Here is a 230,686-nt window from a genome sequence, read left to right as displayed (position 1 = left end):
TTCATTACCAAGTTGTGTTCCTTTTTTTATAAGGTTTTTAGGGGAACTTAAAGTAAGGCTCTTGAAAAGTTTAGTAAGGTGTGATTGATCAAAATAATTGAACTCATGTGCCAAAGAAGTAAAACTTTGTTCCGAATCGATTAAGAGTTTTTTTTCTAAAGTTTTTCTAAAAAGTACAATTTTGTTGAACTTTTTGACTGAAACACCAAAATGAGAATTAAAAAGTCTATTTAAGTGCCTTCTACTCACGTTTAATTTAGAAGCTAAACATTCAATAGTTATAGTATCAAAATTGTTAAAAATTACCTCGATAGCATTATTTAAAATAGTATTGTTATAGGCTACATATCTACGAAATAAAAATTGGTCTAATAATCCTGCAATAGTGTTAATATTTTGTGAGCTAAACAGAGCGTTAAGTTCAAGTTCAGAAAAGAAATTGAATTTTGTTATAAAATATGTAAAAGATAACCCCCTATAAAATTGATGAATACCCAAAGGGTTGAAAATTATTACAATTCTATGTACTTTACCAATTTGTGTGACATTAAAAATATTTTCTCTTAAAGGAGTGAAAATTTGAAGAGGATTAGTATCATTTTTAAAAACTATTTTTCCAATTTCAGGACTAAAATGTGAGTTGTAAAGAGAGATGGAATTATTGAAATGTGGATAGCAATCAAACTCTATTTTTTTATTTTGTGGTTTTACATCCAAATAATAATAATGGACATGTTGTGCTATTATAGGGTTTTTTGGTCTAAAAGTTTCAAAGACATTATTCATTAATTATAAGTTAGGTGTTTTCTGTCTATATTTTTATAAAAAAGACGAATTTAGTAAAACTTAGAAAAGTTAGCCAATTGAAGTAAAGTAAAAAAGCAACCTCATACGAGATTGCTTTTTAAAGTATGTTTAAAGTTTTTTTATTAAGCGTTTAGTGGTTTACCATCCCAAGCTTCTTTCGCTGCTTCTTTTACAGCTTCAGAGTAGGTTGGATGTCCATGACAAATACGAGCTAAATCTTCCGCAGAAGCTCTGTATTCCATTGCTACAGCTGCTTCCATAATCAAGTCAGCAACACGAGCACCTACCATGTGAACTCCTAATACTTCATCAGTGTTTTTATCAGCCAATACTTTTACAAATCCGTCTAAATCTCCACTTGCACGAGAACGTCCTAATGCACGCATTGAGAATTTTCCAGACTTATAATCAACACCAGCATCTTTTAATTCTTGTTCAGTTTTACCAACAGCCGCTACTTCTGGCCATGTGTAAACAATACCAGGAATTAAGTTATAGTCAATATGAGGTTTTTGTCCAGCTAAATATTCAGCAACCACAACACCTTCTTCTTCTGCTTTATGCGCTAACATAGCTCCACGAACTACATCACCAATTGCATAAATGTTAGAAACATTAGTTTGTAAATGATCATTTACTTCAACCATTCCTCTTTCAGTAACTTTTACACCCGCTTTTTCTAAAGCTAATCCTTCAGTATACGGACGACGACCTACAGAAACTAAACAGTAATCTCCGGTGAAAGTAACCTCTTCACCTTTTTTATTAGTAGCTTTTACTACAACCTCGTCACCATTTCTTTCAACAGAAGTAACTCCGTGGCTAGCATTAATTTTCATTCCTTGTTTCTTTAAAACTTTAGTCAGTTCTTTAGAAACATCTTTATCCATGGTTGGAGTAATTGTTGGAGCGTACTCGATAACAGTTACCTCAGCACCTAAACGCTTGTAAACAGAACCTAACTCTAAACCAATAACACCACCACCAATAACTAATAAGTGCTTAGGAACTTCAGGAAGTTTTAAAGCTTCTGTAGAAGTAATTACACGCTCTTTATCAATAGTAATAAATGGTAAAGAAGATGGTTTAGAACCAGTAGCTATAATAATGTTAGTACCTTCAATTACTTCTTCAGTACCATCATTTTTAGTGATTTTTACGTGCGTAGCATCTTCAAAAGATCCTAAACCTTCGTAAACTTCAATATTATTTTTGTCCATTAAATATTTGATACCTCCTGTAGTAGTTTCTACTACATTTGCTTTACGAGCTACCATTTTTCCGAAGTCAAAAGAAGGTTTCTCTACAGAGATACCGTGCTCTTCGAAATGATTTACTGCATCATAGTAATGGTGCGAAGAATCTAATAAAGCTTTTGAAGGAATACATCCAACATTTAAACAAGTTCCACCTAAAGTTGAGTATTTTTCAATGATAGCAACTTTAGAACCTAATTGAGCGGCTCTGATAGCAGCGATATATCCTCCTGGACCAGAACCAATAACGATTAAATCGTATTTCATGAGTTGTGTTTTATAATTTCATCTATTTATATTGCACAATGTCCATTACTAATAGTTCAACTATTTGTGTTTATGTTAACCATTGTTTGCAATTGCCCATTTTGGGCTTTCGTAAAAATGAAGTACAAAAGTACAATTATTTGTCGATAAAATTAGTTTTCATATCTTTAAAACTTAAACGCATTGTATGAAAATTTTTAAAAAAATAATCATAGTTTTATTACTATTGTTAGTAATAGTACAATTTTTTCAACCAGAAAAAAATGAAGGAGAAATTACTTCTGTTCAGTATTTTATAGAAGAAACCAAGCCAAATGATGTAGTGCATAAAATTTTAAAAACGGCTTGCTTTGATTGTCATAGTAACTTAACACGTTATCCTTGGTATAGCAGTATTACGCCTGTGAATTATTGGTTGGCAGATCATGTAAATCACGGAAAAGAAGAATTGAATTTTTCTGAATGGGCTACCTATTCTTTAAAAAGAAAGGAACACAAAATGAAAGAGGTTTGGGAAGAAGTTGAAAAAGGAAAAATGCCATTAGATTCATATACTTGGATGCATGCCGATGCTCGTTTGTCTAAAGAAGAAGTACAACAAATCACTGAGTGGGCAAAAAGCGTTCAAAATAACTACCAAACGCAATTAGCGAACTAAATTAATGCAACAACTTTTAATTATTGGGTATGTTTGGGTAGAAAAAACAACAGGAGCTGGTAACCGAATGCTACAGCTAATCAATGTTTTTAAAAACCATAATTATACCATTACTTTTGCCACACCAGCTCAAAAAACTGAAAACTCTTTAAACTTAGCTGAATTAGGAATTGAAGAAAAATCTATCGAATTGAATTCAAGTTCTTTTGATAATTTTATTACGGAACTTCAACCTGATGTTGTGTTGTTCGATCGTTTTATGATGGAAGAACAATTTGGTTGGCGTGTAGCAGAATATTGCCCGAAAGCTTTACGAGTTTTAGATACAGAAGATTTACATTTTTTACGTAAAACACGTCATCAACAATTAAAAAAAGGAAAACAATTTTCTACAGAAGCATTATTGAAGTCGGATGAAGCAAAACGAGAAATCGCTGCTATTTTACGTTGTGATATGAGTTTGATTATTTCAACCTACGAAATGCAGTTATTGAAAGACGTTTTTAAAGTTGATGAATCTTTACTATATCATTTACCTTTTTTATTGAATTCAATTGACGAAAAAGTAGTAAAAAGATGGAAGTCATTTGAAGAACGACAACATTTTGTGTTTATAGGTAACTTTTTTCATGCTCCAAATGTAGATGCTGTTTTACAATTAAAAACATTTTGGAAAACGATAAGAAAGCAATTACCAGAGGCAGAATTACATATTTACGGAGCCTATGCTACGCAGCAAATTCAGCAATTGCATAAACCAAAAGAAGGATTTATTATAAAAGGTTTTGCAGAAGATGCGCTCGAAGTAGTTAAAAATGCTAGAGTCGTGTTAGCTCCCATTCGTTTTGGTGCGGGAATTAAAGGAAAGTTAACCGAAGCAATGGAATGTGGAACTCCAAGTGTTACTACTTCGATAGGAGCAGAAGGAATGTATGACAACTTACCTTGGAACGGATTTATAGAAGATAATTTTGAGAAGTTTGCTAATAAAGCTATAGAGCTATATACTTATGATATTCTTTGGAAAAAGTCTCAACAAAAAGGTATAGAAATAATTAATTCACTATATGATAAAGACAAGTTAGGTGTTTCTTTTATTAGGGGGATTAAAAAAATCCAAGAAAATTTTGAAATACATCGTACACAAAATTTTCTTGGAAGTTTGTTGCAACATCAAACCTTACAGACTACTAAGTTTATGAGCAAGTGGATTGAAGAGAAGAATAAAAAATAGAACTTATTTAATTTTAATATCTACAGAGGTTCTACTTTGCCATCCAGTAACATCAATTACAGAAATTTGACAATGGTAATCACCAGAATCAATATCAGTAGGAATTGTAATGTTTTGTGCTATTTCATATTCTTTAAGATTATTATCAATTGTGTAATTTTCCATAAAAATTAAAGGAGAAACAGGATCTTTTATAGGAGATAATTCACAATTAGAACCTTGGTCATCGTGCGTGTGATGATCAAAATTATGGTGGATATCAATAGCATAAGTGGCCAAAGCTATGTTGTCAGACACTTTTACACGTATTGTGTACTCTTTTCCTTTTTCTAATACAGCACACGATTTAGGAAACCCTTCGTTGTAATTTATGGTAATAGTTGGTTTTTCAGTATCTGGTTCTTCAGAATCACTACTACAACCAAAGTTTACCAAAGTTAAGAAGAGTAAAGCGCTTGTTATTTTTAATAATTTCATGGTAGTTTATTATTTATAAAAGACTACTTGAGAAAATCAAGTAGTCTTTAATTAGTTATAATTATTTTATTTCAAGAGGAATAGACAGCTTTACTGTTTCACTTTCACCACTTTCTTTAGCGTAAATGTTTAACCAGTAGTTTCCTACAGGAGCTCCAGGAATTAAATCGTAGTGATAATGTATGTGTGGGTTTTTAACTCCTTCATATAAATTTTTAGGTAAAACAGTAATTACTTTGTCCCACTTTCCAACTTCAACATTCTGTCCTTCTCTCCATTCTTCGAACCAAAACTCATATTTAATTTCAGTAACAGTATTATTACCAGAAACATATTCAAATTCTGTGTGTAACTCATCTTTTCCAAAAGCGATTGAGTTGTTCTCCCCAATTTCTAAGTCTTTAAATTTTTGAATGATATGTAACTTTTTAGTAATAGCACTTTTAGTTCCGTCTTCATGTTCAACAGTAATTTTGAATTTATAAATCCCTTCAGCAGGTGTAAAAGAAGGAGTGTACTTGTTCTCTTCATCAAAATATACATGGTAATGTATATGAGGGTTTAATTGGCCTTCATATCGGTCAACAGGTACTAAATGGTTTTTTAACTCCCAAATTAGTTCACCGTTTTTAACTTTTGGAACATCGTAAGCTTCTACGTCAAAATAAATTTTAGAAACTTTGCTAGTACCCTCATAGCCAAATTCAATATGAACATCTATGTTCGATTGTGGTAAAACAAAATCAGAATTACCTAACTCCAAGCCTTTGAAATTTTCTGTATTAATATTTTCATCAAAAGTATCTGGGATGTTATCTTCATCACTACAAGAAATGATTAAAAGACTTACGAAAAATAAGATTGCTGATTTAAATGTGTTTTTCATGATTAAAAAAATTAAATAATTAAAATGTTTGTATAATTGTTATTGAAAAGTTTCTTCCAGGTTCAGGAACCTCTATCAGTCTGTAGAAGCTTGTATGGTCGAATACTTTGTTGTTTAAAATATTATTTAGCCTACCTTGAATTTTAAGAGGCTGCTTTTTTGAGAAAAGATCTACACTAGTATGTAAACCGATGTTAAATAAAGAATACCCTCCTGTAGTTTTTTCAGGAGGAACAATATTGTTTTGATCCGAAACTAATCGTACACTATAGAATATTTTAGTTTCTCCAAAAGTAGACCAAGGATTCAATGTGTATTCAAGCGAAACAACTCCTGTTAATGGAGGAGAAAAAGGAAGTGTGAAGTTTTTCTTTTTTCCACTTAACTGTCTTGCTTTTACATATTCTAAAGAACCTGTAATAGATAATTTATCAATAGGTTCATATTGCGCCATAATTTCGCCACCATATCTAAAAACACGACTTTGATTGTATTGATATTTCTGAAGTGTTTCGTAATACTCTGACGTTGGACTTAAATAAATATAATTATCAAAATAATTGACAAATGGCGTGATTTGAATAGATCCTCTACTAAAGTTAGTTTTAAACTCTCCATCTATTTGATAAGAACTTTCAGGTTCTAAGTCAAGACTTCCTTCTTCGTATCGATACATGTGATAGTTTACTCCGTCTGAAGCCAATTCGTTTGCCAGTGGAATTCTAAAACTCTTACCTATATTTATTTTATACGATGTATTTTTAAGTCCATAACTTAATCCAGCTGAAGCACTAAAACTTCCAAAAGTTAAGCTCTTTCTTTTTGAACGCTGTAGTTGTTGCTGAGTAGTGTTTCCGTTTTCGTCAGTAACAGGAGATAAAAACCACTCGTAATATGGCTGTGTTTTTATTATACCATAATCGTAACGTACACCACCATCTAAATATAATTTGTCGTTGAGTTTTATTTGATCGTACACAAAAGCCCCAGCTGTAAAACGAGTATATTCAGGAATAAGAAACCCCCAACCATCAATAGTATTATCTTGATACTCTAAATTAACACCTGTAGTAACTTTATGTTTATTAAAGTTATGTAATTGACTTTTTACATTAAGACTATAGGTATTCTTTTTAAATAAGCGTTCCATTGTAGATGACGGCTTGGGCATATAACCATGTGGAACAGGTTCTGAGTGTTCTTCGCGATGATTATTTTGAAACCCAAGCTCAACATCTAACGTATAATTGGGGAATAGAAAACTGGTATTATTTGTTATTTTAAAATGATTGACCTTATGATATGGTAAATCAATATCTCTATTGTCAACATCGTAGTCTATTTTAGAAGTTCTCACTTCCAGACCATGAGCATTAGCAAAAAAACCGTTTTTAGAATTAACATTACTAAAAGAAGTTATAGAGCTTATATTATCAGATACATAACCTATAGAAACTCCAACATTATGATTAAATCCTGCTGTATTACGTAAGTAATTTTTATGCAAATCAAAAATGTAATTATCGTACGTTATTTTTTTGGTAGGAACTTTATAATCGCCATAATCTTCATGAGTTATTCTAGCTTTGTAATACCAATGATTATAACGTTGTTTAACACCTAAAGAAACTCCATAAAAATCGTTGTTACTTCTATTGGTAAGGTTTAGTTCACCAGCAAAGGAATTAACATCAGGTAGTAAATTGTTTTTCAGGCTAATTACACCCGATATTGCATCTGAACCATAGAGTAGAGAAGCGGCTCCTTTAGTAACTTCTATATTGTCAATATTATATTGGTCTATTTCCAAACCATGATCGGCTCCCCATTGTTGTGCTTCGTGTTTTATACCGTTTTCAACAACAACAACTCTATTAAAACCTAAACCTCTAATGGTAGGTTTGGATTGACCAGAACCTATAGTTATTGTACTAACTCCTGGTATGTCTTTAAGAGTTTGCATTAAACTATTATCCCTGTTTTTCTCTAAAAAATCAACATCAATCCTTTGTGTGTTGCTAGAGAACTTTGTTAGTGTTTTTTTAGGGTTTTGTGCAATAACCACCTCATTTAATACTGAATTGTCTTGTATTAGAGGAATAACTATTACTGAATTAGTAGGAGAAATACTTTCTTTATAAGTAACATACCCAACATGAGTAACAGTTAAGAGGTATTCTTTGTTTAAAAGTTTAAAAAAAGTACTACTTCCTCTAGTGTTTGTGTATGCGTGCTTTGAACCGATACTCACGTGAGCATTGGGTAACTCACTTTGTGTTGTTGCATCAATAACCTTAATAGTAACAGAATTAGTGTTCTGACCAAAAAGAATAGTATGAAACAATACACAAAATAAAGCACCTAAGCTTTGTTTTGTCATTGTAAATAGAATTAAACGAATTGTAGTAGTTGAACTGTAAGCGCTCAACTATTGATTAAATAATATAGAACAGATAGTTAACTAATAGAAAAAGTAAATGGTAAATACACTACAGACTTAGTAGGTTTATATGCATATATATTTACAACAATTCTTAATACAAGAAAGTTAAGTATGTTCTAAATTTAGTATGTTATGAGTAAGTTGGAGGTCCTCTAAGCTTTCTATTCAGACATTGGTAAGAAGGTAAGATAATTGACTTGTAATTATCTACTATCGTCTTGCTAGGAAGAATAGCTAAAGCTGGTGAGAAATTTTGTGTAGGTACATCAAAAGAAGCAAAAGAAAAATAACAAATATCACAATGGTCGTTTACCGATTCGTGTAAGTGAGTAGATTTTTCTTTACAGTTATGGTGGTGTGCTTCATTATCATGATGATGAGTAGCTTTTATAAGAATAGGAAGCATAAGAAGAACCACCAATGATAAAGAGGTGATTTTACGAAATATGCTATTTTTATATAAGCTCATTTTTTATAACTGATAAATGGCAAAAATAAATGCTTGTTGTATTTTTTTATATTAAATTATGTTAATTTTTATTAAAAAAACAGCTTCTTCTTCCTAATAAGAGGAAGCTGTTTTTGTTAGATAAAGTAATAAAGAGATTTAGCTCATTAATCCAGCACGCCTTAATAAAGCATCAGGTTTTGGTTCTCTACCTCTAAAACGTTTGTATAACTCCATAGGTTCTTCTGTTCCTCCTTTAGATAATACATTATTCTTGAATTTATCGGCAATTTCTTTATTAAAAATACCTTCTTCTTTAAAATATTCAAAAGCATCGGCATCTAAAACCTCTGCCCATTTATATGAATAATATCCAGCTGAGTACCCTCCTTGAAAAATATGAGAAAAGGAAGTACTCATACAATTTTCTGCTACATCAGGGTATAATTTAGTCTCAGCAAAAGCATTCGTTTCAAACTCTTTTACATCAGCAATAGTTTCAGGAGAATTCCCAGAGTGCCAAGACATATCTAATAATCCGAAGCTTAATTGACGTAAGGTTTGCATTCCTTCGTGGAAACTTGCAGATTCTTTAATTTTCTCAACATATTCCATAGGAATAATTGCTCCAGTTTCGTAATGTTTCGCAAACAATTCCAACGCTTCTTTTTCGTAACACCAGTTTTCTAAAACCTGACTAGGTAATTCCACGAAATCCCAAGAAACAGAAGTTCCTGATAAGCTTTTATAAGTAGTGTTAGCCAACATTCCGTGTAAAGCATGACCAAATTCGTGGAAAAGGGTAGTAACCTCGTTAAAAGTTAATAAAGAAGGTTTGGTTTGTGTTGGTTTGGTAAAGTTACAAACGATAGAGACTTGAGGTCTTTCATTTGTACTATTACTTCTATATTGTGATTTGTAAGAAGTCATCCACGCACCGTTACGTTTTCCTGGTCTTGGATGAAAATCAGCATAAAAATACGAAACAAAATTACCATCAGTATCAGTTACAGCATATGTCTTAACATCTTCATGATACTTATCAATAGTGTCAATTTCTTCAAACTGTAAGTTGTACAATTTGTTAGCTACAGTAAACACACCGTCAATTACATTTTCTAACTTAAAGTAAGGCTTTAATAACTCTTGATCTAAGTTAAATAACTCTTTTTTTAACTTTTCAGAATAGTAAGCACCATCCCATTTTTGTAACTGGTCTATTCCGTCTAGTTTTTTAGCATAGGCCTCTAAATTATCAAATTCACGTTGTGCGGCAGGTTTCGCTTTTTCTAACAATTCATTTAAAAACTCCATAACCTTTTCAGGAGTTTCAGCCATACGCTCTTCTAATACAAAATGAGCGTGGGTTTTATAACCTAATAGGTTGGCACGTTTGTGGCGTAAGGTTACAATATCTTTTACAATTTGCTCATTGTTGTATTCATTTTGTTGGAAACCTTTTTTACCAAAAGCTATTGCTAACTTTTTTCTCAATTCTCTATTATCAGCATAGGTCATAAAAGGAATATAGCTTGGATAATCTAAGGTAATCATCCAACCCTCTTTACCTTTTGAGTTCGCAAGTTCTTTAGCAGCTTCTTTAGCGCTTTCAGGTAAGCCTGCTAAATCATCTTCATTGGTAATTAATAATTCAAAAGCATTGGTTTCAGCCAATACATGCTCACCAAACTGTAACGATAATTTTGCTAACTCAGCATCAATTTTGCGAAGCTCAGCTTTGTCAGTTTCATTTAAATTTGCTCCGTTACGTGCAAAACTTTTGTATTGTTTATCTAACAACATTTCTTGTTCAGGAGTCAAGTTTAAATCAGACAATTGATCGTATACAGTTTTTACACGTTTAAATAACCCCTCATTTAAAATCATGTCGTTTCTAAACTCACTTAACCAAGGAGAAATATCTTTCGCTATTTTTTGAATTTCTTCATTTGTTTCAGCAGAGTTTAAGTTGAAAAAGATAGAAGTAGCTCTATCTAATTTATTACCTGTGTTGTCCAAAGCAACTGTAGTATTTTCAAAAGTTGGAGCTTCAGAATTTTCTACAATAGCATCAATTTCGTCTTTAGCTATTTGTATAGCTTCTTTTATAGCGGGTTTATAATCTTCTTCTTTAATTTGAGAAAAAGGGGGCGTATTAAAATCTTGTAAAAGTGGATTTTTAGTCATGAAAATTTAGTTTAAAAAATTGAAGAAACCTCACAAATAAAAAAATCTGTGAGGCCTTCAAGTTAATATTGTACTAAGGTACTTATTTTTTTACGCTTTCAGAAGCTTTTTCAACTTTCAGTTTTAAGCCTTCTTTATAAGCGATAATTTTGTCTAACACACATTTGTCTGAAGCTCCAATAATTTGTGCAGCTAAGATTCCTGCATTTTTTGCTCCGTCTAAAGCAACTGTAGCTACAGGAACACCCCCTGGCATTTGAAGAATAGATAAAACAGAATCCCAACCATCAATAGAGTTTCTACTTTTTACAGGAACTCCAATTACTGGTAACGGACTCATACTTGCTACCATTCCAGGTAAATGAGCAGCACCACCAGCACCAGCAACAATAACTTGTACACCACGCTTGTGTGCATTGTTAGCATAATCGAATAATTTTTCAGGAGTTCTATGTGCAGATACGATATCTACTTCAACTTGAATATCAAAACTCTCTAAAATATCAATTGCTTCTTGCATAATTGGAAGATCTGAATCGCTTCCCATGATAATTCCTACCATAAATTTATGTTTTTGTCATCTCGAGTGTAGTCGAGAGGTTATTTTGCTATTACCTTAATGGTTTCTTTTACTTGTTGAGCGACTTTTCTCGCTTCATTTATATCTTCATTCACAATAGTTACATGTCCCATTTTACGGAAAGGTTTGGTTGTCTTTTTTCCGTAGATGTGAGGAGTAACGCCGTCAATCTTTAAAATCTCTTCAATATTTTCGTATACGACATCTCCAGTATAGCCTTCTGCACCAACTAAGTTCACCATGATTCCGGCTACTTTACTTTCGGTATTTCCTAATGGAAGGTTTAAAATACTTCGTAAATGTTGTTCAAATTGATTAGTATAACTTGCTTCAATAGAATAATGCCCTGAATTGTGAGTTCTTGGAGCAGCTTCATTAACTAAAATTTCGTCATTTTCAGTTTGAAACATTTCCACAGCTAACAGTCCAACGAAATCAAATGCATCCGCAACTTTTAAAGCAACCTCGCGCGCTTTTTCAGCAACTGCATCGTCAATTCTTGCAGGACAAATTACATATTCTACCTGATTTGCTTCTGGGTGAAATTCCATTTCAACTACTGGGTAAGTTTTAGTTTCTCCGCTTGCATTTCTAGCAACAATAACAGCTAATTCATTTTTAAAAGGAATTAACTTTTCAGCAATACACTCACCTGTAGGAAGGTTTTCTAAATCACTGATAGCACGAACTATTTTTACTCCATTACCATCATATCCAAATCGAGCAGATTTCCATACAAAAGGATACGTAACCGCTTCATTACTTATGGCATGTTTTAATTCTTCTAAAGAAGTAAATCTAGAAAAATCAGCAGTAGGAATGTTATTATCGTGATAAAACACCTTTTGATGTGCTTTATTTTGAATAGTTCTTAAGTTTTTAGGCTTCGGAAAAATAGTTAATCCCTCAGCTTCTAAAGCATCTAAAGCATCAATATTTACGTTTTCAATTTCTATGGTTAACAAATCTACTTGTTTTCCAAAATTGTAAACAGTATCATAATCTAATAAATCTCCTTGATGGAATTCGTTACATATCTGAGCGCAAGGAGCGTCAGCATTTCCGTCTAAAATAACAGTGTAAATGTCGAATTTTTGCGTTTCGGTAAGCAACATTCTTCCTAATTGGCCGCCCCCTAGAACACCCAATTTAAAGTTTGAAGAAAAGTAGTTTTTCACGATAAATGTGTTAATTGTGTTGTTGTTGCTGCAAAAATAAGAATCTAATTGTTAGTACAAATAGTATTAACGAGATATTCTTAACTGATTGTTACTAATAGAAGTCACAAAATACATTAAAGCATTGCAACCTTCACCATCTAGTGGGGCACCACCTGAAAGGTAGTTATACTTTTTATTGTCGCAAGGACAGCTTATTTCCACTCCGTTGAAAGTCATTAAAGAGTTACAGTTTTGTTCAGGACATTGTTGGTCAAAAGCTCTGTAACCAGAAGTTCCTGTTCTAAAAATAAAAACATTTCGCCCTTGTATCACGTTTTGTGATTCTCCTCCAGGAACTAACAAACCACTAAACTCTGGAAGTGATAAATCAATAATAGCGTTCATTTTTATTCCAGAAAAACAGTTGTTAATAGGAGTGTTATCACTACAGCTAAAACAAATTATAACAAGAAATAAATAAAATATTTTTTTCATTTTTTAGTATAGAAGTTGTTATTGTAACGCAACGAAGTTACAAATATTTTGTACATTTGTAAGACAATCTCATTCCTAACGGCGTGAGATTTTTAAATTTAACCCACAGGGTTATAGGAAGAAAAGTTATATGCTTCTTACAAAACGTTAAAGAAAGTGTATAAAAGTTTGTTGATTTTAAAAAGAGAGAAGAGATGAGTAATGTATCATATTATACGGAAGAAGGATTAAAGAAACTTAAAGAAGAATTAGCGCATTTAGAGCAAGTAGAAAGACCACGTGTTTCTCAAGAGATTGCAGATGCTCGTGATAAAGGAGACTTGAGTGAGAATGCAGAATACCACGCTGCAAAAGAAGAGCAATCGTTGCTAGAAACAAAAATAGCAAAGCTTAAAAATGTAGTGGCTAATGCCCGTGTTATTGATGAAAGTCAGTTAGACACCTCTAAAATTTTAATCCACTCGATAGTGAAGATTAAAAATACGGTAAACGGAATGGAGTTTACGTATACGCTAGTAGCAGATAGCGAAAGTGATGTAAGAAACGGAAAGTTATCTGTAAACTCACCAATAGGTAAAGGATTGTTAGGTAAAAAAGTAGGTGATGTCGCCGAAATACAAGTGCCTAACGGAATTATGAAGTTTGAAGTAATGGAGATTTCTCGATAAGAGAAAAAAACAAATACAAAAGAGTAAAGATTTATTCGGGTTTTAGCTTCGCTAGAACCCGATTTCTTTTTTACTTTTACTGTAAAATTAAATTAAAAAAACATGGCAAGTATTTTTACAAAGATTATAAACGGAGAAATTCCATCGTATAAAATAGCTGAAGATGACAACTATTTTGCTTTTTTAGATATCAATCCAAATGCAAAAGGACATACATTAGTAATTCCTAAACGAGAGGAAAATAAATTATTTGACTTATCGAAAGAAGAGTATGACGGATTAATGTCTTTTTCTTACAGAGTAGCCAAAGCGATTGAGAAAACAATTCCGTGTGAACGTGTGGGAATGAGTGTAATTGGCTTAGAAGTACCTCATGTACATGTACACTTAATTCCGTTGCAAACCATGGAGGACATTCGATTTGTAAAGAAAGAAAAATTGACAAACGAAGAGTTTGTAGCAGTAGCAGAAGAGATTGCTAAGAATTTTGAATAAATAAAAAAGAGCTATGAAAAAGTGGATAAAAGAAGGGATAGCCTGGGGAGTAATTATGTTTATAATGATGATGATTATTTTTCCATGGATTGAAGGAGAAGAAATAACTTTAAAAAGAATGCTTGTAGGGGCACTTATATGGGGAGCAGGAGGCTTCTTTTACGGTTTTTTAATGAACAAACTAAAGAGAGACAGTTAAACCTTATTCAATAAGATTTCAAAAGTAGTTCCTTTTCCTAGTTCAGATTTTAACACATGCATTCTTCCGTTATGGTAATCTTCAATAATACGTTTAGAGAGCGATAAACCCAGACCCCAGCCACGTTTTTTTGTGGTAAATCCTGGGTTGAATATTTGTGAAAATTGTGTTTTAGGAATCCCTTTACCAGTATCTGAAATTAAGATTTTTACATTTTTAGAACTTTCACTAATGCTAACAGATAGACTTCCTTTGCCTTGCATAGCATCAATAGCGTTTTTAATTAAGTTCTCTATTACCCAACCATATAATTCGGTATTTATATTGATTCGGATTTCTTCAGTTTCGGTAGTAAAAGAAAAAGAAATTTGTTTAGAACTTCTATTTTCTAAGTAGTCATAAGCAGTTTTAGTAATCGATACAACGTTATTGGGTTTTAACTCAGGAAGAGATCCTATTTTAGAAAAACGATTTGCGATGGTATTTAAGCGTCGCACATCTTTTTCAATTTCATCAACATAATCGTTACTTACATTTTCAGCACGTAAAATAGCTATCCAGCCTAATAATGAAGAAAGTGGCGTTCCTATTTGGTGTGCCGTTTCTTTAGCCATTCCTGTCCACAACTTATTTTGTTCAGCTACTTTGTTAGACTTGTACACCATGTAAATGATGGTAAGAAACAACCCTAAAATTAGTACTAAGGCAAGTGGATAGTATTTGAGCTTGTATAAAAGGTCAGAATTTCTATAGTAGATATGTTCTTTAATTCCTAAGTATTCTATCGCAATTGGCTCATTTTGATTTTTCATGATGCTCAATTGCTTTTGAAGGTATTTAGGATCCGTAGACTTTATAGAGTCTAAGTTATGAAACTGTTTTATTTCGCCATCTTTACCAACCAAAATAGAAGGAATGTTCTCTATGGTTTCGTAAACTTTGTTTACTAAATTAAAGCTACCATTAGAGTCAGGGTTTGAAGCTACCTCCTTAATTGCAGTAGCATAAATCTCCATTTTAGCGCGTTCATCTTTTTTAAATTTTTGAAAAAACACATAGGTATTCCATAAAATAAATAAAACGATAAGTAAGGAAATACTAATCGCTATTCGCTTAATCCAATAAGTGTTTGTAAAAAAAGCCATCAATCAAATATAAACTATTCTCTAGAATAACTAAATTTATAAATAGGTAGTATATTTACACTAAAATTATATAGAATGTTATCAATAAATCCTAAAGATATACCAACTTCTAAACTGCATGGATATTTATTAGGAGCTGTAGCTCCAAGACCTATTGCTTTTGCAAGTACTGTAGATGCAGATGGAAATCCAAATTTATCACCATTTAGTTTTTTTAATGTATTTGGGGCAAACCCACCAATTATGATTTTTTCTCCAGCACGTAGTGTAAGAGGAAATAAAACCAAACATACGTTAGACAATGCTGAAGCAACCAGAGAAGTGGTTATTAATATTGTAAATTACGATATTGTTCAGCAAATGTCGTTGAGTAGTACGATGTATCCTAAAGGAGTTAATGAATTTATAAAAGCTGGTTTTACAATGTTACCTTCAGATGAGGTAAAGCCGTTTAGAGTAGCAGAGTCTCCTGTACAATTTGAGTGTAAAGTAAAAGACATTATTTATACAGGTGAAGAAGGCGGAGCAGGAAACTTAATTGTGTGTGAAGTAGTAAAACTACACGTAAACGAAAATGTGTTAGCAGAAGATGGTAGTATAGATCAACATAAAATAGATTTAGTAGCCAGAGCAGGAGGGAGTTATTACAGTAGAGCCAGAGATGGCTTTTTTGAAATACCAAAACCACTAACTACCTTAGGAGTTGGAGTAGACCAAATACCTGCTGAAATAAGAAATAGTAGTGTGTTAACAGGAAATAATTTAGGTATGTTAGGTAATGTAGAACAGCTACCTACAGAAGAAGCTGTTAATAACTTTGCAAAAGAACATTCACAATTTGTGGGTATTTCAACTGAAAAAAAACATACTTTTGCACAAGAGTATTTACAAAACAATGATGTAGAAAGTGCTTGGAAGGTACTTTTAATTAAATAGATAAGAAATGGAAGTAATAGGGAAAATCAAATTAATTAACGAAACGCAAACATTTGGATCTAACGGATTTAGAAAGCGTGAAATGGTTGTAACTACTGATGAGCAGTACCCACAAATGATAATGATTGAGTTTATTCAAGATAAATGTGATTTATTAAATAATTATCAAGTAGGGCAAGATGTAAAGGTTTCTATTAATTTAAGAGGAAGAGAATGGATTAACCCACAAGGAGAAGCAAAATACTTTAATTCTGTTCAAGGATGGAGAATTGAAAACTTAGCACAAGCAGCTCCTCAAAACATTCCACCTGCTGATCAATTTGAACCAGCTCCAGATTTATCTGCAAACGAACCAGATGACCTACCTTTCTAAGAATACTTAGAAAAAATATGAATACAACAAAAAAGAGCGCAAATTTTGCGCTCTTTTTATGTTTTGCGGAAAACTACATATTTACTTACGGTTATCCCTTTTAATAAGTTAAAAATCAGTCATATATTTGTAGTATAATCATTCAATAAATAATTATTGATTGAAAAATTTAAGGGGAAAATAAAAACCTTCTGATATTAAATCAGAAGGTTTTTTAATTATAAGTGTTAGTGGTGTGGTTACTTTTTTGTTGGCTTTTTTTCAGGCATCGGACCTCTTAAATGAATGATTAATCCGTTTAAAAAGTTACGTAAAAACTGATCGCCACATTCCATATACTTAGGGTGATCTTCTTTTCTAAAAATAGCGTTGATTTCCGATTTAGAAACTTTAAAATCTACCAAAGCGCAGATGTCAATAATATCAGTATCTCTTAATTTATGTGCTACTCGTAGCTTTTTAAAAATATCGTTGTTAGTTAGTCCCATAATTATTTTAAGTTAATTTACTACTGAAAAAATAGCCCATGCATAAATAGCAAAACGAGCAAAACGAAATAAGCCTACAAAAACTACATTTTTAAAAGGATATTTAATCATACCAGCAGTTAAACAGCTAATGGCAAAGGGTAGTGGTAATAGTGCACCTACCAAAATTAAAAAACCTCCCCATTTACTTGTGTTTTTAAGGTTTTTAGCCATTTTAACCTCTAAATAATTTCTTACAGAGTCAATCTTTAAAGAAGCTCTTCCTATAAAATAAGCACACAAACCTCCTAAATAAGATAGTGTCGCTAACAAAGAAATATTTACAATAGGATCTTCAGTTTTCTTAGACCAAGCGATGAAAATCTCTGGCGGAATTAAACCTAAAATTGTTTCAGAGATAAAAAAAGTAATTAAAACTCCTGTTCTAGAAAAGGTTTCGGTCATGGTTTGTAAACCATCGTTAATATTATAAACATACTTGTTAAATAATAATAACCCTACAATAACGCCTACAATTGGCCAGAAAGCTTTTTTTAAGCTTACCCATATAAACATATAAAAACCAGTGCGATTATAATAGTTGTGTAAACGTTTATAATGCGGTTTATCTATTTTCTTTTTGTTATTTTTTTTATTCTTTTTACTCATCGCTAAAAAAAGCATCTAATTTTTAGGAATAGCAAAAGTACGAGGTAATTAGAAATTACACTAACAAATAGTTGTTAATTATTACAGGTTTGTAATAGCAGCCTCAGCACAACGTTCACCGTCCATAGCAGCTGAAATAATACCACCGGCATAACCACCACCTTCACCACAAGGAAAAAGCCCTTCAATTTGTGGGTGCTCAAGGTTTTCTTTTCTAGGAATATTTACAGGCGATGAGGTTCTAGATTCCACCCCAACAATGTTTGCTTCCGCAGTATAATACCCGTGCATCTTTTGTCCGAAAGCCGCAAAACCTTTACGCAATCTGCTTCCAATTAATTTAGGAAGTAACGAATGTAGCGGAGAAGAATTTAATCCGGGTTGATACGAACAGTCATTTAAAGAAGAAGACAATCTACCTTCCACAAAATCGGTTAAACGTTGCGCTGGAGCAACCTGACTTTTCCCTCCTGCATTAAAGGCTAACTTTTCTAAATCTTTTTGATATTGTAAGCCTTTTAAAACTCCGTATTTTTCATACTTAGGTAAATCTTTATCAACATTAATTTCAACGACAATACCCGAGTTGGCAAACTTGTTATTACGACGCGATGGTGACATTCCGTTTACCACCACTTCACCATTAGCAGTTGCCGCAGGAACAATGAATCCACCAGGACACATACAGAATGAATACACTCCACGGTTTCCTACTTGGTGTACTAAACTATACGCAGCAGCAGGCAATAACTCATCACGTTTACCTGAACAACTATATTGAATTTGATCGATAATTTCTTGCGGATGTTCTACACGAACTCCCATAGCAAACGATTTCGCTTTTAGCAAAATGTCTTTTTTATGCAATAGTTCGTATATATCTCTTGCAGAATGCCCAGTAGCCAAAACAACAGCATTTACAGACATTTCAGTCCCGTTTTGTAACTGTATAGCTTGTAGTTTATTGTTTTTAACGATAAAATCGGTCACACGGGTTTCAAAATGAACTTCACCCCCATGTTTTAAAATCGTTTCGCGAATATTTTGAATAATCTTCGGAAGTTTGTTCGTTCCTATGTGCGGATGTGCATCTACTAAAATTTGATCGGTAGCACCGTGATATACTAAATTTTCAAATATTTTACGAACATCACCACGCTTTAAACTACGGGTGTATAACTTTCCGTCCGAATACGTTCCTGCACCACCTTCACCAAAACAATAGTTAGAGTCTGGGTTTACTTCATGAAATTGATTAATAGCACGTAAATCTCTACGACGATCTTGTACATTTTTACCACGTTCAAGTACAATAGGTTTATAGCCTAACTCAATACAGCGAAGTGCTGCATACATTCCCGCAGGACCAAAACCTACAATATGAATTTCTTTCGCATTTGATACGTCTTGATATTCAAAAATATAATCAGGAGTATCAGGTTGCGGTTCGTTAATGTACACCGCTACTTTATAATTAAAGATAACTTCCTTTTTACGTGCATCAATCGATTTACGTAACACCTTTACGCTAGTAATATCAGCAATGCTAATACCTAGCTTTTTAGCAGCTTTTAGCTGTAAAATATTGTCTTTGCGTTCTTCTACTAAATTAACACGTAATTGAAGTTCTTTTACCATATTGCAAAACTAGGTAAAAAACTATTTATTCTATTTGATTATTTTTAGCAAATCAAACTTTAAACAATGAAGATTACGCAGGTTATAGAAAATGTTTTTAAAAAATATTTACCCTCACCTTTTACCATCGCTATATTATTAACACTGTTAACTCTTTTATTAGCACTGTTTTTTACAAAACCAGAAGAAAGTTCTGTGGTTAATTATTCTTTAGAGGTGTTACAATTTTGGGAAAACGGAATTTGGTCTAACGGATTACTTGTTTTTGCCTATCAAATGATGTTGATTTTGGTATTAGGGCATGTGTTGGTGTTGAGTAAGCCTGTGAGTAATTTAATTTTAAAAGTAACAAAATTCTGTACCAACACAGCAAACAGCGCAGCTATTGTAAGTTGTACTACCATGTTGGTAGCTTTTTTTAATTGGGGGCTAGGACTCATTTTTGGTGCTTTGTTGGCGCGTAAAGTAGCAGAACATGCGCAACAACACAATATCAAACTAAATTATCCAATTATTGGAGCGGCGGGTTATATGGGATTGATGGTTTGGCATGGTGGAATTTCAGGTTCTGCACCCATAAAAATTAACGAAAGCGGACATATTAAAAGTATTATGCAATCGGTTTCTTCGGATGAGGTTTTAGCTCAAATACCTGATGTGATTGATTATTCTCAAACGATTTTTAGTTGGTGGAATTTGCTAATTTTTTTCGTGGTAGTAGCGGCGGTATCGGCAACCTTTTATTTTTTAGGAAAGAAAGCAGCTCCTACAGCGATTAATTTACCAGAATATCAGATGCATACCGATGAAAAGGTTAGTACACAAGCAGAAAGATTGGATAGTTCTCAATGGTTAGCCATTGCTTTTGGTGTGTTGATTTTAGTGGCGTTTGGTTATCGTTATTGGGCAGACATTCAGCAGTTAAAAATTACGCCTAACCTAATTAACTTTTTTATGTTAGGATTAGGAATTATACTACACGGAAGTTTTAAAAAGTTTACCAATGCTGTGGGAGAATCGATTAGTGATGTATCTGGAATTTTAATTCAGTTTCCGTTGTATTTTGGTATTATGGGCGTGATGAAAAGTACGGGAATGGTTACTTTAATTTCTGACTTTTTCGTGTCGATAGCAACTGCAACGACCTTACCCATATTTACGTTTTTTAGTGCAGGTTTGGTTAATGTTTTTGTGCCGAGTGGGGGAGGACAGTGGATTGTACAAGGACCTATTGTGGTAGAAAGTGCATTAAAATTAGGGGTTCCGTTGCCTAAAGCAATTATGGCACTAGCATACGGAGACCAAATAACTAACATGTTACAGCCTTTTTGGGCATTACCTTTATTAGGAATTACGAAACTAAAAGCAAAAGAAATTTTACCCTACACGTTAATTGCAATGGTGGTAGGTAGCGTAATTTATTTATTAGGACTTACCTTGTTTTAAGAGTTTATTGAGGAAACGTCAACGCGTCACGCTGATGGTTTTGTTGTGTTGAGGAAACGTCAGCGCGTCACGCTGATGGTTTCGTTGTGTTGAGGAAACGCCAGCGCGTCACGCTGATGATTCCGTTGTGTTGAGGAAACGCCAGCACGTCACGCTGATGGCTCCGTTATGTTGAGGAAACGTCAGCGATCTTCGCTGATGGTGACTATACTTTGTTTTATTAATAAAACGTTGATGTTGAATTCACGGATATAGTATTTTTGTAAAAAAGAATATAACGAATGATTTGGCTTTCTGAAAAAATAGAGTTTCCTCCGTATGAGTTGGCTACTGATGATGGTTTACTAGCTTTGGGCGGTGATTTATCGGCTGAACGATTGGTGTATGCCTACCAACATGGAATTTTTCCGTGGTTTAATGAAGGGGAGCCGATTGTTTGGTATTCTCCATGGGAGCGTATGGTGTTGTTTCCTGAGGAAGTGAAGATTTCCAAATCAATGAAACAGGTATTACGAAAAGGTGGTTTTACGATAACGGAAAACAAGGCTTTTGACGAGGTGATTTTTAATTGCCGACACATCAATCGTTTTGATCAATTAGGTACTTGGATTACCGATGAAATGGAAGATGCTTATATTAATTTACACGATAAAGGCTATGCAAAATCTATTGAAGTATGGATAGATGACAAACTAGTTGCAGGTTTGTACGGAGTAGATTTAGGAAATGGGGTGTTTTGTGGCGAAAGTATGTTTAGCAAAGTAAGTAATATGAGTAAAGTAGCTTTTATCCATTTAGCACAAAAGGGAGGTTACAAACTCATCGATTGTCAAGTATATAATGACCATTTAGCAAGTTTAGGCGCGAGAGAAATTTCCAGAGAGGAGTTTTTGAGGTGGTTGTGAACGGTTTTGTGTATGAGTAGTAGCGGGTTTTACGCAACTACTTTTCGGAATGTAATATATCTTTTTAAAATGAAATAGCGATTCGAGTTGTCACCCGAACCGCTATTGCTTATACGTTTTGTTGGCGGTAGTTTTTTTCGCCTATTAATTTAGTTCATATACTTATCCAAGAACGAAAGAACTTTTTCGGGATTTCTACCAAAGTAATTGTAACCATCTTTAAATCTAAAAGGCGTATTTTCAATCCAATGGATTTCCTTTTCTTTACTACCAAGAAGGTCAAAAGTTTTTTGTCCATCTTCAGGATTTTTAGTCCAAGCATCGTCTTTTACTTGTATCATAAATACTGGCATTTTTACATTTGGTGCTGCTGTATGTGGTGTCATTTCGTCCATTAACCATCCTCCCATTTTTAATAGTTCGAAGTCAACCAAATCTAAATATTGACTTACACCTTGTAGTCCAGAAAAAGCTTCGTAGATAGCTCTCATAGATACCACCATTGGGCTTACCATACATTTTACATTTTCAAATAATTCAGGGTAGCGACTAATTGCCTCGTACTGTGAATTTCCTCCCATACATTGGCTATAAAGAGCAACTTTCATTTTGCTTAATCTTGGATGATTGTCTACATATTGTTTTACACCAACGCAATCTCTCCATTCTAATTGACCTATTCCACTTATTCCATTGTTAGATGAGCCACTCCTTCCGTGATTTCTTATGTCATAAGCCAATACGTTATAACCAGCATCTGTTAAATGTTTCATTTGTACTACAAAGTCAATCTCAACATTATCGTATCCACTAAAAGGTAAACCAAAATGCCCTTGAAATCCTGAACGACACATAGGTAATGCGTGGTTGAAGATTACTAATTTGTTACTTTCTCCGCCTTTTGCAGGAATGTACCAACCATCTAAAGGCACACCATCAACACCTTTAAGGAAAACATCTTCCCAATCTGTCATTCCATAGTCGTCTGGTGTTTTATGAATTACACTTCTAAAGGGTTTACAAACATTAGCCAATCCTATTACTTTCTCATAATCTGCTTCTGAAATTTCATTTAACTGTTTAATAGCATTTTCTATTCTTTCTTTAGACATTCTTGATTTATGAGTTGAAGCTCTTTCGCTTCCTGCAAAATTTACTTGATTTTCCATTGTATTTTAATTTTAAATTAATAATACAACAAAATTACAGTGAGATATCTGTTTAGTACTAAAACAGATTACTTGAAGACTGAAACAAATTACTGATTGCGAAAAATAGTAGGTGTTACACCGACTTCTTTTTTAAAAAATCGAGTGAAATAAGTTGGATAACCGAAACCTAAACTGTAAGCAATTTCACTTATTGAAAGTGTTGTTTGTTTTAATTTTGATTTGGCAATCTGTAAAATGTATTGCTGAATATAGTTTTGAGCTGATTTTCCTGTGAAATGTTTAATTAAATCCCCAAAATAATTTGAAGAGAGATTAGATTTGTTTGCAAAATAACTTACAGTTGGTAGTTTTTTGATTTCTGTAGCATCATTAAAATACGCATCTAAATTTTTGTGAAAATCGGCTACTACTTTGTTGTATAATGAACTTCTTGTATCAAACTGTCGTTTATAATACTTTTCAATATACGTTAAAATTAAATTAGCATACGATGTTATAATCTCTTTTGAAAACTGTGTTTTATTGTATTCAGAGTATGCTTTTTCAAATAAATCTAATAAAATTTTTTTCTCTTCATCTCTTACAAACAAAGCTTCGTGATTATTGTAGTGCATAAAACTATATCGCTTTGCATATTTGTCGAAAAAATTAGAGCTGATTAAGATGTTATAACCAGTCATAGGTTTTTCCAAATCCCATTCTATATTATTATTTGGTGCATCAAAATAAAGAAGTGAGTCTGTTTTGTCAAAGTTTGTTTGTCCGTAATTAATACTTTCGTCAAAATCCAATTTTATAGCCAAAAGGTAAAAGTCTATTTTTATTGGTTCAGACTTAAGAGGAACTTTACTTTTATCATCATAGAGAACCATTAAAATATCTTCGTCTTTTGGGCTATCTATATTTAGATATTTAGCAAAATCTGGTATGTTATATTTTTGGTTCAATAGTTTTTTGTTAATAAGGATTTGTCTTTTTTTGAAGAAAAATACTAAATTTTAGATGTTTTCCGAAATTACCGCAAGCTTGTTTATATATATACGTGCTATTTTATCCAAATATAAAGATAAAAGAGAAGAAGAATCTAAAAAAGTGTTGAAGAAATAAGCGTCTGTTTTAAAGACGCTTATTTAGTATTATAAATTTTATACTGCACTCACAGGACCAGCAAGCGGAGTTTGAGCAGGTTTGGCTATTCCGTAAACTACTACGACACCAGAGCCACCACCCCAAGTAGAATAAGCAGGGTCAGGTTTTGCTTCCATCACCGTTTGAGGTAGGTTCCAGTTATACATCGGTCAGCATTTGTATACTGCCCGAATGAATGGTGTGAATCACCTCTCCTGTAGTAGCGTTAAAAAGTTCTAACAGGAGGGATTATCACCTAGTATTTTAAATTAAACTCAAAGATCAATTTTTGTGTCTAGATTTATATAAGATTGTTTTATCGTTTAAAAGTCTTCAACTTTAATTTCAATTTTTTTATTGGTATTGTAGTCTTTTCCGTAAAGAATAACCGATTTTATTTCAGTACTTAAACCAGTTCCATTAATATTTAAGAACATTCTGTCTAGGTATATTTTTGTTGTATTATGGTTTACAAAAATTTTGTAATGATTGTTTTTTTTCTCTAAATTAAAAACAAGTTTTGAAGAAGCAGCTAGCCTAAATTTAAAAGAATTATCATCTGCATTAAGCAATACCATACCATAAGCAAGCCTTTTTTGTGTTGGAGTTAGAGGCTTAACTTCAGCATTTTTGGTATATAGTATTCTGTATTCTTTGATAGGCTTTTTGGTGTTTAACTTAGAGTTTTTAAGATTAACATCGTATACATATGTGTTAAAATTATTGCTGTGTTGTATGTAAAAAAGGCTATTAGAGTTTTTAGGAGGAAAAGGGTAATTCTCTTGTCCGTATGTTATAAAATGAATGTTTAAAAAAAGAAGGAAAAAATATTTTTTAGGCACAGTTAGTTTTTTTTGAGAATAAAATAATAATTTAATTGGCTAGTTTTAGTCCTACTATTCCAAATACAATTAATGATGCAGAAATAAGACGCCAAATGTTGGCTGAGTCTCCTAAAAATATAATACCAACAAGTAAAGTGCCTACAGCGCCTATACCTGTCCAAACAGCATAAGCTGTTCCCATAGGAATTGTTTTTTGAGCTAACCATAAAAAATATCCACTGGTAGCCATACAAATAATAGCCATACAAATGCCTAAGAATTTATATTGAACGTTTTGAGAAAGCTTTAAGCCTAAAGGCCATCCTATTTCAAAAATACCAGCTATAATTAAATAAATCCAGTTCATAAAATACATTATTATTTAAAGATAAAGGTACGTATTGTTATTTAGAGTTATAAATTCTAAAATAAAAAAAACTCACAATACTTAAGTGTTGTGAGTTTTTAAATAGAAAAAAGTTTGTTGTTATTTTAACACTGTAAATTCTATACTAGAATCGGTAAATACTGAGTGTGTTTGTGTTTTAAAATCTTTTTCGTCTGCTTTGTAAATATTATCTACATAGGTTTGCGGATTCAAATCAATTAAAGGAAACCAAGAACTTTGTACTTGTATTTGCACTTTATGTCCTTTTTTAAACGTATGGAAAACATCTTGTAGTTTAATATTTACGGCTGTTTTCTTATTTGGTGTAAAAGGTTCTGGATTTGAAAAACTATTTCTAAAACGTCCACGCATTACTTCGCTACGTACCATTAAGTGGTAGTTGCTTAGTTTTAAATGTGATTGCATTTCTTTGTTGTCGTTTTTTAAATCAGCAGGATGTACATCAACAATCTTCACAATCCAATCGGCTGCTGAACCTGTAGTAGCTACTTGTAGCTTTGCTAAAATATCACCAGCAAGGGTAAAATCTTCTGTTAATACCTCTGTTTCAAATACCAATACATCAGGTCTTCGAGCAGCAAAACGCTGATCATCTGTCATATATTTACGCGGAGTAAATACCGTTTTGATATCTTCTGAATAAGGCACAGGACGTTTAATATCACTGATAAAACTAATTTTATTGTTTCCTTTTTGCTCTGCTGTTAATTCTTGATCATCAGATAAGAAAAAAGTTTGTTTTTGAGCATTTTTTGGTGGCCATACATCGTATGATTTCCACGTTTTTTTACCTGTATCAAAAACATAGGCTTCTGGTAATCCTGAGTTTTTAGAACCATCACCTTTTAAGAAGTGGTTAAAGAATTTTGTTTCTACTTCTTTTTGGAATTTTAAAGAGATGGAATCTCCAAAGTAGTAGTTACCAACTTTGTTAGCTACTTTATTTCTAGACCATCCGCCATGATCCCAAGGTCCAAAAACAATTGTATTATAGTTGTTTGGTTGATTTTTTTCAATGTTTTTATAAGTTTCTAAAGGCCCGTACAAATCTTCTGCATCAAATTCACCTCCAACAATCATTGTTGCTACTGTAGAAGGAACTTTATCTAAATGTTGAATGATTCCTTTGCTTTGCCATACCGAGTCGTAATTAGGGTGTTCTACAATTTCCTTCCAAAAGAAATCATCAATACGCTCTTTGTTATCGGCAACTTTGGTATCTAATTTATCGTATTGAAAATATTCGTTTAAGTTTTTAAGAGGTCCTTTATCTAAGAAAAACTGATATTGGTCTTGAGTTTTCATATCAGGGAATGAGTACCAAGCAGAATCAGTTGGTTGATCTTTGTAAGTTCCGAATAAAGAAATAGCTTTGAAATAGCTTAATAAAAAAGCTCCGTTATGATGAAAATCGTCAAAAAAGAAATCTCCAATACACGCTTGTGGTGAAGCAGCTTTTAAAGCAGGATGTGCATCAATGGTTGAAACTGTAGCATAATGACCTGGATATGAAATTCCCCATGTACCAACTTTACCGTTATTGTTTGCTACATTGTTAACTAACCAATCAATAGTATCATAGGTATCGGTAGTTTCATCGGTTTGTTTTTCTGTTTTATTCGGAATATAAGCACGCATATTGTCATACACTCCTTCACTCATCCAACGTCCGCGAACATCTTGATATACTATGATGTTTCCTTCTTTCATTAAAACTGGGTTTGGACCAATTTTTTTTCTGAATTTATCTTCTCCATAAGGTTGGCAACTATACGGAGTACGTTGTAGTAAAATAGGATAGGTTTTACTAGTGTCTTTTGGTGAATAAATAGTGGCGTGTAGTTTTACACCATCTCTCATTGTAATTTTCACCTCTTTTTTAGTGTAATGGTCTTTAACGTAAGTGTTTTCTTTCTTTTCAGTTTTCTTTACTGTTGTTTTTTTAGTACAACTAGCAAATGAAATTGCAACTATAAAGAATAGAATTAAGTTTTTTTTCATTTGGTTTTGTTGATGTATAATAAAAGTATAAAAATAACAGCAATCTACTAGATTGCTGTTATGTAAGAAAAATTAGTTGTTTGGGTTTAGAATAGTGTCTATTCTATCTGCTGCATCTTGTAAGTGGTAACGGGTTATTGTGTTACGAACTGAAGGAATACTACGTTTAATATCTTTTTGTAAACGTTTTAGCTCTCCTCTTACCACAGGTTTAATATCTGATTGATTGATAGTAACCGCTGTTTGTTTAAAATAGCCTCTATCACTTCTTGGTGCTTTTTGGTCTTTTGCTTTGTTTAGTAAAAAGTCCAATCTGTCTAAATGTGCACGTTGTAAGTTTCTACGATACGGATCTATAGTTTTGTTAGCATATACTTCACTCCAAATACCTTTGCGTAAATCTCCCATCATTTCAATAAGAGAATATGCTTTAGTTCCGTTTAAAGTTTCATTCTCAATCATACGTGTTAATCTTCCAGTTTTTAAAACTCTGTTTAACGTTCGTACTTGTAAACTTCTTATGCGCTCAATAATTCCGGAGTGTTGTGTTTTACTGATGATGTTTTCATCAATTAACCAAGTAGGAGTTTTAAACAATTCGTTATTTACAAATTGTAAAGCTCTTTTTTGATGCTCTTTAGGTACGTGTACATAAACAGCCCCATCTTGATCGGCAGTTTTAAAATACTCATATACACCACCAATATTAGAACTTACGTGCCCCATATATCTGTTAAACTGTCCAACTACTTGTCCGTACATAGTTTTTAACTCTTCGTAAGTTTCACCATCTTCAGTAGTCCACTCTTCTAAACGAGGTAAAATACGTTGTAAGTTTTTAATACCATAAGCACTTGCTTTCATGGCATCGTCACCTAAATCTTCTGTTTGTGAGCTAGGGTCAATAATATTACGAACTTGTTGGTGTCCGAATCTATACACAGGGTTTCCTGCTTTTTCTTTAATCCACTGATTTAAGGTAGGTTTTTCTTCCTTTGCAGATTTATCTAAGATTGGTCTGTATCCCCAGTTGATAGCATATTTATCGTAAGGTCCAATATTAGGCATTAAAGCAACTCCTTTGTCTTCTGGTTGTGCTACATAGTTAAAACGAGCATAATCCATGATTGAAGGAGCTGTTCCGTTCTTTTTAGTAAATTCAGCAGAACGTAAAGAATCTACAGGATATGCAACAGAACTTCCCATGTTGTGAGGCAATCCTAAAGTGTGTCCAACTTCATGAGAAGAAACAAAACGGATTAAGCGTCCCATAACTTCATCTTTAAATTGATTTCCTCTTGCATCTGGATTGATTGCAGCTGTTTGTACAAAAAACCAGTTGTGTAATAAAGTCATTACATTATGATACCAGTTAATGTCAGATTCTAAAATTTCTCCTGAACGAGGGTCACTAACGTGAGGACCATTTGCATTTGGGATTGGAGATGCTAAATAACGAACTACAGAGTAACGTACATCTTCGGGGCTCCAATCAGGATCTTCTTCTTTAGTAGGAGCATCTTTAGCGATGATAGCATTTTTAAATCCAGCTGCTTCAAAAGCAATTTGCCAATCTTCAATACCTTGTTTGATGTACTTACGCCATTTTTTTGGTGTAGCCCTGTCAATGTAGTATACGATTTGTTTCTTAGGCTCTACTAATTCACCTCTTTTAAACTTTTCTAAATCTTCGTCTTTTACTTCTAAACGCCATCTGTCTAAATAGGTAACCGATTTACTTTTTTGAACATCTAAACCGTAATCTGTTTGAGAACTCGTAAACCATCCTACACGTTCGTCAAAATAACGTCTTTTCATAGGTGTTTTAGGAAGTAAAATCATAGAGTTACTCAATTCCATAGTTACAGAACCTACACTTGAGTTTGATGGAGGATTCCCAGCAATGTAAGTTTTTACATTTCTAACTTCTATGTTTTGAGGATAACTACTAATTCTGTCAATATAAGATCTTGTTTTATCCATTTTAGAAATCTTATAACGTTTTCTGCTTCTTTGTGGAAAAGTAATTGCTTTTACATCACCTTCAAAAAGAGGGCTAGCATCAATTACAGTAGCTGTAGAGTCTTTGCTAAATGCTTTGATTGGAAAAGCAAATAGGATAGGCTCAAAATTAGAGTTTACAACGGCTTCGTGTACCGGTAAAATGGTGTCTGCTACAACATTGTGAGAAACTACTTTTAGTAAAATTTGTTTCTTGTTTTTTACCCAACGCAACACTTGTGTATTTTGTTTTCCACCACCAAAACCAATACCGCTAGCTGTTTTGGCAATTCTAGTCACCATAAGCATTTCACGATTAAGAAGAGAATCTGGAATTTCAAATAAATAGTTAGCGTCTTTTGAGTGCACCTTAAACAAACCTTCGTCTGTTTTGTGTTTTTTGGTAACTACCTTTTCATAAGGTTGTATACCGCCTTTTTTAGGTTTGTCTTTTTTAGCGGGAGTCTCTTTTTTTGTGTTTTTTTTCTTCTTTCGTTGTGCTTCTGCATTCAAAGAAACTCCTAAAGCAAGAAATACCACTAAAATAGTTGAAAGTATTTTTTTAGTCATTGTAAAAATTAATTGAATAAATAAGTGCGGAATTTAGCAAAACTACTACCAGAATTATCTTAATTAATTGTTAAAGAGATGTTTTAATGTATAGTTTTTTCTTTATTTATGGCTAGTTTTCAGTTTTTTACTGTATTGTAGTGTAAATAAAACCCCGTACCTTTGCAGCGGCATGAGAATTAGACGACTTTCAGATTGGTTACCGACTACGAAAAAGGAGGTGAAGTTAAGAGGATGGGATGAATTAGACGTAATCCTATTCAGTGGAGATGCATATGTAGATCATCCATCATTTGGTCCTGCAGTAATTGGACGTATTTTAGAGAGTTACGGTTTGCGTGTGGCAATTGTTCCGCAACCAAGTGTACACGATAATTTACAAGATTTTGAAAAGCTAGGAACTCCAAGGTTATTTTTTGCAGTTACCGGTGGTTGTATGGATCCCATGGTTAGTAATTACACGGCTAGTAAACGTCGCCGTGATAAAGATGCTTACACTCCTAATGGAGATAAAGGGTTCAGACCTGATTATGCGACTTCAGTATATTCTAAAATTTTAAAGGAAAAGTTTCCAGATGTTCCTGTATTAATTGGAGGAATTGAGGCTTCGTTACGTCGTGTTACGCATTACGATTATTGGTCTGATAAATTATTACCAACGATTTTAGAAACTTCTAAAGCAGATATGTTGGTATACGGAATGGGAGAGCAGCCACTAAGAGAAATTGTTGAGTTGTTGCAAAAAGGTGTACCATTTTCGAGCTTAAAAACGATTAAGCAGACAGCTGTTTTATTAGAAGAAGGTGAGAAAACTCCGAAAAATAAGAACTGGGACGATGTAGAAATTAGTTCGCATGAAACTTGTTTGAAGGATAAGAAAGCCTATGCTTCTAATTTTAAAGTGATAGAGCAGGAGTCAAACAAACTATATGCACGTCGTATTTTTCAAAAGGTTGGGAATAAAAAGCTAATGATTAATCCACCGTTTCCAACAATGACGGAGGAAGAAATTGATGCTTCATTCGATTTACCTTTTACACGTTTACCGCATCCAAAGTATAACAAACGTGGGCCAATACCTGCGTTTGAAATGATTAAGTTTTCTATTAATATTCACCGTGGATGTTTTGGAGGATGTAGTTTTTGTACTATTTCTGCACATCAAGGAAAATTTATTGCGAGTAGAAGTCAAGAATCTGTTTTAAAGGAAGTAGATCAAGTTGCCCAAATGGATGATTTTAAAGGCTACTTATCTGATATTGGAGGACCTTCTGCGAATATGTATAAAATGAAAGGTAAAGTACAGTCGATTTGTGACAAATGTGTTGCTCCGTCGTGTATTTCACCCGTAATTTGTAGTAATTTAGATACTTCGCATAAACCGTTAACAAAATTGTACCAAGCTGTTGATGCACATCCGAAGGTGAAAAAATCATTTATTGGTAGTGGTATTCGACATGATATGTTAGTGCCTGAATTCAATAAAAATGCAGATCCTAAAGAGTTAGATGCATATACAGAAGAGGTGATGACAAAACACGTTTCTGGGCGATTAAAAGTTGCACCGGAACACACTTCTGATCCTGTACTAAAGTTAATGCGTAAACCGTCGTTTAAATACTTCCATTTATTTAAAGAACGTTTTGATCGTATTAACATCAAAAAGAAATTAAAACTTCAATTAATACCATATTTTATTTCGAGTCACCCAGCTTGTGAGGCAGAAGATATGGCAAACTTAGCTGCGGAGACTAAAGATATGGGGTTTCAGCTAGAACAGGTACAAGGCTTTACGCCAACACCTATGACGGTGGCTACGGTAATTTATTACAGTGGATATCATCCGTATACTTTAAAAGAGGTAAAAACTCCGAAAACAAAAAAGGAGAAAGAAGATCAGCACAAGTTTTTCTTTTGGTATAAAAAGGAAAATAAGCAATGGATTAAAGATACGTTAAACAAAGTTGGACGTACAGATTTGCTTAAAAAACTACTTCCAGAAGATACTTCGTGGCGTAAAAATAAAGCAGGAAAAGCTAAAAATACCTTTGATGATACCGTAACGTATAAACCATCAAAACCTTCTAGGAGAAAGAATAAAGGTTTTAAAAAGAAGAGACGATAAAGTAAAAATCCGCTGTTAGGCGGATTTTTTATTTATGCTTCGTTTTCTAAACGGTTTCGTTTCATTTCAAAAGCTTCGGTAGCTTGTTTTATAATGTTTAAGGTATCAGAAGCTCTTACCATTACTTTTTCGAGTTCTTTGTCTAAGTCTTTTGACTGGATATCGAATAGTTGAACTTCAACCACACCAATTTTTTCAATTAAACTTTTTTGCGTGTTTTTAATGTCTTCCATTTTAACTAAAACAGAGTTCATTGTATCGAGTCTTTTCTGTTCTTGATCTGTCATAAGTTTCTTTTTTAGTTGCAATTAAGATATGAAAAAATCAAGAATTAAGCAAATTAAGTAGTTTGTAAGGTGTTGGTATTTAGTGTTTTTAGTAGGTTTTTAAATAGCAAAAAAGCAGGAGTAAAATTCCTGCTTTTTGTTATTCTGAAAATTCTAATACGCTGTTTTTAGTACGGAGTCTTATTTCACTTAGTTTTTCATCAACTAACAATTTTCCGTCTTTAAAAACTTCTCGTAATTCGCCTTTTTGTTCTTCTTCCCAACTTATTTGATCGTGTAATTTATATTTTCCATCTTCTAGCGTTATTTTTAATAATCCTTTAGCAGATTTTTTAGTTCCGTCATCGGTAATTGGGTCTTTAAAAATTTCTCTTCCTTCTCCATCTACTTCTCCGTAAGTAGCTTTCATGGCAAATCCAAAGGTATCTCTGGTGTTGTATTGATAGGTAAAAGAACCAATTCCTAAGACTACGTTGGTAGAGGCAAACCCTTTTTGTTTTAAACGTTCACAAATTTGTGTGGCTCTTTCAAGGGTAATGCTATCGCCATAGATAGCTCCAATATGACTATCTAGTTCTTTATATCCTTTTGTGTTGGTTGTTCCTCCAAAAACTTCCCAAAGCAGTTGTATGACTCCTTTTTGTTCTTCTACTGTTTTACCGTTTTGATTTCCGCAAATAATATCTACTGGATCCCCGCTGTCTGGTCTTATGACTACTTTTCCATCTCTGGCTAAGACTTCTTCTTTTAGATTAGGTAAGTATTCGGTAAGAACTTTCCATAAATCCCACGTATCAGAAACAATAGAAACGATACCGTTTGGATATACCTCAGTAATTAATCTCTTAAAAGTATCTTCTTCACCACTATTGGTTCCCATACACATTACAGAGTGTTCAGTTGCTGCAACAGAACCACCAATCAATTCATTATCAGAATCAGCATTGTAATACTTTTCTAAAAAATCTACAGCAGGAATTGTATCTGTACCAGTAAAACTTAATAAGTGACCAGCAGCACTCATTTCAGCAGCTTCTAAACCAGCCATTCCTCTCATAGAAAAGTCGTGTCCTTGCCAATCTACCATTTCAGGAACAGATGAGGTTTCTTGTGCGTATTTGTCTAATATTTTTCTGTACTGTTTTGCAATGGTTGCAGAATTACATGGTAACCAAACAGTGGTAGATAATAAAGTTTCAAAGTAATTGGTTAACCAAAAGAATTCTGGCAATGTATTATACATGGTAAACATTGGTACTCTGATTGGAACCTCAACACCCTCTGGTAATGCTTTAAAAACCATAGGAATGTATCCTAAATCGTGTAATGCAGCAATATGTTCTATACCTACAGAGTTTTCACCTAAATAATTATTGATTCTTCTACTGTATTGTTTGCAAATTTCTTCTTTTGGTTTGTTAAAGAAGTTGGTTTGAAATTCTTCAATAATATATTTTTTAATGAAGTATTGTAGTCCGAAAAAGACTACCTTTTCAACTCCTTGAATCCTACTTTTTCTTGGTGTCCAGTTTGAATATACTAAGGTAGTATTGTTAGGGTATTGTCTTCTGTGGTCTACTTTGTAACCGTCTGTATATAATAATGGATTCATAGTATGTTATTTTGTTTGTGTCAAAATTACGCAAATTAAAATTAACTGACAATTAAATCTTTTGAAATTTTAGTTTATTTCCTCTAAATATTGATTAAAACGAGAAGATATTTCTTTTATATATTGTTTCCCTTCAACATTCTCAATCATAAAGTCAGGAAGGCTTCCAATTCCATACAATCCTGAGTTAATTCCTGTTGTTATAGATGCTACAGAGTCAACATCACCTCCAAGAAAAATAGATTTCTTAAGAGCATCAAAAGCACTTGTACTATTTTTTAAGATATATAGAACACTGCCTGTGGTATATTTTGAATCTGATGGCATACCGTTAATCCCATTTAAAAAATATGGTTTTCTTATCGGTTGATGTCCGCACAATGTTTCGTAATTACCCTTAGTTAATATCTCATTTGATTTTATCTTATTAACGGAGGTAAGGTAATTTTTATATTCATCATTTAGATTTACTTTTTCTATACAGTATTTTATGAGGTTTTCTTTATTTCCTTTTTTTACAAGTAAGTACTCAGTAGCTCTTGCAATGCATTGACTACTAAGTATGGCATTTATATTAGGATGTGTTGCGTTAGCATTAATCTTTGCATATTTATTAATGAGATTCGAAGGAATGAAACCTAATGGGACTGATCTCATGGCTGGAGCATTTCCTGGAGTTGACCTATTTCTTTGAAAGTTTTTAATTTCTTCAATTGTCATTTCTCCAGAGAAAAACCATCTCATTGACCCATGGCCATTTCTGCCGTGGCCTTTTTCATGTTTCCCTTTGTTGTATTCATCTTTCCATTTTTCTACTAATAAACTCTCATTAAACTCTTCTTTTGAATAGAGAGCTTTTATAAGTCCAATAGTCATTTCTGTATCATCTGTGTATTGCCAATCGTAATAATTTTCTGTAAAAGCACTTAACTTATCAGTTGAGATCTTAATTAAGTGGCGTACGTTGATGAACTTGGTAAAGTCTACATTTTTTTGAATCCAATTTCTATCTTGAAATTCTAAACCGGCACCAAAAGCGTCTCCTATAGCTATACCCAGTAAAACATTGTATAAATTCACAATTTTATGTTTAATTATATCCAAAATTTTGTAATCAAATGCTTATGAATTTTTGTTTAATAAATCTCTAACTTCCATTAAGGCATACCCTAATAAATTGTGCCCTTTCCATAACTCTGGATTAGTAACATTAGGGTTATCAGCAGCCATTCCAATTCCCCATATAGAATCAACAGGGCTTGCTTCTACTATAATTCTATCTTTTGTATTTAATAAAAATTCTTTTAAGTCTTTATTTTGAGAAAATTTAGCATGATTGGCTTTTACGACGATTTCGAATTTGTGTTGATCCCATGCTTCTGGAGAAAAGTTCTTAACCTTCCTCCCTAGTTTTTTTACTTGATGAGGTGTACTAACAGAAAGGATTTCTTGTAAAGTTTCTTCATCATTAAACACTTTCGCTTTACTAGCCATCATATAATGCTCAGCAGTAGGGTAGGTAATACCATCGATTTCAAAAGAAGCTTTCCACCACTGGCTGAAACAGCTTTTACCGACGCTTCCATCCTTGTTGGGTTGATGCCCCCAAAAAAATAAGAAACTTAAGTTTTCATTATTGTTGTAACGTGCTATTATTGTTTTATTATTATATTTCAAAGTATTATTATTTAGATGAGTTTATAGAGAATTTTAATTTCTCCCTTTTTCATTTGGATACAAATTTTTTACTTGGTCACTTTGCCAAAACTCTTTGTTGTTGATATCCATAATTGTTAAACATCCTGTAAATGCAGCTCCTGTATCAATATTCCATAAGTTTAAAGCGTTTATAGGATTTGATGAGTTATAGCGTATAGTTGGGGTGTGACCAATGTATATTTCTGAGTAGTGTGTAAACCTCTCAGGATATAGTTCAGATTTTTCAGATAAGTTTTTATCAGTAGCTAAAGCAGTTTCCCATAAGGTTCTATCAAAATGATAATTTAATTTGAAAGTCTCTTTTTCTACTCCGTGCATAGAGGTAAATCCAGCATGGATAAACAAACGATTTTTACTATCGATATAATAAGGTTTCATTTCTTGAAAAAATGCCAGATGTTCATGTTTCTGTTCTTCTGAATAAGATTCGTAGCTTTTTTTGGTTTCTTCGCCACCATGTGCTAACCAAATAGCTTCACCTTGACCAGTTCTCAGCCAATCTTCACACCACAAATCATGATTTCCTTTAATGAAAATACATTCATGCTTTTTGTTTAACTCTATTAAAAAATCAATGACTTGTGCAGATTCACTCCAACCGTCCACATAATCACCAAGAAAAATTAAGGTATCTTCTATAGTGATTTTGGCTTTTTTAAAAACTTGGGGTAAGGCTTTTAAGCCTCCATGAATATCACCAATGACAAATGTTTTCATACTATTATAAATCTTCAAAATTAATGAACTCAGTAGGAACAAGATTAGTTAGCCAAACTCCATTTTCAGATAAAAAGAACTCATAATTTTTTTTATGCATAACACCTGATTGAACAGTCAAAATTATAGGTTTACCTCTTCTACTGCCTACTTTTTTAGCAGTTTCTACATCGGAACTCAAATGAACATGTTGTCTACTCATTTTTTGTAATCCGTTTTCTTTTATTGAAGGAATAAATTTAGCTACTGTTCCGTGATATAAAAATGGAGGGGGAGTTTTTGTTTCAGTTACTATGGTTACATTTTTTAAAGAGTGTCCTTGATTGGCTCTTATTTTTGTTTTGTCTTCGTTAAATGAAAATCGTTGTTTATCGTTTGTTTTTACAACTAAATCCAATTCTTCTTTAGTAAATGAAACTCCGTTGTTACTTGATTTGTTCAAAAGTTCTTCTACTGAAGTCCATCCGTTGATGTCTAATTTTAGCCCAATTTTTTCAGGCTGATGCCTTAATATCAGGCTTAAAAACTTACTTATTCTTTTTGTGTTCTTCTCATTCATTTTTTTCAATTTTATTCAAAAACGTAAGCAATGTTTGTTACGTTTTTATTGGTTAATTTTCATAACGATATTTTTTTGCGAATTGTTGACTTAAGAGAATAATATCATCTTTTCTTACTAATGAATCTATCCATTTTTGAGGTATATTATCAATTCCATAATACATACCAGCAATAGCTCCAACTACAGTAGCTGTGGTATCAGTATCATCCCCTAAATTTACAGCTTTTAAAACTGCCTCACTATAATTAGTAGTGTTGAGCAAACACCAAAGTGAAGCTTCTAATGTATCTATAACATAGCCACTGGAATTGATATCTTTTTCTTTTAAGTTAGATATATCTTGCTTTAAAATTCTAGAGAAATGATTTTGCTCGTAAGAAGAAATACTTCTTTCTGAAAAATAGACAGTAATTTCCTTTTGCATCTTTTTATATGAATCTACAATTGAAAATCCATTTAAAATATGTTCAGCTAATTTTAAATATATTAAACAAGAAATTGCCGACCTTATGTGTGGATGTGTTAGTGATGAAACATGCCAAATAATATTAAATTGGTCATTTATTCTCTTACCCTTTATGTAAAAGAGTAAAGGAATAATTCTCATTAATGAACCGTTACCATTGGTATATTCATCATCAGAATATTTTAAAATTTCTAGTTCTTTATAGTCTTCTTTATTTATGATTTTTGAAAGTTGTTCAATCGCTTTTCTTGTTTGGATTCCAATATCAAAAACATTACCGTGTGGAGTCCATATCTCAGCATTCATCCATTGGATAAATTTATATGAAATATCCACTAAATCGTACCCTTGACATAAACTTTCAGCTAAACAAAATGTAAGAGAACTGTCATCAGACCAAGTTCCTTTTGGCTGGTGATGTGTTCCAAACTCTCTCATGTCTATTACAGGATTTTGTTTTAACTCTTGCCTGTTTTTAAACTCCACAGGTACCCCTAGAGCATCAGCTACAGCTAATCCAATAAATGTTGACTTTATAATGTTATTTTTCATAGTAGTTTTTTATGATTTTTATAGCAATTTTCCCAATTCAATCTGTATGCAATTATCGTTTTCTATAGTTTTAAAACTATCTGTTGTGAAAATTTTGGTGAAGTGCTTTTCAAGTTCATCAAAACCTTTACTAAATATTCCATGACTTACAGCTAAATATAAATTCCCCGCATTTTTAGCTTTTAGTTCTTTAGCTAGTCCTAGAAAAGTACCTCCACCATCACAAATATCATCTACTATCAAGCAATCTTTTCCTTGTAAGTCATCAGTATATACTTTAAAACCTGTCAACTGACCTGTTTTTACGTTTCGGCTTTTAGAGCATTCAATAACTTCATAGTTTTGAAGGTAAGCAGCAACCTTGTATATCTTTTTTAACGCACCACCATCAGGAGAAATTAGTAGTAAATCGTCTGATAATTGTTGAGTAACGCGTTCTATGAATGTGTGGTTATCTATAACTCTACAGTTATTTAATAGGGCAGGAGTTACTTCTGAGTGTGGATCGAAAACAGTTACTGACTCAAAGTTTTGTGCATTTATAATATCTGCATATACTTTTACCGATAAAGGTTCACCTGATACCATCAATCTGTCTTGACGAGCTGCTGGAAAATAAGGAAGAACAACATGTAACTTTGCAATTCCCATGTTTTTGAGCGCATTGGTAGCTAATAATAGTGTGCCCATATCATTAAAAGACTGAATACGATGTGTAATGGTAACTTCTGACACATTTTCAAGTTCAGAAATGATTTTAATATGTGGTTCCCCTCCTGAAAAAGTAAAGAAATTATAGTCTACATTGTTTTCTGTTCCGTAAGGAGTAAAGCTTTTATCTAAGTTTAAAATCATATTGCGTAATTTTTACACAAATATAATGCGGTTTTTTAAAATAAAAAATGTTTTAGTGTTTTTTTTACGCAAACTTAATTTCGAAGTGGAATCCTTTCTTTTCTAGTTCTTTATACTTCTTAGCATTAAACTTAAAAAGTTTTGCAGGTCTACCACTAGAAGGCTGGTGTATTTTATCGGTTTCGGTAAGTATTCCAAAGCTCATAATTTTTTTTCTGAAATTACGTCTATCAATTTTTTGATTAAGGATTGTTTGATATAAATTTTCTAAATCAGAAAAAGGAAATTCTTTTTTTAATAATTCAAAACCAATAGGTTGGTAGTTTATTTTGTTTTGAAGTCTTTGTAAAGCTGTGGTTAAAATACGATTGTGATCAAATGCTAGTTTGGGGAGCTCATGAATAGGAAACCATTGTACTTCAGCGGCATCAGTATCAGCACTAATTTTAAAATGATTGGGACTTACCAAACCAAAATAGGTAACAGAAATAACTCTGTTTCTTGGGTCTCTTTTGGGAGTTCCGAATGTATATAGTTGTTCAAGATAATCGATAGTAACTCCTGTTTCTTCTAATAATTCTCTTTCAACTGCATGTTCTAGTGATTCGTTTTCTAAAACCAATCCACCAGGCAATGCCCAAGCTCCTTTAAAAGGTTCGATGCCTCTTTTTATTAATAAGACAGAAAGTTCTTTTTGTTGGTAGCCAAAAACAACAGCATCTACAGCAACTTTTATATTTTGTGATATCTTCATTTAGTGTTGAATTTACACAAAGTTACGAAAGTTTTAAAAATTATAGATTCATATTTTAAACAAGGTACTTTTTAATTGTTTTTTTAATGTAGCTTGTGCAATTTGAATAATAAAATCTACTTACAAACTTTACAATCTTCTTTGTCTTGAATTTCACCTACTAATTTTCCTTCTTCGTTAAGTGAAAATCCACAGCAATCCATAAAACCTTGTGCAATTAGTTTACGAGCGCGTTGAATTTGAGATTTAGTGGTTGGTAAATTTTGTTTTAAAATGTCTGCAACTTCTTGCTGTTTTAAGCCTTTTATATCTGATAAAAATAGTGGATCTCTATACTTTTTAGGCAAGCTTTGTAAGATTCCACGTAAGCAATCTTTCTCAGTATGTTCGTGTTCTTTTATATCTGTTTGGGCTTCAAAACTTTTAAATTCAACTGTTTGATTAGTGTTCTTGAAGTAATCCATCATCGTATTCCGAGCAATCGTAAAAATCCAAGGTTTTAGTTTGGTAATATCGTTTAATGTATGAAGTTTAGTGTGAACTTTTATAAATGTTTCTTGTACGATATCATCAGTCACAGAAGAGTCTTTCACTTTACTTAAAATAAAGTGTTTTACATCGTCTGCGTATTTTTTCCAAACTTGTTGCGTTGTCATAGTATAAATTTACGAAAAATGCCACGTTGAATAAAAAAACATTTGTTTTCATTTTATTCAGCGTGACAAAATATTAAAAAGTTGATTTAATTAACAGTTACAGTTATTACATGTGCAGTTTTCACATGTACAATTTGAGCAGTCACTTGTTTTACATCCTTCGCAAGTGCAAGTGCATTGATTGCTATTTTTCATGATATTATATGTTTTGTGTTTGTATAGTAGACTGGAAAAAGCGTAAAAAGATGCATTTATTGTTAAAAATATTTTTGAAGTTCTTTTCTAACAGGAATAGGTTTAACTGCTGAAATATTTGTACCTCCTGTATTTCCCGTAGGAACCCAAATTAAAGTAAATAAAATTGAAGCTATAATTCTAAAAAGTTGCCCAATAATTTCTTTACTGCTGTTTGTTTTTATTCCGTAAACTAGCATGTAATAATGAGATATAGAGTGTCTATAAACATGTTTTTGTCCTAATACATGAGCGTTTTCTAAATGATAAAAAGACACCTGAAAGCTTTTGCTTTTAAGTGCCTTTTTAGCTAAAGTTAACTGCTTGTAAAACTCCTGTTTTCGTTGTAGTTGTGTCATGATTTGCTGATTTTGTAAATCAGACTATAACGAATAGAAAAAGATGCATTTTTAATTTACTTTTTCACCATTAATATAGGTTGCTAAAACTTTTGTATTCGGAATTTCTTTTCCGTCGATTTTCACGATGTCTTTGTCTAAAATGATAAAATCAGCTACTTTACCAACTTCTATACTTCCTTTTTCTTTTTCTTCAAAGTTTGCATAAGCATTCCAAATGGTCATTCCTTTTAAAGTGTTTTCTCTAGATAAAGAGTTTTCCATTTGATAACCTTTTTCGGGATATCCTTTTAAATCTTTTCTGATGGTTGCTGCGTAAAATGTATATAATGGACTAACATGCTCAATAGGGAAATCGGTTCCTAAAGCAACTTTTCCGTATTCTTTTAATAAGTCATTATAAGCATAAGCACCTTTAACTCTATCTGATCCTATACGGTCTTCTGCCCAATACATATCAGAAGTGGCATGGGTAGGTTGTATAGATGGAAGTACATTTTTGAATAGATTAAAATCTTTCACATCTACAATTTGAGCGTGTTCAATACGCCAACGTCTGTCAGTTTTATTTTTTAATACTTCGTTGTATGTTTTTAACATCACATAATTGGCAGAGTCACCAATTGCATGTGTGTTCATTTGATAGTCGGAAGCAGCGATTTTCTTAGCTACTTTTTGTAAGTTCTCATACGAGTTAACCAAAGCTCCAAAATGCCCTTTTTTGTCAGAATATTCATCTTTAAGAGCAGCTCCTCGTGATCCTAAAGCACCATCGGCATAGACTTTTACAGAACGAACATTTAGTCTGTCAGTTTTTATAACTCCTTTGTTGAGAAAGTAATTAAGGTTTTTTTGATTGTTAGAAATCATTGCATATACACGCATCTTTAAATCACCCGATTGTTGTAAGCTGTCAATTAATTCAATAACTTCTTTATCTAAACCAGCATCGTCAACGGTAGTTAATCCTAAATCAAAACAGATTTTTTCAGCATCTTTTAAAGCTTGAATTTGCTCGTTTTTTGATGGTTTTGGATTATTGATAAAATTCATTGCATTGTCAATCAGTACTCCTGTTAGCTTACCATCTTTTTTTATGAATTCTCCTCCGTCAACTTTTGAGTCAAGAGTTATTCCAGCTAAATCAATAGCAGCTTGATTTACTAACATTGCATGACCATCAATCCTGCGAATAGCAACTGGAGTATTAGGGAAAATACTGTCTAATTTTTCTTTGGTAGGAAATTCTTTTACTTCCCAATCATTTTGATCCCAACCACGGCCTGTGATGTAGGTTGTATTCTTTTCTTTTTGAAAATCAATTAATCGTTGTAATACTTCATCATAACTCTCAGTTCCAACTAAGTCTACTTTCTGTTGTTGTAAACCTAATCCGTAAAAATGACAATGTGCATCGATAAACCCGGGGTAAACAGGTTTGTTTTTAGCATCGATAAGATTAGTTGCTGTGTATTTTTTTTGTATTTCTTTATTGTTTCCTATGGCTATAAATTTTCCATCTTTAATAGCGAAACTTTCAGCGGTGTCAAAGTTAGAGTTTACCGTGTATGTATAGGAATTAATAACAATAGTATCTACTTTTTCTTTTTGTTTACAAGAAAGTAGGAAACTAAAAAAGAGCAGAGGGAGTAGTGTTTTTTTCATAATTGCTGTTATGTTAAAAGTATAGATATTCAAATGTATTTAAACTTAAACAAAAAAGGAAAACTAAAACTAGTTTTCCTTTTATAAAAAATACATAATAGAAAAAGGTTCTATTTACTAACGGCTTTTAAAGCAGCGTCAAAAGCAGGGTCAATATTCGTGGTTGTTAATTCATCAACTTGCTCTTGTGTAGGAATAGTTTTCATATCTGGTGTAACACCAATAGCTTCAATAACTTTCCCTTCATTGTTTTTAAAAGCCATTAAAGGCATGTAAAATTCTAAAAATCCGTTACTTAGTCTATTACCACCATTAAATGAATCTTGACCTCCTAAACCTGCAGTGCCACCACCACTATTGTCTCCAACGATAGTTACATGATCTCCTTGAGATTTAATCATCATAGTACTAATTTCGGCCATACTAAAAGAGTTTTCATCAATTAAGACTGCGATAGGGGTATTTTGTTGAAGGGCGAATTTGTGAGGCTTTGTTTCTACTGGTGTCCATGGACTATAGTTGAAACGACCATTTCCTTCTTTGGTTCTTTGGTACCCCCAAACTTTTTGCTCTGTTATAAATCTTTCGGTAAAAATTCGGGCGTCAATTACATAACCACCACCATTACCGCGTAAATCTAAAATTATTTTTTTTGCTTTACCATTGGTTATAGGGTTGTATAGTTTTCGGTAAAGATCAAAGTTATAATTAGAGGTAATAGAGTTTAATAACGCGTCAAATTCATCGGTAAAAGTAAAACCGAAAAAAGAAACAGTAGTAGCAAAACTAGAAACTTTTTGATATGTTTCTATTCGTTTGTTATAAATTCCGTATAGTATGTTAACGGCTTCTTTTTGTGCTTCAGTTGTACTAGAAGCATTATAATAGGCGCCTAATGTAGGTAGTACAGTTTCATGTTTAGTTTTAAAGTCATTTTTAGCGATTTGTGTGAAATTAGCTAGAGGAGTTAAACTATTTTCAAAGCTTTCAATTAATTCTGTGTTTTTAAAATTATCAAGAGCTGTTATATAAGTCTTATATTCGTTGGAATTAATAACTGTGCTTACTAATGTTTTAAAAGAATTTAAATTTTCTTTCATTAAGGTTTCAAAAAGAGTACCTGCATCGTTATCTAATTTCTTCAAGTCATCAAAATATGATTGATTGATTCCTTCAATATTACTGATATCTTCTAACAAAGGGAATGCTCCATCTATTATTGCATTTGGATAAACTTCAAATCCAGTTAACTGGATATACATCGTTTCTGGATCACTTTTTAAGAAACCTGCTAAAATAGGTCCATCTTGAACAATTGTAGTAGGGTCTAGTTTATCATTAACCATTACGGAACCTACATCTTCATTGTCAATTTTTGGGTTTCTTTGATTTCTTCCAAAATTAACAAAACCATCTTCTTCAGTGTACTTATATCTCATGTTGCTAGAGAAACTAGCTGATACAGAAGCGCTTCTTCCTGGTAGCTTAACACTAGGTAAAGGAATAGTTACACTTAAGCCGAAATGTTGGTCTAAAGTTTTTCCTGTAATAATTTCAGCAAAATATTTAAAAGCTAAATTAGCTTCTTTTTCAGCTTCAATAGGATTTGTATCCGCCTTATTAAAAGTTGTTAGTTTTTTAAATTTTGGATTGTATTTTTTGTATACGTTGTCCCAACTTTCTTCTTGTTCATTAAAGTAGTTATAATCGTTATTCATTGTATCCCAAAAAGCATTGAAAAGATCAGAATAACTAGCTACATCAGTTCTGTTTAACTCAGCTACCTCTAAAGCATCTTCTCTACAAGATTGAAGAGTTTGTAATGATAGAACTACTATAAATATTTGTAATATGTATTTAAGTTTTTTCATAATAATTTAGTTTTTAAAAGTTGTAAGATATTCCTATACCATAATTAGAGGTGGTATAATAATAGTTAGAAGTTTTTCTTAATTGTTCTTTTTGGTTGTCAGACAAACCATACATAAAAGAATACTCAACAAATAGGCTGAAGTTTTTGTAAAAGTTATAGCCTAATCTGGTTTCAGCTTGTAAGCCATAATCAACCCTGTTAAAATGATTTTCATTTTTGTCAAAGTCATAAGTCTCAGTTACTGTTTTCTTAGGGAAACCATCAAGATCAAGTTCTCCAAAAACTTCAACTGTACTTTCTCTTTTAAGTGAATTCCACCAACCTACGTAAGTTCCTGCAAAAACTTCAAAATTAAACTTGGTGTCTTTTAAGGCTTGATGTAGTGGTTGTATCCCTACCATTACTGGAATGTTGAAATACCTTGATTTATGAAGGGTAGAAACACCTTCACGTGTTCCTGTTCTTTGAAATCTATAGTTTTTATTAAGATATGTTAACCCTGTTTGTATACTAATGTGTTTATAAACTTTAAAGTTGAATCCAGCTTTAAAGTAGTTTCCATCCTCATCTACATACTCAGTATCTACTCTATTACTTGCGCTATAAGTAATATCATTATTGTTTAATCCCCCTGAAAAGCTTACTCTAAATTTATTTTGGGCTGATAGAGAAGAGTTGATTAATAAGGCAACAAAAAGAAGTAAGACTACTTTAGGGGTAAAAGAAGACTTTCTCCCATGAGTTTTTTTATTTTTCATGCGTGTTATGTTAAAATTAATAAATAATAAAAGGTATCCTAATATGGATATAGCGTAATTTTTTCTAGAATAAAATTGCGGTACTAAAACAAGTGAATCGCTAAAAACCCTAATATTTTATTTTAATTAATGTTAAAAAGAGGTGAATTTTATGTTTTTTTTTATGTGAAAAATAAGAAAGTAATATTTGTTAGTGGTTTGGTTTGTAGTATTGTAGGTTGTTGTGTTTTTTGATGAGAGTTTTTTAAAATATTTTTATTTTTTTTAAGAGTATTGAGGTTGTGTTATGAATGAAATGAAAAGCTACATTTAAAACTAAGTTTTAAATGTAGCTTTAAACAAATAATTTATCTCAAAGAAATATGTTCTCTGTTTCTTAATTAAGAAAAGATTTTCATTAGTGTGTATAAATTAAATAGGCGATATATAATAGTAAAAACTGAAGAGGCACTCTTATGATGGCTATTTTCCTAGATCCAATTGCAGGTTTTTCTCTAAAAACATCCCAAATGTGAATAGGTAAGAAAATTAACATTAATAAAAACATTGTTAAGGCTGCTTGTTTGGTAGTTTGATTAATTAGTAATCCAATGCCAATAAGCAGTTCTAATAAACCAGCTATGTAGTTTACAACTAATTTGGGAAGGAAATTAGGAATAAAGCGATTGAAAATCTTAGGTTTCACAATGTGCATAATACCTGCAAAGGCGAAAAATATTCCGAAAATAATTCTTAATGCTAATATTAATATATTCATTAACTGAGTTTATTACTGGATTAATATATAAGATGAAGAGTTTTCTTTTTTATTCTGTTCAGCCTTCTTAGATAAATAGTTGTTAAAAATATTATATAAGGTAATTATAATAAAGGTGATAATTAAATTAAAAATGACTTTTTTTAAAGTAAATTTCTTTTTTCCATAACCTTCTTTGTGTTTTCTTTTAGTTTCAAAGTATTCTTTATTTAATCTAGTGCTCATCTTATACTTTTTAAGGTTTTAAAGCTTCTTCGTTATATAAATATTTATCCATTAAATATACAATACTAGCCATAGAAGCACTTCCTAACTCAAGTTCACGTTTATTTACTTTATCAAATGTATCAGTAGCTGCATGATGATAATCAAAATAGCGTTGTGAATCTGGTCGGTAGCCTACTAAGGTAACATGGTCGTCTTTTAAAGGTCCGATGTCAGCACCGCCACCTCCAGCAGTAATATCATGTAATCCGTAAGGTGCTAAAAGCTTTTTCCAGCTTTGAACTAGTTGCAAGTTTCTTTCATTAGCATCGATAGAGAAACCTCTTGGAGTATGCCCACCGGCATCAGATTCTAAAGCTCCAATATGTAGTTCATTATTTTCCTTAGCTAAACGAGCATATTCCGTTGCACCACGTAAGCCATTTTCCTCATTCATAAAAAATACAATACGGATTGTGTTTTTAGGTTTAATATTGTTCTTTTTAAACAAATAAGCAACTTCTAACGATTGTACAATTCCGGTTCCGTCATCGTGCGCGCCTTCCCCTAAATCCCAAGAATCTAAATGTCCTCCAACAACCATAATTTTATTAGGGTATTCACTTCCTTTAATTTCTCCTACGACATTGTGTGAAGGGGCATCAGGTAAGTTCTCGCAACTTTGTTTAAAATAAAACTGTAAGCTAGGGTTTTCTTTTAAATGCTTGCTTAAGTTTTCAGCAGCACGAGAACTAATAGCAGCTGCAGGAATGTATTCTTCTTTTGGAATATCACCGTACCCCATAGAACCTGTGTGTGGATAATCATCAATTCCATTAGTCATAGAACGAACAATGACTGCTTTTGCTCCAAATTTTCCAACTATGGCAGCTCCTCCATAGCGTTGTCCTACACAACCTCCATAAGCTTGAAAGGTATTAATAAGAGTGTTGTCAAAAGCACCATTGAAAAATACAATTTTACCATTGGCTTTATCACCTAAGTTTTTAGCTTCTTCAATATTTTTTACTTCGATAACTTCTGCTGTAATTCCGTTAGAAGGTGTTGCAATTGAGCCTCCTAAAGCACAAATAGGGACATTTATTTTTTCTCCGTTAAATTCATAATTAGCAACTTCTTTTTCTCCACGAACCCAATGAGGCACCATAATGGGTTGTAGCCAAACAGAATCTAAACCAACTCCTTTCATGAGTTTTTCTCCCCAAATAACTGATTTAGCTGCCCCTTCTGAACCAGATAAACGGCTTCCAATATTTTGTGTTAAATCACGTAGCCATTCATATGATTTACCTTGGGTAAGCGCGGTGCTGAACAGTTTTTTTATTTGTGTTGAGTCTTGTTTGTAGTTTGCTTCAGTATAAGTGTTTGAAGCAGTAGTAGGTTGTTTTTGCTCTGTTTTACAAGCAAAGAAAACCATGTTTGTAAGAAGTAAAAAGGTTAGTTTTTTCATTTAGGGTATTAGTTTTAACACCCTAAATGTAAGTTTTATATTTTAAATGCTAGAACAGTGTATCAAACTTCCAGGTTAAGCCGCCCATTGCTTGAAATCCTTGTACATTAAAGTTGTTGAATCGCTGATAGCTGTTATTTAAAACATTGTTTAAGTTTAAGAAAACAGAGAACGAATCATCAAAATGATACCCCCCATTAAAGTTTACATCAAAATAACTTTTTAAGTCTATTGGAGTATAGGTCTCAGCAGGTAAAGTATCATAAATTCTTCCTTTACGATTTCCTACGAAGTATAAGTTAGCACCAGCAAACCATTTATTGGTTTTGTAGGTTCCAAAAACTTCTCCTTTTATTTTAGGCGTGTTCCAAGCTTCTTCTTCATTGGTTAAGGTAAATTTATTAAACTGAGCATTCGCTCCAATAGTAAGATTTTTAATGCCATCAAAGGCAACTTCACCAAAGAAGGTCATTAACTTAATATCATCATAAATTACTTTAAAAGAGTTCCCATATTCATATCCATAGAATGTAAATCCATTAGTTCCAGCAATGTTATCACCCTCCGATTTTGATTGATTCAGTACAAAAAATGGATTATTTTCTATGTCAGCATAACTTACTTTTGCATTATAACTGAATTGATGATTTAGTTTACCTCTAATTCCTCCGAAAGCATCAAACTTTTTATTAGTTTGTCTCATGTCAAGAGTAGGAGACAAATATGGGTTATCATCTGTAAAAGATTGATACATATTTGTGGTTAAATCACCGGAAGCACCAAGAAATACATTTGCTAGTTCTTTAACTATAGGATAAGAAATCTCCACATCAGGGTAGATAAAAAAGTTATTTTCGCTATTCTCTGTATCCATTGAAAAGTAACTTTTTGCTCCTAATTGAATTGCTAAATCTTGTACATTGAATTTGTAAGTAGGATGTACTCCAAGTGTAATGAAGTTATAATCTATCGGAGTAATTGCATCGTATGCGTAAGCATAAGAACCTCCTAAGTAATTAATAGTGGTATTTATATACAAATCGTTTAATTGGCGATGAAAATTATCTAAAGGAAAACGAAATTGTGCATTACCATCAACTAAAAATTCAGCACTTTCAAACGAGTCAGAGAAAAAAGCGATTGACCCATTAGCTTCATCTAAAAAAGAGTCATCTGGTTTTATTTGACCAAATATTTTTATGTGATTGTAACTTTGTGCTTCTTCAATAGCACTTAAAGTAGTTTCTGTAAACGTAATATTTGTAGGTAAACCGTACCAGTTGTATTTGTCTTTTTCAGCACTGATACCTGCTGACCATTGAAAATAACGTTCTTGTTGGGTGTAGTTTATGTTTAGGTCAATATTATAAAAAGTACTGCTTAATTCTGTGTTAGCTACAGGGTCAGATGATAATAGGAACTTTAGATGTGCTGTTAATTCACTATTATAACTTTCATTTCGTCTTACATATGCTTCTAAAAAAGGTGAAAGGACGTTTCCAAATCCAACCGATACATAGTTAGGATATAACTTTTCTCTTTTACCCAAGTCAACTTTTTTCATTGTTCCGCTTTTGGGGATAAAGGTAGAGGCAACAGGGACTGAAAATATTTGATATTCTAAAGCTTTTTTCTGAGTTTCTTTTGTGTGTTTAATTACAGGTTTTTGCTTTATTTTAAAAGCATCAGTAATTTTAGGAACATATGAAGTTACTACATTTACAACTTCGGTTTTTATAATAGTGTCTTTAGCTTTATTAGTGGTGTTTTTTTCTTGTGCATTTGTGTATGCTACTACAAATAAAACAAGTAAACTTAAGTGCTTTTTCATCGATCTAGTCATTTAACTTTCGTTTGTTATTAACAAATTTTAGTTTTGGGTAGTTACTGATTCGTTTGTTTTTGCTTCTTTATTCTTAATGGTACGAAGCTCATTTTTTGCTTCTTCAATTACATCTTTATACTGTGTGAAGTTTTTGATGATGTTCTCCAAGATATATGTTGCCTGATAAGCATCTTTTAAAGCATAATAGTTTTTAGCCATAATTATATAACTTTTAACTCCCCAGTACTTATATGATGAGTAGTTAGCAATTAAATCTTGTACAGCTTTGGTAGAGGCTTCATATTCTTTGTTTTCATGTAAAAAGAAAGCATTGTAATATAAACACTCTGCTTTTAACTCTCCAGTAGCTTTTTTACTAGCTTCGTTAAAATATTCTTCAGCAGTTAAAAAGTCATTGTTTTTGAAAGAAGAGCGGGCTAAAATGATTTTAGCATCCTCAGCAATATTAGTATCTACCTTTCCTTTGAGTAACACTTTTTCAGCATAAGTAATAGCATTGGTGTAATCACCTTTCTTATAGTATCCTTTCATTAAATTACTTTGAGCAAAAATGATGTTTTGCGGATAGTTAGCTTCTTTTTCTAGTTGTTGGAGCACTACAATACCGTTGCTCCAATCTTCTTTTTGTAAATAAATATTAGCTAACTTGGTTAAAGATTCTTCTGTAAACTCGCTTTTTGTTTGTTTGTTTACATAGGTGTAGTGAGGGATAGCTTTATCAAATAACTTTGTGTTGTTATACGCTTGAGCTAAGTAAAAATGAGCTTTTAAGACATTAATCCCGTTAGGAAATTGTTGTAAGTATTTATTGAATCCTTCAATAGCCTTAGTGTTGTCGTTCTCTAGGAATTTATTTTCAGCAGATTGATAGGTTGCGTTATCTAATTCTGCATTGCTAACATTAGCAAAAGGTATGTTTTTAACCCAAGTAGCATATTCATCTACTTTACCTATATCGATATATACATTTTTAACGTTGGTTACTGCTTGTTTTGCTTCGTTTGAATTAGGATGCTTCGCAACAACTTCTTTATATTTTTCGATAGCTTTTCTGTTGTTGTTGTTGCTATAATATAATAATCCTTGGCGTAATAATACATTTGGAACGTAGTTGCTTTTTGGATGATTCTTTAATAAACGTTCGTAAGTTTTTTGCGCTTTTGAAACGTTATTCATGGTTGTGTAAGTGGTTGCTAATTGAAATAAAGCATCATCTTTTAATTGAGAACCATCGTAATCACTAATTAAAGTTTCTAGATCTTGGACTTTAGCATCATTTTTTCCCAAAAAGCCATTACTCATAGCGGTTTGATATTGTGCATAATCAGATCCTACACCGCCTTCTTGAATTACCTTATTATATGCCTTAATAGCATTTGTGTAGCTTTTTGAAGCATAAAAAGAATCTCCTAGGCGATTGGAAGCATCATCGTTTAAATCGTTATCATCAAGATTCTGTTCTAAAAATTGCTGAAAGTATTTTGCAGCATTTGGATAACTTTTTAATTTGAAGTTTGTGTACCCAATTTGGTAATTAAGCATCTTAGCCTCGTTAATATCCTTATCAGTAACAGATAAGAAGTGTTTAAGGGCACTTTGATAATTTCCTAAAGAATATTCGGTTTCAGCCAACCAGTAAGCTGCTTTGTTACTCACAGTAGCGTTCTCTGACTGAGTTGCATTTACAAAGTATGGTTTGGCTTCTGTTATTTTAGTTTCGTTATATAATTGAATTCCCCTGTATAAAGAAACTTCATTAATAATACTTTTACTTTCTGGAGTCTCTGAAGTATTTAAAAAGTCCAAAGCACCTTGATAATCTTGTTGATGCAAGTATGAAGTCACTAACAAATTGCTAATTTCAGCAGCGTATGGAGATGTTGGGTATTTAGCTAAAAAGCCTTTTAAAACATCAGGAACACTTTCATACGGATTTCCTTCTTCGTAACTTAACTTCGCATAATTTAAAGAAGAACTTTGAGTAATTTGAGCATCAAAATCCATTTCACTTGCATTTTTAAATGCGTTTAAAGCTTCCGTTTTTTTATCTAATTCTAAATAACACTCTCCTAAATGATAGTAAGCATTTTGCGCTACTTTGTTATTTCCACCAATAATTTTATTAAAATTACTAACAGCAGTTTCATAATCTTTTTGTTGATAATAAGCATAGCCTAAATAATAGTAATCGGTATTTGTCCAACGACCATTTTTTCCTTTGTAGGCTTTTAAAAACGGAATAGCTTTTTCGTATTTTTTAAGGTTGAAATAACTTTCACCAACAATTTTAGAAATTTCAGAAATCTCTTTTTGATCTTTCGTAGTTTCTAGTAATTGTTCTCCAATTTGAATTGATTTATCGAACCTTCCAGCTTTAAAACTGATGTCTAATATATAGTAATTTGCTTTTGCTTGGTAAGTAGCATCGTTTGCTAATTGACTTAAATTGTCTTCAGCTTCTCCGAAATTTTCTTGCTTATAGGCAATGTATCCGTAATAGTAACGAGCGTCGTTACCATAAATAGGGTTTCCTAACAAGGTTTGAAAACGAGATTTAGCATCTTTTAAGTAATTAGAAACTAATAGCGCATAGCCCATTTTATAATTGAGTTCATTTTTTTCTTTTGGACTCAATAGTTTTTCATTTACTTTTTGATACCATTTTAGGGCATGAGCAGCTTTTCTGTTGGCGAAATAATAATTACCAACATTTAAAAATGCCTTTTCTTTTTTATTGTTGTAAGGGTAGTTTTCAACAAACTGATTAACTCTATAATCAGCATCATCTTGTTGTAATTTTATTGCACACATAGCATCATAATAGTCAGCATCAGCTTTTAAGTTATGATGTTTTTCAGAGTTTATAGAAACTTCGCGAAAAACTTCTTGAGAAGCAGAGTAAGCTTTATTATTATACAGGCGCATTGCTTTATGAAAATTGGCATTTACATCAGTATTTATAGCTGATTCTTGCGCTATTACCGCTGTTGTAATGGTTAAAAAAAGAAATAAGTAGCAGCTTTTTTTGAAACAGTTAAATCTCATATTTTTTAGTTATCTAGAAACTATAACGTTAGTTTTTTATTTTTGTTGGGAGACTTTTTATCAAAAGTAAGAAATGTTAGAGAATTACGTTATAAAATTTTAGATTTGTAAAAAACTACACTCCATGGAAAATCCTGTTTTACACCTAGAAAACGCAGATATTTATCAACAAGACAATTTAGTGTTATCAAAAGTAAACTTTACCTTAAATAAAGGTGATTTTTATTATTTAATTGGTAAAACTGGAAGTGGGAAAAGTAGCTTGTTAAAAACCTTGTATGGTGATTTACGTTTGCAACGTGGTTTAGGAAGCATCGTTGATTTTGATTTAAAGAAAATGAAAGAAAAAGATATTCCTTTTTTAAGAAGAAAATTAGGTATCGTTTTTCAGGATTTTAAACTATTAAACGATAGAAACGTATTTGAAAATTTAGAGTTTGTATTAAAGGCAACTGGGTGGAAAGATAAAACTGAAATGAAAGATAAAATTCATGAAGTTTTAGATAAGGTAGGAATGAAGGAAAAGTACTATAAAAAAACTTTTGAATTGTCTGGAGGAGAGCAACAACGCGTAGCAATTGCAAGAGCATTATTAAATAATCCTGAATTAATTTTAGCAGATGAGCCTACGGGAAACTTAGACCCAAAAACTTCACTAGAGGTGATGGAGTTATTGAATGAAATTCACCAAAGCGGAAAGACAATTTTAATGGCTACGCACGATTATCAATTGATTGTAAAGTTTAAACAAAAAGTGATTAAATGTGAGGGTGGTGAATTGTTTGAAGTAGTACAACAAGCAGTTTAATATTGTAAAAAATAAACCCACTTCAAGGATGAAGTGGGAAAATTGCTATGAAAAACTATGAAAAGAAACACTACTAATGCTTCTCTACTATAAAGACGTTTAGATTAGCAAAATCTTACACAGTAATTGGAATTTTAACAAAAGTTTATAAAAAAAACCTGAGTAATAAAATTACTCAGGTTTTTAAATATTTCAGACTGTTAACCTCTTAGAAAGTTAATGCAGTGTTGTTATTTTTAACAGCTTCAGCTGAAGAAGTTAAAGCAGCTTTTTCTTCCTCGCTTAAGTTAATTTCAACGATTTTTTCAATTCCGTTTTTACCTAATACTACTGGTACACCAATACATAAATCAGATAAACCATATTCTCCCTCTAATAAAGCAGAACAAGGGAATATTTTCTTTTGGTCACAAGCAATTGCTTGTACTAAACCAGATACAGCAGCACCTGGAGCATACCAAGCAGAAGTACCTAATAATCCTGTTAAGGTAGCACCACCAACTTTAGTATCTTGTTTTACTTGCTCTAATCTTTCTTCTGATAAGAACTCAGATACAGGAACAGAGTTACGAGTAGCTAAACGAGTTAACGGTACCATTCCTTTGTCAGAGTGACCTCCGATAACCATTCCGTCAACATCAGAAATAGGAGCTTCTAAAGCTTCAGCTAAACGATACTTGAAACGAGCAGAGTCTAATGCTCCACCCATACCAATAATTCTATTTTTAGGTAATCCAGTCGCTTTGTGTACTAAATATGTCATAGTATCCATTGGGTTAGATACTACAATGATAATTGTGTTAGGAGATTGCTCAACTAAGCTAGCAGCTACTGATTTTACGATACCAGCATTAATTCCTAATAACTCATCACGAGACATTCCTGGTTTACGAGCAATACCTGAAGTAATTACACAGATGTCTGATCCTGCAGTTTTGCTATAATCTCCTGTTGTTCCAGTAATTTTTGTGTCAAAACCATTTAAAGAAGCAGTTTGCATTAAGTCCATTGCTTTACCTTCAGCAAAACCTTCTTTAATATCAACTAAAACAACTTCAGAAGCGAAATTTTTAATAGCAATGTACTCAGCACAACTAGCACCTACAGCACCTGCTCCTACAACCGTTACTTTCATTTTATATATGTTTTTTGTAATTAATTATGTTTATAAGTGCGGAATCCGCACAAGATGCACAAAAATAGCGATTTGGCTATGGATATAAAAGAAAAACCCGTTGATATTTCAACGGGTTTGTTCTAGAGTTTATTTTTGGTAAAAATTATCTAAAACTAAAAGCAATACCTGCATTAACAGAGTTATACTCTTGTAAGGTATAACTTCCGAAGATTTTAAAGAAACCTAAACTTAAACGAGCACCTAATGTGGTGTTAAAGCTACCCGTATTAGTCTTTAAAGATAAAGGGTCAGTAACTCTTTCTTCATCTACTGGAATATTATTGAATTCGTATCTAAGAATGTAGGTTCCAAGCATATTTAGTCTGGTATTACCTCCATTATACCCTACACCTCCGTAAATATTAATAACAGGAAAGTTTAAAGATGCGATTGCTTGTACAGTATATGAATTTAGTTTAAATTCTGCAGAAGCATTTTCGGTTGATACATCACCAGAAACATCACCTATTGTATAATCAACATTCATATTGGTGTAGGCAGCTAGTAAAGAAACATGCAATGGTGTTTTATCCATAGGACCAAACCAATTGGTAATTTCTTTTTTTACTCCTATTCCAAACAATCCTCCTTTTACATCATCAGAGCCTACTTTTGGTACATATCTAACCATTGCTTCAAATTTATAAGGAAGTCCTAATCCAATTTGAACAGAAGGAGCTGGTACGGCATTAGCAGGTAGATCATCTTTAACGCCTTCAGGCATTGTAAAGTTAGCTTCAACTTCTTGTCCATTAACGGTTGTTCTATATGTTAATTCTGCAGGAGTTAGGGAATTGCTTCCAGTAACTGTTGGTGTAGTATTTTGGTTATAGGTAGTATTACTAGATAATCCTATTTTTGTTAGATTAAATATTTCATCTTCAGAAGGTACAAAAGAAGCATTAGCACCAATAGTGATATCAAAGCCAAATTTTTTGTGAACTTTAGCAGTATGATACCAGCCATTGTTCATACTATAAATAAAACCTTTCATAGCAGGATCTAAATAAGCATTTGTTAGTTTGCTAGCGTCTTCTTTTGCTAATAAAATAGTTTCTAATTCCTGAGCTTTAACACTAAAGCTTACCATTAGAGTTAAAAGTGGTAAAAGAATTTTTTTCATAATTATGAGGATGTTGTTTTAAGCGGTAAAAATATAAAATAAAAAAAAGCTCAATAATTTTATTGAGCTTTTTTGTCGTTAAGAAATTGTTTTATGCATCAATATTCGCATATTTTGCATTCTTTTCTATGAAATCTCTACGTGGAGGAACTTCATCACCCATTAGCATAGAGAATATTCTATCAGCTTCAGTTAAGTTGTCAATAGTAACTTGTCGTAATGTTCTAAACTCAGGATTCATGGTAGTGTCCCATAATTGTTCTGCATTCATCTCTCCAAGACCCTTATAACGCTGAATAGTTACTGAACCACCCATTTTTTGAGCAATTAAATCACGTTGATTGTCATCCCATGCATACTCGCGTTTTTGCCCTTTTTTAACTAAATATAAAGGAGGAGTAGCAATGTAAATATATCCTTGTTCAACCATTTCACGCATGTAACGGAAGAAGAATGTTAAAATTAAAGTAGCAATGTGGGAACCATCCACATCGGCATCACACATAATAACTACTTTATGGTAACGTAATTTGGTTAAGTTTAATTCACGAGGGTCGTCTTCTGTTCCAATAGTAACTCCTAATGCAGTAAACATGTTTTTGATTTCTTCATTTTCAAAAACTTTATGTTGCATAGCTTTTTCTACATTTAAGATTTTACCTCTTAAAGGAAGAATAGCTTGGAAGTTACGGTCACGACCTTGTTTTGCAGTACCACCTGCCGAGTCTCCCTCAACAAGAAATATTTCACATTGAGCAGGGTCAGTTTCAGAACAGTCTGATAATTTACCAGGTAAACCACCAATACTCATTACTGTTTTACGCTGTACCATTTCACGAGCTTTGCGTGCTGCGTGACGTGCTTGTGCAGCTAAAATAACCTTTTGAACAATGGTTTTAGCGTCATTTGGATTTTCCTCTAGGTAATCCGTTAACATTTCAGATACCGCTTGTGATACAGCAGCGCTTACTTCACGGTTACCTAATTTTGTTTTTGTTTGACCCTCAAATTGAGGTTCTGCTACTTTTACAGATACAATTGCTGTCAATCCTTCACGGAAGTCATCACCAGCAATTTCGAATTTTACATTTTTAAGTAAACCAGACTCATCAGCATACTTTTTTAATGTGTGCGTTAAACCACGACGGAAACCTGATAGGTGTGTACCACCTTCGTGTGTATTAATGTTATTTACGTATGAGTGTAAATTCTCAGCATACGAATCATTGTACACCATAGCAACTTCTACAGGAATTCCATTCTTTTCACCTTCCATAGAAATTACATCTTGAATAATCTGTGTTCTTGTCCCGTCTAAGAATTTCACAAATTCAGATAAACCTTCCTCAGAATGAAATGTTTCAGAAATATTATTCCCTTCATCATCCTGATTACGTTTGTCAGTTAACGTAATGGTGATACCTTTATTTAAGTATGCCAATTCGCGCATACGTGTAGCTAAGGTATCGTAGTTGTATTCTGTTGTTTGTTGAAAGATTGATTTATCTGGCAAGAAGCTAACAATAGTTCCAGTAAAATCTGTATCTCCAATAGTTTTTACAGGGTATAAAGTTTTACCTCTTTCATATTCTTGTTGCCAAATTTTACCTTCTTTATGTACAGTTGCAGTTAAATGATCAGAAAGTGCATTCACACACGAGACCCCAACACCATGTAGTCCACCAGATACCTTGTATGAATCTTTATCAAATTTACCACCAGCACCAATCTTGGTCATCACAACCTGTAGGGCAGAAACTCCTTCTTTTTTATGAATTCCAACAGGAATACCACGACCATTATCTTTTACTGTAATAGAGTTATCTTCATTAATATCTACTGATATTTCATCACAGTGACCAGCTAAGGCTTCGTCAATAGAGTTATCTACAACCTCATATACTAAATGGTGTAATCCTCGTACTCCAACATCTCCAATATACATGGAAGGACGCATGCGTACATGCTCCATTCCTTCTAGCGCCTGGATACTATCGGCAGAATAATTATGTTTTTTTTCTTCGCTCATTATAAAGAGAATTAAATTAAAGTCTTTATCATAAAAAAATCGCTCGGGAGCGATTATTGTTACATTACAAATTTACGATTTTATAAACTTTAAATAAAGTTTTTAAGAGGTTTTTGTGATGTTTTATCAACAATTGCTTAAGAAATAAAAAAACCCTTAAAACGGCTAAAAACACTTTTAAATTAGAATTTGAAGATAAATGGATAGTTTGGTTTAATCTTTTTTTATAAAAATAGCTTATTTGGCTTTAAAAATGTTTTATAAAAGTAAAGTTATAAAATTGTTTGTTTGGTGTTAAATAAATGAATTTAAATTAGTGTTTAGTATTATTTTTTTTATGTTTTTGTAAAAAATTAACATTTTTTAAGGTTTTTATTGTGTTTTTTGTTAATATTGAAGCTAGTATTAATAAATTAAATTTTTTTAAAATGAAAACCCCCCGAATTTTATTAGGAGCTTTATTGGCTTCGATGTTGTTTATTGGCTGTAACAATTCTGAAGAATTAGTTACTGGTTCAGAAAGTTTGACAGAAGAGCAAATTTCTAGTTTAACAAATAAGAAAGAAGCTACTTTTCAATTTATTGATTTGATGAAGAATCAAAGCTTTAAAGAAAAGACTCTTGAGTTGTTGAATAATCAGCAACCAAGTGTAGCGATGTCTAAAATTTTAAACCAAACTTCTGAGTTTGTAAGTGATGAAGAGTCATATAAAATGTTAATGTCTAAAACCACTATGTTAGAAGGTAAGGCGTCTAAAGAAGCCGCTCCTGAAAAGATAGAGATTTTGGAAGTTTGGATGCACAATGGAGAGAGAATAGAAGATTTTTCTAATGTATTATTTTCTTTTGCTCCTGAAGGAGATGAGAAAACTTGGGAGAGAGTTGAAGCGTATACAATAGATAAAGAAGTTGTTTATCTTGATCCTAAAGAAGCACCAAGTCAAACAGTTATTGTTATTGAAACTGATGGTTTTGAAGCCTTGAAGAGAGAGGTAATTTATATGAATGAGTATCTTCAAGAAAATGGAGTTCAAAACAACAGGTTTTTAAAGTCTTCATTAGATTTAAGTACTAAATCTGCAAGAAACACTGGATTAGAAACTACGAAGTTAGATAAAATAAGATTAAATGACGATGAAGAGCCTTGGATAAGTGGTGCTGCTGAGGTATATGCAATAACATCTGGTATTAAAGATGATAAAAATAACCCTGAAATTAAGATAATACCTATGTATTATTTAGATCATGACGATACTGATTATTACCCGAATCAAATATTATTGTTTTGGGATGATTATCAATATCAAGCAGCAAATATTCAGTTATTTGAAAAAGATGACAATACAAATTATAAAGACTTAGTTTCTGCTATTGTAAATGGAGTTTTTCAAATTATAGGAACAGTTTCAACACAACCTTGGGTTAATGTTTTGGGTCAGGTTGCTGGAGCAATAATTCAAGCGATGCCTGATAGCTGGTATGCCAATAATGATGATTATGTAGATTCGTTTTATACAATTGAAAAAAATAAGAGTTACTATAATTATTATGGAGCTAGAAGAAATGCAAAGGTGAACTTATCTCCTTTTTATGTAGCTCCAAATTAAAAAATAAATTTAAAGGAATAACAAAAACCTCGCCAATAAGCGAGGTTTTCTTTACAACTAAAATTTGAAAAAAAACTAAGAATTTTTCTTAGTAAGCGTCTTCATGTACAGCTTTGATAGCTCTACCAGAAGGTTCGTTTTGGTTTTGAAAACTTTTATCCCAAGCCAGTGCAGTAGGAGTGCTACAAGCAATTGAAGGCACAGACGGAACTGTTAAAGCAGCAGTTTCACTTGGAAAATGCTCTTCAAATATTGAACGATAATAGTATTCTTCTTTAGCTCTTGGTGTTTGTGTAGGAAAGCGATGTGGAGCATTTGCCATCATTTCGTCAGTAATAGCAGCTTCTACAACTTCCTTTAAGGTGTCAATCCAGTTGTAGCCAACTCCGTCAGAAAATTGTTCTTTTTGTCTCCAAGCTACTTCTTTTGGTAAACAGCTCTCAAAAGCTTTACGTAACACCCATTTTTCCATACGTTCACCATTAATCATTTTGTCTTCTGGGTTAATACGCATTGCTACATCCATAAATTCTTTATCTAAAAATGGTACACGACCTTCAATTCCCCAAGCCATTAAGCTTTTATTGGCGCGTAAACAATCGTATTGATACAATTTATCTAATTTTCGTACAGTTTCTTTATGGAATTCTTCTGCATTAGGCGCTTTATGGAAGTATAAATATCCTCCAAAAAGTTCATCAGCACCTTCGCCAGATAAGACCATTTTTATTCCCATAGATTTAATAACACGTGCCATTAAATACATTGGAGTAGAGGCACGAACTGTTGTAATATCGTAAGTTTCCAGGTTGTAAATAACATCTTTTATTGCGTCTAAGCCTTCTTGAATAGTAAAGGTTATTTCATGATGAATAGTATCAATATATTCCGATACTTTTTTAGCTGCAACTAAATCAGGTGAACCTTCTAAACCAATAGAAAATGAATGTAATTGAGGATACCAAGCAGCATCTTTATCACCAGATTCTACGCGTTTAGCAGCATATTTTTTTGCAATAGCAGAGGTGATGGAAGAATCCAATCCACCTGAAAGTAATACTCCATAAGGTACATCACTCATTAGTTGCCTATGAACAGCGGCTTCTAAAGCATCGCGAACTTCATCTATGGAGGTCTTATTGTCTTTCACAGCTTCGTATTCCATCCAATCACGAGAATACCATTTTTGTAATCCGTCTTCACGCGTATAATAGTGTCCTGGAGGAAAAATTTCGATTTTGTTACAAACTCCTTCTAGCGCTTTTAACTCAGAGGCCACATAAAAAGTTCCGTGTTTATCCCATCCCATGTATAAAGGAATAATTCCCATATGGTCACGAGCTACTAAATATTCATCTGTAATTGAATCGTACACAGCAAAACCAAAAATCCCGTTTAAATCATCTAAAAACTCAACTCCCTTTTCTTTGTATAAAGCTAAGATAACCTCACAATCAGATTTAGTTAAAAACTCATGTTGTTCCTTAAGTTGTTTTCTTATTTCTTTATGATTATATATTTCTCCATTAGCAGCTAAGACAAATCTACGGTCATGGCTAAATAGAGGTTGTTGTCCAGAGGCAGGATCAACAATTGCTAGTCGCTCATGTGCCATAATTGTTTTTTCATCGCTATAAATTCCACTCCAGTCTGGACCTCTATGGCGAACTTTCTTAGCCATTTCTAATAATTGAGGTCTTAATTTATCTGAAGGTTGTTTTAAATCAAACGCACATACAATTCCACACATAATTTTAATTTTATTGTTTATTATAATGCAAATAACTGAATGATGTTTTTATTTTTAAACAATTATGCTTTTTTTGGTTATATATTGTAACTTTAAAAGTTGAAAAACATATTTTAATTAACTTTAATTTGCGTTTTAAGCTATTATTATTCTACTTTTTAATTATTCCTATAACAATTATGAGAGTTTACTTTTATCGAAAAAGAAGGAAGTGTAATTTTAACAGTAAAATTAGTGTTTCTTTCCTACGACTAAAATATATTTGCCGCGGTTTTTCTTTATTGTAAAGAAAATTAAAAGGGAATTAGGTGAGAATCCTAAACTGTACCCGCAACTGTAAACTTAGTCTATTAAAACTATAGATACTTGTTATTTCTTACGCCACTGTTTTTACGGGAAGGTAGTAGCAAGATGTTAGTCAGGAGACCTGCCAAAATTTAATTCATTGCTTTTCTTTCGGGTTAAAAGAAGAAGCAGTAAAGAACATTTGAAATATAATGTTTGTATTTTTTTGTTTTCAGAAACTTTAAATTTAATTATAATAATGATACGTAATTATAGTATTGTATTGGTATGTTTAATATCAGTTTTTTTTTCATGTTCAAGTGATTCAACGAAACAAGAACCAACTCCAATTTATGATAATTCTTTTATACTAAGTTATGAGGGGGACAAAACAGTGGTAGGGCATTTAGATGAAAGTCAAGTTTTTACCCCAAATGTATATGAGTCTCTAAATAAAAATTCAATATCTTTTACAAACTTTGAAAATAGTTTATTCATAGTGTCTCAAGACGGACCTAATTTTGTTACAAAATTAAACTTAAAAGATCTTGCAGAAGAAGTAACAGTGACTACATCTAAGGTAAGTAGCCCTTCGTACTTGGCCATGTACTCAGAAACTGATGGAGTAATCATTTCTACTGGTGGAAGAGGAAGACGAAGAACATATGATTTATCGTTTTTTAATGTAAGTGAAGGAGTTAAAGATAAAATTGATGGAGTTTCTTCAAAAGTATTGTTTTCAAAATCAGGAGTATTGGTAGATGGAGAAAACATATTGATTGCTGACGATAAAGAGTTGAAAGTATTAAATATCAAAGATAAGTCAATAAAAACCACAGTAATATTTGATGATGTAATTTCAGGAATCTTAAAAGATAAAAACAATAAAATTTGGATAGGAACTGAGAAAAGAATTGGAGATGCTAAGTTTGTAAGTTTGACAACTGATTATGGTATTGATGAAATGGTTACATTAACAGGAGTGAATTTATATAAGAATAGTATGCTTTCTGTAAGTGAGTCAGGTAGTTATGTTTATTGGTCAGAAGTGTCAACAGGAGTGATTCACCGTTTTAACACAGAAACAAAAAAAGCAGAAGAATTTATTAATCCAACTACAGAAGGAATAATGCTTACAACTGTTATAAGAGAGCATCCTATTACAGAAAAAGTATATGTTTTAGGCGCAGAAGATTTTTTTGATACGGAAAAAAGTATACTTACTATATATAATGAAGATAAATCTGTTTTTAAAACTGTAAAAGGAATAGGTAACTCGCCAATAGATATTTTCTTCTCTAAAGAAGATTTTTCTGTAAATTAAGTATTGTTTATTTATTTTTAATACAAAAAAGTTTGTAAAATCAAAATCACTTTATACATTTGTAGCATAATGATAAAACAACAATTAAATAACTGGTGGTGGAAAACTCATAACTTACGTTAGTGAGACCATCTTGTTATATCTATAATACAACGAAAAGGCTTATCTCATGATAAGCCTTTTTTGTTTTTTACATATTAAATAAAATGAAAAAAATTACCTTTAAAACAATAGCAAAAAAACAATTGGCAGATATGATAACGCCAGTTAGCTTGTATTTAAGAACAAGAGACAAGTATGCGAATAGTTTGCTGTTAGAAAGTTCAGATTATCATAGTAAAGAAAATAGTTATTCGTTTTTGTGTATAGAACCTTTGATAACCATCAAGGCAGAAAATGATGAATTGTTATTGTCGTATCGAAAAGAAGAATTAGAAAGAGAGCCTATTCAAAGAAATTTTTATAAGAAGTTTGATGCGTATAGCAATGTTATTTCGATAAATTGTTCAGAGGAAATAAAATCATTTAATGGATTGTATGGTTATACAACTTTTGATGCGGTTCAATACTTTGAAACAATTCAGTTAAAATCAGATAAAGCACCTTCTGAAATTCCAGTATTACAGTATAGCTTTTTCCGATTTATTGTAGCAATCAATCATTTTAAAAATGAAATGATTTTGATAGAAAATATACCAGAAGGAGAAGAATCTCGATTATCAGAAATAGAAAACTTAGTAAACTCTCAATCTTTTGCTAAATATGACTTCGTTTTTGAAGGAGAAGAAACTTCGAATATCACGGATGAGGAATTTAAGCAAAGTGTAACAAAAGCAAAAGAACACTGTAAAAGAGGAGATGTTTTTCAGTTGGTTTTATCACGTCAATTTCAACAAAAATTTAAAGGAGATGAATTTAATGTGTACAGAGCATTACGCTCTATAAACCCTTCTCCATATTTATTCTATTTTGATTATGGAAGTTTTAAGTTAATGGGATCTTCGCCAGAAGCACAAATTAAGATAAATGAAGGTCAGGCTATTATTAATCCAATTGCAGGAACCTTTAGAAGAACAGGTGATGATGAAAAAGATAGGGAGTTGGCGAAAGAGTTAGCAAATGACCCGAAAGAAAATGCAGAACATGTAATGTTGGTTGATTTAGCGAGAAATGATTTAAGTAAACATGCAACCAATGTAACAGTTGAAACCTACAAAGAGGTTCAATATTTTAGTCATGTAATTCACTTGGTATCAACAGTAACAGGTAAAATTACAGGAAACCCAATAGAAATTGTTGGAGATACATTTCCAGCAGGAACATTAAGTGGAGCACCAAAATACAAAGCCATGGAATTGATAGATACATACGAAAATCAAACTCGTGGATTTTATGGAGGATGTGTTGGTTTTATTGGACTGAACGGAAATGTAAATCAAGCCATAGCAATTCGTTCTTTTGTAAGTAAAAATAATACTTTGTTTTACCAAGCAGGTGCAGGAATTGTAATTAATTCTAAAGAAGAAAACGAACTACAAGAAGTAAATAATAAGTTAGCAGCACTTAAAAAAGCATTGGTGTTAGCAGAAGAAATATAAAATTAGAATTGAGATGTTTGTATTTACATGTAGGATATACATGTTTTATTATTACTCAAACCTCAATACTCAATACTATAAATATGAAGATATTAATATTAGATAATTACGACTCATTTACCTATAATTTGGTACATTATGTGGAGGATATAACAGGAAAGTTGCCAGATGTGTATCGTAACGATGAAATTTCAGTAGATGAAATTAAAAAATACGATGCTATTATTCTGTCACCAGGACCAGGTATTCCTGATGAAGCAGGTATTTTAAAGGAAACTATAAAAACCTATGCAGGTAAAATTCCAATTTTTGGAGTGTGTTTGGGTTTGCAAGCAATAACGGAAGTTTTTGGAGGTAAGTTAGAAAACTTGAACGATGTATTTCATGGAGTAGCTACTGAAATGAAAGTGACTAAAAATAATGCAATTACCTTTAAAGATATTTCAGAAACTTTTGAAGCTGCACGTTATCACTCTTGGATTGCTTCACACAACAACTTTCCTGAGGAACTAGAAATAACAGCAGTTGATGAAGAAGGAAGCATTATGGCATTACGCCATAAAGAATTTGCTATTGAAGCAGTACAGTTTCACCCAGAAAGTATTTTAACTCCAGACGGAAAAAAAATGATTCAGAATTTTATTGCTTTTGCCGAAAGCCAAAAGCCAAAAGCTTAAAGCTATTGATATGAAAAAAATACTAAACACCCTATTTGAACAAAAACGATTGACCAAGGAACAATCGAAAGAAGTTTTGATAAATATTGCACAAGAAAAATACAATGCTTCACAAATAGCTGCATTCATTACCGTGTTTTTAATGCGACCAGTTTCGGTTGATGAATTATCAGGGTTTAGAGAAGCTTTATTAGAATTAGCGATAAAGGTAGATTTATCAGACTTTAATACGATTGATTTATGCGGAACAGGGGGAGATGGGAAAAATACGTTCAACATTTCAACATTAACCTCATTTATTGTGGCGGGAACAGGACATAAAGTTGCAAAACATGGAAATTATGGTGTGTCTTCTGCATCAGGTTCTTCTAATATGTTAGAGTTTTTAGGATACAATTTCACAAATGATGAGACTACGTTAAAGCGTCAGTTAGAAGAAGCAAATATTTGTTTTTTACACGCACCACTATTTCATCCGGCGATGAAAGTTGTAGCACCTATTCGAAGAGAATTAGGAGTAAAAACATTTTTTAACATGTTGGGGCCATTGGTAAATCCAAGTCGTCCACAAAACCAATTAGTGGGCGTATTTAATCTAGAAGTAGCTAGAGTGTACAATTATATGTTGCAACAATCTAATGTAAATTATGGCGTGGTACATGCATTAGATGGGTACGACGAAATATCGTTAACAGGAGATTTTAAGTTATTCACAAAAGAGGCCGAGAAACAAGTCTCTCCATCTGACTTAGGACAAAAACAAATTTCTCCATCAGCTATTTTTGGAGGGAATACCGTTAAAGAAGCTGCTGAAATATTCGTAAATATTATTAATGGAAAAGGAACAGAAGAGCAAAATAATGTGGTATTAACTAACGCAGCATTTGCCTTAAAAACGTTTAATAAAAATAAGAGTTTTGAAATCGCATTTGAAGAAGCTAAAGATTCGTTATTAGGGTTAAGAGCGAAAGAATGTTTAAATAAATTAATTACGAATTAGTAATTACGAATTATAAGTTGTTAATTATGAAGAAGGGTAATATTATTCAGGAAAAGAGCTATGATTTTGCTGTGAGAATTGTGAACTTGTACAAACATTTATCACAAGAGAAAAAGGAGTTTGTTTTAAGTAAACAATTATTACGTTCAGGTACATCAATTGGAGCGAATATAGAAGAAGCAATTGGTGGTCAGAGCAGAAAAGATTTTTATGCTAAACTAACCATAGCATATAAAGAAGCAAGAGAAACACATTATTGGATTCGTTTGTTAAAAGACACTAGTTTTCTTTCAAAAGATACAACACAATCATTTTTAAATGATACAGAGGAAATACTTAGAATCATAGGAAGTATCCAAAAGACAATTCGTAATTCATAATTAAAAAATCATAATTTATAATTGAAATGACTATACTAGATAAAATAATAGCCTTTAAAAAACAGGAAGTAGCAAAAATAAAAGCTGAAGTTGCTGTTAAAAAGCTGGTTGAAAGTCCGAATTTTAAAAGACAACCAATTTCTTTGAAAAAATCATTGTTGGAGCCTTATTCAACAGGAATTATAGCAGAGTTTAAACGTCAATCGCCTTCTAAAGGAATTATCAATGACAAAGCAACGATTACTGAAGTAACGAATGGATATTTAGATGCTAATGTAGCAGCACAATCAATCTTAACCGATACTTCTTTTTTTGGAGGTACCATGGCAGATTTGATGGAAGCACGAGTAATTAATCAACAAAAACCCATTTTAAGAAAAGATTTTATTGTTGATGGGTTTCAAATAGTAGAAGCTAAAGCAATTGGTGCTGATGTGGTGTTGTTAATAGCTACTTGTTTGACAGCTGAACAATTGAAGAATTACGGTCAGTTAGCAACAGATTTAGGATTAGAAGTCTTATATGAAATCCATACCCAAGAAGATTTAGATAAAATTGGAGATCTGGATAATAAAATTATAGGAATTAACAACAGAAACTTAAAGACGTTTGAAGTTGATTTAGAACATTCAATAAATTTAGCAAGTCAAATTCCAGATACAGTTGTAAAAGTTTCAGAAAGTGGAATTTCAGATCCAAGGATTATAACAGGATTAAAAGAACATGGTTTTCATGGTTTTTTAATAGGGGAAAACTTTATGAAAACAGAAAATCCAGGTCAAGCATGTCAAGAGTTTATCGATCAAATTAGATAATGTCAGTTCGAGTGAATTTATGAGGAACGAATAAATTAGTATCGAGAACAAGTACTTCTCGATACAATTTTCTCACAAAGTCGAAAATTACTCGAAGTGACGAAATATAAATAATATGAAACTAAAAGTTTGTGGAATGAAGTTTATAGAAAATATTCAGCAAGTAGCTGAATTACAACCTGATTATTTAGGGTTTATTTTCTATGAAAAATCATCAAGAAATTTTGAAGGCATCATTCCGAAACTACCTAAAGGAATCAAAAAAGTAGGTGTTTTTGTAAATGAGTATTTGGAGATTGTAGTTTCTTTAGTTGAAGAATATCAGCTGGATTCGGTTCAGTTGCATGGAGATGAACCTGTTGAATATATTCAAAAATTAAAGGAACATTTACCAAAACTAGAAATTATTAAGGTGTTTGGAATCAAAGACAAATTTAATTTTGAGATATTAAAACCTTATGAAGAGGTAATAGATTATTTTTTGTTTGATACCAAAGGTAAAGAGCGCGGAGGAAACGGAGTAACATTTAATTGGCAAATTTTACAAAACTATAACTCAACCAAACCTTACTTTTTAAGCGGAGGAATAGGCTTAGAAGAAGTAGGAGAATTACAATCCTTTCTTAAAAGAAAAGAATCACAATACTGCTTTGCCATTGATGTGAATAGCAAGTTTGAAATCAAGCCAGGAATAAAATCAGTAGAAAAAATAAAAAAGTTTAAAAAGCTAACGGCTAACAGCTAAAACAAATTATATGAAATTTCAACCAGACAATAACGGATATTACGGACAATTTGGAGGAGCATTTATACCAGAATTGTTATACCCAAACGTAAAAGAATTAGAAGATAATTATATAAAAATTATAGAATCTGAAGAATTTCAAGAGGAATATAAAGATTTATTAAAACACTATGTTGGTCGTCCAAGTCCTCTGTATTTAGCAAAAAGGTTATCAGAAAAGTATGGAGCAACTATTTATTTAAAAAGAGAAGATTTAAATCATACAGGGGCGCATAAAGTAAACAATACCATTGGTCAAATTCTAATCGCAAAACATTTAGGAAAAACTAAAATTTTAGCAGAAACAGGTGCAGGGCAACATGGAGTGGCTACAGCTACAGTATGTGCCTTAATGGGATTAGAATGCGTTGTTTTCATGGGAGAAACTGATATTCAACGTCAAGCGCCGAATGTAGCCCGTATGAAAATGTTGGGGGCTAAAGTAATACCAGCAACTAGTGGAAGCAAAACCTTGAAAGATGCTACGAATGAAGCCATCCGTTATTGGATTCAACACCCAGATACCTATTATTTAATAGGCTCTGTGGTAGGTCCGCATCCGTATCCAGATATGGTAGCGCGATTGCAAGCAGTGATTTCAGAAGAAATGAAAGTGCAATTGAAAGAACAAACAGGGAAAGAAAATCCTGATATTATTATAGCTTGTGTAGGTGGAGGAAGTAATGCAGCAGGTGCTTTTTATCATTATTTAGAAGATAAAGAAGTAGAACTAATCGCAGTTGAAGCGGCAGGATTAGGAGTGAGTTCTGGAGAAAGTGCAGCAACGTCACAATTAGGAGAAGTAGGAGTTATTCATGGGAGTAAAACCATTTTAATGCAAGATGAATACGGACAAATTGTAGAACCATATTCTATTTCTGCAGGATTAGATTATCCAGGAGTGGGACCGTTACATGCTTATTTACATGAAACAAAACGAGCAACATTTATGAATGCTACGGATAAAGAAGCACTAGATGCTGCTTACGAACTAACAAAAATAGAAGGAATTATTCCGGCATTAGAAAGTGCACACGCATTAGCAGTATTACCAAAAATGTATTTACAAAAAGATCAGGTGATTGTGGTGAATTTATCAGGTAGAGGTGATAAAGATTTAGAAACGTATATAAAACATTTAAGCTAATAGTTAAAAAGAATGTCACATCGAGTGAATTTGAGAGGAACGAATAAATTTGTATCGAGATGTAATAAGTTCTCGATACGATTTTCTCCTAAAGTCGAAAATCACTCGAACTGACAAAACCATAGAAAATGAACTCAATTCAACATATATTCAATAAAAAGGAAAACAATTTATTATCAATTTTTTTTACCGCAGGTTTTCCAAAACTAGAAGATACTACAAAAGTTATTGCTAAGTTAAGTAATAGTGGAGTAGATTTTATAGAAGTAGGTTTACCATATTCTGACCCACTTGCAGATGGACCAACTATTCAGCATAGTAGTGATGTAGCGTTGAGAAACGGTATGAATCTCGACGTGGTTTTTGAACAGTTGTCTTCTATAAAAGAAACGAATAAAACGCCATTAGTAGTGATGGGATACTTGAATCAGATTATTAAATACGGGGAAGATAGGTTCTGTAAAGAAGTAAGAGATTGCGGAATAGATACTGTAATTATTCCCGACTTACCTATGGTTGAATACGAGAACCATTATCAACAGTTGTTTGAAAAATACGGAATTACAAATGTATTTTTAATTACACCACATACGTCTGAAGAACGCATTCGTAAGATAGACTCTTTAACAAATGCTTTTATTTATGTAGTTGCTTCGGCATCTATTACGGGAGCCAAAGGTGAAGTTTCATCAGCACAAATAAATTACTTTAAAAGAATTCAAGCGATGAATTTGCAAAGTAAGTTAATTGTTGGTTTTGGTATTTCAGATAACAAAACTTTTACTACAGCTTGCGAGTACATGAATGGAGCTATTATAGGTTCAGCTTTTATTAAAGAATTAGAAAAAAATGGGATTGAAGAGATAAGTAATTTTGTGAGAACTGTTAAGAACTGTTAATATATTCCTAATTTTAAGAGAATTTTAGTCATAATAAAGTAATTTGGTGATTTAAAATCAAATAACATGACTAAAAAGATATTCTTAGGGGTGGCCTTATTAGCAAGTAATCTTTTATTTGCACAGCATACGTTAATTCGTAAGCCTATGATAAGCCCTGATGCTTCTCAAATGGCATTTAGTTATTATGGCGATATTTGGCTATATAACTTTAACAATCAGCAAACAAAAAGATTGACCATTCATAAAGGTTACGAAAGTAACCCTGTTTGGAGCACAGATGGAACTGAAATTGCATTTTCATCCAATAGAAAAGGAAATGATAATGTATTTGTAACTTCTATAAAAGGAGGAGTTCCTAAACAGTTAACATACTACCCTACAGCCAATATTCCTACAGATTGGACAAAAGAAGGAGATATTGTTTTTACGACTGGTCGTGTGTTAAGAGGTCCAGAGTGGGATAAACAAATGTATGTAGTTAATGAAAAGGGAGAAACACCTCGTCGATTATTAACTGCTTATGGTGAAATGGCCTCGGTATCTCCTAACGGAAAATTAATCGCTTTTACCAAAGGGGCATGTCGTATTGCACGTGAAGATTATTCAGGTTCTGCGCAGCGTGATATTTGGGTTTATAATACTGGAACAAGTGAGTATCATCAAATAACGACGAGCAACAAGAATGATCACTCTCCTGTTTGGGATGCAGCGGGGAATTTATATTATATCGGAGCAAAAAGTGGACGTTATAATATTTATAAACAAGCAATTTCTGCAAATGGAACCGCCAATGGTACAGCTACTCAATTAACAAATCAAACAAAAGACGGTGTACAAACGTTTTCAGTAAGTAATAATGGAACGATTGTATATACTAGTGGAGCAGATACTTTCAAGTTAGAAAATGGAAAAACTCAAAAAATTAACTTAGATATTGTTTCAGATAATCGTTTTGAAGAAGAAGAAACTAAAACAGTTTCAGGAGACATTGGTAATTATGCAGTTTCACCTAACGGAAAAAACGTAGCACTAGAAATTAATGGAGAAATCTTTGTAAAGGAGAATAATAAAGAAAAGAAGCGCTCAAACAATGTGAGTAAGCATCCGTATAGAGATATTAATCCACAGTGGTTAGACGATAAAACAGTTGTTTTTTCTTCAGATAGAGACGGAGTTTATCAATTGTACAGTGCAGTTTCTACAGATACTTTGGTGGGGTTGCACCGTAGTTTAAAAACAAAAGTTTCTAAACTAACAAATAGCAAAGAAGATATTGAATATTCCTTAGTTTCTCCTGATGGAAAGAAGATAGCTTATCAGGTAGGAAGAGGAATTTTAATGATTGCTGATATTAAAAAAGGAAAAATAACAAATGCTAAAGAATACTCTAATTCTTGGGCAGCTGCTGAAGGAGTTTCATGGAGTCCAGATAGTAAATACATAGCCTATTCTCAAGAAGACTTAAATTTTGATAGCGAAATTTTTATTCAATCTGTAGAGAATCCTTCTACTAAAATGAATGTGTCTATGCATCCTAGAAGTGACCGTAATCCAGTTTGGAGTGCTGACGGAAAAAAGTTAGCATTTTTATCAAACAGAAGCGGAATCAATTACGATGTTTGGATGGTTTGGTTGGAAAAATCAGATTGGGAAAAGTCAAAACTAGATCACGAAGAAGGAGCTTATTATCCTGAGAAGAAAGAAGAGCCTTCTAAAGATAAAGACGCAAAAAAAGGCAAAAAAAAGAAGAAAAAGGTAGTTGTAAAAATAGATGAAGATAAAATTTACGACCGTTTAGTACAGGTTACTTCTTTACAAGATGATGAGTATAGTCCTGTGTTTAGTGCAGATAGTGATTTCATTTATTTTTCAGCAACCAACCCTGCTACAGAAAAAAGAAGTACATATAAAGTTAAATGGGACGGTAGCAAACCAAAATTAGTAAAAGGAGTTACTAACGCACGAAACTTCACTGAAAACAAAGGGAAAATTTATTTTACTTCAAGAGGAAAATTAGCTGAATTAAATACAAAATCAGATAAAGTAACGAAGTTACCACACAGTGCAACTTATACTACCAATAGAGAGAAAGTATATCAACAAGTTTTTGAAGAAGGAATTCGTGCATTAACAGCTGGTTTTTACGATCCAGAATTTCACGGGTACAATTGGAATGCTTTAGTAAAGAAGTACAAGCCTTGGGTATTGTCAGCAACCACACACGAAGATTATACCTATATGTTTAATTTGTTGTTAGGACAGTTGAATGCTAGTCATATGGGATACCGTGGAAGTGCGCCAAGAAGTACAAGTGATAAAGTTGGAGTATTAGGTTTAGAAGTAGAGAACACTAAAAAAGGTGTAAAGGTTTCTTATGTGTTACCAAATTCAGTAGCAGATAAATCAACGAGTAAGTTAAAAGTGGGGGATATTATTACTGCTGTTAACGGACAAGAAATTAAAAAGAATACGAATTTTTATAGTTTACTAAAGAATACTCAAACTAAGGAGATTTTGTTGAGTTTAGGTAACGGTAAAGAGGTAGTATTACGCCCAGAAAGGTCGTTAAGAAGTTTACAATATGAGGAATGGGTAAACTCTAGAAAGAAATTGGTAGATGAATATTCTAACGGTCAGTTAGGGTATATTCATATTCAAGGAATGAACATGCCAAGTTTCGAGCGTTTTGAACGTGAACTAAAAGCAAGTGGTTATGGTAAAAAAGGAATCGTAATTGATGTTCGTTACAATGGTGGTGGATGGACTACTGATAGATTAATGGCAGTGTTAAATGTAGATCAACATGCATATACAATTCCAAGAGGAGCAGCAAAGAGTTTAAAAAATCATCAAAAATTTGCAGATAACTATCCGTTTAATGAGCGTGCTATTTTATCGGTAAACACAAAACCAGTGGTAGCATTATGTAATGAAAATAGTTATTCAAATGCTGAAATTTTCTCACATGCCTTCAAGAGCTTAGGGTTAGGGAAGTTAGTTGGTCAGCCAACTTTTGGAGCTGTTGTATCTACAGGAGGTAAACGATTAGCTAACGGAATGATTCGTATGCCTTTTAGAGCATGGTTTGTAAAGAAAACAGGAGAGAACATGGAGAACGAAGCACCGGCAGTACCAGATTACTTAGTGAAAAATGCACCAGGATGGAAGGATAGAGGAGAAGATGCTCAGTTAAAAAAAGCAGTGGAGGTGCTGTTACAAGATATTAAGTAGTAAGAACTAAAAATAAGATCAAGCGTAGAGTTTAAACTCTGCGCTTTTTTTATTCCTATTTTTGCCAAATGATGCAGATTACAGAACAAGAATTGTTAGAAAAATTAAAGGTAAATTTTGGATACGATAGTTTTCGTTTAGAGCAACAAGCTATTATTGAAAATATAGTAGCAAAAAAAGATACCTTGGTTATTATGCCAACAGGTGGAGGAAAATCTATTTGTTATCAATTACCAGCCTTGTTTTTTGAAGGCGTTACGTTGGTGATTTCTCCATTAATTGCTTTGATGAAAGATCAAGTAGATAGCTTAAAAGCAAACGGAATTTCTGCAACTTTTTTTAACAGTAGTCAATCAACTGAAGAGCAGCAACAAGTATTTGATGCGATAGCTTCAAAAAGTATAAAACTATTATATGTTGCTCCTGAAAGTTTATCATTGCTTCAAAATGTATTGAACCAATCTTATATAAGTTGCATAGCGGTTGATGAGGCGCACTGTATTTCTGCATGGGGGCACGATTTTCGTCCTTCTTATAAACAACTAGCATTTTTGAAAAAATCGTTACCAGATGTTCCTATTGTAGCGTTAACGGCTACGGCTGACAAAGCAACGCAACAAGATATTTTAGAACAACTAACAATACCTAATGCTACACAATTTATAAGTTCTTTTAACAGAGAAAATATTGCTTTAGAAGTGCGTCCTGCAAATGATAGAGTACAACAAATTATTAAGTTTATTCAAAGAAGGCCTAATGAAGCGGGAATTATTTATTGTTTAAGTAGAAAGGCTACAGAACAATTAGCTAGTAAACTGCAACAAAACAATATTGATGCAAAGGCATATCACGCAGGATTATCTTTTGAAGAAAGAGCTAAAACTCAAGAGGCTTTTATTAAAGATGATTGTGAAGTAATTTGCGCGACTATTGCATTTGGAATGGGAATTGACAAATCGAACGTTCGTTGGGTAATACACTATAACATGCCTAAAAACATTGAAGGCTATTATCAAGAAATTGGACGTTCTGGTCGTGATGGATTACCTGCAAAGGCTTTATTATTTCATAGTTATGCAGATGTTATTCAACTACGTCAGTTTATAGAGAATACCGGAAATAAGGAAGTTCAAGAGGCAAAATTAGAACGTATGAAGCAATTTGCTGAAGCCACCGTTTGCCGAAGAAAAATATTACTCAGTTATTTTGGAGAACTGATTGAAGAAAACTGTGGAAATTGCGATGTGTGTAAGAATCCACCCCAATTTTTTGATGGAACTGTTATTGCGCAAAAAGGACTCTCAGCTATTTATCGATTGCAAGGAAAAGAAGCTATGGGAACGGTGATTGATGTGTTAAGAGGAGCAAAAAATGCCACGGTTTTAGATAGAAACTATGATAAGCTAAAAACTTATGGTGTTGGTAACGATATTTCTTGGAGAGATTGGCAACATTATTTAATTCAGTTAACTAATCAAGGATATTGTCAAATAGCTTTTCATTTAAACAACAGTTTACAGCTTACCGAGTTTTCGAATAAAGTGCTTTTTGAAGGAGAAAAAGTACAATTAACAACTCCAGTAGCGTTTACAAAGGAAGTAAAAACGGTAACAAAAGAGAAAAAGAAAAAAGCAGTTAAAGACACGTTATTTGAGCGTTTGAGAAAACTGCGTTATCGTATTGCCCAAGAAGAAGATATTGCAGCATATTTAGTTTTTAATGATGCTACACTTAAAGAAATAGAGAATGAAAGACCACAATCTGACGAAGAATTTCTAGCAATAAGTGGAGTGGGACAGCGAAAATTAGAAGTGTATGGAGCTGAGTTTATGGAAGAAATCAAAACTTTTTTAAACGAAAAGAAGAAAACTTAAAAAGATACCACTTTAGAAACGTTTAAGTTATATAAAGAAGGATTTACGGTTGAAGAAATAGCAGAGAGCCGAGGGTTAAAACCTACCACTATTTTTTCTCATTTATCTAAGTTATACCTAGAAGGAAAAGATGTGAGTTTGGATGAGTTTATAGAGGCAGATACTTTAGCTTTGGTAGCTAATGCAAAAAAAGTATTGAAAAATGAGACAGCTTTAAAACCTTATTTTGAGTTTTTAGGAGAGAAAGTTCCGTATGAAAAAATACGAGTAGGATTGACCATTTTACAAAGGAAAGGATAGTGTATTATGAACGAGAACCATTTTCCTATTGATGCTAATTCAGACGCTATTTTAAACTTAGAAGAGAAAATCAAAGCGTTAAAAGGTAAGATTGAAGCAATTAAAACCAAGCTGCTTCCTTTTGAACAATCGTTACGAAATTCAATTGCTGATTTGTTAATAGAAGAACGAGAGCTAACCATCTTATATAAAGCACAAAAGAAAGCTAAAAAGGAAAAAAGGTTAGCACAAAAGCGAAAAGGTAAAAATTACAAAGAACCTACAGGTATTGTATCTGTTTCGAAAAAAGAAGAAGTAGAGAAAGTCAATCAAAAAGAGAAGAAGAGGTTGTATAAAGAAGCAATGTTGTATGTGCATCCTGATAAATTTTCGATGCAAGAAAATGAGCAACAAAAAGCATTAGAAACAACAACAAAGCTGATTGAAATATATCAAAACGGAAGCTTGGAAGAGTTAGAGGCTTTTCATGCACATATTTTTGGAGGTAATACAGCGTTGAATTTTAATAAAGATATAACAATAGTTAAGAAAGTAACTAGCAATACTACGTATTTAATAAATCAGGTAGAACGTTTAGAAAAACAATTAACGGATTTGTTAGATAGTTATACTTACAAAGTTTTAACAACTTATAAAAATCCGATGTCATTTGTTGACGAACTAAAAGCCTATTACGATGATCGGATTTTTAAACTTCGTAAACGAACCAGAACAAAAAAATAAACCAGAATTATAAAAGAACAATTCTGGTTTATGATTAATTAAGAAGTTTTTAATTCTTCCATTTCTTTAATAATATCGTCTAGTTTTGATATAAGACTATGATATAAAATTCTAGTTGAGATATTATACACTACGAAACCAATAACTCCAGTCACAATTGCTACGATGAGTCCAACTCCTATAATATGTAAGAATGAAGAGTCGCTGGAAATATAGTTAGATAAAAAACTTTTCTCTTTCACACCGTAAGCCAGAGCAAAAATTGATACAATAGCTAGTGGAATTGCAAAAACAAATAACTTTTTTGTGGCTTTAGATACCGAGTTAATTACACTTCTATAATTTTTTAAATATGTTAAGTTGTCAGATTTAACATCAATCGTCTTAAATCTTTTTAATAACCTCGTATTAAAAAAGTATAAACTTAAGATTAAAAAAGCACCGTATGCCCCAATAATAGTTTCAGATAAAAGAATCCCACCAATAACTACAATTCCTGCCATAGGAAGTAATCCTTTATTGTCAAATTCATAGGTTCTTTGGATTTTATTAATGACCGATTTAGATTTCTGGTTGTATATATCGTTGATTTTTGGAGCTATTAATGATTGTTCATTTATAAAAGCTTCATTCCATCTTTTTTCAATTGATTTTTCCATCTAATACTATTTTTAATTGTTTTTTAATTCTGTTAATACGTACTGCAATATTGTTAGCGCTAGTTCCAATAATCGCAGCAATTTCTTTGTAAGGATTTTCTTCTAAATGCAGTAAAATTATCGCTCTGTCGACTTCAGATAATTTTTTAATGGCATCGTATAACAAGTTTAAATCTTCGTTTTGAAAAGCTTTATTATCCTCAGATAAATTGGGAGTTTTCTCTAAAGAATATTCTTTTTTAGCATTTCTCTTCGCTAAGGTTAAACAAACATTTAGCGTAATTCTGTAAATCCAAGTAGACCATTTTGACTTATTCTGAAAAGCATCTCTACTTTTCCATATTTGTAAACAAGCCTCTTGATAAAAGTCTTCAAAATCTTCTTGAGAGTCCGTATAAGCTCTACATATTTTAATAATAATACCAGCATGTGGTAAAATGGATGTTATATAAAAATCGTTACTCAAAATTTGGTTTTCTTGATAGGTATTCTGAAAAGTAAAATTATTACAAGAAAGTTTCATTTTTTTTGAAAATAAAAAACCTTACAAAATTAATTGTAAGGATGGATTTTGACAATGAGGTAATAGAAAATACTATTTTTATGGGTTATCTGCTAATCACATCAGAAGTAATTAGTGTTTTTCTTCTTTCTGCATGTTCAAGTACATATCTCATTCGTTTAATTTGTCCTTTGGTAAATACATTCATACATCTATCATCAGTAAGATTCATATAGTTGTTTACAGGAGCAGGTTGTCCGTCACAGGCTTTAGGAATTGTCCCATCACAACCATCAATAGAACTACTTACAGGTGGTGTGTCTTCAATAAAATCGTCATGGTCAGAACAAGGTTTTCCTTCAAGAGCAGCTCCCCAAATATGTAATAAACCTAAGAAATGTCCCATTTCGTGGGTTAATGTTTTACCAAGATTGAGACCTCCAGAAACATCGGATTTTCCAAAGTGATGAACGTTAATTAGAATACCATCACCTATGGTTTTTAACTCATCTTCTATTCCAGGTAAGTTAGTGGTAGGAAAAGAAGCTGCGCCAGCAAATGTATTAGGGGCATACCCGCCATATACCCAAATGTTGATATATTTATTAGGGTTCCAATATTCAAACTCAGGAAGCCAATCAAATCTGTCTTTATCACCTCTTACAGGAGTGTTGTCGTAATAATTAATATGGTTAATTCCGTTAGTTGGGTTTCCGTTAGGGTCTATTTCTGCAAGTTTAAATTGAATAAAAGAGTCACTACTAAGCGGGGAATTGTTTTCTCCTAAAGTGCCTGCTACTCTTCTAAAGTCGTGATTTAAAGATTGAATTTGTTCTTTAATACGTTCGGTAGCTAGGTTAAAGCCTTCGCCTATACTTTCTCCGCCATGTATTATGTGTACGACTACGGGTAAGGTGTAGACTTCTAAGTTATCTAAAGGAGGTTCTGGATTTTCTGGTAAATCAATTTTAGTTTCGTTACTGCAAGCAAATAGTAAAGAGAAAAGAGTAGTTATTAAAAAGGTTTTTTTCATAGAATTAATGGAGTTGTATCAAATTATTATTGACTAGACGCTATAGAAAGTGAAAGGTTGCGTGTAATTTTTTTATTTAACATTTTATTATTTTAAAACAAAAGTTTAAGGAATAGAAACTCTTTAATAAAGAAGGTATTTAAAAGTATAAAAAGCCTCACTTAAATTTAAGTGAGGCTTTAAATATTTATTTAAAGGCATTGCCTTTTACATGTTTCGTCTGTATTGACCACCAACTTCAAATAAAGCAGAAGTAATCTGACCTAACGAACAAACTTTAGTAGCATCCATTAATTTTTCAAAAATATTCTCATTTTGAATGGCTGCTTCTTGAATGATAGCTAATTCTTGAGCTACTTTTTCTTTGTTAGCCTCATTAAGACTCTCTTTGGTTTTGATTTGGAATTGTTTTTCCTCTTCGGTAGCACGAATCACCTCTTGTGGAGTAACCGTTGGAGAACCTTTAGAACTTAAGAAGGTGTTTACCCCAATAATTGGGAACTCACCTGTGTGTTTTAAGGTTTCGTAGTATAAGCTCTCTTCTTGAATTTTAGAACGTTGGTACATTGTTTCCATAGCACCTAATACACCACCACGTTCCGTAATTCTGTCAAACTCAGTTAACACAGCTTCCTCTACTAAATCGGTCAATTCTTCAATAATAAATGAACCTTGAATTGGATTTTCGTTTTTAGCCAATCCTAATTCTTTATTGATGATTAACTGAATTGCCATCGCACGACGTACAGATTCTTCTGTAGGCGTTGTAATTGCCTCATCATAAGCATTTGTATGTAACGAGTTACAGTTGTCGTAAATCGCATATAACGCTTGTAGTGTTGTACGAATATCATTAAAATCAATTTCTTGAGCGTGTAATGAACGTCCAGAAGTTTGAATATGATATTTTAGCATTTGAGCTCTAGGGTTCGCTCCGTATTTATGTTTTAAAGCTTTTGCCCATATTTTACGTGCCACACGACCAATCACGGCATATTCAGGATCAATACCATTAGAGAAGAAGAATGATAAGTTTGGTCCAAACTTATTGATATCCATTCCTCTTGATAAGTAGTATTCTACGTAAGTGAATCCATTCGCTAAGGTTAAGGCTAACTGTGTAATTGGATTCGCACCAGCTTCTGCAATATGATACCCTGAGATAGATACTGAGTAGAAATTACGAACATTTTTCTCAATAAAATATTCTTGTACATCACCCATTAAACGTAATGCAAATTCCGTAGAGAAAATACAAGTATTCTGTGCTTGGTCTTCTTTTAAAATATCTGCTTGAACCGTACCACGTACTTGTGCTAAAGTGTTTGCTTTAATTTCAGCGTATACATCCGCAGGTAAAATTTGATCACCTGTAACGCCTAAAAGTAGTAATCCTAATCCGTTATTACCTTCAGGAAGTTCTCCATTATATTTAGGACGTTCTATACCTTTATCGTCATATAATTCTTTAAGTTTTGTTTCAACCTTTTTCTCTAGTTTATGCTCTTTGATGTATTTCTCACAGTTCTGATCAATAGCTGCATTCATAAAGAATCCTAATAACATAGGAGCAGGACCATTAATGGTCATAGAAACCGAAGTCATAGCATGACTTAAATCGAAACCAGAGTATAATTTTTTAGCATCGTCTAAACAACAAATAGATACTCCTGCATTTCCAATTTTACCGTAAATATCAGGTCTGTGTCCTGGATCGTTTCCATATAACGTAACTGAGTCAAATGCTGTAGATAAACGCTTTGCAGGCATACCTAAACTTACATAATGGAAACGACGGTTGGTACGTTCAGGTCCACCTTCACCAGCAAACATACGTGTTGGATCTTCCCCAGTACGTTTAAATGGATATAATCCTGATGCATATGGGAATTCTCCTGGAACATTTTCTTGTAAATTCCAACGTAATAAATCTCCCCAAGCTTGGTATTTTGGTAACGCTACTTTCGGAATTTGTGTGTGCGAAAGTGACTCTGTATGCGTTTCTATTTTAATTTCCTTATCACGTACTTTAAACGAGTAAATAGGATCTTTGTATTTTTTTACTTTTTCTTGCCAGTTTAAAATGATCTCCCAGTTATGTGGGTCAAGATTTAGTTTTACTTTATCGAATTGAGCAAATAATAATTTTATAAATGGTTGCTCTTCCTCCTGAACTTGTTTCTGAATTTCATCTTGGTCAATTCCGTTTTTGGTAAGGAAAGATTCCATTACTTCGTTCGGAATGACAGATAAGATGGTTTGATAGATTCCATATAATTTCTGAGCTACTTTTTCTTGCTCATCAACTTTTTTGTCGTAAGCGCGGTTGTTTTCTGAAATTTCAGATAAATAACGTGTTCTACTAGGTGGAATTACAAATATCTTTTCTGACATTTCTTTCGTAATTTCAAAAGTAGACTGTAAATCAGCTCCCGCCTTTTCAACCAATTTATCCATAATCGCTTTGTACAACGAATTCATTCCCGGATCATTGAATTGAGATGCAATTGTTCCAAATACAGGCATATCATCCATGTGAACATCCCATAAATTGTTGTTACGCATGTATTGTTTTTTTACATCTCGTAAAGCATCTAAAGCTCCTCTTTTATCAAATTTATTGATGGCTACTAAATCAGCAAAATCAAGCATGTCGATTTTTTCTAACTGTGTTGCAGCACCAAATTCAGGAGTCATTACATACAAAGAAGTATCAGAATGTTCGATAATCTCTGTATCTGATTGTCCAATACCAGAAGTCTCTAAAATGATTAAGTCAAATTCGGCAGCTTTTAAAACTTCTACCGCTTCGTTTACGTATTTAGATAAGGCTAAGTTAGATTGACGTGTAGCTAATGAACGCATATATACACGTTCATTGTTGATAGCATTCATACGAATACGGTCTCCTAGCAAAGCTCCACCTGTTTTTCTTTTTGATGGATCAACAGAAATTAATCCGATAGTTTTGTTTGGAAAATCAATTAAGAAACGACGAACTAATTCGTCAACTAAACTCGATTTACCAGCACCACCCGTACCCGTGATACCTAATACTGGAGTTTTGGAGTTTTTATTTTTTTTATGAATGGTTTCTAAAGCTTCTTTAGCAACTTCGGGGAAGTTCTCCGCAGCAGAAATTACACGAGCAATACTGCCAACTTCTTTATCGGCTAATTTATCTACTTCTCCATTTAATGCATCTCCAATGGCAAAGTCTGATTGTTGAACTAAATCATTAATCATTCCTTGTAATCCCAATTCACGACCATCATCAGGAGAGTAAATACGAGTAATTCCATAGTCCATCAATTCTTTGATTTCCTCTGGTAGAATTACTCCGCCACCACCTCCGAATATTTTAATATGTCCAGCTCCTTTTTCTTGCAATAAATCGTACATGTACTTAAAGTACTCGTTGTGTCCACCTTGGTACGAAGTCATAGCAATTGCATTTGCGTCTTCTTGAATAGCACAGTTTACTACTTCTTCAACGCTTCTATCATGTCCTAAGTGAATTACTTCAACCCCAGTAGATTGAATAATTCGGCGCATAATATTAATGGCAGCGTCGTGTCCATCAAATAAAGAAGCCGCAGTTACAATTCGTACTTTGTGTTTAGGTTTATAGGGAGTTATTTGTTCCATTCGTAAATTGTCTTAATTTTCGGGTACGCAATTTACGGAAATCTTAAAAAATAGACGGATGTTTTAACAATTATAAATAAGAAAGGAATGCCCATCTCTTTCGAGTAGAGATATATTCTAAATTATGTTCATTTTGATAGGCCTCTCGTTCAAAACTTAGGTTTTTATAAGCTAATGATGTTTTTCGATAAATTAATAGCTTAATAAGCCATTCTAAAAAATAGAAAAGATAAAAGAAGACAATTAGTAACTCTAATTGCTGTTTTAAGTGTATTTTTTCATGATTTATTAAAACAGGATCACCTTTTAAATCTTCTCTTTTTAAGAATATAAAAGGGTATAATGTCATTCCAGAAAATCCTTTTGGTATTATATGTTTTGAAATAAATATCATAAACTTGTTCATGCAATAAACTTACCAAAGGTACAATTTATTGTTAGGACAAGAGTAAAAATACAAGAAGAAGAAAAATTTATACTTTTTAAAGATGCTGTTTTTAACTGTATAGACTTATATTTGTGCAAACTTCAAAGAAATGGATTTTTTAACTCTAAAATATAAAAAGAGGATTGAAGCTCAGTATCACAGAGCAGATATCCGTTATCCATAGTTTCTTCATTTTTACGATTATAAACAGATTTAAAATTAATAAGTTTTCATTTTTTAATTGGAAACTATAAACCGTATAAAATGACTTTTAAAGAACAAATAAAACAAGGAATACCTACTACATTACCTCCAAAAAAGGAGTATGACACCACCATAAATCATGCACCAAAACGTAAAGAAATTTTAACTGATGAAGAGAAGAAGTTGGCTTTACGTAATGCATTGCGTTATTTTGATAAAAAACATCATTCAGCTTTATTACCAGAATTTGCTGAAGAATTAGAGAGGTACGGACGAATTTATATGTATCGTTTCCGTCCTGATTATAAGATGTACGCGCGTCCTATTGAAGAGTATCCAGGGAAATCAGAGCAAGCAAAAGCGATTATGGTAATGATTCAAAATAATTTGGATTATGCAGTAGCACAGCATCCTCACGAATTAATTACTTATGGTGGTAATGGAGCAGTATTTTCTAATTGGGCACAGTATTTATTAACCATGAAGTACTTATCTGAAATGACCAATAAACAAACTTTGGTAATGTATTCAGGACACCCAATGGGATTATTCCCATCACATAAAGATGCGCCAAGGGTAGTGGTGACGAACGGAATGATGATTCCTAATTATTCTAAACCAGATGATTGGGAAAAGTTTAATGCTTTAGGTGTAACTCAATATGGGCAAATGACTGCAGGAAGTTACATGTATATTGGTCCGCAAGGAATTGTGCATGGAACAACAATTACTGTGTTAAACGGATTTAGAAAGATAGGAAAATCACCAAAAGGTAATTTATTTGTTACTGCTGGTTTAGGAGGAATGAGTGGTGCGCAACCAAAAGCTGGAAACATTGCAGGTTGTATTACAGTTTGTGCTGAGGTAAATCCAAAAATAACTCAGGTTCGTTTAGATCAAGGTTGGATTGATGAAAAAATCACCGATTTAGATGAATTAGTAGCACGTGTTCGTAAAGCAAAAGAAAATAAAGAAGTTGTTTCGTTGGCTTACTTAGGAAATGTGGTTGATGTTTGGGAGAAGTTTGCTGAAGAAGATGTGTATATCGATTTAGGTTCAGATCAAACATCGTTGCACAATCCATGGGCAGGAGGATATTATCCTGTAGATATGTCGTTTGAAGAATCAAATGAGATGATGGCGAATAATCCTGAGTTGTTTAAAGAAAAGGTGCAAGAAACGTTACGTCGTCACGCAAAAGCGATTAATAAGCATACAGAAAAAGGAACTTATTTCTTTGATTACGGGAATGCCTTTTTATTAGAAGCAAGTAGAGCAGGTGCGGATGTAATGAATCCAAATCCGACGTTGGGAAGAGAGTTCAAGTACCCTAGTTATGTACAAGATATTATGGGGCCTATGTGTTTTGATTATGGTTTTGGTCCTTTCCGTTGGGTATGTACTTCAGGAAAACCAGAAGATTTAGCCAAAACGGATGCGATTGCTTGTAAGGTATTGGAGAAAATTATGAAAAAATCTCCAGAAGAAATCCAACAACAAATGGCAGATAACATTCAGTGGATAAAAGGAGCACAAGAAAATAAATTAGTAGTAGGTTCGCAAGCACGTATTTTATACGCAGATGCTGAAGGACGTATGAAAATAGCAGAAGCGTTTAACAAAGCAATTAAGAAAGGAAAAATTGGTCCAGTAGTTTTAGGTCGTGATCACCACGATGTTTCAGGAACCGATTCACCTTACCGTGAAACTTCTAATATTTATGATGGTTCACGCTTTACAGCAGATATGGCAATTCATAATGTAATTGGAGATAGTTTTAGAGGAGCTACTTGGGTTTCTATCCACAATGGAGGTGGAGTAGGCTGGGGAGAAGTGATTAATGGAGGATTTGGCATGCTTCTTGATGGTTCTAAAGATGCATCAAGGCGCTTAAAATCAATGCTTTTCTGGGATGTGAATAACGGAATTGCAAGACGTAGTTGGGCACGAAATGACGAAGCTGTTTTTGCTATTAAACGTGCAATGGAAGTTGAAAAGAAGCTGAAAGTTACACTTCCAAACTTAGTGGACGATGCGTTATTAGAAAACATGTAAACCCTAAGAAAATGAAAAATTTGAAATTACTTTTTTTACCAATTGTAGCCTTACTAATTACTTCATGTAGTTCAGTAAGAGTAGTAACGGATTATGATACTCAAACTGATTTTAATCAGTATAAAACATTTGCATTTTATAAAACAGGAATAGACAAAGCTCCGATCTCTGATTTAGATAAAAAACGTATTATGCGTGCTATTGAAGCAGAGTTGACGGCGAAAGGGATGACAAAGTCAGCTACACCAGATGTTTTAGTGAGTTTGTTTACTAAGTCTCGTGAACGTATTAATGTGAATGATAATTTCTATGGAGGATTTTACTATCCATGGTATTATGGACCAAGTCCAGTAACTGTTTCTCAATATACCGAAGGTACGTTGTTTATTGATTTGTTAGATGCTGACAAAAAAGAGTTAGTATGGCAAGGGATAGGAACGGGAGCTTTGAGTACAAGTAGTGTAGAAAGAAAGGAAGCTCGTATTAAAGAATTTGTGGCTGAGATTATGGCGGAGTATCCACCTAACGCTAAAAAGTAAGATTTAAATTTTTTAAGATATACAAATACGTTAAGCAGAGCTATAAAGTCTGTTTAACGTATTTTTTTATGATATTTGTAGTATGAGAAATAAGATATTAAAACCCACTCCTGATGAGTATTATACTAATGAGCAAGGGTATAGGGTTTTTAAAGAAGCGTATCATTTACGACGAGGATATTGTTGTAAAAGTGGTTGTAAACACTGTCCGTATGGATATGATAAAAATACCGATAGTTTCAAATAAATGTGACAATAATTAGTTTATTGTTTCTAATAGATAAAATCAAACAAGTAGACATGAAAAAAATTACAGTATTCTTTATTGCACTTACTTTTATGGGATGTGCAGAATTACAAAAAGTAGTAAATCAATTACCACAAGGAGGGGTGTTAACACAAGAACAGATTGGTAATGGTTTGCGTCAAGCTTTAGATAACGGAATTCAGCATCAAGTAACTAAATTAACTTCAAAAGATGGTTTTTATAAAAATGACTTGGTAAAAATTTTATTACCAGAGGAATTACAAGCAGTAGACAAGGGTTTGAGAAAGATAGGTTTAGGTAATTTAGCTGATGAAGGATTAAAAGCAATTAATAGAACTGCTGAGGATGCTGTAAAAACAGCAACTCCAATTTTTGTAAATGCTGTTAAAGAAATTACATTTAATGATGCAAAGAATATATTATTAGGAGCAGATAATGCTGCAACTTCTTATTTAGAAGGAAAAACAACTTCTGCGTTATATGCTGAGTTTAATCCAGTTATTAAAAACTCATTTTCGAAAGTAGGAGCTGATAAAATTTGGTCAAACTTAATCACGAAATACAATAGTATTCCGTTTGTTAAAAAAGTGAATCCAGACTTAACAGACTATGTAACAACTGAAGCGTTAGATGGTGTGTTTACTATGATTGCGGTTGAAGAAAAAGGTATACGTAATAAAGTAGGATTACGTAATACAGCATTATTACGTCAGGTATTTGCGTTACAGGATAATAGATAAATTATAACTGCTTACTAGCAATTTTTTCAAAAAAGGACTTTCTGTAGGTGTTACCAATAGGAAGTTCTTTTTTTTGTATCCATAATGAATCGTTTTCAATTTTATCAATAGCCTTAATTGAAATAATGTATGACCTGTGTGTTTGGATAAAATTATCTTCAGGTAAACTGCTTACTAGGCTTTTTAAGGTGCTGTAAGTAATAATTCGCTCATTTTTTAAGTAAACTGAAACGTAGTTTTTTAAGCCTTCAATAAATAGAATATCATCTAAAAAAACTTTTGAAAACTTGTTTTTTCCATCTGTTTTTAGAAAGAAATAATCATTTTCAGTATTCTGGTTTATTTTTTGGTTTGACTTGGTAATTTTTTTATGAACTTTTAAAACAGCTTTGTAGAAGCGATCAAAATCAAAAGGCTTTAGTAAATAATCAATAGCAGCAATATCGTAGCTTTCTAGGGCAAATTGAGGATAAGCGGTCGTAAAAATAATATTAGTTTTACGGCTAATAATTTTAGATAATTGTATGCCCGTAATTTCAGGCATTTGTATGTCTAAAAAAACTAGATCAATAGTCCCTTTTTCTATTTCTATTAAGGCTTCTAACGGATTTGTGTAAGTACTGTTTACTGAAAGAAAAGGAACTTTATCTACATACTTTTCTAACAAGCGAATAGCTGGCGGTTCATCATCAATGATAATACAAATTAGTTGTTTGCTCATAATGGAAATTGTAGGTATGCGTTAAAAATATTATTACTTTGCTGAAAAGTTAGTAAAAAATTGTCATTATATAGAACTTCTAATCTTTTTCGAATGTTTTCGGTTCCAATACCAGTTTCCATATATTTTTCAGAAGTGTTTGTGTGGTTTTCAGTGGTAACTACCAAGCTAATATCATCAATAGTTATGTTTATATTGGCAGGTTTATTCGGGTTGTTTATAACTCCATGCTTACAAACATTTTCAATAAAATTGATTAAAATTAACGATGGTATTTTATGGCTTTTAGGATTTCCGTGAATAGTTAAACTAACATAAAGATTACTTTCATATCTACGTTTAAAGAAGTGTAGATAGTCATTAAGAAACTGTATTTCATTTTCTAACAAAACAAAATTTTCAGATGTTTCATAAGTAACATAACGTAGTAGATGTGAGAGTTTTAAAATGTCGTTAGCAGTTTCTGGTTGTTCATCATATAATTCTATGTAAAAACCATTAAGTACATTAAATAAAAAATGTGGGCTTATTTGAGATTTTAAAGTGGTTAATTGTGCTTGTTGATGTTTTATTTCTAATAAATGAAGTTTGTTTTTGTTTTCTCTATATCTAAAAAATAAATATACCAGAGTACTATATAAAGAAGCTTTAAAGCTGAAAATGAAGCTATCGAAAAAATAAGTAAAAACTATACTTTGATTGTTAATGTTGTAATTATTAATATTGAATAATATGGGAGATAGAATTTCTTCTAGTAAAAAACGAATTCCTGCAAAAACAAAAACCATAAAAATAACCGAAGCTCCAAATAGTATATACTTTTTCGTATTAAAAAGTCTAGGGAGTAAATAGTAGTAGTTAAGAAAATATACCGTAAAAAAACTAATACTAAATGTTAGTGTAAAAAGGAGGGAGTAATTTATAGGTAACCTGTTAGATGAGGTAAAAAAATTCCAACCAAAATCTAATAAAATTAGTAGGGCTATAATGAGTAAGTTGTATTTTAATTCTTTTGAAAACTTCATTATTCAAAAATAAGTGGAATATTCTTTAAGAGATTAAAAATAGGACAAATCAATGTTTTGTTATTACAAAAGCATGTTTTTGTAAAACTAACATGAGTTTTTTGTTAAAAGAAACTACTTGTGTAAAAGAAATCGGAGTTGGTGTAATAAAAACTAATAGGCTGAATTAACGATGTATTCTTGTGTAGAATTTTAAAAACAAAAGAATGAAAAAATATTTAGTATTGTTATTTGGGGTATTGTTACAATTTTCTTGTCAAAATAAAGAAAAAAAACTATTAGATAAAGACCAGACAATTTTGAAGCCTTATGCATCTTATTATCCAAGTAGTAAAACCAAAGTGTTGGTGGTTGGAACCTTTCATTTTTCTTATCCAGGGTTAGATTATACTAAAACAAAAGAAAATGATAAGATAGATGTGCTAAGGGAACCAAAAAAATCAGAAGTAACAGAATTAGTAGAATATATCAAAAAGTTTAAACCAACTAAAGTAGCTATTGAAGCAAAACCAAGTTGGAATATGAATAAAAGATATAAAGAATATAAAAAAGGGGAGCACAGAAACGAAAGAGGTGAAGATTATCAGTTAGGGATGCGTATAGCAAATGATTTTAATTTAGATACTATTTACTCTATAGATGCAAATACATTAAGTAATGATTTGTCTAAATTAAACCCTGAGTTCATGAAAGAGTTATCGAAAGATTATGACTTTAAATCAGATGATCCTTATAGTAAAATGGTTCAAAAATCATTTGATGAGGACGCTAAAATTCCTTCTAAAGTGAATTTACTAGAATATTTTAAACACATGAATTCTATTGAGGGGCACAAAAATAACTACGGTGCTTATTTGGTTGGAGATTTTAAATTGGATAATAATAGAGGTGCAGATTTTTTATCTATTTGGTGGTATAACCGTAATCTTCGAATTTTTAGAAATATTCAGAAGATAGACCATACAAAAGAAGATAGGATTTTAGTAGTTATAGGTAATGGACATGCGTCTGTATTAAGGCATGTGATAGAATATTCCCCAGAATATGACTTTGTAGAATTCAGTAGTTTACTATAAAATAGAAGAAGTTTTATAGAGATAGTTTAGATAAAAAATAATTTTTGGAAGGTATATGATATTTTTTGAAGATTTTAAGAGTAGAAATATGATTTATAAATTACAGAATAAGGATTGTTAATTATAATAAAAGAGGGTTTTCCCCTTTTTTATTATTTGTGGGTTTTTATGTTTTTGTAAATCAAATAATTATGTATATTTATAATCCGTGTTAACCCAATTATAAATGTCAAGAATTAATCAATTACGTAGATACAGAAAACATCTTGAAGAGAGATATCTAAGGTTGGTTGAGACAGCTAATGATTATAAATATGAAGATGAGTGCAAAAGTGATCGCTCAGCATTCAAAGCGATGAAGATATTGGAAAAACTAAATAGAATAAAATATTTAGATGAAGATATGTCAAGCCCTGTTGTGTAACTCCTTAAAGTAATCAAAAGCTTTTAACAGTCTACTACCGTACCAAGAAAAGTATTCTCCGTCAACCAATATAGGAGTCAGGTTGTTAGTGTGTTCTATAATCTCAAGAATGTGTTTTTCTTTGAAAGGAAAAGGTTCAGAAGAAAGTAAAATTAATTCTGGTTTTTTCTTATTGATATTTTTTATGTCAACTTCTGGATACCTTTTTTTGTTAGCATAAACATTTTCAAATTTATTTAATTCTAGCAGGTGATTTATAAACGTATTACTTGCTGCAACCATCCAAGGATTTCTCCAAATAAAATAAGCAACTTTTCTACTTTTTTTATTTTCAATAAACTTTTTAAAATCAATTATTTTTGACTCTAATTTATTAGTTATTTTTTTAGCTTCAATTTGCTTCTCAAAAAAACTTCCGTACAAAGAAATTAACTCTATGGAGTCTGTAAGTGTAAAAATATCAGAAACATGGGTAAATGCTACTTGCTGGCAGGCTTCTACTATTTCTTTGGTGTTTTCTTCTCTGTTACAAAGAATAATGTCTGGTTGAAGCTCTTTAATTTTATCTATTTTTATGTTTTTGGTGCCACCAACAATAGTTTTTGTTTTAGTTAAGTGTGTTGGGTGAACGCAAAATTTTGTTATTCCTAATATATTGTCTTCGAGACCTAAATCAACTAAAAGTTCTGTTTGACTAGGAACTAAAGAAATAATTCTTTTATATTTTTTGTTAGTGTTCATTAAACAAAATTAATGATTCAAAAGAAAGGATTGTTATTTAACTCCCATAAGTTCTTGAAAATCTTTTTTATAGCTTTTACTTACTCTAAAGGTTTTGTTATCGTTAATTTTTACATCTGTCTCACCATAATTGGAAGTGATGATCTCATCAATAAAATTAGAGTTGATTATAGTAGATCTGTGAATTCTAACAAAAAAATTAGAGTTTAACCTTTTAATTATGCTTGATAAAGATTCACGTAGTAGATACTTTTTATTATCAGTAGTGAAAATTTCTACATAATAACCTGAAGCGGATATATACTTAATAGCGTTTCGTTCTAAGAAAATTATTTTGTTTCCTGATTTAATATTAATCTTGGTTCCTTTTACAGGCATTTCAATAGGAGTCTTCTCTTTTACTAGATCTATGATGTTATCTAAATCTGAAAGTTTTTCTATTTTCTTATAATCAATAACCTTTTTAATAGAAGCATAAAAACGATCTTCTTTTAATGGTTTTAAAAGATAATCAAAAGCAAAGTAGTCAAAAGCTTTCACAGCATGTTCGTTAGAAGAAGCTGTGAAAATAAAAATAGGCTTTTTAGGTAGAGTTATTTTTTCGATAATATCAAACCCAGTCATATCGTTTATTTTGGTGTCAAGATATACAACATCTGGGTTTAAAGTGTTGATTTTCTTTATAGCGTCTAAGCCATTAGAACATTCATCAATAATTTCTATAAAATTATAATTACTTAGTAATTTTTTAAACCTTAATCTAGCAGCTTTTTCGTTATCAACGATTAGAATAGATAATTTCATTTACATTTTGTTTTCTTAACAGATATAACATTCGAACCTAATGAGAGCCTTAAATTTAAGCTAGTTAAAAATTAGTTAAAATAAAAGTCAAAATTTAAGAATGTCAAATTAGCTCTATAGACATTGAAGGGGACCAATATTTAATTATAATATTAAGACGCTGCAAAAATAAAGAAGAATCTTTTTCTAATTGAACTAAAATAAGTTTTTTTAAAAAAATTAACATTATTTAGTATTTGGTTGTTTTATTCTTTTTAAGTCTCACTTCTTAAAATTGTTTTTTCGCATCAAAATAAAAGGTGTTAACTTCAAATAGCTGTTAACAAAAACTTATAGCCTTTAGATTTACAACTGTTAATTAATAAAAATTTAATAATTTATGAATCTACATTTAAAAAATGTGATCTGTGTTTTATTCTTTTTCAGCTTTATGCTGAATGTGAATGCACAGGAGAAAAAAATCACAGGAGTTGTATCCGATAGTGCTGGGCCTTTACCGGGCGTTAGCATTGTGATTAAAGGTACGATAAAAGGTGCTGAAACAGATTTTGATGGAAATTATACCATCAGTGCTAAAACAGGAGATACCCTTGTTTACATGTTTTTAGGTTATGCTAAGGTAGAAAAAATTGTAGGGGAGTCATCTACAATTGACATAACTATGCAAGAAGATGCTAACATCTTAGATGAAGTAGTTGTGTCTGTAGCTTATGCGGCTAAAAAGAAGAAGGATATTATTGGAGCGGTGAGCGTTGTTTCTGCTAAAGACTTAGGGGATTTAAAAGTAACAACAGTAACTGAAGCTTTACAAGGGACTTCAGGTTTGTCTTTGGTTAATACTTCAGGACAACCAGGATCTAGTCCAACAATCAGGATTAGAGGTGTTGGGTCGTTACAAGGTAACATTGACCCTCTTATTATTGTTGATGGAGCTCAGTTCGCTGGTAACTTAAATTCTATTAATTTTAATGATGTTGAATCTTATTCCGTTTTAAAGGATGCAGATGCTGTGTCTCTTTATGGTAACAGAGGAGCTAATGGTGTTATAATCATTAAAACGAAATCAGGTGTTAACACAGATGGTGAAGGAATAATAGAGATTAATACAAGTTATGGGTTTTCAGATAAGGCTACAGATGACTACTCTTATTTAAATTCAGAACAAATTCTTGCTACATCTTGGCAAGCTATTAGGAATGAAAGGTTAGATCAAGGAGATACTGCAGAACAAGCAGCTGCTTTTGCTACATCTAATTTAATAGGTGATCTTAAAGCTAACCCATACAACATTGCAGAGCCTATAGGTGTTGATGGAAAACTTAAGTCTAATGCAAGATTATTATATAACACTAACTACTATGATATTTTAACTCAAAATGCTACTAGAAGAGATGTGTCTTTAGTCTTAAGAGGAGGAAATGATAAAACTAAATACTTTGTATCTGGTGCTTTTTTAGATAGCGATGGGTTTAGTTTGAATTCAAAATTTAGGAGATATACAGGAAGGGTAAATGTATCATCAGAAGTTAAACCTTGGTTAACTGTAGGTGCTAATTCTTTTGTAACTATAAGTGAATCAAACTCACCGACACAAGATGGTAGTACTTTCGCAAATAATATTCAATATGCTAGATCAGTTTCCTCTATCTATCCATTGTATCAGAGAAATCCAGATGGAAGTTTTATTTTAGATCCATTAGGAAATAAACAATATGATTTTGCAGAATCAAGAGGTTTCTTTGGAGCATATAACCCTGTAGCAGAAACTTATGGAAGCCCAAACTTATTTGAAAGAAATACGTTCAATTTTTCTCCATATATTACAGTGAAGTTTAACGATAAGCTAAACTTTAAGTCTCAATTCAATTATACAAATTATTTATATGAGACTAATTCGTTTAATAATCATTTTACAGATGGTGAGGATGCCATAGTAAATAACCGTTCTAGTAGTAAAGAACGAAATACTACAAAAACATGGAATGTTATTAACACATTATCTTATAAAAATACTTTTAACGATAAGCACACATTAACTGCTTTATTAGGTCAAGAAATGTATGATAGAACCTATAATCGTGTTAATGCTACTTCTACAGGTTTTATTTTTGAAGACTTACCAGAATTAGATAACGGTGCTACACCGACTACTGTAGGTTCTATTATAGAAAAAAATAGGTTATATAGTTTCTTTGGAAGATTAGATTATAACTTTGATGAAAAGTATTATTTCGGTACAGGTGTTCGTAGAGATGCGTCATCAATTTTTGCACCAGATAACAGATGGGGTACTTTCTGGTCTATTGCTGCAGGATGGAGTATTTATGATGAATTTTTAAAAGGAAGCGAAACTGTAAATTCGTTAAAATTAAGAGCTAGTTATGGTACAGTTGGTAACCAAAATATTAATCAACAGTTTACTTATATTAACGAATATGGTTTAGGGTTTAACTTATTAACTAACCCAGGTTTTACACCTATTTCTTTAGGTAATCCAGATTTAAAGTGGGAAACTCATAACAAATTAAACGTTGGTTTAGATTTTGGTTTCTTTAATAATAGACTTTATGGTAGTGTAGAATATTACGATAACCGTGTATCAGATTTATTATACTTACAAGTACTTGCTCCATCATTAGGTTCAGAAGGTGCTGGTATAGATGGAAATGGTGATCCAAGACAATTAGCTGAATGGAAGAACTTTGGAGAGTTAAGTAACAAAGGTTTTGAATTAAGCTTAAATTCTGTAAATATTAGTAATGATAAATTTAGATGGACAAGTTCATTCTCTATATCAACTAATAAAAATAAAATTGAAGATATAGCACAAACAGAACCAAGAGGATCTTTCCGTTGGGAAAAAGGGAGAGATCGTTATGAGTTCTTTATGAGAGAATGGGCTGGAGTAGACCCAGCAACAGGTAATCCACAATGGTATAAAGATGTTACCGCTAATGATGGTACCGTAACAAGAGAGAAAACGTCTACTTATGCAGATGCTACCAGATACTACACAGGTAAATCAGCTTTACCAGATTTTGAAGGAGCATTAGGAACTAAATTTGAATACAACGGTATTGATTTAGCTTTAAACTTCACTTATAAGTTTGGAAACTATGTTTACAATACAGACTATGCTTCTTTAATGAAGGCTAGAAATATAGGAGAACAATTAAGCTCAAGTGTTTTAGACGCATGGCAAGAGCCAGGGGATGTAACAGATGTTCCTAGGTTAACTACAGAAAATGATAATTTTGGTTCAAGATCTACCAGATGGTTACAGAAAGGTGATTTTATCAGATTAAGAAACATTTCATTAGGTTATAACTTAGATCAAGAAATGTTAGATAAATTAAACATCAGAAGATTAAGAATCTATTTATCTGCAGACAATTATTGGACATGGACCAAAGAAGATAATATAGATGATCCTGAACAAGCATTTAACGGTATTACAGATAATAGATCGACCGTTTTAAAAACAATTAGTTTAGGAGTTAATATTTCATTATAAAAAAGTAAAGAAATGAATAAAATACTTAAATACACACTTATATGCTCTCTTTTTATAGGACTTTCGTCTTGTAGTGATGAGTTTTTAGAGGAGCCAGTACCAACAGGTTCGGTGACTGGTGATGTAGCGTATACTACAGAGGCTGGTGTAAATGCTGCAATGACAGGGATGTTTAACGTCTTAAGAGATTACAGGGCAAGTCATGATACTTGGGGATCTAAAGCATACTACTTAGGAGCAGATGTAATGGGGACTGATCTTACTGTGCCTGATTTTAACTGGTATATTTTCGAACACAGATGGAATGTAACAGAAAATGCTAATGGAAGAAGAAACAATTGGGCATGGGAATTATACTATTCTGTAGCTAATATCGCACGTACTCATATTCAAGGAATATCTAAATCTTCATTAGCAGATGATTTTAAAAAGAGTACTATTGCTGAGTTACAGGCAGTTGAAGCTTATTGTTATTTTAACTTAGTGAGATATTATTCAGGATCATATCTTTTAGGAGCCGATAAACCAGGTATTCCTTTATATGATGCGCCTATAGTAGATGGAATTACACCGGCTGCTAGAGGAACTATTCAAGATGTTTATGATAGAATTATATCTCAATTAGAAGCAGCAATTCCTAGTATTAATGAAGGGAAATTGAAGTACCGTTTTAATAAACCTGTTGCAGAAGGAGTATTAGCTAGAGTATATCTTGAAGTAGGTAATTGGGCAAAAGCAGCAGAATATGCAGCAAAGGCTAAAACGGCTTACCCGTTGATGGATGCAGAAGATTATAAAGCAGGATTTAATTCTTATGATAATGGAGAATGGATGTGGGGATTACCATTTAACGCAGATCAACAACAAGGTTTTGCTAGGTATTATTCTTTTATAGATCATTCTAGTCCAGGATATAACGTAATATACGTGAGTAAAGACTTTGAAGCTTTGTTTACTAGTGATACAGATGTAAGAAAAGAATTAATAGTTTCTACAGGTCGTACTGAAGATACACATTTATTTAGAACTTCAAAATTTAGAGATTTAACAGATAGATCTGGAGACTTAGTGTTTATGAGAGCGTCTGAAATGTATTTAATAGAGGCAGAGGCTAGAGCTGAAATGAATGATTTACCTGGAGCAAAAAATGTTCTATTACAATTATTAAAAGTTAGAGATCCTAATGCAACTTTATCTACAGCAGCAACAAAAGAAGACTTAGTAGAAGAAATCCTTATAGAAAGAAGAAAGGAGCTTTACGGAGAATTAGGTGTTTCTTGGTTCGATCTTAAGAGAAGAAATAAAGGAATTTCTAGAAAAGGAAGTGCTTATAGGTTTGAAGTTGAATTCCCTGCTGGTAGTCCAAGATGGACATTTAAAATTCCTCAAGCTGAAATAGATAAGAATCCAAATATTTCAGAAGCAGATCAAAATTAAAAAATAAGTGCTAAAGAAATTATGATTTGACTTATTAAAGTTAAATATTCATTCCCCTAAAAAGAAAGGGCTGAGTTTAAACTCAGCCCTTTTCATATTAAAGTAGTAGTTTTTCAGTTCAAAAAAGGGGTGATTCAAATCAAAATAATAACAATAAAGAGTTAAGCTTAATACATTTGTGCTAACTTATACCAACTTTGTTTTCATTGGTGTAATTATTTGAATTAATTATATAAGTCAAGGAGTCATTAACCTTGGCTTTTTTTATTTTAAAATATTTTCCATTTGTTGTTGTAACTCTTTAGCTTTAGCAGCAGCAGCCTCAGCAAAATCACTCTCGTTAGAAGCATAAATAACTCCACGAGAAGAATTAATTAATAAGCCTATAGTATCCTTAGTCATCCCGTATTTACAAACTTCTTCTAAACTACCTCCTTGGGCACCAACCCCAGGAACTAATAAAAAGCTTTCAGGAATAATTTTTCTGATATCAGCTAAATATTCAGCCTTCGTAGCGCCAACTACGTACATTAAATTCTGTGAGTTTTTCCAAGATTTAGAAGTTTCAATTACTTGTTTGTATAACTCTTTACCATCAACAGTTTTTGTTTGGAAGTCAAAAGCGCCTTGGTTAGAAGTCAAAGCCAACATAATGGTATGTTTATCTTCAAAAGCTAAAAAAGGTTCAACAGAATCTTTTCCCATGTATGGAGCAACCGTTACCGAGTCAAAAGCTAAGTCTTCAAAAAAAGCTTTTGCATACATGGTACTAGTATTACCAATATCACCACGCTTAGCATCAGCAATGGTAAAAATTTCAGGGTGTTTTTCGTTTAAGTAATTAATCGTTCTTTCAAGAGATTTCCAGCCTTTAATTCCATAAGCTTCATAAAAAGCAGTATTAGGTTTGTAAGCTACACAAAGATGGTGAGTAGCATCAATAATAGCTTTATTAAAGGCAAAAATAGGATCTTCCTCTTGAAGTAAATGTGCTGGAATTTTGTTTAAATCAACATCTAATCCAATACATAAAAATGATTTCTTTTTTTGAATTTCAGATACAAGTTGTTGTGTTGTCATGTGTTGTTGTAAAAGTTAGGCAAAAGTACATAAATTTAGCAGTTTCTGTTATCTTTGTTATATATGTTTCAATATATCGTTAACAAAATTTTTTACGGATTCTTAACACTGTTTGGGGTAGTTACTGTAATATTCTTACTGTTTAATATCTTACCCGGTGATCCAGCTCGTATGATGTTAGATCAGAGAGAAGACACCGAACAACTACAAAATATTCGAAAAAAATACGGATTTGATAAACCTGTATTCACACAATATTTGTATTATTTGAATGATGTTTCTCCGTTGTCGTTTCATAGTAAAAACACAGATGATTATACCTTTTTATTAGAAGAAAAATACAATGCGCAACACTTATTTTCTATAGGAAATACAGAGGTGGTTGTAAAAACGCCGTATTTACGTCAATCATTTCAAAAAAACGGAAAAAATGTTTCCGAAGTAATTAAAGAAACGTTACCCAATACAGCAATTCTAGCGGTGGTAGCCATAACCATTGCTTTAATTTTAGGAATTATTTTAGGAGTCTTTTCGGCCTTATTTAAAGATACATTTTTTGATAGAATCATAGCAGTCATTAGTACTTTAGGAATGAGTGTTCCTTCTTTCTTTTCGGCAATTTTATTTGCTTGGTTATTCGGTTTTGTATTACACAAGTACACAAGTTTAGAAATGACTGGAAGTTTGTACGAAGTAGATGATTTTGGAGAAGGAATGCATATTCAATGGAAAAATTTAATGCTACCAGCAATAGTGTTAGGTATTCGCCCGTTAGCAGTAGTAATTCAGTTAATGCGAAACTCGTTGTTAGAAACGCTGAGTCAAGATTACATACGAACTGCAAAATCAAAAGGGTTAACGATGTATCAAGTAATAAAAAAGCACGCCTTAAAAAACTCATTAAACCCAGTAATAACAGCAATTTCTGGATGGTTTTCATCTATGTTAGCAGGCGCGGTTTTTGTAGAGTATATTTTTAACTGGAACGGATTAGGAAAAGAAATAGTAAACTCGCTAAATACTCTTGATTTACCCGTAATTATGGGAGCTGTTTTAGTAGTGGCTACGTTATTTATAATCATAAATATTATAGTAGATATTTTATATAGCTGGTTAGACCCTCGAATAAGATTACAATAAATGAGAACATTTTTTTTATTAACAATCATAGTTTTTTTATCAAGTTGCGCTGTTTTTCAGCCAAAACATTTTACTGAAACATCTTTGAATGAAGAATTACTAACTTTAGAAAGAGAGTCAATTTCATTTAAGGAAGTCTTAAAGCGAAATAAAGGCAAAAAGATATTTGTACAAATATTTGCAACCTATTGTCCCTATAGTCAAAAGAGCTTTAAAGATGTGCTTTCATTTCAAAAGAAAAACTCACAATTTGAATATGTGTTTTTATCGGTAGACCATTCGTACCATGATTGGAAAAGAGGTTTAGAAAGTATTCCTGTTAAAGGACAGCACTATTACATTCAGAAGAAAGGTAAAGGTGAACTTGGAAAGTTTTTAAAACTAAAAACAATTCCACGATTTTTAATTGTTGATGAAGAAGGAAGTATTGAGATATTTAAATCGTCAAAGGTGTCGGATAAATTAATTCGTTAAAGCCTAGAAAAAATGTAATTTTGCAAACATAAAATCAATAACCAGAAAAAATAACACACGTGAGACAAAAAATAGTTGCAGGTAACTGGAAGATGAATAAAAACCTTGATGAAGCAAAAGAATTAATTGAGGGAATAAAGGAAGAAGTAAAAACTGGTTTAGAAGAAGGTACTAGAGTGATAGTTGCTCCTAGTTTTGTAAACCTAGAGTCAGCGGTAAAAAACACTGAAGAATCACTTGTAGAAGTTGCCGCACAAAACATGCATCAATCTAAAAGTGGAGCGTTCACAGGAGAGGTTTCAGCAGATATGCTAACAAATTTAGGTGTTAGCATAGTAATTTTGGGGCATTCTGAACGTAGAGAATACTTTGGTGAAACGGATGAGTTATTAGCTCAAAAGGTAGATGCTGCTTTGGTGAACGGATTAGAAGTAATTTTTTGTTTTGGAGAATTATTAGAAGATAGAAAGTCAGGAAATCATTTTGGGGTGGTTGAAAGTCAGGTTAAAAAAGCATTGTTCCACTTAAAAGAAGAAGCTTTTAAGAATATTATTTTAGCCTATGAGCCAGTTTGGGCTATTGGAACAGGAGAAACAGCTTCACCAGAGCAAGCACAAGAAATGCACGCTTTTGTAAGAGAAATTTTTGCTAAAGAGTATGGAAAAGAAATAGCAGATACCATTTCAATTTTGTATGGAGGAAGTGTAAAACCAGCCAATGCTAAAGAAATTTTTTCTAAGCCAGATGTTGATGGAGGTTTAATAGGTGGAGCGGCATTAAAAGTTGAAGATTTTGCAGCAATAATTAAATCAATTTAATGGACAATATTTATATAGAATATACTTTTGAAGTAACACCAAAAGAACCAACTACAGAAATTCTAATCGCTGAGTTAGGTGCCTTAGGGTTTGAAAGTTTTGTTGAAAATGAAAATGGAGTTATAGCATATATCCAAAAAGAAGATTGGAATAAAGATATTTTAAATGATGTTTTTGTTTTAAACTCAGAAGAGTTTTCAATTGACTATAAACACAAAGAGATAGAACAAACGAATTGGAATGAAGAATGGGAAAAGAATTTTAATCCTATTCAAGTAGACGATTTGGTTAGTATCCGAGCTCCATTTCATGAAAACCCTAACTTGAAGTACGATATCGTTATTGAGCCAAAAATGAGTTTTGGTACGGGACATCATGAAACTACACACATGATGGTACAACATTTGATTAATTTAGATGTAGCGAGTAAAAAAGTACTAGATATGGGGTGTGGTACAGGGATTTTAGCAATTTTTGCAGAAATGAAAGGAGCACAACCTATTGATGCTATAGATATTGATGCTTGGTGTTATGAGAATTCATTAGAGAATGTAGAAAGAAATAACTGTAAACATATTTCGGTTTATGAAGGAGATGCATCTTTATTAAAAGGGAAAAAATATGATGTTATTATAGCGAATATCAACCGAAATATTTTGTTAAATGATATGGAAACCTACACGAGTTGCTTAACTGAAAAAGGAGTTTTATTATTAAGTGGATTTTATAGTGAAGATATTCCAGTGATTGATAATGAGGTTTCTAAGTACAGTTTAACATTAAAAGATACCATAAAAAGAAATAATTGGGTAGCTTTGCAGTATCAAAAATAAAACAAATGAGTACGATAGAAAAAATTCAAGAAGAGCTTGATGTTTTATTAAATGAAACAAGAAAGCATGAAATTGTTTTGCATAACGATGATGTAAATACTTTTGATTTTGTAATTGATAGCCTTGTAACTGTATGTGATCATACATTAGAGCAGGCAGAACAATGTACTATCTTAGTACATTATAAAGGTAAGTGTTCGGTTAAAACAGGAGAGTATAAAGATTTAGAACCAAGATGCTCTAAATTATTAGAATTAGGTTTATCAGCAGAGATAATATAAGAATGGAGAACATTTTTAGGTATTACGAATTTTCAGGTTTTTTAAAAGATAACTCAGGAACGTTTCAAGAAAACGAAATAAGTTTTTCGGAACTGAACAAAGAACATTTTTTAATTTTTGAAAAAAAAGATTCACAATATAACTTGTACGTATCAAAATACAGCTCAAAAAAGAGTATAGGGAAGGAGCCACCAGAAATACTGGAGCTATTGATAGAAAATTACGATAAGTCTATACCAGAGCACAGAATAGTACTTAGAAAATATTTATATTAAAAACTCAAAATTTATTTTGAGTTTTTTTATGTTTTTAGGTGACCAAATTAAAAATATAGTGTCATAATAATGTAAGCAAAATAAAAGAATATAATTTTTTAAAAGATATTACCTCTTAAATGCATAACTTCTCTTTTTTGCCTAAAGCTTGTAAAGGGAAGTTATTTAATTTTTAAAAATAGTAGTAGTTAGTTTTTATACTAAGTTTGGTTAGACGAAGAGGCCTTAAACTATAAGTTTAAGGTCTTTTTATTATTGTTTTTTTAACTAAAAAAAAATAAAGATAAAGTAAAAAAGAATGAAAAATAATGTATCTTTATATAGATAAATAAACGCTTATGTAATATCATTTTCTTTAACACCACGAGCAAAGCTAAAGAGTAGCTTTTGCTAAAAGAAGCTTGGACTTGTTGTGGTTAATATCCAAGGAAAAAGTTTAATAACTATAATTTTAAAGAAAATGAGAAACATTATAATAAAAACAGTTTTTATTTTATTTGTGGGAGCAAGTTTATCTTTTACTACAAAACAATATAAATTTACAAACCCTATTAAAACTTTAGCAACTTTTCAAGGCTATGATGAATATGGTTTTACTTTTTCGTTTATAAACGAAGAAGGAGATGAAGATGTAGTAACTTTTGAAACTATATCAGATAAAATATTAAAAATGTATAATTTAAAAGATAATAAGTTTTTAGAGGAAGAATTTGAAATCATATATGAGTATAAAAAATCAGATGATGATATTGAAGAACCTATATTACAATCAATAAAAAAAGTAAAATAATTATGAGTATTGTAGATTTATATGAATCAAGCAAACATAGAAATAATGTAGCGCATTTTAATGCTATTTTTAATTTAGCCATTGTTGATGGAGATTTAAATGAAGATGAAGAAAAATTAATAAATCGTTTTGCTAGGAAACTAGATATAACAGAAGATGAGTATAATGAAATAATAAAAAACTCACAAAAACACCCTGTAATGCCCCAAGCAAAAACTGATGATAGGTTAGAACGTTTGTTAGATTTATTTAAAATAATTTACTCAGACCATCAAATTGATGAAGCAGAATTAAAATTAATTTTACGATATGCTATTCAACTCGGTTTTTCACAAGAAAAAGCAGAAGAAATTATTTCTAAAACTATAAAAATTTTTAGTGGTAAAATTGATTTAGATCAGTATAAATTGATATTAAACATTCTATAAAAAGTAAAATCCCATTCTAAACAGAATGGGATTTGTTTTTTAAAGTAACTGTAATTTTTCTAACTTAAAAATTACAAGATCTTCATCGTCTACATCATCAAAAATTTCTTTGTACGTAATTTCAAAACTTTTGTTTTTATAATTAGATGATTTCAAGTCTAAATGTTCAAGATTCTTTTTGTTGATTTGTTCAAAATCAATAATATCTCCATTTTCTAATTCAAAAACATAATAGCCGTTTGTATATCCTTGATAAACGCCGACTAATGTAACTGTTTGTTGTGAGTTATAATAAGCCATGGTTTAAATACAGTTTACTATTTATTCATTATCAAAGTCATCAGCTATTTCAATTTCATCAAAGGTATCGTCATTTTCTTCATCGTCGGTTTCATGGTCCTCCATTGACTGTTGTAACTGAGAACTTATTTTTACTAAAAAAAGAGTATCTTCGGTATTTACTTCTACCGCTTTTATTGTTTCTCCTTTACTATTTTTAAAGGAAATAATATCTGAATGATCATATCCATCAGGATATCTTTCTACCAATAAATCTAGAATATCAGTAGTTAACTTGGCATAGTCTACAATAACTCTCTTCATAAGGTTACATTTTTAATAAATAGGCAAATATTAATGGAGCAACAATAGTTGCATCACTTTCTATAATAAACTTAGGTGTATCGATGTCTAATTTCCCCCAAGTAATCTTTTCGTTAGGAACAGCTCCTGAGTAAGAACCATAGCTAGTCGTTGAATCTGAAATTTGACAGAAATAACTCCAGAAAGGAGTGTCTTCTCTTTCTAAATCTTGATATAGCATTGGTACTACACAAATAGGGAAATCTCCAGCGATTCCACCACCAATTTGGAAAAACCCGATACCGTTTTCTGAGTTTTCAGTATACCAATCAGCTAAGAAGGTCATATATTCAATACCAGACTTCATAGTTGATGCTTTTAGCTCTCCTTTTACTACATAAGAGGCAAAAATATTTCCCATAGTACTGTCTTCCCATCCAGGAACAACAATTGGTAAGTTCTTTTCTGCTGCTGCATACATCCACGAATCTTTTAAATCGATTTCATAATATTCCTCTAAAACTCCAGATAATAATAGTTTATACATATATTCATGAGGAAGATAACGTTCGCCAGCTTCTTCTGCATCTTTCCAGATTTTAAAAATATGTTTTTGTAGGCGTCTAAAAGCTTCTTCTTCAGGAATACAAGTGTCTGTAACACGATTTAATCCTTTTAATAATAAATCCCACTCATCTTGTGGAGTTAAATCACGGTAGTTAGGAACTCTTTTATAATGAGAGTGCGCTACTAAATTCATGATGTCTTCTTCAAGGTTGGCTCCTGTACAAGAAATGATGTGTACTTTGTCTTGACGAATCATTTCTGCAAAAATTTTTCCTAATTCTGCAGTACTCATGGCTCCTGCTAGAGATACTAACATTTTAGAGCCTTGTTCTAATTGTGCTTCGTACCCTTTGGCAGCATCTACTAGTGCAGCTGCATTAAAGTGTAAAAAGTATTTTTCTATAAAATTTGTTATAGGTTTGTTCATTTTATTATTTTTTTAAGCTTATAAAATTGCTTCTTTAATGCTAGAAGTGATAACTTTATAAGCCCTTGTGTTTTTTAAATTAGCTTTTCAATAATTACCTGTACTACTTCAAAAAGAATTAGAAGAATGATGATCCATTCTAGCATGCTACTGTACTTATGTTGTAGTATATCGTTAAATAAATCTAAATTTTCTTTAATTACGTTTAAACTATTTTCTATTCCTTGATGACGTTTTAAAATATCTAATTCATCTTTTAGTTTATAATCTAAATCAGACAAGTCTTTGTTATTCCAAGCAACATCTGGTGAGTCAAAAACAAATAAATTTTCAGCAATATTATTTTTTAAATTTAAGGTTTTACCAATAAATTTTCGCATTTGAATTTTAGAAAGTTTAAAACTTCCTGTCTTTTCTAATTGCTTTGAATACACTAATGTTTTATCGTGCAAATCAGATGTTTTGTTTACATAGTTCATCAATGCTACCGATTGTGCTAGGTTAAGCATAATGATATGTGCTACATCATCATTTAATTCTTTAATTTGAATAGTTCCGAAATCAACTTCTATAGTATCAGAAAAAGTGATGTTGTATTTTTCTGAGGGCAAGTTGTTGATATTTGAATTTTCTTTATTAATTAAAAAACTAACAATTTGATTAATTAAATCATTTGTACAGTTCATAAAAACAACACTTCCATAATCTTTTATATAGATGTATGAATTGTTTGTGATTTTATATAGTAAAAAAGAATGTTCTCTTTTTACTAACTCATACGATTCAAACTGAGAGCGAATAGCACTAAGTGCTATTCGTCTTTCAAGGTGATATGCAATTGTTTGTAAGTGCATTTTAGTAATCGTCGTCGTCGTTTTTAAACTTCGCTAATTTGTTAAATGGAGAGCTTTCGTCATCATCGTAATCTTCTTCATCTTCCATAGTAGAAGAAAACTTATAGCTCAACATTTTATAATATAACTTAGCCGCTAAAAAGTCTGATGATTTTTCATTTTCGTTAGGGCATAACTCCACAATATCAAAGCCAACAACGTTTCTTTCAGTAAACACTCTTTTTAAAAACTCTAAGGTTTCATAGTAAAATAACCCTCCTGGTTCTGGTGTTCCTGTACTTGGTAATAGCGACGGATCAATAGCATCTAAATCAAAAGTGATAAAAACATTACCTGTTAATTGATCAATAACTTCATCCATCCAGTATTCATTTACAGCCATATCGTGTGCAAAAAAGACTTTATCCATATTCATAGATGACTTTTCTGATATGTCCATACTGCGAATACCTACTTGTACTAAGTTAGTTGTTTGACTCGCTTCGTATACAGCGCAAGCGTGATTACAAGAACTACCTTCATATTCCTTACGTAAATCGGCATGTGCATCAATATGTAAAACGGTAAGATTGTTAAAACATTCGTTAAAAGCACGGATTGTTCCTATAGAAATTGAATGTTCTCCACCAAAAAGTGTTACAAACTTATTTTTATTAATAAATTTTTTAGTCGTTGCATGCACAGCTTCCACCATAGCTTCTGGAGAAGAATTTTCTGTAACAGCATCCGCTAAATAAACACCTTCTTTATATACTTCACTATCAGTTTCTATATCGTATAATTCCATGTTTTCTGAAGCATCTAAAAAAGCTTCAGGACCTTTGTCAGCTCCTTTTTGCCAAGTACTAGTTCCGTCATAAGGAACAGGGATAAGTACAATCTTAGCGTTCTCTAATTTTGCGTATTGATCAGGTATTCCTGCGTAATTTCTTTTTTTCATCTTAATATTTTTACTAGTATCCTAAAATTGATAATAGTTCTTCACTCTTTTGTTGTTCTTTAAATAGTTTGGTGGTTAAATCACCGTTTTCGTTTCTATTAATTAATATATGTTTTGGAGTTGGGATTAAACAGTGTTGTAATCCTCCAAAACCACCAATAGTTTCTTGGTATGCTCCCGTATTGAAAAAGCCTACGTACAGAGGACTTTCTTTTTCATATACAGGTAGGTATATTCCGTTTACGTGTTGTTCAGAGTTGTAATAATCATCGCTGTCACAAGTTAAACCACCTAATAAAACACGTTCGTATCTATGATTCCATTTATTTAAGGGAAGCATGATAAAACGTTTATTAATGGCCCAAGAATCTGGTAAAGTAGTAATGAAAGATGAGTTAATCATATTCCATTTTTCACGATCGTTTTGTTTCTTTTGGTATAATACTTCGTAAATAGCACCTCCAGCTTCTCCAACAGTAAAACTTCCAAATTCTGTAAAAATATTAGGAACATTTACACCTGCCTCTATACAAGCGACATTAATTTGGTTTATAATTTCGTCTACCATATACTCATAGTCGTAATCAAAAGCCAATGAGTTTTTTATAGGGAAACCTCCACCTATATTTAAACTGTCTAAGGTTGGGCAAACTTTTTTAAGCTTGATGTACACATTTAAACATTTCATTAATTCGTTCCAATAGTATGCGTTGTCTCTAATACCTGTGTTGATAAAGAAGTGTAACATCTTTAATTCAACTTGAGGGTTATTAGCGATTTCACGCTCGTAAAAAGATACGATATTTTTGTATCCAATACCTAAACGGCTAGTATAAAATTCAAACTTGGGTTCTTCTTCAGAAGCTATACGAATTCCTACTTTAAATTTACTTTTAGTTTCTTCTAAAAGTAAATTTAGCTCTTCATAGTTATCTATGATTGGAATACAGTTTGTATGCCCTCCATCAATTAGACTAACAATATTAGCGATGTATTGATCGCGTTTAAAACCATTACACAACACAAAAGCATCATCACTTAGCTTTCCTTCTTTTTTTAATGACTTTACAATGTCAATATCAAAAGCAGATGATGTTTCGATGTGAATATTATTTTTTAAAGCTTCATCTAATACGTATTTAAAGTGAGAACTCTTAGTACAGTAGCTGTAATTGTAGTTTCCTTTGTAATTGTGTTTTTCAATAGCATTATGAAACCAAGCTTTAGCTTTATTTATATTTTCTGATATTTTTGGTAAATAAGTGAACTTTAAGGGCGCACCATATTGCTTGACTAATTGCATTAAGTCAATACCATGAAAAAATAAGTTGTTGTTTTCTGTGTGAAACTCCTCTTGAGGAAAATCAAACGTTTGTTCTATTAAGTCTTTATATTTAGTATTCATTATTATTTTTAGTTGTATCTGTTTTTTGAGTACAGATAGATAATTCAAAAAGCAGTTAAGGCATGCGCCAAAACTTTTTTAAATAAATTGTATAACAAGTATCATTGTTGTTGTTATAACAAACAAGATTGTTAAACTAAAATAATATGAATAGTTAGACTCTTAAAGCTAAGCAATCACCGCACTGTTTATAAAAATTCAGTGGTAGAGAGTATTCAGGAATGGAAGAATCCTTAATTTTTTCGTTGTGTTTCCAAAACACTAAATAACCCTTAATCTTCCCGTAAAAGTTATTACCGAAATAAGTAAAACGTAACATTCGACTTATATAATAAGATGCCGTAAATGTAAACTATTTTTTAATACAACAAACTTTTTTTTATTTTTTTTAAATATATGTTGTGTAGTGTGTTAAGTGTTGTTTTGCCTTTTTATTAACTCAATTCCTTTGTAAAGAATAATAGTATTAGGGATAGTTATTTCTCTCTTTTCTTCTGGCATGTATAAAAGAACGTAAAAACCTGTAATGTTTTTTACCACACCTTGTAAATCGAAGTCTTTATCAATAATTTTTATAGTATCACCTATACGCATTGGATGATAAAAAAATAAGATGATACTAGCTGTTAGGTTTGATAAGATAGACCATTGGGCAAAGAAACCAACCCCAAGTACAGCAAGTATTGAAGATGCAAAAACAATTACTTCTTTAAAATTAATGCCAAAAATAATTAAAGAAATAAAGAGAGCTAATGTGTAATATAAAAAGTAACTTAGGTTTAGTATCAGTTTTCTCCTATGAGGTTCAATAGCATTTTTTACAATGTAAGATCTAGTTAACTTTTTTGTTACATGAATTAAAAAAAATAATGAAGCTGTCAAAAGCAAGAATTGTAAAAAAGGATTGTATATAGATAACTCTAGAAAGCGATTTTTCATTATTATATTTTTATACAAATATACTTCTGGTTTTTTAAATATAATCTCAAAATAAAAAATTATATTTGATTGAAAACCATAATTATATATCGTTATGAAGAATGTTTTAATACCCTATAATTTTTCAGAAGCAGCTATTAATGCTTTAAATTACACAAAACAACTGTTTAAAGGTGTTGAGGTAACTATTTATTTATTAGATGTGTATGTAAGTCAACCATCAGAATTATTGAGCGACGAAGAAAATGAAAAATGGTTTAATGAAATGGATAATGAAATTGAAGATGAATTAAAATACCTAATTGAAGTCTTAAGAAGAGAGAATACCAGTTTTAATTATGAGTATGTTGTAGCATCAAACTCATTAACAAAAGCGGTTACTAAAACAATTGAAGAGAGGAATATTGATGTAGTAATTACTGGTACAAAAGGAGCAAAAAGTTTAGCAGAAACATTTATTGGTACAAATACCATGAAAATGATTAATGTAGTTAACAAATGTCCAATACTTGTGGTTCCTATGAATTATAAGTATAAACCATTACATCAAATTGTATTTTCAACAAACTACAAAAGGTTGTTTACAGTGAAAGAATTACAATTTTTAATTAATTTAATCACAATTAAAAAATGTATGTTAGAAGTTGTGAATCTTTCAGAGGAAAGTTTTTTATCAGAAAATCAGCAAAGGAATAAAGTGAAATTGAGAGAATTATTCCATGAATTAAATGTTGAATATAAAAAAATAGATTGGAAAGACTCTGAGACATTAACTTTAGAAAATCATATAGAAGAAACAGAAAGCGAGTTATTGGTTTTAATAAACCATAAGTATAATTTTTTTAACCGATTGTTAGAAGAAAATGTAATAAAAAAATCAGCATTCAATAGTAAAATTCCTATATTAATACTACCAGAAATAACTTAATTATGAAATTTACGGAAGAGTTTTATAAATGTATAGCTAACCTGTTCTATGCAGTTTCTATGGCCGATAAGAATATGACTGTAGAAGAAAAAAGAAGCATTGTTAAAAGAGTAGAAATAAATTGGTCTACTTCAGAAAATAAATCCGATAGCGAACTAATTTATGAGACTATAAGAGGATTAATTAAAGAAAAAATAACTTCTGAAGAAGCCTATGAAAACTTTAAGGCTTACTATTTGGCACATAAAAAAGAATTTTCAAAAAAAGTAATTCATGATCTTTTAGCGGCGTCACACGAAATTTCTGATGCCTATGCTGGAAAAAATAAGTCAGAACTCATAATTTTGGCAAAGTTGCATAAACTATTAAAACTTGCTTAAAAATAAATTATGACTCGATTTATAATAAAACAAAAAAACACAAAACATGTAATTCCTGGAAGTCCAGTTTTTGTAGGCAGTCAAAAAGAAGAAAATACAAGAATACGATTAATAGGGTATGATGAAACTGAGTTTATAGAAGTTGAGTTAAAAACAATAAATGAATTAGAAAATTATATAAATAAATACAAGAGACTTTGGATTAATATAGATGGCTTACATGACGTGGATTTAATAGGAGAGGTTGGGGAGTTGTTTGACATCCATACACTTGTTTTGGAAGATGTAGTAAATACCGATCAAAGACCAAGAGTAGATATAGAGGATTATTATATTTTTACGAGCATCAAAATGATGTTTTTGAATAAAGAGAAGCATCAGTTAGAGGCAGAACAGGTTTCTATGTATTTATTGAAAAATATACTTATTACTTTTCAAGAGCGAAAGGGAGATGTTTTTGAGCCGGTAAGAGAAAGGTTGCGTAATAAAAAAGGAAGAGTTAGAAGTTATAACGTAACATATTTAAAGTATTGTTTATTAGATGTAATTGTAGATAATTATAATTTCTTAATGGAAACCTTTGGAGAAAAAGTAGAAGATTTAGAAGATAAAATCTTACTTCAACCTAATAAAAATATATTACAAGAAATTAATAAATATAAAATAGAACTTAATTACTTTAGAAAAGCAATAAGACCAGCCCGAGAAGCAATAAATAACTTTAAAGCTTTAAAAACAGAATTAATTACTAAAAAGGAACAACCTTTTTTTAATGACTTACATGATTTAGTACAACGAAGTTATGACTCAGTTGAAAATTATAAAAACATGTTAAGTGAGCAATTAACGGTATATTCAACGAATGTAAATAATCGTTTGAATGATATTATGAAAATACTAACCATATTTTCAGTAATATTTATTCCTATTACTTTTATAGCGGGTATATATGGGACAAACTTTGAGTATATACCAGAACTTAGTTACCGTAGTGGGTATTTTGTAATGTGGGGAGTTATCTTGCTTACAGTGTTGATTATGTTAGGGTATTTTAAATACAAAAAGTGGTTTTAAGGATTGTTTAAGTTTTTGAAATTTAATTTTTTGTACTTTTGTGTTGTAAAATGAAAAAAGTATTTCATAAAATAGCATCTATTGTAATAGCTTTTGTAGTGTTGTTATCTACAATGTCATTTACCGTTAATAGTCACTTTTGTGGAGACATGTTAGTGGGTACAAGCTATTTTGTAAAGGCTGAATCTTGTGGAATGGATATGAAGCAAGAAACAAGATCTGAAGACTGTTCAGTGATGAAAAAGAACTGTTGTCAAGATGTGGCTTCAGTAGTTGAAGGTCAAGATACTTTAAAGATTACATCTTTTGATCAACTATCTTTTGATCAACAAGTCTTTATAGCTTCATTTTACTATAGCTATATTAATTTATTTGAAGGAATTCACAATAAAGTAATTCCTTTTAAAGATTATACACCTCCACTGGTCATCAAGGACATTCATGTACTTGATGAAGTATATTTAATATGATTTTTAAACAATAACTAGTTATCCTTTAGAGAAACTCATTAGGATGATTTTGTCGTATTCGATGTTTTTTTAACATCAATGTTTAATTGTTTAAAATCATTTTTTATGCTAAATAAAAGCATTAAATTTTTAATAGAAAATAAACTGGTAGCAGTTATATTACTCGTTTTATTTGTAGGATGGGGAACTGTAAATGCACCATTTAATTTAGATACAGACTTTTTACCAAGTAATCCTGTAGCGGTTGATGCCATACCAGATATTGGGGAAAATCAACAAATTGTTTTCACAAAGTGGGATGGACAATCACCACAAGATATAGAAGACCAAATAACCTATCCATTAACAACATCTTTGTTAGGGATTTCAGGAGTAAAAACCATTCGAAGTTCTTCTATGTTTGGATTATCTAGTATTTATGTCATTTTCGACGAAGATGTTGATTTTTACTGGAGTCGCTCAAGAATTCTAGAAAAACTAAATTCATTACCAAGTAATTTATTGCCAGAAGGAGTAAGTCCGTCTTTAGGACCAGATGCAACAGGATTAGGTCAAATTTTTTGGTATACATTAGAAGGACGAGATGAAAAGGGAAATGTAACTGGAGGTTGGGATTTGCATGAATTACGTAGTGTACAAGATTACTATGTGAAATATGCGCTTTCATCGGCTAATGGAGTTTCTGAGGTAGCTTCAATAGGAGGTTATGTGCAAGAATATCAAATTGATGTAAAACCAGAGTTGATGCGTCAATACAACATTAGTTTACAGCAAATTGTAGCGGCAGTAAAACAAAGTAACCAAGATATTGGAGCGCAAACGATAGAAATAAATCAAGCAGAATATTTAGTTCGTGGTTTAGGATACGTAAAGTCTATAGCAGATATTGAAAATGCTGTAGTAACTGCTAAAGATTATACTTCAATAAGAATAAAAGACATCGCAAAAGTATCGTTAGGAGCTGAACCCCGTAGAGGGATTTTAGATAAAGAAGGTGCTGAAGTAGTAGGGGGTGTAGTGGTAGCTCGTTACGGAGCAAATCCTTTAGAAGTAATTACCAATGTAAAGGCAAAGATTAAAGAGTTAAGTGCAGGTTTACCAAGTAAAGAGTTAAAAGATGGTAAAACTTCTCAATTAACCATTGTTCCGTTTTATGACCGTACGGAGTTGATTCATGAAACGTTAGATACGTTGAATGAAGCATTAACATTGGAAATACTAATTACCATTTTGGTAATTGTTGTAATGGTCTTCAATTTAAGAGCCTCTGTATTAATATCAGGATTATTACCTGTGGCGGTATTGATGGTTTTTATTGCAATGAAAGCCTTTGGAGTAGATGCAAACATTGTAGCCTTATCAGGTATTGCTATTGCTATTGGAACCATGGTTGATGTTGGAGTCATACTCTCCGAAAACATCATAAGTCATTTAGAGAGAAAAGAAAAGAGAGAAGAGAATAGTGTCATTCCAACAGAACGAGGTATGAGTGACGAGGAATCTCTATCCATTAACCAAATTGTTTACAATGCAACAGCAGAAGTTTCAGGAGCAATTGTAACTGCAGTAATGACAACTATTATTAGTTTTATTCCAGTATTTACCATGATTGGTGCTGAGGGAAAACTATTCCGTCCACTAGCATTTACCAAAACTTTCGCTTTAATAGCAGCTATTATAGTGGCATTGTTTTTAATACCACCATTTGCAGCTATTTTATTTAAGAAAAAAGAGTTGACAAAAAACTTTAAGTATTTTATAAATGGAGTTTTAATAGCATTAGGTATTACAGCTGTTTTTTATGGAAGTTGGCTAGGAATTGTATTAGTAGCTTTTGGAGCTGTACAATTTTGGAGTAACTATTTAGGAAAAACAAAGGTTAGTTTTTCACTTTTCATTTTTCATTTTTCATTTTCAGTGAATACCATCAATATCGTTATATCTGCATTAGCAATTGTAGGTTTGTTAGCAGAATATTGGAGACCTTTAGGGGTTGATAAAAGTATTGTAACCAACCTTTTATTTGTAGCTCTGATTTGTTTCGGGTTGTTAGGTTTTTTCAGTCTACTTCAAAAATATTACAACCAGATATTACGATGGGCATTGAATAATAAATTACTGTTTTTAACCATTCCGCTAACAGTATTAACTTGTGGGTTCTTTATTTTTAAAAATACAGGAAAAGAATTTATGCCTTCATTAAATGAAGGATCATTTTTATTGATGCCAACTTCAATGCCGCATTCGGGGACAGAAGAAAATAAGCGAGTATTACAGCAATTAGATATGGCGGTTGCCAATATTCCAGAAATAGCAACGGTAGTTGGTAAGGCAGGAAGAACAGATTCAGCGTTAGACCCCGCGCCTTTATCAATGTATGAAAATGTGATTAACTATAAGCCTGAGTATGCATTAAATTCTGATGGAGAACGCCAGCGATTTAAGGTTGATGAAAATGGTGATTTTATACTGAAAGAAGGAATGTCATTACGAGCGAAATATGGTGAAGCGTGGCAATCTATTGATGCAAATAAGGAACTTATTCCCGATGAAGATGGAGAGTTTTATCGTAACTGGCGTCCGCACATCAAATCACCTAATGATATTTGGAACGAGATCGTAAAAGTAACCAAGTTGCCAGGAGTAACATCGGCACCTAAATTACAACCTATTGAAACTCGATTGGTAATGTTACAAACAGGAATGCGAGCTCCAATGGGGATCAAAGTAAAAGGACAAGATTTAAAACAAATTGAAGCTTTTGGAGTAGAACTTGAAGGAGTTTTAAAAGAGGTTGAAGGTGTTAAAAAAGAAGCTGTTTTTGCTGATAGAATTGTAGGAAAACCTTATTTGTTAATTGATATTGATAGAGAAAAATTAGCTCGCTACGGAGTTGCTATTCAAACGGTACAAGATGTGTTGAAAGTAGCGGTAGGAGGTATGCAATTATCACAAACGGTAGAAGGAAGAGAGCGTTACGGAATTCGAGTTCGTTATCCAAGAGAATTACGTTCCGATCCAACGGATTTAGAAAATATTTATGTGCCAGTAGCCAAAGGAGCTCCAATTCCGTTAAGTGAATTAGCAACGATTCGTTATGAGCAAGGACCGCAGATGATTAAGAGCGAAGATACTTTCTTAATCGGGTATGTGTTGTTTGATAAGTTAGATGGTTTTGCTGAGGTAAATGTTGTAGAAACTGCTCAAAATGTAATTCAACAAAAAATAGATTCAGGAGAATTAGTTGTTCCGAAAGGAATATCCTATCAATTTACAGGAACTTATGAAAATCAGTTAAGAGCAGAAAAAACACTGTCGATTGTGGTGCCATTAGCATTGATGATTATCTTTTTAATACTGTATTTTCAATTTCGTTCATTAGCTACTTCGTTAATGGTATTTACTGCAATTACTATTGCTTTTGCAGGAGGATTTATCATGATGTGGTTATACGGACAAGACTGGTTCTTGAATTTTAGTGTATTTGGAGAAAACCTACGAGAACTATTTCAAATGCATCCAATAAACTTAAGTGTTGCTGTATGGGTAGGGTTTATTGCATTGTTCGGAATTGCAACCGATGACGGAGTAGTAATGGCAACCTACTTAAAACAAACATTTACTATAGACAAGCCCCAAACTATTGAAGCTATACGAGCATCTGCTTTGCATGGTGGTAGTAAGCGTATTAGAGCTTGTTTAATGACAACAGCAACGACCATTTTAGCATTATTACCTGTATTAACTTCAACAGGAAGAGGTAGTGATATTATGATTCCGATGGCTATTCCAGCTTTTGGAGGAATGATTATAGATGTAACGTCATACTTTATAGTACCAGTACTGTACAGTTGGAGAGAAGAATTTTTATTAAAACGAAAAACGAAAAGAGATGAGTTTTAAAATGAAAAATAAAAAAGTAGTCTTGTTTCTTGTTTCGATAATCTTTGCATTTAAAATGCAAGGACAAGATCTACAGGAATATATAAACATTGCCTTAGAAAATAATCCAGAAGTACAGCAGTTCGATACAAAGTACAAGCGTATTTCAGAAAAGAAGGAGGAGGTAAATACACTACCCAATACTGAATTTGGAGCGGGTTATTTCGTAAGTACACCAGAAACACGTACAGGTCCGCAGCAATTTAAACTTTCTGTAAAGCAAATGATTCCTTTTTTCGGAACCATAACAGCACGAGAAAACTATGTGTCTTCATTGGCTGAAGCAGCTTATCAGGATATCGTAGTTGTAAAACGTAAACTAGCAACATCAGTAGCACAGTCGTATTACAGGCTTTATGAGGTTAAAGCAAAACAAAAAGTATTAGACGAAAATATTGCGTTACTTGAAACGTATGAAAAGTTAGCGTTAACTTCTGTTGAAGTGGGAAAAGCTTCCGCAGTAGATGTGTTAAGGTTACAAATAAGACAAAACGAGTTAGCACAACAAAAAGAAGTGTTACAAGAAACTTTTTTAGGAATGCAAAAAGCATTTAATAAACTACTGAATCAAGATGTTAATACATCAATTTCAGTGGTTGATAGTTTGCATATTTCTAAAGAAACGGATAAAATACAACCAAGTACTTTAAAGTTGCATCCAGAGTTGGTGAAGTTTGACAAGTTGTATACTTCTGTAGAAAAGTCTGAATTCTTAAACCAAAAAGATAAACAACCAATGATTGGTTTTGGACTTGATTATGTGAATGTTGGTAAGCGTACCGATATGAATGTGATAGATAATGGAAAAGATATTGTAATGCCAATGGTATCGTTGTCAATTCCTATTTTTAATAAGAAAAATAAATCTATCAGTAAGCAAAATAAGTTACAACAAGAGGAAATTTTATCGCAAAAGGAACAGCGATATAATATGCTAGAGTCTGTATTATACAGAGCAGTTTCAGATAGAAAAGCATCTGTAATAAGTTATCAAACACAACTTAAAAATTTAGAGCAAGCTAAAAATGCAGAGCAAATTTTGATAAAAAGTTACGAGACAGGAACCATAGATTTTAACGATGTGTTAGATATTCAAGAATTACAATTGAAGTTTCAAACGAATATGATAACATCAGAAGTAGCTTATTATACGCAAAGTGCCACTATTAATTATTTAATAAAGTAAACAGATGAAAAAATATATAATATATATAGTAATTTTAATTGCTGGGGTATTCTTAGGATGGCTACTTTTTGGTGGAGGTTCTTCAAAAAGTGAGGCACCTCATGACCATACTGCAGCAGAAAAAGGTAAAATGTGGACATGCTCTATGCACCCACAAATTATGCAACCAGAACCAGGAGACTGTCCTATTTGTGGAATGGATTTAATCCCTGCGGAAGCAGGAGCTGAAGGACTAGCTGCAAATCAGTTTAAATTGACTAAAAATGCATTGGCATTAGCAAATGTACAGACAACTATAATTGGTAATGCTATGAGTGCTGATAATACAATTACATTATCCGGAAAAATAGCAGAAAACGAAAAGTCAAATGCAGTACAAGTAAGTTATTTTGCAGGAAGAATAGAACGTTTAAATGTGAACTTTACAGGAGAAGAAATAAGAAAAGGCCAGTTGTTGGCAACAGTATACTCTCCTGAATTGGTAAAAGCACAGCAAGAATTATTAACAGCAGCGTCAGTAAAAGAAAATCAGCCAGCATTGTATAAAGCAGTTAGAAATAAGCTAAAATTGTGGAAGCTGTCTGAAAACCAAATTAATCAAATTGAAAAAACAGGGGAAGTCAAAGAAAACTTTCCTGTGTATGCTACAGTTTCTGGTACAGTATCAGAAAAACTAGTAGAACAAGGAGATTATGTAAGTCAAGGACAGGTCTTATTGAAAATAGCTAATTTGAATTCAGTATGGGCAAACTTTGATGTATATGAGAATCAAATCAGTAATTTTAAAGTAGGTCAAAATATATCAATAACTACAAATGCATATCCTAACGAAACTTTTAAAGCAAAAGTTTCGTTTATTGACCCTGTGTTAAATCAAGAAACTCGTACGGTAACTATGCGTACTGTTCTTAATAATAGTAAAGGAAGGTTTAAGCCAGCTATGTTTGTTACAGGAAAGGTGGAAGCTACAGGAAAGCAAACAGAACAACAATTAAGTATTCCGGTTACAGCAGTTTTATGGACAGGAAAACGTTCAGTTGTATACATAAAGCCTGACGCAAGTAAACCAGTTTTTGAAATGCGAGAAGTGGTATTAGGAAGAAGAGCAGGAGAGAGCTATTTAGTAGAGAAAGGGTTGAAGTCAGGAGAAGAGATTGTTACGAATGGTGTGTTCACAATTGATGCATCAGCGCAGTTACAAGGGAAGAAGTCAATGATGAATCATACAAAAGAGATTATGGAATCTTTTAGTACATCAAAAAAGTTTAAAGAGCAATTGCAAAAAGCTTATGAAGCCTACATTGTCTTAAAAGATGCTTTGGTAAAAACTGATGCAAATGCAGCAAAAATAAGTGCAGGCAACCTACAAAAAGCCTTAACATCGGTTGATATGAAGTTGTTAACGAATGAAGAAGCTCATAAACAGTGGATGCAATTAGTTCCTGCGCTAAAGTCAAGCAATGCAGAAATTGGAAAAACTACTGATGTAAGTGCTCAGCGAAAGTATTTTAAAGTATTATCAGAGCATTTTATTATAGCAGTTCAATCTTTTGGAATAAATGAGGTTACCTATAAACAATACTGTCCTATGGCAGATAGTGATAAAGGAGCTTATTGGTTAAGTAAAGAAAAACAAGTGTTAAATCCGTATTTTGGTGAGGGTATGCTAAAATGTGGTGAAGTAAAAGAAATAATTAATAATTAAATATCAAATCAAAATGAAAAAAGTAATCTTAGGAGTAGCTATGTTGGCTACAATTGGTTTAGTAAGTTGTAAAAATGAAGCTAAAAACGAAGCCGAAACAAAAAAAGTGCAAACAGAGCAAACAACTACTCAGGAAGTAGCAATGACTACTACAACTTTTGGAGTAAGAGGTAACTGCGGAATGTGTAAAAGTACTATCGAAAGAGCTGTAAATGGTATAGATGGAGTAGCGTCAGCAGATTGGGATAAAGTAAGAAAGCAAATCAACGTATCGTTTGATGACTCTAAAACAAATGTAGATGCTATTCATAACGCAATTGCAGGGTCTGGTTACGATACTGATAAAGTAGCAAGTAATGAAGATGCTTATGGTAACTTACCAGGTTGTTGTCAATACGATCACAATATGGAAATGAGTTTAAAAGGTGATGTAAAAGCAGACGAAACGTCTAATCACTAATTATAAAAAAGTGTAACGAAGTTTATATCGTTACACTTTTTTAAGTTATACTTAAAAAATCAATAACTTTAAGCAAAGTTTTTGTTGAAGCTGCATATTAAAAAAGAACACAAAAAGTTGTAATGGAGAAAGTAGATAAATACATAGAAAAAATAAAAAACTGGAAAGAAGAAACAAAGCTGTTACGACAAATTTGCTTGGACTGTGGTCTTGAAGAAGATTTTAAATGGATGCATCCTTGTTACACCTTTCAAGGAAAAAATATTGTATTGATTCATGGTTTTAAAGATTATTGTGCACTACTTTTTCATAAAGGCGCATTGTTAAAAGATACAAACGAGGTTTTAATTCAACAAACAGAAAATGTACAATCTGCTCGTCAAATTAGGTTTACAAAGCCAGAAGAAATAGTTGTTATAGCAAAAACGATTAAAGAATATATTTTTGAAGCGATAGCAGTTGAAAAAGCAGGTTTAAAGGTGGGAACTAAGAAAACTTCAGAATTTGAAATGGTAAGTGAGTTTAAAGAAACCCTAAAAGAAAACTCAGATTTACAAAAAGCTTTCGAAGGCTTAACACCAGGAAGACAAAGAAGTTATTTACTGTATTTCTCTAAAGCTAAACAATCAAAAACACGTTTGTCAAGAATAGAAAAGTCCATACCTAAAATGTTTCAAGGTAAAGGATATAATGAAAGGTAATAAAGCTACTCAAAAAGAATAGCTTTATTGAAAATTTAGATAAGACTTTATTTATTAATCTTATAACAAACCATTATGATGATTGATGAAACATTAGTGTAGATACTGCAATACGATTCCAAATATTAATTTCTCCTATTTGTATAATAATTTGTGCTATTTCATTATCGGTAAAGTGTTCCTTAAGTTCCTGAAAGGTGTTTTCTGATAATCCATTATTACTTACTTGTGTTATTTCATCAGTAGCAGCTAACAAGGCTTTTTCTTTTTTAGAAAATAAAGGAGATTCTTTCCAAGCGCTTAAAGCAAAAATTCTGTTTTGTTTTTCTCCATTTTTTAGAGCCTCCGAAGTATGCATTTCTATACAATAAGCACAAGAATTAATTTGAGAACTTCTTATTTTTATAAGATTTTTAATGTCTTTTGAGAGGGATGTTGTTTCAAGATATTTAAAAATTTCTAAAATAGCTTTGTAAGAATTTGGTTCTAATTCTTGAATGTTTAGTCTTTGTTTCATGATTTTTATTTTATAAAATCAAAGGTATTATTATGACTATTGTTACAACTTAAGCTGGTTTAAGAAAGAATAATACTTTTCTATTAGAAGTAATTTAAAAAAATCAATTTGATTTTTATGTAGTATGTTTTGAGTAGGAAATATTATAAAAAATAAAACCCTGTTAGAAATCTAACAGGGTTTTTGTGACCTCGGCAGGATCACAAAATAGTTTTTATAATAATTTTTTAAGATTTGATGAATAAAGCTTAAAACTCATATGGTTGTTGGTTTTTTAATGATTACGTCGATTTTTTAAATAACTTTAAGCAAACTTATATAAAAATAAGTAAACTTTAAAGTGACACAAAAAATGACAATTTTTGAAAATTGTGTCATTTTTTAAGTTATATTTGTTAAAAGCAATTAACTCTATGGCAAAAGTCACATTTGTAGCTAGGAAAGGAAGTAAAAAACAAGCATCTATTCAATTATATTTCAATTATGGGGCTAATAAAAGATTAAGATATTCAACAGGGCTTAAAGTATCTGATGTGAAAAATTGGGATACAAAAAAAATGAGAATAAAGAATGTTGTTGCTGAGATTCATAAAAATGCTATTAATAACAAGTTAACAGATATACAACGTTTTGTTGAGGAGGTTTATACTGATTTTTCTGTAAGACAAAATATTGTTGTTACTAATGATGTTTTAAAGAATGAGTTGGATGTTTATTTCAATAAAGTAAAATTCAAGAACAATGAATCTCAGCATTTAGAGTTGTTGCCATTTTACAAATGGTACATAGAGTATTATCAAAAAAATCCGCTGATAAAAACAGGGAAACCGATGGGGAAAGGGACTGCTAAGACTTACAAAAACGCCTTTAATATTTTGCAGAAATTTAATGATACTGTTTATGAACTTAATTATGAAAAAGTGAATGTTGAATTTTATGATAGCTTTTTGAACTTTATGTATGAGTTTGACTATTCTTTAAATTATATAGGGACTCAGATAAAGATTCTAAAAACAATTATGAATGCTAGTTTTGAAAAAGATTACCATAATAATTTGAATTTTAAAAAAAGTTATTTTAAGAAACCAAATGAAGAAGCTTATAATATTTATTTGACAGAAAATGAATTGATTAAGATGTTCAATTTAGATTTAGCACATCAATCACCTATTTATACTAATAGTGGGTTAAAGTTAACAAATAAAATGTTAGATCAAGCAAGAGATTTGTTTTTGATCTCTGCGAATTCTGGGCTTAGGGTTTCAGATTTCAATTCTCTTTCCACAAAGAATATTATTTCAATAAATGGGTTTAATTATATCTCTCTTGTAACTAAGAAAAATGGGAAGCGATTAACTATTCCTATTAATAGTATGGTTAAATCTATTCTAGATAAAAGAAATGGTAACCCACCAGAAAGAATGGCGGAACAGCATATCAATTATTGCTTAAAAGAACTAGGTAAGTTAGCAGAGATTGATGAGGTAATTGAGAAAAATATAACTAAAGGAGGAGTTAAGGTAAGTAAAGAGTTTAAAAAGTTTGAATTGATTAGCAATCATACTGGACGTAGAAGCTTTTGTACAAATGCTTATAAAAGCGGAATGCCGACAGTAGATATTATGGCTATTTCTGGACATAGTACAGAAAAGGTTTTTTATAACTATATTAAGGTTGATGATATAGAGCGTGCTGAAAAAATTTCAAGGCATAAGTTTTTTGGATAGATAAAAAGCATTTTTTATCTAAACTTCTATATTTAGACAAAGTTTAATTTTAAGTAGTTATGAGCGATAATGAAGTATCTCTAAATGGTTTCTCGCCAGATGAATTGAAGTTTTTAGGTCAATCCAATGAACTTATTAGATTAAATGATACTCAAAAGAAAGATTTTTTTAGCATTTCTTTCGCAATAAGAGTAGGTGTTATTTTAAATTTAAAGCTTCTAAAAAAGTTTAATAATTTAGAGTTTGATTCTCTTACAAGAAATGAGGTAATAAATTTATTAGAAAAGTGTAATGAGTCTTCAGATCAAGTAAATGAACTTATTATGGATGCTTATCGTCTCTCTAATGAGAAAAATTTATTTTGGACTCATTGCTCATTATCTACTTATCAACATTATTTTGAAGAATTAAAATCTAGATATTTAAGTAAGTATGATGAAGCTAATGTTTTAGATTTTTTAAAACATGAATATACCTATTTTATTAAAAATACTAGGAAAGAGAAGTATAGAAAGGTTAACCGCATTCATAGTTCAATTGAGAAGTCTGACCTTTTTATTATGACAGACTATTATAGGGTGATTAATTATGAGACAGAAGAATTTTTAAGAATAAATAATCAAAAGAAATTAGACTTCATTTCAAATGAAATATATAGACATGGATATATCATTCAGCTAGCTAAATCAAAAAAAGAAGTTTTTATTAATTTAATACCTGTGTCGGAAACAAATGACTTTGATGCGTTAGATGAAATAGTATTGAGTAAATCTCAATTACCAAATTTTAGCTTATTTGAGAGGTATATTATGTTGGAGCAATTAGGTTATGTCAAAAAAATAAATGATGTAACTGGATTGAAAAAATCGAAAAATAAGTTGCTTGCAATAATTATGAACTGTAGTGTAGATAATGCAAGAAAACTATTGGACGGTACTTATAAAGTTAAAAACAAAGAATTAAATAAAGAAAGAAAGCTTAGTGCAGAAAAAGAGATTCAAGAATTTTTTAAAAGAAATGAGATAATTATTTAGGAGTGTAATTATTTCATTTTCAAGATTTTGTCTTTTTTGGCAGAACAAAGGGGTCTACAACTTGTAGACCCTTTTTTAGACCCGCCTCAAAATTGCATCATAATTAAATAATAATAGATTATGATACAATTGATAAATATTACAGAAGAAAAGCTAACGACTAATATCTTATTGGCATTAAAGAAAGAGTTAGCTCAGCTAAAAAAAGACTTTCAACCACAGGAGTCTACCAAATGGATTTCAAGAAAAGATACCGCTAAAATGCTCGGTGTCAGTTTTACTACGCTTGCTAATTGGAATAAAAAAGGTGTACTCACTGCTTACTCAATAGGAACTCGAGTTTATTACAAACTTGATGAGGTTAATAACGCTTTAACTCCTATAGCTTGTTAACTAAATTGTAAGACTAAGAGGGGCAAAGTATTTACCAAATACTTTAAGGAATTTCAAATTACTTTTAAAATTTTATTACCTGAAAAACAGTTGTTTAGGTGTTTTTTTAAAAGAAAGATGGGTATAACTATTCACTTTACCCTAAGCGTGTAGTATTTATTAATACCAAGTCCGAGTTGTGTCTTGTTGAAACGAATATTAATTATGGAAAACAAAAAAGAAATTAAAAGAAAGTATGACGATTTGATAAAAAGAATAAATCAAAATAAGTATAACAAATGGTATTGTTTGAAAGATTTAGTTACTATTAAAAATATTAGTTATAAATCATTGAAAAACATGGTTGGAAGAGTCTATGAAATGTATGAATCGCAGGGGATGATTAAAAAAGAAAAAGGAAGATATCAGATTCATTATTCAATTTTAGATGCTTTTAAGTTAAAACAACCAAGAAAGAATAAGTTACCAACGATTTATAGTCATAATTGGAAGTCTAATATAGTGTGGACTACTAAAGATTATTATGATCGTGATTATCATCAGTTTTTAATCAATCATTTTAAGGTTTTAACACCAGATGTAAACTATCTAGAAGCAATTGAATATGATGACAATAATAGGTTGCACGTCCATTTGTTAGCAGATGTTGAACCAGAAATTCTAAAGCCAGTTGTGGTGAGTTTATTACAAACTTTTTTAGATGATGACAGGAATTATAGGGTGTACTGCGAAAGTGTCGCAAATGTTGGGTGTAGTGTTGATTACCTATTGAAAAATCAACAATAATTTAAAAAAAATAATAGGATGAAAATATTTACAAGAAATCAGAAAGAGTTAATTGCAGATTATATGATGAGTTTGTTATACAATAAAACTTATCTATATGATGAAGAGGTAGTGTTAAAAGGCGAGGAGTTATTAATTAATAATCAAATAAGTAAACTATTTGAATTTAATATAGGAGAAGAAGGTATTTTAAATCTGAATAAGAATCAACAAAATGTAATTGGAGATTATATTTCTGAAATGTATGAAGAAGAAAGTAATCATGATTTAGATAGTTATGAAAGAGAGTATTGGTATTTAAAAGATAATCAACTATTGCATGAGTTATTTAAGGTGTTTGTATTTAAAGCGGATACATCACATTTTAGTGAGCTACAAAAAAGAATTGTAGCGAGGTATATATATTTTAGAGATGGAGAGAGTGGAGTTGTAAATTATTCAGATGAATTAATTTGGGAAGAGTACAATTATTTAAAAGACACAAACAATCTACATTTGCTATTTGAATGGCATAACCCATATATATTAAGACAGGAGTTTTATAAGGATGAGTTTGATTTAGTTAAAGATTATATGTCGGAGTATCTTGATAGTATTGGGTGCTGTACATTTCAAATATTAGTTAACGAATATGAGAGTTTAAGATATAAATCTTCTGTTTGTAAACTTTTCGAATATAACATAAGATAAAAAAGGTTCTGAGTCCTACCCTTGATGTTCTTTTTTTGTTAGGAAAGGTGTGATCTTTCTTAGTTATGGGAAATTATTAAATAATAAAGTGTGTAAATGATGAGGTAAAGAAAAATTTTTTGCAAAATTTTAGAGGTTTTTATTGTTCCTTTTTGTACCATAAAGCTCTTTGCCTCACACGTATAATGGAGTAAAATAAGTTTGAATTACTGGGCTTTAAGTATATTTTAAGTAGATAACATGAAGCTGTGTTCAGATAAGCTATAAAATATTTATTAAAATTTATAATGGATAAAAATGAAATAGAAAATAAAATCATATTAAAACAAAAGGCAATTGATTTAGAGAATGATTTTAATAAAAAGAATGAGTTGAGAAAAGAATTGCAGATATTACAATTAAGGTTAGATATTATTAAAACTAAAGAGAAAATAGAAAGAATAAAAACATGACTTTTGAGTATACTTTAAATACCCATAAGCCTAAAATGTTTATAAAGTATTTAAAGTATGCTTGAATGTTTTTATGTTAATTACTAGATTGATTAATGTACGAAAAGATTATTTTTAAATGTTCCATCGGCTTTAATTTCATCGATTATTATTTTTGAAACTCTTTTAGTGTTTTCGTTCTTTTTATAGCCTAAATAAGGACTTGATATGTCTATTAATATTTGACCTGTTTTATTGTAACCTATGTAGTCTACAGTGCCGTTTTTCTGTGGGATAACGATTGTTTGGGTTATATTCATTGTTGACTTTTTTATTATTTGAATGATTGGATTCGGGTATCCCAAGTAGCCTTTAGACTTTGTATAGCCTCCAATTATTAAAAAACCACTAGATTCTGCTACGTGATGAATAAAATAGAAATCTTTAAGTGTTTTTTGTGTAATTAGTTTGAGCTTTTCATCGTACAATTTTAAATCAAACGAATAAGGCATATTTGCTTTTGTGGGTTTTAAATCACTATATATGTTTACAAACCCGCCAGAATAGGGCATGTAGAAAACATCACCGCTGCTTTGTGTTGTGTGTCTATGTTCATTAAAAAACTCACCTTCCGATAATACTGAGTTTTTAATAACTTGTTGTTTTAATGTTTTTAAGTCAATTTGAACAGGTAATAGGTTGTTTTTTATTTGTAAGAATACAGTTATAACATTGTTATGTTCAAATATTCCTTTAATCCCCCAATCTGAACTTATTTGTTGTACTCCTTTTGTAGTGTTTAATAATCCATTGAAGATATTTTGATTATTGAAAGAAGAGCTTATTTTTGATAAATCTATTTCAACTAGCTTTCCATCTTTGGTTTTAGAAATAAAAAGATGACGTTTTTTATTAAACTTTGATCTCGTTTTTATAGCTATTAATCCACAGCCTAATTTATATCTTTCAATTTGGTGTGTATCAATACTTCCACTGCTGTTAAGTTCAAAGTTGTTTTTATAGAATTTTTCATTTAAATAATTTCTACTATTGGACATGTAGTTTCTAAAAACGGTAATTCCTTTGTTTGTAGATTTTGAAGAGTATATTTTATCATACTCTTTTAGTGAATTGTTATTTCTAAATACGATGATGTTTTCTAAGCTTTGAGAAGTATTTAAAGCGATTATGTTTTTTCGTTCTTTGGTTATGATTGAGAACTCATTTTTTGGCACACTCTTACTTCTTGCATAGTATTTTACAGTTGCTCGAAGTGATAGGATGTCACCCTCTTTATTTATGACAGTTTTATGAGTTTTGTCTGAAACTAAATTATATGGAATATGACTTCTTATTCGACCGCTTGTGATTATTTCTTCTGATTTAATGATATTTTGACTTAATAATGAATTGCTAATGATCAGTGATCCAATTAAGGATAATGTTGTTTTAATTTTCATATAAATTAATGTTTATGGAAGCTTAATTTTTGATGTACCAACTCTTAAGTAAGAATTAGGATTTACGCATATTACTTTAGTTACTTTAGAATTCAAACGATTGTCTCTTTCAATCCAAATAGCAATATGTTTTATTTTGTTGTTATCGAATTCATCAAATACTTTTTTATAGTAAATCAATACAGACCAATTAGAATACATTTTAGAAGATAAAACCTTATTGGGTTTTCCTAAAAATTTTTCAACAAAATATTTGCTTTCGCCAAGTACTCTAGTTTTTAGTGTGTTAAATGGTTTGATGTTAGGTTTAGATGGTTTGTTACTTAGAGTTTTTTTGTGTGTTTCACTATTTAAATCAAGAGGTAAATCTGGAGGTGGCTTTGGTATATGATTCCCAAAAATATTATCTCTTATAAGGTACAGTGAGGTAACTATTAGTAAAGTAATGATAGATAGTAGTAAGGTCTTTTTTTGTTTCATTTCAATGATTTTGTTTTTCAAATATAATCACAATAACGCATATATGCGTTTATGATATATAAATTGTTTGATGACTTTTACTTTGTGATAAATGTTAAGAACAAAGAATTTATGGTAGCTTTTGGGAAGAACTTAAAAAAGCTACGAAAAGAAGTTGAATTAACCCAAGAAGATTTGGCTAATGATTGTAATATATCACTTTCCCAAATTGGTAGGATAGAAAGAGGGGAGATTAATACTACGATATCTACTCTATATGTTTTAGCTAAAGCTCTAGATATAGAAGTTGCTGAACTATTTAAGTTTTAAAAGTTCTTTATGTTTTAATCAATGATTAATTGATTATTATAGGTGGAGATAATTTACAATCATTACCTTTTCCTTTAGCTGTTATTGAGTGTTTTTGAGATAGTCTGTTCTTATAAATTATTTCGAATTCGTATTCTACTTGATTTAACGTTTTTGTCGAGTTGTTAATCATAAAAATATATCTTCGATGACTGCCTTCTGGAATGCTTCTGTCTGTTGGGTTTTCTAGTTCCCAAGGTAAATGTTTATTTTGTTCATCAAAAATTAAGTCTCCAGAAAGGATGTTGAATTCTAGTAACTGACACCATTCTCTTTTGTTATTAATATCAAAATCAATACGATTCTCATCTTGTTTGAGTGAAATACCATTTAGCCATAAGTGTGGCTGGTATCTTAATTCTAAATCCTTATTTAAAGCTTCAGAAATTCTTTCTAGTTGTGATATTTTCTTGCTTTTTGAATAATCTTTTATAAAAAGATAAATTAAAGATGTTGCTGTTGAAACTGCTCCAATTGATGCGCAGACATAGAATATGTTTTGTAAATTCATGTTCACTTTATTGTTTATTTAGGGTAAGTATTTTATTCTAATTAAAAATCTGTTTTTCTTTTATTTCGTTAAATGAGTAGATAGGCATTGGTATTTGGTGTATATACTTTACTGGTAATTGAAAAGAGGAAATAACTATAGATTTGATTTTATATTCATTAGAAGGTAAGTTAAATACATTTTTAAGTTGTTCTTTATTGTTATTAAGCCATTTTTCTCTATTGACATGTTTGGGTAATTGTTTTCTAATGTAGTTTTTAATGTTGTTTTGAAAATCATACATGATTTTTGCTTGTTTGGTGTTTTTGCATTCAATAGAAAAAAGCGTTTTTGTGGAATGGTTGAATGCCAAAATATCAACATCTCCATAGTTTTTGTCTGACTTTAAAACTTTTCTATCATTATTTTTATAATTTCTGTTAGATATTTTAACCTCGTGAGGAATAACTTCAAGTGAAGGGTTTTTGATTAGCCAGTTGTATACATCTTCTCTAAATTCTTTTCCTTTTATATTATTCCTTTCAGAGAGTAAATTATTAATGTTTTTATGTTTAGGCTCTACTTTCATTAATCCATTATGAAAGATAGCTTGTAAGTTTTCGGAAGCCGTATCTAAATGTCTCATGCTCCAAAAAAATGTATATGAATTATCGCTGTTTTTTACTTTTAAAACAGGTCTCCGAATGTATGAAAACTTTCTATTGTATCTCCATGGAAGAATGTCTGGAATGTCACTTGGGTTTTCTGGAATGTCAATTTTACCTCTTGTTTTAAGGATTATTTGCTCTTCGAAAGCTTGTATTTCTTGTGGATTAAGTTTTAAGTTATCTGTTAAAATTTTTTTGAAGTCATTTTCAGAACAGTAATAGTATGATTTTTCGTTTTCTAAACAGTATTCGCTTAAGAAGAATAAAGTTGTGTTTATTTTTGAGAAGCTAATTCCCCAATCTTTAAAAAAGAGGTCATCTACTTTATTGTAGTAGATGTTTGTTTCATTGTTTTTAGTTGAGGTGTTTTTATTTTGTTTGTTTCTGAATTTCTTGTCAAATGATTCTTTATAGTTAGTGATTTCGTCATCAGTTGTATCGTTTATGTATTTTATCAAGGTGTTTTCATAAAAATCTTTATCAATTCCTATTCTTCCAGAGGGTAATAATCCAATATCTGGATTATTGATTTCAAATTGAATGGAATCCTTAATTGTTCCATAATTTATTATTTCGGTCATTATAGCTAATAAAAAATCAACATCGTCGTTATTTTCCTTTTTGTTTCCAAAATAAGGTTCTGCCACAACAAATTCTATCAGATTTCTTACGGCTAAAGAGGTTTTGACTCTTTTAGTTTCGTGCTCTCTGAATTCTTTTACAACATCTGTATATTTACTAAAGCATTTCAATCTAGTAGGAACTTGAATAGCCCACCCAGCACCATCATGAATTAAAGCTTCATGCCTTAGTATTAGAAAATTTAATAAGTTTTTTGAATTATATTCTTTTAGTCTATTTCTGAGTTGATTGATTAAGGAGTTAATTAAATCGCGACATAATTTTATTTTTTGTTCAGTCTCGGTTATTTTTTTAGGTATTTTTTTGTTGTAGTTTAACCATTTTACATTGTTTTCTAATACTATTGCGGTATCGGAATCTTGAATATATCTAACCTTTGGTATAAAGCGTCTTTCGGCTTGTATATCGTTTGTGGTCATAGTTAATATCATTTTGGCTCTACTCAGTGGCATGTACATGTCTAAAATATTGTCTATTTCATACTCTGTAATTTCTTTAAAATCACCTATTTGTAATAGGTTGCTAAATCCTTTTATAACACACCCCATCAATATTCGTTCTCCATGATTATCATTTCTGTTTAAAGCATTAAAAATTCCAATAGGGATTTTTATGAAAATCCTTCTTGTATATGGTTCTATTCTGTATTGAATTAACAGTTTTTTTTGCTGGTTTGTTTCTAACTCATCTAATGGGATGTCTTCAATATTTCCTTCAAACTCTAAAATTATTTCTACAGGAAGTGGGTTTAATGAAAGTATTAGAGGGTTTAAGTATTCATGAAATTCATTTAACCAAAATAGGATAGAGTCAATAAAATTCTTTCCGTAAGTGTCATTGGGGTTTTTTAAGCTGATCCAAATTGGGCAAATATATTTTTCTAAGCACATTCGTAAAAGACCGTTGAAAACTTCTTCTGATGTATATATAGGGGCGTGTGTTTCTGTTTTTATAACTGGTAGATAGCTTAAAGTATTTTTATCGTCAAAATGTAGTATGAAATGTTTGTCATTCTTTTTTATTGAGTCAATAATTACTTCTCCTTGAATTGCGAAGTCAAAAGCAATGTAGTTGGGGCAAACATCATCTGTTGGAAAGAAAGATTCAAAATTTCTTTTATACCATTTAAAATAAGTTAATATTGAGAACGCGGGATGTAACATTATTCCTTTATCCTCTGCTCTTTTTCTTGCTTTTAAGTATTTCCATAGAGTTAAGTTGTCTTGTTTCCAAAATGATATTAAGCGTTCGATATTGAAATAACTAGTTATCAATTGGTATTTAGCACCTTCAATTTTGTCGACTGCTAATGAGTAATACTCCGTTGATAATGGAGCGGTGATGTGAACAGCTAAGAATTCTATATTGTTTCTATTTAATTCGGATTTGACTTTGGAAATTATTTCACTAGTTCTTTTTTCTGCATTATTCGATTCTATTGATATAATTCGTGTGTAAGCGTATTTGTTAGTGTCTAATTGCCAAATTGATTCCTCATTTAATAAAGGTGTTTGAAGGGAGTTTAATTGTTTCCATATAGTGGATAGATATTTACCAATTTCATTTTGAATAATATTTATATAAGAAATGCTTAATGTTTTCCTTTGTTTATTTTTATTTATGAAGTTGTTTATAAAGTTATTTAAACAAGCCATTTGACAAGAGGGCATTACCAAGTAATATTTGTTGTTGTGTTTAATGAATGGCTTTAAGGTTAGTATATTTCCTTTAGAGGTTGTGTTTTTTATTTCGCTAAAGGAAGAAGTAAATTCTTGAATAATATCAGATTTAATATTTAGGGTACTGTATATTTTTTCAATATCTTCCTTGTTGAATTCAAAATGGTTTGAGTGTTCTTTGAGTAAATTTGAATTAGGAAAAAATATTTTTCCTCTCCAGTCATTATCTTCAAACATATTTCGACTATACCCTAGTTTTTTTGCTATTTCATTAAATAGATGAAGAATAAAAAAAGCACCTTCTTTAATTTTATTTTTAACCGTATCTGGTAAGTTGTTATTATGGAAAAATATAGAATGGAGTAGGTTCTGATTCAAAACAGTTGAGTCATTAGTCATACCAGGAAACACTATGTTATTTCCATTGAAAAACATGATGTTTTCAGTAAATGGTGCTTCACAAGGATCTTCTCTGTAATTGTATTTGTACTCTTTATGAATTAGTTCTCTCAGTTCTTTGTAGTTTATTTTAGAGTCATTAGAATTTATATTTTTACAAATAGTTGTTTGGATGTCTTCTAATCTAAATTCTTTTGATTGATTTTTGGGGAGTAATTGCAGTAATGAGAAGATTTTTAGTAGTTCAATGCTGTTGTTTTTAGTAATATACTTTTTAAAAGAAAGGCTTTCTTTTATTGTAGGTGGTGTTAGTGGGAATGGAATTGGTTTGTCTTCAATAGCCTTGTTAATACAGCATTTTTTATATTTTTTACCACTGCCACAAGGACAAGGTTCATTTCTTCCAATTTTACTCATTTTCAATTTTTGATAATTCTATCAATATAGGAATTTATAAGTGTATAAATTACGGTAACCCTTATTTCTTGATTATTTTTAATTTTAGTTTCACAGATCCATTAAAACTGGAAAGTTCATTGAATAATTGTAGTAAATAATTATTTTTCTAACTTAGGGGGAAGATAAATACGTAGATTTCAATATAGAATAGGGAGTATAGTGGCGTATTTTATGTATTTATAAACAGTTATGAAAAAATCAGTTCTAATAATAAAAGGATATAGTAAAACTGATATAGAATTGATTAATGATAGAAAAATTATTCAACTCTATATTGATTTTTTCTGTAGTAATGCAGGAGGAGCTTTTGATTTTGACACAGAAATAAATGTCCTTGAAGAGCCAGAAGTTGAAACCTTGCAAAATTTAAATACTCTAAATAAGCTTAATTATTTAATTGTGGTTCTTATTGGACACGGAGCTAATAAAGACGGAGCTCAAATTTTTCAACTACAAAAAAACACTTTCATACAGCCTGGACAAATTCAATTTGAATGCAAAAAGCAATTACATATTATAGAAACTTGTAGAAATGTGATTGATTTTGAACTTGATATTAAACGATTAAATAGGTTAATTCCAAAATACGCTTATGGAGGAACTGTAAAACAACCTTTGACAAGAGAGGAATCTCGTGAGAGATTTGACTATGCAGTTTCTGAATCAGATAACGGAACGATATATTTATTTGCTGCAAGCGTTGATGAGAGTGCATATGGGTATCTATTTCTAAAATTAATGATTGATAAAGCAATTTATATTCACGAATATTATAGAGAAAGTATTGTAAATGTCAGTAAAGTATTTGAACTAGCCAAAAAGCAAGTTAATGAACTAACAGAAGGAAAACAAACCCCAATGATAGATGGCAAAAATGAACTACCGTTTGTTATAACGATAATATAAACATAACTGTGTAAAACAAGGTGTATAATTAATAAGATTGGATTTCCGCTGAGGAAATTCAATCTTATTAATTATCTTTCCGTTATAACGGAAAACGACTTGAGTTCTTTTCTTGTAAAAAAATATACACAAATACGTTGTGTGTAATGTGTGAAAACGTCCTTGAATAATACATATGAGCAAAATTCGACTTTACAAAAAGATATTAATCGGTGTTACTATCGTTGTTTTATTATTAATATTAATTTTTACAATAGATGTAATTAGAGAAACACCAGATAGAGCATTTCTTGATATTGATTTCCAAAATAAGGATAATATAATTTCAGCATATGGAAGTTTAATTGGAGGAATTTTAGCTTTCTTATCAATTCTATTTGTTTTATTCGGGCTTCTTGAGCAAAGACTACAAATCTTAGATGAAAAGGCTGAAAAGGAAGAGGAAAATAAACAAGAGTTATTAGATCAGTTAAAATTATTAAGTAGTTATTTAAAGTCAACAATAGATCATATTCTTTCACAAGGAAAAACATTTTCTGAATATTCACAAAAAGAAAAAGATTCGCCTTCTGAAATGAATACGATGTCTTTTACTGTTAATAAAAATTTTACTCGAATAATTGATATGAACCCTTTATCTGTTTATAAAGCCATTCGTACAAATTTTCAAACAGAGGATAATTGGGAGAAAATATTTTTAAATATATATAGCATTTTTGATTTTTATTCAGATGGGTTGAGAGAATTGAAAGAAAAGTATGAGTCACAAATAGAATTCAAAGTTAAGGAGCATAGGAGAATTAGTTTAGAAATTAGAACACTATTTAATCAATGTTCAAATTTAGTTGATAAATATAAAATTAAACACCCGAAAGAATATATGTCTTTTGCTTGGGTAAAATTAGTTAACAACTTTACTTCTGAATATTATGCTTATTTAGAAGATTGTGAAAAAAATAATAAACCTTCAAGTTTGAGGGTTATATCTGATAATTATTTACTTCCATTTTTATCAGAAGCAATGGAATTAAGAGATGATCCTGGTTATGAAATGGGGATTTGTAGGAAACTTGTTGTTATAGCTTCTAATCTTAGAAAAGATATTAACGAGATTGAATTTAATTGTGTTTACTATGCTAAAGACATTGAAAAACAGTTTAACGAATATTTTAGTGAAGAAAACAAGCATCTAGAAGAATTGAAAAAAATGAAACTTACAATTGACAAAAAACTAAATGAATAAAAATACTATATAACAATGTGTATGGCATTACGAACCATACACGGGAAGTAAAAATATTATTTACTACAAACACCTTAATTAAGGTGTTTTTTTTGTTAGAAATTTTATAAGCGAATATTAAAGTAATTGTAGGTTCTCTGGTGCCTAAAAAACGAGAAAAATCATTGATATAAATATGGTAAATAAAATAAGGTAGGGCTATAAAATAGATAATATTTCTTTCTGATAGATAAATGCAAGGTTTAATGATGTTTATGAATAACATAGATAAGTAATATATTTGTGATCAAATAACTGAATGAAAAAACTATGAATATATTTCTAGATACTAACATCTTGTTTGAAGATTATTTCTTTGAGAAAAAATCACAAAAGAATATTTTAAAATATGCTAAGGAAGGTTTAATACATCTCTATATGTCTGAGATAGTTAAGTTAGAATTAAGAAGACAATTTATACAGGAATTGGAGGTGATAAACAAAGGGCTTAAAAAAGTAATAAAGAGTTCCGAAAGGTTAAAAATTACTGAAGAAGTTAAGCTGATTAATGTTGAAAATCAACTTAAAAAATTTGATGATTTTTATAAAGAACTTGATTCTGGAGTTGATAACTTCAGAATTTTAAAATATAATAATGATTTTTTACCAGATATTGTTGATAGGGCTATTTATAGAAAGAAACCTTTCGCGGAAGAAAAAACTGAATTAAAAGATGCTTTGATATGGAAAACATATTCTCATTTCGTTGAAAAACTAGAACTTGAAGATTGTATTTTATTAACTAACAATTCAAATGATTTTTGTTCTAAAAAAGATAAGTCTAAAATTCACACAGATCTTCTAAAAGATACTGACAAGTTTTCTGTTATGAGTAGTGCTTTTAGGTTTTTAAATGAAAAATCAAAAATTATTGAAAGTCCAGATTATAAATTTTCAATATATGCGTCATCTTTAGATATTGATGATGAATTTGCAAATGAATTATTGAAAGTGAATTTTAGTGACCAAATTGAGAAAGAGATTGATAAAAGACTGGAGTCAATTAATCCATTTGAAATCTTAGATAATGAGTATTGGAATGACGGGTATGTTTCTGGTTTTGAAAAGGAAATTTTAGGATGTAGCGATGTTGAATATGAGGTGATTGGAGAAAAAGCGTTAATTTCAGGAAAAGTACAGGTTGGTTGTGAGGCAGAATTCTACGAATATAACTCAATGAGAGAAAAAGGAGAAGATTCGTTTTCTTTTTTGGGTGAACATTATTTGACGTTTGAATTATATTTCAATTTTGATTTGGAAGAAGACAAAGAATGTTCTGATTTTGAAATCACAGATATTGAAATACGAGTATAGTGGATATCAATTTGTGTTCTAGCTTATTTACCATAAAACAGCATTTATTTAGTGTTGTTTTTTTGTGTCTAAAATTTAAGTATAAAATTATTGTTGTTATTTAGAAGTGTCTTAAGGTTTCGTATCTTTTTGAGAAAGTATGCTGAGGAAATGATTTTGTTAGATAAATGACACTAAAAATGACACGGTTATAAAGTATAAAACCACAAAAAATTGAAAATCAATTAATTGTGGTTTTGTTTTGTGACCTCGGCAGGATTCAAACCTGCAACCTCTTGAGCCGTAATCAAGTGCACTATTCAGTTATGCTACGAGGCCGTTTTGCGGGTGCAAATATAAGAATGTTTTTTAAATTGTAAAGCAAAAAAATAATATTTTTTCACCTTTTTTAATTTATTTTTCTTCTGCTATTTCTTCTTTAAAACTATCAATAGTGTCTTGAGCTTTTTCAAGGTCTGATTCATAGATAAATACGTCAATAGAATTGCCTAAAGTTCCAAAACCAGCAACTCTTCCAGCTTCTTTATTATCTTTTACTAAATATGGAACTTCAATTTTGTTAAGTAGCTGACTTAATCTGTTCACAAAGATTTGAGAGCCTGAGAAAACTTTAATATGCTTGTTCATAATGGTAAATTTTAATCCAACGAATTTATTGTAACATAAGCACGCCATCCAATAATAGCCAATTGAAATTTTGATGCTTTCGAAATATCCAATTCCTTTTTAGTAAAGGAAGGTAGTAGCGTCTTGTTTAGTTTGGCTAAAAACTTAAAAAAACTTTTTTTCATTAGTAGTTGATTCTACTATCAAAAATAACGAAAAATAATTTGTTCTGATAAGAAAAACTAAACTTAACTTAGTTTAAAACGAAAAGTATAGGTTTAGGTTAATCAATCTCTTAAAAGATCAATTCCAGTAATAAATAAGCAATTTTAATAGTTATTAGAATTAGTTTTAAAGCAAGTATAATCATGTTAGGTTCATGTGTTTTTAGTTAGTAAATAATGATGAATTCCGGAATTGTTTTTTCAATATAGGAGAAAGGAAATATTACAACCAAACTTTGGAATCTAATTTAATTAGATTGAGTTTAGATTTAAATCTATAAAAACACTATTAGTTTTAATTTATAACCTTATAATCTATGTTTAAATTATTAAATGAAACTTAAAAGTGTTCTATTAGTCATGTTTAATAAGCTTTTAAAGAGGCTTTTTTTACGGAATTTGAAAAGTAAAGGAAAAAGTATCTTTAAAATAAGCAGTTTTTAGGTGTTTCATTTCTTCAGAAAGAAAAAAATAAGTTTTTTGTAATAAATGTTTGCTACTATTTTGAGAGGAGATATATTCGCGATTTAAAATAAATCTAAATAAATATAATGAAATTTTACATAGCAGCAGTGGCTTTATTTTTAACCTTAGGAGTATCAGCTCAGTCTAGTTTAAAGGGAAAAATAAAGGATGAACAAGGTCAACCAATTTATGGGGTTAATATTCATATTTCAGAACTTCAAAAAGGTACTACCTCTGATGAAAATGGAGGCTTTATATTAAAAAATATAAAAGAAGGAGTTTTTAAGGTAACTTTTAGTATGGTAGGTTTCAAAACAGAAATAAGAAAAATAGCATTTACTCAAAACAACACTGTGGAGATTTTACAAATATTAAAAGAAGATTCGGAGAGTTTAAGCGAGGTTGTTGTCTCTGCTAGTAGACGTTCAGAATACCTTTCCGAGATACCAGCATCAATTACTGTTGTCAACCAAAAACAATTGGCAGACTTATCAAACTCAACAACTAATATCAATGAAATTTTAGAATTTACTGTTCCAGGTTTAGCTGTGTCTACAGGAACCTTTTCTAACTGGGGACAAACATTACGTGGTCGTTCTTTATTAGTTATGATTGATGGTGTTCCTCAATCTACTCCTTTACGCAACGGTCAATTAGGAATAAAATCTGTGAGTCCTAACGATATTAGTCGTGTAGAAGTAATAAAAGGAGCAACCTCTATTTTTGGAAATGGAGGAAATGGAGGTTTTATTAACTACATAACAAAAAAGCCAAATGCAAATGAAAAGATAGAAGGAACTACTAATATTTGGGGAACTTCTAACTTAACAAAAACGAAAGATGCTTTTGGATTCGGAGCTTATCAGTCATTACGAGGAAAAATAGATAAGTTTAATTACTACGTAAGTGGTAGTTATGAGGAAACAGGAAATAAATACGATGCAGATGGTAAAGTTATACTTCCTACTTATGGATTAGATAATACAAGAATTTATACAGCTTTAGCTAAGTTAGAGTATGAAATATCTGATAGACAAAAAATAAGTATTGGAGGAAACTTGTATAATTCTTTACAAGACACTCCATTTGTACCTGTTCTTGGATCTTTTGAAGTGTATAATGAGAATGGAGATTATACTTTAACACCTGGTTATGGTGTTGAAGGCTCTATTGAAGGACAAGAACCTACAGGATCTAAACTGTATAATGGTAACTTGAAATATGATTTAAATAATATTTTTGATGGAACAACAGATTTTACAGCTGATGTGTATTATCAAAAAACAAAAAACATATTCTTTTATTCAGATAAATTTGAAAACGGAGGTCAATCAGTAATTAATGCAGAAAAGTATGGTTTAAGACCAAATTTTAACACTACACTTACTCCAAATGAATCAACAGAGATTTCATTAACCTATGGTTTAGATTTGTTAAAAGATAAAACCAATCAAGGATTGTTAGATGGTAGATTATGGGTGCCAAATATTAATATGTTTAGTTGGGCACAATACATACAATCTACAGTAAAATTTAATGACGAATGGGTTTTAAAAGCAGGGTTAAGATATGATGATATGAATCTTACAATAGATGATTATAATACGTTACCATACTCACCTTTAGGAGATGGTAATTTTAATCCATCAGTAGCGGTAACAGGAGGTGAAATAGGGTTTGATAATTTAGCGTTTAATGCGGGTGTAAGGTATATTAAGCATCAAGAGTTTATCCCTTATGTAAGTTATTCACAAGGTTTTTCAATTGCCGATTTAGGTTCTGTTTTACGTTCTGCAACTGCCGATAATATTGAAGATATTCAATTAGAACCAGCAGTAACCAAAAATTATGAGTTCGGATTTTTATCAAAGTTTAAAAACTTTAGGTTAGAAGCTGTAGGGTATTATAGTGTTTCTAATTTAGGTACAGGCGTTGCATTTGATGAAAATATAAATTCTTTTGTGCCATCTAAAAAGCCGCAGAACATTTATGGAGGAGAAATAGCAATAGATTATACTGCTTTTAATAGTAAACTAAAAGTAGGAACATCATATTCTTATGTTGAAGGTTTAACTCATAATGTGGGAGATGAAAATAATTTAACTTATTTAGGAGGTGATGTAATTTCAGCTCCAAAATTAACAGCTTACGTAACTTGGGTTCCAACAAAGAAAATAAGTACTTCTTTACGTATGACTAATTTAGGAGATAGAAATCGTTTTAATCCGTATTTAGATGCAAGTGATAATTATACGTTTAGACATACACAATTTCCTGTAGAAGGATACACTTTACTTAATTGGTCTATGAACTATAAATTGCAAGAAAATATATCGGTTTCATTAGCTGTAAATAATTTGTTAAACGAATATTATTTACCAGCAAGATCACAATGGGCAGCACCTTTAAGAACTTTTACAGGAACTGGAGAAGGGGCAAATGCTAAATTAAGTGTGTTGTATAACTTCTAAAATAATAAACAACATCTTACATTTGCAAAAGTATAAACCCAGTGTCTATTTTATTTTAGACTCTGGGTTTTAAAAAATAAAGAGATATCAATTGCAGCAGATACATAAAATAATTTGGAAGATACACTTATGGCTAGGACTTAGTTGTGGGGTTATTGCTTCTTTTTCTGGTTTAACGGGAGCATTGTATGTTTGGCAACCTGAAATAACTTCATTACTAAACCCGAAATTATTAAAGGTTGAAGATTTTTCTAAAATAAACGAAAAAACAATTTTAAGTTCTGCTTATTTTTTAGCTACACAGAATAAGGGAAAAGTAAATAAAGTTTTTTTGCCTTATAGAGAGCAGCAAACGATTTCAATAAATTATAAAAACGGTAAAACATTGTATTATCACCCGAAAACCAGAGTTTTGTTAGGTGAAAAATCGGTGTCAATACAGTTTTTTGAAACCCTCCTGAAGTTACACCGTACGTTAGGAATGTCTACAATTGGCAAGTATGTTATAGGTACAAGTGCTTTATTGTTTTGTTTCTTCTTATTAACAACAGGGTTTTATATGTGGTGGAAAATATATAAAAACAACCTGTCAAAAGGATTTACGATGAAGTGGAAACCCAAAAAGAAACGATTTTACTTCAATCTACATAAAGTATTCGGAATTTATTTTTTGTTGCCTTTGCTAGTAATAGCCTTTACAGGGGGGTACTTCACTTATTATAAAACCTATAAATCTGTTTTATCTATATTCAATAGTTCAGATAAAGTAATCATGAATGAAGAAATAAAACAAGAAAAGGTTTTTTCATTAGAAGAAGCAGTTTTACAAACTGATGGAAAATATGCTTTAAGAGCTATTTATTACCCGAAAGATAGCTTAGGAGTATATAAACTTCGGTATATAAAAGATCGATTTATTAAAGCAGGATTTAGAAGAACAAAAGAAATGGAGTTAAATCAGCAAGGTAAATTACGAATACTGTCAAGTTTTGATTTTGATGCAAATAATAATCGAATAGCGGCTCAGTTTTACCCAGTACATATAGGAGAAATAGGAGGAATATTAGGTAGAGTTTTAGTATTTGTATCTGGTTTAGTGCCTTTGGTGTTATTGATAACAGGCTTTAAAGTTTATAATTTAAAACGTAAGAAATTAAAGAAGCAACTTAATTAAGGTTTTATTGGTTCAGGAGCTTGAATTTGTTTTCATTTTTGCTGGGTAAAAACCTTATCTTCGCCCAAAAAATATCTTATGAGCATTCTATATATTATTATTGGTTTAACATTGTTGGTTTTAGGAGGAAGTTGGCTGTTAAAAGCAGCGGTAGGCTTATCACTTAAACTACATATACCAAAAATAGTAATAGGTATGACAGTAGTGTCGTTTGCAACTTCAGCACCAGAATTAATTGTAAGCATAAAGTCTGCTTTAAATGGAGCTACTGGGTTAGCGGTAGGAAATGTTATTGGATCTAATATTGCAAACTTAGGTCTGGTTTTAGGAATAACAGTTATATTATCGTCAATTGATGTAGAAAAAAGTTTTTATAAAACAGATTGGCCAGTAATGATGATTGCTTCAGTACTACTGTATTTTTTTATAGCGAATGACAAGACCATTCAATTTTATGAAGGAGCTATATTATTTGGAATGTTAGTAGTATTTTTAATTTATTTATTACGTTTTCAAAAACAAGCAGTTGTTGATGAGATGCCTGAAGACGATGAAGAGTTACCCTTATATAAAATAGCCTTGTTTCTAGCTGTTGGAGGAGTTGGTTTATGGGGCGGTTCAGAACTATTGATTAATGGTTCGGTAGCTATGGCTCAACATTTTGGAGTAAGTGACGCGATTATTGGAGTAACTGTAGTGTCAGTAGGGACAAGTGTTCCAGAATTGGCTGCCTCAATTATTGCAGTGTTAAAGAAAGAAAAAGCCATCTCATTAGGAAACCTTGTAGGATCTAATGTGTTTAATATTTTAGCTGTTTTAGGTATTACAGCAATGATTACGCCTGTTCAGGTAAAACCAGATGCCTATAGTTTGATTAATAATGATATTTATTGGATGTTAGGAATTTCGTTTGCCATATTACCTTTAGTATTTATTCCAAAAGGATTACGTTTAGGTTGGAGAGACGGAGTGCTGTTGTTGGTTTCTTACATTACTTTTGTGTATTTAACGATCTCTTAAAAGTGAGGGAGAAAGAAAGTATAAAAAAAGCCGCTATTAGCGGCTTTTTAGTTGTGTTGTTGTTGTGTTAATTATATATTGGCACCTTTTACGGTTTCTATAATTCTTCCAGCTACTTTGTAAGGATCAGCGTTTGAAGCAGGTCTTCTGTCTTCTAGCCAACCTTTCCATCCTTTTTCTACAGTGATGATAGGAATTCGGATTGAAGCACCTCTATCTGAAACTCCATAACTAAAGTCAGATACGTGAGCAGTTTCATGTAAACCAGTTAAACGCTCGTCATTATTAGCTCCATATACATCAATATGTTCTTCTGTAACAGGTCTAAAAGCTTCACAAATCTTTTCGTAAGTCTCTTGAGAACCACAAGTTCTTAATGTAGTATTAGAAAAGTTTGCATGCATACCAGAACCATTCCAATCTCCTTTTACTGGTTTTGGATGGTATTCAATGTAGTAACCATATTTTTCAGTTAAACGGTCTAATAAGTAACGGGCAACCCAAATTTCATCACCAGCTTTTTTTGCTCCTTTAGCAAATAATTGGAATTCCCATTGTCCTGGAGCAACTTCTTGGTTAATCCCTTCAAAGTTTAAACCTGCTTCAATACATAAATCGGCATGTTCTTCAACAAAATCTCTTCCCCAAGTGTATCTTCCTCCTACAGAACAGTAGTACTTCCCTTGAGGTCCAGGGAATCCGCCACGAGGGAATCCTAAAGGTAAATCAGTTTTAGTATCCATTAAAAAATACTCTTGCTCAAAACCAAACCAAAAGTCATTATTATCATCATCAATCTTAGCACGTGCATTTGAAGCATGTGGAGTTCCATCAGCATTTAAAACTTCAGACATTACTAAGAATCCATTTTTTCTAGTCGGGTCAGGATAAATAGCAACAGGCTTTAATAAACAATCAGAAGCACCACCAGATGCTTGCTCAGTAGAACTTCCGTCAAAAGACCACATAGAACAGTCTTCTAATTTACCGCTAAAGTTTTCTTCAACTTTAGTTTTACTACGCATGTTTTGAGTTGGCTCATGACCATCTAACCAAATGTATTCTAATTTTGATTTACTCATGATTTTTGTTTTTGTGTTGTTTTGAGTTAATTACGAAGCAAAATTGAGTATTTTTTGTTGAAAGGCAAAATTTTTAAGGGTATTTTTGTTTAAAATTAACTTTAAGTTAATTTAACCCCTGTTTTTTTAGGGGTGTTTTGTTTAAAGTTTGTATTTTTGAGTGTCTAATTTAATATTTTATTATATGTCAACTTTAAGATTCAGTGCATTACAAGAGGTTTTACATAGAAAAACTGTTGTAGTAGAAGAAAACGAACGTCGTTCAGAATTGTTTGGTAAAAACGTATTTAATGAGCAAGCAATGCGTCAATATATGACCAAAGAGGCATATCAAAGTGTAATGGATGCTATTGAATTTGGGACTAAGATTGATAGGAAAACCGCTGATCAGATTGCGGTAAGCATGAAAGATTGGGCATTATCTAAAGGAGCAACGCATTATACACACTGGTTTCAGCCTTTAACGGGATCTACAGCAGAAAAGCACGATGCGTTTTTTGAAACTGTTGACGGAGGAGGAGCAATGGAGAAGTTTGATGGAGGTCAGTTAGTACAACAAGAGCCAGATGCATCAAGTTTTCCTAACGGAGGAATTAGAAATACTTTTGAAGCACGTGGTTATACGGCATGGGATCCAACATCACCAGCGTTTATTTATGGTACGACCTTATGTATTCCAACTGTTTTTGTGGCATATACAGGTGAAGCGTTAGATAATAAAGCACCCTTATTAAGAGCATTACAAGCGGTTGATACTGCGGCGACAGCAGTTTGTAAATATTTTGACAAAAATGTAACAAAAGTAAACGCAACCTTAGGTTGGGAACAAGAATACTTTTTAATTGATACAGCATTAGCAGCAGCACGTCCTGATATAATGATGACAGGAAGAGCATTGTTAGGACATGCACCAGCAAAAGGACAACAGTTAGACGATCATTATTTTGGATCAATACCTACTAGAGTATTGAACTTTATGCGTGATTTGGAAAATGAATGTATGCTCTTAGGAGTGCCTGTTAAAACACGACATAATGAAGTAGCACCAAATCAGTTTGAGTTAGCGCCAATTTTTGAAGAAGCAAACTTAGCAGTAGATCACAATTCATTATTAATGGATGTGATGGAGAAAGTGTCGCAACGTCATAAATTCAAAGTGTTATTCCATGAAAAGCCATTTGCAGGGATTAATGGTTCAGGAAAACATAATAACTGGAGTTTATCTACCAATACAGGAGTTAATTTACTGAGTCCAGGGAAAACCCCGATGAAAAACTTACAATTCTTAACCTTTTTTGTAAATACCATCAAAGCAGTTCACGATTACGAAGAATTAATTAGAGCGTCGATAGCAAGTGCTAGTAACGATCATCGTTTAGGAGCTAATGAAGCACCACCAGCAATTATATCAGTTTTTATAGGTTCACAATTATCATCGGTATTAGATGAGCTAGAAAATGTAACGAAAGGAAAACTATCACCTGAAGAAAAAACAGATTTAAAATTAAACATTGTAGGGAAAATTCCAGAAATTTTATTAGATAACACAGATAGAAACAGAACTTCACCTTTTGCTTTTACAGGAAATAAATTTGAGCTACGTGCAGTAGGTTCATGGTCTAACTGCGCAGGGCCTATGACTGTATTGAATACAATTATAGCAAGACAACTGAATGAATTTAAAGAAGAAGTTGATAAGTTAATTGATACCAAAAAACTTAAAAAAGATGAAGCCATATTTAATGTATTGAGAGAATATATTAAAGCATCAAAGAATATTCGATTTGAAGGAGATGGTTATGGAGAAGCATGGGAAAAGGAAGCTAAGAAAAGAGGGTTGTCGAATAACAAAACAACTCCAGAAGCATTAAAAGCAAAAGTTTCTGAAAAAGCAATTTCTCTTTTTGAAGAAATGAAAGTGATGAATAAGGTTGAGGTAGAAGCTCGTCATGAAATCGAGTTAGAAGAATATTCAAAGAAAATACAAATAGAAAGTAGAGTGCTAGGTGATATTGCAAGAAACCATATTATACCTATTGCTATTCAATACCAAAATACGTTGATAGAAAATGTAAGAGGACTGAAAGAGATTTTTGGAAATAATTTTGAGAAATACGCTAACGAACAAATCGATTTAATTCAGAAAATATCTAATCATATCGCTGAAATTAACTCTAAAGTAGAAGATATGATTGAAGAACGTAAAAAGGCAAATAAACTAGAAGGACAAAAAAATGCAGATGCTTATTGTAACAAAGTGAAACCTTATTTTGACGAAATTCGTTATCACTGTGATAAATTAGAATTAATGGTAGATGATAATTTATGGCCTTTAACTAAGTACAGGGAGCTTTTATTTACTAGATAAAGTAACCTGTTTTGAATGAGAAAAAACATTTGTTAAAAAAGGGGGAAAACCCCTTTTTTTAATAAAAATGAAAATAAAAAAACAAAGCCAAAGACTACGTTTATAGCGTGTTTTTGGCTTTTTCTTATTTTATTTTTTTAAGTAAAGAAATCTTGATTGGTTTTTGAAGCTAAAAAAAATTGTATATTAGCTATGTTTAAACAAACAGTCTATATATAGATTCTTACAGTTTTATTTTAAACTGATGGATGTAATTACAGTTACCAAACTAATCTTACATTTTACCCCATAATTTTATCTTACCCTTATTTACTTAGCATTCTCCCATAATAAGCATTATTAGTATTTGTATGCTTATATCATACATAGAGTATGCTAAAAATCAATTAACGTATTTTAAAATTATCTATTATGAAAAATTTTTTATTAGCAGCTATTTTTTTAGCTTCAGGAACCGTTTTCGCACAGTTCGCAAACCCATTACCAACACCAAAAGCTAACTGTTTAGGATGTTCAGTAGCACAAGTAGGTCCTTCTTATGGAGATAGAGGAGCAGCAATAAACACGAGTTACGTAGATCAAACAGGACACATGAATGATGCAAGTGTAGTTCAAACTGGAGTAGGTAACTTATCAAATATCGATCAAGATGGTCAAAACCAAGGATTTTCTGGAGGTTTAGGAAACGAAGCGACTGTATACCAAAGAGGAAGAAAGAACGAAACCGACATTAAACAACATGGAGATTACAATTCTGGTTTTGTAAATCAAGTAGGATATAAAAACTACGCACAACAAGATGTAGGTGTAGGTTGGGCAGAAAATAACAGAGCATATGCTTACCAAACAGGACGTCAAAATACTTCTATTCAAAAACAACGTTATGATAATAATGTAGCTATTGTAGCACAATCTGGTAGAAGAAATTTAGCTCACCAAGATCAAAGTACAGGAACTAATGGTGCACCAGGTAGTGTAGCAGGTATTTTACAAGTCGGTAACTATAATAAGGCTAAACAAGTACAAAGAGGTAGTTTTAATATAGATGGAATAGCTCAATTTGGAAACGGAAATATGGCTTCTACTACGCAAACATCAACAGGGGGGATAAATATTTCTGGTATTGGACAGACAGGTTCGGGGAATGAAGCTTGTGTTGATCAAAACGCTGATGCTGGTATTAACTTAAGTTTAATTAGTCAGTTTGGTGTAGAAAATCATGCGTCTGTTATTCAAGACGCACAAGGTTCAGGTAATGCTAGCTTTATCGGTCAAGCAGGTTATATGAATAAGGCTTGTGTTGAACAAACAGGACTATAATTTATTTATTAATAAAACTTTAAGAGAAGGGAGAAACTCTTCTCTCTTCTCTTAACTTATTAAAATGAAGGTAATGAAAGATATGAAAACAATATTATTTATAATGCTGGTTACTTTTAATCTGACTATTATGTCACAGCAAAAAACATCTACATATTTTGTATCTGTACCTCAAATAGGAAATGATGTTTCTTTTGTAATACTAGAGAAAAATATTAATTCATTAAATAATTCACAAGATTTTACCTATTCAGCAGCTAATCAAAATTACCTAACAATAAATCAAGTAGGAATAAATAATGTAGCAGAATTAAAAAGTGGAGTTAGAGATGTACAGTTAGTGGGGCAAAAGGGAAAAAACAACTATTATAGCTTTATAGATTATTACAATGCTTCTCCTACAAAAATGAATATTCTTCAACAGGGGAATGCAAATTCATTACAGGTGTACGGAACAAACTCTTTAATGGAAAATGTAAAAATCATTCAAAAATCTAATTATAAAACAATTATAGTTAGGAACTATTAAAATGATGCTAAGGTTTAATTTCTTTAAAAGAAAAATAAAATATATTACTCTGTTTTCACTTTGTATAACAACAAGTTATGCTCAAGAAATAAACGAGGTAAAAGCCAAAATTCTTATTCTTAAAAAAGACAATTTTATAGCAGTAAAAGCACAAGCTGAAAATGAAGGAGTATTGTTTAAAGATGAGTTTAATTACAACTTATTGGTGTTAAAAAAGAGTAAAGATGGAAGCTACTCTAACAATAAACAATCAGGAGAATTTTCTTTAAAACCTAATGAAAAAAAAGAGCTATCATTAATAAGGTTAAGCTTAAACCCTGATGAAGAGCTAAGAGCTTATTTATTTATAAAGCACAAGGAAACTTTAATAGATAAAGATACTTTAGTAATAGTACCTAAAAAGGTAGGTATAATAAAAAAAGAAAAAATAGACGAATCTAATTTTGTGTTAAAAGGATTGGTTATTGAAGAAGCAATAACAAAAATAGGGAAAGACTTTTATGATTTTTTTTACCAAGAATACCTGCTTTCAGGCTTAAAGTATCCTTTCATTATAAAAATAAAAGAGAAACCAGGATTAAGAAGAACTACAGTTTTAATTATTGAAGCTGATGATAAAAAGGTTTTTGAGTTCATGACAATGCCAGGAGAAGATTTTCTTAAACGAGCTGTTAGAGCATCTTTGGTAAGATTAAGTAGTTACTCAAAACAGAGAAATACATTATTAAGTTATAAAATTTAAACAAAGTAAGTTATGAAAATAGCAACCAAACTTATAACAATTGTTTTATTTTTAATAAGTTCATTTACTTTTTCACAAGAACTAGTTTATAAACCAGTTAATCCATTTTTTGGAGGAAATAATCCATTCGGGTATCAGCAAATTTTGGCATCAGCAAATGCACAAAACGATTTTCAAGAAGAAACACAAGATCCTTTTCAACAACCATCAGACTTAGAAAACTTTACTAATAGTTTAAACAGGCAACTACTAAACTCATTATCTCAAGATTTATTTCAAGAACAATTTGGAGATCAAGGGTTAACTGTTGGAACTTATGTGTTTGGATCTTTAGTAGTAGAAGTAACACCTACCAGTGGAGGTTTATCTGTAAATATTTTAAATACCCAAACAGGTGAACAAACACAAATTATAATACCAAACAATTAACAACAAAACGACTAACCATAACTTAAATTTTATGAGAAAATTATTATTCAAATTACTATTCTCTTTAAGTTTTATCTTGTTTTCTAGTTGTGGAGCATACCTAAATCAGCCATTCCAAACAACGAATGCTAGAATAGGGGAAAACACCTCTTTACAAAACGATTTAATTAAGAATATTCTACCTGTCGAAAAAGTAATCGTAGGAGTTTATAAATTTAGAGATCAAACAGGACAATACAAGCCGACTGAAAACGGTTCTACATTTAGTACCGCGGTAACGCAAGGAGGTACATCAATTCTATTAAAATCACTAGAAGAGTCAAAATGGTTTACTCCAATAGAAAGAGAAAATATCGCTAATTTATTAAATGAACGACAAATAATAAGGTCAACAAGGCAAGAATATCAAGGAGTTAATTCCACAAAAATGCCACCATTACTTTTTGCTGGAATTATTTTAGAAGGAGGCGTGGTTTCTTATGATTCTAATATTATTACAGGAGGTTCAGGAGTTCGATATTTTGGAGCTGGAGCATCTAATCAATATAGACAAGATAGAATAACCGTTTATTTAAGAGCCGTATCTACATCAAATGGACAAATTTTAAAAAATATTTACGTATCAAAAACAGTACTCTCTCAAGGAATTTCAGCAAACTTGTATAGATATGTTTCTTTAAGAAGATTGTTGGAAGTTGAAACAGGAGTAACCAAAAATGAGCCTATGCAATTAGCTGTAAAAGAAGCGATAGATAAAGCAGTCGAACAGTTGATTATAGAAGGTGTTGTAGATGGTTTATGGACTCCTCAAGGAGGTGATAAGGTTGTTAACCTCTTTAAAGAAGAGTATTTAAAAGAAAAAAACGAAGCAGACAATACATTACTTTTTAATAGAAAGCAGGAAACAAGAAGAGCAAAAAACTCAATGAGTGTAATGGGAGGAGCTTCAATAATTTCAGGAGATTATTCAAAACCCGTAGCAAGATTTGGTTTTGACCTAAAATACAGATATTTTTTTAAGAACCCTCGATTTAGTTTTGGAGGAAGCATAGGAAGGTTTGAGTTAGAAAACGAACAATCTTTTAAAAATACTTTTTTAACATCTAGTGTTTTTCTAGAATACAATATGATGCCTTACGATAGGTTAACACCGTATGCATACATAGGTGTAGGTTCAGTTTTAGAGAAAAATCTAGACAATCCTATGTTTAAATTTCAATATGGTTTAGGGTTGGAGTATTTAGTAACAAATAAAATAGGATTAACTCTTTATGGAGAAAATTATCTTTTAGGTTCAGACAACTTAGATAAGCTAGTTAGAGGAAAGAGAAATGATTTTATTTGGAGAGTAGGAGCAGGTATAAATGTTTATTTTTAAGAAAAGAAATAATGAAAAAAATAATAAAAATAACAATACTCTTAATTTGTGTAACCTTATTTAATTGTAGTGAAGATACTGTAGATTATGTAGAGTTCGGAACAATTAAAGGTCGTGTAGTTAAAAAGAAAAGTTTCGAACCTATTACAAATGCAAAAATTGCATTATCACCTACTAATAACACAAGTTTTACCGATGAAGATGGTTACTTTTTAATGGAAGATGTACCAGCACAAGAATATTCGGTAAGTGCCACTAAAGAGGGGTATTTAACAGGTTTTCAACCTGTAGGTTTAGATGCAGGGACAGAAATTAATATAGTATTTGAATTAGATATAGAAACAGCATTAAATGACCCACCAACAGCACCAGAGCTTAGAGCTCCAGCTAATGGCATAGAAGATTTAAATAATACAGTAGAATTAAGTTTTAAATCAATTGATCCTGATGAAGATGAAATAACATACAGGATAGAAATTAAAAACGACTTAAATAATGATGTTATATCTTTTGAAAATGTAAAAGACACTTTATACACAGTTTCCGATTTAAAATTCGGAGTAAAATATTTTTGGCAAATAGGAGCATCAGATGGTATTAATGCCGAAGTATTAAGTACAGTGAGTACATTTAAAATTACATCAACACCCAATAACAGATATTTTTATACACGACAAGAGGGAGGAAATAATGTAATATACTCTGGAGATTTTATCAATGAAGCCTCTGTAAATGAATTACTGTTAACATTACCAACAACAAACTCTTGGAGACCAAGAAAAAACTCAGCGGCAAATTTGGTAGCCTTCTTACGAACAGATAATAACGAAACTCATATTTATACAATGAAAACAGATGGTTCAGATGTTAAAAAAGTAACATCTAATGTTCCTGTGGTTGCATTTGATTTAAACGAAGTTGATTTCTCGTGGTCTTCAAACGGGGATCGAATTATATATCCGCATTACGATAAATTATACTTGATAAATAAAGATGGAAGTGGTTTACAGCAAATTTATCAAACAACAGACGGTAGTTACATTACTGAATGTGACTGGAATAATGATGAATCTAAAATAGCACTGAAAACCAATAACACAAGTGGCTATAATGCACAAATCTATACGATTGATATGGCAGGAAATATAATTGATACTGTTTTAACAGGAATGCAAGGAGCTGCAGGTGGAATTAATTTTACAATAGATGGAAGCTCACTGTTGTATACCAGAGATGTTTCTGGATATGAATCAAGTAATTATAGGCAACTAAACAGTCATCTATTTTTATATGAATTTGCTACGGCAGAAGTTACTGATTTATCAGAAGGAAAAGCAGATGGAACAAATGATTTAGACCCACGTTTATCACCTAATGAGGCTGAAGTTATCTTTGTGAATACATCCAATGATGGTATTTCTAAAAAAACAATTTATAAAGTACCTTTTAGTGAAGGATCTACAACTAGAACAGCATTGTTTGAAAATGCGACAATGCCAGATTGGGAATAAAAGAAAACAAACTATTACTTAGAGAGCGAACGTATAAAAAACGTTCGCTTTTTTCTTGATAAAAGCGTAATAAAACCTAAATTTGCAGGTAACAACAACACAACAAATGAGTAACGAAGTATCTAAACGCTACGCACAACGCGGAGTATCGGCATCTAAAGAAGATGTACACAATGCTATAAAAAATATTGATAAAGGATTATTTCCAAAAGCTTTCTGTAAAATAGTTCCAGATTATTTAACAAATGATGATGATTACTGTTTAATAATGCATGCAGATGGAGCAGGAACAAAATCGTCTTTAGCATACATGTACTGGAAAGAAACAGGAGATATTTCGGTATGGAAAGGCATTGCTCAAGATGCTTTAATCATGAATATTGATGATTTATTGTGTGTGGGTGCTACCGATAACATTATGTTATCTTCTACTATTGGACGTAACAAAAATAATATTCCAGGAGAAGTTTTATCGGCAATTATTAATGGAACAGAAGAGTTAATTAATGAGTTGAAGGAATTTGGAGTTACGATTCATTCAACAGGAGGTGAAACTGCTGACGTTGGTGATTTAGTACGTACTATTATTGTAGATTCTACGGTAACCGCTCGTATGAAGCGTACCGATGTAATTGATAATGCAAATATTAAAGCAGGAGATGTAATTGTTGGTTTAGAGTCATTCGGACAAGCAACGTATGAAAAAGAATACAACGGAGGTATGGGAAGTAACGGATTAACTTCTGCACGTCACGATGTGTTCCATAATTATTTAGCAGAAAAATATCCAGAAAGTTTTGATGCTTCAGTACCGTCAGATTTAGTGTATTCAGGAAATACAAAATTAACAGATGAAGTAGAAAATTCTCCGATTGACGCTGGTAAACTAGTGTTATCGCCAACAAGAACTTATGCGCCAATTATCAAGGAAATTTTATCGAAATTTTCTTCGGAAGAAGTGCACGGAATGATTCACTGTTCAGGAGGAGCTCAAACAAAAATTTTACATTTTGTAGATAATTTACACATCGTAAAAGATAATATGTTTCCAATTCCACCATTGTTTAAATTGATACAAGAGCAATCAAAAACAGATTGGAAAGAAATGTATCAAGTGTTTAACTGTGGACACAGAATGGAGTTATATGTATCTCCAGAAATAGCAGAAGAGATTATTACTATTTCAAAAACGTTTAACGTAAATGCACAGATTGTTGGTAGAGTTGAAACTTCTGATAAAAAGAAATTAACAATCAAAAGTCAATATGGAACTTTTGAATATTAATACTGTAAAATAAAAGTATAATCCTCAGATTTCTCTGAGGATTTTTTTATTTCATTTTTTCAAATACAAAATCAATTGAAAACTCATCGTTACTAACGTTAGCTTTCAGTAGATTGTTTTCTTTCCAGTATTGTATTGTTTTAGGGAATTCGTTTAGTTTGTTTTCCGCAGTAAAAGAAGTATCAGTTTGTTGTGTAAAAGCAAATAATGTCGAGGTTTCATTCACGCCTGTAACCTGTAAAAACAAAGAATCATTTTTAGTAATGATGTGTAAGACTTCTTTAAATACAGTATCGTTTTTTTGTAAGGAAAAACCAATTCCAGAAAAATCATTTTCCCAAAACTCGTAAGTTCTTTTACCAGCTTCGTTATAAATACGTTTCCATTTACCAAACAGCCAAGTAGGTTTTTTTATTTTCTTTTCTTGTAGACAAGAAAAAAGTAGTGTACAAGTAAAAAATAAGATTAAAATTCGCATAACAAAAGCCTTAATGAATTAAAGATATGAATAAAATTCGATAAAAAATCGTAAATTCGCACCCCAAGAAAAGATACTATGCTAGATAAATTACAGATAGTTAAGCAACGTTATGATGAGGTATCAGATTTAATCATCCAACCAGATGTTATCTCTGATCAAAAACGTTATGTGCAATTAAATAAAGAGTATAAAGACTTAGGAAAGGTTGTAAAAAAGGCAAACGAGTACGAAACTTTATTAAATAATATAGAAGAAGCTAAGGAGATTATTGCTGACGGATCGGATGCAGAAATGGTAGAAATGGCTAAAATGGAAATGGATGAAGCAAAAACTCGTATTCCAGAATTGGAAGAGGAGATTAAGTTTTTACTAATTCCTAAAGACCCAGAAGATGCTAAAAACGCGGTAGTAGAATTGCGTGCAGGTACGGGTGGAGATGAAGCAAGTATTTTTGCTGGTGATTTATTTAGAATGTACACCAAGTACTGTGAAAGCAAGGGATGGAAAGTATCTACGGTAGATTTTTCTGAAGGAACCAATGGTGGATTTAAAGAAATTCAGTTTGAAGTTTCTGGTGAAGATGTATACGGAACTTTAAAGTTTGAAGCTGGTGTACATCGTGTACAACGTGTACCGCAAACCGAAACCCAAGGACGTGTACATACATCGGCAGCAACATGTATGGTGTTTCCAGAAGCAGAAGAGTTTGATGTAGAAATCAACCCAAAAGATGTGCGTATTGATTATTTCTGTTCGTCAGGACCAGGAGGTCAATCGGTAAACACTACCTATTCAGCAGTACGTTTAACGCATATTCCTACAGGGTTAGTGGCGCAATGTCAGGATCAAAAATCACAGCATAAAAACAAAGAAAAAGCATTTAAGGTATTACGTTCTCGTTTATACGATTTAGAGTTAGCTAAAAAGCAAGAGGAAGACGCTGCAAAACGTGGATCGATGGTAACCTCAGGAGATCGTTCCGCGAAAATTAGAACGTATAACTACCCGCAAGGACGTGTAACTGATCACAGAATAGGGTTAACCTTATACGATTTATCAAATATTGTAAATGGAGATATTCAAAAAATTATAGACGAATTAATGCTTGCGGAAAATACTTCTAAACTAAAAGAATTAGGAGAAACTATTTAGTAAAAAGCGTTACCATATTGGTAACGCTTTTTTTATAGAAAAGAATTAGAACTATGAATACTTGTAGAGCCAATAAAGAAACCCTACCTTTGTCATAATATTAATGTTCTATCCTTTTTTTAGGAGAAAATCTACAAGTCTCTACACTATTTTTCTGTTATACATCAGTTTTTTAGTCTTCAGTTTCTTTATAAATTTATTTTCAATAGAATTTTTAATCAAAAAAATAATATCATATAAAAATCATAGAACTTATTATGAAGTGCTGTGAAGTTACTTTCATGTTGTAAGATTTAATAATTAAAAACCATATCATATGTTAAGAATAGTAGTAAAAGAAGGCGAAAATATTGATAGAGCTTTGAAACGTTATAAACGAAAATTTAGAGACGTAAAAGTTTTACAAGAATTAAGAGAAAGAAAGCAATATGTAAAACCATCAGTAACAAGAAGAGCTCAAATTCAAAAAGCAGCTTATAAAGAGCAATTATTTAACGAAGAATAATTTTGATACAACACAAAATATAAAACGCAATCCGAAGGGGTTGCGTTTTTTTGTAGAATAGCTTTTAACATTTAATAGTTTTTTTTATTAGCTAAATAAGCAAAAGATTAAATTTTGGTCATTCCTGCAAAAATTTTGGTTAAAAAAGACATTAACATCTAAATTAATTTTGCCCTTCAAATAATAAATGATTAATTTAAGATGAAAAAAAAGAATACTTCACAAAAAAATAAAGTATTAACTTACACAATTATAGGCTTATTTATAGTTATAGTTTCTAGTTATGCATTTAGTTCTTCAGAAGTAAAAGAAACAGAATTAGTTTCTCAAAAGTTACCTGTAAAAGTTACAACACCTATATACAAAACTATTACGGAATGGGATGAGTATACAGGACGTTTCGAAGCAAGTAATAAAGTAGAAGTTCGTGCACGTGTAAGTGGTTTTTTAGAGCGTGTAAATTTTAAAGCTGGACAAATTGTAAAAAAGGGACAGACGCTCTTTATTATTGATGACAGACCTTTTAAAATAGCCTTAAATAAAGCTAATGCCAATTTAGCTCAAGCCAAAGCAAATTTAGAAATTGCACAAGACAATTTTAAGCGTGTCGAAGATTTAAAGGAAACAGGTGCAGTATCTATTGAAGAATTCAATCGTAGAAAACAAGCTCTAGAGTATGCTAAAGCTAGTATTCAGGTGTCGGAAACACACGTGGCTGATGCTAAATTAAATTTAGAGTTTACACGTGTTAAAGCTCCAATTTCAGGTTTAGTGAGTAGAGATCGTGTGAACGAAGGAAACCTTATAGATGGAGGTTCTTCAAACTCTACATTATTAACCACTATTGTAGCTACAAACCCTATTCACTTTTATTTTACAAGCAGCGAGTCTGATTACTTGCGTTATGTACGATTGGCAAATAATGGAGAAAGAAAAGCGGTTCGCACAGACGGACTTCCGGTACATATTAAACTTCAAGATGAAGATGAGTTTTTACATGAAGCAAAAATAGACTTCGTAGATAATCAAATTGATAATAGTACAGGTACAATAGAAAACAGAGCCATTTTACCAAATAAAGACTTACTGTTAGAGCCAGGAATGTTTGGTAAAGCTAGAATAAGTGAAAGCACAGCACATAAAGCGATTATGATACCAGAGGATATTATTGGTACCAACCAGTCACTACGATATGTTTATGTTTTAGGAGAAAACAATATTGTAACCAGTAAAAACATCATTTTAGGACCATTACATTCTAACGGATTTCGTATTGTTAGAGAAGGATTATTAGAAACAGATAAGTTGATAATTAATAATATTCAAAAAATTAGGCCAGGTACAGTAGTTACCCCCGTTGAAACTAATTTAGAAATCCCAAAAAGCTAACTGTAAATCAATAACAAGTTAGTAGTAAAACCATATTAAAAAATAAACTCATTTATAGTTTTATGTCTTTAAATAAGGATATGAAAATCTTAGAGTTATGTTCAAATTTTAACAAAATACAATGAAATTTAGTCACATATTTATCAAAAGACCAATATTTGCTGCAGTACTAAGTGTACTCATACTTATTGTTGGTGGTTTATCCTATTTTTCATTACCCGTTTCACAGTTTCCAGATGTAGCCCCACCAACGGTAGAAGTAGTTGCTATGTACCCTGGTGCGAGTGCCAAGACACTGTCAGAAACTGTAGCAGCGCCTTTAGAAAAAGAAATTAATGGTGTTGAAGGTATGATTTATATGACCTCCCAATCATCAGCTGATGGTAGAGTAACAGTACAAATTGCCTTTGAACTGGGTACAGATTTAGATCGCGCCCAAGTACAAGTACAAAACCGAGTTGCTATCGCAGAACCACGTTTACCAGAATCGGTAAGACGTTTAGGAATCACTACAAAGAAAATATCACCAGATATTTTACTGTTGGTTAACTTAATTTCACCTAATGAGACCTATGACCAGATTTATATGGGTAATTACGCTACGTTACAGCTTAAAGATGAGTTGGCACGATTAAAAGGTATTGGTGATATCCAAATTTTTGGAGCGGCAGAATACGCCATGCGTATTTGGTTAGACCCAGATAAAATTGCTAATTTAGATATGACAGCTGGTGAAGTAGTTGCAGCCTTACGTGCTCAAAACGTACAAATAGCTAGTGGTACATTAAACACCTTACCATCAGGCACGCAATCAGCATTCGAGGTAAATATTCAGACGCAAGGAAAACTAATTACACCTGAAGAATTTGAAAATGTGATCGTTAAATCAGCAGAAGATAACAGAATAGTAAAACTTAAAGATGTTGGTCGTGTTGAATTAGGTGCACAAAATTACGCTACAAAAGGCTATTTAGGCAAGAAGCCAGCAATTGCTATGCCTATTTTTCAACAACCAGGAGGTAATGCGTTAGAAACCGCTAGAAGTATTAAAGAAACTATGGAAAGGTTATCCAAAAGCTTTCCAGAAGATTTGGAGTACAAGATAGAATATAACCCCACCGAATTTATTCAAAAATCGGTAGATCAAGTATACAGTACAATTTTAGAAGCCGTAATCCTTGTGATTTTAGTAATTTTATTATTCTTACAATCATGGCGTGCAGCTATTATTCCAATTTTAGCAATTCCGGTATCATTGGTAGGTACATTTGCTATTATGCAAGGTATTGGTTTTTCTCTTAACAACTTAACCTTATTTGGGTTGGTGTTAGCCATTGGTATTGTGGTAGATGATGCAATTGTAGTAGTAGAAAATATGGAGCGTTATCTCGAAGAAGGCTATTCACCAAAAGAAGCAGCTTTTAAAACTATGGACGAAGTTGGAGGTGCTTTAATAGCAATTGGATTGGTGTTAATAGCTGTTTTTATTCCTACTGCTTTTTTAGACGGATTTTCAGGTCAGTTTTATAAACAGTTTGGAGTAACCATTGCTGTGGCAACAGCTATTTCGGTATTTGTATCGTTAACTTTAAGTCCAGCTATGGCAGCTTTATTAATGCGACACGAAGATAAAATTAAAAAGAAAAATACACCATTGGTATTAAAGCCGTTTGTGTTTTTGGGGAATACCTTCAATCGTCTTATGGATACGATTTCTGAAAAGTATGGTAGTAGTGTTCAAAAATTAATACGTACAAGTACTATGGTTATGCTAATTTATGGTGGATTAATAGCTTTAACAGGATTTGAGTTCAGTCGTGTTTCGCAAGGGTTTGTACCAGCAATGGATCAGCAGTACTTTGTAACGGTAGTACAGTTACCCTCTGGTTCTTCAATAAGTAGAACTGATGAGGTGGTAAAAAACATTTTAGATTTAACCTTAGATACTGATGGTGTAAAAACAGCTGTATCTTTTACAGGATTTGATGCACCTTCATTTACCAATTCATCAAATGCAGCAGCTATTTTTATAACATTAGAAGATTTTGATGAAAGAACAAAAAAAGGAATTGATTACCACAATTTATTAAATACATTGCGTGGTAAAGTAGCTGTTGTAGACGATGCGGTTGTATTTATTATTCCACCTCCATCGGTTGCAGGAATAGGTAATGCTGGTGGATTTAGGATGATGCTGCAAGATCGTGCTAACTTGGGTACAGCAGCGTTAATAGAAGCTACAAATAATTTAGCATTGGCTGCCAATCAAGACTCTGTTTTAAGTAATGTGTTTACTTTTTTTAACGATAAAACACCTCAGTTGTATTTAGATATCGATAGAAACAAAGCGCAACAATTAGGAGTTAATATCAATGAAATATTTCAATCATTGGAAATCTATATGGGGTCTGCATTTGTAAACGATTTTAATTATTTAGGTAGAACCTTTCAAGTAACAGCACAGGCAGATTCACCAAACCGTTTAACACCAGACGATATTACTCGTATTAAAGTACGTAACAATAAAGGAGAAATGGTGCCATTAGGAACCATAGCTACACAGAAACATATTTCTGGTCCAGCTAGAATACCACGTTTTAACTTGTATCCTTCAGCATCTTTAAATGGAGATGTCGCTGCAGGATTCAGTTCAGGTCAGGCATTAGAGCGTATGGAACAATTAGCAAAAGAAATTTTGCCACAGGGAATTTCATATCAATGGACAGAAATGGCCTACCAAGAAAAACAAACGGGTAACACAGCAGGTATCGCTTTTTTATTAGCTGTGGTGTTTGTATTCTTATTATTAGCTGCTCAATTTGAAAGTTTAGTTTTACCATTAGTGGTTATTTTTATTGTGCCTATGGTATTACTGTCGGCAATTGTTGGTATTGATTTAGCAGGATTAGACAACAATATTATGGTACAAATTGGTTTAATTGTATTAGTTGGTTTAGCAAGTAAAAACGCGATTCTTATTGTTGAGTTTGCAAAACAATTAGAAGACCAGGGAACAGATTTAAAAACAGCCGTTATACAAGCATCAAAATTGCGCTTACGTCCTATTTTAATGACAGCAATGGCTTTTATTCTTGGAGTAGTACCATTAGCAATTTCAACCGGTGCAGGTGCAGAATTACGTGTATCTTTAGGTATCGCAGTATTTAGTGGAATGCTAGGAGTTACCATCTTCGGTATTTTTTTAACACCTGTATTTTATTATTTAGGTAGAAAATGGACAACCCCAAAAAAAAACAGTATAATAATGAAAAAAATAAACTATATAAATCTTGTCGTACTAACTATAATACTAACATCTTGTGGTATTACAAAGCGCGATTTTAATGTGCAGTCTGGTGTGAATGTATCTAACTATTTTTTAAAAGATAATGTAAAGGAGGGTATTTTTGTAAGTAAAGAAACTGCTCAAAAATGGTGGACAGAATTTAATGACCCTATTTTAGATACATTAATTAATAAAGTTATGCAGCATAATTTAGATATTAATGTTGCTGTAGCTAATTTTGAAGCATCTCGTGCCTTTTTAAAAAACACAAAATTAGACCGTTTTCCAACGGTAACGTTAAACGGTAATTATACCAGAACACGATTAGGAGAAAATGTTTTTGTACCCGGTGCAAACCCAACGTACAATAACTTTAATGGTAGTTTTGATGCATTTTGGGAAGCCGATGTTTTTGGTCGTGTGTCTAACCGTATTAAAGGCGCTTATGCTAACAGTCAATTAGCTTTAGCAGATATGCAAAGCGTATACATTAGCATGTTTGCAGAAACTGCTAGAAACTATATGGAGTTACGAGGTACACAACACATGTTAGGTATTGCTGAACGTAATTTAAAAGGTCAACAAAATACTTACGATTTAACAGTAAAATTATTAGAAGCTGGTACAAGTAGTAATTTAGATGTTTCAAGAGCATTGGCACAATTAGAAAATACCAGAGCTACAATTCATCCTTTAAAAGCACGTATTGAAGCCTTAAAAAATAGTTTAAATGTGTTAATTGGCGAAATACCAGGAGAGATAGATGATACCTTATTAACAGAACAGCCATTACCAAGCTTACCTGAATCGGTTGCATTAGATGATAATATTAACGAGTTGTTACGTCGCAGACCAGATGTTAGAAGTGCCGAAGCAACCTTGCAAATCCAGATTGCAAAATACAATATCTCGGTAGCTGATTTATATCCTAAAGTACAATTTGGTGGTTCTATTGGGTTTTCGGCAGTAGATTTTTCTAACTTTGCACAAAAAGAGTCTTTTACATGGAGTATTTTACCTAGTATATCTTGGGAAGCCTTTAATTTAGGTCGTGTAAAACAACGAATTAAAGAAAATGATGTATTAACGCTTGCAGCTTTAAATAAGTACGAAAAAACAGTTTTAAAAGCTCTAGAAGAAACCAAAACTGCATTAACAAATTATGTTAACGAGTTACAGCGACGAGAAAATTTACGCGCGTCATCAGCAGCCAGTGCTAAAGCAGCTACCATAGCTAAACAACGTTACGAGGCAGGTTTAGATAATTTTATAGATTATTTAAGTGCTGAAAATACCATGTTGGTTTCAGAAAATTCATTAGCAACAAGCGAAATTGCAGCAACTACATATCTAATTGCTATATATAAAACCTTAGGTGGTGGATGGGATATTATAACAGAAGAAGATATAGGTGTGAAAATGATGTAATTAAAGCAAAAAGAAACTACAATAAATTAAGTAATGAAATGCAAAACGGAACGACCGATATAGGGTCGTTTCGTTACCAAAAAAGTATTTAATCAACAGAACAATATGTCTAAAACACAAGTTCCTGTTTTTAAAAATAGTAATGATTTATATAAAGCTATTGGTTTTCCTCATAGAAGTCATATACCTAATTTTGATGTTCATGCAATTGATGAGTTAGAGCCTGCTTCTAGTCGATGCATGCCTCCATATAGACAAGATTTTTTTCAAATAGCTTTGTTAACCTATGTTGGTAACAGCCGATTAAACATTAATACAGATTGGTTAGACTTAGGAAATCACCCTTTGTGGTTTACAGTTCCAGGGCAAGTGGTGTCTTGGATTAGAGATGAAGATATTGCAGGGTATAACATAATGTTTAAAAAGGAGTTTTTAATAAATGGAATACCTAAGTTAACAGATGATTTTCCGTTTTTAAAAATGACTGAAAATCAAGTGTTGATGATGACAGAAGATGAAATGAATTCTTTGCTGTTTGATGTAAAACGTATGGTTTCAGTATTTGAAAACCCACACCCTTATCAAGAAAAAATGTTGGAAGGTATGCTGGTGTCGATACTCTACTATTGTAAGGCTATTTATGAACGACATAAATCTACTCAAAACAATTTATCTAGAGAGCAAATTATTACACAGAAGTTTGAAAATTTGGTAGAAAAAATGTATGTCGATACTAAAAATGTAAGCGATTATGCTAGAGCATTAAATATTACACCAAGTTATCTAACCACTATGATAAAAAAACAAACAGGCAAAAGCGCTAAAGATATTATACAAAACCGTTTATTGTTAGAAAGCAAGAGTTTACTGAAGTTTTCAGATTTAGATATTGCAGAGATTGGCTATCGTTTAAATTTTCAAGAGCCAACGCATTTTACCAGATTTTTTAAAAAATTAAGCGGTACTACACCAAACCGTTTTAGACAAGAGGGCATGTAAATTATTATTTAACCACTTACCAAAAGTTTAAAAATAGAGCTTTTAATTTTAAATGCCTTAGTAAAGAAAGTGGTTATTTTATAAGTTAATTTATATTTAAATTTGATTATTAAAATTAGAATGTATGAATGTAAAAAGAACAGCAGTAGTTACAGATTCTGGCAATGGGTTAGGAAGAACTTTTGCCAATACTTTACTTAAAAATGAGTACAACGTTATTCTAGCTGCAACCCAAGATAGTTTTGATAACCTGTCTATAGAGACAGATGATTTGCATAAATACAAATTAGTTAGAACAGATTTTACATCTGACGAAAGTGTTTTTGAGTTAAAAAACACAATTATTAATACATTTGGTCATTTAGATTTATTGTTTAACAATGTTGAAAAAGCTAATGGTTTTGGTCAGAAAATAGAACAAATAAATATTGAAGAGGTAAAATCTCTTTATGAGATGAATGTTTTTGCTGTAATGCGTACTGTAAAAATATTAAAGTCTTTGTTTGAGAAAAGTGAAGACCCTAGAATTATTAATGTTACAAGCGCTATGGGAGACCTTAATAAAATGTCGGATGAGTCATTTTGTTATTCTAATTATTGTATGACTGCTTATGCTAGTTCCAAAGCAGCCTTAAATATGTATACACATTTACAGAGTAAAGAATTTAGTCCTTCAAGAATAAGTGTAAAAGGTTTTGACCCAATTGCTCTAAAAAATTGTACTCATAATTCAGTTGTAATTTGTAATGACGTTATGGATGAATTACTAGAGCTTATTAGTTATGAAAAAAGAGTTAAATAAAATTTATACTTTTAAGTAAGTATAAAGTATAAAAGCCTTCGTTTCAAAAAACGAAGGCTTTTATATTCTAAGTTAAATATGATAAATTTAACTTTATATGCACACAAAATAAAGCACTCAGAAATTAAGAGTTTTTACTTTTTTTATTTTTACTTAATATATTTCGAATATGTTCTCCATCCCAATGTTTATCAAAGGCAACAATTCCTCTTTTAAAATCATCTTCCAATAATTGTTCTTGTTGTTCTAGTTCTTTTCTAGCTTTAAAAATATAATTTTCATTTCTATTAGGATCTGCTGCTAATCTTTTTAAACTGGCTTCATCATATTTAATAAAGTTCTGTACCTGACGATTTAAGGTGTATTTTCTGAAACCTAATTTATTAAGAGCATCACTTGCTAATGCTAAAGAGGTATCTAATGATTCTCTGTAAATATTATTAACATTTAAATTAAGTAATTCATAAGCATCAAATCTACTTTTAGTTCTAACCATTAACTCAATATGTGGATACTTTCTTTTTACAATTTTTGAAATTGCTTTAGAAACAGAAACTTCATTAGTAGCGCAAATTAAAATTTTAGCCTCAGCTATTCCAGCAGACTCTAATAAATCTTCTCTTGTTGCATCTCCATAATATACTTCAAACCCCATTTTTCGTAGAAAATCAACACGATTAGAATCAAAATCTAAAATAGTTGTTTCAACACCATGTGAACGTAAAAAACGTCCAACAGTACTACCAAACTGACCAAAGCCTACTAATATGACTTTTTGAGATTTAGCTATATGATCCATAGGTCGTTTAATAAATTCTTTGGTGCCAATTCTTGGAAGAATTAAACGTTCGTTTACTACTGTTAAAATAGGTGTTAAGGACATTGAAACTGCGGTAACCACTAACATTATGTCCATTTGCTCTTGTTCTAAAATATTAAGCTGAAAGGCGAAAGACAATAAAACAAAAGCGAATTCACCAACTTGAGCTAAACTAAAAGTAAGCAGTATATTTTGGTCTATTTTTAAATTAAAAATACGACCTGTAATAAATAAAACCAATGCTTTTATAATAATAATAACGAGCAAAATACCACTAATAGTTAACGGGCTATTCGCAATAACTACAAAGTTAATAGACGCACCAACCGCCATAAAAAAGAGTCCTAGTAAAAGGTTTTTAAATGGTTCTAGTGTGCTTTCTAGCTCGTGTTTAAACTCACTAGTAGATAAAACAACACCACCTAAAAAAGCACCTAATGCAGGGCTTAAACCAACAAATTCCATTAAGTATGAAATTCCAAAAACGATTAAAAAAGCAGAAGCTATTAATAACTCTCTAACGCCAGTTTTAGCTACTTTTCGTAACATTGGTACCACTATAAAACGACCAGCTAAAATAATAATCACAACAGAAAGTATAATTGCCAATGTTTGTAAACCAATAGGTAAACTTTGAATTAAAGTTGATGCTGAATGAGAAGCTTCATTACTTGTGTGTTCCGACGAATTACTTAATAGTGGTAAAGCACCAATCATAAATATTACAATGATGTCTTGAAATAATAGTATGGAAAAGGAGCTAGAGCCAAAAGTAGTATTCATTAGGCCTTTTTCTTTAATGGTCTGCAAAGCTATTGCGGTGGATGATAAAGCAACAGCCATACTAATGGCCAATGCTACTTGCCATTCGTAACCTATAAATGTAAACAATATATAAGTTAAGCCAATTGTTAAAGCGACTTGTATTCCCCCCATACCGAGAATAGTTTTTCGCATATTCCAAAAATTTTTAGGTTCAATTTCTAATCCTATTAAAAATAGCATTACAACTACTCCAAACTCAGCAAAATGTAGAATATCTTCACCTTCTTCACCAATAAAGCCAAGTACATATGGACCAATAAGTACACCAGCTAGTAGATAACCTATAACAGAACTTAACCCTAATCGTTTTGCTATAGAAACGCAAATAATAGCACCAGCAAGAAATACAATAGCTTCAAATAATAAATTTCCAGACATACCTTAGGTTGTTAAAATTTCTAAATCGTTAAGAAAAGAACAATTTGATAATTGCGTTGTATTAAAATCACCTTGTAATAAATCTATTAATTGTTCGTACTGGTTGGTATAATCCAGTAAATCTTCATCAGATAAATTATGTGTACCCATTACTGCAAATGGAGATAAATAATTCATTCCACATAATTTAGCAGTTTGTTCATATGGTCTTAAAAACTCGTTAATTGTATAGGTATTATAACCCTCGGTACAATATACCTCTCGAGAACCGCCCGTGGTTATAACATTAAAAATAGTTTTGTTATGAAGTACTTTTCCTTCAGGACCATAAGCCCAATTAAACTCTAACACCAAATCTTTCCATTGTTTTAAAATAGCAGGGCTACTGTACCAATATAAAGGGTGATGCCAAATAATAATATCATGTTGGAGTAATAATTCTTGTTCACGCTGTATATTAATATGAAAATTAGGATAGTTTTCGTATAAATCATGAAAAGTTACATGCACTTTATTTTTTAAACGATTAACTAGAGTTGAATTAACTCTCGATTGTTCAAACTTTGGGTGGGCAAAAAGAATAAGTACTTTTTTCATGAGTTTATTTAGTTTTATGTTGGAAAATATGTTTTTTATGATTGTATTTTGATAAAGTTAATAATTTAAAATCATTGTTGTTTATGCTAAAAGCGCAAGAGTAATTTTTTTTAGTAATTATTAAGCTAGTTTATAAATTATAAAAATAAAAGCCACACAGAATGTTTTACATTTGGTGGCTCTTATATTTTTTTATTATGAAAATAAATTTATAACACTGTTATTTAGTGTTTTAGGTTTTTGTTAGTGAATTTTAAAGTCTCCGTTGCTTCTTATGTAGAGAATAGACTCTTTGTTGTTTTTTACAGCTATTGTATGTTTAGTTCCTTTTTTAGAACTAAAGTAGTTCCCTGCTTCAAGCACATTTATAACCTTATTATTTTCTATTTGATGCACTATTTTACCCTTTATTATTATAGCTCTAAAATTCTCGCTTAGGTTTTTAATATTACCTTTAAAACCAGCAGGTAATTTAACTAAAATAGCCTGAAGTTTATTGTTTTTATGTGTTTCCCATAAAAATGCAGTTTTAATATCACTTTTATTTGTAACCCAAGTAATATCGTTTGCATTTAACCATACGAGGTTGTGTTGGTCTACATTTATTGGTCGTTCACCATTATCAAAAGCTTCATCTGTAGGTTTTACTAAATATGGACCTTCTTGAATTTCAATATATGCTAAATTGTCTTCAGCATTGGCAGCAGTAATATGCGTTTCGCCTGCAGGCTGCATCCAAAAAGATCCTGTAGGTAACCATTGTTTTTTTGCGTTTTCATCATCGTTATGCAATAACCCTTTAATAACTACACCTCGATAAGTGACATTATGAATGTGTGGTGGAGATGAAAAACCTTTTTTAAATTTTACTAAAAAACCTGAAGGTTCGTTTTTGGTACGATCACCCCAAAGTTTTCCCGCAGCTGGACTTTTGTCTCCACGTAACGGATTAAGCCAGCTCCATTCTATTTGTTCAGTGGTTACTACTTCGTTTTTAGTCTTTGTGTGATCTATAGTTGAAGTCTGAGCATTGATTTTAACTGTAAACATTAAAAAAAATGAAGCTAACAGGACAGTTTTAATCATTTTAATATTTTTAGATTTCTGTAAAAACTTCAGATTGTGACAATCTTGATTTAGGAGTTTTATCAGTAGAATTAAAGTCGGATTTTGCCCTGTATCCAATAGAAACAGCAACTAATGAGGTATAACCTTTTTCTCTTAAACCAAATTCTTCATCTAATGCTTTTACATCTATACCTTCCATTGGTGTGGCATCTATACCTAAACTTGCAACACCTAGCAAAAAACTTCCTACGTTAAGGTATACTTGCTTTTCCATCCAATGTTGAAGATCTTTTAAGTCATATTTATGAATATCTGCAAAGGTTTTAACGGCGCCTATAAATCCATTTTTAACATCTTGATTAGGAAATCGTCCATTTTTATCATCTACCTCCGCTATATATTTATAATAATCTTCATCAGCATTAGTCTTTACACAAAATAAAATAACAGCTGAAGCATTAGTTACTTTAGGTTCATTAAAGTGGAAAAAACCTTGAGTGCCTTTTGCAATACGTGCTTTACCCTCTCTAGTTTCAGCGATAATAAAGTGCCAAGGTTGAAGATTAACACTTGAAGGACTCATTTGTAGTAAATGTTTTACTTGCTCCATATTTTCTTTAGAAATTGATTTAGATGGATCAAATTCTTTTGTGGTATATCTCCAATTTAATATGTCTTTTAAATTCATTTTAATTGTTTTTTATTTGTTTAATTCAAACTATCAAAAGTATAGTGTCAAAAGTATTGATAGTTTAAGGTTTTTGCAATAACGGTCAAAAATGATAGTATGTTTTTTATGTTAAAAAACACTGTTAGCTACTATTTTTAATAGCTTTATAGGTAATGTTAAATTTACTATAAAAAGTAAAGTTTTATAATTAATGATAGTATAATGTTTTTGGAACATTAAATTATAGTAGCATTTGGAGCAGGCAAAATAAAAGATTAATTAAGTATAATTATAGAGAGCTTTAGAGTTCTACAAGTATTACTATTTAATTGATAGGAGGTAAAAGGAAAAGTATAATCTTTTATTTATTTTTGAACGAAAAAAGTGCTGTAACAAATTATACGAGTTAACTTCCATCATTATATAACATACATTAAGTCTTCAATTAAAACAGTTAGAGAAAGACGGCTTAATAACTAGAAAAGGGTATACAAAAAACATGTCTTTAAAAGTAAAGTACGAATAAACTCCGTTTGAAGAAGTCGTAAGAATTTTGTTGGCTGCTATTGTTAAGTAGAGAGAAGTTGTTGTTAAAAAGGGAAGAGTATTAGAGTAATTTTACTGGTATTTTATAAAGTTACTATTCTACAGGCTTCAAACTCAATGTCCTTAAAACTATCTTGAGTCCATTCACTCAAACTTTTAAGAATTGGCAGTAAAGCTTCACCTTTTTCAGATAGTGAATATTCAACTCGTGGTGGTATTTCAGCATATTTTTTTCTAATTATGATACCATCTTCCTCAAGCTCTCTTAATTGTTCTGTTAACACTTTTTTTGATATAGTAGGAGTAAATATTAAGAGTTTTCCAAAGCGTAAACTTCCGTTTGCTAATAAGTAAATTAAAATAGGCTTCCACTTATTTCCAATTACGTTCATCGCGTGAACTAACGAACACACATTTGGATTATCAATTACTTTTCTTCCCATTAGTTACCATTTTGTAACCACTATTTAATGTGATTATATTATTTTGGTTTCAAAAATAAACTATTATTAGTTTCTTTGCAATACTAATTTAAAGTTTTATAAAAATGAAAAACATTTTAATCATTAATGGTCATCAATATTATCCATTTGCAGAAGGAAAATTAAATCAATCTTTTATTGAAAAACTATCAGCTCAATTAAAAGAAGCTAACTTAAATATAAAGATTACCGTAACTCAAAATGACTATAATGTAGATGAGGAAGTAGAAAAGTTCCTTTGGGCAGATGTTGTATTTTTACAAACGCCTTTAAACTGGATGGGAATTACTTGGTCGTTTAAAAAATATATGGATGATGTATTCACTGCAGGTATGATGGGGAAACTATCGCAAGGTGATGGTCGTACTTCTGAAGCACCAAAAAAGAATTATGGTTTAGGTGGTTTGTTAAACGGAAAATACATGATGTCAGTAACTGCAAATGCGCCTAAAGAGGCTTTTAACAATCCTGATGAGCCTTTTTTTGCTGGTAAAAGTGAAGACGACTTGTTATTACCAATGCATCTCAACTTTAAATGGTTTGGTTTAGAACCTTTAAAAACATTTTTTGCTTACGACGTGATGAAAAATCCGGAGATTGAAAATGACTTTGTAAGATTTGAAAAACATATAAATGAAGAGTTACTTCAAAAAATATAATCCATTGAAAGTTTTCACGTTTAATAGAATACAACTAATACACATAAAATGAACAGACCAACACCAAAGCATACAGCACCAAATTTAACTTTTCCAGTATTAGATGGTAACGAATGGCAGATTAACAATCAACAACCAGAAAAATTTACTTTAGTGGTTTTTTATAGAGGTTTACATTGCCCATTGTGCAAAAAATATTTACAACAATTAGAAGAGTTATTACCAGAATTTAAAGAAAGAGGCGTTAACGTTATTGCTGTAAGTATGGATTCTGAGTCTAGAGCACGCTTATCACGTCAAAAATGGGAACTATCAGAATTAAAATTAGGGTATAACTTAGATTTAGAAACTGCTAAAAACTGGGGGTTATATTTAAGCAAAGGTATAAAAGATGGTGAACCAAACACATTTAGTGAACCAGGACTTTTTTTAATAGACAATAACAATCAAATCTATTATTCTGCTATGAATAGTAATCCTTGGGGAAGACCTTATTTACCTTCATTTGTAAAAGCTGTAGATTATATTGTGTCTTCAGATTATCCTGCAAGAGGCGAAATGTTATAAATTTGTAATATGAAATACACCGAAAAAACCTATTATTTCGATTATAATAGTTCAGTTATTGAAGATGTTATAAAAGACGTTAAGCATTTTACCTCTCAACAAGATATTATAGAGCAATTATATCTAAAGGTTAGAGATGGTTGGCGTTATTTACCTTTTAATATTGGTTTAACTAAAGAGCACTTTAAAGCTAGTAATATAGCAAAAAAGCCAGATGGACATTGCATTGATAAAGCTATTTTATACATTGCTTGTTTACGTGCCTTCAATATTCCTGCAAGATTACATTTAGCCAAAGTATCCAACCATATTGCTACAGAACGCTTAGAAAAAGTGATTGGAACTAATGAATTAGCTCCTCATGGTTTGGTAGATGTATTTTATAATGATAAATGGGTTAAATGTTCGCCTGCGTTTAATAAAGAACTGTGTGCCATTTACAATGTTGATGTTTTAGATTTTAATGGTGTCGAAGATGCAGTGTTGCAAGAATACAATAAAGACGACCATAAATTTATGACCTATATAGAAGATTATGGTCATTTTGATGATGTACCTTTGGAATTTATAAAGGAAACATTTAAATCAAATTATCCTAGTCTTTATGAAAAATTTAAAGATCAGGATCATATCAAAATATAAGAATGATTTGCAATCAGAACTAAGTCAAATACAAGCATTTTTTAACACCGAATACCCTCTGAATCAAGAAGGTTTAAAAGAATTATTCGGTTTATTTAAAGTTGAAAAAGTAGCTAAAGGCGAAATGCTTCTTGCTGCAAATACCACTGAAAATTATTTAAGGTTTCTTAATTCTGGTGTGGTGCGAGAGTATTATGCTACACCAGACAAGGAGACCAACATTAATTTTTACGCCGAACCACAATTTATCACAGACTTAAGTTCGTTTATTAATAATATCTCTACTAACAAAAACCAAGAATGCATAACAGAAGTAGAACTATTATCTGTTGAAAAAAGTGCCTTTAGAAAGCTGTTGGATAATTACGAATGCGGAAAATCGTTTATAGAAATTTCGTTTCAACGATTATTGAAACAAAAAGAACTTTTTGAATATAATCGTATTACTAAAACAGCAGATGAACTATACAAAGAGCTAATTATTTATAGACCTAACTGGCTAGACAATATTCCACAATACCACATTGCATCTTACCTAAATGTTACACCAGAAACTTTAAGTCGTATTCGAAAACGCATTTCTTGATTTGAATCAATGCTTAAGTGTAATACGTTTGTAACCTTTGCAAAAACATTTAAGCATTATGAAAATTCATCACTTTAGAAATGCCACAATGGTTATTGAAGCTAATAGTCATTTTATTTTAATAGATCCTATGTTAGGCTCAAAAGGATCTTTGCCTCCATTTACATTTTTTAGGTTTAAACCTGTTAAAAATCCTATTGTAGAATTACCAGAAATTAGTAAAACCTTTTTAGATAAAATTACGCATTGTGTTATAACGCACAACCATCCAGATCATATTGACAAACCTGCAGAAGATTTCTTAAAAGAGAAGAATATCCCTGTGTTTTGTAGTGTAAAAGATGAAAAAACATTTTCAAAGAAAGGTTTAAACATTGTAAAAACTATTGAATATTGGACTAAATCTGAATTTTTAGATGGTAGTATAGAAGGAATTCCGGCAAAACATGGTTATGGTTTTGTAGCCAAACCAGCAGGTAATGTTATGGGATTTTTTATACAATTACCTAATCAACCATCAATTTATTTAAGTAGCGATACTGTTTATACAGATACAGTAGATAAAGTTTTTAGAAACTATAAACCAGATATTAGCGTAGTTGCAGCAGGGTCGGCTCAGTTTGATATTTTTAAACCTTTATTAATGACTATGGATGATATTTTAAAATTTGCTAAAAATGCACCAGGTAAAGTCATCGCCAATCATATGGAGGCAGTAAACCATTGCCCTACAAGGCGTGAAGAATTGAGAGCAGAAGTGTTAAATTTAGATTTGTCTAAAAAAGTATATGTACCTGATGATGGAGAAACTATAAGTTTTTAAGGTTAGTTATATTAGTTAGTAAATATTTTAAATATGATTTTTTTATAAAACGTTTATTAAAAGAAATATCTTATGTGTAAAAAAATCATGAATTATCTAAAAAAGAAAAACGTAGCTAAAGAAATAGCTACGTTTTTTTAGTTCGTGTCAGTGTTATACTTTATTTCACAATAGTAAGTTCATCTACAATACGTTTAGCACCAGCATACTTATCAATTAACCAAAGTACATATCTAATGTCTACATTAATAGTTCGTTGTAGGTTTTTGTCAAAAATAACATCACCAGCCATCGCTTCAATATTACCATCAAATGCTAGCCCGATTAATTCACCTTTTCCGTTTAATACTGGAGAACCAGAGTTTCCACCGGTAATATCATTATCAGATAAGAAGTTTACAGGTAATTCACCTTTACTGTTAGCATATCTTCCGTAATCTTTTTTCTCATAGATATCTAACATATCTTTAGATAAATCAAACTCGCTATCGTTTGGCTTATATTTTTTAACCATTCCTTTTAACGTTGTGTAGTTGTTAATGCTAGCGTCGTTTCTAGAATCTTTAGGTAAAGCCCTTACTTTTCCGTAAGTTAAACGTAAAGTAGAGTTAGCATCTGGATATTTAATGTTGCTTAGACCAGACTTACGTAAACCATCTACTAATAGTCTAAATGATTTTTGATAATCGTTTAATGGTTGTACTAAGTTTTCAGGTTGCTCTCTATACTTATCTAGTAATTGAGAAGATAAGATGTATAAAGGATCGTTAGCTAACAATTCTTTATTAGGATATTTTAAGAAAGCTGTAGCACGCTCTTTAGATGTAAAAATACTTAATTCAAAAATAGAATTTACGTAGTCGTTAAAATTATCATCCTTAGCAATTTTAGCTACAATCTCTGGTAATTCGTAATTTGCTTTAGCTGAATATAACTTTAGTTGCTCAGTTAAAATTTCTTTTTCTAAAGGTAAATGATAATTTGTGTAGTTACTTTCTATAAAAGCATTCAATCGAGGCATTAAATTCTTACGAGCAGCTTCATTAGCATTAATATAAGACTCAAATCCTTTACCTATTTGATATGGTAAAACTGCAAATTTACTAGAACGTAATAATAACATTAAGTAATTATCATGCTTTGCTTTGTTGTTGGTTAAGTTGTAGTAATTATTGATGTTAGTAACAACATCTCCGTAAGTAGCTTTGTTAGACTTTTTGTTAGCCCATTTGTCAAATTTCTTTTCTACGTTACGTTTAGCCTCGGCAGTTTTATGAGCTGTTAAAGCATCAATCATACCTTGTCTGTTTTTCCAATAGTTGGCAATTCTAGCATATTGAGATGCATACATTAAATTGATAGATGCATCTTTATCCATGTATTTTTTCATTACATCCATGCTGAGTTTAGATCCTTCTACCCAAGCAGGATATGCGTAATTTACGTTTTGTTCGATTCCTTCTGCAGGCATCCAACGGTTTGTTCTACCAGGGTATCCTAAAATCATAGCAAAATCATTTTCTTTTACCCCTTTAATGTTAACAGGTAAGTGATATTTTGCTTTCAATGGCACGTTGTTTTCAGAATACTCTGCAGGGTTTCCTTCTGCATCTGCATATACTCTAAATAAAGAAAAGTCTCCTGTGTGACGTGGCCATTCCCAGTTATCAGTGTCTCCACCGTATTTACCAACTTTATCAGAAGGTGTACCTACTAATCGTACATCTTTATAATCTTCATATACAAAATAGTAATATTCATTACCTTGGAAAAAAGAACGTACAGAAACAGTATATTTACCACCTTCATTATTTTCTTGTTCTATTTTTGCAATTTCTTTGTTAATAGCAGCTTCACGTTCTTTTTCTGTCATAGAATCGTTTACTTTAGATAAAATACGTTTAGAAACGTCATCCATTCTCACAAAGAATCTTACAAAAAGACTTTCTGGTTTAAGCTCGTCTTTTAATGTTTTAGCCCAGTACCCATTTTTAAGGTGATTTTGCTCTTCAGAAGATAATTCTGCAATGGCGTCATAACCACAGTGGTGATTTGTAAGTACTAATCCATTATCAGAAATAATACTAGCTGTACAACCACCGTTAAATTGAACGATAGCGTCTTTGAGACTTTGATTATTGATACTGTAAATTTCTTCAGCGGTTAGTTGAAGTCCCATTTTTTGCATATCACGTTCGTTTAAACGCTTAATATGCATTAAAAACCACATTCCTTCATTAGCGAACAATGAAGCAGGTAGTAAGATTAAAAAAGCAATTAAAAAAAGACTTGTTTTTTTCATAATATAATTTGAATAATAAAAATTAGGTTGATTTTGTTTTTTAGTTTAGAATATCTCCTTTTAAAAAACATTAAGTTCTTTAATCAATTAAAGAATCAGCTCGTAAAAATACTCAATAATTTATTTTGTATAAGGAAGTAAACGTTAAAAAAATATAAGGATACGCATGTTAATTTTAGCATAATAGATAGCGTAGAAATGAGCTTTATAATAAAAAAATCCCTTACAAAACTAGACTTGTAAGGGATTGTTGTGGAGACGCCGAGAATAGACCTTCTTTTGCCTTATTACACCTTAACCCACGCTATAACTACTATTAATACTGAATTTGTAAAATTTTTATATTTCTTTTTATGCTGAAATAGATGTTAAATACTACCTAAATTGACACCTAAATTGACACCTGATAGCTATGACATATACATTCAATCTAAAAGAAAAAAGTAAAGATGGATTAACACTTATTTATTTGAAAGCCTATTTTAAAAATGAGGGTAAAAGATTTGTATACTCAACAGGAGAATTTATCCATCCAAAAGAATTGGATATAAAAAACAGACAGCCAAATAACCTTACAGGAAGAACTTCAAAAGCAAATTCTCATCGAACAATAAAAAGGAAACTTGATCGATATTCTAACTTTTTTATACAAGTAACTGAAACTTTTAAAAACACAAATCAAGAATTAACTGTTGAAAAAGTAAGAAAAGAATTTGACAAGGAATTCAAAAGAGTAGCTAAAGGAAAAAATAAGTTTTATGAAGCTTATGATGAGTTTATGTTATTCAAGCAAAAAAATCAAGAATGGTCTAAAGCTACTATTAAGAGATATTATAATATTAAATCACTACTTGAAGATTTTGAAAAAACAAAAAACTATAAAATCACTTTTAATACCATAAATCAAAAGTTTTATACTGAGTTTACAGATTTTTGCATGGTTCATAGAGGGCATATCAATAATACTTTTACTAGAAATGTTGGATTGGTTAAAACATTTCTTTACTGGGCTTTAAAAAATGGTCATACCTATAGCAGATTTTATAAAATTTAAAAAGAAACCAAAAGTAACAACCAATCAAATTGCGTTAAGAAAAGAAGATCTACAACTTCTATTAAAAAAGGAAATGCCGTCTAAAAAATTAGAACGAGTTAAAGACATATTTATTTTTTTCATGTGTAACAGGAATGCGCTTTGGTGAGTTAAAGTTTGTTTCAAAAAATACCATAAACGGTAAAATACTATTACTTAAAGAAGAAAAAGGCTCTGGTAAAAAAGCAGAGAAATACCACTTAGCAATATCGCTTTACATATTTTAAACAAGTATGATTATACCTTACCTCTAATAGGTAATCAAAAATTTAATGACTATGTAAAAGAAGTTTTTGAAAAAGCTGGATATACACATAATGTTATAAAAACATCTACAAGAGGTAAAGAAATACTTCGAGAAGAAAAGCCATTTTATAAAAGGATAAGCTCTCATACAGCTAGAAGAACCTTTATTACTATGATGAAAAGAAATGGTAAGAGTGATAAACTAATAGCGGAAATTTCTGGACATAATGATATGAAAACACTAAATCAATATTACCAAGTTTCAAATGAAGATGTTAAAGATGCTGTAAATGAAACTTTTGATATAAAATTTTAAAAGAATAGTAAAAAATGAATTACGGAAAAGAGTTTATAAAACTATACAATGAAGAACTTTCTGCTTTTAAAAAAGTTATTACAGAAAGAATTGAAAAAGACTATGGATCTCCTGAAATGGCAAATGATTTATACTCTAAGTATAACAGCGAAATTCAAAGAAGGGTTAATAATCTTAAAGAAAAGGATAATATAGGTATGAAGGAATCATCTTTAACTGGTATATCCTTAGGTTATATGTATGGTAAAGAGTATAAATTTAATAGAGTAGAAAATATAATAAACAGAGATGTGTATCAATATTTTTTAAGTAATGGAAAGTGTTCTCAGTATAAAAACTTTAGTCATTTCATTCAGTGTTTTTCAAAGTCCTTAACTCTTCATAGTTATAGAAGCTTTTTGAACGAAAACAGAAAGCTTTTTTATTCTTTATTAGATGAAGAAAAAGCAAATGAATTTTTTAATATAAAGTATATTAAAGATGATTTAAATGTATTGACTATAAGTAAAAAGCATTTAGAAACTTCTGAAAATAAAAATAAAGAAAACTTTACTTTACAAGAAGTTGATAAAAAGCAGAAACAAAGAATGTTAACTTGAATAAAGAAAAACATGAAAATCCTTTTACCGAAGAGGAAAAATTTATTTTAATACATTATTTGTTTAAACATGAAAGATCACAAGAAAAGAAGTTATCAGTTTATGAATTAACTCTAATTTTAAAAATTTCTTGTGGGGTATTTACAGATAAAAGACTCGAAAAAGTTAAAGATACTGTTTATGAAAAATATCATAAAGGGTATGATTACTATAGTGTCTCGAAGAAAGAAAAGAGAAATAAATTAAATATTTTAATAGATAAATATGAAGCCTATGAACTGAAAGTATTCTCACAATATTTACACAATCAGCTTTCAAAAATATAATTTTTTACTCCAAAAGTTACTGATTTTATTAATTAAATATTGTTTAAGTTGTTGAAATTTAATTTGTTGTTTTGCTCCAAGCTTCCCCCGAGCTTACTCTATCTTCTTTAATTTTACCATTAAACCAATAATCTTTGCGGTAATAAAACATAAATATTCAATCCATGAATATTAGTAATTACTGAATATGGTATGTTTTTAAATATTAATTAAAATAAAAAAACATATTCTGAAAAATATAATAGTAACAACACCAGAAGAACTTATAGGTTTAATTGATACAGCAGTATCAACAAGAATCAATCCATTAGAAGATTTAATCAACAGTAAGTTAAATCCAAAAAAAGAAAATGTAACGGTTAAAGAAGCAGCAAAAAGGTTAAACGTTACAGAACTTACGATAAGAAACTACATTAAAAAAGGAGTTATTGATGCCTCAAAAATAGGAAGAAGAATTGTTATAAACCTTGAAGCTTTGGAGAATACATTAAAGGAGGTTAAATCTTTGAAATATCGTAGATAGTATGGAAGATTTTAATATGCAAAGTGAGTTTTTTAATAATAATTTGATTCTTATAGCTGATAATCTTCAGTCAGAAATGTACAAATTGAAAGTCAACAGAGTATCAGATTTTCTGTTAAGTAAACATTTAGAATTTTATACTAATGAAATAGATAAGATTAAAGGTTTGATAGGAAATAATCCGAGGTTTAAATGGCAACTTTTAGAACAAGAAATTGACTCTAATTTTAAAAAAGATAAGTCATTAACGGTAGCAAATATTTTTTTCGACTGGAAACATGATGTAAGTCCTAATAGAGTAGTGCTAAACTTTAAACTATAGGTTGTTATGGATTATGTTAGAATAGGTACAGATTATTACAAGATCTGTAGTGTACCGCTTTATTGTGGAGACGTAAATAGAACATTGTTTAAATGGTCAAAAGGTGAAATAATTACAGATAAAGGCAAAGACTTTTTGCAATCAATCAAGAAGTATGATGGCTTTATTACTATCCCAGATCATCAAAATTATAAACAAGAGATAAATTCTTTTTATAATCAATATGAAAAGTTAGAATATAATTTAGAGGAAGGTAAGTTTGATAAAACAAAGGAGTTTTTGAAACATATTCTTGGAGAACAATATGAGTTAGGTTTAGATTATCTTACATTATTATGGCAAATTCCAACGCAAATTTTACCTGTTTTATGTTTGGTTAGCAATTCTCGGAACACAGGGAAAACTTCATTTTTAAAATGGTTGAAACTTATATTTCAAGGTAATATGACTATTAATAAAAATGAGGATTTTAGAAGTCGATTTAATAGCGACTGGGCATCTAAACTAATTATTTCAGTCGATGAAGTTCTTTTAGATAGAAGAGAAGATAGTGAGCGAATTAAAAACCTTTCTACTGCGGGCACGTATAAAATTGAATCTAAAGGAAAAGACAAATTAGAAACCAATTTCTTTGGTAAGTTTATATTGTGTTCTAATAATGAAGAAAATTTTATTCAAATAGATGAAAACGAAATTCGCTATTGGGTAATTAAAGTAAACTCTTTTCAAGTTGAAGATGTAGATATGTTGGAGAAGTTAAAAAAAGAAATTCCTCATTTTTTGCATTTCTTGAATAAACGAAAAATTGTTTCAGAAAGAAAAACAAGAATGTGGTTTACAAAACAACAGATTTATACGCCTGCGTTAGATAAAGTTGTAAAAGGAAACAAAACATATTTAAGTCAGGAAATAAAGAAATTATAACAGATGATTTCATTGCGTTTGAAGTTGATGTTTTGCGTTACACCGCAACAGATTTATTTGAAAAGTTAAGTAAAGGATTAAGAACCACTCGGTCAAAAATATCAAAAAGCTTGAAAAATGATTATAAGTTAGAGCCTTTTAATGGAAGTTATAAAAAATTCTATTTTACTCTAAATACTTCACAAAAAACAATAGCTGATTTTGAAATAAAAAAAGAGAGGTACTATGAGTTTTTAAAAAGTGATTTCATAGACAGCTCGTTGACTGTTGACAAAGTAACTCATTCGTGAGTAAAATAGCAACATTCAGAGGTAAACAAGAGTTCAACAGTTAGTCAACACAAAACGCAAAAAATGCATGTTGACCAACTGTTGATTTTTTGTTGAATCTGTAACCCTTCTTTTATATAGGGTTATAGTTATTGTTCAACACAGCAACAAAAATTTAATTATTAGTTTCTTTCTTAATTAAGTTAATTATTACGTTTTGCGTTAATTGCGCAAATTGAATAAAAAACGCAAGAAAGTGCAAAGTCATCTGTCAAAAGAAAATTACAACGGCTACCAAGAAATATAAAAAGGATAATTATGCTACAGGAACTATACACCTATGTACAAACTGACTTACTATTGCATTAACTGTTATGATACATCATAATAATTAAAACAGAGTTTTAAAAGCAAGAGAAAACCAATCAATGAGGAAACCTCAAAAAAAGGAAGAATTAAATAATGCGGTAAATGTATTTCAGGATTAAGCAAAAAGAGCAACGATAAACGCAAAATTGTAAATTATGTTTTTAAAACATATGTAATGTGTTTGTTTATAGTTTTTTAAATGGTATTAGCTATACTTTTGATGATTTTTAGAGCAACACAAAAGAGCATACACGCAAAAAGCGCAAGAAAACATAAAAGTTATATTCTTTACATATGTAAACCAACTTACGGAATAGTTTCTATGATAAATGATATTAATATGCTCCACGTAAGAGTATAAATAAAATGATGCAATCCTAAGAGAAAAAATAACAATAACTAATTATTGTGATAAGAATGGCACTATTATACACAATAATTAATGAGTATAATTTACAGTAAAAAGAAACAAAATAAAATCTTATTTTTGTTTTTATGGATATAAAATTGACAGAACAAGAAAAGATAAAAATCTTAAATTCCGATGATATTTACGGAATAATGCAAAAAAATATTACTTCGTGAAAGTAAGATAGACCAAAACCGTGAACACTTTTGGGTTATAGGGCTAGAAAACAACAACCGTATTCTTTTTATTGAGTTAATAAGCTTAGGTACTATCAATGCTACTTTGGTAGAACCTATGGAAGTTTTTAGTCTTGCATTGCAAAAAAGAGCTGTAAAAATAATGTTATGTCATAACCACCCAAGCGGTGAGTTAACTCCGTCAGAAAATGACAAAAACCTAACAGATAGGTTGATACAAGTAGGTATTATAGTAAATACACATGTAATAGATCATTTAATTATTTCTGATAAAAGTTATTTGAGTTTTGCTAATACTGGTCTTTTACAAGAGTTAGAGAAAAGTACTAAATACGTACCTAAATATGTACTAGAGCAACGTCTTAAAAAAGAGGCTGCTGAAATTGCTAAACGTAATGAAAAAATAGAAATAGCTAAAAACTTGAAAAGGAAAGGTATTGATACAGGTACCATTGCAGACTCCACAAGTCTTACTATCGAAGAGGTGGAGAAGTTGCGTGTTAAAAAGAAATAACAAATTACTTCAATGAGTTAAAAATTATCTTTTAAGAGTTATACTACAATTTAATATACCTTCCTTTACTGTAACGTTAAAAACATCTCTATTTGGTTTGAAATAGTAGATGTAGCTAAAAGTATGAACCTCTTTGTTTTTCATGATTACAAATACCTTTATAGTGTGTCTTGTTAGTAAGTTGCTGTTTATCATGAAAATAAATTTGTTTTTTTTGAAAATAATATTACATTTATACCGATTTTTTTAAAAAAAATTCTATGAAAACAAGACTACCTTATGTGGTTATACTCTGTTGTATAACTTTTTTTACTGCAAATTCTCAAAACTTACTGAATACTAGTTCGTGGACAGTTGGTACAGGTTCTGTATCAGGTTTTAGTCAGAATGGTACTACTTCAGAAAATAGTAGAGAATATGGAATTGGACCTGAAGGAGCAAGTGTATTACTATGGAAAGCTACCCCTGATGCTTCTAGTAATGCTGACGGTGGCTGGAACTCTTCTTATTCAAACATAGATCATACAAAAACCTATCGCTTAGTTGTTTGGTTAAAAAAGACAAACTCAAATGATGGGAGTAGTTATTTTGGTTGTCAAGAGTGGCAAAGTAGCTCAGATATGAGTCTACAAAATTATACCATTTTAAAGTTAAATGGAGACATAAGGCAGAATCCTTATTTTTGGGCAGGAGATTTACCCCAACTCAATAAATGGTATATGTTAGTAGGGTATGTTCATGGAAGCAATTATAATTCAGGTTTAAACTACGGTGGAATTTATGATCCTCTCACAGGAAATAAAGTTGTGAATATTACTGATTATAAATTTTCTTCCTCTACAACAAAGTTAAGGCATCGAACATATTTATTTTATGACACAAACACCTCTGATAGTCAGTATTTCTACGCACCAAGAATGGAGTTAGTAGATGGAAATGAACCATCTATTCAAGAACTGTTAGGATTAAATAAAAGTAATGATCCATCAAATATGTTAGATTATTCTAAGTGGGCTGTAGGAACAGGTAGTACTTCAGGGTTTACTAGAAATGGAGCTGAAAATGAAAATGTAAGAGAGTTAGGAAAAAATCATGTAGGAGAAGAAGTTGTATTATGGAAAGCTGTTCCTGGATCGGCTAGCGATGCTGATGGTGGTTGGAGTACTGGATGGATTAATGCATCAGATGATGTGTCTTATCGTTTTAGTGTATGGATAAAAAAAACAAATTCTAATTATGGGTCAACTTATTTAGGTTTTTACGCCAATAATGAAGGTTCTTTAAAACTTGATGGGACATATAATAAAAACCCTTATTTCTGGTCTGGTGATTTACCTAAATTAAATAGATGGTATTTAATTGTAGGCTACGTTCATAAAAGTAGTCATACAGGAACAACAAATACAGGTGGTATTTATGACGGTACTACAGGAGAAAAAATAAGAACAATAACTGATTATAAGCTTAAAAATACAGTAACAGCTTTAAGACACCGTTCATATTTGTATTATGATACAAATATACTAGATAGACAATATTTTTATGCCCCTAGAATAGATAGAATAACAGGTAATGAACCAACAATCGAAGATTTATTAAGAATAAACAATGAATCGAAATTAATTGTATCTTATGATGTAGCTGGAAATCAAACACAAACTTTTTATTGTGGGGACCCTTCATATTGTTCGCCTCCAGCTGCTAAAAAAGTAAAAGAAGAGGATGAAACTCCTTCTTCAATAATTGTGAGTAATGATGATGAGAAAGAAGAAAAGGAAGATGTAGAAAAGGAGAAAGAGGTTTTCAATAATGACGTACATATTTACCCGAATCCAACATCAGATTATACCATTCTTAATTTAAGTGATGATTTGTTAAATAATCTACACTCTATAAAACTATACAATTCAAATTCAGTTTTATTAAAAAACATTAAAGTAACAAGTAATAGCATTCAATTAGATATGAGTACTATGGCAGTAGGAATGTATTTTGTTCATATTCATTTGAATAAAGGAAAAAGTATTACAAAAAAAATTGTTAAAAAGTAAAAGTTCAAGAAGATGAAAAGAAATTTATACACTTGTGTTTTATTTTTATTGTTTGTAGGAATACAATTTTCTAATGCACAAGACCCTAATGTAGTAGGGGGTAATTCTTCTGTTAAGATAAAGTACAAGAAAATAAAATTAAAGACAGAAAAAACATTTAATGAAGCTAGAAATTCGAGCAATGTTGCTGCTAGAACACCCGTTGAACCTTGCCTTGTGGATCCTAACACAGGAGAATGTGTTGATCCAGGTCCAATTGACCCAGTAACCACAACAGAAGCAGGAAGTACCGCAGGTAGTTTATCAGTTTCCTTAACAGGTGGTGCAAGTTATTCAATACCTATTATGATACCTCCGAGTATTAAGAATGTAGCCCCTAACATTGCTATTAGCTATTCAAGTCAAGGAGCAAATGGTTTAGCAGGTTGGGGATGGAATATTTCAGGGCTGTCTACAATTAGCCGAATACCTGCAACGAAATATTATGATAATAAACATGATGGAATAGACTATAATGACGATCGTTTTTCCATTGATGGACAACGATTAATTTTAAAATCAGGTACATATGGAGCAAATGGCTCTATATATCAAACAGAAAATTACTCAAATATTAAAGTAGTTGCTCATGGAACATCCCCTTACGGAGTTTCTTATGGTCCTGAATACTTTATTGTATATTATCCAAACGGAACTAGAACTTGGTATGGAAAATCAGGAAATTCAAGGAGTAGATTAGAATGGGCTATTTTTAGATCGCGTGATCCACAAGGTAATTATATAGATTATAATTACCAATCAGATAATGGATTATTAAGCATAAAAACAATTAATTATGGAGGAAGAGTTGGTGGGACATCACCAATGAATCAAATAAACTTCACATATACTACGAGAACTAGATCAGAAAGTGTTTATGTAGGAGGAAATCATTTTAAGAGAACCAATTTGTTAAAAAATATTCAAGTTACTTCTAGTGGTAACCAATATAGAAAATATGAACTGAATCATAGTTTAACATCTTTAGGTTACCAACGGTTAACCTCAGTGAAAGAATACAATTCTGAAAATAAAGGTTTAAATCCTATTACCTTTAATTATGAGAATACATCAAATACATTAGATATTTATAGTTCTAAATTATATTCAACCACTTCAGTAGATATTAAAAAATCAAAAATGGTTGGAGGTGATTTTGATGGTGACTTGAAATCAGATTTTCTAATTTTTGACCCGACTAAAAAAGATAAATTATATGTTTATCAAGATGTGTTTAAGAACTCAAGCTATAACTTGGCATATGAAATAGCTACAGGAAAGTTTGAAGATGTGTTTTCTAACACTATCTTATCTCATAATAATAAAATCTTAACTCAACAAGCTATCACAACAGTTAGTGAAACAGCGAGCTCTACTTCTACTAACTCATCGATAAGGTTTAGAACTTTTGCTATGGCTGCTTATGGACCTGTTCATCAATATGATAAAGTTTGGAATACAAATAAATATAGAAGTGATAGCTATTGTGGAAGTACTCATTATTACACTATTCCTAAAAAATATGTAACAGGAGATTTTAATGGAGATGGGCTAACAGATGTTATTGCAATTGATAAACCTTACACCTCAAGAACATGTTATCAAAAAAGAGATTGTGGAGGTGGTTTAGACGAACCTATTCCTTTGAAGACTTCAGAGGAAAAAGAAAAAATAGAGAATAGTAATGTAGAAGAAGCTAGGTTGCCTATTGAAGAGTGTTGTGAGTGTGATACTTATACTCAAAATAAATATAATGCAAAAGTTCATTTTATTGATTTAAAAAGAGATGTAAATTCAAATTTCGCAAAAGTTTCAGGATACTTAAGAAAAGGAGTAAGTTTAAATGACTTAATAATACCAGGAGATTATAATGGGGATGGTAAAGTAGATATAATTCATGTTTCTGATGGTAAAATTTATGTTTACACATTAAATGATAATAATAATTTAGAGTTATTATATGAGGAATCAGACCCAATAATTAATACTGATTATTCCATTTTACCAGGAGACTATAATGGAGATGGAAAAACAGATTTTGCAATACCAACTAAAGATAAAACTAGTACTTGGAAATTTTTTATTTCAAAAGGTGAGAATGGATTTTATAAGTATGAGAAAGATGTTGTATATTATTTTAAAACTTATGTAGGAGAAGTAAAAACGATTGTTAACGGTTGGTTGATTATTAACCCTTTATATATAGGGAAGTATTATGCTAACGATTTTAATAATGATGGAAAGTCTGATATAATGCAACATTATACTATTTCTCCATATAATTCAAATATAATAAAACAAGTTCCTGTTCCTGGTAAGCCTCAAAAGTCATATTTGCATTATTATGAAAATTCAGGAAATGAAAATTTCAAAAAGATCCTTACGAAAGAGTTAGATGAAGATTTTTATAGCAAAGATGATGTTAGTTTATATTTAGATATAGATGGGGTTGATGATAAATCTGAGTATTCGTATATCTATGGAAACACATTATATGCATATAAATATTTGAAAGATCACCGAAAAGATGTTTTATTAAAGAGTGCAACAAATAATGGTGTTAAAACAACTGTGGAATATGAACGTTTAGGAATGCCAGAAAATAATTATGGACCAATAATTTATACTGAAAGTTATAATCAAATTTATCCTTACATAAATGTTAATAAATCACCTTCATTTCAGTTGGTAAAAAAACTAATAGAGGAAGGTGCTGGTGTTAAGCGTTATCAAGATTTTAGGTACGAAGGTGCAGTATCTAATGTAGACATAGGGTTTCAGGGTTTTATAAAAACAAAACGGAGTAATTGGTATGGAAATGGTGTAAGTACGTTATGGACAATTTCAAAATATGACCCTTTAAAAAAAGGGGCACTTACAGAACAGTGGGTTTCTACTTCCTATAACGAAGGAAGTAATTACATATCTAAAACCTCAAATACCTACAGTTCAAATTTAGCAAACAATAAGGTGTTTACCATAACTCCTACAAAAATAGTACAACATGATGCTTTAACAGGAGTAACCACAACAAAAACATTAACCTATAATTCCTATAAAAATCCATTAACAGAATATACAACTTATAACGGAGGTAGTAAAAATATTACATATGCATACAGTAATAATAGTTCTGTAAACAATGAATATTATCATGTAGGTAGGCTTGTCAAAAAAGTAAAAACCAATACTATTGGAGGGAATGCTTTTACAACTGAAGAAGAATATGTATATAGTAACAATCTTTTAACGCAACAAAAAGTAAAAGGAAATAGCACTTCTTGGAATACAGAAAGCTTTACCTACGATGCTTACGGTAATGTGACTGAAAAAACACTAACTCCAAGCGGAGATGTTGTAGCAAGAAAAGAAGAATTCAAGTATGATGAGACGAAACGTTTTTTGACTGAATCAACTGATATAGAGCGACAAGTAACCAAGTTTACTTATGATGTTTTTGGTAACCCATTAACGACAACCAACCCGTACAATCAAATTACTACATTTACCTATGATGGCTGGAATCGTTTAATTTCAGAAAAAAATTACTTAGGAAAAATAACAACTTTTTCTTATACCAAACTAAGTGGAGGTGGGTTGAAAAAAACAACCAACTACCCGCAAGGAGCTGATGAGATTGAAGAATATAATGCTTTGGGTTGGGTTACCAAAAGAGGTAGGTTAGGGCTTAATAATAAGTGGACATACAAAAGTGTGCAATATGATGTTGTTGGAAGAGTTATAAAGGAAAGTGAACCATATTTCAGCTTTCCAAGTCAATGGAATACCACTTCATATGATGATTATGGTCGAGCAATAGCTAGAACTAGTTTTAACGGTTTAGTAGCTAACATTAGTTATAGTGGTTTAAGAACTACAGTTGATGATGGTGCTAAAACAGTAAAGACAACCAAAGATGGTAGTGGTAATATTGTTAAAATGGAAGACCCTGGCGGAACTATTACTTATTCATATTATGGTAATGGAGTAATGAAATCTGCTAACTATGGTAGTCATGTAGTAAGCACTGAAATAGATGGTTGGGGAAGAAAAACAAAACTAACAGATCCCTCTGCTGGTGTATACACTTATGAATACAACAGTATTGGGGAAGTTTTAAAGGAAACTACTCCAAAAGGATATACAAAATACGATTATGATGAGTATGGTAAGATTATAACAAAGGATATAAAAGGAGATGAAACAAACATATCTCTGAAGTATGAATACAATGCCGATAACTTGTTAGAATATATACGAGGAAAAAATGTTAGAACTAATGAAGATTACTTATACACTTACCTATATGATAGTCAGAAAAGACCTTATAAAACTAAAGAACAAAATGGGAAAGCATACTTCGAACATCAAGTAATAAGGGATTCATATGGTAGAGTGAATGTTGAGACTTATATTAGTAAAAACTTAGGAAACAGCATAAGTAGTACAGTTAAAGTTAAAAACGTATATGATGCAAACTCAGGTGTTTTAACAGAAATACAAGATTACAACGCGAATACTATTTTATGGAAAATTAAAGAAGTAAATGAAAGAGGACTGGCAAAAGAAGTATTGTTAGGTAATGGCATGATTAAGAAAAGAACCTATGACCAATATGGTTTTTTGACAAAAATATTAGACCAAACTTCTGATGCATCAAAAAAAGCCTTACATCTTGATTATAGTTTTAACACAGTTCGAGGGAATTTAAACACTAGAAAGAACAATAATTTAGGCTGGAATGAAAACTTTAGTTATGATAACTTAGATCGTTTAACCAATATTTCTGGTTCGGTAAGTAGAGCACAAGAATACGACGGTCGAGGTCGTATTACTTCCAATTCAGTATTAGGAACGTATAATTATGGTAGTACTACTTCGTATCGTTTACAAGAAGTAGACTTAAATACTCAAGGAGATTTATATTATCAAAATCACCCTTTGCAAAAAATTAAATACAATGCTTATAAAAAGCCTATATCAATTTCAGTAAAGGATAAAGCTAAAGTAGATTTTGAATATGGTTTATTACAAAACAGGAGTCACGCCTATTACGGAGGAAATGAAGATAATAAGCTACATCGTAGGTATCAAAAACACTATTCAGCAATAACTCCAGTTGAAATAGAAGTAGATAAGCAAGGAAACACAAAAATTATTACCTATATAGGTGGAGATGCCTATTCAGCACCCCTAATGCATGTAAAACAAACAGCTTCGGGTAGTGCTAATGGCTATCACTATTTACATAGAGATTATTTAAGTAGTGTTCTGGCTATAACTAAGAGTGATGGAACAGTACAAGAACAACGTCAATTTGGAGCATGGGGAGAAGTAGATAAGTTTAAAAGTTTAAATAGTGAAATTGATTATGAACACGATACAACTCTAATAAATAGAGGCTATACAGGGCATGAACACTTTATGGGAGTGGCTTTAATACATATGAATGGGCGTATGTATGATGCGAAGTTAGGTCGTTTTTTGTCTCCTGATAATTACATGCAAAAACCTTTTAGTACGCAAAGTTTTAATCGTTTTGGGTATGTTTGGAATAATCCGCTTAAATTCACTGATCCAAGTGGGGAGATTTTTTGGATGGTTGTTATTGCATCTGCTGTTTTTGGCGGTGTTGTGGGAGCATCACAAGCTGTTAGCCAAGGAAAGCCTTGGTATCAAGGTTTTTTGAAAGGAGCCTTTGTTGGAGCTGTTGGAGGTGCATTAGGTCAGATAGGAGGGGGAGGTTTTTTGTCTAATGTATTAATGGGGGCAGTTCAAGGTGCAGCGGTAGGTGTTCTTAACTCTGTTGTGTGGGGAAACAATATATGGAATGGTTTAAAATCAGGAGCTTTATGGGGAGCAGCGTTTGCAACTGTAACTTCTGGAATTGAAGCAACTCAAAATGCTATTAAAGGGCATGGTTTTAGAACTAATGAAGGGGTGTTAAAAAAATATATAAAAACAGGAAAATATAAGAGCGCTATGAACTATGTGCAAGACACTTATAAGTTAGAAGGTCCAAACTATTATTATGACTCTGAATTAGAACATTTAGGAGTAACCAATACAGATGGGAGTATAGGGATAGGAATTGATGCTTTTGAATCTTCGGATATTTTAAAATCTACTATGGCTCACGAATATGGTCACTATATTAATGATATAGCTGTACATAATGGAGAAAAAGTTTTGAAAATTTATGGTAGAGCTGAATGGAATAATTATGATGGAACTTCTGGTTATAAAGAAGCCATAAAGAGAAGTGGGGAAATGAATATAGGAATAAAAACCTTAAAAAGATTAAAGTATTTTGAAAGTAATCCTGAATGGGTCAATATTTGGGAGTATGGCAATACAGTTATGTTAAATGAGGCTCCCTATAATCCTGTTTGGTATGCTAAAGGAGTATTAAAGAATAAATGGTGGTATACTTTACCTAAGAGATTTTAAACATAAAGAATATGAAAAAAATAATATTAGTAATATTAATGATTAACTTTCTTAATAAAGATTCTTTTAAAGAAAAGTTACATTTTGAAGCATCATTAAATAATGACGGGTTTGTAAAGGTATTATTTATAAATAAAGGGAATGAAACAATTAAGATTAGTAACCCTAAATGTAAACGTTTTTATAAATTAAGAGTTTTTAAAAGTCCTGAAAAAAATGAAATATTTCCAATAAAAATATATCATCCGAACTTGGATTGTAAGCCACAGTATGTAGAAATATCCCCTTGTGATGATTTTTTAGTAGATGGTTTATTTAATCTATATGATCTCTATAATTTAAAAAAAGAAATCAATTATAGATTAGAGATCAGTTATACTGGGTATGTTAGAATAAGTAATAAGCAAAGGAAAGTAGACCTAAAATCGGAGTTTATAATAAATACAAAATAAGATATTTGTTCCGTAAGAATATTCTCATATAAAAAATACCTAAAGATAAAGTATGTAGTAAACAGTTCTACTGTAACTATTGAGAAGATTCTTTTAGTGTGAAAGGAGAAAATAGTTAATTTTGAAACTATGAAAGTGAGGTGTTATGGGGTTGAAAAAGAAAGATTTTATAGAAATACTGTTGATTATTGACAAATCTATTTATTAACTAGTGATACGGTAATATTCAGAGGTAAACAATAGTTGAACAGTTGGTCAACATAAAGCGTAAAAAACGGATGTTGACCAACTGTTGATTTTTTGTTGAACCTGTAACCTCTCTGTTCAACACAGCAACGAAAATTTAACTATTAGTTTCTTTCTTAATTAAGTTAATTATTGCGTTTTGCGTTATTTACGCAAAATGAATAAAAAAGACATCCAATCTCACTATAAGCTACAATTACCTTTCTTTGGTATGGGTAACACTCTGTGCAAAGGTAGTATTCTTATTAGTTCATAATACTTTTTTCGTTTTCGTTTTTTTTTGCGTTAAAAACGCAAAAAAAATTAAGGGTATAAAAAGTGTTGAATTATAATGTGTTGTAGTTATTATAATGCACTTTTTGTTAATTCCGTTTTTATAAAAAAGCGCAAAACTCATGTGAAGAATAGACTTAAAAGTAAAAAGAATTGCTTAATTACCAGAAGACTCCAATTGTCAAAGGTTTAAACAACTCTTAGTGGTGTAAAAATAATGATTTTCTTTTAGATTATGGGAATTAAGTAAACCTGTTTAATTCATTACTTTATTACCAAAATAAGTTGTTATGTTATAATAAAGGGTATAGGTTTTTATCTGTCAGAAATATTAAAAATAATATCATAAATAACTTATTTTTAATAATAATTGCACATTGTTTTTTTAAAAGTAATTTTAGAGGTAATAAAAATAGCTAAAAAAAATGAGTAAATTTTTAACAGGAAAACAATTAGAAGATAAACTAACAGATATAATTTGGAATGCAAAAAAGTACATTGTTATAGTATCGCCATTTATTAAGTTAGATGATTATGTAAAAAATATCTTAGTAAAAGTAAAAACACACCACGACATTAAGTTCTACCTTGTGTTTGGCAAAAATGAAAATAGTCGTAGTCGTAGTATAAGTAAAGAAGACTTCCTGTTCTTTACTGAATTTAAAAATATAACTATTCTTTATAATAAAGACTTACACGCAAAACATTATTGCAATGAAAATGAGGGATTAATAACTTCTTTAAATCTATATGATTATTCTATGATAAATAACGTAGAATATGGAGTACATTTTACAAATAGTCTTATAAGTACTGATAAGCTTTTTCAAGAAACAGAAGTATTTACAGATAAATTGATGTATGAAAAGTCAGATGTTATTTATCTAAAAAAACCACAATATTCTAAAGGGTTTTTAGGGGTTATAAAAAAGTATCAAGATTCTAAAATTATATATGATATTTCAGAAGATTTCTTTACAAACAACGAAAATTATGAAAAAAGAATTCTTGATAGTTTTGATTTGGAGGTTGAATCTATAGTTGAAAAGAAATTTAGCGTTAAACCTACTAGGGAAATTAAAACAGCAAAAGTTCAAGAAGTAAATGTAAATTCTAATGAGAATTTAAAAGAAACAATAGAAGTTGATAAAGAATTACAATTTTCAAAAGCAGCAAATGATAATGAAGAAGAAGTAGGTTATTGTATAAGGACAGGTAAAGAAATACCTTTTAACCCTCAAAAGCCATTTTCATTAAGTGCATATCGTATGTGGGATAGATATGGAAACTACGATTATCCAGAAAATTACTGCCACAAAACAGGAAAAGAATCTTTTGGTAAAACAAGTATGGAAAACCCAATATTAAAAGGTGTTTATAAATAAAAAATAATTGTTCAAATGGTTTGACCTATATGTTTTAATAACATCAAAAGAAACTACAAAAGTAGGGAATAGTTAGAGTCATTGTAAGGAGCGAGTAGCTAAACAAAAACGAAGAAATAAATTTAAAAAAAGACAAAGGAATTATTATGAGTTTAAAAATATGTTATATATGGGTTCGAGAATTTAGAAATTTCACTAATACCGGTTTTAATTTTTCTAGCTCTGAAAAGTTTCACTACAATAATGAAAAAGGGAGGTTAACTATTGAAAAAATAAAGGAATTACCTAGCAATTTTTTTGGTGAGTCAATAACCGAAGTTACAGCTTTAATTGGTAAAAACGGTTCTGGAAAAAGTAATGCTTTAGAATTAGTTTGTAAATTGCTAAAAGGAGGAAAAACATCAATAACCGAAGACTTTTTAATCATTACGAAAGAAAATGGTCAATTTGTAGGTTATAGATCAAAAAAAGAAGGTTGGATGTTAGAGTTTGATTTTCCTTTACAACTTAGAGAGTACGACAAAAATATTGATCCTCTGAAAATAGTGTATTTTTCAAATGTTTTTGATGAGAAGGAAAATAATTTTGCTCCAGATATAGCCGATACTTCTTATAACTCAAGATATAAAACTTCTATGTTTAGATTTAATAGGAAAGAACCATCTGATTTTCAAAAACAGCTTTATTTTATTAACAGTCCTTATTTTAAAAACTTAAATATAGAAATTCCTGAAGGTATAAAAATTACTCCTAAAATATGGAATACAAATAACTCTAGCTTGATGTCAGGGATGTCTGATTTTGTAGATTTTGATTTAACTAAGTTTTCTAAATTCATAAGACAACGGTTAAAAGAAATATCTAAATATAATAAGCTTTATTATTACGTAGTCTATACTTTTTATTTAGATTCTATTAAACATTTAATGAGATATAATTATAGAACTAGTCAAAGTTTAAGTAAAAATATAGGAGAGCATAATACTATATTAAATAATTATGAAAACTTAAAGACTGAAGAGATATTCGAGGAATTAGTTTTTTGGTTAAAAAGTACAATCTCTTCAGTAAATAACTTTATAGATGTTAATTATTTTAAAGAAGTTAAATTATTAGAGCCAAAATTAGATTTTATCTTTCAGTTAAGAGAAGAAAGAAAGGAAATGGTTCTTGACCTTTCGAATGAAGGAGCTAGAAATAGATATTCTGAATCATTTATTTTTAATTATAAATATGGAATTCCTGATATAATAATAGAAAATATCAAGTTATTAGAAGATAGTTCTTTTGTAGTAAATTGGTTAGGGATTAGCTCGGGACATAAAGCTTACTTAAATATATTTTCATTGATTTATTATGAATTGAGAAAAGTTAAAAGAGAAAATTTATTGTTATGCATAGATGAAGGTGACTTATATCTGCACCCACAATGGCAAATTGAGTTTTTTGATAGGTTGGTAACTGTATTACCTCAAATTTTCAAAGGTAACATTCAAATAATTTTAACCTCGCACTCTCCATTTTTATTATCAGATCTTCCAAAGCAAAATATTACAGTTGTATCACCTAGAGAAGAAGAACAAACTTTGAATGGGAATGAGTTAGATACAGAAACATTTGCTGGTAATATATACTCTTTATATGAAGAACCGTTTTTTTTAGGTAATCAAAGAATAAGTCTTTTTGCAAAGAAAAAAATTGATCAGATTTTTGAAGAGCTGGAAAGTAAAGATAGTTCTACATTAGAATATGATGAAGAAAGCTTAAAAAGAAGAGTTGAATTAATCGGAGACGAGGTTATTAAGTTTCATTTAATGAAAAAATTGCATAATGATTAAGATACAAGAGCACTTAAATAGAGAGGATGCTGATGATTATTTAGATGCATTAGCAAATAGTATGTGGGAGCATCTCAATAAGCGTAATCTTGATAAGTCATACAATTATTACTCATTGATCAAAAAGTTAGAAAGGCTAGAGTTAAAATTAGAAGAAGAGAATTACCTTATAGATTATGCTAATAGTGATGCTGATAAATTTAGGAGACAAAAAGACTTTTTAAATTATTTGAAAGAAAACGATTGTTTTAAATTGAAGGAGTTGGTTGTTTCAAGACCAGAAAGACTATTGGAGTTAAAAACAGAAATATTAACCATTATAAATCAAGGTGATTTTTCTGAAATAGTTGGAGACAAAATCAAACAAACAGATTTTGGAAACTTACTAATTACAAATTTATTTAACTATAAAGCTTTCAGACAAACTCAATTTTGTTATCAATTATTAATTGATGCTAATATAGAAAACACAACTTGCCCTTATTGTAACGAAAACTCAATAAGAGTCATTGATATTAGTGAAGAAGAAGATGAAGAAAAAATAAATAAAGCCTATTTAGATTTAGATCATTTTTATCCTAAATCCCAACATCCTTATTTTGCATTATCTTATTACAACTTAATTCCTTGTTGCCATACTTGTAATTCCAGAGAAAAAGGAGATAAAGATTTCTGTATAGAAACTCATCAACAGCCTTTTTATGAATCTTTTAATGATAACTATAAATTTGAAATCAATTCTAAAACAGTAATAAATTCATCAACGGATTATCTAAAATTGATTAAAAACATTGATTTTAGAGATGACTTTTCAGATAGGGATTTAAAATTGAATCAACGATATCAAATTCATTTGTCAAAAGTAAATATTTTTATAAAACATTATTTAAACTACTGTAAATCAAAGTCTCCTAGAAATTTAGATTGGAAAGAAGCAGTTTTAAAAGATGTACCTATTGAGGTTCATGACATTTTATCAAAAGAGTTAGGTAAAATGTATAAAGATGTATACGAACAAATAAAAGCAGAGTAATTTAAAGTGAAAAACTATAACAAATACGGTTTAGCAGTAATAGAAGCTGCAGAAATAGGAGGGAATCCTGTTGATTCTTGGGAACAGGCTGTATCTACATATTTTACATCTGAAAGTTCAAAACAAAAAGCGTGTCCAAGAAATACTTTTTTAGGCTTATGTGAAGAGGGGTTGGTAAAGGAAGTACCAAAAGGAAATTATACCAATTCGGTTAAGAATAAAGAATACGCTTTAAAAGCTATAGAAATATTAAAAGGGCATAAGGCAACTACATTTTCACCAAAAGAATTATGGGAGAAACTAGCTTTAGGTGAAAAAAAACACAATTCTCAAATGGATGTAGTATTAGCATTATGGGAAAATGATTTAATTAAATAAATACTATGAATATTTTTTTTGGAAAAATATCCACAAAATTTGAAAAAGAACAAATAAATGAAGGGTACTACAAAGCCCCCCAAAAATCTACTTGGTTTGGTAATACGGAAAATAGAATAGGTATTGGAGACTATGCTTATATTATAGGAGGAAATAAAATTCAACTATGGAGGGCAAGAGAATGGGGTGTTCATAATGAAAAAGAATGCTTATGGTTTGATATTATCAACAATGATTTAGGAATTAAAACCAATAGATTTACTGCATTAAAGCTTTTTAAACTAACTAAGGATCTGATTATTCATACATCAAGATCAGCTAAGAATAGAGCTTTTTTTAAACTGGAGCCTCTAAAGCAAATAAATTTAGAAGAAATAAGTAATTCAGACTTTTATAAAAATGAAGATTTATATCGTAAAACGATTTTTAATTATGGTATACCATCTGATATTAGCTGGTCAGAAGACTTGAGTTTTTACTTTGATAATGGAGAGTTGAAACTATTACAAAACGATTTTACCGATAAAAACGTACAAGATAGTTTTAGAAATAATCTAAGTTATACGGGTAGAGGAGCTGTTCGAAAAGACAAATTACTAAAAGAAGTATTAAAAGTTAGAAGTATTAGAGACACCCTGAGCTTAAGTTACAATCAATATTCTTTACGTACAGTTTATGATACTTTTTTTTGTGAGTATAAAGTTGTTGAAAAATATTTTTTAGTAGGGGCTTATTGGGATGATGTTACCCCAAAAGATCAAACAGAAAGATTTGTTATCGAAGGAATATGGGAAAATGGTTCAGATGGTAAACTCCAAAGTAAAATATTAAATATTCCAGTAGGAAGTCAAATAGGGATTAAAGCGTCCTATGTGAAAGAGAAAACCAAATCTGTAATGCGTATAAAAGCAAGGGGTACGGTTAGTTTAAATTTAAATGATGGTGTTGGGTTAGAGGTAGATTGGGAAGAAAATTTTATGCCTTTTGAAGTCGATTTTCCTAATAATTATCGTAAAAGAGTTAATGAAATTAAAAAGAAAGAGCACATCGACGCCATTTGGAATCATACTTATGAAAACAATGAAATTCAGCAAATAATGAAAAGGAAAGATTACAAAACATTATTAAACCAAATTTTTTACGGTCCTCCAGGTACTGGGAAAACATTTTACTTAAAGAATAAACTTTTTGAAAAATATACGTTAAAGGAGACAACATTAACTAAAGATAAATATTTGGAAAATGAAGTTAGAAAATTATCATGGTGGCAAGTAATAACTATTGCTTTGTTAGACTTGAAAAATGCAAAAGTTCCAGATATTAGAAAACATGAATGGGTTCAAATAAAAGAACAAATGTCAAACTCAAATTCAGTAAGTAATACTATTTGGACGCAGCTTCAAAAACATACAATTGAAGATTGTGAAAATGTCAAATTTACAAACAGAAAGGCTCCACAAATCTTTAATAAAACAAAGGACTCTTATTGGGAAATATTAGAAGAAGAAGCTAATGAATTAGTTCCTGAGCTATTTGATTTGAAGGAAAAAGTTGATGAGTTTAATCCAAATCCAGATAAGATTATTGAAAACTATAAGTTTGTAACTTTTCATCAATCTTTCACTTATGAGGATTTTATTGAAGGGATAAAGCCTATCTTTCCAGAAGATGAAGATGAAACTTCTGAATTAGGATACAGTATTGAAAATGGAGTTTTTAAAGAACTTTGTTTAAGAGCAGAAAAAGATCCTACTAATAAATACGCCATTTTTATTGATGAAATTAATAGAGGAAATGTGTCTGCTATTTTTGGAGAGTTAATAACCTTAATAGAAGTAGATAAAAGAAAAGGGCAGCCAAATGAAATAGAGGTAGTATTACCATATTCTAAAAAGAGTTTTAGTGTGCCAGCTAATATTGATATTTATGGAACTATGAACACAGCGGATCGTTCTGTGGAGGCTTTAGATACTGCTTTACGCAGGCGTTTTGAGTTTAAAGAAATGATGCCTAAACCAGATGCTTTAAAAGATATTTCATTTGATTTGAATGGAACAAGTTTTACATTAGAAGAAGTACTAACTACTATGAATCGTAGAATCACTTCCTTGTTAGATAGAGATTATACTATTGGTCATTCTTATTTTGTAAATGTTAAAAGTGATGAAACGAAAGCATTAGCTGATGTTTTTAATAACAAGGTAATACCATTATTGCAAGAATATTTTTACGGTGATTATGGTAAAATAGGTTTAGTATTAGGGAATGAATTTGTTGTAAAAGATAGTGAAGAGGGTGTTGTATTTGCCAATTTTGAGTATGAAAATAAAGATGATTTACAACAAACTACATATAAACTTCTTACTAAGAATGAAGATACAATAGTTGCTGCTTTGAGTTCAATGTTAGGAAAATAAGTAGTATGAAAACTACAAAAATACAGGTATTCGAACATCAACGACTTCGTGTTGGAGAATATCATTTTGAGCAACAGCATTTAGATGCATTGTTAAAATTAAATGAATTTCATAACTGGAGTTACTTTAAACCTATTGCCAAGGGAATTCAGTTTACACAATTTGTGGGTGTAATTCAAATTAATGGTTTGTTAATTGAAATTCACCCCAAAGCAGATAAATCTGATAGTGACTTAAAATGGCAAAAAGTATTACTTCATATGTTGCAAGCATGTGGTAAGTTAAAAGCTTCTTCGTTCACTGGAGCAGCAAATGTAAAACGATCAAGTTTAAATTTACTGGAAGTATACTTTGAATTATTCTTAACAGAAATACAAAGATTACAAAAAAACGGTCTTGTTAAACAATACAGGAAGCAAACTAAAAACACTAAAGCATTAAAAGGTAAGTTGGAGTTTGCTGGGCATTTGCAAAAAAACCTTGTTCATAAAGAACATTTCTATACCACACATCAAGTTTATGATACAAACCATTTATTACATAAAGTTTTAGCAAAAGCAATTGATATTATAGGGCAATTTACAAAAGGAACTTATTTATATGATTTTTACAAGCGAGTAAACTTAAACTTTCCTGAAGTAGATAAAAAAGCTATTACTATTCAGCAATTACAAAGTATTAAGCTTTCAAGAAAAACAAAAGATTATGAATATGCTCTTGAACTGGCACGATTAATCATATTAAACTATTCGCCAGATATTTCTGGAGGTAGAGAAAAAATGTTATCATTATTATTTGACATGAATGTTTTATGGGAAACCTTTGTTCTAAAACAATTACAAAAAGAATGTAGAGGAACGACTATTGAAGTATATGGTCAAGAGTCAAAATTATTTTGGGGTTCAAATAGTTTAAGACCTGACATTGTTTTACGAACAGAAGGTAAAACCTTTATTATAGATACTAAATGGAAACGACCATCTAATTTAAAAGCCTCTGTAGAAGATTTGAGGCAAATGTATGCTTACAATCGGTTTTGGGATGCAGGAAAAGCGTTGTTATTATACCCAGGAGATTATAAAAACAATGCATTTTTTGATTACCAAACAGAAGAATATTTAAAAGATGGGAATACAATGAAACATCAATGTAAAATGGGTTTCGTTTCTGTTGTAAATGAAGTAGGTGAATTATCTAATGCTGTAGGATCACAATTGTTGAAGATTATAGGGATTAAAACATAGTTTAGAAGTTGTTTGTTTTGACACCTAAATTGACACCCGAAAATAACAAACCCTGTAAATGCATTATTTACAGGGTGTTTTTGTGGAGACGCCGAGAATCGAACTCGGGTCCAAACAAGTAGCTCAAAGGCTTTCTACATACTTAGTTTTTGCTTAATTTTCGATTAAGACCTGACCAAAAACCGCCCAATCTTAACTTATCTTCTTTAGTTTCGAAAACCTATCGAAGCCCTAAGTTTTCTATGTTTACTTTTACGATGCCCAAAAGTGAAACGCCGTAAACCAAGGCTTTTCGTGGACATTTAGCTTGCGCACCTTGTGCGCCGAGGCTCTATCTTACTATTAATTCAGATTAAGCAGCTAAAGCGTAGTTATCTTCGCCGTTTAAATGTTTGAAATAAGTTTAACGAGTTATCATTTCACTCCTCGGTATGCTTACATTTTCACTAATCTTGCTGTCAAAACCAGTCGTCCCCAATATGTCAAAGATGCTATATGTACCCGTGCAAAAAATATACCAGATAATCTTTGTGATTCTATGCAATTTCGTTTAACAGCAATATAAAACAATGCTGTTGAAACAAGAGGATGCAAATATAAAAAAATACTACTTGTACAATCATTTTAAAACAAGTATTTTCGCTGCAATTGTTATAAACTATAACATTATATGTAAAATTGTTTAATTTTAATACAAAGGTCAATTATGAAATTCGGAATTATTAAAGAACGTAAAAATCCACCAGATAGAAGAGTTGTGTTTTCTCCAGAAAAATTGCAAGAGTTTAAAGAACAGTTTCCTCAAGCAGAAATAGTCGTGGAAAGTTCTGATATCCGAGTTTTTTCTGATGAGGCTTACACAAAAGCAGGTTTTGAAGTAACCAATGATGTTTCTGATTGTGATGTGTTATTAGGAGTAAAAGAAGTTCCTGTAGACAATTTAATTCCAAATAAAAAATATTTTTTCTTTAGTCATACGATTAAAAAGCAACCATATAATCGTAAGTTGTTAAAAGCAATGCTTGATAGAAATATAGAAATGTTTGATCATGAAACCATTATTGAAGAAAATGGAGCTCGTTTAATTGGTTTTGGTCGTTATGCAGGTTTGGTAGGTGCTTATAATGGTTTTAGAGCCTTAGGCATACGTGAAGGATTGTTCAACTTACCCAAAGTAGAAACGTTACCCGATTTAGATGCTGTAAAAGTTGAATTAGATAAAATAACTTTACCAAACATCAAAATTTTACTAACAGGAACAGGAAAAGTAGCAAAAGGAGCCCAAGAAATTTTAGATCATTTACAAATTAAACAAGTAAGTGATGCTTTGTATTTAACAAGTGAGTTTACTGAGCCAGTATATTGTATAGCGGATGTAATGGAGTATGCCAAACGTAAAGATGGTAAAGTAGGAGATAAGTTTGAGTTTTATAAAGATCCAACAGGGTACGAAAGTAATTTTATGGCGTATGCGAAACAAACTGATTTCTTTATAGCAGGGCATTTTTATGGAGACGGAGCTCCGTATTTATTTACACGTGAAGATGTAAAACATCCTGAGTTTAGAATAAAGTATGTAGCAGATATTTCATGTGATATTGATGGACCAGTAGCAACAACACTTCGTGCGTCAACAATTGCAGACCCTATTTACGGTTACAACCCAGAAACAGAATCAGAAATTGACTTTAAAGACGAAAAAGCCATTACAGTAATGGCGGTTGATAATTTACCTTGTGAGTTACCAAAAGATGCAAGTGAAGGTTTTGGAGAAATGTTTTTGGAGCATGTAATTCCAGCATTTTATAATGATGATAAAGACGGAATTTTAGCTCGATCAAAAATGACAACAAATACTGGTAAATTAGCCGAACGTTATGCATATTTGCAGGATTACGTAGACGGAAAAGAATAACACTTAATAACTCCCGCTTCAGCGGGATTTTTATTTAATATGATACCAGACAAACAGTTCTTAATTGATACAGCAAACATGAGAATGCCTTTTGGTAAATACAAAGGAACGTATTTAATTGACATTCCTGAGTATTATATTGTTTGGTATAAGAATAAAGGATTTCCACAAGGGAAACTAGGCACAATGCTAGAGCTAGTTTACGAATTGAAGTTAAACGGACTAGAAGACATTTTACGAAAGATTAGAAGATAATTTGCGAGTTAAAAATTTTTCTAAAAGTAAAACAGTGACAATTCCTAAGGTATAAGCTACTAAATCACCAATACTAAAAGTAGCACCAAATACGATTACTGCTAATCGGTTATTTTCTAAACCGAGAAATTCTAGAAGAGGAGTTAACTGTAAAAATTCTAATAAATAAGCAAAAATTAGTACTGAAACTCCAGTGTTTTTATCAGAGAAGTTAAAGAAAGCTTTCACCAAATAAAAAAGTAAGATAACGACTAAAAAGTCACCAAAAGTATGTCTTATAAATCCTGAAGTTTGAGCTATTATAATTTCTAACAAAAGAAGAAATATAAAGGCAAGGAAGTATTTTATATTGAATTTCATAATCATATATTAAGCAAACTATTACATAATATAATAGTTTGCTTATTTATTGTTGTTAATTAACCGTTTTGCCAATCTATTTTTCTTGAAGCATACATCACTGAAGCAAGAATTATAAACAATCCTACACTACCTACCAAAAGAGCATAATTTTCTAGTTGAATAATTACAAAAATAAAGGCATATAATGTGGTAAGAGAAGCTCCAACAAATAAAGGAAATTTATTACTTTTTAAAATGGATTTAGAATACAAAGAAATTAGCAATACAACAGCTATCGAAGCTATTAAATAAGCTTTTAAAAAGCTACTGTGTTCAGAAATAGAAATAAGTAACGTATAAAACATGGTTAAGGCAACACCAATCATTAAATATTGAAAGGGATGAATGGAAATTTTACTCATTGTTTGAATTAGAAAGAAAATTAAGAAGGTAAGTCCAATAACCAAAAAACCATATTTAGCAGATCGTTCACTTTTTTGGTATTCATCTACAGGAATCATGAAGTTTACACCAAAAGCATATTCTTTTAAGTTAGGAATTCCAGTAAAAGATTGCTGAGAAAAAGGTCTGTTAATATCTAATATTTTCCATCTGGCATCAAAACCATTATCAGAGATTTTGTCGGAGTTAAAAGGAAGGTATTCTCCAATAAAATTAGCGGTTTTCCAGTCAGAATTTATATGAACAGTTGTTTCTTTTCCGATAGGAATAAAACGAATTTGTTTGCTACCATTGATGCTTAGTGATAGATTAAAGTTCGTGTCTGATTTTTTAGGAAGGTCTTCTTCATTTAAAAATTTACTTTCTAATTTATGAAGGTTTAAATAGTTGTAGTAGGCTTTTTCATTACTAGTATCATCTTCATATTTAGAAGTAAAAGCGTAGTTGTTTTTATTCAGTTTTATTTCAACTAAATTGTTTACTCCCTTTAAATTAGAAGTTTTAATAATTAAGCGAGCTTTGTTCCAAAGTATGTCTTTTTCATTAATATCTTTTTCACTAAAATCAGGTGTTGTAAAACTGCCATCAATATCTATTTTACTATTATATACTGCTGTTTTATAAATACCACGCTTTTTCTCTTCAGGGTTTATAGAAGATTTCACATTTAGTTTCTTCGGAAAAAAGTAGGCATACTTGATTTTTTCTTCAATCTCGGTTTGAGTTTCTTTTGTTTTTTGGTTTCTAACAAATTTCTCTTTATAAGTTTTGTACGGAACTTTTAAAATAGGACCATATAGCAAGACCTCTTTACCCCATTTTTGATTGATTTCTTGTACAACTTCTTGCTGTCGATTCATTCGCTCAACAATTAAGCTTTTAATGAAGGATAAAGGAATTAAAAGAATGAGAATTAAAAATCCAATCATTAACATTCTAGCTGTGATTGATGTTTTTACCCACTTTCCGAATTTTCCGTTTTGTTTGTTTGATATTTCCATAGTTTGTTGTTTTAAAAGAACTTTGAATTTCAAAGTTTAATAATAAAAAAATTAGTTTTTATTTATTTTTAATTAGTTTTTCTAAAGCGTCAATATGTTTTTTAAATTCTTGCTTACCAAGCTCTGTAGCATAGTATCTTGTATTGGGTTTTCTACCAATAAATTGTTTTTCTATCCTAATAAATTCAACTTTTTCTAATGCTTTGGTATGGCTTGCCAAATTACCATCTGTAGCACCTAATAATTCTTTTAATGTAGTAAATTCAGCATATTCATTAACCATAAGAACAGACATAATTCCGAGTCTGATTCTATGATCAAAAGCTTTATTTATATTTAGAATAATGTTTTTCAAAAAAGATAAATTTTAAAGTACGAAAATAGTGCTTATTTTCTATCGTGTTTAAAATACATGACAGTACCATAAACAATATGCATAACTCCAAACCCTAGAACCCAAAACCAAAAACCATAACCGGGAAGCATAGCAGCAATAAGTCCTAAAACAACTTCAGTATACCCTAAATACTTAATATCACCTACAGTATATTTTGAAGCATTAATCAATGCTAAGCCATAAAAAAGTAACATCAAAGCCCCAGTTTGTCCATATTTCTGATGTCCTAAAATAATAATGATATAGATGGCTCCAGAAACCAGAGGAATAAGGAAATTCAATAATAACCTTCTTGTGGTAGCATCCCAAATTCTTTCACCGTTTTTTTTAGCTTTTCTCGTGGTTAAAAAAATGGCGGTAGTAATGCTCAAAAAGCCAACTAACAATAAATCAAGGATGACCATTTGGAAAGTTTTTCCATCTAGTATCAAATAACCACTAGAATTAATATTGACTAACCAATATGCATAAGCTGCACCAATTAGAGCATAAATTCCTGCTAAAATACCAGACAAGCCGCTTAATGATATAAATCTTGATGATTTATTCATTAAGTTTTTAATTTCTGATATGTCTTTTAAATAATCTTCTGAACTCATTTTTAAAGAACTTTGAAAAACAAAGTAAGCTTAATTTTATGAAACATACAAATAAAAATTTGATGTATTTTTGAAAGAATGAAACCAGCCGAAGAATACATACTTAAACAGCCAGAACCATTCAAGTCTATTTTACTGCATTTACAAGTACTGATGGAAGGGAATTTTCAAAATTTAGAATTAAAATACAAATGGAAAATTCCAGTATATTATATTAATGGTAAGCAATTATGTTATATAAATGCATCCCATAAAAAAGGATTTGTTGACGTTGGATTTTGGGCAAAAGGTATTTTACAGGACTTTGATACTTTTTTAGTTTCAGAAGGAAGAGCAGTTGTAAAATCACTTCGTTATTCATCAATAGAAGAAATTAATGAAGAAATACTACTACAAGTTATAGGAGAAGTAGCAAAACACAATCATAAAGGTTTTTGGAGGAAAGATTAACTAATTGAATTTATAACGTCACTAATCTTGTTAAAGCATATCTATAAAAAAGAGCTTTTTTTAAAAGCTCTTTTTTTTATCTAATTGTGTTTGATTATAGGACATTATATGTTAGGCTTACAGAGTAAGTAGAAGATTCACCAATATTTCTACCATCTATTACTTTACCGTAACCAACTCCAATTCCTAGTTTAGGAAGAATATTTTTATAAACAGTTATACCCACACTCTTATAATCTACATCAGTTTCAGGGAAATTACCTTTAAATGAAGGGCTTCCGATATCTACTCCTTCTTCTGAGTTATAATAATCTGCCCAAGCTTCTACATAAATAAAGCTACTAGCATAACCAATTTTACCAGTAGTGGTAAAGGCATTAGGAACACCAAAGTCACCACCAGGAGTTAAATTATTATCAGCATTTCCTCTTAAGTTGTAACCTGCAAAAATGGTAGAGAAAAAACCAACGTTTGTGTTTAAGTGTAAACCAGCTTTTAAATCAAATCCGAAGCCTCCGTTACCAATAGATAATATTCCGTTTGGCTCATACCCTGTAGGAATAACGGTAGTAATACCTGTTATAATATTTAAATCTCCACTTTTAAACTGAAACTTATGCGCATTAAACTTTAAAGCTATTGAAATGTCTTGAACTTCAGAGATAGAGGTTAACCCGTTTACAGGGTCTGGTTGATTACTAGTATTTGTAGCATCAATAAAAGGAATGCTTACAATAGCTGAAAGTCGATCAGTGATACCATATTTTGCATAAAGAGAATAAATATTCTGATTAATCTTTTCATGAACAGGAGTAGCGTTTTGTTTAGTTTTACCTAGATAAAATTTTTCATACTCGCTTTTGGTAAAAGAAGTAGTAATAGATAAACTATTTTTCTTTGGAGTAAAGCCATCATATAGACCTTGACCGTAAGAGGTTATTGAAATTCCTAATAAAATAGAAAAGAATAGGAGGGTGTAAAATTTTTTCATGTAATGTTAATTTGTTTTCACCCTTTGTCGATTTTCTTTTAAATCATTACAGAGAAATTTACTTTAATAAATCAAAAAAAGAAAATATTGTTATTCAATTAAAAATTCAAGCATTACCTCTTTATCTACGATTAAAAATAGCTGTTTGCTATTATCAAGTGGAGTTGTTGTAACTGTAGTAATATTATTTTTAGTAGATATTTTATCTGGTTTTACAGCGTATCTATATCCACTATAGCCTAAGAAAATTGATTGATTAGGGTGTATGTTTTTAATTTTTAGTTCAATAGTAGCATTTTTGTTTAATCTCCCTTTTAAAGGTGAAATTAGCTCTAGGTCAGATTGTAAAAAAGAAGCATCGTAAATTGGCTGATTGTAAAAGTCTTTTTTATTCATTCTACCAATTCTTAATTGCCAGAGTGTTTTTTCAGGAAAATGTGTTCTAAAGTACTTTTCTTTAGGAATGTTATAATAATAAGAATTAAATAAAGGTTGCCATCTGTTATTATTTACAACTCCAGCTGCCCAGGTGGCATCAATATAAATCCATTTACCATTCAATTTAACAGCGTTCCAAGCATGATTGGAATTGATTTTAGGATTAGCTATATCATTTGATGAATTTCTGATGTACCCTTTTATAACTTCGTTTTCAATTTGAAGTATAGAGCATATTTTAGCAAAAGTTTGTGCATAACCTTCACAAACTGCTTTACGAGTTAATAGAGTTTGGTTAACAATATCGTCTTTTATAGCCTGTAGCTTTGCTAATTTCTCTTGCTCATTCCTGTATCTAAAAGAAATTCGTTTGTTTTTTGGACGATAAAATGCATCCAAATCATATCGTATATTATGGCTAAGCCAATAAAAAGCAGCTTGTACTTGTTGTTCGTTAGTTTTAAAATCGCTTTCTATCTGTTGAGCCAGACGTTCTACTTCATTAATTTTAGAATACCCATTTACTTTCTCTTCAATTAAAGAAAAGTCTTGTGCACTTAAGATAGAAGTAGCTAGAAAGAATAAAAAAAGAAGTTGTTTCATATATAAACTAAAAACAATTGTATGAAACAAAAACTGTGCCTATAAATTATTAATAGTTTTTCTAATGCTAACCAAGTTGGTTAACAAACTTTCTAAATAATCAAGGTGTAACATGTTAGCTCCATCACTTTTTGCATTTGCAGGATCAAAATGTGTTTCTATAAATAAACCATCTACATTATTTACTACACCAGCACGAGCAATGGTTTCAATCATATCAGGACGCCCACCAGTAACACCAGTAGATTGGTTAGGTTGTTGCAAGGAGTGGGTAACATCTAACACAGTAGGAGCGTATTGACGCATCGTAGGAATTCCGCGGAAATCAACAATCATATCTTGGTACCCAAACATCGTACCTCTATCAGTTATCCACGCTTTTTTATTTCCTGCATCATGAACTTTTTTTACAGCATGTTGCATAGCTTCAGGACTCATAAATTGTCCTTTTTTCAAATTCACAACTTTACCAGTTTTAGCAGCAGCAACTACTAAATCGGTTTGACGAACTAAGAAAGCAGGAATTTGTAATACATCTACATATTGAGCAGCTTTTTCAGCATCAGAAACTTCATGAATGTCGGTTACGGTAGGAACATTAAAAGTTTCAGAAACTTTACGTAAAATTTTTAATGCTTTTTCATCACCAATTCCTGTAAAACTATCTATTCTACTACGATTCGCTTTTTTAAAACTTCCTTTAAATACATAAGGAATTTCTAATTTATCAGTAATGGTAATTGCCTTTTCAGCAATACGCATTGCCATATCTTCTCCTTCGATGGCACAAGGACCAGCAAGTAAGAAAAAGTTGTTTGAATCAGTATGTTTTATGTTTGGAATATCAGTTAAAGCCATCCTTAAAAATTTTCAACAAAATTAAGAAATTAAATTGGCTATATTTAGGCTTTTAAATAAATAAAGAATGAAAAAAGTTTTATACCCATTAGCACTTGTAAGTGTATCAATTTTACTGTCGTGTAAGCAAACTAAAAATACTAGTAGCGAGGTTGCTATGAATACTGTTGAGGTAACTCAGAAAAAAGAAAATAAAGAAGAGTTTATTGATTCTGTTTTAGTAAGAAAACACTTATATACACTTGCTTCAGATGAAATGGAAGGTAGAAAACCAGGCACTGAGGGAATGGAAAAAGCAACTCAGTATATAGAAAATGAATACAAAAGAATTGGTTTAAAAACTTTTGATACATTAACTACGTATCGCCAAAATTTTGAATACAAAGGCATTAAAATGAGTAATATTATAGGCTTGTTAGAAGGGAAGTCTAAAAAAGATGAGTTTGTTATTGTATCTGCACATCACGATCATTTAGGGGTAAAGAAAGATGGGGAAGGAGATCGAATTTTTAATGGTGCGAATGATGATGCTTCTGGTGTTACTGGTGTATTATCATTGGCTGAATATTATGCTAAAAAAGGAAACAATGAGCGTAGTATTTTGTTTGTATGTTTTACTGCTGAAGAAATGGGGTTGGTAGGTTCTGAGTATTTTGGAAAAGGAATTGATGCTAGTAAGTTTGTAGCAGGAATTAACTTAGAGTTAATAGGGAAACAACCTAAAACAGGACCAAAAACAGCATGGTTAACTGGTTTTGATAAATCAGATTTTGGTAAAATAATTCAGAAGAATTTGGAAGGTTCAGGATATAAGTTATTTCCAGATCCATACCCTAAATTTCAATTATTCTTACGATCAGACAATGCTTCTCTAGCACGTTTAGGGGTGCCGTCTCATACATTTTCAACCACTCCGATTGATATCGATGCGGATTATCATAAAGTAACAGATGAAGCTGAAACCTTAAATATGACTGTATTAACAGAAACTGTTAAAGCAGTTGCTAGAGGAACTCAAAGTATTATTGAAGGAAAAGACACACCTACTAGAGTAAAGATGGAGTAAACATATTGAAAACTTAAAGTAAAGAAGGAGCCATGAGCTCCTTTTTTATTGGGATTAGATGTTGTGTTTTTAATAAAACGTTAATTATGTGTGTGTTAAATTATTTAAAGTGTTAAAATTGTATTAAAATTTTACTATATTCGAAAAGTTTTAATTTAAATCCCTTCGAAAATGAAAAAAATACTTTTAAGCCTAACGGTTGTTTTAACTATGATCTCATGTTCTAATAATGATGAAGCATTAGACATAAAACAAGATCAAGATTTACTTACCAAAAAAGAAATTAATTCAAAAATCAAGGAATCTTTACAAAAAACTGGAGATTTCAAATGGATGTCACAAGATGCTCATACCATATGGAGTGCAGTAAATCATGGAGAAAATATCTTAACAATTGGTTATGGTACTTCAAAAAGCAATTATGCTAGGAGTGAAGAAAGTACTAATATAAAAGATGAGTTAATAGCATTAGTAAAAAGTTTTGAATCAACTTCTGCTAAGGGAGAAACGGAATTGTATGTAAATGAAAATATTAATGTATTAGATATTAAAGTTACTAACAAGGAAACAATAAATGTCTTATTAAAAGATAGTAGAGTTCGTTATATTGAACCGGGAGGTTATAGTTTTTTAGAGTCTACTGCACAAGCTAAGTCAAGTTCTTCAGGTTCTTCAGGATGTGGCTATGGTACGGCTACTTTAAGCACCAATGACTATAGAACAGTAGCACCAGGAGCTAAATTACCATGGTCTTTTGATGCGCACAATATTTCACAAGCTTGGAATTACAGTACTGGGTCAGGAATTACTGTAGCGGTGGTTGATTCTGGTTTGTCACCAGAACAAAAATGGATGAATCAATATTTTAACGATGGATATTCATCAGGAAGAACAGTTCAAAAGTATGGGACTTTTGTAGATTCTTGGTGGGCATGGTCAAACAATTATGACGGAGTTAATGATAAGTGTGGTCATGGAACTAAGATGGCTGCTATAGCTACAGCACCAAGAAATAATGATAACTTACCTGTAGGGGTTGCTTACAATGCTAATTTGGTAACGTATAGAGCCGTTGAGAATGTAGTTATTGACGATTATCATGAAAAAAGAGGAATTGTTGAGGCGTTAACAGCTTTGGCAAATAGAAGTGATGTAAAAGTAATATCAATGTCGTTAGGATATCCGTTTAGTATTGGTAATGTTTCAGATGCAATAAAATATGCACATAGCAAAGGAAAAATGATTTTAGCTGCCGGAGGAACGTCTACTTCGTTTACTACTTGGTATGGAGTAATTTTTCCAGCAAGTATGTCTGAAACTGTTGCGGTAACAGGTGTTAAAGAAGGACAATATAGTAAGTGTGATGTATGTCATACAGGATCTCAAATTGATTTTACGGTACAAATGCAACGTACTAACGGAACGGATAATAAAATTCCTGTATTAAGTTATTACGATGGTCAAACAAATTATGTTGGAGGATCGTCTGTAGCTACAGCTACCACAGCAGGTATTGCTGCTCTAGTATGGGCAAAGCATCCGACTTGGTCTAGAGAACAAGTATTACAAAAAATGAGAGAATCGGCTGATTTTTATCCGAACAAACATTCAGAGTTTGGGTATGGAAATATTGATGCGTTAAAAGCAGTTCAATAAAAATCAACTAATTAACCTTAGAAAAAAGTCTCGTGTAAACGAGGCTTTTTGTATTTTTATAAGGTATAGTTTTTGATTAATTATATGGTAAAGAATTTATATATGAAGTATTACAAATATTTTTTTCTGTTAATTATTATTGGTTGTGCCTCTTCTAAAGTAGTATATGATTACGATAGTCAAACAGATTTCAGTCAGTATAAGACTTTTAATTTTTTTGAAGATGCAGGTAAAGGTTTAAATGAGTTAGATGTAAAAAGAGTCACTTATGAAATAACGGCTGCTTTGGAAGCCAAAGGGATGCGATTAACTGAAAACCCTGATATGTACATTAATATTTTAGCTGAGGAACGAGAATCTCTTAACAGAAATACGATAGGTGTTGGCTTAGGAAGTGGTGGAAGAAATGTTGGATTTGGAATTTCAGGAGGTATTCCTATTGAAAGTAGAAAAATAAACCAGCAATTAACCATTGATTTTGTTGAAAGTAAAGACAATCAGTTAATATGGCAAGGAATTGCTACTAGTGAAATAAGAGAAAAAGCGACTCCAGAACAAAAGAAACTACATTTTCAAAAAGTAGTTGGAAAAGTAATCAATAATTATCCGCCGAAATAAGATATTTAAAAAAGCCTCTTGGTTTTACCAAAAGGCTTTTTAAATTACACAACAAACACACGATGTATACTAATCTAAATGTAGACTTTTAGAAATTTTTTGCCAGTCAATGATCTTAAAATTTTGATGTAAACTGTCTTTACCTTGGGTATTAGCACCATCTTGCGCAATAAAGAATCCTTTAGGGTATTTTGTACCAAAATTAACAGAAGTTACATCAATTCCGTCCGTATCGTAGGTGCCGTCAATAGTACCGTCTTTTAATGAAAAGCTTCCTAGGTATTGATTGTTAACTCTATCAAAAACAGCATAACTGTTATTTCCTTGTGAGGATAAAATAATATACCCTTTTCCATTTCCAGCATCGTATAAGGTAACACCTTCAAAATCATCCTTCATATTCAAATCGTTGGTGCTGATAACCTTTACGCGCTTATTTTCAGCATTAGGTTCTGCATCGTATTTCCACAAAGCTTTGTTCTCTTCTCCAATATATACCTTAGCGTGTACATCATCGGCAACAATACCTTCTCCTTGACTTCCTAATGAAAATTCACGAACTAACTTGGCATCAATTTGAGTGTTGTTTTCAAACAGTTCCCATTGCTCAACACCACCTTTTTTACCAACCATAAAAACATAAAATTTGTTAGTTTTTGGGCTCTTGTACATTCCTAAACCATAAACCTCTCTTAAGTTAGAAGTTATTTTTCGTGCAGCAGCATCTTCTAATTCACCTGTAGGTTTTACAATCAATATAGAAATAGTATTGTAGGTTCTATTACTAGCGGTAACTACCGAAACTTCTTTTCCGTTTAATAAGAATCCATCACGAATATCAACATTATTTACACGTCCTATTTTATAAGAATACAAACGTTTTCCTTCTAAATTATAAACTTCTAAACCTTCTTTTTTGTTTGTGCCAATTATGGTTGATTTTGTTACATCAGCGGGATTTATCCACACACACGGATCATCAGCAGCGTCGTCAAAAGAAGTAACAGGTGCTGTTTCAGCATCAGCAACTAAAGCTACTACAGGTTTGGCTTGCGGGTTTTGATGGACTATTTTTTCAACTTTACAAGCGCTTAAAATAAGGCAAGTAAGTGTTATTTTGTATACTTTATTCATTCTTAAAAATTGTATTTTAAACCAGCATTCCAGTTATAGTTATAAAACTCAGCTTGCATTGTTTGGTGTTTTGCTCCTTGGTAAAAGCGTAATTCTTGATTAGTTAAGTTTTTTGCTTCAGCAAAGACTTGTAAGTTTTTAGTAATACGATAAGATGCATTTAGGTCTACAAACAATTGTTCGTCATAAAATACATCCGTAAAAGCATCTTCTCCGTATTCAAAAATATAATCATCAGCAAAGTTTAAAGAGGCTCTAATTGATAGTTTAGAACTTTCATAGGCTAACGATCCGTTAAACATGTTTTTAACAGCACCAGCCAAAGGTAACCCATCTTCTCTGTCGGCAATACCATCTGTTTTAGAGTCTGTATAGGTATAGTTACCATACACAGTTAAGTTTCTTAAGAAGCCAGGTAAGAAGTTTAATTTACGTTGTAAAGCCACTTCAAAACCATAAATTTCGGCAGTACCTCCGTTAAAAGGTCGTGTAACATCATAAGTTTCTGTTACACCTCCAATGGTAATTGGTTCTTCAGTAACTGAATTGTAAATAAATTGATCTAAATCTTTGTAAAAAACTCCAGCTGATATAATACCTACATTACTAAAATAGTGTTCAAACATTAAATCAAAGTTCATCGCTTCAGTAGGGTCTAAATTAGGGTTTCCATACTCAGCTTCAATATCATCACTATTAATGTTTCTATAAGGAACTAAATCGTAATAGTTAGGTCTCGCAATAGTATTTGTCCAAGCAGCTCTAACAATAGTATTTTTATCAATATTGTATTTAGCTTGTAGGTTAGGTAACCAGTTGGTATAGTTTCGAGTTCCTGATGTTTTAGTTACATCACTTAAATCATCAGCTGTTTCAACATCAATGGCAAAGCCGTTATAATCTATTGTTGTTTTTTCAACTCTTACACCAGCTATAAAAGAAAAGTTGTTACCTAAGTTTTGTTGTAACATTCCGTATGCAGCATAAATGTTTTCATTAGCATCGTAGTTTTCAGGAACAAATTCATCTAATACAAGTTCACCACCTGTTAGGTTTAAATTTCCTAAAAATTCTTTTGAAACGAAAAGACCTGATTTATAATCGTCACCTGCTAAATAACCATTAATAGTATAATCTTTAGTAGTGGTAGTATTCATGGTCGGAAATTGATCTTCTAAATCATACTCATAAAAGCTATTATCTCTTACTTTTTCTTTGTACTTGTACTTAAAACCAAATTTTAAAGAGTTTTTGTAAGCCCCTGTAGCATTGATAGGAGCCAAAATATCAAAATTAGAACTGATTTTACGTTCTTGTGTAAATCCTTGTTGTTGGGTTACTTCTTTGTAATCAAAAGCTGAAGGGTCGTTAAAGTCATTGTTTGTTGGTCGTAATACAGGGAAGTTTGTTCGCGAGAAGTCTTGCATAACTTCAATGTCATCATTCTCAAAACTAATATAACGTTCGTCTGGACGTTCTTCCTTGGCTTTGGCAGTTCCTGTTTTCCAGTTTAACTTAATGTTTCCGAAAATAATATGTTCTCCACCTACAGATATATTATAAGTGCTTTGGCGCTCTAAACGTGTGTTGTCATTCGTATCATTGTTGATACCTCCTTTAGTTTGACGACGTACTTCAGCTTTTGATACTCCTGTAGCATCTGGTTTGTCTATTTTTCTAAAACGCACTCTATAACGGTTTTCATAGTCGTTTCTCTGATTGTACATTGATTTAAAGAAAAGCGTATTGTTGTTGTCAGGTGTCCAGTCTAAGTTGGCGGAAACACTCATTCTATTTCTTTTTACATCGTAACGTCTAATATCGTGTTCACCAATGTATGTTTTGTTATTTTCTTTTTCCCATTCAAACTCAACATTATCTGAACCATAATCGTTAGAGTTGTATGAAGCATTGATTACATAGCCTAGTTTGTCTTTAAAAGCTCTGTTAGCAACTAATGCAGAAACATTATAGTTAGGCGTATTTCTTACAGGATTTTGTCCGTAAGAACCAGCAACGAAAGCTCTAAAAGTAGTAGGAGCAGAGCGTGTAACTAAATTAACAGAGCCACCAATAGCGTCTCCTTCCATATCAGGAGTTACTGCTTTGTTAACTTCAATAGTTTGAATCATGTCTGAAGGAATTAAGTCCATTTGAACTCTACGGTTATCTCCTTCAGCAGATGGAATTCTGTCACCATTTAAGGTTACTGAGTTTAATTGAGGAGCTAATCCGCGAATAACTATATCTCTAGCTTCTCCTTGGTCGTTTTGCATAGAAATACCCGGAACACGTTTTAAGGCATCTCCAATATTGGCATCAGGGAACTTTCCTACTTGATCGGCAGAAATAATGTTGGTTATATTCTCTTTGTTTTTTTGTTGATTTAAGGCTTTAGCTTGCCCTTTCCCAATACTTCCTTTAATAACAACTTCATCCAACCTATCTATTTTAGGTGTTAGAGAAAAGTTTTTAGATTGAATACTGTTTGTGAGCGTAATGTTTTCTGTTAGGGTTTGATAACCTAAAAATGATATTTGAACCTCGTAATTTCCTACAGGAATATTTAAAAGTTCATAATTTCCATTAAAGTCGGTAGAAAACCCAACTTGTAAAGAAGGAATGCTAATAGTAGCTCCAGGTAAAGGTTGATTGGTTTCGTCTAAAACTCTTCCTTTTAAACCGGATTTGCTTTGTGAGTATCCTAAAATACTTACCAAGCAAAGTGTAATTAGTATTATTTTTTTCATTTTGAAATCTTTAGTGAATTGTCCACGGCGAAATTATTTACGATAACTAGCAACAAGATTTCAAATTTGTTAGTAAAAAATTATTAAAACTTATACATAAGGTTGATTATATGTTAATTAGTTGAGGTTTTTATAATGTTTAAGTATTCTTTATTTAATATAATAATCACCTTTTAAAAACATTTGATATTTAACTTTTGAAGTTTTAAAATAAAAAAGCCTCCAAATTAATTTGGAGGCTTTTTTTATATGTAGTTTAACGTTTTTTAGAATTGGTAACGGATACTTAAACCAAAGTCAGAGTTGAACCCGTCATAATAATCACCAAAACCAATTTCTGGTCTATAATCTAATGACAACATCAAAGGAATATCAAAATTATATTCAATACCAACAACACCAGCTGCGAAAATATAGGTTTCTGAGGCGTCTACATTTTTTACATTCCAATGCCCAAGACCACCACCAGCACCAGCATACCAGTTAAAACGATTTTCTAATTGCCATACCCATTGATATAAACCAGTAGCTTTAAAGCCGTCATAATTACTACCGTTACGTAAACCTAAATCTATTTCCAAACGATTGGCATCACTTAATCTACGTTGGTAAGTTATTTCAGCTCCAAAACCATCATTATCACCTAAACGAAGACCTATTGCGTTATTTGAAATTTCTTGTGCATTTGCAGTGAAAAATGAAATGGTTAAAAAACCGATGAATAAAAAGATTTTCTTCATAATTTTTAATTTAGTGTTTTGTGAATGCTAAGATAAATTATTTTACTTAATTAGTAACCTTTCTCCTTTTGAATGACTACTAAACTCGGGAGCATACATACTTTGAATAGTTGTGATTCCGTTACTAAAGTTTCCTGCATTATTTACACGAACATCATACTCAAATACATATACTCCCTTAGGTAAACGATCGAAAAAGAAATTTGTTGCAGCATCTTTTGTACTTTCATAATACCCTAAACCATCTTGCCATTTGTATTGTGATAATACGTTAATCGGTTCAACTCCGCTTGCTCTCATATCTTTCATGTGTACAAATTCCATATCTCTATCAGAACGAAGTTCAATTCTAACAGTTATTAAATCTCCTACATTTAATTGTATGTTTTCTGTAACTTTTTGAAGTTGTTTACCCGTATTAGTATTTACTTTCTTAAATAGTTTTTTATTTAATTGTAAAGGTGTTTTAGCAGAAGTAATTTTATCTAAATCTTCAAAATATTGCCAATACAATCCACCCCAAGCAATACCTTTTCCTTTTTTAGAAATACTAACAGTACTCATATTAGGAGTAATTTCAGAACCATTCCAAGAGGTTTTAAAATAACCAGTACCCGCTTCAACTTTTGTGTCTTCTAATTTAGAAGGATTGATTGTTTTCTCTCCAATTGTTACATCCACCATATCAGTTACCGAAATCCAATCACTACCTTGTAATAATAATGCATATACAGCTTCAGTAGTTGCTTTGGTAGTTTTCCAACGATTGGTTTGTTTATTTTTTAGTAACCATATTTTTAGATTATCAACAGTTTGAATATCATTTTCAATTTCTGAAAAAGCTTCAATTAACAACGATTGGGTTTCAATAGGGGCTTGATGCCAATACCAACTCGGTTGATTTTCTTTCCAATACATTCCTAACTCATCAGAAGTAATACTGTTTTCTCTTAAAGATTTTAAAATTTTATTAGCAATTGATGTATTACCGCTTCTAAATTGTAGTAGGGCAATTTGTCCTTTTCCGTATAAACTAAACTCTTTCCAGTAAGTTGCTGTTTGATTTTTGTAGTATTCAATAGCGGTTTTAGTTGTACTATTAACATTGATATCTTTATAAAAAGAACGCATGTATAAATACTGAATGATAAAGTAGTTAAGGTGGTTTTTTTCCAAATACTTAGTGTATTCTTTTTGTCCTTTTTCAGCTTTAATACGTTCAGCACTTTCTAATAACTTCTTGTAGGTATGTTCAACTTCAGCGTCTAAAAAGTGAATAGCATCAACAAGCATCTTTTTTGTAGAATTATCTACCTTGGTGATACCTAATTTTTGTAAATGTCCAAAACCAGTAGCAATATGATTCGTGATATAAACATTAGGATTATCATTCCCTTTAAACCAAGGGAATCCTCCATTGCTTAACTGCATTTGCAGTAGTTTATTAATAGCGTTTTGTTGTTCGTTTTTCATTTTGTTTAAATCAAATAACAAAGCAATACGCTTTTTTTGTTCTGTTTCTGATTGAGCATCACGTAACCAAGGAGTTTCCTGGATAATCAATGATTTTAACTCTTGATTCTTTTCTAAGTTGCTCAATAAAGCATCTGAAGCTTTCCAAGCATTGAACACCTCTTGTATTCTTGGATTTGAATTTGCAATATGACTAGCGAGTGTGTTTGCATAATAACGAGCAAATGTTTGTTCACTACACTCGTACGGGTATTCCATTAAATACGGTAAAGCCTGTACAGCGTACCATGCAGGGTTTGAGGTAACTTCTAACGTTAATTTATGGTGGCTGAGCGTAGTCGAAGTTTGATTTTTAAGCTTATCTAATGTGAATGTTTTGGTTTGATTTGAACGAACCCACATAGGTAGCGTTTCTGTAACTAACATTCTGTTTGATAAAACAGGCAATACATTTTGTTCTCCATCAGAAAAATCTCCTGCCTTGGCAATTACTTTATATTGAATTGCTTGATAAGTATCAGGAATTGATAAGTTCCAAGATACATTCGTGTTTCCGTTAGAATTAACACTGAAAGACTGGTTTTTAGAAGAATTACTTAACAGGTTGATTTCTTTTCCGGTAATAGCATCAGTTAATATAAGTTGTGCTGTACCTTCTAAGTTTTTATCAGAAATATTAGCAATTTTAGCACTGAATGTAATTTGATCACCTTCTCTTAAGAATCTAGGAGCATTAGGCATTACCATTAACTCTTTTTGAGTAACAGTAGTTAATGTCTTGGTAGCTGACTGCAATTCTTTTGTGTGTGCTAGTAGCTGCAATTTCCAACGAGTTAAAGCTTCTGGAGTGGTGAAGCTAAAGGTGATATTCCCTTCTTTATCGGTTTGTAAATGAGGATAGAAAAAAGCAGTTTCTTGAAGGTTTTTACGAATTTGAACTCCATCTAAAGAAACGTTTTCTTTTTTAGGAGGTGGATTAAAAGAAGCATCTTTAGAAGAAAAAGGAACACTACTATCTTCCATCTCAGCTTCTTTCATAATAGCTTCTGGTTCCGAAATTTCATTTTTTAACCTCCTAGAAGCCCCTCTTAAAAGGACATCTTTATTCATTCCGAAGTAAAAACCAAACCAATTTAATTGGTCGTATCGTTGAGTTTTAAAAGATGATGGATAAGTATTGTTAAAAACTCTGAAACGTTCATTACCAAAACTTTGATATGCATTAGCGTTACCAGTATACGAGTAATATGTAGAAGTAGAGATAGGTGAAAACTCCCAATTATGAGGTTTAAATTCATCTAAAGAAGCATCGTACATACTCGCAAGCATCTCTGCTGCTACTTTGTTATTTTTGTCGTTTTTAATGGTAAAACTCCATGTTTCTTGAGTTCCAGGTTGTAATTTATCTCTAAACGTATTGGTTTCTATAGTAATGTTATCTTGTTCATTTGGAACAGAAATAGGAATTATTCCACTTACAAAACTATTGTAATTCACAAAATAGTATTTAATAACAAACCCGCCAACATCTTGTTTCGTAACAGGAACTTCAATTGTTTTGATTTTGTTATTTAAATGAATAAGCTCTGTGTTTACGATGGTATGATTCTTTTCTATTTGAACTATAACCGTAACATCTTTTGAAGCAGAACCAATTTGTAACTTAGCAATGTCATTTGGCTTATAAGTTGTTTTATTTGTGTTATACGTGAACAACTGATTGTCGGTTACACTTTTTTCTTTGTTATCAATTATTGTAAAAAGAGCTTTGTCTGTAACATCTTGTCCAAACTTATCTTTAGAACTTAATACGGTTATGTATTTACCAGAAGCCCATTTTTTATAGTTATTAAGTATAATTTGTTTAGATTCTTCTGTATTGAAATTTTGCTCAAATACTAATTTTTCTTTTTTCCAATTATGAGGATTTTGTTCTTCCGAAGTGTAAGCTTCATGAGGAAATAAGTTTCTAAACTCACTTTCTGAAATATCTTGATAATCTGGAGTATCCCAAGATCTTTTACGTAACGGATTTTTAGGAGCTTGTAATTTGTATATTTTAATGCTTCCTTTAGCAGGTGCAAATTCCCCGTTTAAATTTTTACTTGATATTTCAATTGTTGTTTCCTTGTCCGATTTATGTATTGTAGAAGGAATTTGTAAAGTAGCAAGTAATGCATGATACCCAACTTTTACAATAGAGGTTGCTGAGCGAGTTTCTCCATTAACATCGGTTACATCAGCTGTGATTTCATATTCAAAAACAGGTAAGTTTTCTTTGTTTACACTTTCATCAGGTAAGGCTTTGAAAGTAATTGAAAAGTTACCTTGTGCATCAGTTGTTAATTCACCGTGTGTAATTTCTTGTGCTTCTGAAGTAAACTGAGGTTTACGCCAGTACCACCAAATAGGGTATTGTACTTTACGATGCACGCGATATACTACTTTAGCATCTGTGATAGTTGAACCAGCAAAAGCTTTTGCAAATCCGTTTACTGTAATGCTGTCATGTAACTTATAGGTTTTTGTTACAGGTTTAAATTCTGTTTTAAACTTAGGACGTTTATATTCTTCAACTGAAATATGAGTGATATAATCTTCTCTCTCAAAATCAAAATCTATAGTCTTATAAAACCTGCTTTCTTGTTTTTCACTTTTATCAATAGAAAACCAATATTCACCAGTTAACCCTGTATTTGGTAGTATAATTTCACCAGAAGCTGACCCATATTCGTTTAGCTTTAGGTCTAGTGTTTTTACTGCTTCACCGTTAACATTATTTAATGTTACTTGTATAAACTCATTGGTGAAAGGCGTTGATTTTTTTTCTGTTTCTTGAATGAAAATAGTTTTGAAGTATACAGTTTGTCCTGGTCGATAAATGCTTCTATCAGTAAAAATAAAAGATTTAATATTTATACGATTATCATTTGTAGTAGGAGAGGCTTGTTTTTGATATTTATTCAGGTAATAGTTACCAAAAACTGCTGAATCGTTTTTATGTGTTACAGTAACGTACACATTACCATAACTAGCATCACTTTTAAAAGAAGCAAATCCGTTTTTATCAGTTGTTATTTTTTTGTGAATCGATTTTCCATACCTATGTTGCTTGTTTTGTAATAATAATTCAGCGTCTTTAACAGGCTTTCCAGTATTTCTATCAACAACTTGGTAGGTTTTTACACCATCATTATTATTTTCAACCAAAACTAAATTGGTTGCTTGTAAATGAGCAGTAGCATATAAGTCTTCAGAGTTAAAAGTATCATTCTGGTGTGCTATGATTAAATAATTTCCTTGAGTTAATTCGGGAACTACTACCTCAGTTGTGTGTAATAAATAATCTTTTTCATTTCGTAAGTTACTATTCCATGAAGTAGCTTTTGTAAGCTTTTTTATAAAGTTAAAGCGTTCTTCTTCTTTATGAATTTTTTGAAGCTCTTCTAATTGTTTATGATCAATTTTATAAGCAGAAAAGTACAGTTTATCGATATTGTTATAAGTAACTAGTAACCTAGAGTGAGATTGGATGGGTACAAATTTTTCAGAAAGAATACTGAGTGATGTAGCTGTGATTTGTTGTTGTAAAGCTTCACATTTTTCAGCAGCTAAACTTTTAGGAAACTGCTTAATGACCTTTTTACAGATAGCAAGTGCTTCTTTGTTTTTAAAACGAAAGTCTTCGTTTTTTTTAGTTTTATAAGATCCAGCTTGCTGATTATAAATTCTAGCTATTTCATAACTATATAATCCAGAAACTTCATTGTTCTTGTAATTATTAACTGATGTTTTTAGTGTTTGTAATAATAACTCTTGTTTGTTATTTAAGGTTATATGCTGCTTAACAAACTGTAATCGTTGAATGTCAGCATCCACAACCGCATTAAGATTCTTGTTTTTTAAATGAAAGGTTATTAATTTTTGATAGATTTTTAAGGCATTAAACTGTAATGATAAATCATCTTTTGTAGTGAGGTTTAAAGCAGAAAACTTATCAGCTTCACTTAAGTATAAAGCGTTATCAATTTTAAATTGATAAGTAGGCTTTGTGATGTTAGTTTCTGTGGTTTTATAAAACTCTAAGGCATTGTGCGCTAAAAAATCAAATAGGGTAGGGCGGTATTTTTTAGAGTCTTTTTCTGCTTGAATAATATCTTTAAAAGTATAAATGTCTGTTTTTTGTAGTGCAGATTCATTTTCTAAAGAATTTTGATAGTGACAATGAATTTCAGCAAACAACGTATTTAAGTCCCATGTTCTAAAATCATTTCCATCTACTTTTTCTTGTGTTTGGGTACGATTGTAAAATTTCCATCTATTTTGATTAAAATACTGCCAGTATAAGTTAGCTAATACATTTTCTAATACATTTTTCGTCGGAAAATTATGTTGATTAATTTGTTGTTTAAACTCATCAATAATTTTTAATTGCGCATTTTCTTCTAAAGTTAGAGCATACTTACTTTTATAAAACAATGATTTTATAATTTGAGGAGCATTGTTACTTTTTTCAGCTTTATCGTAAATAGTGTTTACTATTTTTAAAGCAGATTTAGGTAAGTTTTCAGCTTCAAGCTTGTGCACCTTTTCCCATAGGTTGGCATAGTTTTCTTGGGCGTGTGCTAAGGTTGAAAATAAAATCATTAGTAAAATAGGGGTTATTCTTTTCATTTATCTATATTTTTTGATGCTAATCGTAAATTTATATGAACAAAACACTTAAAAACAGTAGTTTTTTACAAGTTAAAGTTTGTAAAGATACTATTTGAGTGAGTTAACATAGCTATTTAATGAGTTTCGATTTAAAGATACTTAAAATTCTCGCTTGGTTTTGTATTTTTGACGCTTACATTACAGATAACAACACTATGAAAATTCACTTTATAGCCATCGGAGGTAGCGCAATGCATAACCTAGCAATCGCATTACAACAAAAAGGATACCAAATAACAGGAAGTGATGATACAATTCATGACCCGTCAAAAACTCGTTTAGCAAATAAAGGTTTATTACCGAATGAGTTTGGTTGGTTTCCAGAAAAAATAACCGCTGATTTAGATGCTGTAATTTTAGGAATGCATGCAAAAAAAAATAACTCAGAGTTATTAAAAGCGCAAGAAATTGGAGTGAAAATTTATTCATATCCAGAATTCTTATATGAGCAGTCTAAAGATAAAACTCGTGTGGTTATAGGTGGTTCTCATGGAAAAACAACGATTACTTCTATGATTTTACATGTGTTGAATTATCATGATAGGGAAGTAGATTACATGGTAGGGGCTCAGTTAGATGGTTTTGATACAATGGTACATTTAACCGAAGAAAATGAGTTTATTGTTTTAGAAGGAGATGAATACTTGAGTTCTCCTATAGATATGCGTCCAAAGTTTCATTTGTACAAACCGAACATTGCATTGTTAAGTGGAATTGCTTGGGATCATATCAATGTGTTCCCAACGTTTGAAAACTATGTTGAACAGTTTTCAATTTTTACAGATTCTTTAACGAATGGTGGAATTATGGTGTATAATGAGGAAGATGCGATTTTAAAAGAAGTTATAGAAAGTTCTAATCACCCGATAAAAAAATATCCTTATAAAACCCCACATTATTTTATTGATAATGGAATTACTTATTTGGAAACTGAAGAAGGAGATTTACCGTTAGAAATTTTTGGAGAACATAACTTACAAAATTTGGCAGGAGCAAAGTGGATTTGTCAACACATGGGAATTGATGAAGATGAGTTTTATGAAGCGATAGCAAGCTTTAAAGGTGCAAGTAAACGTTTGGAAAAGATTGCTGAAAATTCTTCAACAGTTGTGTTTAAAGATTTTGCACATTCACCATCTAAAGTAGCAGCTACGACAGCAGCGGTTAAAAATCAATATTCAAATAGAACTTTGTTAGCATGTTTAGAACTGCATACTTATTCGAGCTTAAATGCTGAGTTTTTATCAGAATACAAAGGCGCTTTAGATAAAGCTGATAAAGCAGTAGTATTTTATTCTCCCCATGCAGTAAAAATTAAACAATTAGAAGAAGTTTCAACAGTACAAATAGCGAAGGCTTTTGAACGAGATGATTTGATTATATATACAAACCCAAAAGAGTTTAAGGAGTTCTTATTTAGTCAAAACCTTGAAAATGCTGCCTTATTATTAATGAGTTCTGGTAATTATGGCGGTTTAGACTTTGATGAGGTTAAAGGTCTGGTGTAAAACCTAATTTCCTTTTTAACCAGCTAATATCAGTTATTTTAGAAAAGAAAAACTTAAAGTATGATTTTTTAAATAAGGCTTTACATAAAATATGAATTCTTATTGATGTTTTTAAGTAGTGTTTTAATACTACTTTCTTTATTTTGTTATATCGATTTAGAGACAAACTCTGTAAACAACTAGATATATATTGTTGACTTTTTTTATCAGATGTATATTGAAGGTTTTTAGGCTCTGACAAGAGTTTGCAGTATAAGTCTAAACCAGCATTTAATTCTTTAGATAGCTTATTATCATATATTTTGGTTTGTACTTTTAACTTATTACCTAGTAAAAAAACGTCATAGGCACCTCGAAGATTAATGTTCTTTAAAAAGTAATTGTAGTCATTTACTAGTTTAGAAAAAACGGTTAATTTGATTTGGTTTTTGAGAGACAGTACAGTGACATCATTTACACTCAATAGAGAATCTTTGATACTATTATAATTAAAAAATGTAGTCTTGTCTTTTCGTAATATATCTTTATGAATTTCTACAGCTGCAATCTTATTTGGATGTGTAATTCTAGGTAGATGTCTATGATCCTCAAAAAGCTCAGAAATTTTATTGGTATACCCGTTAGTTTGTAGAAGCTTATAGGTCGTTTGGATATATTTTTTCTCTACCAAAAAATCAATATCTCCCACCATACGTTCAGCAATATCTTCATATAACCCTTCAAGTAAATTACCAGTTCCTTTTAAAAAAATAGGAATGATGTTATTTGAGAGCAAAAGCTCGTTGATTTCTTTGGCTTCAGCTATAATATATTCATTTCGTTTTCTGTTTAGACTAGTAATGTGTTGCATATACTCTACTAAATCAGTTGGTAAATAGTGTAAGAAGTCAGCTCGTTTTAAATTACAATATAAAGCAGGAAACACATATTGAGCTGTACTTACTTTAACTATAGTGTTCCAATCAACCGTATTATTTTTTATTTTTTCTTCAACCAGTTTACAATTGTCTCTTTCATGAGTGATTGTTAAACATTTTGCAACAAATAAAAGGGTTTCATTATAATTCATCAGCAAAGATTTTTTTGACAGTAGTAATCATTTTTTGATTATCAGAATAGGTTAATTGATAGCATGGTAGTTTTTCAAACCAATCTAAGAAAAGCTCTGCATTTTGAGATATTGGAGACAACCAAGAATCAGGAACTAACTGTTCAAAGGCTGTAATATTTGAAATTTTATCAATGATTAAACCACTGTTTTTTTGATACTTAATAAAAATTAAAGCTTTGCAAGGTAACTTTAAAGAGTAATCATGATTATTTGTAGGCAGATAACGAACAATTTTATTTAGTCTTTTAAAATGATATTCGGCGGATGTTTTTAGCTCAGGATATATTGGAAGTAAGGTTTCTAGACTATTCTTCTTGATAGATATAGCAGAAGGAAAACTGTGTACATTTAAAGAGTTGTCAACAGGTACAAAATCATCGGCTAAACAAGTAAAACCATTGGCTTGTAATAATGCTAAAGATGTACTTTTTCCATTTCCAGAGTCTCCTAAAAATAAAATAGAATTATTGTTATTGCTAATTGCTGAAGCATGAAAAACACCTATCCATTCATCTTCATTTTTTTTATGGACTTTTTGTACTAATTCCATAGAAAATTTGCCCTGGAAATAATGTACTTCTCTCAAGCTCCAAGTATCAATAACAATATCATCTACGGAAAGAGAAATGCTATTGTTATTACTAAAGATTTCAAATTTATGATTGATATTTTTAGTTTCTTCAGTTTCTAAATGAGCAAACTTAGGATGAATTAGAGAAGTTTCTATGTCAGAAGCATATTTCACTTCTAAAATTATATCCTTTATTTTATAATATTTTATTGAAGTAAAATATGTTGGTTTAACTACAGGTTGAGTTTTACTTTTATTGTTAGTTTCTTTTGAAGAGATAAGTAAAGTCTCAATATCTATAACTAAACTGAACGCTTCTTTATAAGTAATATCAACTTGCTTAGTAATCTGAGTAGTTATCTTTTGCTTATCAACGTTTTGATCTAAAAGAGAGAGTATTTCAGCCACAAGAGGATCTACAACAAGATATTCATTGTTATCTTGAAACCAAACAATACTTTTATTATCTATGTTTCGTTTAATTATTTTATTTATCATGATTGACTAAAGATAAAAAACCTCGATAATTTTATCGAGGTTTTTTGGATGAAGTTTTTAAGATTAAAATCCACTACCAGGATCTTCTGGGGCGCTTTGTGCTTGTGCTTTTTGAGGATTTAAAATCATGTAAGTTCCTAAAGCCGTTAAAGCAGCATATTTACTATAACCGCCAATTTTTTTTAGAGCTTCTTTGCGAGTGATATTTTTAGAATCTGTATCAGTCTTTTTTATGTTTTTCTTCATAATTACTTGATTTTATAGCTAGCTTATTTTAAGATTATTTTTTTAGTGATCTCTCCTAATTCAGAATTTAACTTTACAATATATACACCACTAGATACCTCAGGAAGGCTTACTTTACTTATTCCGTTAGAGTTTATGTTTTGATTTAAAATTTCTTTCCCTAAGATTGAGTAAACAACTATATTGGCTTTAGTTTGCAATCCTACAATGGTAACTTCATTATTAGAAGAACTATATATACTAATATTATCTAATGAAGGGGTAACAGAAGGTATTTCAAGTTTTTTAGAGCTAGTATGCAAATAGAATTGACCAATACCGTTTGTATCATTCGTAAGAGTTATAGTATAATTATCTTCAGATAAATTGGTAAAAACTCTATTTGTTTTATCTTCTAAGTATACTTTAAGATTAGCTGGTAGATTTTTAGAAATAGTTGAAAAAGTTATTTTTTCACCTGCTTTTCCTTTAATACCTACAGGAACAATCATATTTTCATGATTAGTGTTTGGTAATGTTTGAATAGCTAATTGTTTTCCTTGGTTATTAGTTATTAGCTCAGTAAAAACAGCTAAGTTAGAAGTATCTTCCCCAAACATTTTTGAGTCATAACTTCTATCATATCCTGTAGTCTTTCCTGAAACATAAAAGATATCTGTAGATCTTTTAACATCGTTATTGTCAATAGATAATTCAATTGAAGGAATAGGTTCCTGTCTCATGAATGTATCTGAATTTTGATGACTTTGGTTGGCTGAACTAAAGATAACATTATTGTTTACCGCAGCTTCTACAAAGAAAGCTTGCCCCGGAGCAATTTCAATTGGGTTGATAGCGTTTTTGGTTATGTATTGAGTTCCATCCCACAACCAAATAGTTTCACTGGTAAGTACAGCAGAATTAGCAGCTGTAAAACTAGCAGAATTAATGTATGATGTATACGGATTTCCTACAAGGTTGTAATTAGTTCTACTACCTGTAGAAATAGCTTTAGTAATATTAGAAGTATTAGCTGTTCCACTGATTGAAACTTCTCCAGGAGTAGCTAATTTAATAGAAACACCTATTCCATTAGTAATGGTTCCTGTATTACCACTTTGAACATATAACCATGCAGGGCCAGTAATATTACTATAAGGAGCAAGCCCTAAATTACCACCAGTACCAGAAGCCAAGGTATGATTAGCAATAATATCTTCTAAAGTTTCACCAGCAACAGGGGGTGATACTAAATACCAGTTTGTAGTTGGTAAATTTCTTTTATAAGTAACGGTACCAGTAACAGTACTTTGAGGTATAAAAGAAGCCCCATTACTAATTGTTAGAGAATTAAAAGTAATAGCAGATGAAGCTGTTGGATAATTTGTTAATCCAGATGGAATAATAATATCAGAATTTGTTGATGGAACACTATTAGAATCCCAGTTTGAAGCTGTATTCCAATCATTATCACTAGCTCCTGTCCAAGTAATAGTTTGTACTCCTACAAGAACACCAGCTGTATTTCCAACACTATTTAAAGTTAAGTTAGCGTCATTAGTGGCGGCGTCTTTTAAAGTACCACCGTTAGCAGTTAAAGTAGAAATCGTTATACCGTCAGTGTCTAAATCACCTGATTGTACTGTGTATCTAAAGACTATAGCACTTGTTCCACTACCACTGATGTAAGTTGCTTGACGTATAGTAGCCCCAATAGTAATAGCGACTTGAGGAACTCCTCCAGTAGTACTGATTGTAATATTTTCATTAAAATTAACAGTAAAATCCAGATTATTACCTGCTATATAAGTAGCATTTGAAGGCACATTAACACTTGTTACAATAGGAGCAATTGTATCTACTAATATAGCGGTTGTACTTCCAACACTATTTAAAGTTAAGTTAGCGTCATTAGTAGCGGTGTCTTTTAGAGTACCACCGTTAGCAGTTAAAGAAGAAACCATTATACCGTCAGTATCTAAATCACCTGACTGTACAGTATATCTAAACAGTAAAGCACTTGTTCCGCTTCCACTGATGTAAGTTGCTTGACGAGTAGTTGCTCCTATTGTAATACTTAATTGAGGAGTTCCTCCAGTAGTACTGATTATAATATTTTCATTAAAGTTAACGGTAAAATCTAGATTATTACCTGTAACATAAGTAGCGTTTGAAGGCACATTAACACTTGTTACAATGGGAGCAACTGTGTCTACTAATACAGCGGTTGTGTTTCCAACACTATTTAAAATTAGATTAGCATCATTAGTAGCGACGTCTTTTAAAGTACCACCATTTATAGCTAATGTACCAATAGCAATACCATCAGAATCTAAATCACCTGATTGTATAGTATATCTAAATAGTAAAGCACTTGTTCCGCTTCCACTGATGTAGGTTGCTTGACGAGTAGTTGCTCCTACTGTAATACTTAATTGAGGAGTTCCTCCACTAGTGTTTACTATTACGTTTTCATTGAAGTTAATAGTAAAATCTAAGTTTTGACCTGATATGTAAGTGGCGTTTGCAGGTACATTAACATTTGTTACAGTAGGGGCGACTGCATCTACTAATACACCAGTAGTTGCCCCCACATTATTTAATGTTAGATTAGCATCTTTTCCTCCAGAATCTTTTAAAGTACTGCCATTAGCAGCTAAAGAGCCAACAGCAATACCATCAGTATCAAGATCCCCTGAAAGAACCGTATGTCTAAAAACCAAAGCACTTGTTCCACTACCGCTAATGTAGGTTGCTTGGCGTATGGTAGCTCCAATGGTAATAGCTATTTGCGGTATTCCTCCTGTAGTGTTTACAGTTACATCCTCGTCAAAGTTTACGGTAAAATCTAAATTTTGTCCTGTTACGTAAGTAGCATTGGCAGGTACACTCACACTAGAAACAGCAGGTGCAACTGCATTTGAAATTACTGTTGTTGTATTATCTGTATCATCAGTAGTACCATCATTTATTACAACTGTAAAAGTAGTTGTTTCTGAAGTAGCTGTTCTGTTGTCAGTTGGATTAAAAGATAAAGCTCTTAGTTTTGTTTGTAAATCAGCAGGTGTAGTACTAGCTATAGTATAAGGTCCAGTACCAGAAAGTCCCGTACCTGTTAATGTTCCTTTTGCATTATTATCTAATGTAATGGTAGCAGATAAGTTATCTCCATCTGCATCTGTAGTTGTGATACTTGAAAAAGGAGAAAGAGTACTATTATCATTTACACTTTGACCAGCGGTTGTTCCTCCAATTACAGGTGCTGTATTGGAAAAAGCAGATGTAACTACCATACCATCTATTGAAAATCCCCCAAAAATAGGAGTAGCAGGTGTTATAACTATTTCGTCAATATCTGAAAAAGAACCTGTAGTAGGTGAAGCTAAGTTTATATTTATAGCAGAGTTATGAGCAGGGTCTACTAAGACAAGTGTACCAACTGTTGCACCATCTTTTTTACCAATGAATGTGAAATCAAGTGTGCTACCACCTATAGCTTGTTGGTAAGCAAATTGCATTGATGTAATACCTATTTCCCCACCACTATCTGTTGATAGTGTTCCAGAACTAACAGAAAAAGTACCATTTCCTGCCCAAGCTAATACAGCATCCGAGGCTCCACCAATTGCATCAGTACCTACTCCGTTCCCATTTGTGGCAAAGGCAAGAACAATGTTGCCACTAGATGTACTAGAGATATCAAAGCTATTTAATAGAGAATTAACTGATTGATCAGCACTAGGATTTGTACCAGTTGCTAAAACCACAGTTGATGAACCAAATTCCATAGTACTAGGGGTCTGAGCGTTCAATTGCTTATTAGAAAAAATAAGCACAAAATAAACAAGTATATTCAATAAGAATTTAAAGTAACGATGTTTCATTTTTATTTAGTATATGATTGGTTAAATAATTTTACAGATAAAACTCTAATGATTTTCACTAGAGTTTTATTTTATCAAATGAATTATAGCAAATAAGTTAATTTCTAGAAGGAAAAACACCTACCAAAGCAATAATATAATTAACAGCTAAGTAAGGTTGTACATTAGTATGTGGTAGGTTTCCACCTGTATTAAGTATATTCAAACCAGCATTAGCACTAATAGTTTGTCCATTAACAGTATTGTTAGCTGGTCCATAAGCATTTACAGGTGTGGCACTAATACCAGATCCAAAACTTGCTCCAGCAGGAACATCTCCTGCCTGAGGAGTACTACGAACACCAGCATCAGCACTTAATTGAATATGTTGGTCAGCAGCTGTATTGTTTTGAGTTGCATGATTATGACTTGGCATTTGAGTAATGTTTAAGGTAACCGTTTCTACCCCTCCTCTTTGACCCAATCTATAATCACTTAAGCCAGGGCCATTTCTAGGGCCTATTGGAGCTCTACCTCTTAAATCGGGTAAAGCAAAAGTTGTTCTTCCGTCTCCTCCGTACGTGGTTCCTAAAATTGAAAATAAAGCAGAGTTTTGTGAAATTGCCAGTAATTGTCCATCGCAAAATGCCCAACCTCTTGGAGCAAAGTTTCCTCCGAACATCGTAATTTGACCTAAAAATGGTTCCATAAATAAAAAGTTTAGTAGTTAATGTTAAGAACAACAATTTAGTAAAAAAAACAATATGCTTTGTGTAACTGTTTAATTATTTGTTGGTTATAGTTTTTTGTTACAAGTGTGTAAAATTGCTAAATGTTGAATATTTGTTTTCTACAAACCAAATATAAAAACAAACCGCACTAAACTTTAATTCTATTGTTTAAGCGTATTCGATTAATATGCAAACGTGTACTTTTAAGGTATATACGTATAAGTAGAGATGTTTTTTATAGGTAAGTTTATTACTTAAGTTAGTTTTTTCTCCAGAAAAAAGGAGTTAATAAAATTAACACAGTAAATAGCTCTAGACGACCAATTAACATTAGAAAAGAGCAAAACCATTTAGCACCTGCTGATAAATGGTTAAAATTGTCTACAGGACTAACACTTCCAATAGCAGGTCCGATATTACCCAATGAAGAAGCGCATGCTCCTAAAGCAGACTTTATATCTAAACCTAAAAGGGCTAGAACAACAGTACCAATTATAAAAATTAGCATGTAGAGTACAAAAAATGAAAGTATGTTGAATATAATTGTTTGATTAACTGCTTTTCCGTCATAACGAACAGGTATTATGGCATTTGGGTGTAATGATTTTTTAAATTCAAGAAAGCTATTCTTCAACAAGATAATGTGACGAACAATTTTCACTCCTCCAGATGTAGACCCTGCAGAACCTCCTAAAAAAAATAAAGAGAAAAATATTGCGGTAACAAAAAAGCTCCACATTGTAAAATCGGCAGTAACAAAACCAGTTGTGGTCACTACAGATATAACAGAGAATAAAGAATGTCTTATTGCACTTTCTACTTCACCCCATACTTTAGGATGTTCTATAGTAGTTTGTAGATTGGGATCTTGAAAAAAGATAATCATTAAAGCTACAATAGTAGCTATTCCAAGAATACCAAAAAGGTAGTATTTGAATTCTTCACTTTGTATAACTTTTCTAACTTTTCCTTTTAATGCAAAATAGGTGAGTACAAAATTAGTACCAGCAATAAACATGAAAAAGATGATAATGTACTGAATTAATGGAGCATTATTCCAATGAGCTACACTAGCATTTTTAGTGGAGAACCCACCCGTGCTTACGGTCGCCATAGCATGATTAATAGCATCAAACCAAGTCATTCCAGCTACTTTTAGTAGTAAAAATTCAATAGCAGTTAACAATACATAAATTAACCATAAGCGTTTTGCTGTATCAGTAATTCTTGGGTGTAGTTTATCAGCAGAAGGACCTGGGGCTTCAGCCATAAAAAGTTGCATTCCTCCTATACCTAATAATGGTAAAATAGCAATGGTAAGTACAATAATTCCCATGCCTCCAATCCAGTGTGTACAACTTCGCCAAAATAAAATACCCTTAGGCATAGATTCTATATCGGTTAAAATAGAGGAACCTGTGGTTGAGTAACCAGAAATTGTTTCAAAAAAAGCATTAGTTACGTTCGGTATACTTTCTGTGAGTAGATAGGGAAGCATTCCTGTGAACGATAAGGTAAGCCATCCTAAAGTAACAATAAGGTATCCCTCTTTTTTATGAATGTTTTTATTATCGGGTTTATTGAAAAAAAACAATAAAGAACCAATTGCTATCGTAATAATTCCGGCATTTAGAATTCCTAATTTAGCGGATTCGTTGTAATAAAAACTTATGGGTAAGGCAAGCCACATAAATAACCCATTCAGGATAGCTGTAACTCCTAAAAAACGATAGACTAATTTAAGATTAAGGTTTTCCATTACTTAAATAGGTCTTCTACGATATTTATAGCTTCAGGTAAGCAGAAAACAATGGCTCTATCACCGCTTTGCATTTGAAAATCACCAAAAGACATTAATGCTTCTCCATTTCTAATTACACCTCCAATAATGGCTTCTCTAGGAAAGCGTAATTCTCTAATGATTTTTTGAGTTACTTTAGCACCAGGATGCACTTCAAATTCAAAAACTTCAGCATCAACATTATGCAGATTAGCTAAGGCTACAATTTCCCCTTTTCTAATATGACGGAAAATATTACTTGCAGCAATTAATTTTTTATTAATTAACGTATCAATACCAATAGTTTGAGAAATGTTAATATAATCCATATTCTCTACTAAAGCTACTGTCTTTTTTACACCTTTGGATTTAGCTACTAAACAGGACATGATGTTGGTCTCAGAGTCTCCAGTAACAGCCACAAAAGCATCCATTTCTCTAATACTTTCTTCTTCTAATAATTCTAAATCTCTACCATCACCGTAAATAACTAATGTATTACGTAAATCTTCTGCAAGTTGTAAGGCTTTGTCTTTATCTTTTTCAATTAGCTTTACTTTAAAGTTATCTTTGCAGAGTTTTCTCGCTGTTTTTCTTCCTACACGGCTTCCTCCCAAGATCATTACATTTTTAATATCTATATATTCTTTTCCTATGATAGGGTATAGTTTATCAATACTATATTTTGGCACAGAAAAATATACTTGGTCGTTTATTTTATACTCAGTATCTCCACGAGGAATAATTGTTTGAGAAGTCCCTTCACGTTTTATAGCTATAGTAATGAAGTCTACCAAACAAAATTTCTCTTTAGTTTCTTTAACAGTAAGGTCTAAAATAGGAGATTTATACCCAAGTGTTGTTCCCATGATATTGAAAACTCCATTTTCAAAAGCAACAGTATCATTAAATGAAGACTGATTTAGTAGAGACTTAATTTCTTCCGCAGCTAATTCTTCTGGAGAGATCATAAAATCTACACCATAATCTTTAAAATTAATACAAGGGTTATTTAAAAATTCAGGATTACTAATTCTAGCAATTGTTTTTTTAACACCTAATGCTTTACCTATTACAGAAATCGTAAAGTTTGTATTAGGACTTTCAGTAACTGCTAATAATAAATCGGCAGAGCTTACACCTATTTCTTTCAATAACTTTATAGAGGTAGCGTCTCCTTTTTTGGTGATAACATCTAAATGATTGTTTAGATATTCTAATTTTTCACCATCAAAATCGACTACATATGTGTCTTGTGCTTCGTAAGAAAGGAGTTTAGCCAAATGAAAACCAACGTCTCCAGCCCCGGCTATAATAATCTTCATATTAAAAATTAAAAAAGATAGAATGCAAAGATACTGTGCTTCTTTTGGTTGTGCAAAAAATGAATTATATTTATAAATTTAAAAGAAAAAAAATAATATGAATAAGATTTCTATTAAATCGTGGGCATTAGATGATAGACCAAGAGAAAAGTTAATGTCTAAAGGAAAAACAGTATTGTCAGATGCCGAATTAGTAGCTATTTTGATTGGCTCTGGAAATAGAGATGAAAGTGCAGTTGCTTTAGCAAAAAGAATATTATTATCAGTAAACAACGACTTAAATGCTTTAGCAAAATTATCTATAGAGGAGTTAATGAAATTTAAAGGAATAGGGGAGGCAAAAGCAATATCTGTGGTAACTGCTTTAGAGTTTGGTAAAAGAAGACAGTTTGTAGGAAGAGCAAGTGTGCCTAAAATAAAAAGTTCTATTGATGTAGCAAAAATTATGCAACCACTTATAGGTGATTTACAATACGAAGAATTTTGGGTATTATATCTTAATAACTCAAATAAAGTATTAGCAAAACACCAATTAAGTAAAGGAGGATTTACCGCTACTTTGGTAGATGTAAGGTTGTTGTATAAGAGAGCCTTAGAGCTTTCTGCAATTGGAATAATTGTTTGTCATAACCACCCTTCAGAAAAATTATCACCAAGTAAATCAGATATTGACATCACTAAAAAAATAAAGCAAGCAGGTGTTACCTTAGATATTAAATTACTAGATCACTTAATAGTTACTGAAAAAGCTTATTTTAGCTTTGCAGATGAAGGAATTTTATAGTCGTTTTACGATTCTAGTTACTATTTATGATACTTATTTATACCCATAAAGTTACTCCTAGAGTACGTTATATTTTTAAACATATATTTACTCGTATTTTACAAGT

201 protein-coding genes, 1 tRNA gene, 1 other RNA gene, 1 pseudogene and 1 riboswitch (2 of these 205 only partly in view) are annotated in these 230,686 nt (G+C 31.3%); of the genes and pseudogenes, 108 read left to right on the top strand and 96 right to left on the bottom strand.

Annotation, left to right across the window (positions count from 1 at the left end; genetic code table 11):
- Positions 1-786, bottom strand: the 5' portion of a protein-coding gene (locus MHM83_RS08360) for a helix-turn-helix domain-containing protein (protein WP_239179213.1). It extends 24 nt beyond the left edge of the window; the window shows 786 of its 810 coding nt (coding positions 1-786); its start codon is at positions 784-786; the stop codon falls past the left edge of the window.
- Positions 787-929: 143 nt separating this feature from the next.
- Positions 930-2,330: a dihydrolipoyl dehydrogenase gene (gene lpdA / locus MHM83_RS08355; RefSeq protein WP_239179211.1), complete on the bottom strand. Its 1,401-nt coding sequence runs from the start codon at positions 2,328-2,330 to the stop codon at positions 930-932.
- Positions 2,331-2,517: 187 nt separating this feature from the next.
- Here lpdA and MHM83_RS08350 point away from each other — a divergent pair, with 187 nt between their 5' ends.
- Both MHM83_RS08350 and MHM83_RS08345 read left to right on the top strand, forming a co-directional pair.
- Complete coding sequence (locus MHM83_RS08350; protein WP_239179209.1) at positions 2,518-2,988, top strand: heme-binding domain-containing protein; 471 nt, start codon at positions 2,518-2,520, stop codon at positions 2,986-2,988.
- 4 nt (positions 2,989-2,992) lie between these two features.
- The gene (locus MHM83_RS08345; RefSeq protein WP_239179206.1) at positions 2,993-4,222 is read left to right on the top strand and encodes a glycosyltransferase; all 1,230 of its coding nucleotides are present in this window, start codon (positions 2,993-2,995) and stop codon (positions 4,220-4,222) included.
- Between the two features lie 3 nt (positions 4,223-4,225).
- Here the strand turns inward: MHM83_RS08345 and MHM83_RS08340 are convergent, their stop codons facing one another.
- From MHM83_RS08340 to MHM83_RS08305, 8 genes are all read right to left on the bottom strand, one after another.
- The gene (locus MHM83_RS08340) at positions 4,226-4,699 is read right to left on the bottom strand and encodes a DUF4625 domain-containing protein (RefSeq protein WP_239179204.1); all 474 of its coding nucleotides are present in this window, start codon (positions 4,697-4,699) and stop codon (positions 4,226-4,228) included.
- Positions 4,700-4,760: 61 nt separating this feature from the next.
- Positions 4,761-5,585, bottom strand: a complete 825-nt coding sequence (locus tag MHM83_RS08335; protein ID WP_047788518.1) for a hypothetical protein — start codon at positions 5,583-5,585, stop codon at positions 4,761-4,763.
- A 19-nt stretch (positions 5,586-5,604) separates the two neighbouring features.
- Entirely contained in the window at positions 5,605-7,965 is a 2,361-nt protein-coding gene (locus tag MHM83_RS08330) for a TonB-dependent receptor (protein WP_239179202.1), read from the bottom strand.
- A 193-nt stretch (positions 7,966-8,158) separates the two neighbouring features.
- Positions 8,159-8,497 (bottom strand): hypothetical protein, encoded by a 339-nt coding sequence (locus MHM83_RS08325; RefSeq protein ID WP_047788517.1) that lies wholly within the window; start codon positions 8,495-8,497, stop codon positions 8,159-8,161.
- 138 nt (positions 8,498-8,635) lie between these two features.
- Positions 8,636-10,663: a M3 family metallopeptidase gene (locus MHM83_RS08320; RefSeq protein ID WP_239179200.1), complete on the bottom strand. Its 2,028-nt coding sequence runs from the start codon at positions 10,661-10,663 to the stop codon at positions 8,636-8,638.
- Between the two features lie 82 nt (positions 10,664-10,745).
- Positions 10,746-11,225 (bottom strand): 5-(carboxyamino)imidazole ribonucleotide mutase, encoded by a 480-nt coding sequence (gene purE, locus MHM83_RS08315; protein ID WP_073181718.1) that lies wholly within the window; start codon positions 11,223-11,225, stop codon positions 10,746-10,748.
- A 38-nt stretch (positions 11,226-11,263) separates the two neighbouring features.
- On the bottom strand, positions 11,264-12,421 hold the full coding sequence (locus MHM83_RS08310) for a 5-(carboxyamino)imidazole ribonucleotide synthase (RefSeq protein ID WP_239179197.1): 1,158 nt from the start codon (positions 12,419-12,421) through the stop codon (positions 11,264-11,266).
- Between the two features lie 66 nt (positions 12,422-12,487).
- Positions 12,488-12,898 carry a Rieske (2Fe-2S) protein gene (locus tag MHM83_RS08305; protein WP_239179195.1) on the bottom strand — a complete coding sequence of 137 codons (411 nt, stop codon included), beginning with the start codon at positions 12,896-12,898 and terminating at the stop codon, positions 12,488-12,490.
- Between the two features lie 194 nt (positions 12,899-13,092).
- Between MHM83_RS08305 and greA the strand changes: the two genes are divergently transcribed.
- The 3 genes from greA (at position 13,093) to MHM83_RS08290 (ending at position 14,260) form a co-directional block, all read left to right on the top strand.
- Positions 13,093-13,566, top strand: a complete 474-nt coding sequence (greA, locus tag MHM83_RS08300) for a transcription elongation factor GreA (protein WP_125068825.1) — start codon at positions 13,093-13,095, stop codon at positions 13,564-13,566.
- A gap of 102 nt (positions 13,567-13,668) precedes the next feature.
- The gene (locus MHM83_RS08295) at positions 13,669-14,061 is read left to right on the top strand and encodes an HIT family protein (protein ID WP_047788512.1); all 393 of its coding nucleotides are present in this window, start codon (positions 13,669-13,671) and stop codon (positions 14,059-14,061) included.
- A gap of 13 nt (positions 14,062-14,074) precedes the next feature.
- A complete protein-coding gene (locus MHM83_RS08290; protein WP_239179193.1) occupies positions 14,075-14,260 on the top strand; it encodes a hypothetical protein in 186 nt (61 codons plus the stop codon).
- Here the strand turns inward: MHM83_RS08290 and MHM83_RS08285 are convergent.
- Entirely contained in the window at positions 14,257-15,405 is a 1,149-nt protein-coding gene (locus MHM83_RS08285) for a sensor histidine kinase (RefSeq protein ID WP_239179191.1), read from the bottom strand. The genes MHM83_RS08290 and MHM83_RS08285 overlap by 4 nt on opposite strands.
- Before the next feature lie 75 nt (positions 15,406-15,480).
- On the opposite strand from MHM83_RS08285, the gene MHM83_RS08280 reads away from it, so the two are divergent.
- Positions 15,481-16,341, top strand: a complete 861-nt coding sequence (locus MHM83_RS08280; protein ID WP_239179189.1) for a flavin reductase family protein — start codon at positions 15,481-15,483, stop codon at positions 16,339-16,341.
- A 7-nt stretch (positions 16,342-16,348) separates the two neighbouring features.
- Entirely contained in the window at positions 16,349-16,714 is a 366-nt protein-coding gene (locus tag MHM83_RS08275) for a DUF3127 domain-containing protein (RefSeq protein WP_047788508.1), read from the top strand.
- A 239-nt stretch (positions 16,715-16,953) separates the two neighbouring features.
- Here the strand turns inward: MHM83_RS08275 and MHM83_RS08270 are convergent, their stop codons facing one another.
- From MHM83_RS08270 to MHM83_RS08260, 3 genes are all read right to left on the bottom strand, one after another.
- Positions 16,954-17,202 carry a DUF1456 family protein gene (locus tag MHM83_RS08270; protein WP_047788507.1) on the bottom strand — a complete coding sequence of 83 codons (249 nt, stop codon included), beginning with the start codon at positions 17,200-17,202 and terminating at the stop codon, positions 16,954-16,956.
- A gap of 12 nt (positions 17,203-17,214) precedes the next feature.
- A complete protein-coding gene (locus tag MHM83_RS08265; RefSeq protein ID WP_047788676.1) occupies positions 17,215-17,850 on the bottom strand; it encodes a YqaA family protein in 636 nt (211 codons plus the stop codon).
- Positions 17,851-17,931: 81 nt separating this feature from the next.
- Positions 17,932-19,488 (bottom strand): NAD(P)/FAD-dependent oxidoreductase, encoded by a 1,557-nt coding sequence (locus MHM83_RS08260; RefSeq protein ID WP_239179187.1) that lies wholly within the window; start codon positions 19,486-19,488, stop codon positions 17,932-17,934.
- A 66-nt stretch (positions 19,489-19,554) separates the two neighbouring features.
- Here MHM83_RS08260 and MHM83_RS08255 point away from each other — a divergent pair, with 66 nt between their 5' ends.
- The gene (locus MHM83_RS08255; protein ID WP_159613490.1) at positions 19,555-20,934 is read left to right on the top strand and encodes a short-chain fatty acid transporter; all 1,380 of its coding nucleotides are present in this window, start codon (positions 19,555-19,557) and stop codon (positions 20,932-20,934) included.
- Positions 20,935-21,215: 281 nt separating this feature from the next.
- Positions 21,216-21,839 carry a leucyl/phenylalanyl-tRNA--protein transferase gene (gene aat, locus MHM83_RS08250; RefSeq protein ID WP_159613492.1) on the top strand — a complete coding sequence of 208 codons (624 nt, stop codon included), beginning with the start codon at positions 21,216-21,218 and terminating at the stop codon, positions 21,837-21,839.
- Positions 21,840-21,988: 149 nt separating this feature from the next.
- On the opposite strand, the gene MHM83_RS08245 is transcribed toward aat, so the two are convergent.
- From MHM83_RS08245 to MHM83_RS08215, 7 genes are all read right to left on the bottom strand, one after another.
- A complete protein-coding gene (locus MHM83_RS08245; protein WP_083574762.1) occupies positions 21,989-23,008 on the bottom strand; it encodes an alpha/beta hydrolase family protein in 1,020 nt (339 codons plus the stop codon).
- Between the two features lie 89 nt (positions 23,009-23,097).
- On the bottom strand, positions 23,098-23,958 hold the full coding sequence (locus MHM83_RS08240) for a helix-turn-helix domain-containing protein (protein ID WP_159489797.1): 861 nt from the start codon (positions 23,956-23,958) through the stop codon (positions 23,098-23,100).
- 198 nt (positions 23,959-24,156) lie between these two features.
- Complete coding sequence (locus MHM83_RS08235; RefSeq protein ID WP_239179185.1) at positions 24,157-24,306, bottom strand: hypothetical protein; 150 nt, start codon at positions 24,304-24,306, stop codon at positions 24,157-24,159.
- Between the two features lie 156 nt (positions 24,307-24,462).
- On the bottom strand, positions 24,463-24,981 hold the full coding sequence (locus MHM83_RS08230) for a DUF4833 domain-containing protein (RefSeq protein WP_239179183.1): 519 nt from the start codon (positions 24,979-24,981) through the stop codon (positions 24,463-24,465).
- Positions 24,982-25,012: 31 nt separating this feature from the next.
- Entirely contained in the window at positions 25,013-25,330 is a 318-nt protein-coding gene (locus tag MHM83_RS08225; protein WP_159489803.1) for a DMT family transporter, read from the bottom strand.
- A gap of 120 nt (positions 25,331-25,450) precedes the next feature.
- Complete coding sequence (locus MHM83_RS08220) at positions 25,451-27,373, bottom strand: CocE/NonD family hydrolase (RefSeq protein ID WP_239179181.1); 1,923 nt, start codon at positions 27,371-27,373, stop codon at positions 25,451-25,453.
- A gap of 72 nt (positions 27,374-27,445) precedes the next feature.
- Positions 27,446-29,944: a zinc-dependent metalloprotease gene (locus MHM83_RS08215; protein WP_239179179.1), complete on the bottom strand. Its 2,499-nt coding sequence runs from the start codon at positions 29,942-29,944 to the stop codon at positions 27,446-27,448.
- A gap of 172 nt (positions 29,945-30,116) precedes the next feature.
- On the opposite strand from MHM83_RS08215, the gene MHM83_RS08210 reads away from it, so the two are divergent.
- Positions 30,117-32,069 (top strand): YgiQ family radical SAM protein, encoded by a 1,953-nt coding sequence (locus tag MHM83_RS08210; RefSeq protein WP_239179177.1) that lies wholly within the window; start codon positions 30,117-30,119, stop codon positions 32,067-32,069.
- Between the two features lie 32 nt (positions 32,070-32,101).
- Here MHM83_RS08210 and MHM83_RS08205 read toward each other — a convergent pair whose 3' ends face one another.
- From MHM83_RS08205 to MHM83_RS08115, 19 genes are all read right to left on the bottom strand, one after another.
- Positions 32,102-32,356, bottom strand: a complete 255-nt coding sequence (locus tag MHM83_RS08205) for a hypothetical protein (protein WP_047788492.1) — start codon at positions 32,354-32,356, stop codon at positions 32,102-32,104.
- A 139-nt stretch (positions 32,357-32,495) separates the two neighbouring features.
- A complete protein-coding gene (locus MHM83_RS08200; RefSeq protein WP_239179175.1) occupies positions 32,496-33,968 on the bottom strand; it encodes a nicotinate phosphoribosyltransferase in 1,473 nt (490 codons plus the stop codon).
- Between the two features lie 69 nt (positions 33,969-34,037).
- Positions 34,038-35,048: an ADP-ribosylglycohydrolase family protein gene (locus MHM83_RS08195; RefSeq protein ID WP_159613585.1), complete on the bottom strand. Its 1,011-nt coding sequence runs from the start codon at positions 35,046-35,048 to the stop codon at positions 34,038-34,040.
- Between the two features lie 42 nt (positions 35,049-35,090).
- A complete protein-coding gene (locus MHM83_RS08190) occupies positions 35,091-35,645 on the bottom strand; it encodes an NADAR family protein (RefSeq protein ID WP_239179173.1) in 555 nt (184 codons plus the stop codon).
- A 33-nt stretch (positions 35,646-35,678) separates the two neighbouring features.
- On the bottom strand, positions 35,679-36,404 hold the full coding sequence (locus MHM83_RS08185; RefSeq protein ID WP_239179171.1) for a metallophosphoesterase: 726 nt from the start codon (positions 36,402-36,404) through the stop codon (positions 35,679-35,681).
- 4 nt (positions 36,405-36,408) lie between these two features.
- Positions 36,409-36,963 (bottom strand): RNA 2'-phosphotransferase, encoded by a 555-nt coding sequence (locus MHM83_RS08180; protein ID WP_159613514.1) that lies wholly within the window; start codon positions 36,961-36,963, stop codon positions 36,409-36,411.
- Between the two features lie 52 nt (positions 36,964-37,015).
- Positions 37,016-37,984: an ADP-ribosylglycohydrolase family protein gene (locus MHM83_RS08175; RefSeq protein WP_239179169.1), complete on the bottom strand. Its 969-nt coding sequence runs from the start codon at positions 37,982-37,984 to the stop codon at positions 37,016-37,018.
- Between the two features lie 18 nt (positions 37,985-38,002).
- On the bottom strand, positions 38,003-38,839 hold the full coding sequence (prs, locus tag MHM83_RS08170) for a ribose-phosphate diphosphokinase (RefSeq protein ID WP_239179167.1): 837 nt from the start codon (positions 38,837-38,839) through the stop codon (positions 38,003-38,005).
- 64 nt (positions 38,840-38,903) lie between these two features.
- Entirely contained in the window at positions 38,904-39,593 is a 690-nt protein-coding gene (locus MHM83_RS08165) for an NUDIX domain-containing protein (RefSeq protein WP_073181655.1), read from the bottom strand.
- 116 nt (positions 39,594-39,709) lie between these two features.
- Positions 39,710-40,249 (bottom strand): sigma-70 family RNA polymerase sigma factor, encoded by a 540-nt coding sequence (locus MHM83_RS08160; protein ID WP_239179164.1) that lies wholly within the window; start codon positions 40,247-40,249, stop codon positions 39,710-39,712.
- Between the two features lie 257 nt (positions 40,250-40,506).
- Positions 40,507-40,842: a DUF3703 domain-containing protein gene (locus MHM83_RS08155; protein WP_239179162.1), complete on the bottom strand. Its 336-nt coding sequence runs from the start codon at positions 40,840-40,842 to the stop codon at positions 40,507-40,509.
- Between the two features lie 51 nt (positions 40,843-40,893).
- Positions 40,894-42,507, bottom strand: coding sequence for an amidohydrolase (locus MHM83_RS08150; protein ID WP_239179160.1), 1,614 nt, complete (start codon positions 42,505-42,507; stop codon positions 40,894-40,896).
- 110 nt (positions 42,508-42,617) lie between these two features.
- Complete coding sequence (locus MHM83_RS08145) at positions 42,618-44,378, bottom strand: S41 family peptidase (RefSeq protein WP_239179158.1); 1,761 nt, start codon at positions 44,376-44,378, stop codon at positions 42,618-42,620.
- Between the two features lie 13 nt (positions 44,379-44,391).
- Complete coding sequence (locus MHM83_RS08140) at positions 44,392-45,138, bottom strand: outer membrane beta-barrel protein (RefSeq protein ID WP_159489835.1); 747 nt, start codon at positions 45,136-45,138, stop codon at positions 44,392-44,394.
- Positions 45,139-45,535: 397 nt separating this feature from the next.
- A complete protein-coding gene (locus MHM83_RS08135; protein ID WP_239179156.1) occupies positions 45,536-45,895 on the bottom strand; it encodes a MauE/DoxX family redox-associated membrane protein in 360 nt (119 codons plus the stop codon).
- 12 nt (positions 45,896-45,907) lie between these two features.
- Positions 45,908-46,120, bottom strand: a complete 213-nt coding sequence (locus MHM83_RS08130) for a hypothetical protein (protein ID WP_047788481.1) — start codon at positions 46,118-46,120, stop codon at positions 45,908-45,910.
- A gap of 10 nt (positions 46,121-46,130) precedes the next feature.
- Positions 46,131-47,570, bottom strand: a complete 1,440-nt coding sequence (locus MHM83_RS08125; protein WP_159489841.1) for a M20/M25/M40 family metallo-hydrolase — start codon at positions 47,568-47,570, stop codon at positions 46,131-46,133.
- 49 nt (positions 47,571-47,619) lie between these two features.
- On the bottom strand, positions 47,620-49,401 hold the full coding sequence (locus MHM83_RS08120; protein WP_239179154.1) for a hypothetical protein: 1,782 nt from the start codon (positions 49,399-49,401) through the stop codon (positions 47,620-47,622).
- Between the two features lie 39 nt (positions 49,402-49,440).
- Positions 49,441-52,461, bottom strand: a complete 3,021-nt coding sequence (locus MHM83_RS08115) for a tetratricopeptide repeat protein (protein ID WP_239179152.1) — start codon at positions 52,459-52,461, stop codon at positions 49,441-49,443.
- Between the two features lie 124 nt (positions 52,462-52,585).
- Here MHM83_RS08115 and MHM83_RS08110 point away from each other — a divergent pair, with 124 nt between their 5' ends.
- Positions 52,586-53,269, top strand: a complete 684-nt coding sequence (locus MHM83_RS08110; protein WP_047788478.1) for a cell division ATP-binding protein FtsE — start codon at positions 52,586-52,588, stop codon at positions 53,267-53,269.
- Positions 53,270-53,477: 208 nt separating this feature from the next.
- Here the strand turns inward: MHM83_RS08110 and mdh are convergent, their stop codons facing one another.
- The 3 genes from mdh to gyrB all read right to left on the bottom strand — a co-directional run bounded on the left by mdh (position 53,478) and on the right by gyrB (position 57,598).
- Positions 53,478-54,404 carry a malate dehydrogenase gene (gene mdh, locus MHM83_RS08105; RefSeq protein ID WP_125343487.1) on the bottom strand — a complete coding sequence of 309 codons (927 nt, stop codon included), beginning with the start codon at positions 54,402-54,404 and terminating at the stop codon, positions 53,478-53,480.
- Positions 54,405-54,549: 145 nt separating this feature from the next.
- Positions 54,550-55,569, bottom strand: coding sequence for a DUF6588 family protein (locus tag MHM83_RS08100; RefSeq protein WP_073181637.1), 1,020 nt, complete (start codon positions 55,567-55,569; stop codon positions 54,550-54,552).
- Between the two features lie 91 nt (positions 55,570-55,660).
- Positions 55,661-57,598, bottom strand: coding sequence for a DNA topoisomerase (ATP-hydrolyzing) subunit B (gyrB, locus tag MHM83_RS08095; RefSeq protein ID WP_047788474.1), 1,938 nt, complete (start codon positions 57,596-57,598; stop codon positions 55,661-55,663).
- Between the two features lie 428 nt (positions 57,599-58,026).
- Between gyrB and MHM83_RS08090 the strand changes: the two genes are divergently transcribed.
- On the top strand, positions 58,027-59,205 hold the full coding sequence (locus tag MHM83_RS08090; protein WP_201284950.1) for a DUF3103 family protein: 1,179 nt from the start codon (positions 58,027-58,029) through the stop codon (positions 59,203-59,205).
- 88 nt (positions 59,206-59,293) lie between these two features.
- Here MHM83_RS08090 and asnB read toward each other — a convergent pair whose 3' ends face one another.
- The gene (gene asnB, locus MHM83_RS08085; protein ID WP_239179150.1) at positions 59,294-60,955 is read right to left on the bottom strand and encodes an asparagine synthase B; all 1,662 of its coding nucleotides are present in this window, start codon (positions 60,953-60,955) and stop codon (positions 59,294-59,296) included.
- 251 nt (positions 60,956-61,206) lie between these two features.
- A riboswitch (cobalamin riboswitch) is annotated at positions 61,207-61,404 on the top strand.
- A 95-nt stretch (positions 61,405-61,499) separates the two neighbouring features.
- Here asnB and MHM83_RS08080 point away from each other — a divergent pair.
- The 13 genes and pseudogenes from MHM83_RS08080 to MHM83_RS08025 all read left to right on the top strand — a co-directional run bounded on the left by MHM83_RS08080 (position 61,500) and on the right by MHM83_RS08025 (position 75,995).
- Positions 61,500-62,564, top strand: coding sequence for a hypothetical protein (locus MHM83_RS08080; protein ID WP_167713258.1), 1,065 nt, complete (start codon positions 61,500-61,502; stop codon positions 62,562-62,564).
- Positions 62,565-62,770: 206 nt separating this feature from the next.
- A complete protein-coding gene (locus tag MHM83_RS08075) occupies positions 62,771-64,162 on the top strand; it encodes an anthranilate synthase component I family protein (RefSeq protein WP_167713260.1) in 1,392 nt (463 codons plus the stop codon).
- An 83-nt stretch (positions 64,163-64,245) separates the two neighbouring features.
- Complete coding sequence (locus MHM83_RS08070) at positions 64,246-64,839, top strand: anthranilate synthase component II (protein WP_047788470.1); 594 nt, start codon at positions 64,246-64,248, stop codon at positions 64,837-64,839.
- Between the two features lie 10 nt (positions 64,840-64,849).
- Positions 64,850-65,839: an anthranilate phosphoribosyltransferase gene (gene trpD, locus MHM83_RS08065; protein WP_167713262.1), complete on the top strand. Its 990-nt coding sequence runs from the start codon at positions 64,850-64,852 to the stop codon at positions 65,837-65,839.
- A gap of 26 nt (positions 65,840-65,865) precedes the next feature.
- Positions 65,866-66,219: a four helix bundle protein gene (locus MHM83_RS08060; protein WP_167713264.1), complete on the top strand. Its 354-nt coding sequence runs from the start codon at positions 65,866-65,868 to the stop codon at positions 66,217-66,219.
- A gap of 26 nt (positions 66,220-66,245) precedes the next feature.
- Positions 66,246-67,034 carry an indole-3-glycerol phosphate synthase TrpC gene (trpC, locus tag MHM83_RS08055; RefSeq protein ID WP_047788469.1) on the top strand — a complete coding sequence of 263 codons (789 nt, stop codon included), beginning with the start codon at positions 66,246-66,248 and terminating at the stop codon, positions 67,032-67,034.
- Between the two features lie 136 nt (positions 67,035-67,170).
- Positions 67,171-67,779: a phosphoribosylanthranilate isomerase gene (locus MHM83_RS08050; RefSeq protein WP_231128379.1), complete on the top strand. Its 609-nt coding sequence runs from the start codon at positions 67,171-67,173 to the stop codon at positions 67,777-67,779.
- A gap of 10 nt (positions 67,780-67,789) precedes the next feature.
- Positions 67,790-68,965 (top strand): tryptophan synthase subunit beta, encoded by a 1,176-nt coding sequence (gene trpB / locus MHM83_RS08045; RefSeq protein ID WP_239179148.1) that lies wholly within the window; start codon positions 67,790-67,792, stop codon positions 68,963-68,965.
- A 128-nt stretch (positions 68,966-69,093) separates the two neighbouring features.
- Positions 69,094-69,864, top strand: a complete 771-nt coding sequence (trpA, locus tag MHM83_RS08040) for a tryptophan synthase subunit alpha (protein ID WP_167713271.1) — start codon at positions 69,094-69,096, stop codon at positions 69,862-69,864.
- Between the two features lie 66 nt (positions 69,865-69,930).
- Positions 69,931-73,098, top strand: coding sequence for a S41 family peptidase (locus MHM83_RS08035; RefSeq protein WP_239179146.1), 3,168 nt, complete (start codon positions 69,931-69,933; stop codon positions 73,096-73,098).
- A 68-nt stretch (positions 73,099-73,166) separates the two neighbouring features.
- Positions 73,167-74,972: a DNA helicase RecQ gene (recQ, locus tag MHM83_RS08030; protein ID WP_370641921.1), complete on the top strand. Its 1,806-nt coding sequence runs from the start codon at positions 73,167-73,169 to the stop codon at positions 74,970-74,972.
- Positions 74,973-74,990: 18 nt separating this feature from the next.
- Positions 74,991-75,272 (top strand): annotated as a pseudogene (locus MHM83_RS16250) (helix-turn-helix domain-containing protein); the annotation flags it as partial.
- A gap of 6 nt (positions 75,273-75,278) precedes the next feature.
- Positions 75,279-75,995, top strand: coding sequence for a hypothetical protein (locus MHM83_RS08025; RefSeq protein ID WP_239179143.1), 717 nt, complete (start codon positions 75,279-75,281; stop codon positions 75,993-75,995).
- Positions 75,996-76,033: 38 nt separating this feature from the next.
- On the opposite strand, the gene MHM83_RS08020 is transcribed toward MHM83_RS08025, so the two are convergent.
- The 5 genes from MHM83_RS08020 to MHM83_RS08000 all read right to left on the bottom strand — a co-directional run bounded on the left by MHM83_RS08020 (position 76,034) and on the right by MHM83_RS08000 (position 82,231).
- Positions 76,034-76,654, bottom strand: a complete 621-nt coding sequence (locus tag MHM83_RS08020) for a hypothetical protein (RefSeq protein ID WP_239179141.1) — start codon at positions 76,652-76,654, stop codon at positions 76,034-76,036.
- The gene (locus tag MHM83_RS08015; protein ID WP_159613551.1) at positions 76,638-77,120 is read right to left on the bottom strand and encodes an RNA polymerase sigma factor; all 483 of its coding nucleotides are present in this window, start codon (positions 77,118-77,120) and stop codon (positions 76,638-76,640) included. The genes MHM83_RS08020 and MHM83_RS08015 overlap by 17 nt, the downstream gene beginning before the upstream one ends.
- A gap of 142 nt (positions 77,121-77,262) precedes the next feature.
- Positions 77,263-78,189 (bottom strand): M43 family zinc metalloprotease, encoded by a 927-nt coding sequence (locus MHM83_RS08010; RefSeq protein ID WP_239179137.1) that lies wholly within the window; start codon positions 78,187-78,189, stop codon positions 77,263-77,265.
- A 207-nt stretch (positions 78,190-78,396) separates the two neighbouring features.
- On the bottom strand, positions 78,397-81,837 hold the full coding sequence (locus MHM83_RS08005) for a methylmalonyl-CoA mutase family protein (RefSeq protein ID WP_239179135.1): 3,441 nt from the start codon (positions 81,835-81,837) through the stop codon (positions 78,397-78,399).
- 70 nt (positions 81,838-81,907) lie between these two features.
- Complete coding sequence (locus tag MHM83_RS08000; RefSeq protein ID WP_047788453.1) at positions 81,908-82,231, bottom strand: hypothetical protein; 324 nt, start codon at positions 82,229-82,231, stop codon at positions 81,908-81,910.
- 297 nt (positions 82,232-82,528) lie between these two features.
- Between MHM83_RS08000 and MHM83_RS07995 the strand changes: the two genes are divergently transcribed.
- The 4 genes from MHM83_RS07995 (at position 82,529) to MHM83_RS07980 (ending at position 86,070) form a co-directional block, all read left to right on the top strand.
- On the top strand, positions 82,529-84,523 hold the full coding sequence (locus MHM83_RS07995) for a urocanate hydratase (RefSeq protein WP_239179133.1): 1,995 nt from the start codon (positions 82,529-82,531) through the stop codon (positions 84,521-84,523).
- A gap of 11 nt (positions 84,524-84,534) precedes the next feature.
- Positions 84,535-85,062, top strand: a complete 528-nt coding sequence (locus tag MHM83_RS07990; protein WP_159613565.1) for a DUF4136 domain-containing protein — start codon at positions 84,535-84,537, stop codon at positions 85,060-85,062.
- Between the two features lie 82 nt (positions 85,063-85,144).
- Positions 85,145-85,309 (top strand): DUF5522 domain-containing protein, encoded by a 165-nt coding sequence (locus MHM83_RS07985; protein ID WP_159432107.1) that lies wholly within the window; start codon positions 85,145-85,147, stop codon positions 85,307-85,309.
- Positions 85,310-85,362: 53 nt separating this feature from the next.
- The gene (locus MHM83_RS07980) at positions 85,363-86,070 is read left to right on the top strand and encodes a DUF4197 domain-containing protein (protein ID WP_159613567.1); all 708 of its coding nucleotides are present in this window, start codon (positions 85,363-85,365) and stop codon (positions 86,068-86,070) included.
- Between the two features lies 1 nt (position 86,071).
- On the opposite strand, the gene MHM83_RS07975 is transcribed toward MHM83_RS07980, so the two are convergent.
- Together MHM83_RS07975 and MHM83_RS07970 are read right to left on the bottom strand one after the other, a co-directional pair.
- Positions 86,072-86,791: a LytR/AlgR family response regulator transcription factor gene (locus MHM83_RS07975; protein WP_239179131.1), complete on the bottom strand. Its 720-nt coding sequence runs from the start codon at positions 86,789-86,791 to the stop codon at positions 86,072-86,074.
- On the bottom strand, positions 86,788-87,816 hold the full coding sequence (locus MHM83_RS07970; protein WP_239179129.1) for a sensor histidine kinase: 1,029 nt from the start codon (positions 87,814-87,816) through the stop codon (positions 86,788-86,790). Before MHM83_RS07970 ends, MHM83_RS07975 begins: the two co-directional genes overlap by 4 nt.
- 206 nt (positions 87,817-88,022) lie before the next feature.
- Between MHM83_RS07970 and MHM83_RS07965 the strand changes: the two genes are divergently transcribed.
- Complete coding sequence (locus MHM83_RS07965) at positions 88,023-88,892, top strand: DUF5694 domain-containing protein (RefSeq protein WP_239179128.1); 870 nt, start codon at positions 88,023-88,025, stop codon at positions 88,890-88,892.
- 226 nt (positions 88,893-89,118) lie between these two features.
- Positions 89,119-89,316: a hypothetical protein gene (locus tag MHM83_RS07960; protein WP_047788449.1), complete on the top strand. Its 198-nt coding sequence runs from the start codon at positions 89,119-89,121 to the stop codon at positions 89,314-89,316.
- Here the strand turns inward: MHM83_RS07960 and MHM83_RS07955 are convergent.
- Positions 89,299-90,057 (bottom strand): ABC transporter substrate-binding protein, encoded by a 759-nt coding sequence (locus MHM83_RS07955; protein WP_239179127.1) that lies wholly within the window; start codon positions 90,055-90,057, stop codon positions 89,299-89,301. The two genes, MHM83_RS07960 and MHM83_RS07955, sit on opposite strands and share 18 nt — an antisense overlap.
- Before the next feature lie 33 nt (positions 90,058-90,090).
- Complete coding sequence (locus MHM83_RS07950) at positions 90,091-90,861, bottom strand: LytR/AlgR family response regulator transcription factor (protein WP_159613575.1); 771 nt, start codon at positions 90,859-90,861, stop codon at positions 90,091-90,093.
- A gap of 379 nt (positions 90,862-91,240) precedes the next feature.
- Here MHM83_RS07950 and MHM83_RS07945 point away from each other — a divergent pair, with 379 nt between their 5' ends.
- Positions 91,241-94,375 carry a SusC/RagA family TonB-linked outer membrane protein gene (locus tag MHM83_RS07945; protein ID WP_239179126.1) on the top strand — a complete coding sequence of 1,045 codons (3,135 nt, stop codon included), beginning with the start codon at positions 91,241-91,243 and terminating at the stop codon, positions 94,373-94,375.
- 12 nt (positions 94,376-94,387) lie between these two features.
- Positions 94,388-95,812 (top strand): RagB/SusD family nutrient uptake outer membrane protein, encoded by a 1,425-nt coding sequence (locus tag MHM83_RS07940; protein WP_159613579.1) that lies wholly within the window; start codon positions 94,388-94,390, stop codon positions 95,810-95,812.
- Between the two features lie 264 nt (positions 95,813-96,076).
- On the opposite strand, the gene pyrF is transcribed toward MHM83_RS07940, so the two are convergent.
- The gene (pyrF, locus tag MHM83_RS07935) at positions 96,077-96,892 is read right to left on the bottom strand and encodes an orotidine-5'-phosphate decarboxylase (RefSeq protein WP_239179125.1); all 816 of its coding nucleotides are present in this window, start codon (positions 96,890-96,892) and stop codon (positions 96,077-96,079) included.
- A gap of 63 nt (positions 96,893-96,955) precedes the next feature.
- Here pyrF and MHM83_RS07930 point away from each other — a divergent pair, with 63 nt between their 5' ends.
- From MHM83_RS07930 to MHM83_RS07895, 8 genes are all read left to right on the top strand, one after another.
- The gene (locus MHM83_RS07930) at positions 96,956-98,032 is read left to right on the top strand and encodes an ABC transporter permease (protein ID WP_239179124.1); all 1,077 of its coding nucleotides are present in this window, start codon (positions 96,956-96,958) and stop codon (positions 98,030-98,032) included.
- On the top strand, positions 98,033-98,506 hold the full coding sequence (locus tag MHM83_RS07925) for a TlpA family protein disulfide reductase (RefSeq protein WP_159489905.1): 474 nt from the start codon (positions 98,033-98,035) through the stop codon (positions 98,504-98,506).
- Positions 98,507-98,565: 59 nt separating this feature from the next.
- A complete protein-coding gene (tpiA, locus tag MHM83_RS07920) occupies positions 98,566-99,324 on the top strand; it encodes a triose-phosphate isomerase (RefSeq protein ID WP_073181586.1) in 759 nt (252 codons plus the stop codon).
- Complete coding sequence (gene prmA, locus MHM83_RS07915) at positions 99,324-100,157, top strand: 50S ribosomal protein L11 methyltransferase (protein WP_159489907.1); 834 nt, start codon at positions 99,324-99,326, stop codon at positions 100,155-100,157. Before tpiA ends, prmA begins: the two co-directional genes overlap by 1 nt.
- A 5-nt stretch (positions 100,158-100,162) precedes the next feature.
- Positions 100,163-100,438 (top strand): ATP-dependent Clp protease adaptor ClpS, encoded by a 276-nt coding sequence (locus tag MHM83_RS07910; protein WP_047788437.1) that lies wholly within the window; start codon positions 100,163-100,165, stop codon positions 100,436-100,438.
- A gap of 2 nt (positions 100,439-100,440) precedes the next feature.
- Complete coding sequence (locus MHM83_RS07905; protein WP_047788436.1) at positions 100,441-100,713, top strand: hypothetical protein; 273 nt, start codon at positions 100,441-100,443, stop codon at positions 100,711-100,713.
- 460 nt (positions 100,714-101,173) lie between these two features.
- Positions 101,174-101,503: a hypothetical protein gene (locus MHM83_RS07900; RefSeq protein WP_156166988.1), complete on the top strand. Its 330-nt coding sequence runs from the start codon at positions 101,174-101,176 to the stop codon at positions 101,501-101,503.
- A 2-nt stretch (positions 101,504-101,505) separates the two neighbouring features.
- Complete coding sequence (locus tag MHM83_RS07895) at positions 101,506-101,931, top strand: hypothetical protein (protein ID WP_047788434.1); 426 nt, start codon at positions 101,506-101,508, stop codon at positions 101,929-101,931.
- 39 nt (positions 101,932-101,970) lie between these two features.
- On the opposite strand, the gene MHM83_RS07890 is transcribed toward MHM83_RS07895, so the two are convergent.
- The 7 genes from MHM83_RS07890 to MHM83_RS07860 all read right to left on the bottom strand — a co-directional run bounded on the left by MHM83_RS07890 (position 101,971) and on the right by MHM83_RS07860 (position 107,645).
- The gene (locus MHM83_RS07890; RefSeq protein WP_047788433.1) at positions 101,971-102,231 is read right to left on the bottom strand and encodes a hypothetical protein; all 261 of its coding nucleotides are present in this window, start codon (positions 102,229-102,231) and stop codon (positions 101,971-101,973) included.
- Between the two features lie 21 nt (positions 102,232-102,252).
- On the bottom strand, positions 102,253-102,534 hold the full coding sequence (locus MHM83_RS07885; protein WP_047788432.1) for a hypothetical protein: 282 nt from the start codon (positions 102,532-102,534) through the stop codon (positions 102,253-102,255).
- Positions 102,535-102,538: 4 nt separating this feature from the next.
- A complete protein-coding gene (locus MHM83_RS07880) occupies positions 102,539-103,507 on the bottom strand; it encodes a deoxyhypusine synthase family protein (RefSeq protein WP_047788431.1) in 969 nt (322 codons plus the stop codon).
- Between the two features lie 74 nt (positions 103,508-103,581).
- Positions 103,582-104,361 (bottom strand): RMD1 family protein, encoded by a 780-nt coding sequence (locus MHM83_RS07875; RefSeq protein ID WP_053056642.1) that lies wholly within the window; start codon positions 104,359-104,361, stop codon positions 103,582-103,584.
- Position 104,362: 1 nt separating this feature from the next.
- Positions 104,363-105,301 carry an agmatinase gene (speB, locus tag MHM83_RS07870; protein ID WP_239179123.1) on the bottom strand — a complete coding sequence of 313 codons (939 nt, stop codon included), beginning with the start codon at positions 105,299-105,301 and terminating at the stop codon, positions 104,363-104,365.
- 13 nt (positions 105,302-105,314) lie between these two features.
- Complete coding sequence (locus MHM83_RS07865; protein WP_239179122.1) at positions 105,315-106,706, bottom strand: arginine decarboxylase; 1,392 nt, start codon at positions 106,704-106,706, stop codon at positions 105,315-105,317.
- Positions 106,707-107,117: 411 nt separating this feature from the next.
- Positions 107,118-107,645, bottom strand: coding sequence for a mechanosensitive ion channel domain-containing protein (locus MHM83_RS07860; RefSeq protein ID WP_047788428.1), 528 nt, complete (start codon positions 107,643-107,645; stop codon positions 107,118-107,120).
- A gap of 94 nt (positions 107,646-107,739) precedes the next feature.
- Between MHM83_RS07860 and MHM83_RS07855 the strand changes: the two genes are divergently transcribed.
- The 9 genes from MHM83_RS07855 to MHM83_RS07815 all read left to right on the top strand — a co-directional run bounded on the left by MHM83_RS07855 (position 107,740) and on the right by MHM83_RS07815 (position 118,491).
- Positions 107,740-108,573 carry a universal stress protein gene (locus MHM83_RS07855; RefSeq protein WP_073181576.1) on the top strand — a complete coding sequence of 278 codons (834 nt, stop codon included), beginning with the start codon at positions 107,740-107,742 and terminating at the stop codon, positions 108,571-108,573.
- Between the two features lie 2 nt (positions 108,574-108,575).
- Complete coding sequence (locus MHM83_RS07850; protein WP_047788426.1) at positions 108,576-108,953, top strand: hypothetical protein; 378 nt, start codon at positions 108,576-108,578, stop codon at positions 108,951-108,953.
- Between the two features lie 9 nt (positions 108,954-108,962).
- The gene (gene corA, locus MHM83_RS07845; protein ID WP_239179121.1) at positions 108,963-110,027 is read left to right on the top strand and encodes a magnesium/cobalt transporter CorA; all 1,065 of its coding nucleotides are present in this window, start codon (positions 108,963-108,965) and stop codon (positions 110,025-110,027) included.
- Positions 110,028-110,077: 50 nt separating this feature from the next.
- Positions 110,078-110,497: an HYC_CC_PP family protein gene (locus MHM83_RS07840; protein WP_239179119.1), complete on the top strand. Its 420-nt coding sequence runs from the start codon at positions 110,078-110,080 to the stop codon at positions 110,495-110,497.
- Positions 110,498-110,602: 105 nt separating this feature from the next.
- Positions 110,603-114,400: an efflux RND transporter permease subunit gene (locus tag MHM83_RS07835; protein WP_239179117.1), complete on the top strand. Its 3,798-nt coding sequence runs from the start codon at positions 110,603-110,605 to the stop codon at positions 114,398-114,400.
- Between the two features lies 1 nt (position 114,401).
- Positions 114,402-115,625, top strand: a complete 1,224-nt coding sequence (locus MHM83_RS07830; RefSeq protein WP_370641918.1) for a TolC family protein — start codon at positions 114,402-114,404, stop codon at positions 115,623-115,625.
- A 4-nt stretch (positions 115,626-115,629) separates the two neighbouring features.
- Positions 115,630-117,330 (top strand): efflux RND transporter periplasmic adaptor subunit, encoded by a 1,701-nt coding sequence (locus MHM83_RS07825; protein ID WP_239179113.1) that lies wholly within the window; start codon positions 115,630-115,632, stop codon positions 117,328-117,330.
- A gap of 13 nt (positions 117,331-117,343) precedes the next feature.
- Positions 117,344-117,790, top strand: coding sequence for a heavy-metal-associated domain-containing protein (locus MHM83_RS07820; RefSeq protein ID WP_239179111.1), 447 nt, complete (start codon positions 117,344-117,346; stop codon positions 117,788-117,790).
- A 122-nt stretch (positions 117,791-117,912) separates the two neighbouring features.
- Positions 117,913-118,491: a YdeI/OmpD-associated family protein gene (locus MHM83_RS07815; RefSeq protein WP_167713318.1), complete on the top strand. Its 579-nt coding sequence runs from the start codon at positions 117,913-117,915 to the stop codon at positions 118,489-118,491.
- A gap of 73 nt (positions 118,492-118,564) precedes the next feature.
- On the opposite strand, the gene MHM83_RS07810 is transcribed toward MHM83_RS07815, so the two are convergent.
- Positions 118,565-119,008, bottom strand: coding sequence for a carboxymuconolactone decarboxylase family protein (locus MHM83_RS07810; RefSeq protein ID WP_073181562.1), 444 nt, complete (start codon positions 119,006-119,008; stop codon positions 118,565-118,567).
- A 413-nt stretch (positions 119,009-119,421) separates the two neighbouring features.
- Here MHM83_RS07810 and MHM83_RS07805 point away from each other — a divergent pair, with 413 nt between their 5' ends.
- The 6 genes from MHM83_RS07805 to MHM83_RS07780 all read left to right on the top strand — a co-directional run bounded on the left by MHM83_RS07805 (position 119,422) and on the right by MHM83_RS07780 (position 124,090).
- Positions 119,422-120,735 (top strand): tyrosine-type recombinase/integrase, encoded by a 1,314-nt coding sequence (locus tag MHM83_RS07805; protein WP_239179109.1) that lies wholly within the window; start codon positions 119,422-119,424, stop codon positions 120,733-120,735.
- Positions 120,736-120,794: 59 nt separating this feature from the next.
- Entirely contained in the window at positions 120,795-121,769 is a 975-nt protein-coding gene (locus tag MHM83_RS07800) for a hypothetical protein (RefSeq protein WP_239179107.1), read from the top strand.
- A gap of 120 nt (positions 121,770-121,889) precedes the next feature.
- The gene (locus tag MHM83_RS07795) at positions 121,890-122,162 is read left to right on the top strand and encodes a helix-turn-helix domain-containing protein (RefSeq protein ID WP_239179105.1); all 273 of its coding nucleotides are present in this window, start codon (positions 121,890-121,892) and stop codon (positions 122,160-122,162) included.
- A gap of 204 nt (positions 122,163-122,366) precedes the next feature.
- The gene (locus tag MHM83_RS07790) at positions 122,367-122,948 is read left to right on the top strand and encodes a hypothetical protein (RefSeq protein ID WP_239179104.1); all 582 of its coding nucleotides are present in this window, start codon (positions 122,367-122,369) and stop codon (positions 122,946-122,948) included.
- 18 nt (positions 122,949-122,966) lie between these two features.
- Entirely contained in the window at positions 122,967-123,638 is a 672-nt protein-coding gene (locus tag MHM83_RS07785; RefSeq protein WP_239179102.1) for a hypothetical protein, read from the top strand.
- A gap of 287 nt (positions 123,639-123,925) precedes the next feature.
- Positions 123,926-124,090: a hypothetical protein gene (locus tag MHM83_RS07780; protein WP_239179100.1), complete on the top strand. Its 165-nt coding sequence runs from the start codon at positions 123,926-123,928 to the stop codon at positions 124,088-124,090.
- A 92-nt stretch (positions 124,091-124,182) separates the two neighbouring features.
- Here the strand turns inward: MHM83_RS07780 and MHM83_RS07775 are convergent, their stop codons facing one another.
- Complete coding sequence (locus MHM83_RS07775; RefSeq protein WP_239179098.1) at positions 124,183-125,529, bottom strand: hypothetical protein; 1,347 nt, start codon at positions 125,527-125,529, stop codon at positions 124,183-124,185.
- Between the two features lie 12 nt (positions 125,530-125,541).
- Positions 125,542-126,009, bottom strand: coding sequence for a hypothetical protein (locus MHM83_RS07770; protein WP_239179096.1), 468 nt, complete (start codon positions 126,007-126,009; stop codon positions 125,542-125,544).
- A gap of 51 nt (positions 126,010-126,060) precedes the next feature.
- Here MHM83_RS07770 and MHM83_RS07765 point away from each other — a divergent pair, with 51 nt between their 5' ends.
- A complete protein-coding gene (locus MHM83_RS07765; protein ID WP_239179094.1) occupies positions 126,061-126,318 on the top strand; it encodes a helix-turn-helix domain-containing protein in 258 nt (85 codons plus the stop codon).
- Between the two features lie 25 nt (positions 126,319-126,343).
- Here the strand turns inward: MHM83_RS07765 and MHM83_RS07760 are convergent, their stop codons facing one another.
- On the bottom strand, positions 126,344-126,868 hold the full coding sequence (locus tag MHM83_RS07760; protein WP_239179092.1) for a hypothetical protein: 525 nt from the start codon (positions 126,866-126,868) through the stop codon (positions 126,344-126,346).
- 37 nt (positions 126,869-126,905) lie between these two features.
- Entirely contained in the window at positions 126,906-130,652 is a 3,747-nt protein-coding gene (locus MHM83_RS07755; protein ID WP_239179091.1) for a YecA family protein, read from the bottom strand.
- A 231-nt stretch (positions 130,653-130,883) separates the two neighbouring features.
- Between MHM83_RS07755 and MHM83_RS07750 the strand changes: the two genes are divergently transcribed.
- The 3 genes from MHM83_RS07750 to MHM83_RS07740 all read left to right on the top strand — a co-directional run bounded on the left by MHM83_RS07750 (position 130,884) and on the right by MHM83_RS07740 (position 134,196).
- Positions 130,884-131,600 carry a hypothetical protein gene (locus MHM83_RS07750; RefSeq protein WP_239179090.1) on the top strand — a complete coding sequence of 239 codons (717 nt, stop codon included), beginning with the start codon at positions 130,884-130,886 and terminating at the stop codon, positions 131,598-131,600.
- Positions 131,601-131,775: 175 nt separating this feature from the next.
- Positions 131,776-132,843 carry a hypothetical protein gene (locus tag MHM83_RS07745; RefSeq protein WP_239179089.1) on the top strand — a complete coding sequence of 356 codons (1,068 nt, stop codon included), beginning with the start codon at positions 131,776-131,778 and terminating at the stop codon, positions 132,841-132,843.
- 309 nt (positions 132,844-133,152) lie between these two features.
- A complete protein-coding gene (locus tag MHM83_RS07740; RefSeq protein ID WP_239179088.1) occupies positions 133,153-134,196 on the top strand; it encodes a PIN domain-containing protein in 1,044 nt (347 codons plus the stop codon).
- A 244-nt stretch (positions 134,197-134,440) separates the two neighbouring features.
- Here the strand turns inward: MHM83_RS07740 and MHM83_RS07735 are convergent.
- From MHM83_RS07735 to MHM83_RS07725, 3 genes are all read right to left on the bottom strand, one after another.
- Positions 134,441-134,514, bottom strand: a tRNA-Arg gene (locus tag MHM83_RS07735).
- Positions 134,515-134,589: 75 nt separating this feature from the next.
- Positions 134,590-134,823: a putative signal transducing protein gene (locus MHM83_RS07730; RefSeq protein WP_239179087.1), complete on the bottom strand. Its 234-nt coding sequence runs from the start codon at positions 134,821-134,823 to the stop codon at positions 134,590-134,592.
- An 11-nt stretch (positions 134,824-134,834) separates the two neighbouring features.
- Positions 134,835-134,987: a hypothetical protein gene (locus tag MHM83_RS07725; RefSeq protein WP_047788417.1), complete on the bottom strand. Its 153-nt coding sequence runs from the start codon at positions 134,985-134,987 to the stop codon at positions 134,835-134,837.
- A gap of 590 nt (positions 134,988-135,577) precedes the next feature.
- Between MHM83_RS07725 and MHM83_RS07720 the strand changes: the two genes are divergently transcribed.
- The 3 genes from MHM83_RS07720 (at position 135,578) to MHM83_RS07710 (ending at position 140,156) form a co-directional block, all read left to right on the top strand.
- The gene (locus MHM83_RS07720; protein WP_239179086.1) at positions 135,578-137,962 is read left to right on the top strand and encodes a TonB-dependent receptor; all 2,385 of its coding nucleotides are present in this window, start codon (positions 135,578-135,580) and stop codon (positions 137,960-137,962) included.
- Positions 137,963-138,053: 91 nt separating this feature from the next.
- Positions 138,054-139,136, top strand: coding sequence for a PepSY-associated TM helix domain-containing protein (locus MHM83_RS07715; protein ID WP_239179085.1), 1,083 nt, complete (start codon positions 138,054-138,056; stop codon positions 139,134-139,136).
- A 78-nt stretch (positions 139,137-139,214) separates the two neighbouring features.
- Positions 139,215-140,156: a calcium/sodium antiporter gene (locus MHM83_RS07710; protein ID WP_239179084.1), complete on the top strand. Its 942-nt coding sequence runs from the start codon at positions 139,215-139,217 to the stop codon at positions 140,154-140,156.
- Between the two features lie 71 nt (positions 140,157-140,227).
- On the opposite strand, the gene MHM83_RS07705 is transcribed toward MHM83_RS07710, so the two are convergent.
- A complete protein-coding gene (locus MHM83_RS07705) occupies positions 140,228-141,238 on the bottom strand; it encodes a glutamine synthetase beta-grasp domain-containing protein (protein WP_073181556.1) in 1,011 nt (336 codons plus the stop codon).
- A 184-nt stretch (positions 141,239-141,422) separates the two neighbouring features.
- Between MHM83_RS07705 and MHM83_RS07700 the strand changes: the two genes are divergently transcribed.
- The 8 genes from MHM83_RS07700 (at position 141,423) to MHM83_RS07665 (ending at position 150,800) form a co-directional block, all read left to right on the top strand.
- Entirely contained in the window at positions 141,423-143,606 is a 2,184-nt protein-coding gene (locus tag MHM83_RS07700) for a glutamine synthetase III family protein (RefSeq protein WP_073181554.1), read from the top strand.
- A gap of 411 nt (positions 143,607-144,017) precedes the next feature.
- Positions 144,018-144,926: a hypothetical protein gene (locus tag MHM83_RS07695; protein ID WP_073181552.1), complete on the top strand. Its 909-nt coding sequence runs from the start codon at positions 144,018-144,020 to the stop codon at positions 144,924-144,926.
- A 130-nt stretch (positions 144,927-145,056) separates the two neighbouring features.
- Complete coding sequence (locus MHM83_RS07690; protein ID WP_047788411.1) at positions 145,057-145,455, top strand: hypothetical protein; 399 nt, start codon at positions 145,057-145,059, stop codon at positions 145,453-145,455.
- Between the two features lies 1 nt (position 145,456).
- Positions 145,457-146,197: a curli production assembly/transport protein CsgE gene (locus MHM83_RS07685; RefSeq protein ID WP_239179083.1), complete on the top strand. Its 741-nt coding sequence runs from the start codon at positions 145,457-145,459 to the stop codon at positions 146,195-146,197.
- 12 nt (positions 146,198-146,209) lie between these two features.
- Positions 146,210-146,626 carry a curli assembly protein CsgF gene (locus tag MHM83_RS07680; RefSeq protein WP_047788409.1) on the top strand — a complete coding sequence of 139 codons (417 nt, stop codon included), beginning with the start codon at positions 146,210-146,212 and terminating at the stop codon, positions 146,624-146,626.
- Positions 146,627-146,657: 31 nt separating this feature from the next.
- Positions 146,658-148,004, top strand: coding sequence for a CsgG/HfaB family protein (locus tag MHM83_RS07675; RefSeq protein ID WP_047788408.1), 1,347 nt, complete (start codon positions 146,658-146,660; stop codon positions 148,002-148,004).
- 11 nt (positions 148,005-148,015) lie between these two features.
- The gene (locus tag MHM83_RS07670; RefSeq protein WP_159613147.1) at positions 148,016-149,515 is read left to right on the top strand and encodes a carboxypeptidase regulatory-like domain-containing protein; all 1,500 of its coding nucleotides are present in this window, start codon (positions 148,016-148,018) and stop codon (positions 149,513-149,515) included.
- 106 nt (positions 149,516-149,621) lie between these two features.
- On the top strand, positions 149,622-150,800 hold the full coding sequence (locus tag MHM83_RS07665; protein WP_159489962.1) for an AIR synthase related protein: 1,179 nt from the start codon (positions 149,622-149,624) through the stop codon (positions 150,798-150,800).
- Between the two features lie 46 nt (positions 150,801-150,846).
- On the opposite strand, the gene MHM83_RS07660 is transcribed toward MHM83_RS07665, so the two are convergent.
- The gene (locus MHM83_RS07660; RefSeq protein ID WP_053056640.1) at positions 150,847-151,278 is read right to left on the bottom strand and encodes a hypothetical protein; all 432 of its coding nucleotides are present in this window, start codon (positions 151,276-151,278) and stop codon (positions 150,847-150,849) included.
- Between the two features lie 78 nt (positions 151,279-151,356).
- Between MHM83_RS07660 and prfA the strand changes: the two genes are divergently transcribed.
- The 6 genes from prfA to MHM83_RS07630 all read left to right on the top strand — a co-directional run bounded on the left by prfA (position 151,357) and on the right by MHM83_RS07630 (position 160,842).
- Positions 151,357-152,433: a peptide chain release factor 1 gene (gene prfA, locus MHM83_RS07655; protein WP_047788405.1), complete on the top strand. Its 1,077-nt coding sequence runs from the start codon at positions 151,357-151,359 to the stop codon at positions 152,431-152,433.
- A 316-nt stretch (positions 152,434-152,749) separates the two neighbouring features.
- Positions 152,750-152,938 carry a 30S ribosomal protein S21 gene (gene rpsU, locus MHM83_RS07650; RefSeq protein ID WP_047788404.1) on the top strand — a complete coding sequence of 63 codons (189 nt, stop codon included), beginning with the start codon at positions 152,750-152,752 and terminating at the stop codon, positions 152,936-152,938.
- A gap of 201 nt (positions 152,939-153,139) precedes the next feature.
- Positions 153,140-154,327, top strand: coding sequence for an efflux RND transporter periplasmic adaptor subunit (locus MHM83_RS07645; protein WP_239179081.1), 1,188 nt, complete (start codon positions 153,140-153,142; stop codon positions 154,325-154,327).
- Positions 154,328-154,448: 121 nt separating this feature from the next.
- Positions 154,449-159,041, top strand: coding sequence for a multidrug efflux RND transporter permease subunit (locus tag MHM83_RS07640; RefSeq protein WP_239179079.1), 4,593 nt, complete (start codon positions 154,449-154,451; stop codon positions 159,039-159,041).
- 105 nt (positions 159,042-159,146) lie between these two features.
- Complete coding sequence (locus tag MHM83_RS07635) at positions 159,147-160,040, top strand: helix-turn-helix domain-containing protein (RefSeq protein ID WP_073181540.1); 894 nt, start codon at positions 159,147-159,149, stop codon at positions 160,038-160,040.
- Positions 160,041-160,164: 124 nt separating this feature from the next.
- The gene (locus tag MHM83_RS07630) at positions 160,165-160,842 is read left to right on the top strand and encodes an SDR family NAD(P)-dependent oxidoreductase (RefSeq protein WP_047788401.1); all 678 of its coding nucleotides are present in this window, start codon (positions 160,165-160,167) and stop codon (positions 160,840-160,842) included.
- 124 nt (positions 160,843-160,966) lie between these two features.
- On the opposite strand, the gene MHM83_RS07625 is transcribed toward MHM83_RS07630, so the two are convergent.
- The 5 genes from MHM83_RS07625 to MHM83_RS07605 all read right to left on the bottom strand — a co-directional run bounded on the left by MHM83_RS07625 (position 160,967) and on the right by MHM83_RS07605 (position 166,189).
- Entirely contained in the window at positions 160,967-162,865 is a 1,899-nt protein-coding gene (locus MHM83_RS07625; RefSeq protein ID WP_239179077.1) for a monovalent cation:proton antiporter-2 (CPA2) family protein, read from the bottom strand.
- Between the two features lie 3 nt (positions 162,866-162,868).
- On the bottom strand, positions 162,869-163,462 hold the full coding sequence (locus MHM83_RS07620; protein WP_047788399.1) for an NAD(P)H-dependent oxidoreductase: 594 nt from the start codon (positions 163,460-163,462) through the stop codon (positions 162,869-162,871).
- Positions 163,463-163,705: 243 nt separating this feature from the next.
- Positions 163,706-164,548, bottom strand: coding sequence for a DUF4437 domain-containing protein (locus MHM83_RS07615; protein WP_047788398.1), 843 nt, complete (start codon positions 164,546-164,548; stop codon positions 163,706-163,708).
- A 10-nt stretch (positions 164,549-164,558) separates the two neighbouring features.
- Complete coding sequence (gene nfsB / locus MHM83_RS07610; protein WP_167713373.1) at positions 164,559-165,218, bottom strand: oxygen-insensitive NAD(P)H nitroreductase; 660 nt, start codon at positions 165,216-165,218, stop codon at positions 164,559-164,561.
- A gap of 611 nt (positions 165,219-165,829) precedes the next feature.
- Positions 165,830-166,189: a winged helix-turn-helix transcriptional regulator gene (locus MHM83_RS07605; RefSeq protein WP_047788396.1), complete on the bottom strand. Its 360-nt coding sequence runs from the start codon at positions 166,187-166,189 to the stop codon at positions 165,830-165,832.
- Between the two features lie 104 nt (positions 166,190-166,293).
- Here MHM83_RS07605 and MHM83_RS07600 point away from each other — a divergent pair, with 104 nt between their 5' ends.
- The 5 genes from MHM83_RS07600 to MHM83_RS07580 are packed head-to-tail and all read left to right on the top strand — an operon-like array spanning position 166,294 to position 169,505.
- Entirely contained in the window at positions 166,294-166,887 is a 594-nt protein-coding gene (locus MHM83_RS07600) for an NAD(P)H-dependent oxidoreductase (RefSeq protein WP_239179075.1), read from the top strand.
- Between the two features lie 48 nt (positions 166,888-166,935).
- On the top strand, positions 166,936-167,454 hold the full coding sequence (locus MHM83_RS07595; protein WP_239179073.1) for a peroxiredoxin-like family protein: 519 nt from the start codon (positions 166,936-166,938) through the stop codon (positions 167,452-167,454).
- A gap of 9 nt (positions 167,455-167,463) precedes the next feature.
- Positions 167,464-168,096, top strand: coding sequence for a transglutaminase-like domain-containing protein (locus MHM83_RS07590; protein ID WP_073181530.1), 633 nt, complete (start codon positions 167,464-167,466; stop codon positions 168,094-168,096).
- Entirely contained in the window at positions 168,059-168,682 is a 624-nt protein-coding gene (locus MHM83_RS07585; RefSeq protein WP_083574756.1) for a Crp/Fnr family transcriptional regulator, read from the top strand. Before MHM83_RS07590 ends, MHM83_RS07585 begins: the two co-directional genes overlap by 38 nt.
- Positions 168,683-168,740: 58 nt before the next feature.
- The gene (locus tag MHM83_RS07580) at positions 168,741-169,505 is read left to right on the top strand and encodes an MBL fold metallo-hydrolase (protein ID WP_073181528.1); all 765 of its coding nucleotides are present in this window, start codon (positions 168,741-168,743) and stop codon (positions 169,503-169,505) included.
- A gap of 160 nt (positions 169,506-169,665) precedes the next feature.
- Here the strand turns inward: MHM83_RS07580 and MHM83_RS07575 are convergent, their stop codons facing one another.
- Positions 169,666-171,807: a S46 family peptidase gene (locus MHM83_RS07575; RefSeq protein WP_239179070.1), complete on the bottom strand. Its 2,142-nt coding sequence runs from the start codon at positions 171,805-171,807 to the stop codon at positions 169,666-169,668.
- Positions 171,808-172,219: 412 nt separating this feature from the next.
- Between MHM83_RS07575 and MHM83_RS07570 the strand changes: the two genes are divergently transcribed.
- The 17 genes from MHM83_RS07570 to MHM83_RS07495 all read left to right on the top strand — a co-directional run bounded on the left by MHM83_RS07570 (position 172,220) and on the right by MHM83_RS07495 (position 195,720).
- A complete protein-coding gene (locus tag MHM83_RS07570; RefSeq protein ID WP_239179068.1) occupies positions 172,220-172,861 on the top strand; it encodes a phage integrase SAM-like domain-containing protein in 642 nt (213 codons plus the stop codon).
- A gap of 232 nt (positions 172,862-173,093) precedes the next feature.
- Positions 173,094-173,462 carry a tyrosine-type recombinase/integrase gene (locus MHM83_RS07565; protein ID WP_317039776.1) on the top strand — a complete coding sequence of 123 codons (369 nt, stop codon included), beginning with the start codon at positions 173,094-173,096 and terminating at the stop codon, positions 173,460-173,462.
- 14 nt (positions 173,463-173,476) lie between these two features.
- Positions 173,477-174,061 (top strand): hypothetical protein, encoded by a 585-nt coding sequence (locus MHM83_RS07560; RefSeq protein WP_239179066.1) that lies wholly within the window; start codon positions 173,477-173,479, stop codon positions 174,059-174,061.
- On the top strand, positions 174,058-174,387 hold the full coding sequence (locus tag MHM83_RS07555) for a hypothetical protein (protein WP_239179064.1): 330 nt from the start codon (positions 174,058-174,060) through the stop codon (positions 174,385-174,387). The genes MHM83_RS07560 and MHM83_RS07555 overlap by 4 nt, the downstream gene beginning before the upstream one ends.
- A gap of 202 nt (positions 174,388-174,589) precedes the next feature.
- Entirely contained in the window at positions 174,590-174,910 is a 321-nt protein-coding gene (locus MHM83_RS16240; RefSeq protein WP_083574755.1) for a helix-turn-helix domain-containing protein, read from the top strand.
- 1 nt (position 174,911) lies between these two features.
- Positions 174,912-175,232, top strand: coding sequence for a hypothetical protein (locus MHM83_RS07550; RefSeq protein WP_239179062.1), 321 nt, complete (start codon positions 174,912-174,914; stop codon positions 175,230-175,232).
- 6 nt (positions 175,233-175,238) lie between these two features.
- Entirely contained in the window at positions 175,239-176,156 is a 918-nt protein-coding gene (locus MHM83_RS07545; protein ID WP_239179060.1) for a primase-helicase family protein, read from the top strand.
- Positions 176,157-177,365: 1,209 nt separating this feature from the next.
- On the top strand, positions 177,366-177,914 hold the full coding sequence (locus MHM83_RS07540; protein WP_370641932.1) for a JAB domain-containing protein: 549 nt from the start codon (positions 177,366-177,368) through the stop codon (positions 177,912-177,914).
- A gap of 260 nt (positions 177,915-178,174) precedes the next feature.
- Positions 178,175-179,965: a T9SS type A sorting domain-containing protein gene (locus MHM83_RS07535; RefSeq protein ID WP_159432106.1), complete on the top strand. Its 1,791-nt coding sequence runs from the start codon at positions 178,175-178,177 to the stop codon at positions 179,963-179,965.
- 12 nt (positions 179,966-179,977) lie between these two features.
- Positions 179,978-186,454 (top strand): FG-GAP-like repeat-containing protein, encoded by a 6,477-nt coding sequence (locus MHM83_RS07530; protein WP_239179058.1) that lies wholly within the window; start codon positions 179,978-179,980, stop codon positions 186,452-186,454.
- Positions 186,455-186,465: 11 nt separating this feature from the next.
- The gene (locus MHM83_RS07525; RefSeq protein WP_239179056.1) at positions 186,466-186,906 is read left to right on the top strand and encodes a hypothetical protein; all 441 of its coding nucleotides are present in this window, start codon (positions 186,466-186,468) and stop codon (positions 186,904-186,906) included.
- Between the two features lie 944 nt (positions 186,907-187,850).
- Positions 187,851-188,810 (top strand): hypothetical protein, encoded by a 960-nt coding sequence (locus MHM83_RS07520; RefSeq protein WP_239179053.1) that lies wholly within the window; start codon positions 187,851-187,853, stop codon positions 188,808-188,810.
- Positions 188,811-188,956: 146 nt separating this feature from the next.
- Positions 188,957-190,648, top strand: coding sequence for an AAA family ATPase (locus MHM83_RS07515; protein WP_239179051.1), 1,692 nt, complete (start codon positions 188,957-188,959; stop codon positions 190,646-190,648).
- Positions 190,641-191,681, top strand: a complete 1,041-nt coding sequence (locus tag MHM83_RS07510; protein WP_239179049.1) for an HNH endonuclease — start codon at positions 190,641-190,643, stop codon at positions 191,679-191,681. The genes MHM83_RS07515 and MHM83_RS07510 overlap by 8 nt, the downstream gene beginning before the upstream one ends.
- Before the next feature lie 6 nt (positions 191,682-191,687).
- Positions 191,688-192,059, top strand: coding sequence for a DUF6979 family protein (locus tag MHM83_RS07505; protein WP_239179047.1), 372 nt, complete (start codon positions 191,688-191,690; stop codon positions 192,057-192,059).
- A gap of 5 nt (positions 192,060-192,064) precedes the next feature.
- Positions 192,065-194,476, top strand: coding sequence for an McrB family protein (locus tag MHM83_RS07500; RefSeq protein WP_239179045.1), 2,412 nt, complete (start codon positions 192,065-192,067; stop codon positions 194,474-194,476).
- A 5-nt stretch (positions 194,477-194,481) separates the two neighbouring features.
- Complete coding sequence (locus MHM83_RS07495; RefSeq protein WP_239179043.1) at positions 194,482-195,720, top strand: McrC family protein; 1,239 nt, start codon at positions 194,482-194,484, stop codon at positions 195,718-195,720.
- An 80-nt stretch (positions 195,721-195,800) separates the two neighbouring features.
- On the opposite strand, the gene ssrA is transcribed toward MHM83_RS07495, so the two are convergent.
- Positions 195,801-196,196, bottom strand: a transfer-messenger RNA (tmRNA) gene (ssrA, locus tag MHM83_RS07490).
- A 230-nt stretch (positions 196,197-196,426) separates the two neighbouring features.
- On the opposite strand from ssrA, the gene MHM83_RS07485 reads away from it, so the two are divergent.
- Together MHM83_RS07485 and MHM83_RS07480 are read left to right on the top strand one after the other, a co-directional pair.
- Entirely contained in the window at positions 196,427-197,635 is a 1,209-nt protein-coding gene (locus MHM83_RS07485) for an NAD(P)-dependent oxidoreductase (RefSeq protein WP_239179041.1), read from the top strand.
- A 39-nt stretch (positions 197,636-197,674) separates the two neighbouring features.
- Positions 197,675-197,890, top strand: coding sequence for a DUF3820 family protein (locus tag MHM83_RS07480; protein ID WP_047789880.1), 216 nt, complete (start codon positions 197,675-197,677; stop codon positions 197,888-197,890).
- On the opposite strand, the gene MHM83_RS07475 is transcribed toward MHM83_RS07480, so the two are convergent.
- From MHM83_RS07475 to MHM83_RS07460, 4 genes are read right to left on the bottom strand one after another with little or no spacing between them, the layout of a single operon-like run.
- Positions 197,870-198,250, bottom strand: coding sequence for a ribosomal maturation YjgA family protein (locus MHM83_RS07475; protein WP_239179039.1), 381 nt, complete (start codon positions 198,248-198,250; stop codon positions 197,870-197,872). The two genes, MHM83_RS07480 and MHM83_RS07475, sit on opposite strands and share 21 nt — an antisense overlap.
- Before the next feature lie 59 nt (positions 198,251-198,309).
- On the bottom strand, positions 198,310-199,695 hold the full coding sequence (gene creD, locus MHM83_RS07470) for a cell envelope integrity protein CreD (protein ID WP_239179037.1): 1,386 nt from the start codon (positions 199,693-199,695) through the stop codon (positions 198,310-198,312).
- 58 nt (positions 199,696-199,753) lie between these two features.
- Entirely contained in the window at positions 199,754-200,050 is a 297-nt protein-coding gene (locus MHM83_RS07465) for a winged helix-turn-helix domain-containing protein (protein ID WP_047789877.1), read from the bottom strand.
- A gap of 32 nt (positions 200,051-200,082) precedes the next feature.
- Positions 200,083-200,691 (bottom strand): hypothetical protein, encoded by a 609-nt coding sequence (locus MHM83_RS07460; RefSeq protein ID WP_047789876.1) that lies wholly within the window; start codon positions 200,689-200,691, stop codon positions 200,083-200,085.
- Between the two features lie 78 nt (positions 200,692-200,769).
- Between MHM83_RS07460 and MHM83_RS07455 the strand changes: the two genes are divergently transcribed.
- Positions 200,770-201,141, top strand: coding sequence for a DUF1801 domain-containing protein (locus MHM83_RS07455; protein WP_239179035.1), 372 nt, complete (start codon positions 200,770-200,772; stop codon positions 201,139-201,141).
- 94 nt (positions 201,142-201,235) lie between these two features.
- Here MHM83_RS07455 and MHM83_RS07450 read toward each other — a convergent pair whose 3' ends face one another.
- The 3 genes from MHM83_RS07450 to kdsA all read right to left on the bottom strand — a co-directional run bounded on the left by MHM83_RS07450 (position 201,236) and on the right by kdsA (position 204,031).
- Complete coding sequence (locus MHM83_RS07450; RefSeq protein ID WP_159490006.1) at positions 201,236-202,132, bottom strand: hypothetical protein; 897 nt, start codon at positions 202,130-202,132, stop codon at positions 201,236-201,238.
- Between the two features lie 90 nt (positions 202,133-202,222).
- Entirely contained in the window at positions 202,223-203,173 is a 951-nt protein-coding gene (locus tag MHM83_RS07445) for a transglutaminase domain-containing protein (RefSeq protein ID WP_239179033.1), read from the bottom strand.
- A gap of 39 nt (positions 203,174-203,212) precedes the next feature.
- The gene (gene kdsA / locus MHM83_RS07440) at positions 203,213-204,031 is read right to left on the bottom strand and encodes a 3-deoxy-8-phosphooctulonate synthase (protein WP_159613108.1); all 819 of its coding nucleotides are present in this window, start codon (positions 204,029-204,031) and stop codon (positions 203,213-203,215) included.
- A 67-nt stretch (positions 204,032-204,098) separates the two neighbouring features.
- On the opposite strand from kdsA, the gene MHM83_RS07435 reads away from it, so the two are divergent.
- From MHM83_RS07435 to MHM83_RS07425, 3 genes are all read left to right on the top strand, one after another.
- Positions 204,099-205,097: a M28 family peptidase gene (locus MHM83_RS07435; RefSeq protein WP_239179031.1), complete on the top strand. Its 999-nt coding sequence runs from the start codon at positions 204,099-204,101 to the stop codon at positions 205,095-205,097.
- 171 nt (positions 205,098-205,268) lie between these two features.
- On the top strand, positions 205,269-206,753 hold the full coding sequence (locus MHM83_RS07430; RefSeq protein WP_239179029.1) for a S8 family peptidase: 1,485 nt from the start codon (positions 205,269-205,271) through the stop codon (positions 206,751-206,753).
- Between the two features lie 102 nt (positions 206,754-206,855).
- Positions 206,856-207,371 (top strand): DUF4136 domain-containing protein, encoded by a 516-nt coding sequence (locus tag MHM83_RS07425; protein WP_239179027.1) that lies wholly within the window; start codon positions 206,856-206,858, stop codon positions 207,369-207,371.
- A gap of 69 nt (positions 207,372-207,440) precedes the next feature.
- Here the strand turns inward: MHM83_RS07425 and MHM83_RS07420 are convergent, their stop codons facing one another.
- The 4 genes from MHM83_RS07420 to MHM83_RS07405 form a co-directional block, all read right to left on the bottom strand.
- Positions 207,441-208,505: a phytase gene (locus tag MHM83_RS07420; protein WP_239179025.1), complete on the bottom strand. Its 1,065-nt coding sequence runs from the start codon at positions 208,503-208,505 to the stop codon at positions 207,441-207,443.
- A gap of 2 nt (positions 208,506-208,507) precedes the next feature.
- Entirely contained in the window at positions 208,508-211,255 is a 2,748-nt protein-coding gene (locus MHM83_RS07415) for a TonB-dependent receptor (protein WP_239179023.1), read from the bottom strand.
- Positions 211,256-211,521: 266 nt separating this feature from the next.
- The gene (locus MHM83_RS07410; protein ID WP_159613098.1) at positions 211,522-211,995 is read right to left on the bottom strand and encodes a hypothetical protein; all 474 of its coding nucleotides are present in this window, start codon (positions 211,993-211,995) and stop codon (positions 211,522-211,524) included.
- Positions 211,996-212,037: 42 nt separating this feature from the next.
- Complete coding sequence (locus MHM83_RS07405) at positions 212,038-218,142, bottom strand: alpha-2-macroglobulin family protein (RefSeq protein ID WP_239179021.1); 6,105 nt, start codon at positions 218,140-218,142, stop codon at positions 212,038-212,040.
- 197 nt (positions 218,143-218,339) lie between these two features.
- Here MHM83_RS07405 and MHM83_RS07400 point away from each other — a divergent pair, with 197 nt between their 5' ends.
- A complete protein-coding gene (locus tag MHM83_RS07400) occupies positions 218,340-219,692 on the top strand; it encodes a UDP-N-acetylmuramate--L-alanine ligase (RefSeq protein ID WP_239179348.1) in 1,353 nt (450 codons plus the stop codon).
- Here the strand turns inward: MHM83_RS07400 and MHM83_RS07395 are convergent.
- The 7 genes from MHM83_RS07395 to trkA form a co-directional block, all read right to left on the bottom strand.
- Positions 219,676-220,761, bottom strand: a complete 1,086-nt coding sequence (locus tag MHM83_RS07395; RefSeq protein WP_239179019.1) for a nucleotidyltransferase family protein — start codon at positions 220,759-220,761, stop codon at positions 219,676-219,678. The two genes, MHM83_RS07400 and MHM83_RS07395, sit on opposite strands and share 17 nt — an antisense overlap.
- On the bottom strand, positions 220,751-221,872 hold the full coding sequence (locus MHM83_RS07390; RefSeq protein WP_239179017.1) for a hypothetical protein: 1,122 nt from the start codon (positions 221,870-221,872) through the stop codon (positions 220,751-220,753). The genes MHM83_RS07395 and MHM83_RS07390 overlap by 11 nt, the downstream gene beginning before the upstream one ends.
- 63 nt (positions 221,873-221,935) lie before the next feature.
- Entirely contained in the window at positions 221,936-222,118 is a 183-nt protein-coding gene (locus MHM83_RS07385) for a hypothetical protein (protein WP_047789856.1), read from the bottom strand.
- A gap of 23 nt (positions 222,119-222,141) precedes the next feature.
- On the bottom strand, positions 222,142-225,885 hold the full coding sequence (locus tag MHM83_RS07380) for a beta strand repeat-containing protein (RefSeq protein ID WP_239179015.1): 3,744 nt from the start codon (positions 225,883-225,885) through the stop codon (positions 222,142-222,144).
- A gap of 193 nt (positions 225,886-226,078) precedes the next feature.
- Entirely contained in the window at positions 226,079-226,669 is a 591-nt protein-coding gene (locus tag MHM83_RS07375) for a phage tail protein (protein WP_239179013.1), read from the bottom strand.
- Between the two features lie 281 nt (positions 226,670-226,950).
- Complete coding sequence (locus MHM83_RS07370; RefSeq protein WP_159613088.1) at positions 226,951-228,450, bottom strand: TrkH family potassium uptake protein; 1,500 nt, start codon at positions 228,448-228,450, stop codon at positions 226,951-226,953.
- On the bottom strand, positions 228,450-229,796 hold the full coding sequence (trkA, locus tag MHM83_RS07365) for a Trk system potassium transporter TrkA (protein WP_047789852.1): 1,347 nt from the start codon (positions 229,794-229,796) through the stop codon (positions 228,450-228,452). The genes MHM83_RS07370 and trkA overlap by 1 nt, the downstream gene beginning before the upstream one ends.
- Positions 229,797-229,893: 97 nt before the next feature.
- Between trkA and radC the strand changes: the two genes are divergently transcribed.
- Both radC and MHM83_RS07355 read left to right on the top strand, forming a co-directional pair.
- On the top strand, positions 229,894-230,580 hold the full coding sequence (gene radC, locus MHM83_RS07360) for a RadC family protein (RefSeq protein ID WP_047789851.1): 687 nt from the start codon (positions 229,894-229,896) through the stop codon (positions 230,578-230,580).
- A gap of 26 nt (positions 230,581-230,606) precedes the next feature.
- A protein-coding gene (locus tag MHM83_RS07355) for a polysaccharide deacetylase family protein (protein ID WP_047789850.1) crosses the window boundary here: on the top strand, positions 230,607-230,686 show its 5' end (the start). 1,228 nt of this gene lie beyond the right edge of the window; 80 of the gene's 1,308 nt are visible here — the first part of the coding sequence; the start codon lies at positions 230,607-230,609; its stop codon lies off the right edge, out of view.

Origin of the sequence: Tenacibaculum sp. Mcav3-52 (genome assembly GCF_022347665.1) — a bacterium.
Taxonomy (GTDB): Bacteria; Bacteroidota; Bacteroidia; order Flavobacteriales; family Flavobacteriaceae; genus Polaribacter; species Polaribacter mesophilus.
The sequence above is the reverse complement of the archived record's forward strand: the minus strand, read 5'-3'. Positions and strand labels throughout refer to the sequence as shown.

Excerpts from the sequence above, each read along its gene's own strand:
- lpdA (WP_239179211.1), bottom strand. The coding sequence starts at position 2,330 with ATGAAATACGATTTAATCGTTATTGGTTCTGGTCCAGGAGGATATATC.
- MHM83_RS08350 (WP_239179209.1), top strand. The coding sequence starts at position 2,518 with ATGAAAATTTTTAAAAAAATAATCATAGTTTTATTACTATTGTTAGTA.
- MHM83_RS08345 (WP_239179206.1), top strand. The coding sequence starts at position 2,993 with ATGCAACAACTTTTAATTATTGGGTATGTTTGGGTAGAAAAAACAACA.
- MHM83_RS08340 (WP_239179204.1), bottom strand. The coding sequence starts at position 4,699 with ATGAAATTATTAAAAATAACAAGCGCTTTACTCTTCTTAACTTTGGTA.
- MHM83_RS08335 (WP_047788518.1), bottom strand. The coding sequence starts at position 5,585 with ATGAAAAACACATTTAAATCAGCAATCTTATTTTTCGTAAGTCTTTTA.
- MHM83_RS08330 (WP_239179202.1), bottom strand. The coding sequence starts at position 7,965 with ATGACAAAACAAAGCTTAGGTGCTTTATTTTGTGTATTGTTTCATACT.
- MHM83_RS08325 (WP_047788517.1), bottom strand. The coding sequence starts at position 8,497 with ATGAGCTTATATAAAAATAGCATATTTCGTAAAATCACCTCTTTATCA.
- MHM83_RS08320 (WP_239179200.1), bottom strand. The coding sequence starts at position 10,663 with ATGACTAAAAATCCACTTTTACAAGATTTTAATACGCCCCCTTTTTCT.
- purE (WP_073181718.1), bottom strand. The coding sequence starts at position 11,225 with ATGGTAGGAATTATCATGGGAAGCGATTCAGATCTTCCAATTATGCAA.
- MHM83_RS08305 (WP_239179195.1), bottom strand. The coding sequence starts at position 12,898 with ATGAAAAAAATATTTTATTTATTTCTTGTTATAATTTGTTTTAGCTGT.
- greA (WP_125068825.1), top strand. The coding sequence starts at position 13,093 with ATGAGTAATGTATCATATTATACGGAAGAAGGATTAAAGAAACTTAAA.
- MHM83_RS08295 (WP_047788512.1), top strand. The coding sequence starts at position 13,669 with ATGGCAAGTATTTTTACAAAGATTATAAACGGAGAAATTCCATCGTAT.
- MHM83_RS08290 (WP_239179193.1), top strand. The coding sequence starts at position 14,075 with ATGAAAAAGTGGATAAAAGAAGGGATAGCCTGGGGAGTAATTATGTTT.
- MHM83_RS08285 (WP_239179191.1), bottom strand. The coding sequence starts at position 15,405 with ATGGCTTTTTTTACAAACACTTATTGGATTAAGCGAATAGCGATTAGT.
- MHM83_RS08280 (WP_239179189.1), top strand. The coding sequence starts at position 15,481 with ATGTTATCAATAAATCCTAAAGATATACCAACTTCTAAACTGCATGGA.
- MHM83_RS08275 (WP_047788508.1), top strand. The coding sequence starts at position 16,349 with ATGGAAGTAATAGGGAAAATCAAATTAATTAACGAAACGCAAACATTT.
- MHM83_RS08270 (WP_047788507.1), bottom strand. The coding sequence starts at position 17,202 with ATGGGACTAACTAACAACGATATTTTTAAAAAGCTACGAGTAGCACAT.
- MHM83_RS08265 (WP_047788676.1), bottom strand. The coding sequence starts at position 17,850 with ATGAGTAAAAAGAATAAAAAAAATAACAAAAAGAAAATAGATAAACCG.
- MHM83_RS08260 (WP_239179187.1), bottom strand. The coding sequence starts at position 19,488 with ATGGTAAAAGAACTTCAATTACGTGTTAATTTAGTAGAAGAACGCAAA.
- MHM83_RS08255 (WP_159613490.1), top strand. The coding sequence starts at position 19,555 with ATGAAGATTACGCAGGTTATAGAAAATGTTTTTAAAAAATATTTACCC.
- aat (WP_159613492.1), top strand. The coding sequence starts at position 21,216 with ATGATTTGGCTTTCTGAAAAAATAGAGTTTCCTCCGTATGAGTTGGCT.
- MHM83_RS08245 (WP_083574762.1), bottom strand. The coding sequence starts at position 23,008 with ATGGAAAATCAAGTAAATTTTGCAGGAAGCGAAAGAGCTTCAACTCAT.
- MHM83_RS08235 (WP_239179185.1), bottom strand. The coding sequence starts at position 24,306 with ATGTATAACTGGAACCTACCTCAAACGGTGATGGAAGCAAAACCTGAC.
- MHM83_RS08225 (WP_159489803.1), bottom strand. The coding sequence starts at position 25,330 with ATGAACTGGATTTATTTAATTATAGCTGGTATTTTTGAAATAGGATGG.
- MHM83_RS08220 (WP_239179181.1), bottom strand. The coding sequence starts at position 27,373 with ATGAAAAAAAACTTAATTCTATTCTTTATAGTTGCAATTTCATTTGCT.
- MHM83_RS08215 (WP_239179179.1), bottom strand. The coding sequence starts at position 29,944 with ATGACTAAAAAAATACTTTCAACTATTTTAGTGGTATTTCTTGCTTTA.
- MHM83_RS08210 (WP_239179177.1), top strand. The coding sequence starts at position 30,117 with ATGAGAATTAGACGACTTTCAGATTGGTTACCGACTACGAAAAAGGAG.
- MHM83_RS08205 (WP_047788492.1), bottom strand. The coding sequence starts at position 32,356 with ATGACAGATCAAGAACAGAAAAGACTCGATACAATGAACTCTGTTTTA.
- MHM83_RS08200 (WP_239179175.1), bottom strand. The coding sequence starts at position 33,968 with ATGAATCCATTATTATATACAGACGGTTACAAAGTAGACCACAGAAGA.
- MHM83_RS08185 (WP_239179171.1), bottom strand. The coding sequence starts at position 36,404 with ATGAAAACATTTGTCATTGGTGATATTCATGGAGGCTTAAAAGCCTTA.
- MHM83_RS08180 (WP_159613514.1), bottom strand. The coding sequence starts at position 36,963 with ATGAATGAGAAGAACACAAAAAGAATAAGTAAGTTTTTAAGCCTGATA.
- MHM83_RS08175 (WP_239179169.1), bottom strand. The coding sequence starts at position 37,984 with ATGAAAAATAACATTATAAAGTCAACATTTATTGGATTAGCTGTAGCT.
- prs (WP_239179167.1), bottom strand. The coding sequence starts at position 38,839 with ATGATTTTAAACTTAGATAAAAGCTTTACTCCTTACGGAACAGAAAAC.
- MHM83_RS08165 (WP_073181655.1), bottom strand. The coding sequence starts at position 39,593 with ATGAAGATATCACAAAATATAAAAGTTGCTGTAGATGCTGTTGTTTTT.
- MHM83_RS08160 (WP_239179164.1), bottom strand. The coding sequence starts at position 40,249 with ATGACAACGCAACAAGTTTGGAAAAAATACGCAGACGATGTAAAACAC.
- MHM83_RS08155 (WP_239179162.1), bottom strand. The coding sequence starts at position 40,842 with ATGACACAACTACAACGAAAACAGGAGTTTTACAAGCAGTTAACTTTA.
- MHM83_RS08150 (WP_239179160.1), bottom strand. The coding sequence starts at position 42,507 with ATGAAAAAAACACTACTCCCTCTGCTCTTTTTTAGTTTCCTACTTTCT.
- MHM83_RS08145 (WP_239179158.1), bottom strand. The coding sequence starts at position 44,378 with ATGAAAAAACTTAAATACATATTACAAATATTTATAGTAGTTCTATCA.
- MHM83_RS08140 (WP_159489835.1), bottom strand. The coding sequence starts at position 45,138 with ATGAAAAATAAAAAAACTCATGGGAGAAAGTCTTCTTTTACCCCTAAA.
- MHM83_RS08135 (WP_239179156.1), bottom strand. The coding sequence starts at position 45,895 with ATGAATATATTAATATTAGCATTAAGAATTATTTTCGGAATATTTTTC.
- MHM83_RS08130 (WP_047788481.1), bottom strand. The coding sequence starts at position 46,120 with ATGAGCACTAGATTAAATAAAGAATACTTTGAAACTAAAAGAAAACAC.
- MHM83_RS08125 (WP_159489841.1), bottom strand. The coding sequence starts at position 47,570 with ATGAAAAAACTAACCTTTTTACTTCTTACAAACATGGTTTTCTTTGCT.
- MHM83_RS08120 (WP_239179154.1), bottom strand. The coding sequence starts at position 49,401 with ATGAAAAAGCACTTAAGTTTACTTGTTTTATTTGTAGTAGCATACACA.
- MHM83_RS08115 (WP_239179152.1), bottom strand. The coding sequence starts at position 52,461 with ATGAGATTTAACTGTTTCAAAAAAAGCTGCTACTTATTTCTTTTTTTA.
- MHM83_RS08110 (WP_047788478.1), top strand. The coding sequence starts at position 52,586 with ATGGAAAATCCTGTTTTACACCTAGAAAACGCAGATATTTATCAACAA.
- mdh (WP_125343487.1), bottom strand. The coding sequence starts at position 54,404 with ATGAAAGTAACGGTTGTAGGAGCAGGTGCTGTAGGTGCTAGTTGTGCT.
- MHM83_RS08100 (WP_073181637.1), bottom strand. The coding sequence starts at position 55,569 with ATGAAAAAAATTCTTTTACCACTTTTAACTCTAATGGTAAGCTTTAGT.
- gyrB (WP_047788474.1), bottom strand. The coding sequence starts at position 57,598 with ATGAGCGAAGAAAAAAAACATAATTATTCTGCCGATAGTATCCAGGCG.
- MHM83_RS08090 (WP_201284950.1), top strand. The coding sequence starts at position 58,027 with ATGAAAACCCCCCGAATTTTATTAGGAGCTTTATTGGCTTCGATGTTG.
- asnB (WP_239179150.1), bottom strand. The coding sequence starts at position 60,955 with ATGTGTGGAATTGTATGTGCGTTTGATTTAAAACAACCTTCAGATAAA.
- MHM83_RS08080 (WP_167713258.1), top strand. The coding sequence starts at position 61,500 with ATGATACGTAATTATAGTATTGTATTGGTATGTTTAATATCAGTTTTT.
- MHM83_RS08075 (WP_167713260.1), top strand. The coding sequence starts at position 62,771 with ATGAAAAAAATTACCTTTAAAACAATAGCAAAAAAACAATTGGCAGAT.
- MHM83_RS08070 (WP_047788470.1), top strand. The coding sequence starts at position 64,246 with ATGAAGATATTAATATTAGATAATTACGACTCATTTACCTATAATTTG.
- trpD (WP_167713262.1), top strand. The coding sequence starts at position 64,850 with ATGAAAAAAATACTAAACACCCTATTTGAACAAAAACGATTGACCAAG.
- MHM83_RS08060 (WP_167713264.1), top strand. The coding sequence starts at position 65,866 with ATGAAGAAGGGTAATATTATTCAGGAAAAGAGCTATGATTTTGCTGTG.
- trpC (WP_047788469.1), top strand. The coding sequence starts at position 66,246 with ATGACTATACTAGATAAAATAATAGCCTTTAAAAAACAGGAAGTAGCA.
- MHM83_RS08050 (WP_231128379.1), top strand. The coding sequence starts at position 67,171 with ATGAAGTTTATAGAAAATATTCAGCAAGTAGCTGAATTACAACCTGAT.
- trpB (WP_239179148.1), top strand. The coding sequence starts at position 67,790 with ATGAAATTTCAACCAGACAATAACGGATATTACGGACAATTTGGAGGA.
- trpA (WP_167713271.1), top strand. The coding sequence starts at position 69,094 with ATGAACTCAATTCAACATATATTCAATAAAAAGGAAAACAATTTATTA.
- MHM83_RS08035 (WP_239179146.1), top strand. The coding sequence starts at position 69,931 with ATGACTAAAAAGATATTCTTAGGGGTGGCCTTATTAGCAAGTAATCTT.
- recQ (WP_370641921.1), top strand. The coding sequence starts at position 73,167 with ATGATGCAGATTACAGAACAAGAATTGTTAGAAAAATTAAAGGTAAAT.
- MHM83_RS08025 (WP_239179143.1), top strand. The coding sequence starts at position 75,279 with ATGAACGAGAACCATTTTCCTATTGATGCTAATTCAGACGCTATTTTA.
- MHM83_RS08020 (WP_239179141.1), bottom strand. The coding sequence starts at position 76,654 with ATGGAAAAATCAATTGAAAAAAGATGGAATGAAGCTTTTATAAATGAA.
- MHM83_RS08010 (WP_239179137.1), bottom strand. The coding sequence starts at position 78,189 with ATGAAAAAAACCTTTTTAATAACTACTCTTTTCTCTTTACTATTTGCT.
- MHM83_RS08005 (WP_239179135.1), bottom strand. The coding sequence starts at position 81,837 with ATGGAACAAATAACTCCCTATAAACCTAAACACAAAGTACGAATTGTA.
- MHM83_RS08000 (WP_047788453.1), bottom strand. The coding sequence starts at position 82,231 with ATGATATTTATTTCAAAACATATAATACCAAAAGGATTTTCTGGAATG.
- MHM83_RS07995 (WP_239179133.1), top strand. The coding sequence starts at position 82,529 with ATGACTTTTAAAGAACAAATAAAACAAGGAATACCTACTACATTACCT.
- MHM83_RS07990 (WP_159613565.1), top strand. The coding sequence starts at position 84,535 with ATGAAAAATTTGAAATTACTTTTTTTACCAATTGTAGCCTTACTAATT.
- MHM83_RS07985 (WP_159432107.1), top strand. The coding sequence starts at position 85,145 with ATGAGAAATAAGATATTAAAACCCACTCCTGATGAGTATTATACTAAT.
- MHM83_RS07980 (WP_159613567.1), top strand. The coding sequence starts at position 85,363 with ATGAAAAAAATTACAGTATTCTTTATTGCACTTACTTTTATGGGATGT.
- MHM83_RS07975 (WP_239179131.1), bottom strand. The coding sequence starts at position 86,791 with ATGAGCAAACAACTAATTTGTATTATCATTGATGATGAACCGCCAGCT.
- MHM83_RS07970 (WP_239179129.1), bottom strand. The coding sequence starts at position 87,816 with ATGAAGTTTTCAAAAGAATTAAAATACAACTTACTCATTATAGCCCTA.
- MHM83_RS07965 (WP_239179128.1), top strand. The coding sequence starts at position 88,023 with ATGAAAAAATATTTAGTATTGTTATTTGGGGTATTGTTACAATTTTCT.
- MHM83_RS07960 (WP_047788449.1), top strand. The coding sequence starts at position 89,119 with ATGTCAAGAATTAATCAATTACGTAGATACAGAAAACATCTTGAAGAG.
- MHM83_RS07955 (WP_239179127.1), bottom strand. The coding sequence starts at position 90,057 with ATGAACACTAACAAAAAATATAAAAGAATTATTTCTTTAGTTCCTAGT.
- MHM83_RS07950 (WP_159613575.1), bottom strand. The coding sequence starts at position 90,861 with ATGAAATTATCTATTCTAATCGTTGATAACGAAAAAGCTGCTAGATTA.
- MHM83_RS07945 (WP_239179126.1), top strand. The coding sequence starts at position 91,241 with ATGAATCTACATTTAAAAAATGTGATCTGTGTTTTATTCTTTTTCAGC.
- MHM83_RS07940 (WP_159613579.1), top strand. The coding sequence starts at position 94,388 with ATGAATAAAATACTTAAATACACACTTATATGCTCTCTTTTTATAGGA.
- pyrF (WP_239179125.1), bottom strand. The coding sequence starts at position 96,892 with ATGACAACACAACAACTTGTATCTGAAATTCAAAAAAAGAAATCATTT.
- MHM83_RS07930 (WP_239179124.1), top strand. The coding sequence starts at position 96,956 with ATGTTTCAATATATCGTTAACAAAATTTTTTACGGATTCTTAACACTG.
- MHM83_RS07925 (WP_159489905.1), top strand. The coding sequence starts at position 98,033 with ATGAGAACATTTTTTTTATTAACAATCATAGTTTTTTTATCAAGTTGC.
- prmA (WP_159489907.1), top strand. The coding sequence starts at position 99,324 with ATGGACAATATTTATATAGAATATACTTTTGAAGTAACACCAAAAGAA.
- MHM83_RS07910 (WP_047788437.1), top strand. The coding sequence starts at position 100,163 with ATGAGTACGATAGAAAAAATTCAAGAAGAGCTTGATGTTTTATTAAAT.
- MHM83_RS07905 (WP_047788436.1), top strand. The coding sequence starts at position 100,441 with ATGGAGAACATTTTTAGGTATTACGAATTTTCAGGTTTTTTAAAAGAT.
- MHM83_RS07900 (WP_156166988.1), top strand. The coding sequence starts at position 101,174 with ATGAGAAACATTATAATAAAAACAGTTTTTATTTTATTTGTGGGAGCA.
- MHM83_RS07895 (WP_047788434.1), top strand. The coding sequence starts at position 101,506 with ATGAGTATTGTAGATTTATATGAATCAAGCAAACATAGAAATAATGTA.
- MHM83_RS07890 (WP_047788433.1), bottom strand. The coding sequence starts at position 102,231 with ATGGCTTATTATAACTCACAACAAACAGTTACATTAGTCGGCGTTTAT.
- MHM83_RS07885 (WP_047788432.1), bottom strand. The coding sequence starts at position 102,534 with ATGAAGAGAGTTATTGTAGACTATGCCAAGTTAACTACTGATATTCTA.
- MHM83_RS07880 (WP_047788431.1), bottom strand. The coding sequence starts at position 103,507 with ATGAACAAACCTATAACAAATTTTATAGAAAAATACTTTTTACACTTT.
- MHM83_RS07875 (WP_053056642.1), bottom strand. The coding sequence starts at position 104,361 with ATGCACTTACAAACAATTGCATATCACCTTGAAAGACGAATAGCACTT.
- speB (WP_239179123.1), bottom strand. The coding sequence starts at position 105,301 with ATGAAAAAAAGAAATTACGCAGGAATACCTGATCAATACGCAAAATTA.
- MHM83_RS07865 (WP_239179122.1), bottom strand. The coding sequence starts at position 106,706 with ATGAATACTAAATATAAAGACTTAATAGAACAAACGTTTGATTTTCCT.
- MHM83_RS07860 (WP_047788428.1), bottom strand. The coding sequence starts at position 107,645 with ATGAAAAATCGCTTTCTAGAGTTATCTATATACAATCCTTTTTTACAA.
- MHM83_RS07855 (WP_073181576.1), top strand. The coding sequence starts at position 107,740 with ATGAAGAATGTTTTAATACCCTATAATTTTTCAGAAGCAGCTATTAAT.
- MHM83_RS07850 (WP_047788426.1), top strand. The coding sequence starts at position 108,576 with ATGAAATTTACGGAAGAGTTTTATAAATGTATAGCTAACCTGTTCTAT.
- corA (WP_239179121.1), top strand. The coding sequence starts at position 108,963 with ATGACTCGATTTATAATAAAACAAAAAAACACAAAACATGTAATTCCT.
- MHM83_RS07840 (WP_239179119.1), top strand. The coding sequence starts at position 110,078 with ATGAAAAAAGTATTTCATAAAATAGCATCTATTGTAATAGCTTTTGTA.
- MHM83_RS07835 (WP_239179117.1), top strand. The coding sequence starts at position 110,603 with ATGCTAAATAAAAGCATTAAATTTTTAATAGAAAATAAACTGGTAGCA.
- MHM83_RS07830 (WP_370641918.1), top strand. The coding sequence starts at position 114,402 with ATGAAAAATAAAAAAGTAGTCTTGTTTCTTGTTTCGATAATCTTTGCA.
- MHM83_RS07825 (WP_239179113.1), top strand. The coding sequence starts at position 115,630 with ATGAAAAAATATATAATATATATAGTAATTTTAATTGCTGGGGTATTC.
- MHM83_RS07820 (WP_239179111.1), top strand. The coding sequence starts at position 117,344 with ATGAAAAAAGTAATCTTAGGAGTAGCTATGTTGGCTACAATTGGTTTA.
- MHM83_RS07815 (WP_167713318.1), top strand. The coding sequence starts at position 117,913 with ATGGAGAAAGTAGATAAATACATAGAAAAAATAAAAAACTGGAAAGAA.
- MHM83_RS07810 (WP_073181562.1), bottom strand. The coding sequence starts at position 119,008 with ATGAAACAAAGACTAAACATTCAAGAATTAGAACCAAATTCTTACAAA.
- MHM83_RS07805 (WP_239179109.1), top strand. The coding sequence starts at position 119,422 with ATGGCAAAAGTCACATTTGTAGCTAGGAAAGGAAGTAAAAAACAAGCA.
- MHM83_RS07800 (WP_239179107.1), top strand. The coding sequence starts at position 120,795 with ATGAGCGATAATGAAGTATCTCTAAATGGTTTCTCGCCAGATGAATTG.
- MHM83_RS07795 (WP_239179105.1), top strand. The coding sequence starts at position 121,890 with ATGATACAATTGATAAATATTACAGAAGAAAAGCTAACGACTAATATC.
- MHM83_RS07790 (WP_239179104.1), top strand. The coding sequence starts at position 122,367 with ATGGAAAACAAAAAAGAAATTAAAAGAAAGTATGACGATTTGATAAAA.
- MHM83_RS07785 (WP_239179102.1), top strand. The coding sequence starts at position 122,967 with ATGAAAATATTTACAAGAAATCAGAAAGAGTTAATTGCAGATTATATG.
- MHM83_RS07780 (WP_239179100.1), top strand. The coding sequence starts at position 123,926 with ATGGATAAAAATGAAATAGAAAATAAAATCATATTAAAACAAAAGGCA.
- MHM83_RS07775 (WP_239179098.1), bottom strand. The coding sequence starts at position 125,529 with ATGAAAATTAAAACAACATTATCCTTAATTGGATCACTGATCATTAGC.
- MHM83_RS07770 (WP_239179096.1), bottom strand. The coding sequence starts at position 126,009 with ATGAAACAAAAAAAGACCTTACTACTATCTATCATTACTTTACTAATA.
- MHM83_RS07765 (WP_239179094.1), top strand. The coding sequence starts at position 126,061 with ATGATATATAAATTGTTTGATGACTTTTACTTTGTGATAAATGTTAAG.
- MHM83_RS07760 (WP_239179092.1), bottom strand. The coding sequence starts at position 126,868 with ATGAATTTACAAAACATATTCTATGTCTGCGCATCAATTGGAGCAGTT.
- MHM83_RS07755 (WP_239179091.1), bottom strand. The coding sequence starts at position 130,652 with ATGAGTAAAATTGGAAGAAATGAACCTTGTCCTTGTGGCAGTGGTAAA.
- MHM83_RS07750 (WP_239179090.1), top strand. The coding sequence starts at position 130,884 with ATGAAAAAATCAGTTCTAATAATAAAAGGATATAGTAAAACTGATATA.
- MHM83_RS07745 (WP_239179089.1), top strand. The coding sequence starts at position 131,776 with ATGAGCAAAATTCGACTTTACAAAAAGATATTAATCGGTGTTACTATC.
- MHM83_RS07740 (WP_239179088.1), top strand. The coding sequence starts at position 133,153 with ATGAATATATTTCTAGATACTAACATCTTGTTTGAAGATTATTTCTTT.
- MHM83_RS07730 (WP_239179087.1), bottom strand. The coding sequence starts at position 134,823 with ATGAACAAGCATATTAAAGTTTTCTCAGGCTCTCAAATCTTTGTGAAC.
- MHM83_RS07725 (WP_047788417.1), bottom strand. The coding sequence starts at position 134,987 with ATGAAAAAAAGTTTTTTTAAGTTTTTAGCCAAACTAAACAAGACGCTA.
- MHM83_RS07720 (WP_239179086.1), top strand. The coding sequence starts at position 135,578 with ATGAAATTTTACATAGCAGCAGTGGCTTTATTTTTAACCTTAGGAGTA.
- MHM83_RS07710 (WP_239179084.1), top strand. The coding sequence starts at position 139,215 with ATGAGCATTCTATATATTATTATTGGTTTAACATTGTTGGTTTTAGGA.
- MHM83_RS07705 (WP_073181556.1), bottom strand. The coding sequence starts at position 141,238 with ATGAGTAAATCAAAATTAGAATACATTTGGTTAGATGGTCATGAGCCA.
- MHM83_RS07700 (WP_073181554.1), top strand. The coding sequence starts at position 141,423 with ATGTCAACTTTAAGATTCAGTGCATTACAAGAGGTTTTACATAGAAAA.
- MHM83_RS07695 (WP_073181552.1), top strand. The coding sequence starts at position 144,018 with ATGAAAAATTTTTTATTAGCAGCTATTTTTTTAGCTTCAGGAACCGTT.
- MHM83_RS07690 (WP_047788411.1), top strand. The coding sequence starts at position 145,057 with ATGTCACAGCAAAAAACATCTACATATTTTGTATCTGTACCTCAAATA.
- MHM83_RS07685 (WP_239179083.1), top strand. The coding sequence starts at position 145,457 with ATGATGCTAAGGTTTAATTTCTTTAAAAGAAAAATAAAATATATTACT.
- MHM83_RS07680 (WP_047788409.1), top strand. The coding sequence starts at position 146,210 with ATGAAAATAGCAACCAAACTTATAACAATTGTTTTATTTTTAATAAGT.
- MHM83_RS07675 (WP_047788408.1), top strand. The coding sequence starts at position 146,658 with ATGAGAAAATTATTATTCAAATTACTATTCTCTTTAAGTTTTATCTTG.
- MHM83_RS07670 (WP_159613147.1), top strand. The coding sequence starts at position 148,016 with ATGAAAAAAATAATAAAAATAACAATACTCTTAATTTGTGTAACCTTA.
- MHM83_RS07665 (WP_159489962.1), top strand. The coding sequence starts at position 149,622 with ATGAGTAACGAAGTATCTAAACGCTACGCACAACGCGGAGTATCGGCA.
- MHM83_RS07660 (WP_053056640.1), bottom strand. The coding sequence starts at position 151,278 with ATGCGAATTTTAATCTTATTTTTTACTTGTACACTACTTTTTTCTTGT.
- prfA (WP_047788405.1), top strand. The coding sequence starts at position 151,357 with ATGCTAGATAAATTACAGATAGTTAAGCAACGTTATGATGAGGTATCA.
- rpsU (WP_047788404.1), top strand. The coding sequence starts at position 152,750 with ATGTTAAGAATAGTAGTAAAAGAAGGCGAAAATATTGATAGAGCTTTG.
- MHM83_RS07645 (WP_239179081.1), top strand. The coding sequence starts at position 153,140 with ATGAAAAAAAAGAATACTTCACAAAAAAATAAAGTATTAACTTACACA.
- MHM83_RS07640 (WP_239179079.1), top strand. The coding sequence starts at position 154,449 with ATGAAATTTAGTCACATATTTATCAAAAGACCAATATTTGCTGCAGTA.
- MHM83_RS07635 (WP_073181540.1), top strand. The coding sequence starts at position 159,147 with ATGTCTAAAACACAAGTTCCTGTTTTTAAAAATAGTAATGATTTATAT.
- MHM83_RS07630 (WP_047788401.1), top strand. The coding sequence starts at position 160,165 with ATGAATGTAAAAAGAACAGCAGTAGTTACAGATTCTGGCAATGGGTTA.
- MHM83_RS07625 (WP_239179077.1), bottom strand. The coding sequence starts at position 162,865 with ATGTCTGGAAATTTATTATTTGAAGCTATTGTATTTCTTGCTGGTGCT.
- MHM83_RS07620 (WP_047788399.1), bottom strand. The coding sequence starts at position 163,462 with ATGAAAAAAGTACTTATTCTTTTTGCCCACCCAAAGTTTGAACAATCG.
- MHM83_RS07615 (WP_047788398.1), bottom strand. The coding sequence starts at position 164,548 with ATGATTAAAACTGTCCTGTTAGCTTCATTTTTTTTAATGTTTACAGTT.
- nfsB (WP_167713373.1), bottom strand. The coding sequence starts at position 165,218 with ATGAATTTAAAAGACATATTAAATTGGAGATATACCACAAAAGAATTT.
- MHM83_RS07605 (WP_047788396.1), bottom strand. The coding sequence starts at position 166,189 with ATGGGAAGAAAAGTAATTGATAATCCAAATGTGTGTTCGTTAGTTCAC.
- MHM83_RS07600 (WP_239179075.1), top strand. The coding sequence starts at position 166,294 with ATGAAAAACATTTTAATCATTAATGGTCATCAATATTATCCATTTGCA.
- MHM83_RS07595 (WP_239179073.1), top strand. The coding sequence starts at position 166,936 with ATGAACAGACCAACACCAAAGCATACAGCACCAAATTTAACTTTTCCA.
- MHM83_RS07590 (WP_073181530.1), top strand. The coding sequence starts at position 167,464 with ATGAAATACACCGAAAAAACCTATTATTTCGATTATAATAGTTCAGTT.
- MHM83_RS07585 (WP_083574756.1), top strand. The coding sequence starts at position 168,059 with ATGAAAAATTTAAAGATCAGGATCATATCAAAATATAAGAATGATTTG.
- MHM83_RS07580 (WP_073181528.1), top strand. The coding sequence starts at position 168,741 with ATGAAAATTCATCACTTTAGAAATGCCACAATGGTTATTGAAGCTAAT.
- MHM83_RS07575 (WP_239179070.1), bottom strand. The coding sequence starts at position 171,807 with ATGAAAAAAACAAGTCTTTTTTTAATTGCTTTTTTAATCTTACTACCT.
- MHM83_RS07570 (WP_239179068.1), top strand. The coding sequence starts at position 172,220 with ATGACATATACATTCAATCTAAAAGAAAAAAGTAAAGATGGATTAACA.
- MHM83_RS07560 (WP_239179066.1), top strand. The coding sequence starts at position 173,477 with ATGAATTACGGAAAAGAGTTTATAAAACTATACAATGAAGAACTTTCT.
- MHM83_RS07550 (WP_239179062.1), top strand. The coding sequence starts at position 174,912 with ATGGAAGATTTTAATATGCAAAGTGAGTTTTTTAATAATAATTTGATT.
- MHM83_RS07545 (WP_239179060.1), top strand. The coding sequence starts at position 175,239 with ATGGATTATGTTAGAATAGGTACAGATTATTACAAGATCTGTAGTGTA.
- MHM83_RS07535 (WP_159432106.1), top strand. The coding sequence starts at position 178,175 with ATGAAAACAAGACTACCTTATGTGGTTATACTCTGTTGTATAACTTTT.
- MHM83_RS07530 (WP_239179058.1), top strand. The coding sequence starts at position 179,978 with ATGAAAAGAAATTTATACACTTGTGTTTTATTTTTATTGTTTGTAGGA.
- MHM83_RS07525 (WP_239179056.1), top strand. The coding sequence starts at position 186,466 with ATGAAAAAAATAATATTAGTAATATTAATGATTAACTTTCTTAATAAA.
- MHM83_RS07520 (WP_239179053.1), top strand. The coding sequence starts at position 187,851 with ATGAGTAAATTTTTAACAGGAAAACAATTAGAAGATAAACTAACAGAT.
- MHM83_RS07515 (WP_239179051.1), top strand. The coding sequence starts at position 188,957 with ATGAGTTTAAAAATATGTTATATATGGGTTCGAGAATTTAGAAATTTC.
- MHM83_RS07510 (WP_239179049.1), top strand. The coding sequence starts at position 190,641 with ATGATTAAGATACAAGAGCACTTAAATAGAGAGGATGCTGATGATTAT.
- MHM83_RS07500 (WP_239179045.1), top strand. The coding sequence starts at position 192,065 with ATGAATATTTTTTTTGGAAAAATATCCACAAAATTTGAAAAAGAACAA.
- MHM83_RS07495 (WP_239179043.1), top strand. The coding sequence starts at position 194,482 with ATGAAAACTACAAAAATACAGGTATTCGAACATCAACGACTTCGTGTT.
- MHM83_RS07485 (WP_239179041.1), top strand. The coding sequence starts at position 196,427 with ATGAAATTCGGAATTATTAAAGAACGTAAAAATCCACCAGATAGAAGA.
- MHM83_RS07480 (WP_047789880.1), top strand. The coding sequence starts at position 197,675 with ATGATACCAGACAAACAGTTCTTAATTGATACAGCAAACATGAGAATG.
- MHM83_RS07475 (WP_239179039.1), bottom strand. The coding sequence starts at position 198,250 with ATGAAATTCAATATAAAATACTTCCTTGCCTTTATATTTCTTCTTTTG.
- creD (WP_239179037.1), bottom strand. The coding sequence starts at position 199,695 with ATGGAAATATCAAACAAACAAAACGGAAAATTCGGAAAGTGGGTAAAA.
- MHM83_RS07460 (WP_047789876.1), bottom strand. The coding sequence starts at position 200,691 with ATGAGTTCAGAAGATTATTTAAAAGACATATCAGAAATTAAAAACTTA.
- MHM83_RS07455 (WP_239179035.1), top strand. The coding sequence starts at position 200,770 with ATGAAACCAGCCGAAGAATACATACTTAAACAGCCAGAACCATTCAAG.
- MHM83_RS07450 (WP_159490006.1), bottom strand. The coding sequence starts at position 202,132 with ATGAAAAAATTTTACACCCTCCTATTCTTTTCTATTTTATTAGGAATT.
- MHM83_RS07445 (WP_239179033.1), bottom strand. The coding sequence starts at position 203,173 with ATGAAACAACTTCTTTTTTTATTCTTTCTAGCTACTTCTATCTTAAGT.
- kdsA (WP_159613108.1), bottom strand. The coding sequence starts at position 204,031 with ATGGCTTTAACTGATATTCCAAACATAAAACATACTGATTCAAACAAC.
- MHM83_RS07435 (WP_239179031.1), top strand. The coding sequence starts at position 204,099 with ATGAAAAAAGTTTTATACCCATTAGCACTTGTAAGTGTATCAATTTTA.
- MHM83_RS07430 (WP_239179029.1), top strand. The coding sequence starts at position 205,269 with ATGAAAAAAATACTTTTAAGCCTAACGGTTGTTTTAACTATGATCTCA.
- MHM83_RS07425 (WP_239179027.1), top strand. The coding sequence starts at position 206,856 with ATGAAGTATTACAAATATTTTTTTCTGTTAATTATTATTGGTTGTGCC.
- MHM83_RS07420 (WP_239179025.1), bottom strand. The coding sequence starts at position 208,505 with ATGAATAAAGTATACAAAATAACACTTACTTGCCTTATTTTAAGCGCT.
- MHM83_RS07415 (WP_239179023.1), bottom strand. The coding sequence starts at position 211,255 with ATGAAAAAAATAATACTAATTACACTTTGCTTGGTAAGTATTTTAGGA.
- MHM83_RS07410 (WP_159613098.1), bottom strand. The coding sequence starts at position 211,995 with ATGAAGAAAATCTTTTTATTCATCGGTTTTTTAACCATTTCATTTTTC.
- MHM83_RS07405 (WP_239179021.1), bottom strand. The coding sequence starts at position 218,142 with ATGAAAAGAATAACCCCTATTTTACTAATGATTTTATTTTCAACCTTA.
- MHM83_RS07400 (WP_239179348.1), top strand. The coding sequence starts at position 218,340 with ATGAAAATTCACTTTATAGCCATCGGAGGTAGCGCAATGCATAACCTA.
- MHM83_RS07395 (WP_239179019.1), bottom strand. The coding sequence starts at position 220,761 with ATGAATTATAATGAAACCCTTTTATTTGTTGCAAAATGTTTAACAATC.
- MHM83_RS07390 (WP_239179017.1), bottom strand. The coding sequence starts at position 221,872 with ATGATAAATAAAATAATTAAACGAAACATAGATAATAAAAGTATTGTT.
- MHM83_RS07385 (WP_047789856.1), bottom strand. The coding sequence starts at position 222,118 with ATGAAGAAAAACATAAAAAAGACTGATACAGATTCTAAAAATATCACT.
- MHM83_RS07380 (WP_239179015.1), bottom strand. The coding sequence starts at position 225,885 with ATGGAATTTGGTTCATCAACTGTGGTTTTAGCAACTGGTACAAATCCT.
- MHM83_RS07375 (WP_239179013.1), bottom strand. The coding sequence starts at position 226,669 with ATGGAACCATTTTTAGGTCAAATTACGATGTTCGGAGGAAACTTTGCT.
- MHM83_RS07370 (WP_159613088.1), bottom strand. The coding sequence starts at position 228,450 with ATGGAAAACCTTAATCTTAAATTAGTCTATCGTTTTTTAGGAGTTACA.
- trkA (WP_047789852.1), bottom strand. The coding sequence starts at position 229,796 with ATGAAGATTATTATAGCCGGGGCTGGAGACGTTGGTTTTCATTTGGCT.
- radC (WP_047789851.1), top strand. The coding sequence starts at position 229,894 with ATGAATAAGATTTCTATTAAATCGTGGGCATTAGATGATAGACCAAGA.